210 protein-coding genes, 3 tRNA genes and 11 pseudogenes (2 of these 224 only partly in view) are annotated in these 224,498 nt (G+C 73.2%); 96 read left to right on the top strand and 128 right to left on the bottom strand.

Features of this window, described 5'->3' with window-relative positions; genetic code table 11:
- The 3 genes from cydD to ACQUFX_RS20430 all read left to right on the top strand — a co-directional run.
- Positions 1-1,323 carry the 3' portion of a thiol reductant ABC exporter subunit CydD gene (gene cydD / locus ACQUFX_RS20420; RefSeq protein ID WP_428961951.1) on the top strand. It extends 348 nt beyond the left edge of the window, so only the last 1,323 of its 1,671 coding nucleotides appear in the window; its start codon lies beyond the left edge, outside the window; the stop codon is at positions 1,321-1,323.
- Entirely contained in the window at positions 1,320-3,221 is a 1,902-nt protein-coding gene (cydC, locus tag ACQUFX_RS20425) for a thiol reductant ABC exporter subunit CydC (protein WP_428961952.1), read from the top strand. Before cydD ends, cydC begins: the two co-directional genes overlap by 4 nt.
- A gap of 70 nt (positions 3,222-3,291) precedes the next feature.
- On the top strand, positions 3,292-3,963 hold the full coding sequence (locus tag ACQUFX_RS20430) for a permease prefix domain 1-containing protein (protein WP_428961953.1): 672 nt from the start codon (positions 3,292-3,294) through the stop codon (positions 3,961-3,963).
- Positions 3,964-4,060: 97 nt separating this feature from the next.
- Here the strand turns inward: ACQUFX_RS20430 and ACQUFX_RS20435 are convergent, their stop codons facing one another.
- The gene (locus tag ACQUFX_RS20435) at positions 4,061-4,402 is read right to left on the bottom strand and encodes a PadR family transcriptional regulator (protein ID WP_428961954.1); all 342 of its coding nucleotides are present in this window, start codon (positions 4,400-4,402) and stop codon (positions 4,061-4,063) included.
- Between the two features lie 118 nt (positions 4,403-4,520).
- Between ACQUFX_RS20435 and ACQUFX_RS20440 the strand changes: the two genes are divergently transcribed.
- The 3 genes from ACQUFX_RS20440 (at position 4,521) to ACQUFX_RS20450 (ending at position 9,706) form a co-directional block, all read left to right on the top strand.
- Positions 4,521-5,594, top strand: coding sequence for a DNA primase (locus ACQUFX_RS20440; protein ID WP_428961955.1), 1,074 nt, complete (start codon positions 4,521-4,523; stop codon positions 5,592-5,594).
- Between the two features lie 63 nt (positions 5,595-5,657).
- Positions 5,658-8,330 carry a transposase gene (locus ACQUFX_RS20445; protein WP_428961956.1) on the top strand — a complete coding sequence of 891 codons (2,673 nt, stop codon included), beginning with the start codon at positions 5,658-5,660 and terminating at the stop codon, positions 8,328-8,330.
- Positions 8,331-8,485: 155 nt separating this feature from the next.
- A complete protein-coding gene (locus ACQUFX_RS20450; protein ID WP_428961957.1) occupies positions 8,486-9,706 on the top strand; it encodes an ABC transporter substrate-binding protein in 1,221 nt (406 codons plus the stop codon).
- A gap of 193 nt (positions 9,707-9,899) precedes the next feature.
- On the opposite strand, the gene ACQUFX_RS20455 is transcribed toward ACQUFX_RS20450, so the two are convergent.
- The 4 genes from ACQUFX_RS20455 to ACQUFX_RS20470 all read right to left on the bottom strand — a co-directional run bounded on the left by ACQUFX_RS20455 (position 9,900) and on the right by ACQUFX_RS20470 (position 14,861).
- The gene (locus ACQUFX_RS20455; protein WP_350897903.1) at positions 9,900-10,493 is read right to left on the bottom strand and encodes a GTP-binding protein; all 594 of its coding nucleotides are present in this window, start codon (positions 10,491-10,493) and stop codon (positions 9,900-9,902) included.
- 1 nt (position 10,494) lies between these two features.
- On the bottom strand, positions 10,495-10,872 hold the full coding sequence (locus ACQUFX_RS20460) for a DUF742 domain-containing protein (protein ID WP_067370435.1): 378 nt from the start codon (positions 10,870-10,872) through the stop codon (positions 10,495-10,497).
- A 99-nt stretch (positions 10,873-10,971) separates the two neighbouring features.
- Positions 10,972-11,376, bottom strand: a complete 405-nt coding sequence (locus ACQUFX_RS20465; RefSeq protein ID WP_067370442.1) for a roadblock/LC7 domain-containing protein — start codon at positions 11,374-11,376, stop codon at positions 10,972-10,974.
- Complete coding sequence (locus ACQUFX_RS20470) at positions 11,373-14,861, bottom strand: sensor histidine kinase (protein WP_428961958.1); 3,489 nt, start codon at positions 14,859-14,861, stop codon at positions 11,373-11,375. The genes ACQUFX_RS20465 and ACQUFX_RS20470 overlap by 4 nt, the downstream gene beginning before the upstream one ends.
- Before the next feature lie 503 nt (positions 14,862-15,364).
- On the opposite strand from ACQUFX_RS20470, the gene ACQUFX_RS20475 reads away from it, so the two are divergent.
- Positions 15,365-15,691, top strand: coding sequence for a hypothetical protein (locus ACQUFX_RS20475; protein WP_428961959.1), 327 nt, complete (start codon positions 15,365-15,367; stop codon positions 15,689-15,691).
- Positions 15,692-15,700: 9 nt separating this feature from the next.
- Here ACQUFX_RS20475 and ACQUFX_RS20480 read toward each other — a convergent pair whose 3' ends face one another.
- Positions 15,701-16,783, bottom strand: a complete 1,083-nt coding sequence (locus tag ACQUFX_RS20480) for an adenosine deaminase (protein ID WP_428961960.1) — start codon at positions 16,781-16,783, stop codon at positions 15,701-15,703.
- An 86-nt stretch (positions 16,784-16,869) separates the two neighbouring features.
- Between ACQUFX_RS20480 and ACQUFX_RS20485 the strand changes: the two genes are divergently transcribed.
- Positions 16,870-17,802: a putative RNA methyltransferase gene (locus ACQUFX_RS20485; protein WP_428961961.1), complete on the top strand. Its 933-nt coding sequence runs from the start codon at positions 16,870-16,872 to the stop codon at positions 17,800-17,802.
- Positions 17,803-17,813: 11 nt separating this feature from the next.
- Here ACQUFX_RS20485 and ACQUFX_RS20490 read toward each other — a convergent pair whose 3' ends face one another.
- The 9 genes and pseudogenes from ACQUFX_RS20490 to ACQUFX_RS20530 form a co-directional block, all read right to left on the bottom strand.
- Positions 17,814-18,494 carry a DUF4272 domain-containing protein gene (locus tag ACQUFX_RS20490; protein WP_067368999.1) on the bottom strand — a complete coding sequence of 227 codons (681 nt, stop codon included), beginning with the start codon at positions 18,492-18,494 and terminating at the stop codon, positions 17,814-17,816.
- A 97-nt stretch (positions 18,495-18,591) separates the two neighbouring features.
- Entirely contained in the window at positions 18,592-19,872 is a 1,281-nt protein-coding gene (locus tag ACQUFX_RS20495) for a thymidine phosphorylase (RefSeq protein WP_428961962.1), read from the bottom strand.
- A gap of 101 nt (positions 19,873-19,973) precedes the next feature.
- Complete coding sequence (locus ACQUFX_RS20500) at positions 19,974-20,711, bottom strand: cytidine deaminase (RefSeq protein ID WP_067368994.1); 738 nt, start codon at positions 20,709-20,711, stop codon at positions 19,974-19,976.
- A 103-nt stretch (positions 20,712-20,814) separates the two neighbouring features.
- Complete coding sequence (locus ACQUFX_RS20505; RefSeq protein ID WP_428961963.1) at positions 20,815-22,095, bottom strand: ABC transporter permease; 1,281 nt, start codon at positions 22,093-22,095, stop codon at positions 20,815-20,817.
- A gap of 5 nt (positions 22,096-22,100) precedes the next feature.
- A complete protein-coding gene (locus ACQUFX_RS20510) occupies positions 22,101-23,432 on the bottom strand; it encodes an ABC transporter permease (protein WP_428961964.1) in 1,332 nt (443 codons plus the stop codon).
- Positions 23,429-25,045 carry an ABC transporter ATP-binding protein gene (locus ACQUFX_RS20515; protein WP_428967014.1) on the bottom strand — a complete coding sequence of 539 codons (1,617 nt, stop codon included), beginning with the start codon at positions 25,043-25,045 and terminating at the stop codon, positions 23,429-23,431. Before ACQUFX_RS20515 ends, ACQUFX_RS20510 begins: the two co-directional genes overlap by 4 nt.
- Positions 25,046-25,216: 171 nt before the next feature.
- Positions 25,217-26,281, bottom strand: coding sequence for a BMP family lipoprotein (locus ACQUFX_RS20520; protein ID WP_067368979.1), 1,065 nt, complete (start codon positions 26,279-26,281; stop codon positions 25,217-25,219).
- Positions 26,282-26,561: 280 nt separating this feature from the next.
- Positions 26,562-26,903, bottom strand: a complete 342-nt coding sequence (locus ACQUFX_RS20525) for a hypothetical protein (protein WP_428961965.1) — start codon at positions 26,901-26,903, stop codon at positions 26,562-26,564.
- Between the two features lie 487 nt (positions 26,904-27,390).
- Positions 27,391-28,803: pseudogene (locus ACQUFX_RS20530) on the bottom strand (LVIVD repeat-containing protein); the annotation flags it as partial.
- A 251-nt stretch (positions 28,804-29,054) separates the two neighbouring features.
- On the opposite strand from ACQUFX_RS20530, the gene ACQUFX_RS20535 reads away from it, so the two are divergent.
- Positions 29,055-29,780: a DUF305 domain-containing protein gene (locus tag ACQUFX_RS20535; RefSeq protein WP_428961966.1), complete on the top strand. Its 726-nt coding sequence runs from the start codon at positions 29,055-29,057 to the stop codon at positions 29,778-29,780.
- Positions 29,781-29,874: 94 nt separating this feature from the next.
- Here ACQUFX_RS20535 and ACQUFX_RS20540 read toward each other — a convergent pair whose 3' ends face one another.
- The 4 genes from ACQUFX_RS20540 to ACQUFX_RS20555 all read right to left on the bottom strand — a co-directional run bounded on the left by ACQUFX_RS20540 (position 29,875) and on the right by ACQUFX_RS20555 (position 35,645).
- Positions 29,875-31,683: an alpha-amylase family glycosyl hydrolase gene (locus ACQUFX_RS20540; protein WP_428967015.1), complete on the bottom strand. Its 1,809-nt coding sequence runs from the start codon at positions 31,681-31,683 to the stop codon at positions 29,875-29,877.
- A 142-nt stretch (positions 31,684-31,825) separates the two neighbouring features.
- Complete coding sequence (locus tag ACQUFX_RS20545) at positions 31,826-32,758, bottom strand: sugar ABC transporter permease (protein ID WP_428961967.1); 933 nt, start codon at positions 32,756-32,758, stop codon at positions 31,826-31,828.
- On the bottom strand, positions 32,755-34,392 hold the full coding sequence (locus tag ACQUFX_RS20550) for an ABC transporter permease subunit (RefSeq protein ID WP_428961968.1): 1,638 nt from the start codon (positions 34,390-34,392) through the stop codon (positions 32,755-32,757). The genes ACQUFX_RS20545 and ACQUFX_RS20550 overlap by 4 nt, the downstream gene beginning before the upstream one ends.
- The gene (locus ACQUFX_RS20555; protein ID WP_428961969.1) at positions 34,392-35,645 is read right to left on the bottom strand and encodes a sugar ABC transporter substrate-binding protein; all 1,254 of its coding nucleotides are present in this window, start codon (positions 35,643-35,645) and stop codon (positions 34,392-34,394) included. Before ACQUFX_RS20555 ends, ACQUFX_RS20550 begins: the two co-directional genes overlap by 1 nt.
- A gap of 198 nt (positions 35,646-35,843) precedes the next feature.
- Here ACQUFX_RS20555 and ACQUFX_RS20560 point away from each other — a divergent pair, with 198 nt between their 5' ends.
- The 3 genes from ACQUFX_RS20560 to ACQUFX_RS20570 all read left to right on the top strand — a co-directional run bounded on the left by ACQUFX_RS20560 (position 35,844) and on the right by ACQUFX_RS20570 (position 40,233).
- Entirely contained in the window at positions 35,844-36,950 is a 1,107-nt protein-coding gene (locus ACQUFX_RS20560) for a LacI family DNA-binding transcriptional regulator (RefSeq protein WP_428961970.1), read from the top strand.
- 165 nt (positions 36,951-37,115) lie between these two features.
- Positions 37,116-38,750, top strand: a complete 1,635-nt coding sequence (locus ACQUFX_RS20565; RefSeq protein ID WP_428961971.1) for a glycoside hydrolase family 13 protein — start codon at positions 37,116-37,118, stop codon at positions 38,748-38,750.
- A 415-nt stretch (positions 38,751-39,165) separates the two neighbouring features.
- Positions 39,166-40,233: an alkene reductase gene (locus tag ACQUFX_RS20570; RefSeq protein WP_428961972.1), complete on the top strand. Its 1,068-nt coding sequence runs from the start codon at positions 39,166-39,168 to the stop codon at positions 40,231-40,233.
- A gap of 70 nt (positions 40,234-40,303) precedes the next feature.
- Here the strand turns inward: ACQUFX_RS20570 and ACQUFX_RS20575 are convergent, their stop codons facing one another.
- From ACQUFX_RS20575 to ACQUFX_RS20595, 5 genes are all read right to left on the bottom strand, one after another.
- Entirely contained in the window at positions 40,304-40,747 is a 444-nt protein-coding gene (locus ACQUFX_RS20575) for a hypothetical protein (RefSeq protein ID WP_428961973.1), read from the bottom strand.
- A 92-nt stretch (positions 40,748-40,839) separates the two neighbouring features.
- Positions 40,840-41,775: a YhjD/YihY/BrkB family envelope integrity protein gene (locus tag ACQUFX_RS20580; protein WP_428961974.1), complete on the bottom strand. Its 936-nt coding sequence runs from the start codon at positions 41,773-41,775 to the stop codon at positions 40,840-40,842.
- A 57-nt stretch (positions 41,776-41,832) separates the two neighbouring features.
- Positions 41,833-42,384: a 2'-5' RNA ligase family protein gene (locus ACQUFX_RS20585; RefSeq protein WP_428961975.1), complete on the bottom strand. Its 552-nt coding sequence runs from the start codon at positions 42,382-42,384 to the stop codon at positions 41,833-41,835.
- A 52-nt stretch (positions 42,385-42,436) separates the two neighbouring features.
- Positions 42,437-43,462 (bottom strand): tryptophan--tRNA ligase, encoded by a 1,026-nt coding sequence (trpS, locus tag ACQUFX_RS20590; protein WP_067374412.1) that lies wholly within the window; start codon positions 43,460-43,462, stop codon positions 42,437-42,439.
- Positions 43,463-43,495: 33 nt separating this feature from the next.
- The gene (locus ACQUFX_RS20595) at positions 43,496-44,578 is read right to left on the bottom strand and encodes a hemolysin family protein (RefSeq protein WP_428961976.1); all 1,083 of its coding nucleotides are present in this window, start codon (positions 44,576-44,578) and stop codon (positions 43,496-43,498) included.
- 192 nt (positions 44,579-44,770) lie between these two features.
- Here ACQUFX_RS20595 and galE point away from each other — a divergent pair, with 192 nt between their 5' ends.
- The 3 genes from galE (at position 44,771) to ACQUFX_RS20610 (ending at position 47,365) form a co-directional block, all read left to right on the top strand.
- A complete protein-coding gene (galE, locus tag ACQUFX_RS20600; protein WP_428961977.1) occupies positions 44,771-45,754 on the top strand; it encodes a UDP-glucose 4-epimerase GalE in 984 nt (327 codons plus the stop codon).
- Positions 45,751-46,947 carry a galactokinase gene (gene galK / locus ACQUFX_RS20605; protein ID WP_428961978.1) on the top strand — a complete coding sequence of 399 codons (1,197 nt, stop codon included), beginning with the start codon at positions 45,751-45,753 and terminating at the stop codon, positions 46,945-46,947. The genes galE and galK overlap by 4 nt, the downstream gene beginning before the upstream one ends.
- Positions 46,948-47,041: 94 nt before the next feature.
- Positions 47,042-47,365: a Scr1 family TA system antitoxin-like transcriptional regulator gene (locus ACQUFX_RS20610; protein ID WP_428961979.1), complete on the top strand. Its 324-nt coding sequence runs from the start codon at positions 47,042-47,044 to the stop codon at positions 47,363-47,365.
- Positions 47,366-47,515: 150 nt separating this feature from the next.
- Here ACQUFX_RS20610 and ACQUFX_RS20615 read toward each other — a convergent pair whose 3' ends face one another.
- The 9 genes from ACQUFX_RS20615 to ACQUFX_RS20655 all read right to left on the bottom strand — a co-directional run bounded on the left by ACQUFX_RS20615 (position 47,516) and on the right by ACQUFX_RS20655 (position 56,012).
- Positions 47,516-48,829: a sulfate adenylyltransferase subunit 1 gene (locus ACQUFX_RS20615; protein ID WP_428961980.1), complete on the bottom strand. Its 1,314-nt coding sequence runs from the start codon at positions 48,827-48,829 to the stop codon at positions 47,516-47,518.
- Complete coding sequence (cysD, locus tag ACQUFX_RS20620) at positions 48,829-49,740, bottom strand: sulfate adenylyltransferase subunit CysD (RefSeq protein WP_428961981.1); 912 nt, start codon at positions 49,738-49,740, stop codon at positions 48,829-48,831. Before cysD ends, ACQUFX_RS20615 begins: the two co-directional genes overlap by 1 nt.
- Before the next feature lie 70 nt (positions 49,741-49,810).
- The gene (locus tag ACQUFX_RS20625; RefSeq protein WP_428967016.1) at positions 49,811-50,632 is read right to left on the bottom strand and encodes an inositol monophosphatase family protein; all 822 of its coding nucleotides are present in this window, start codon (positions 50,630-50,632) and stop codon (positions 49,811-49,813) included.
- A gap of 121 nt (positions 50,633-50,753) precedes the next feature.
- A complete protein-coding gene (pth, locus tag ACQUFX_RS20630) occupies positions 50,754-51,344 on the bottom strand; it encodes an aminoacyl-tRNA hydrolase (RefSeq protein ID WP_428961982.1) in 591 nt (196 codons plus the stop codon).
- A gap of 149 nt (positions 51,345-51,493) precedes the next feature.
- Positions 51,494-52,195 carry a 50S ribosomal protein L25/general stress protein Ctc gene (locus ACQUFX_RS20635; protein ID WP_428961983.1) on the bottom strand — a complete coding sequence of 234 codons (702 nt, stop codon included), beginning with the start codon at positions 52,193-52,195 and terminating at the stop codon, positions 51,494-51,496.
- Between the two features lie 299 nt (positions 52,196-52,494).
- Positions 52,495-53,475 (bottom strand): ribose-phosphate diphosphokinase, encoded by a 981-nt coding sequence (locus ACQUFX_RS20640; protein ID WP_428961984.1) that lies wholly within the window; start codon positions 53,473-53,475, stop codon positions 52,495-52,497.
- Positions 53,476-53,603: 128 nt separating this feature from the next.
- Positions 53,604-55,037 carry a bifunctional UDP-N-acetylglucosamine diphosphorylase/glucosamine-1-phosphate N-acetyltransferase GlmU gene (gene glmU, locus ACQUFX_RS20645; RefSeq protein ID WP_428967017.1) on the bottom strand — a complete coding sequence of 478 codons (1,434 nt, stop codon included), beginning with the start codon at positions 55,035-55,037 and terminating at the stop codon, positions 53,604-53,606.
- 130 nt (positions 55,038-55,167) lie between these two features.
- Positions 55,168-55,238, bottom strand: a tRNA-Gln gene (locus ACQUFX_RS20650).
- Between the two features lie 45 nt (positions 55,239-55,283).
- On the bottom strand, positions 55,284-56,012 hold the full coding sequence (locus ACQUFX_RS20655; RefSeq protein WP_428961985.1) for a helix-turn-helix domain-containing protein: 729 nt from the start codon (positions 56,010-56,012) through the stop codon (positions 55,284-55,286).
- A 135-nt stretch (positions 56,013-56,147) separates the two neighbouring features.
- Between ACQUFX_RS20655 and ACQUFX_RS20660 the strand changes: the two genes are divergently transcribed.
- Positions 56,148-57,107, top strand: a complete 960-nt coding sequence (locus ACQUFX_RS20660) for an acyl-CoA desaturase (RefSeq protein WP_428961986.1) — start codon at positions 56,148-56,150, stop codon at positions 57,105-57,107.
- A 188-nt stretch (positions 57,108-57,295) separates the two neighbouring features.
- Positions 57,296-58,051, top strand: a complete 756-nt coding sequence (locus ACQUFX_RS20665) for a TetR family transcriptional regulator (RefSeq protein WP_428961987.1) — start codon at positions 57,296-57,298, stop codon at positions 58,049-58,051.
- A gap of 40 nt (positions 58,052-58,091) precedes the next feature.
- Here the strand turns inward: ACQUFX_RS20665 and ACQUFX_RS20670 are convergent, their stop codons facing one another.
- The 8 genes from ACQUFX_RS20670 to ACQUFX_RS20705 all read right to left on the bottom strand — a co-directional run bounded on the left by ACQUFX_RS20670 (position 58,092) and on the right by ACQUFX_RS20705 (position 64,654).
- Positions 58,092-58,562, bottom strand: a complete 471-nt coding sequence (locus ACQUFX_RS20670) for a DUF4383 domain-containing protein (RefSeq protein WP_428961988.1) — start codon at positions 58,560-58,562, stop codon at positions 58,092-58,094.
- Positions 58,563-58,725: 163 nt separating this feature from the next.
- Positions 58,726-59,181, bottom strand: coding sequence for a DUF4383 domain-containing protein (locus ACQUFX_RS20675; protein WP_428961989.1), 456 nt, complete (start codon positions 59,179-59,181; stop codon positions 58,726-58,728).
- A gap of 129 nt (positions 59,182-59,310) precedes the next feature.
- Positions 59,311-61,155 (bottom strand): ABC-F family ATP-binding cassette domain-containing protein, encoded by a 1,845-nt coding sequence (locus ACQUFX_RS20680; protein ID WP_428961990.1) that lies wholly within the window; start codon positions 61,153-61,155, stop codon positions 59,311-59,313.
- Between the two features lie 175 nt (positions 61,156-61,330).
- Entirely contained in the window at positions 61,331-62,287 is a 957-nt protein-coding gene (locus ACQUFX_RS20685; protein ID WP_428961991.1) for a 4-(cytidine 5'-diphospho)-2-C-methyl-D-erythritol kinase, read from the bottom strand.
- Between the two features lie 107 nt (positions 62,288-62,394).
- Positions 62,395-63,267, bottom strand: a complete 873-nt coding sequence (gene rsmA, locus ACQUFX_RS20690; RefSeq protein WP_428961992.1) for a 16S rRNA (adenine(1518)-N(6)/adenine(1519)-N(6))-dimethyltransferase RsmA — start codon at positions 63,265-63,267, stop codon at positions 62,395-62,397.
- Positions 63,268-63,356: 89 nt separating this feature from the next.
- Positions 63,357-63,911, bottom strand: a complete 555-nt coding sequence (locus ACQUFX_RS20695; protein WP_428961993.1) for an SMI1/KNR4 family protein — start codon at positions 63,909-63,911, stop codon at positions 63,357-63,359.
- Positions 63,912-63,986: 75 nt separating this feature from the next.
- Positions 63,987-64,271 carry a flavin reductase gene (locus tag ACQUFX_RS20700; RefSeq protein WP_428961994.1) on the bottom strand — a complete coding sequence of 95 codons (285 nt, stop codon included), beginning with the start codon at positions 64,269-64,271 and terminating at the stop codon, positions 63,987-63,989.
- Entirely contained in the window at positions 64,268-64,654 is a 387-nt protein-coding gene (locus tag ACQUFX_RS20705) for a hypothetical protein (RefSeq protein ID WP_428961995.1), read from the bottom strand. The genes ACQUFX_RS20700 and ACQUFX_RS20705 overlap by 4 nt, the downstream gene beginning before the upstream one ends.
- A gap of 209 nt (positions 64,655-64,863) precedes the next feature.
- Here ACQUFX_RS20705 and ACQUFX_RS20710 point away from each other — a divergent pair, with 209 nt between their 5' ends.
- Together ACQUFX_RS20710 and ACQUFX_RS20715 are read left to right on the top strand one after the other, a co-directional pair.
- The gene (locus tag ACQUFX_RS20710; RefSeq protein ID WP_428961996.1) at positions 64,864-65,631 is read left to right on the top strand and encodes a helix-turn-helix domain-containing protein; all 768 of its coding nucleotides are present in this window, start codon (positions 64,864-64,866) and stop codon (positions 65,629-65,631) included.
- Positions 65,622-65,813: a DUF397 domain-containing protein gene (locus ACQUFX_RS20715; protein ID WP_428961997.1), complete on the top strand. Its 192-nt coding sequence runs from the start codon at positions 65,622-65,624 to the stop codon at positions 65,811-65,813. The genes ACQUFX_RS20710 and ACQUFX_RS20715 overlap by 10 nt, the downstream gene beginning before the upstream one ends.
- Before the next feature lie 41 nt (positions 65,814-65,854).
- Here the strand turns inward: ACQUFX_RS20715 and ACQUFX_RS20720 are convergent, their stop codons facing one another.
- On the bottom strand, positions 65,855-66,772 hold the full coding sequence (locus ACQUFX_RS20720; protein ID WP_428961998.1) for a TatD family hydrolase: 918 nt from the start codon (positions 66,770-66,772) through the stop codon (positions 65,855-65,857).
- A gap of 242 nt (positions 66,773-67,014) precedes the next feature.
- Here ACQUFX_RS20720 and ACQUFX_RS20725 point away from each other — a divergent pair, with 242 nt between their 5' ends.
- Both ACQUFX_RS20725 and ACQUFX_RS20730 read left to right on the top strand, forming a co-directional pair.
- Positions 67,015-68,262: a hypothetical protein gene (locus ACQUFX_RS20725; RefSeq protein WP_428961999.1), complete on the top strand. Its 1,248-nt coding sequence runs from the start codon at positions 67,015-67,017 to the stop codon at positions 68,260-68,262.
- Between the two features lie 95 nt (positions 68,263-68,357).
- Complete coding sequence (locus ACQUFX_RS20730) at positions 68,358-69,209, top strand: alpha/beta fold hydrolase (protein WP_428967018.1); 852 nt, start codon at positions 68,358-68,360, stop codon at positions 69,207-69,209.
- An 83-nt stretch (positions 69,210-69,292) separates the two neighbouring features.
- Here ACQUFX_RS20730 and metG read toward each other — a convergent pair whose 3' ends face one another.
- Positions 69,293-71,095: a methionine--tRNA ligase gene (metG, locus tag ACQUFX_RS20735; RefSeq protein ID WP_428962000.1), complete on the bottom strand. Its 1,803-nt coding sequence runs from the start codon at positions 71,093-71,095 to the stop codon at positions 69,293-69,295.
- 170 nt (positions 71,096-71,265) lie between these two features.
- Between metG and ACQUFX_RS20740 the strand changes: the two genes are divergently transcribed.
- On the top strand, positions 71,266-72,417 hold the full coding sequence (locus ACQUFX_RS20740) for a hypothetical protein (protein WP_428962001.1): 1,152 nt from the start codon (positions 71,266-71,268) through the stop codon (positions 72,415-72,417).
- A gap of 63 nt (positions 72,418-72,480) precedes the next feature.
- On the opposite strand, the gene rsmI is transcribed toward ACQUFX_RS20740, so the two are convergent.
- Positions 72,481-73,323, bottom strand: coding sequence for a 16S rRNA (cytidine(1402)-2'-O)-methyltransferase (gene rsmI / locus ACQUFX_RS20745; RefSeq protein WP_428962002.1), 843 nt, complete (start codon positions 73,321-73,323; stop codon positions 72,481-72,483).
- Positions 73,324-73,415: 92 nt separating this feature from the next.
- Here rsmI and ACQUFX_RS20750 point away from each other — a divergent pair, with 92 nt between their 5' ends.
- The 3 genes from ACQUFX_RS20750 to ACQUFX_RS20760 all read left to right on the top strand — a co-directional run bounded on the left by ACQUFX_RS20750 (position 73,416) and on the right by ACQUFX_RS20760 (position 77,733).
- The gene (locus ACQUFX_RS20750; RefSeq protein WP_428962003.1) at positions 73,416-75,260 is read left to right on the top strand and encodes a dolichyl-phosphate-mannose--protein mannosyltransferase; all 1,845 of its coding nucleotides are present in this window, start codon (positions 73,416-73,418) and stop codon (positions 75,258-75,260) included.
- A 435-nt stretch (positions 75,261-75,695) separates the two neighbouring features.
- On the top strand, positions 75,696-76,352 hold the full coding sequence (locus tag ACQUFX_RS20755) for a 4'-phosphopantetheinyl transferase family protein (protein ID WP_428962004.1): 657 nt from the start codon (positions 75,696-75,698) through the stop codon (positions 76,350-76,352).
- An 82-nt stretch (positions 76,353-76,434) separates the two neighbouring features.
- Complete coding sequence (locus ACQUFX_RS20760) at positions 76,435-77,733, top strand: hypothetical protein (RefSeq protein WP_428962005.1); 1,299 nt, start codon at positions 76,435-76,437, stop codon at positions 77,731-77,733.
- Between the two features lie 120 nt (positions 77,734-77,853).
- Here the strand turns inward: ACQUFX_RS20760 and ACQUFX_RS20765 are convergent, their stop codons facing one another.
- Positions 77,854-78,180 carry a hypothetical protein gene (locus tag ACQUFX_RS20765; protein WP_428962006.1) on the bottom strand — a complete coding sequence of 109 codons (327 nt, stop codon included), beginning with the start codon at positions 78,178-78,180 and terminating at the stop codon, positions 77,854-77,856.
- 46 nt (positions 78,181-78,226) lie between these two features.
- Positions 78,227-79,450 carry a multidrug effflux MFS transporter gene (locus tag ACQUFX_RS20770; protein ID WP_428967019.1) on the bottom strand — a complete coding sequence of 408 codons (1,224 nt, stop codon included), beginning with the start codon at positions 79,448-79,450 and terminating at the stop codon, positions 78,227-78,229.
- 369 nt (positions 79,451-79,819) lie between these two features.
- Here ACQUFX_RS20770 and ACQUFX_RS20775 point away from each other — a divergent pair, with 369 nt between their 5' ends.
- The gene (locus ACQUFX_RS20775; protein ID WP_428962007.1) at positions 79,820-80,140 is read left to right on the top strand and encodes a type II toxin-antitoxin system HicB family antitoxin; all 321 of its coding nucleotides are present in this window, start codon (positions 79,820-79,822) and stop codon (positions 80,138-80,140) included.
- A 62-nt stretch (positions 80,141-80,202) separates the two neighbouring features.
- On the opposite strand, the gene ACQUFX_RS20780 is transcribed toward ACQUFX_RS20775, so the two are convergent.
- The 9 genes from ACQUFX_RS20780 to ACQUFX_RS20820 all read right to left on the bottom strand — a co-directional run bounded on the left by ACQUFX_RS20780 (position 80,203) and on the right by ACQUFX_RS20820 (position 88,595).
- Positions 80,203-80,745, bottom strand: coding sequence for a hypothetical protein (locus tag ACQUFX_RS20780; RefSeq protein ID WP_428962008.1), 543 nt, complete (start codon positions 80,743-80,745; stop codon positions 80,203-80,205).
- Between the two features lie 90 nt (positions 80,746-80,835).
- Positions 80,836-81,420 carry a gluconokinase gene (locus ACQUFX_RS20785; protein ID WP_428962009.1) on the bottom strand — a complete coding sequence of 195 codons (585 nt, stop codon included), beginning with the start codon at positions 81,418-81,420 and terminating at the stop codon, positions 80,836-80,838.
- Entirely contained in the window at positions 81,410-82,639 is a 1,230-nt protein-coding gene (gene manD, locus ACQUFX_RS20790; RefSeq protein WP_428962010.1) for a D-mannonate dehydratase ManD, read from the bottom strand. The genes ACQUFX_RS20785 and manD overlap by 11 nt, the downstream gene beginning before the upstream one ends.
- Before the next feature lie 25 nt (positions 82,640-82,664).
- Positions 82,665-83,618 (bottom strand): sugar kinase, encoded by a 954-nt coding sequence (locus tag ACQUFX_RS20795; RefSeq protein ID WP_428962011.1) that lies wholly within the window; start codon positions 83,616-83,618, stop codon positions 82,665-82,667.
- A gap of 108 nt (positions 83,619-83,726) precedes the next feature.
- Positions 83,727-84,365: a bifunctional 4-hydroxy-2-oxoglutarate aldolase/2-dehydro-3-deoxy-phosphogluconate aldolase gene (locus ACQUFX_RS20800; RefSeq protein ID WP_428962012.1), complete on the bottom strand. Its 639-nt coding sequence runs from the start codon at positions 84,363-84,365 to the stop codon at positions 83,727-83,729.
- Positions 84,366-84,367: 2 nt separating this feature from the next.
- A complete protein-coding gene (gene dgoD, locus ACQUFX_RS20805) occupies positions 84,368-85,516 on the bottom strand; it encodes a galactonate dehydratase (RefSeq protein ID WP_428962013.1) in 1,149 nt (382 codons plus the stop codon).
- Positions 85,517-85,523: 7 nt separating this feature from the next.
- Positions 85,524-86,339, bottom strand: a complete 816-nt coding sequence (locus ACQUFX_RS20810; protein ID WP_428962014.1) for a carbohydrate ABC transporter permease — start codon at positions 86,337-86,339, stop codon at positions 85,524-85,526.
- Entirely contained in the window at positions 86,336-87,286 is a 951-nt protein-coding gene (locus ACQUFX_RS20815) for a carbohydrate ABC transporter permease (RefSeq protein ID WP_428962015.1), read from the bottom strand. The genes ACQUFX_RS20810 and ACQUFX_RS20815 overlap by 4 nt, the downstream gene beginning before the upstream one ends.
- A 67-nt stretch (positions 87,287-87,353) precedes the next feature.
- A complete protein-coding gene (locus tag ACQUFX_RS20820; RefSeq protein ID WP_428967020.1) occupies positions 87,354-88,595 on the bottom strand; it encodes an ABC transporter substrate-binding protein in 1,242 nt (413 codons plus the stop codon).
- Between the two features lie 208 nt (positions 88,596-88,803).
- On the opposite strand from ACQUFX_RS20820, the gene ACQUFX_RS20825 reads away from it, so the two are divergent.
- On the top strand, positions 88,804-89,604 hold the full coding sequence (locus ACQUFX_RS20825; protein ID WP_428962016.1) for a FadR/GntR family transcriptional regulator: 801 nt from the start codon (positions 88,804-88,806) through the stop codon (positions 89,602-89,604).
- 71 nt (positions 89,605-89,675) lie between these two features.
- Here ACQUFX_RS20825 and ACQUFX_RS20830 read toward each other — a convergent pair whose 3' ends face one another.
- Complete coding sequence (locus ACQUFX_RS20830) at positions 89,676-90,860, bottom strand: acyl-CoA dehydrogenase family protein (protein WP_428967021.1); 1,185 nt, start codon at positions 90,858-90,860, stop codon at positions 89,676-89,678.
- A 199-nt stretch (positions 90,861-91,059) separates the two neighbouring features.
- Positions 91,060-91,905, bottom strand: a complete 846-nt coding sequence (locus ACQUFX_RS20835; RefSeq protein ID WP_428962017.1) for a maleylpyruvate isomerase N-terminal domain-containing protein — start codon at positions 91,903-91,905, stop codon at positions 91,060-91,062.
- A 163-nt stretch (positions 91,906-92,068) separates the two neighbouring features.
- Between ACQUFX_RS20835 and ACQUFX_RS20840 the strand changes: the two genes are divergently transcribed.
- A complete protein-coding gene (locus tag ACQUFX_RS20840; protein ID WP_428962018.1) occupies positions 92,069-93,007 on the top strand; it encodes a hypothetical protein in 939 nt (312 codons plus the stop codon).
- Between the two features lie 48 nt (positions 93,008-93,055).
- On the opposite strand, the gene ACQUFX_RS20845 is transcribed toward ACQUFX_RS20840, so the two are convergent.
- Positions 93,056-93,601 (bottom strand): carboxymuconolactone decarboxylase family protein, encoded by a 546-nt coding sequence (locus ACQUFX_RS20845; protein ID WP_428962019.1) that lies wholly within the window; start codon positions 93,599-93,601, stop codon positions 93,056-93,058.
- 292 nt (positions 93,602-93,893) lie between these two features.
- On the opposite strand from ACQUFX_RS20845, the gene ACQUFX_RS20850 reads away from it, so the two are divergent.
- The 3 genes from ACQUFX_RS20850 to ACQUFX_RS20860 all read left to right on the top strand — a co-directional run bounded on the left by ACQUFX_RS20850 (position 93,894) and on the right by ACQUFX_RS20860 (position 97,100).
- Positions 93,894-95,009: a M20/M25/M40 family metallo-hydrolase gene (locus ACQUFX_RS20850; RefSeq protein ID WP_428962020.1), complete on the top strand. Its 1,116-nt coding sequence runs from the start codon at positions 93,894-93,896 to the stop codon at positions 95,007-95,009.
- Between the two features lie 181 nt (positions 95,010-95,190).
- A complete protein-coding gene (locus ACQUFX_RS20855; RefSeq protein WP_428962021.1) occupies positions 95,191-96,294 on the top strand; it encodes a carboxylate-amine ligase in 1,104 nt (367 codons plus the stop codon).
- A gap of 206 nt (positions 96,295-96,500) precedes the next feature.
- On the top strand, positions 96,501-97,100 hold the full coding sequence (locus tag ACQUFX_RS20860) for a nitroreductase family protein (protein WP_428967022.1): 600 nt from the start codon (positions 96,501-96,503) through the stop codon (positions 97,098-97,100).
- A 3-nt stretch (positions 97,101-97,103) separates the two neighbouring features.
- Here ACQUFX_RS20860 and ACQUFX_RS20865 read toward each other — a convergent pair whose 3' ends face one another.
- Positions 97,104-98,654, bottom strand: coding sequence for an NAD(P)-binding domain-containing protein (locus tag ACQUFX_RS20865; RefSeq protein ID WP_428962022.1), 1,551 nt, complete (start codon positions 98,652-98,654; stop codon positions 97,104-97,106).
- 149 nt (positions 98,655-98,803) lie between these two features.
- The gene (locus ACQUFX_RS20870) at positions 98,804-99,118 is read right to left on the bottom strand and encodes a hypothetical protein (RefSeq protein WP_067371529.1); all 315 of its coding nucleotides are present in this window, start codon (positions 99,116-99,118) and stop codon (positions 98,804-98,806) included.
- Positions 99,119-99,780: 662 nt separating this feature from the next.
- Here ACQUFX_RS20870 and ACQUFX_RS20875 point away from each other — a divergent pair.
- The 5 genes from ACQUFX_RS20875 (at position 99,781) to ACQUFX_RS20895 (ending at position 109,596) form a co-directional block, all read left to right on the top strand.
- Positions 99,781-101,664 carry a CRTAC1 family protein gene (locus ACQUFX_RS20875; RefSeq protein WP_428962023.1) on the top strand — a complete coding sequence of 628 codons (1,884 nt, stop codon included), beginning with the start codon at positions 99,781-99,783 and terminating at the stop codon, positions 101,662-101,664.
- Positions 101,661-102,659, top strand: coding sequence for an enediyne biosynthesis protein (locus ACQUFX_RS20880; RefSeq protein WP_428962024.1), 999 nt, complete (start codon positions 101,661-101,663; stop codon positions 102,657-102,659). Before ACQUFX_RS20875 ends, ACQUFX_RS20880 begins: the two co-directional genes overlap by 4 nt.
- A 94-nt stretch (positions 102,660-102,753) precedes the next feature.
- Positions 102,754-108,576 carry a type I polyketide synthase gene (locus ACQUFX_RS20885; RefSeq protein WP_428962025.1) on the top strand — a complete coding sequence of 1,941 codons (5,823 nt, stop codon included), beginning with the start codon at positions 102,754-102,756 and terminating at the stop codon, positions 108,574-108,576.
- 3 nt (positions 108,577-108,579) lie between these two features.
- Positions 108,580-109,059 carry an acyl-CoA thioesterase gene (locus tag ACQUFX_RS20890; RefSeq protein ID WP_067371523.1) on the top strand — a complete coding sequence of 160 codons (480 nt, stop codon included), beginning with the start codon at positions 108,580-108,582 and terminating at the stop codon, positions 109,057-109,059.
- An 84-nt stretch (positions 109,060-109,143) separates the two neighbouring features.
- Entirely contained in the window at positions 109,144-109,596 is a 453-nt protein-coding gene (locus tag ACQUFX_RS20895; RefSeq protein WP_428967023.1) for a flavin reductase family protein, read from the top strand.
- A gap of 216 nt (positions 109,597-109,812) precedes the next feature.
- Here the strand turns inward: ACQUFX_RS20895 and ACQUFX_RS20900 are convergent, their stop codons facing one another.
- Positions 109,813-111,180, bottom strand: a complete 1,368-nt coding sequence (locus tag ACQUFX_RS20900; RefSeq protein WP_428962026.1) for a cytochrome P450 — start codon at positions 111,178-111,180, stop codon at positions 109,813-109,815.
- Positions 111,177-112,160, bottom strand: coding sequence for a DUF1702 family protein (locus ACQUFX_RS20905; RefSeq protein WP_428962027.1), 984 nt, complete (start codon positions 112,158-112,160; stop codon positions 111,177-111,179). Before ACQUFX_RS20905 ends, ACQUFX_RS20900 begins: the two co-directional genes overlap by 4 nt.
- A 273-nt stretch (positions 112,161-112,433) precedes the next feature.
- Between ACQUFX_RS20905 and ACQUFX_RS20910 the strand changes: the two genes are divergently transcribed.
- Together ACQUFX_RS20910 and ACQUFX_RS20915 are read left to right on the top strand one after the other, a co-directional pair.
- Positions 112,434-113,522, top strand: coding sequence for an SDR family NAD(P)-dependent oxidoreductase (locus ACQUFX_RS20910; RefSeq protein ID WP_428962028.1), 1,089 nt, complete (start codon positions 112,434-112,436; stop codon positions 113,520-113,522).
- Entirely contained in the window at positions 113,519-114,250 is a 732-nt protein-coding gene (locus ACQUFX_RS20915; RefSeq protein ID WP_428962029.1) for a maleylpyruvate isomerase family mycothiol-dependent enzyme, read from the top strand. Before ACQUFX_RS20910 ends, ACQUFX_RS20915 begins: the two co-directional genes overlap by 4 nt.
- Positions 114,251-114,405: 155 nt before the next feature.
- Here ACQUFX_RS20915 and ACQUFX_RS20920 read toward each other — a convergent pair whose 3' ends face one another.
- Both ACQUFX_RS20920 and ACQUFX_RS20925 read right to left on the bottom strand, forming a co-directional pair.
- Positions 114,406-115,215 carry a helix-turn-helix transcriptional regulator gene (locus tag ACQUFX_RS20920; RefSeq protein ID WP_428962030.1) on the bottom strand — a complete coding sequence of 270 codons (810 nt, stop codon included), beginning with the start codon at positions 115,213-115,215 and terminating at the stop codon, positions 114,406-114,408.
- 430 nt (positions 115,216-115,645) lie between these two features.
- Positions 115,646-116,695 carry a carboxymuconolactone decarboxylase family protein gene (locus ACQUFX_RS20925; RefSeq protein WP_428962031.1) on the bottom strand — a complete coding sequence of 350 codons (1,050 nt, stop codon included), beginning with the start codon at positions 116,693-116,695 and terminating at the stop codon, positions 115,646-115,648.
- A gap of 325 nt (positions 116,696-117,020) precedes the next feature.
- Here ACQUFX_RS20925 and ACQUFX_RS20930 point away from each other — a divergent pair, with 325 nt between their 5' ends.
- Positions 117,021-117,617 carry a carboxymuconolactone decarboxylase family protein gene (locus ACQUFX_RS20930; RefSeq protein WP_428962032.1) on the top strand — a complete coding sequence of 199 codons (597 nt, stop codon included), beginning with the start codon at positions 117,021-117,023 and terminating at the stop codon, positions 117,615-117,617.
- Between the two features lie 25 nt (positions 117,618-117,642).
- Positions 117,643-118,518, top strand: a complete 876-nt coding sequence (locus tag ACQUFX_RS20935; protein WP_428962033.1) for an SDR family NAD(P)-dependent oxidoreductase — start codon at positions 117,643-117,645, stop codon at positions 118,516-118,518.
- 82 nt (positions 118,519-118,600) lie between these two features.
- Here the strand turns inward: ACQUFX_RS20935 and ACQUFX_RS20940 are convergent, their stop codons facing one another.
- From ACQUFX_RS20940 to ACQUFX_RS20950, 3 genes are all read right to left on the bottom strand, one after another.
- Entirely contained in the window at positions 118,601-119,206 is a 606-nt protein-coding gene (locus tag ACQUFX_RS20940; RefSeq protein ID WP_428962034.1) for a copper resistance CopC family protein, read from the bottom strand.
- Positions 119,196-119,786 carry a hypothetical protein gene (locus tag ACQUFX_RS20945; protein ID WP_428962035.1) on the bottom strand — a complete coding sequence of 197 codons (591 nt, stop codon included), beginning with the start codon at positions 119,784-119,786 and terminating at the stop codon, positions 119,196-119,198. The genes ACQUFX_RS20940 and ACQUFX_RS20945 overlap by 11 nt, the downstream gene beginning before the upstream one ends.
- 201 nt (positions 119,787-119,987) lie before the next feature.
- Positions 119,988-121,331: a carotenoid oxygenase family protein gene (locus ACQUFX_RS20950; protein ID WP_428962036.1), complete on the bottom strand. Its 1,344-nt coding sequence runs from the start codon at positions 121,329-121,331 to the stop codon at positions 119,988-119,990.
- Positions 121,332-121,427: 96 nt separating this feature from the next.
- Here ACQUFX_RS20950 and ACQUFX_RS20955 point away from each other — a divergent pair, with 96 nt between their 5' ends.
- Positions 121,428-122,078, top strand: coding sequence for a TetR-like C-terminal domain-containing protein (locus ACQUFX_RS20955; protein ID WP_428962037.1), 651 nt, complete (start codon positions 121,428-121,430; stop codon positions 122,076-122,078).
- Positions 122,079-122,294: 216 nt separating this feature from the next.
- The gene (locus ACQUFX_RS20960) at positions 122,295-123,836 is read left to right on the top strand and encodes a GMC family oxidoreductase (RefSeq protein WP_428962038.1); all 1,542 of its coding nucleotides are present in this window, start codon (positions 122,295-122,297) and stop codon (positions 123,834-123,836) included.
- 111 nt (positions 123,837-123,947) lie between these two features.
- Here the strand turns inward: ACQUFX_RS20960 and ACQUFX_RS20965 are convergent, their stop codons facing one another.
- The 5 genes from ACQUFX_RS20965 to ACQUFX_RS20985 form a co-directional block, all read right to left on the bottom strand.
- Positions 123,948-124,514 carry a pyridoxamine 5'-phosphate oxidase family protein gene (locus ACQUFX_RS20965; RefSeq protein WP_067359869.1) on the bottom strand — a complete coding sequence of 189 codons (567 nt, stop codon included), beginning with the start codon at positions 124,512-124,514 and terminating at the stop codon, positions 123,948-123,950.
- Between the two features lie 382 nt (positions 124,515-124,896).
- Positions 124,897-126,360: an MFS transporter gene (locus tag ACQUFX_RS20970; RefSeq protein ID WP_428962039.1), complete on the bottom strand. Its 1,464-nt coding sequence runs from the start codon at positions 126,358-126,360 to the stop codon at positions 124,897-124,899.
- A gap of 219 nt (positions 126,361-126,579) precedes the next feature.
- Positions 126,580-127,380: an SDR family NAD(P)-dependent oxidoreductase gene (locus ACQUFX_RS20975; RefSeq protein WP_428962040.1), complete on the bottom strand. Its 801-nt coding sequence runs from the start codon at positions 127,378-127,380 to the stop codon at positions 126,580-126,582.
- Positions 127,381-127,429: 49 nt separating this feature from the next.
- Positions 127,430-128,725, bottom strand: a complete 1,296-nt coding sequence (locus tag ACQUFX_RS20980; RefSeq protein WP_428962041.1) for an RNA polymerase sigma factor — start codon at positions 128,723-128,725, stop codon at positions 127,430-127,432.
- 20 nt (positions 128,726-128,745) lie between these two features.
- Entirely contained in the window at positions 128,746-129,084 is a 339-nt protein-coding gene (locus tag ACQUFX_RS20985) for a YciI family protein (RefSeq protein WP_428962042.1), read from the bottom strand.
- A gap of 204 nt (positions 129,085-129,288) precedes the next feature.
- Between ACQUFX_RS20985 and ACQUFX_RS20990 the strand changes: the two genes are divergently transcribed.
- Together ACQUFX_RS20990 and ACQUFX_RS20995 are read left to right on the top strand one after the other, a co-directional pair.
- The gene (locus ACQUFX_RS20990; RefSeq protein ID WP_428962043.1) at positions 129,289-130,173 is read left to right on the top strand and encodes an alpha/beta fold hydrolase; all 885 of its coding nucleotides are present in this window, start codon (positions 129,289-129,291) and stop codon (positions 130,171-130,173) included.
- Positions 130,174-130,337: 164 nt separating this feature from the next.
- Positions 130,338-131,207: a helix-turn-helix transcriptional regulator gene (locus ACQUFX_RS20995; RefSeq protein WP_428962044.1), complete on the top strand. Its 870-nt coding sequence runs from the start codon at positions 130,338-130,340 to the stop codon at positions 131,205-131,207.
- Between the two features lie 161 nt (positions 131,208-131,368).
- On the opposite strand, the gene ACQUFX_RS21000 is transcribed toward ACQUFX_RS20995, so the two are convergent.
- A complete protein-coding gene (locus ACQUFX_RS21000; protein WP_428962045.1) occupies positions 131,369-132,130 on the bottom strand; it encodes a DUF899 domain-containing protein in 762 nt (253 codons plus the stop codon).
- Positions 132,131-132,516: 386 nt separating this feature from the next.
- Here ACQUFX_RS21000 and ACQUFX_RS21005 point away from each other — a divergent pair, with 386 nt between their 5' ends.
- Positions 132,517-133,701 (top strand): acyl-CoA dehydrogenase family protein, encoded by a 1,185-nt coding sequence (locus ACQUFX_RS21005; protein WP_428962046.1) that lies wholly within the window; start codon positions 132,517-132,519, stop codon positions 133,699-133,701.
- 203 nt (positions 133,702-133,904) lie between these two features.
- Here the strand turns inward: ACQUFX_RS21005 and ACQUFX_RS21010 are convergent, their stop codons facing one another.
- Both ACQUFX_RS21010 and ACQUFX_RS21015 read right to left on the bottom strand, forming a co-directional pair.
- Complete coding sequence (locus ACQUFX_RS21010) at positions 133,905-134,810, bottom strand: bile acid:sodium symporter family protein (RefSeq protein WP_428962047.1); 906 nt, start codon at positions 134,808-134,810, stop codon at positions 133,905-133,907.
- Positions 134,811-135,144: 334 nt separating this feature from the next.
- Positions 135,145-135,861 (bottom strand): TetR/AcrR family transcriptional regulator, encoded by a 717-nt coding sequence (locus ACQUFX_RS21015; protein ID WP_428962048.1) that lies wholly within the window; start codon positions 135,859-135,861, stop codon positions 135,145-135,147.
- A gap of 119 nt (positions 135,862-135,980) precedes the next feature.
- Between ACQUFX_RS21015 and ACQUFX_RS21020 the strand changes: the two genes are divergently transcribed.
- Both ACQUFX_RS21020 and ACQUFX_RS21025 read left to right on the top strand, forming a co-directional pair.
- Complete coding sequence (locus tag ACQUFX_RS21020; RefSeq protein ID WP_428962049.1) at positions 135,981-136,964, top strand: NAD(P)-dependent alcohol dehydrogenase; 984 nt, start codon at positions 135,981-135,983, stop codon at positions 136,962-136,964.
- Positions 136,965-137,402: 438 nt separating this feature from the next.
- Complete coding sequence (locus ACQUFX_RS21025) at positions 137,403-137,810, top strand: hypothetical protein (RefSeq protein ID WP_428962050.1); 408 nt, start codon at positions 137,403-137,405, stop codon at positions 137,808-137,810.
- Between the two features lie 105 nt (positions 137,811-137,915).
- On the opposite strand, the gene ACQUFX_RS21030 is transcribed toward ACQUFX_RS21025, so the two are convergent.
- From ACQUFX_RS21030 to ACQUFX_RS21070, 9 genes and pseudogenes are all read right to left on the bottom strand, one after another.
- A complete protein-coding gene (locus ACQUFX_RS21030) occupies positions 137,916-138,161 on the bottom strand; it encodes a hypothetical protein (protein ID WP_428962051.1) in 246 nt (81 codons plus the stop codon).
- 57 nt (positions 138,162-138,218) lie between these two features.
- A pseudogene (locus ACQUFX_RS21035) lies at positions 138,219-138,392 on the bottom strand (RCC1-like domain-containing protein); the annotation flags it as partial.
- Positions 138,361-138,774, bottom strand: a complete 414-nt coding sequence (locus tag ACQUFX_RS21040; RefSeq protein WP_428962052.1) for a hypothetical protein — start codon at positions 138,772-138,774, stop codon at positions 138,361-138,363. The gene ACQUFX_RS21040 and the pseudogene ACQUFX_RS21035, both read right to left, overlap by 32 nt.
- A gap of 640 nt (positions 138,775-139,414) precedes the next feature.
- Positions 139,415-139,488, bottom strand: a tRNA-Ala gene (locus tag ACQUFX_RS21045).
- Positions 139,489-139,801: 313 nt separating this feature from the next.
- Positions 139,802-140,692: a divisome protein SepX/GlpR gene (gene sepX / locus ACQUFX_RS21050; RefSeq protein WP_428962053.1), complete on the bottom strand. Its 891-nt coding sequence runs from the start codon at positions 140,690-140,692 to the stop codon at positions 139,802-139,804.
- 189 nt (positions 140,693-140,881) lie between these two features.
- The gene (locus ACQUFX_RS21055; RefSeq protein ID WP_428967024.1) at positions 140,882-141,484 is read right to left on the bottom strand and encodes a GNAT family N-acetyltransferase; all 603 of its coding nucleotides are present in this window, start codon (positions 141,482-141,484) and stop codon (positions 140,882-140,884) included.
- Between the two features lie 73 nt (positions 141,485-141,557).
- Positions 141,558-142,871, bottom strand: coding sequence for a molybdopterin molybdotransferase MoeA (locus tag ACQUFX_RS21060; protein ID WP_428962054.1), 1,314 nt, complete (start codon positions 142,869-142,871; stop codon positions 141,558-141,560).
- A complete protein-coding gene (locus ACQUFX_RS21065; RefSeq protein WP_428962055.1) occupies positions 142,868-143,830 on the bottom strand; it encodes a UTP--glucose-1-phosphate uridylyltransferase in 963 nt (320 codons plus the stop codon). Before ACQUFX_RS21065 ends, ACQUFX_RS21060 begins: the two co-directional genes overlap by 4 nt.
- Before the next feature lie 9 nt (positions 143,831-143,839).
- Positions 143,840-145,996, bottom strand: a complete 2,157-nt coding sequence (locus ACQUFX_RS21070) for a GGDEF domain-containing protein (protein ID WP_428962056.1) — start codon at positions 145,994-145,996, stop codon at positions 143,840-143,842.
- An 83-nt stretch (positions 145,997-146,079) separates the two neighbouring features.
- Here ACQUFX_RS21070 and ACQUFX_RS21075 point away from each other — a divergent pair, with 83 nt between their 5' ends.
- Both ACQUFX_RS21075 and ACQUFX_RS21080 read left to right on the top strand, forming a co-directional pair.
- Positions 146,080-146,739, top strand: coding sequence for a 5-formyltetrahydrofolate cyclo-ligase (locus tag ACQUFX_RS21075; protein ID WP_428962057.1), 660 nt, complete (start codon positions 146,080-146,082; stop codon positions 146,737-146,739).
- A gap of 61 nt (positions 146,740-146,800) precedes the next feature.
- Entirely contained in the window at positions 146,801-147,175 is a 375-nt protein-coding gene (locus tag ACQUFX_RS21080; protein ID WP_428962058.1) for an FmdB family zinc ribbon protein, read from the top strand.
- A 17-nt stretch (positions 147,176-147,192) separates the two neighbouring features.
- On the opposite strand, the gene ACQUFX_RS21085 is transcribed toward ACQUFX_RS21080, so the two are convergent.
- On the bottom strand, positions 147,193-147,366 hold the full coding sequence (locus tag ACQUFX_RS21085) for a hypothetical protein (RefSeq protein WP_169807049.1): 174 nt from the start codon (positions 147,364-147,366) through the stop codon (positions 147,193-147,195).
- 61 nt (positions 147,367-147,427) lie between these two features.
- On the opposite strand from ACQUFX_RS21085, the gene ACQUFX_RS21090 reads away from it, so the two are divergent.
- Entirely contained in the window at positions 147,428-147,784 is a 357-nt protein-coding gene (locus ACQUFX_RS21090) for a hypothetical protein (protein ID WP_428962059.1), read from the top strand.
- 187 nt (positions 147,785-147,971) lie between these two features.
- On the opposite strand, the gene ACQUFX_RS21095 is transcribed toward ACQUFX_RS21090, so the two are convergent.
- Positions 147,972-148,454 carry a DUF2231 domain-containing protein gene (locus ACQUFX_RS21095; protein WP_428962060.1) on the bottom strand — a complete coding sequence of 161 codons (483 nt, stop codon included), beginning with the start codon at positions 148,452-148,454 and terminating at the stop codon, positions 147,972-147,974.
- A gap of 194 nt (positions 148,455-148,648) precedes the next feature.
- Between ACQUFX_RS21095 and ACQUFX_RS21100 the strand changes: the two genes are divergently transcribed.
- Complete coding sequence (locus tag ACQUFX_RS21100; RefSeq protein WP_428962061.1) at positions 148,649-149,077, top strand: Fur family transcriptional regulator; 429 nt, start codon at positions 148,649-148,651, stop codon at positions 149,075-149,077.
- Positions 149,078-149,123: 46 nt separating this feature from the next.
- Entirely contained in the window at positions 149,124-149,981 is an 858-nt protein-coding gene (locus ACQUFX_RS21105; protein ID WP_428962062.1) for an oxygenase MpaB family protein, read from the top strand.
- Positions 149,982-150,038: 57 nt separating this feature from the next.
- Here the strand turns inward: ACQUFX_RS21105 and ACQUFX_RS21110 are convergent, their stop codons facing one another.
- From ACQUFX_RS21110 to ACQUFX_RS21155, 10 genes are all read right to left on the bottom strand, one after another.
- Complete coding sequence (locus ACQUFX_RS21110; protein WP_428962063.1) at positions 150,039-150,983, bottom strand: RecB family exonuclease; 945 nt, start codon at positions 150,981-150,983, stop codon at positions 150,039-150,041.
- Between the two features lie 56 nt (positions 150,984-151,039).
- Positions 151,040-151,654, bottom strand: coding sequence for a MarC family protein (locus tag ACQUFX_RS21115; protein ID WP_428962064.1), 615 nt, complete (start codon positions 151,652-151,654; stop codon positions 151,040-151,042).
- Between the two features lie 40 nt (positions 151,655-151,694).
- Positions 151,695-152,576: a PHP domain-containing protein gene (locus ACQUFX_RS21120; protein ID WP_428962065.1), complete on the bottom strand. Its 882-nt coding sequence runs from the start codon at positions 152,574-152,576 to the stop codon at positions 151,695-151,697.
- 33 nt (positions 152,577-152,609) lie between these two features.
- On the bottom strand, positions 152,610-153,875 hold the full coding sequence (locus ACQUFX_RS21125) for a hypothetical protein (RefSeq protein WP_428962066.1): 1,266 nt from the start codon (positions 153,873-153,875) through the stop codon (positions 152,610-152,612).
- Positions 153,872-154,666, bottom strand: coding sequence for a SigE family RNA polymerase sigma factor (locus tag ACQUFX_RS21130; RefSeq protein WP_428962067.1), 795 nt, complete (start codon positions 154,664-154,666; stop codon positions 153,872-153,874). Before ACQUFX_RS21130 ends, ACQUFX_RS21125 begins: the two co-directional genes overlap by 4 nt.
- Before the next feature lie 100 nt (positions 154,667-154,766).
- Complete coding sequence (locus ACQUFX_RS21135) at positions 154,767-155,639, bottom strand: PH domain-containing protein (protein WP_428962068.1); 873 nt, start codon at positions 155,637-155,639, stop codon at positions 154,767-154,769.
- A gap of 6 nt (positions 155,640-155,645) precedes the next feature.
- On the bottom strand, positions 155,646-155,804 hold the full coding sequence (locus ACQUFX_RS21140; RefSeq protein WP_169807035.1) for a hypothetical protein: 159 nt from the start codon (positions 155,802-155,804) through the stop codon (positions 155,646-155,648).
- Positions 155,805-155,920: 116 nt separating this feature from the next.
- On the bottom strand, positions 155,921-156,619 hold the full coding sequence (locus ACQUFX_RS21145) for a DUF6758 family protein (RefSeq protein WP_428962069.1): 699 nt from the start codon (positions 156,617-156,619) through the stop codon (positions 155,921-155,923).
- A gap of 138 nt (positions 156,620-156,757) precedes the next feature.
- Positions 156,758-157,381 carry a TrmH family RNA methyltransferase gene (locus ACQUFX_RS21150; protein ID WP_428967025.1) on the bottom strand — a complete coding sequence of 208 codons (624 nt, stop codon included), beginning with the start codon at positions 157,379-157,381 and terminating at the stop codon, positions 156,758-156,760.
- A 53-nt stretch (positions 157,382-157,434) separates the two neighbouring features.
- Positions 157,435-157,971 (bottom strand): hypothetical protein, encoded by a 537-nt coding sequence (locus tag ACQUFX_RS21155; protein ID WP_428962070.1) that lies wholly within the window; start codon positions 157,969-157,971, stop codon positions 157,435-157,437.
- Positions 157,972-158,603: 632 nt separating this feature from the next.
- Here ACQUFX_RS21155 and trxA point away from each other — a divergent pair.
- From trxA to ACQUFX_RS21170, 3 genes are all read left to right on the top strand, one after another.
- The gene (gene trxA, locus ACQUFX_RS21160) at positions 158,604-158,966 is read left to right on the top strand and encodes a thioredoxin (protein WP_428962071.1); all 363 of its coding nucleotides are present in this window, start codon (positions 158,604-158,606) and stop codon (positions 158,964-158,966) included.
- Between the two features lie 142 nt (positions 158,967-159,108).
- Complete coding sequence (locus ACQUFX_RS21165) at positions 159,109-159,546, top strand: hypothetical protein (protein ID WP_428962072.1); 438 nt, start codon at positions 159,109-159,111, stop codon at positions 159,544-159,546.
- Positions 159,543-160,508 carry an MFS transporter permease gene (locus tag ACQUFX_RS21170; RefSeq protein WP_428967026.1) on the top strand — a complete coding sequence of 322 codons (966 nt, stop codon included), beginning with the start codon at positions 159,543-159,545 and terminating at the stop codon, positions 160,506-160,508. The genes ACQUFX_RS21165 and ACQUFX_RS21170 overlap by 4 nt, the downstream gene beginning before the upstream one ends.
- Here ACQUFX_RS21170 and ACQUFX_RS21175 read toward each other — a convergent pair.
- Positions 160,472-160,891, bottom strand: coding sequence for a thiol-disulfide oxidoreductase DCC family protein (locus ACQUFX_RS21175; RefSeq protein ID WP_428962073.1), 420 nt, complete (start codon positions 160,889-160,891; stop codon positions 160,472-160,474). The two genes, ACQUFX_RS21170 and ACQUFX_RS21175, sit on opposite strands and share 37 nt — an antisense overlap.
- A 92-nt stretch (positions 160,892-160,983) precedes the next feature.
- On the opposite strand from ACQUFX_RS21175, the pseudogene ACQUFX_RS21180 reads away from it, so the two are divergent.
- The 5 genes and pseudogenes from ACQUFX_RS21180 to ACQUFX_RS21200 all read left to right on the top strand — a co-directional run.
- Positions 160,984-161,250, top strand: a pseudogene (locus ACQUFX_RS21180) (intein-containing Rv2578c family radical SAM protein); the annotation flags it as partial.
- A gap of 9 nt (positions 161,251-161,259) precedes the next feature.
- Positions 161,260-161,397 (top strand): annotated as a pseudogene (locus ACQUFX_RS21185) (hypothetical protein); the annotation flags it as partial.
- An 840-nt stretch (positions 161,398-162,237) separates the two neighbouring features.
- A pseudogene (locus ACQUFX_RS21190) lies at positions 162,238-163,034 on the top strand (radical SAM protein); the annotation flags it as partial.
- Between the two features lie 26 nt (positions 163,035-163,060).
- Complete coding sequence (locus tag ACQUFX_RS21195; RefSeq protein WP_428962074.1) at positions 163,061-163,468, top strand: CoA-binding protein; 408 nt, start codon at positions 163,061-163,063, stop codon at positions 163,466-163,468.
- 194 nt (positions 163,469-163,662) lie between these two features.
- Complete coding sequence (locus tag ACQUFX_RS21200; protein ID WP_428962075.1) at positions 163,663-164,184, top strand: DUF4190 domain-containing protein; 522 nt, start codon at positions 163,663-163,665, stop codon at positions 164,182-164,184.
- 33 nt (positions 164,185-164,217) lie between these two features.
- Here ACQUFX_RS21200 and ACQUFX_RS21205 read toward each other — a convergent pair whose 3' ends face one another.
- Positions 164,218-165,123: an SDR family NAD(P)-dependent oxidoreductase gene (locus ACQUFX_RS21205; RefSeq protein WP_067359342.1), complete on the bottom strand. Its 906-nt coding sequence runs from the start codon at positions 165,121-165,123 to the stop codon at positions 164,218-164,220.
- Between the two features lie 117 nt (positions 165,124-165,240).
- Between ACQUFX_RS21205 and ACQUFX_RS21210 the strand changes: the two genes are divergently transcribed.
- Both ACQUFX_RS21210 and ACQUFX_RS21215 read left to right on the top strand, forming a co-directional pair.
- Entirely contained in the window at positions 165,241-165,753 is a 513-nt protein-coding gene (locus tag ACQUFX_RS21210; RefSeq protein WP_428962076.1) for a DUF4190 domain-containing protein, read from the top strand.
- 281 nt (positions 165,754-166,034) lie between these two features.
- Positions 166,035-166,865 (top strand): SDR family NAD(P)-dependent oxidoreductase, encoded by an 831-nt coding sequence (locus ACQUFX_RS21215; RefSeq protein WP_428967027.1) that lies wholly within the window; start codon positions 166,035-166,037, stop codon positions 166,863-166,865.
- Positions 166,866-167,041: 176 nt separating this feature from the next.
- Here ACQUFX_RS21215 and ACQUFX_RS21220 read toward each other — a convergent pair whose 3' ends face one another.
- Entirely contained in the window at positions 167,042-167,464 is a 423-nt protein-coding gene (locus tag ACQUFX_RS21220) for a VOC family protein (RefSeq protein ID WP_428962077.1), read from the bottom strand.
- Between the two features lie 151 nt (positions 167,465-167,615).
- Positions 167,616-168,581, bottom strand: a complete 966-nt coding sequence (locus ACQUFX_RS21225; protein WP_428962078.1) for a DMT family transporter — start codon at positions 168,579-168,581, stop codon at positions 167,616-167,618.
- Positions 168,582-168,666: 85 nt separating this feature from the next.
- Between ACQUFX_RS21225 and ACQUFX_RS21230 the strand changes: the two are divergent.
- Positions 168,667-169,353, top strand: a pseudogene (locus tag ACQUFX_RS21230) (HAD family hydrolase); the annotation flags it as partial.
- Positions 169,354-169,386: 33 nt separating this feature from the next.
- On the opposite strand, the gene ACQUFX_RS21235 reads toward ACQUFX_RS21230, so the two are convergent.
- Both ACQUFX_RS21235 and ACQUFX_RS21240 read right to left on the bottom strand, forming a co-directional pair.
- Complete coding sequence (locus ACQUFX_RS21235) at positions 169,387-169,851, bottom strand: hypothetical protein (protein ID WP_396890420.1); 465 nt, start codon at positions 169,849-169,851, stop codon at positions 169,387-169,389.
- A gap of 152 nt (positions 169,852-170,003) precedes the next feature.
- Positions 170,004-170,873, bottom strand: a complete 870-nt coding sequence (locus tag ACQUFX_RS21240) for a PhzF family phenazine biosynthesis protein (protein ID WP_428962079.1) — start codon at positions 170,871-170,873, stop codon at positions 170,004-170,006.
- A 33-nt stretch (positions 170,874-170,906) separates the two neighbouring features.
- On the opposite strand from ACQUFX_RS21240, the gene ACQUFX_RS21245 reads away from it, so the two are divergent.
- The 3 genes from ACQUFX_RS21245 to ACQUFX_RS21255 all read left to right on the top strand — a co-directional run bounded on the left by ACQUFX_RS21245 (position 170,907) and on the right by ACQUFX_RS21255 (position 174,079).
- A complete protein-coding gene (locus ACQUFX_RS21245; RefSeq protein ID WP_428962080.1) occupies positions 170,907-172,193 on the top strand; it encodes a magnesium transporter MgtE N-terminal domain-containing protein in 1,287 nt (428 codons plus the stop codon).
- Positions 172,186-172,767 carry a DUF1003 domain-containing protein gene (locus ACQUFX_RS21250; protein ID WP_428962081.1) on the top strand — a complete coding sequence of 194 codons (582 nt, stop codon included), beginning with the start codon at positions 172,186-172,188 and terminating at the stop codon, positions 172,765-172,767. Before ACQUFX_RS21245 ends, ACQUFX_RS21250 begins: the two co-directional genes overlap by 8 nt.
- A 166-nt stretch (positions 172,768-172,933) precedes the next feature.
- On the top strand, positions 172,934-174,079 hold the full coding sequence (locus tag ACQUFX_RS21255; protein ID WP_428962082.1) for an Mrp/NBP35 family ATP-binding protein: 1,146 nt from the start codon (positions 172,934-172,936) through the stop codon (positions 174,077-174,079).
- A gap of 143 nt (positions 174,080-174,222) precedes the next feature.
- Here the strand turns inward: ACQUFX_RS21255 and ACQUFX_RS21260 are convergent, their stop codons facing one another.
- Both ACQUFX_RS21260 and ACQUFX_RS21265 read right to left on the bottom strand, forming a co-directional pair.
- Positions 174,223-174,663, bottom strand: coding sequence for a Sec-independent protein translocase family protein (locus ACQUFX_RS21260; RefSeq protein WP_428962083.1), 441 nt, complete (start codon positions 174,661-174,663; stop codon positions 174,223-174,225).
- 75 nt (positions 174,664-174,738) lie between these two features.
- Positions 174,739-176,013, bottom strand: coding sequence for a S1C family serine protease (locus ACQUFX_RS21265; protein ID WP_428962084.1), 1,275 nt, complete (start codon positions 176,011-176,013; stop codon positions 174,739-174,741).
- A gap of 545 nt (positions 176,014-176,558) precedes the next feature.
- Here ACQUFX_RS21265 and ACQUFX_RS21270 point away from each other — a divergent pair.
- Positions 176,559-177,167, top strand: a complete 609-nt coding sequence (locus tag ACQUFX_RS21270; RefSeq protein WP_067359450.1) for an O-methyltransferase — start codon at positions 176,559-176,561, stop codon at positions 177,165-177,167.
- A 46-nt stretch (positions 177,168-177,213) separates the two neighbouring features.
- On the opposite strand, the gene ACQUFX_RS21275 is transcribed toward ACQUFX_RS21270, so the two are convergent.
- Positions 177,214-178,689 (bottom strand): leucyl aminopeptidase family protein, encoded by a 1,476-nt coding sequence (locus ACQUFX_RS21275; protein ID WP_428967028.1) that lies wholly within the window; start codon positions 178,687-178,689, stop codon positions 177,214-177,216.
- A 155-nt stretch (positions 178,690-178,844) separates the two neighbouring features.
- Positions 178,845-179,012 (bottom strand): DUF3117 domain-containing protein, encoded by a 168-nt coding sequence (locus ACQUFX_RS21280; RefSeq protein ID WP_007455245.1) that lies wholly within the window; start codon positions 179,010-179,012, stop codon positions 178,845-178,847.
- Positions 179,013-179,201: 189 nt separating this feature from the next.
- Between ACQUFX_RS21280 and ACQUFX_RS21285 the strand changes: the two genes are divergently transcribed.
- Both ACQUFX_RS21285 and ACQUFX_RS21290 read left to right on the top strand, forming a co-directional pair.
- Entirely contained in the window at positions 179,202-180,020 is an 819-nt protein-coding gene (locus tag ACQUFX_RS21285) for a PaaX family transcriptional regulator (RefSeq protein WP_428962085.1), read from the top strand.
- A gap of 3 nt (positions 180,021-180,023) precedes the next feature.
- Entirely contained in the window at positions 180,024-180,809 is a 786-nt protein-coding gene (locus tag ACQUFX_RS21290) for an enoyl-CoA hydratase/isomerase family protein (protein WP_428962086.1), read from the top strand.
- A 37-nt stretch (positions 180,810-180,846) separates the two neighbouring features.
- Here the strand turns inward: ACQUFX_RS21290 and ACQUFX_RS21295 are convergent, their stop codons facing one another.
- The 5 genes from ACQUFX_RS21295 to ACQUFX_RS21315 all read right to left on the bottom strand — a co-directional run bounded on the left by ACQUFX_RS21295 (position 180,847) and on the right by ACQUFX_RS21315 (position 184,232).
- Entirely contained in the window at positions 180,847-181,599 is a 753-nt protein-coding gene (locus ACQUFX_RS21295) for an SDR family NAD(P)-dependent oxidoreductase (protein ID WP_067359356.1), read from the bottom strand.
- Between the two features lie 113 nt (positions 181,600-181,712).
- Positions 181,713-182,342, bottom strand: a complete 630-nt coding sequence (locus tag ACQUFX_RS21300) for a hypothetical protein (RefSeq protein ID WP_428962087.1) — start codon at positions 182,340-182,342, stop codon at positions 181,713-181,715.
- Between the two features lie 13 nt (positions 182,343-182,355).
- A complete protein-coding gene (locus ACQUFX_RS21305; RefSeq protein ID WP_428962088.1) occupies positions 182,356-182,937 on the bottom strand; it encodes a DNA-3-methyladenine glycosylase I in 582 nt (193 codons plus the stop codon).
- 72 nt (positions 182,938-183,009) lie between these two features.
- Positions 183,010-183,528, bottom strand: a complete 519-nt coding sequence (locus tag ACQUFX_RS21310; protein ID WP_428962089.1) for an SRPBCC family protein — start codon at positions 183,526-183,528, stop codon at positions 183,010-183,012.
- Positions 183,525-184,232, bottom strand: coding sequence for a DivIVA domain-containing protein (locus tag ACQUFX_RS21315; RefSeq protein WP_428962090.1), 708 nt, complete (start codon positions 184,230-184,232; stop codon positions 183,525-183,527). Before ACQUFX_RS21315 ends, ACQUFX_RS21310 begins: the two co-directional genes overlap by 4 nt.
- 203 nt (positions 184,233-184,435) lie before the next feature.
- On the opposite strand from ACQUFX_RS21315, the gene folP reads away from it, so the two are divergent.
- A complete protein-coding gene (gene folP, locus ACQUFX_RS21320; protein WP_428962091.1) occupies positions 184,436-185,305 on the top strand; it encodes a dihydropteroate synthase in 870 nt (289 codons plus the stop codon).
- Positions 185,306-185,341: 36 nt separating this feature from the next.
- On the opposite strand, the gene ACQUFX_RS21325 is transcribed toward folP, so the two are convergent.
- A complete protein-coding gene (locus tag ACQUFX_RS21325) occupies positions 185,342-185,719 on the bottom strand; it encodes an NADH-quinone oxidoreductase subunit A (protein WP_067359361.1) in 378 nt (125 codons plus the stop codon).
- 209 nt (positions 185,720-185,928) lie between these two features.
- Here ACQUFX_RS21325 and ACQUFX_RS21330 point away from each other — a divergent pair, with 209 nt between their 5' ends.
- From ACQUFX_RS21330 to ACQUFX_RS21340, 3 genes and pseudogenes are all read left to right on the top strand, one after another.
- Positions 185,929-186,075 (top strand): hypothetical protein, encoded by a 147-nt coding sequence (locus tag ACQUFX_RS21330; RefSeq protein WP_428962092.1) that lies wholly within the window; start codon positions 185,929-185,931, stop codon positions 186,073-186,075.
- Positions 186,076-186,333: 258 nt separating this feature from the next.
- Positions 186,334-188,280 (top strand): annotated as a pseudogene (locus ACQUFX_RS21335) (2-oxoacid:acceptor oxidoreductase subunit alpha); the annotation flags it as partial.
- Positions 188,273-189,307, top strand: a complete 1,035-nt coding sequence (locus tag ACQUFX_RS21340) for a 2-oxoacid:ferredoxin oxidoreductase subunit beta (protein WP_428962093.1) — start codon at positions 188,273-188,275, stop codon at positions 189,305-189,307. The pseudogene ACQUFX_RS21335 and the gene ACQUFX_RS21340, both read left to right, overlap by 8 nt.
- A 54-nt stretch (positions 189,308-189,361) precedes the next feature.
- On the opposite strand, the gene ACQUFX_RS21345 is transcribed toward ACQUFX_RS21340, so the two are convergent.
- Positions 189,362-190,384 carry a potassium channel family protein gene (locus tag ACQUFX_RS21345; RefSeq protein WP_428962094.1) on the bottom strand — a complete coding sequence of 341 codons (1,023 nt, stop codon included), beginning with the start codon at positions 190,382-190,384 and terminating at the stop codon, positions 189,362-189,364.
- A 246-nt stretch (positions 190,385-190,630) separates the two neighbouring features.
- On the opposite strand from ACQUFX_RS21345, the pseudogene ACQUFX_RS21350 reads away from it, so the two are divergent.
- The 3 genes and pseudogenes from ACQUFX_RS21350 to ACQUFX_RS21360 form a co-directional block, all read left to right on the top strand.
- Positions 190,631-191,038, top strand: a pseudogene (locus tag ACQUFX_RS21350) (helix-turn-helix domain-containing protein); the annotation flags it as partial.
- A 220-nt stretch (positions 191,039-191,258) separates the two neighbouring features.
- Positions 191,259-192,005, top strand: a complete 747-nt coding sequence (locus tag ACQUFX_RS21355; protein ID WP_428962095.1) for an SAM-dependent methyltransferase — start codon at positions 191,259-191,261, stop codon at positions 192,003-192,005.
- Between the two features lie 142 nt (positions 192,006-192,147).
- Positions 192,148-192,747 carry a ClpP family protease gene (locus ACQUFX_RS21360; RefSeq protein ID WP_428962096.1) on the top strand — a complete coding sequence of 200 codons (600 nt, stop codon included), beginning with the start codon at positions 192,148-192,150 and terminating at the stop codon, positions 192,745-192,747.
- A gap of 205 nt (positions 192,748-192,952) precedes the next feature.
- Here ACQUFX_RS21360 and ACQUFX_RS21365 read toward each other — a convergent pair whose 3' ends face one another.
- Complete coding sequence (locus ACQUFX_RS21365) at positions 192,953-193,630, bottom strand: NAD-dependent epimerase/dehydratase family protein (protein WP_428962097.1); 678 nt, start codon at positions 193,628-193,630, stop codon at positions 192,953-192,955.
- A 53-nt stretch (positions 193,631-193,683) separates the two neighbouring features.
- Positions 193,684-194,340 (bottom strand): TetR/AcrR family transcriptional regulator, encoded by a 657-nt coding sequence (locus ACQUFX_RS21370; RefSeq protein WP_428962098.1) that lies wholly within the window; start codon positions 194,338-194,340, stop codon positions 193,684-193,686.
- A gap of 46 nt (positions 194,341-194,386) precedes the next feature.
- Here ACQUFX_RS21370 and ACQUFX_RS21375 point away from each other — a divergent pair, with 46 nt between their 5' ends.
- Positions 194,387-195,229: an SDR family NAD(P)-dependent oxidoreductase gene (locus ACQUFX_RS21375; protein WP_428962099.1), complete on the top strand. Its 843-nt coding sequence runs from the start codon at positions 194,387-194,389 to the stop codon at positions 195,227-195,229.
- Positions 195,230-195,704: 475 nt separating this feature from the next.
- Entirely contained in the window at positions 195,705-195,932 is a 228-nt protein-coding gene (locus ACQUFX_RS21380) for a hypothetical protein (protein ID WP_428967154.1), read from the top strand.
- A 193-nt stretch (positions 195,933-196,125) separates the two neighbouring features.
- On the opposite strand, the gene ACQUFX_RS21385 is transcribed toward ACQUFX_RS21380, so the two are convergent.
- Both ACQUFX_RS21385 and ACQUFX_RS21390 read right to left on the bottom strand, forming a co-directional pair.
- Positions 196,126-197,565 carry an MFS transporter gene (locus ACQUFX_RS21385; protein WP_428962100.1) on the bottom strand — a complete coding sequence of 480 codons (1,440 nt, stop codon included), beginning with the start codon at positions 197,563-197,565 and terminating at the stop codon, positions 196,126-196,128.
- Positions 197,562-198,539: a zinc-binding dehydrogenase gene (locus tag ACQUFX_RS21390; protein WP_428962101.1), complete on the bottom strand. Its 978-nt coding sequence runs from the start codon at positions 198,537-198,539 to the stop codon at positions 197,562-197,564. Before ACQUFX_RS21390 ends, ACQUFX_RS21385 begins: the two co-directional genes overlap by 4 nt.
- Before the next feature lie 210 nt (positions 198,540-198,749).
- Between ACQUFX_RS21390 and ACQUFX_RS21395 the strand changes: the two genes are divergently transcribed.
- Positions 198,750-199,670, top strand: a complete 921-nt coding sequence (locus tag ACQUFX_RS21395) for a sulfite exporter TauE/SafE family protein (protein ID WP_428962102.1) — start codon at positions 198,750-198,752, stop codon at positions 199,668-199,670.
- Between the two features lie 308 nt (positions 199,671-199,978).
- Positions 199,979-200,995: a DUF1996 domain-containing protein gene (locus tag ACQUFX_RS21400; RefSeq protein WP_428962103.1), complete on the top strand. Its 1,017-nt coding sequence runs from the start codon at positions 199,979-199,981 to the stop codon at positions 200,993-200,995.
- 194 nt (positions 200,996-201,189) lie between these two features.
- On the opposite strand, the gene ACQUFX_RS21405 is transcribed toward ACQUFX_RS21400, so the two are convergent.
- Positions 201,190-201,627, bottom strand: a complete 438-nt coding sequence (locus ACQUFX_RS21405; protein WP_428962104.1) for an SRPBCC family protein — start codon at positions 201,625-201,627, stop codon at positions 201,190-201,192.
- Positions 201,628-201,815: 188 nt separating this feature from the next.
- Positions 201,816-203,138 (bottom strand): extracellular catalytic domain type 1 short-chain-length polyhydroxyalkanoate depolymerase, encoded by a 1,323-nt coding sequence (locus ACQUFX_RS21410; protein WP_428962105.1) that lies wholly within the window; start codon positions 203,136-203,138, stop codon positions 201,816-201,818.
- A 484-nt stretch (positions 203,139-203,622) separates the two neighbouring features.
- Here ACQUFX_RS21410 and ACQUFX_RS21415 point away from each other — a divergent pair, with 484 nt between their 5' ends.
- Positions 203,623-204,594 carry a PaaX family transcriptional regulator gene (locus tag ACQUFX_RS21415; protein WP_428962106.1) on the top strand — a complete coding sequence of 324 codons (972 nt, stop codon included), beginning with the start codon at positions 203,623-203,625 and terminating at the stop codon, positions 204,592-204,594.
- Positions 204,595-204,912: 318 nt separating this feature from the next.
- On the opposite strand, the gene ACQUFX_RS21420 is transcribed toward ACQUFX_RS21415, so the two are convergent.
- The 3 genes and pseudogenes from ACQUFX_RS21420 to ACQUFX_RS21430 all read right to left on the bottom strand — a co-directional run.
- Positions 204,913-205,293, bottom strand: coding sequence for a VOC family protein (locus ACQUFX_RS21420; RefSeq protein WP_428962107.1), 381 nt, complete (start codon positions 205,291-205,293; stop codon positions 204,913-204,915).
- 233 nt (positions 205,294-205,526) lie between these two features.
- Positions 205,527-205,599: transfer RNA gene (locus ACQUFX_RS21425), tRNA-Arg, on the bottom strand.
- A gap of 1,080 nt (positions 205,600-206,679) precedes the next feature.
- Positions 206,680-208,089 (bottom strand): annotated as a pseudogene (locus ACQUFX_RS21430) (FAD-dependent oxidoreductase); the annotation flags it as partial.
- Between the two features lie 201 nt (positions 208,090-208,290).
- Between ACQUFX_RS21430 and ACQUFX_RS21435 the strand changes: the two are divergent.
- The 7 genes from ACQUFX_RS21435 to ACQUFX_RS21465 all read left to right on the top strand — a co-directional run bounded on the left by ACQUFX_RS21435 (position 208,291) and on the right by ACQUFX_RS21465 (position 212,599).
- Positions 208,291-209,001: an ArsR/SmtB family transcription factor gene (locus ACQUFX_RS21435; RefSeq protein WP_428962108.1), complete on the top strand. Its 711-nt coding sequence runs from the start codon at positions 208,291-208,293 to the stop codon at positions 208,999-209,001.
- A gap of 1 nt (position 209,002) precedes the next feature.
- Entirely contained in the window at positions 209,003-210,118 is a 1,116-nt protein-coding gene (arsB, locus tag ACQUFX_RS21440) for an ACR3 family arsenite efflux transporter (protein WP_428962109.1), read from the top strand.
- 5 nt (positions 210,119-210,123) lie between these two features.
- Positions 210,124-210,759, top strand: coding sequence for an arsenate reductase ArsC (locus ACQUFX_RS21445; RefSeq protein ID WP_428967029.1), 636 nt, complete (start codon positions 210,124-210,126; stop codon positions 210,757-210,759).
- 72 nt (positions 210,760-210,831) lie between these two features.
- Positions 210,832-211,182, top strand: coding sequence for an arsenate reductase ArsC (locus tag ACQUFX_RS21450; RefSeq protein WP_428967030.1), 351 nt, complete (start codon positions 210,832-210,834; stop codon positions 211,180-211,182).
- A gap of 33 nt (positions 211,183-211,215) precedes the next feature.
- Positions 211,216-212,112 carry a hypothetical protein gene (locus ACQUFX_RS21455; protein ID WP_428962110.1) on the top strand — a complete coding sequence of 299 codons (897 nt, stop codon included), beginning with the start codon at positions 211,216-211,218 and terminating at the stop codon, positions 212,110-212,112.
- Complete coding sequence (locus ACQUFX_RS21460) at positions 212,109-212,279, top strand: hypothetical protein (protein WP_428962111.1); 171 nt, start codon at positions 212,109-212,111, stop codon at positions 212,277-212,279. The genes ACQUFX_RS21455 and ACQUFX_RS21460 overlap by 4 nt, the downstream gene beginning before the upstream one ends.
- 11 nt (positions 212,280-212,290) lie before the next feature.
- Complete coding sequence (locus ACQUFX_RS21465) at positions 212,291-212,599, top strand: hypothetical protein (RefSeq protein WP_428962112.1); 309 nt, start codon at positions 212,291-212,293, stop codon at positions 212,597-212,599.
- 188 nt (positions 212,600-212,787) lie between these two features.
- Here ACQUFX_RS21465 and ACQUFX_RS21470 read toward each other — a convergent pair whose 3' ends face one another.
- Positions 212,788-214,008: a GAF domain-containing protein gene (locus ACQUFX_RS21470; RefSeq protein WP_428962113.1), complete on the bottom strand. Its 1,221-nt coding sequence runs from the start codon at positions 214,006-214,008 to the stop codon at positions 212,788-212,790.
- A 350-nt stretch (positions 214,009-214,358) separates the two neighbouring features.
- On the opposite strand from ACQUFX_RS21470, the gene ACQUFX_RS21475 reads away from it, so the two are divergent.
- The 3 genes and pseudogenes from ACQUFX_RS21475 (at position 214,359) to ACQUFX_RS21485 (ending at position 216,073) form a co-directional block, all read left to right on the top strand.
- The gene (locus tag ACQUFX_RS21475; RefSeq protein ID WP_428962114.1) at positions 214,359-215,432 is read left to right on the top strand and encodes a PP2C family protein-serine/threonine phosphatase; all 1,074 of its coding nucleotides are present in this window, start codon (positions 214,359-214,361) and stop codon (positions 215,430-215,432) included.
- Positions 215,433-215,525: 93 nt separating this feature from the next.
- Positions 215,526-215,717: a hypothetical protein gene (locus ACQUFX_RS21480; protein WP_428962115.1), complete on the top strand. Its 192-nt coding sequence runs from the start codon at positions 215,526-215,528 to the stop codon at positions 215,715-215,717.
- Positions 215,718-215,740: 23 nt separating this feature from the next.
- Positions 215,741-216,073: pseudogene (locus ACQUFX_RS21485) on the top strand (transposase).
- 84 nt (positions 216,074-216,157) lie between these two features.
- Here the strand turns inward: ACQUFX_RS21485 and ACQUFX_RS21490 are convergent.
- Genes ACQUFX_RS21490 through ACQUFX_RS21500 form a run of 3 tightly spaced genes read right to left on the bottom strand, consistent with a single transcriptional unit; the run spans position 216,158 to position 218,212 of the window.
- Entirely contained in the window at positions 216,158-216,922 is a 765-nt protein-coding gene (locus ACQUFX_RS21490) for an ABC transporter permease (RefSeq protein ID WP_428962116.1), read from the bottom strand.
- Positions 216,919-217,644, bottom strand: a complete 726-nt coding sequence (locus tag ACQUFX_RS21495) for an ABC transporter ATP-binding protein (protein WP_428962117.1) — start codon at positions 217,642-217,644, stop codon at positions 216,919-216,921. The genes ACQUFX_RS21490 and ACQUFX_RS21495 overlap by 4 nt, the downstream gene beginning before the upstream one ends.
- Positions 217,637-218,212, bottom strand: a complete 576-nt coding sequence (locus ACQUFX_RS21500; protein WP_428962118.1) for a TetR family transcriptional regulator — start codon at positions 218,210-218,212, stop codon at positions 217,637-217,639. Before ACQUFX_RS21500 ends, ACQUFX_RS21495 begins: the two co-directional genes overlap by 8 nt.
- A gap of 159 nt (positions 218,213-218,371) precedes the next feature.
- Here ACQUFX_RS21500 and nhaA point away from each other — a divergent pair, with 159 nt between their 5' ends.
- From nhaA to ACQUFX_RS21515, 3 genes are all read left to right on the top strand, one after another.
- Complete coding sequence (nhaA, locus tag ACQUFX_RS21505; protein ID WP_428962119.1) at positions 218,372-219,640, top strand: Na+/H+ antiporter NhaA; 1,269 nt, start codon at positions 218,372-218,374, stop codon at positions 219,638-219,640.
- Positions 219,641-220,481: 841 nt separating this feature from the next.
- Positions 220,482-221,798, top strand: coding sequence for a low temperature requirement protein A (locus tag ACQUFX_RS21510; protein ID WP_428962120.1), 1,317 nt, complete (start codon positions 220,482-220,484; stop codon positions 221,796-221,798).
- 60 nt (positions 221,799-221,858) lie between these two features.
- Positions 221,859-222,203 (top strand): potassium/proton antiporter family protein, encoded by a 345-nt coding sequence (locus ACQUFX_RS21515; RefSeq protein ID WP_428962121.1) that lies wholly within the window; start codon positions 221,859-221,861, stop codon positions 222,201-222,203.
- A gap of 111 nt (positions 222,204-222,314) precedes the next feature.
- Here ACQUFX_RS21515 and ACQUFX_RS21520 read toward each other — a convergent pair whose 3' ends face one another.
- Positions 222,315-222,437: a hypothetical protein gene (locus tag ACQUFX_RS21520; protein WP_428962122.1), complete on the bottom strand. Its 123-nt coding sequence runs from the start codon at positions 222,435-222,437 to the stop codon at positions 222,315-222,317.
- Between the two features lie 291 nt (positions 222,438-222,728).
- On the opposite strand from ACQUFX_RS21520, the pseudogene ACQUFX_RS21525 reads away from it, so the two are divergent.
- A pseudogene (locus ACQUFX_RS21525) lies at positions 222,729-223,055 on the top strand (FAD-binding oxidoreductase); the annotation flags it as partial.
- A 147-nt stretch (positions 223,056-223,202) separates the two neighbouring features.
- Here ACQUFX_RS21525 and ACQUFX_RS21530 read toward each other — a convergent pair.
- Positions 223,203-223,571 carry a DoxX family protein gene (locus ACQUFX_RS21530; protein WP_428962123.1) on the bottom strand — a complete coding sequence of 123 codons (369 nt, stop codon included), beginning with the start codon at positions 223,569-223,571 and terminating at the stop codon, positions 223,203-223,205.
- A gap of 120 nt (positions 223,572-223,691) precedes the next feature.
- Here ACQUFX_RS21530 and ACQUFX_RS21535 point away from each other — a divergent pair, with 120 nt between their 5' ends.
- Positions 223,692-224,498 carry the 5' portion of a sigma-70 family RNA polymerase sigma factor gene (locus ACQUFX_RS21535; protein ID WP_428962124.1) on the top strand. The gene runs 147 nt beyond the window's last position, so 807 of the gene's 954 nt are visible here — the first part of the coding sequence; its start codon is at positions 223,692-223,694; the stop codon falls past the right edge of the window.

A 224,498-nucleotide genomic window follows, 5' to 3' on the forward strand; every position in this document is an offset into this window, starting at 1 on the left:
ACGCTGACCGGGCGGGGGCTGGACGCGCTCGACGCCTACTTCACCGGGTACCTGCCGCAACTCGTGCTCAGCGTCACCGTGCCGGCCGCCGTGCTGCTGCGGGTCTTCGTCGCCGACTGGAGTTCGGCGCTGATCATCGCGGCCACCCTGCCGCTCATCCCGATCTTCGGCGCGCTGCTCGGCTGGCAGGCGCAGGTCGCCACCGAACGGCAGTGGCGGCGGCTCTCCCGGCTCGGCGGGCACTTCCTGGACATGGTGGCCGGGCTGCCCACCCTCCGGGCGTTCGGCCGGGCCCGCGCGCAGGTCGACGTGGTGCACCGGATGGCCGACGGGCACCGGGTCGCCACCATGAAGACCCTGCGCATCGCCTTCCTCTCCGGGCTGGTGCTGGAGCTGGTCGCCACCCTGTCGGTGGCGCTGGTCGCGGTGCCGGTGGGCATCCGCCTGCTCGACGGCGGGCTGGCCCTCTCCACCGCGCTGCTGGTGCTGCTGCTCACCCCGGAGGCGTACCTGCCGCTGCGCACGGCCGGCGCCCGGTTCCACGCCAGCATGGAGGGGCTGAGCGCGCTCAACGACGCCTTCGCGGTCAGCACCGACGACCCGGACACCGCGCGACCGGCCCCCGCCCCGGCACCCGACGGGCGGGGCGAGATCCGGCTGGAGGGGGTCACCGTCGCCTACCCCCGGACCACCGCGCTGCGCGACGTGACGCTGACCATCCGCCCCGGCGAGCGGATCGCCGTCATCGGGCCCAGCGGCGCCGGCAAGAGCACCCTGCTCGGGCTGCTGCTCGGCTTCGTCGCGCCGACCGAGGGCCGGGTCACCGTGGACGGCGTCGACCTGGCCGGCGTCGACCAGGACGCCTGGCGACGGCAGGTGGCCTGGGTGCCGCAGCGGGCCCACCTCTTCGCCGCCTCGCTGGCCGACAACATCCGGCTCGGCGTACCGGACACCCCGGACGCGGCGCTCGCCCCGGCCATCCGCGCCGCGGCGCTGGACGACGTGGTCGCCGCGCTGCCCGACGGGCTGGCCACCGGGCTCGGCGAGCGCGGCCACGGCCTGTCCAGCGGGCAGCGGCAACGGGTCGCGCTGGCCCGCGCCTTCCTGCGGGACGCCCCGGTCGTGCTGCTCGACGAGCCCACCGCCCGGCTGGACACGGCCAGCGAGACCGCCGTGCTGGCCGCCACCCGCCGGCTCGTCGCCGGCCGGACCGCCGTGCTGGTGGCGCACCGGCCGGCGCTGCTCGCCGACGCCGACCGGATCCTGCGGGTGGTCGACGGCCGGGTCACCGAACTCACCCCGAACGCCGAGGTGCTGGCATGAGCGCCGCCGCTGCCACCCGCCGGTCCACCGCCTCCGGCCGGGGCGGGCCGCTCGCCGCCGAGCGGACGGTGCTCCGGCTCACCCGCCCGTACCTGCGCCGGCTGCTCGGCACCGGGCTGCTGGCCAGCGCCACCGAACTGGCCGGGCTGGCCCTGATGGCCTCCGCCACCTGGCTGCTGATGAGCGCGGCCGGCCAGCCGCCGCTGGACCGGCTCACCGTGGCGATCGTCGCGGTCCGGGCGCTGGCCATCGGCCGGGGCGTGTTCCGCTACACCGAACGCCTCGCCGGCCACGACGCGGTGCTCCGGCTGGTCGCCGACGTCCGGGCCCGGGTCTTCGCCAGCCTGGCGGCCCGCCGGGACAGCGCCGGGCAACGCTCCGGGGACGCGCTCAGCCGGCTCGTCTCCGACGTGGAGACGGTCCAGGACCTGCTGCTGCGGGTCCTGGTGCCGGCCTGCGCCGCCGGGCTGGTCGGGGTGCTGGCCGTCGGCGGGGCGGCGCTGGTCTCCCCGGCCGCCGCCGGGGTGCTCGCGGTCGGGCTGCTGCTGGCCGGGGTGGTGTTGCCGGCCCTGGCCACCGCGCTCACCCGACGCGGAGCCGCCGAGGTCGCCCCGCTGCGGGGGGCGCTCGCCGCGGACGCCGTCGACCTCACCCAGGGTGCCGCCGACCTGGCCGCCTTCGGCGCCACCGGGTACGCGCTGGACGCCGCCACCCGGCGGGCCGGCCGGCTGGCCCGGCTGGAGCGCCGGCTCGCCGCCGCCGGTTTCGCGGTCGACGCGGCCGGGGTGCTGGTGGCCGGGCTGACCGCCGGGGCGGTCGTGCTGGTCGCGCTGCGCGCCGGGGTGGACGGCGTCCTGGTCGGGGTGCTCGCGGTGGGCACCCTGGCGGCGGTGGAGATCGCGCTGGCCCTGGTCGGCGCGGCCCGGCAGTGGAGCCAGCTCCGGGCCGGGCTGGGCCGGGTCGCCACCCTCCTGGACGCCGCCCCGCCGACCGTGCCCGCCCCGCCGGCCGCACCGGCCCCGGCCGCACCGGCCCCGGCCGCACCGGCGGGCGACGCCGTCGGGGGATCGGCCGCGCCGGTTCCCGAGACAACCGGTCGGCCGGGTGCCGGACCGGGCCGGACGGTGTCGACGGGCCCGCACGACGTCCGGTTCGCGGCGGTGACCGTCCGGTACCGGCCCGGGGCGGCCCCCGCGCTGGACCGCTTCGACCTGGACCTGCCCGCCGGCCGGCGGGTCGCCGTGGTCGGGCCGAGCGGCGCCGGCAAGAGCACCCTGGCCGCCGTCCTCACCGGCGCGGTACGGCCCACCGCCGGGCGGGTCACCCTCGACGGCCGGGACCTCGCCGGCCACCCGGCCGAGGAACTGCCCCGGGCGGTGGGCGGGCTGCTCGCCGAGGCGTACGTCTTCCACGCCACCGTCCGGGAGAACCTGCTGCTCGGACGGCCCGGGGCGGACTCGGCGGCGCTGGCCGGTGCGGCCGGTGCGGCCGGCCTGCTGGACTGGGTGCACGAGCAGCCCGACGGCTGGGAGACGGTGGTCGGCGAGGAGGGCGGGCAGCTCTCCGGCGGCCAGCGGCAGCGGCTGGCCCTGGCCCGCGCGCTGCTCGCCGCCCCGGGCGTGCTGGTGCTCGACGAGCCGACCGAGGGGCTGGACCCGGCCGCCGCCGACGCGGTGCTCGCCTCCGCCCTGGCCGCCGTCCCGGCGGGCCACTCGGTGCTGGTGATCAGCCACCGGTTGCACGGGTTGGCCGGGCTGGACGAGATCGTGGTGCTCGACGCCGGCCGGGTGGTCCAGCGGGGCACCCACGCCGAGCTGGTCCGCTCCCCGGGCTGGTACCGGGAGCAGTGGCGGGTGCAGGAGGCGGCGGAGCGCGGGTACCTGGCCCTGGCCCCCTGAGCCGGGTCCGGGGTGGACCCCGGGGGTTTCCCCGACGCGACCCCACCGGCCGCCGTGACAGGGTGGGCCCATGCGGGGCAACGACGAGACGTGCGTGGACGACCGGGTACGGGAACTGGCCGCCCAGCTCCGGGGGCCGGTCCGGCTCAAGGCCGACCTGCTCACCGAGGCCCGGCACGCGCTGCTCGACGCCGCCGAGGCGTACCGGGAGGACGGGCTGCCGGCGGCGGAGGCCGGGCGGCGCGCGGTGGCCGAGTTCGGCACCCCCGCCCAACTGGTCCCGGCGTACCAGGCCGAGCTGTCGGCGGGCGCGCTGCGCGGGCTGGCCCTGCGGGTGGTCCTCTTCGCGGTGCCGGTGTTCCTCTGCGCCGACCTCACCTGGCGCGGCGCGCCCTGGGCCGACGCAACGGTCGCACCGGCCGGGTACGGGCTGCTCTCCAGCGCGCTCACCTGGCTCTGGGGCACCGCCGTCGGGCTGGCCGTGGCGGGGCTGCTGCTGGCCACCGTGGGGGTCCGGTACGGCCGGGTCGGTCGGCCGGCGGTCAGCCGGGCCGCCGGGTTCACCCTGACCGCCGTGCTCGCCCTCGGGACGCTCAGCACCGTCGCGCTGTGGGTCTGGTCACTCGATCTGTGGCAGGGGCTGCTCACCTGGCCCCCGATGATCGTCGGTGTCGCCCTGATCGGGGCCGGCCAGCTCTGGCTCGGCGGGGCGGCCCGTTCCTGGCTGCTCGCCACCCGCTGACCGTCCCGGCGCCTCCGACACCGGCGGGTCCGAGACCAGCGCGTCCGACAGTGACGCGACCGGCCGTGGCGCGCGGGAGCGGGCCGGTCCGGTGTGGTCAGGCCGGGCTGGCGGGGGCCTCCCCGGTGCCGAGGAACCGGCCGACGGTGGCGCTGAACTCGCGCCAGCCGGCCCGCTCGCCGGCCAGCGCCTGCCGGCCCGCCTCGGTGAGCTGGTACGTGCGCCGTTCCCGGCCGCCGACCGTGCTCCACGCGCTCTCCACGTACCCGGCCCGCTCCAGGCGGCGCAGCGCCGGGTAGATGGTCCCCGTCGGCAGGTCGAGGCTGCCGCCGCTGCGGGTGCGCAGCGCCTCGATGATGGCGTACCCGTGCAGTGCGCCCTGTTCGAGCACCGCCAACAGCAGCGCGTCCAGGTGTCCGTGCAGCGACTGGGCCTTCATGTGTAGACAAACTACTTACCCGGGCGACGAATCGCCACCGGGGTGCGCGCAGCGGTGTGCCGGAGCCGCCCACTAGGGTATGTGCGCAGAGTCACTCGGTAGCCGGAGACGCCGCCGGGTGGGCAACCCGAAGCAATCGGAGGTCAGCGTGGCCCGCCAGTCGCCCCAACGGCCCGACGCCGACGAGCCCGAGCTCGACGACACCACCGGGTCGACCGAGCCCGACGAGGTCGCCGAGGTCGAGGACGTCGACGACACCACGACGTCGGCCGCCGACCGGGACCGTTCACTCTGGGACGAGGTGCGGATCGACCCGGTGGAGATCGCCCTGCCCGCCGGCACGGGCTTCACCCTGCGGGCGTACCGCCCGGCCCGGGAGGTCACCCCGACGGACGTCGTCGAACGGGACCAGGACGACCCCTTCCTCGCCCGCCGGCAGGCCGCCGAGGTCGACGAGGACGACGAGACCGTCGTCATCCTCGACGAGGAGGTCGCCGAGGAGTTCGCCGCGAGCGAGCGCGAGGAGGCCGAGAACGCCCGGAAGTCCGCCACCGGCAAGATCGGCAAGGCCGGCACGGACGACGGGTCCGACAAGGCCGACGACGCCAGCGCCGACCCGGACGGCAAGGCCGACAAGGACGGCAAGGACACCGACGGCGACGCCGAGACGGCGGAGGCCGAGGAGGCCGACGACGCGGCGGGCGACGAGGAGGTGCCGGTCTTCCTGACCCACAAGGGCCGGCTGCTGCTGTTCAAGACCCCCGAGGCGCTCGTCAGCTTCGTCCGCTCCGGGGCGCCGCACGACATGTCCCAACTGGACGGCTGGAATGATCTGTCCGAACGGTTGGAACCCGCCGACGTCGCCCCGCTCGACGAGGACGTCTACGAGCTCGACCTGGTCGTGGAGAACCTGCGCGGCGGGCACGACACCTGGGACCCGACCCTGCTGATCGAGGCCGGCGAGGTCGCCCGCGACCTGGCGTACGCGCTGCGCCTGCCGTCGGTGCTGGACATGCTCTCGGCCGGATCGAGCCTCGACGACCTGGACGAGGCGCTGCGCTCCTCGGTCAACGGCGGGATCGGCGGCTTCCTGGGTCGTCGCCGGCTCAAGAAGATCGGGGCGCAGACCGCCAGTTTGGGTTGGCGCACCATTGTCGGGAAGATCTCTGCGGTGGTGGACTGGCGCGACTGACCCGCACCGGGGAGCATCAGTCACTGGCAGAGAACGACCTGTGTTCGGGAGGAGGACGACGCCGTGGCGCTCGTGCGCGTGTACTGCGGTCTGGCCTCGGCGGAAGCTGCCGACGGAACGGCTTCGGCCGGTTCGGCGCTGACGTCCGCTGTGGTCGACGACGCAGGTCGTCTGCTGCATGTCTGCGAGATCGGTGACGACCCGGCCGGTTATGCCCGGCTGGTCGTCCTGCTCGTGGAGCGGTCGGGCGGGCCGAGCGGTGCGGCGATCGCCGCCGACAGCGACGACCACACGATCACCTCGCTGCTCAGCGCCGCCGGTCGTCCACTCGCGATCGCCGACGACGACTCGGTGGACGACTTCGCCGAGCGGTTCGCCGACGACGACTCGGTGGAGGAGATGCAGTCCCCGCCGGCCGTCCGACGGGCGATCGGCCTGGCCCGCGCGCTCCAGGCCGGCGCCCTCTCGGCGGTCACCCTCCCGGCCCCCCGGGACCTCGCCAACTACAAGCAGGTCCTCGCCGCGCACGCCGCCCTCGCCAGTGGCCGGCACACCGCCGCGGTGGCGCTGCGCGAGGTGCTCCGCGAGCTGTACCCGGCCGCGCTGCGGGCGTACCCGGACCCGGCCGAGACCGTCCCCCTGGCCGTGCTGGACGCGCTGCCGGAGCCGGGCATGCTCGGCGGCACCATGTCGCGTGGTCGGGACGTCTCGGTGGCCGCCGACGCCGTCGCGGCCCACCTGGCGGCCGACGGCGTGGCGGACGCCGCCGAGATCAACGAGGCGGTCACCGCGCTCCGGGTGGCCATCTCCGAGACGCCCCGGCGGGCCACCGTCAACCGGGCGCTCACCTCGGCGGTCGCCGAGACCGTCCGGCAGGCCGTGGCCTCGGTACGAGCCTGCGACGCCGGGTGCGACGCGCTGGTGAGCGCCCTCAGCGCCCGGGTCACCACGCCCGTGCCCGGCCGGCGGGCCGCCGCCCGCCGTGGCGAGCAGGTCGGTGACCTGGCGGTCCCCGGCGGCACCGCCCCGGGTCTGCGGGCGGTCCGGCCGGCGGAGACGCCGCCGGCCCCCACCGGCGGACGGCGCAGCCGGCCCGAACCGGTCGCCGGTGGCCCGATGCCCACCCCGCCCCGCCCGCTCGGCCCCCCGCCGGTGGCCCCGGCCCCGATCGCGCCGCCGCCGCTGGCCCCCCCACCGGTGGCCCCGGCCGCGGTCGCCGGGCCGCCGGTCTCCGCGCCCCCCGGGCGGCCCGAGCCCGCACCCTCGCTGATCGACGCGCCCACCCGGGTCGACATGCCGGCCAACCGGCCGGTCTCCGCGCCGCCACCGCCCCCGCCGGGGATCACCCCGATCGCCCCGCCGCAACGCGGCAAGGTGCCGCCGGCCGAGGCGGGTGAGCCGTTCCGGCCCACCCTCACCACGGCCGCGATCGAGAGCGCGCGGGCCGAGCGGCAGCGCACCGTGATCCCGCCCCGGCCGAAGACCGGCGGGGACGCCGGGCCGCCGACGGGTGGCTTCAGCGTCACCGACCTGAGCGTGCCGGTGCCCACCCCGCGTCCCGGCCCGGAGTTGGCCGGGCCCCCGGGGTCGCGGGCGAACTGGCCCCTGGTCAGCAACACCGACGACCTCGCCGAGACCGCCGCCGAGGCCCCCACCGGGTACCCGGACCGGCACGGACGCCCGGTCGACGCGAACACCGACCCCGGCACCGGCGAGCAGCGGATCACCCCGCCCTGGCTCGCCGACGACCTGCCGCAGGAGCCGCCCGTGCTGCGGCTCGTCGAGCCGCCGCCGCTGGCGGACCGGGCGCTGCGGGAGAACACCGGTCAGCAGCCGTTGGAGACGCCACCGCTGCGGCTGGTCGAGCGGGCCGATCCCGCCCAGCGGCCCGGTCGACCGGTGGACCGCCCGGGACACGCCGAGCCGGCACCGGCCGCCCACCGTTCCCCCCTGGAGCAGCGTCCGCCGCTGGAGCAGCGTCCGCCGCTGGAGCAGCGTCCGCCGCTGGACCAGCGTCCGCCGCTGGAGCACCGCTCCCCCCTGGAGCAGCGCCCTTCGCTGGAGCACCGCTCCCCGCTGGAACACCGGTCTCCGCTGGACCAGCGCCCTCCGTTGGACCAGCGGCCCCCGTTGGACCAGCGGCCCCCGTTGGACCAGCGGCCCTCGCTGGAGCAGCGGCCTGGGGCGGAGCACCGGCCGTCACTGGAGCAGCGTCCCTCGCTGGAGCAGCGCGCCCCGATGGAGCACCGGGCTCCCCTGGCGCACCGGGCGCCGGTGGAGCACCGGCCGCCGCCGGTCGCCGACGAGGGCGACGGTGACCTGCTCATCTTCGCCGCCGCGAAGTCCGCCTGGTTCGTCGGCCACTCCGACGAGACCGACCTCGACTGGTCCAGCACCGCCGACACCGGGTGGCAGGCCGCCGAGCAGGCGGCCCAGCCGGCCCTCGGCGGTGAGACGGCCGCCGGGCTGCCCAAGCGGGTGCCGCAGGCCAACCTGGTGCCGGGCTCGCCGCTGCGCGAGGAGCGTCCGCTGCGGATCGTGCGCAACGCCGCCAGCCTCGCCGAGAACACCACCGGCTACTTCCGGGGCTGGCGTCGCGGGCAGGAGATCGGCGGTTTCGCGGTGGGTGGCCGGCCGGGCCGGGAGGCCGCCGGCGGCTGGGACTTCAGCCGGGACACCGGGGACCGCGACGACGACCGGGAGTACGAGTACCGCTCCGCCGGCTACCGCTCCTGACCCCCACCGGTCAACACCGCGAAAGACTGCCGCACCGGCCCTGACCTGGTGTTCCTTCCCACAGGCGGAGAATTTGACGCCGGGTCTGGGCGGCCGAAAGCATACCGGCGGACCGGTGGCGACCCGCGCCGCCGGACGCGGGGGGACGACAGTCGATGGCGACAGCAACCAACCCGTCGGCGGCGCTGACCCGACGCTCCGTCCTGGCCCTGGGGGCGAGCAGCCTGCTGCTGGGCGCGTGCGGCCAGGAGCCGCCGGGCGACCCGGGCAGCGCCGCGCCGGACGGGCCGGAGCTGCTGATCGGGGCCAGCCTGGAGTTGACCGGCCGGGGGGCCGCGCTCGGGGTGCTCCAGGAGCGGGCGCTGCGGATCACCGTGGAGCAGCTCGACGCCGACGGCGTCCCGGTCGGCGACCACCGCCGCCGCGTCCGCGTCGACGTGCGGGACAACACCGGCGACGCCCGGGTGGCCAGCCAGCACGCCGCCGAGTTCGCCGCCCGGGAGGACGTCTGCGCGATGCTCGGTGGCACTCTCGCCGAGACCTCGACGGCCATCGCCGAGACGGCCCAGCAGCAGCGGATCCCGTTCCTCTCGCTGGCTTCGGGCGACGGGATCGTCCAGCCCACCGCCGGGCGGACGTACGTCTACAAGCTCACCCCGGACGCGGACGACGTCGCCCGGCGGCTCGCCGAACTGGTCCGCGACCAGGGCCTGCGCCAGGTCGCCCTGCTCGCCTCGGACGGGCTGCACGGCCGTTCCGGCCGGCAGGCGATGCGGGCCGCGCTGCGCGCCGCCGACGTCGGGCTGAGCCGTACCGGGGCGTTGCCGGCGACCGGCCTCGACGTCGCCGCCGCCGTACGCCGGCTGACCGCCGACGCGGACCGGCCCGACGGCGTGGTGGTCTGGGCGGGTTCGCCGGACGCCGCCTCCGCCGCCCGGGAGCTGCGCCGCAGCGGGTACGACGGCCCGCTCTTCTTCGACGCCACGGCGGTCACCGAGGAGACGTTGGACAACCGGAACGTGACCACCATGGAGGGCGCGTACGTGGTGCACCCGGCCTGCCTGGACGAGTCCACGCTCACCAACACCACGACGGCCGCCCTGGCCCGGCGGGACTTCGTGTTCCGGTACATCGAGCGGCACGGCGCCTTCAGCGGCTTCGCCCCGTACGCCTCGGACGCGGTCCGTCTCGTGGCGGACGCCGCCGGGCTGGCCCGCAGCGCCGACCGGGGCCGGCTCCGGGCGTTCCTGGAGCAGCAGGTGACCGAGGGCATCGCCGGGGCGTACGCCTTCTCGCCCGAGCGGCACGGCGGCATGGAACAGGACTCGTTGGGCGTCTACACGGTCAGCCGGGGCGACTGGACGCGGGTGTCCTGACCCGGGGGCCCGGCGGGACCTTCGACGCCGGAGCGGGCCGCTGAGCGGGGTGGGCGCGACCGGTGGTCCGCCGGATCGGCGGCGCCCCGGGCGGCGGGACCGGTGCGGGGGGCGGCAGCGGGGGGCGACGGCGGGACACGGGGCAGCGCCCGGTGTCAGCCGACGGCCGGCACCGGGCGTGACGCGGCCCGGGTCAGGCCGGTGCGACGGCGCGCGAGCGACGCATGGTGAGCACGTACTCGACCAGCGAGATCAGCACGTGCTTGGTCGACTCCCGGTTCCGGGCGTCGCAGGCCACCACCGGGATCTCCGGGGAGATCGCGAGCGCGTCCCGGACGTCCTGCGGGTCGTGGTACTGCATGCCGTCGAAGCAGTTGATGGCCACCAGGTACGGCAGCCGCCGGTGCTCGAAGAAGTCGATCGCCGCGAAGCAGTCGGCCAGCCGACGGGTGTCGACGAGCACCACCGCCCCGATCGCGCCCCGGACGAGTTCGTCCCACATGAACCAGAACCGCGTCTGACCCGGGGTACCGAAGAGGTACAGGATCAGGTCCCGGTCGATCGAGATCCGGCCGAAGTCCATCGCCACGGTGGTCGTCATCTTGCCCGGCACCTGCCGGGTGTCGTCGACGCCCACACCGGCGGAGGTCATGATGGCCTCGGTGGTCAGCGGCGTGATCTCCGAGACCGAGCCGACGAGCGTCGTCTTCCCGACGCCGAACCCACCGGCAATAACGATCTTCGCCGAGGTCACACGCCCGCTCGGGGTCGGCGGGCGGCGGGTCATGTCAGAGCCTGCGAAGTCCACTCAGCACCCTCTCCAGCAGTTCAGTGCCCACCGCGTCGTCCGAGTCGTCCAGGATGGTCGGCTCGTGGACCGCGACCAGGCCGTCCGTCGCCATGTCGGCGATGAGCACCCGGGCCACGCCGAGCGGAAGCTGCATCCGCGCCGCGATCTCGGCGAGTGACTGCACGCGTCCGTCACACAGCGCGGCGATGTATTGGTGTTCCCGACCCTGGCCGCTGTTGCCACCGGCGGTGGCCCGGCCCCGCACCGTCGTCTCGACCAGCGCCTCCAGGGCGATGTCCAGCCGGGGGCGGGTACGACCACGGGTCACAGCGTATGGCCGGACCAACGCTCCGGTCGGTTCGTCACGATCGACCATGTCGCCGCTCACCTCCCTCGTACCCGGCACCGGCCGGACCCGGTGGCTCTCGTCGTCCCTGTCGTTGTTGTCGTGCCGACCTGATGGTCAGCGCGCGGGTCAACCCAGCATTCCCGCGGCCGCGCGCGGCTGCGGGGTCAGGGCGTCACCGACCCGGTCCACCAGCAGTGCCATCTCGTACCCGACCTGCCCCACGTCACAGCTGCGGGCGGCCAGCACGGCGAAGGACGAGCCGTCCGAGATGGACATCAGGAACAGGAAGCCGTTGTCCATCTCGACCACTGTCTGGAGCACCGCACCGCCCTCGAAGCAGCGCGCCGCGCCCTGGGTCAGGCTGACCAGCCCCGAGGCGATCGCGGCCAACTGGTCGGCCCGGTCCCGCGGAAGGTCTCGTGACGACGCGAGGAGCAGGCCGTCGGCGGAGACGGCGACCGCATGCGCGACACCGGGCACCCGATCGGCGAAGTTGGCCAGCAGCCAACCGAGATCCTGCGTAGTAGTCATCCTTGTTGCTCCTTCTGCCCGCTCCCGGCCGCTGGGCCTGAGCCAGACTGCGAGGATTGCTGCCCTCCCGGAGGCGCCTCCGGGTTGGTGGGGTTGCCGTCGGACGGATTGCTCCGCCCGCGTTGCACCCCTCGATGGTAGGCGGAGAGCAGACCGCGTACGGCTTCCGGTGTCCGCCGTTGCACCGACGTGGTCGGCTTCTCCACGGCACCCGGCACGAGCTGCGCCATCGGGGTCCGCTTGGGCAGGCCGGTCTGGGTGGTGCCCGCGATCGGCGCCTCGGTGGCCGCCGTGGCCGCGCGCCAACCGTCGTCGGCGGCGGTACGCCAGCCGCCATGCTGGCCTGCGGTACGTCCGGCGAAGGCGCCCCCGTTCGCGGGGGGTACGTCGTCGCCCGTCGTGCCGGCGGCCGTCGGGGAGTCAGACATCGGTGCGTTACCTGTAGGTCGGGCGGCGGTCTGCTGAGCGGTCCGACCGTTGGCCTCGACCACCGCGAACTGCTGGGTCGCGTCGGTGCTGCCCGCTGCGGGTCGGGCGGCACCGGCCGACTCCTCGGGGCCGGAACGGCGGGTACGGAACCACGCCGACTCCAGCTCCCGGAAGATCGGCAGCTCCATCGTCTCATCCGCGTACGGCTTGCGGTTCTGCTGGGCAGGGGGGCGGCTCTGCAGCGGCGGCACGGCCGGGGCCGGGGCCGGGGCGGCCGGTGGGCTCTGGGCACCGGTACGCGGCACCCGGGGCAGCTCGGTGGTCATGTCCAGGGCTGCGGCCAGCCGCTCGGGCACCGGCGGGGTGGCCGCCTCCCGCTCCGCGCCCGGCACCGGCGGCCAGACCGGCGGCCCGGAGCCGACCGGACCGGCTCGGGTCGGCAGGGCCGGGCTCTCCGGGGCGTACCGGTTGTCGCCCGTCGCGGTGCCGACCGGACCGGCCACCGGGGAGACCGGCTGACCGGAGACCGGGACACCGGAGACCGGCTGACCCGAGACGGGGGCACCGGAGACCGGCTGACCCGAGACCGGGGCCGCCGAGACCGGCACGCCGGAGACCGGCGGCGGGGCGTACCCGTAGACCTCCGGGCTGCGGGACTGCTGGCGCGGGACGGCCGGCGGCGACTGGCTGTTGCCGATCGGGTCCCCGTCCCCGCCGGCCCGGCGCTGCGGCAGCGGGTCGGTGAACTGGCCGGGGGCGCCGCCGCGGGGCGCGGCGGGGTCGGGGCCGGGGGCCCCGGTGGCGCCGGTCAGGTCGGACCAGGCGGGCATGGGGCGCCCGGGACCGGCCGGGACCGGGGCGCCGTTGCGCGGGGCCGGCTCGACGCGGCCCCCGAGCGCCATCTGGTTGCCCGAGCCACCGGTCCGCTGCGCCGGCACCGGGTTGGCCGGGCCGCCGGTCCGCTGCGCCGGGCCGGCCCCGAAGGCGGCGGTCGGGCCGGGGGCCGGCGGCAGCGCGGCCGGCTGCGGACCGCCCGCCGAGGCCGGCAGCGCGGGCAGCCCCTGCCGCCCGGAGAGCGCCCGGGGCACCAGCACGGAGGTGGGCAGGGTGACGTCGGCGACGGTCCCCCGGTCGACGCCGGGGCGCAGCTCGACCCGGACCCCGTGCCGGGAGGCGAGCCGGGCGACCACGACCAGACCCATCATCCGGGAGACGGCCACGTCCACCTGGGGTGGCGTGGCGAGCCGCTCGTTGAGGTCGAGGAGCTGCTCCCGGCTGATGCCGATGCCCCGGTCCTCCACGTACAGCGAGGCCTGCTCACCGACCCGGCGGGCCTCCACCATGACCTGGGAGTCCGGCGGGGAGAAGGCGGTCGCGTTGTCGAACAGCTCGGCGACCAGGTGCACCAGGTCGTTGACCGCGTGCGCGGCGACCTCGATGTCCCGGTCGATCACGCCGAACTCGATCCGGGTGTAGTGCTCCACCTCGGACTGCGCCGCGCGGAGCACGTCGATCAGCGCGGCCGGCTCCCGCTGCACCCGGGTGGAGTCGGCCCCGGCGAGGACCAGCAGGTTCTCGTCGTTGCGGCGCATCCGGGTGGCCAGGTGGTCGAGCTGGAACAGCTCGGCGAGCCGGTCCGGGTCCTCCTCGCCGCGCTCCAGCCGGTCCAGGTGACCGATCAGGCGGTCGACCAGGATCTGCGAGCGGCGGGCCAGGTTGACGAACATCGTGGCGACCGAGGCCCGCAGCGCGGCCTGCTCGGCGGCGGTCCGGACGGCCTCCAGGTGGACCGCGTTGAACGCCTCGGTCACCTGGCCGAACTCGTCCCGGCTGCGCACCGGCAGCGGCTCGGCGATCTGGTTCGCGAGCTGCGCCGGGGAGAGCTGGCCGGTGACCTGCGGGTCGCGCAGTCGGGACACCGCGTGCGGCAGGCCGTACTGGGCGACGTTGAGCGCGCCCTGACGCAGCTCGCGCAGGGAGCGGGCCATCGACCGGGCGACCAGGTACGCGAAGAGGATCGCCAGCAGCAGCATGCTCAGCAGCAGGCCGGTCTCCAGGAAGACCTGCCGCTGCACGTCGGAGCGGATCGCGTCGGCCTGGCGCACCACGTCCCCGTCGAGCTTCGCCTCGACGGTACGGATCAGCGCGGCGTTCGCGGTCATCGCCGCGTCCCACTGGTCCGCGCCGAACGGGGCGCCGGCCATGCTGTCCGTGCTGTTGCTCTTGATCCAGCCGTTGTACTTGTCCGCCTCGCGCCGGTCCGGGCCGGCGACGGTCTGGGTGTAGAACTCCTCTTCGGACTGGTTCGCGACCGTGAAGAAGCTCTCCAGGAACTGCTGCTGGCCGGTACCGGTGGCGATGTAGTCCTCGCGCAGCGCCGGGGTGAGCGCCTGCTGGATCAGGGCCCGGTGCACCACCACCCGCCGCTTCGACAGCCACTCCTTGGACTGGGCGGTGGCGGCGGCGGCCCGCATCCGCTCACCGAGGTCGTTGTCCCCGGCGAGTTGGGCGGCGGAGTCCCGGATGTCGAGCAGGTCCTTGATCAGCACCTCGTACGAGCGGACCGCGTCGGTCAGCTTGAGCCGGCCGTTGAAGACCTGGCTGCGGGTGCCGGGCAGGTCGGTGAGGTTCTGGTCGATCCGGTCGAGCAGGCCCTCCAGGTTGGCCGGCAGGTCGCCGACCTCGGCGCGCTGCCGGGAGTACGGCACCTTCGCCCTGTCGACCTGCTGGTTGACCCGGTTGTACGCCTCCCGGTACTGCTCCTTGGGCTGGCCGCTGGCGGCGCCGAGCAGCAGGACGGCGGAGGTGCGCTCGTCCTGGAGCGAGTTGACCAGGTCGCCCGAGTACCCGGTGAGGTTGGCGAGGTCACCGGCGCGGTTGGCGTTGTTGAGCGTGTCCAGGTGGTCGATGAGACCACTCGTGCCGACGACCACCGTGGCGATGGTCGGCACGATCATGATCAGACCGAGCTTGGACCAGATCGGCATGTCGCGCAGGCGCCCGGTGGGACGCAACCGCGACAGGAACGAGCCCCCCGCCTTTGGTCGTTTGCTCACGTCACCGCCCTCGCGATCACAACTTTCGCGCACTACCCCGGGCACCGCCCAGCAGCCGACCCGGCGGGTCGGACCTTCGAGATTCCATCACGCCGCCCCCTCAAAGAGAAAGCCCAGGCTGGCCCTTACGCGCGGTGTGATGAGATGTTGATGCAATTTGATCGCAATCCGTCTGTCCGGAGTCACCTAAAGTAATGGAACACCTTCGTCGCGTTGTCCTGCTCGCTGGCCCGTCCGGCTCCGGAAAGTCGTACATAGCGCGGCAAACAGGACTTCCTGTCCTCTGCCTGGACGACTTCTACAAGGATGGCGATGACCCTACGTTGCCATGGCGAAACGGGCGGGTCGACTGGGATTCCCCCGACTCGTGGAACGCCGCCGCAGCGGTGGAAACAATTGCCCGTCTGGTCCGGGACGGCAAGGCCGACGTGCCGGTTTATGCGATCGGCGCGGACCGTCAGGTGGACACCCGGACACTGGACCTCACCGGATCGTCGTTTTTCGTGGCCGAAGGTATCTTCGCCGCCGAGATCGTCGCGGAATGCCGTCGTCGGGGCCTGCTCGCCGGGGCGTACGCGCTGCGCCGGCCCCGGGGCGCGACCTTCCTGCGCCGGCTCGCCCGCGACCTCGCCGAGCAGCGCAAGGCCCCCCGGGTACTGCTCCGTCGGGGCGTCGCGCTGCTGCGCGCCGAGCCGGCCGTGCTGCGCCGGCAGACCGGCCTGGGCGCGGAGGCGGCCCGCGCCAGCGAGGTGCTCCGGCGGGTCGCCCACCTGCTCACCGGGCACCCGGCCCCGCCCGCCACGGACGACCTGCCGGGCCGGGGCCGGTGACGGGCCGGGTCAGGCCCCGGCGAGCCGGCGGGCGTACGCCGGCTTGATCACCTCGTCGATGATCCGCAGCCGCTCGTCGAACGGGATGAACGCGCTCTTCATCGCGTTGATGGTGAACCACTGCAACTCCCGCCAGCCGTAGCCGAAGGCGTCGACCAGCAGGGCCATCTCGCGGGACATCGAGGTCCCGCTCATCAGCCGGTTGTCGGTGTTCACCGTCACCCGGAACCGCAGGTCCCGCAGCAGCCCGATCGGGTGCTCGGCGATCGACGGGGCGGCCCCGGTCTGCACGTTCGACGACGGGCACAGCTCCAGCGGGATCCGCTTGTCCCGCACGTACGCGGCCAGCCGGCCGAGGACCGGCGGCTCACCCGGGGTGATGTCGTCGACGATGCGGACGCCGTGACCGAGCCGGTCCGCGCCGCACCACTGGATCGCCTGCCAGATCGACGGCAGCCCGAACGCCTCCCCGGCGTGGATGGTGAAGTGGAAGTTCTCCCGCTGGAGGTACTCGAAGGCGTCCAGGTGCCGGGTGGGCGGGAACCCGGCCTCGGCGCCGGCGATGTCGAAGCCGACCACGCCCGCGTCCCGGTGCCGGACCGCCAACTCGGCGATCTCCTGCGAGCGGGCGGCGTGCCGCATCGCGGTGAGCAGGGTGCCGACCCGGATCGGGGTGCCCGCCTCGGCCGCCGCCGCGCTGCCCTCGGCGAAGCCGGCCAGCACCGCCTCGACCACCCCGTCCAGGGTGAGGTCCCGCTCCAGGTGCTGCTCGGGGGCGAACCGCACCTCGGCGTAGACCACCCCGTCGGCGGCCAGGTCCAGCGCGCACTCGGCGGCCACCCGACGCAGCGCCGACGCGGTCTGCATCACGGCGACGGTGTGCGCGAACGTCTCCAGGTACCGCTCCAGCGAGCCGGAGTTGGCCGCCTCGACGAACCACCGCCCCAACGCCTGCGGGTCGGTGGTGGGCAGTTCGTGGCCGACCTCGGCGGCCAGTCCGACGACCGTCGCCGGTCGCAGGCCGCCGTCGAGGTGGTCGTGCAGCAGCGCCTTGGGAACCTGGACGATGTCCTCGTACGAGATAGCGGCCATGGGCAGACCCTAGTCAGCCCCGCCCGGCCAGTCGACGCGGCCACACCGTGCCGGCCGGCGCAACTGCGGCTGCGAGGATGTCCGGGATGGATCCGCACGTCGTCGCCCGCCTCCGCTGCCCGGTCTGCGCCGACCCGCTCGCCGAGGTCGACACCGGGCCGGCCCGGTCCCTGCGCTGCCCGCGCCGGCACAGCTTCGACGTGGCCCGGCAGGGCTACGTCAACCTCCTCACCGGCCGGGCCCCGCACGTCGGGGACACCGCCGAGATGGTGGCCGCCCGGACGGAGTTCCTGGCCGCCGGCCACTACGACCCGATCTCCGCCGCGCTGGCCGACGCCGCGCGACGCGCCACCGCCACGCTCGGCACCACCGACGCGCCCCGCACCACCGACGCACTCGGTGCCCCGGCCACCGACGCGCCCCGCGCCCGGGGCGGCGGGTCGGCGTACCCGTTGGTGGTGGACGCCGGGGGCGGGACCGGCCGGCACCTCGCGGCGGTGCTGGCGGCGTTGCCCGAGGCCGTGGGGTTGACCCTGGACGTGTCGAAGCCGGCGCTGCGCCGCGCCGCGAAGGCCCATCCCCGGGCGGCGGCGGCGCTGGCCGACACCTGGCAGCGGCTGCCGCTCGCCGACGCCTCGGTCGCGGTGCTGCTCAACGTCTTCGCCCCGCGCAACGGCGCGGAGTTCCGCCGGGTGCTCGACCCGGGCGGGACGCTGCTGGTGGCGACCCCGGCCGACGACCATCTCACCGAACTGGTCGACACCCTCGGCCTGCTCCGGGTGGACCCGGCCAAGGCGGACCGGGTCGCCGGCAGCCTGGCCGGTCACTTCGCCGAGGTGGACGCCACGGTGCTGCGCAGCCGGCTGGCGCTGAGCCGGGCCGAGGTCGGCACCCTGGTCGGGATGGGCCCCAGCGCCTGGCACGCCGACCCGGACCGGCTGGCCGCGCGGGTCGCCGCGCTGGCCGAGCCGGTCCCGGTGACCCTGGCCGTCCGCGTGGGCGTGCACCGCCCCCGCTGACCGGGGCGGGCTCAGGTGGAGAGGTCGACCTCTTCCCAGCCGGGCGGTTCGTCGTGGTACGGGCCGCGCAGGACCACCGCCCACTCCAGCGCCCAGCGCCGCTGCCCGATCGCGTTCGCGTCGACCGCCCCGGGCAGCACCCGACCGGCCTCCTCCAGCTCCAGGTAGGCCCAGTCCAGGCAGTAGTGCAGGTCGAGCAGGGCCGCCGCGTCGGCCGGGTGCTGCGGGACGGCGAGGACCCGGCCCCGCCACTCGTCGAAGGTCTCGCCCCGGGAGATCTGCGGCAGCCGGTCCACCAGCCGTTCGTCCACCGGCAGGCGCGGATCGAGCTGCTTGCTCAGGCCCAGCACCCAGGCCAGCGAGAAGAGCGCGTCGTGGTGCAGCACGAAGGAGCGGTGGTCCCCCCGGCCGCCCACCACGAACTGCCACTCCGGCGGGGTGAGCATCTCCACCAGTTTCGAGCCGAGCAGCCAGCCCATCGCCGCGTCCGGCGGCATCCCGAAACAGCGGGCCAGGATCAGGTGCAGCACCGCGATCCGCGCCTCGATCTCACCGGTGGGACGCAGCTCGATCTCGTCGCCGGGCTCCCAGACGAGCGGGAAGGTGCCCGGTGGCCGGGGCAACCCCAGCCGGTCCAGCTCCTCCAGGCTCGCCTCACGCACGGCCCGCGGATCGGGGGCGAGTACGGTCACTGCTGAAGACCCCTGTCTGACGTCGTACCGGTGCCGCTCACTCCCCCCTGGGCAGGGAGGATAGCCGCCTCCGGTGACCGCGCGGACGCCGCCCCGCTCAGCCGATCCGCTCGATGACCAGCGGCGCGACCTGCGGCGGCGTGGCCGAGACGCGGACCGCGCGGGACGCCTCGGCGAGCGCGGCGGGAATCCGCTGGGCGTGGTCGGCGCGCAGCTCGAACAGCGGCTCACCGGCGCGCACCTGGTCACCGGGGCGCTTGTGCAGCACCACCCCGGCGGCGGCGCTGACCGGGTCCTCCTTGCGGGCCCGGCCCGCGCCGAGCCGCCACGCGCTCACCCCGATGGCGTACGCGTCCACCTCGGCGACGTACCCGTCGGTGTCGGCCAGCACGACCTCCACCTCGTTCGCGGTGGCCAGCGGCGCGTCCGGGTCGCCGCCCTGGGCCCGGACCATCGACCGCCAGGTGTCCATCGCCCGGCCGTCGGCGAGCGCGGCGGCCGGGTCGGCGTCGGGCAGGCCGGCGGCGGCGAGCATCTCCCGGGCCAGCGCGAGGGTCAGCTCCACCACGTCGGCGGGGCCCCCGCCGGCCAGCACCTCGACCGACTCGGCGACCTCGACGGCGTTGCCGACGGCCCGCCCGAGCGGGGTGGACATGTCGGTGAGCAGGGCGACCGTGCGCACCCCGTGCGCGCCGCCCAGCTCCACCATGGTCCGGGCCAGCTCGCGGGCGTCCGCGACGGACTTCATGAACGCCCCGGAGCCGACCTTGACGTCGAGCACCAGCGCCCCGGTCCCCTCGGCGATCTTCTTGCTCATGATCGAGGAGGCGATCAGCGGGATCGCCTCGACGGTGCCGGTGACGTCGCGCAACGCGTACAGCTTGCGGTCGGCGGGGGCGAGGCCCGAGCCGGCGGCGCAGATCACCGCGCCGACGTCGCGGAGCTGGGCGAGGAACTCGTCGTTGCTCAGCGCGGCCCGCCAGCCGGGGATCGACTCCAGCTTGTCCAGGGTGCCGCCGGTGTGCCCGAGGCCGCGCCCGGACAACTGCGGGACCGCGCCGCCGCAGGCCGCGACGAGCGGCGTGAGCGGCAGCGTGATCTTGTCACCGACCCCGCCGGTGGAGTGCTTGTCCACGGTCGGCCGGGAGACCCCCGACAGGTCCAGCCGCTCGCCGCTGGCGATCATCGCGGCGGTCCACCGGGCGATCTCCGGGGCGGTCATGCCGTTGAGCAGGATCGCCATCGCCAGCGCCGACATCTGCTCGTCGGCGACCAGACCCTTGGTGTACGCGTCGACCACCCAGTCGATCTGCCCGTCGGTCAGCACCCCCCGGTCCCGCTTGGTGCGGATCACGTCAACGGCGGTGAACGCGCTCATCAGTTGTCCTCACTCCAGTCGTTTGCGGGGCACCAGCGGGGCCACCGGTCGTCGCGGGGCACCGGCCACTGGTCACCGGCCGTGGTCACCGGCCGCCGGGCTCAGCCCGCCCAGCGGGTCGGGATCTCCAGCGGCGGGTCGCCCTCGCCGGCCCAGAAGATGGTGCCCGACGCGTCGACCACCACCACCCGGGGCGTCCGGGCCAGCCCCCAGGTGATCGCCTCGGCCGGCTCGTCCCAGCTCGGGCCCTCCTCCAGCACCCCGGTCTCGGCCCCCTCGGTGTCCCCGGCGGACCGCTCCCAGTACGCCGTCCAGACCTGCTGGCCGGCGGAGAGGTCGGGGTGGACGAAGACGGTGCCCCGGCCCCGCCAGGCGGCCAGCCGGTCCGGCACCACCGGCACCGGGCGTTCCCCGGTGACCGCCTCCAGGTCGGCCACGTCGAAGGCGTGCGGCAGCAGCTCCGCCATCCGCAGCGGGCCGCCCCTCGCCTCGATCAGGCACTCCGGCCCGCCCTGCTCCCAGAGCAGTTGCCGGCACCGGCCGCAGGGCATCAGCGGCTCACCGGTGGCGTCGACGCAGGAGAGCGCGACCAGCCGGCCACCCCCGGTGGCGTGCAGCGAGGAGACCACGCCGCACTCGGCGCAGAGCACCACCCCGTACGCGGCGTTCTCGACGTTGCAGCCCACCACGATCCGGCCGTCGTCGACCAGGGCCGCCGCCCCGACCGGGAACTTCGAGTACGGCACGTACGCGTGCCGCATCACCTCGGTGGCGGCGGCGCGCAGTCGCTCCCAGTCGATCTCGGTCACCCCTCCATTCTGCCCACTCCCGCCGATCATCGGGAGTACGGGTGTGGGGCACGCGCCGAGGCTCGTCGCCGGGACGCGCGGCGGGCCGTACCCGGACGTGTCCGGGTACGGCCCGCGTGGTCGACCGCGCCGGTCAGCCCTTGATGTACGGCTTGCCGTCGGCGGCGGGGGCCCGGACCCGGCCGACCAGACCGGCCACGGCCAGGATCGTCGCCAGGTACGGCAGCATCGCCAGGAACTGGCTGGGGATGATGCTGTTGATCGCCCCGAGGTAGGTGCCGAGCTGGTCGGCGAAGCCGAAGAAGAGCGCGGCGAGCAGCGCCCCGGTCGGGCTCCACCGACCGAAGATCAACGCGGCCAGGGCGATGAAGCCCTTGCCACCGATCATGTTCTTGGTGAACGAGTAGAGCGCCAGCGTGTACGACGCGCCGCCGATGCCGGCGACCACCCCGGCGAGCAGCACGTTGCGGTAGCGCACCCGCAGCACCTTGACGCCGAGGGTGTCGGCGGCGGTGGGGTGCTCACCGACCGACCGGGTCCGCAGCCCCCAGCGGGTCCGGAACAGCGCGATGTGCAGCACCAGCACCAGCAGCAGGCCCAGGTACAGGAAGATGTTGCCGCGGAACAGCGCCGGGCCGAGCAGCGGGATGTCCGACAGCAGCGGGATCTCCCAGTTGGAGAAGCGGGGCGCGCTGTTGTAGCGGGCGGCGTCGGTCTGCATCAGCCGCTCGTAGAGGAAGCCGGTGACCCCGACCGCCAGCAGGTTGAGCACGATGCCCATGACCACCTGGTCGACCAGGTACCGGATGGCGAAGACGGCCAGCAGCAGCGAGATGAACGCGCCGCCGAGCGCCGCCGCGACCAGCCCCACCCAGACGCTGCCGGAGATGCTGCCGAACAGCGCCCCGCTGAAGGCGCCCATCAGCAACTGCCCCTCGATGGCCACGTTGACCACGCCGGAGCGTTCGCAGAGCACCCCGGCCAGCGCCCCGAAGATCAGCGGCAGGGCCAGGATGAAGGTGCCCCGGACGATGTTGACCAGGGGCATGAAGTTCTGCCCCGGCTGGGCGTCGGAGATCTGCCAGCAGAGGAAGGAGAGCACGAAGCCGACCAGGCCGACCCCGAGCACCAGGGTGAACCAGCGCTTCGGCAGCCCGACGAGCATCGCCGCGCCGGCGGCCACGGCGAACAGCCCGAACAGGACCGCGCCGAGCGTCCCGTGGATCGACAGGGCGGCCCCGGCGGAGTCCTCGCTGAGGGTGAAGCGGGCCTGCTCGCCGGTGGCCAGCGACCCGAACAGCACCGCGCCGACCAGGCCGAGCCCGACCAGCACCAGCCCGACCTTGCGGGTACGGGTCCAGAAACCCTCGTCGACCGGGGCGACCGCGACGTCCTCGACAGCCATGGTGGACATGATTGTCACCAGCCCTTCGCCAGGCTCGTCTGCAACCGCGCCGCGCGGGCGGCCCGGAGCTGGAAGATCGCCTTCACCAGGGCCGGTGCGGCGATGAAGATGACGATCAGCGCCTGGAGCACGGTGCCCAGTTCCAGCGAGATCCCCGCGTAGGACTGCATCCGGTTGCCGCCGGCCTGGAGCGCGCCGAAGAGCAGCGCGGCCAGCGCCACCCCCCACGGTTTCACCCGACCGAGCAGGGCCACCAGGATGCCGTCGAACCCGATCTGGGCGACGACCAGCGGGGTCAGCGCGGTCGCGGTGGAGCCGAGGACCATGTTGGAGCCGCCCAGGCCGGCCAGGACGCCGGCGAAGACCATGATCAGCACGTACGTCCGGGTGACGCTGATCCCGGCGGTGCGGGCGGCGTCCGGGTTCGCGCCCACCGCGCGCAGCTCGAAGCCGAGGGTGGAGCGGTTGAGCAGCCAGGCCACCGCCCAGGTGGCCAGCACGGCCAGGATGATGCCGGAGTGCGCCCGCAGGGTGTCGCCGAAGAGCCGGGGCAACTGCGCCGAGGCGTCCACCGACCGGCTGATCGCGTCGGTCCGGTTCGGGTCCTGGACGCCCTTCTGCACGATCAGCCAGGTCAGGAAGTACATGGCGATGTAGTTGAGCATGATCGTGTTGATCACCTCGTGGGCGCCGGTCCGGGCCTTGAGGATGCCCGGGATGAAGCCCCAGATCGCCCCGCCCAGGGCACCGGCGAGCACCGCGACGGCCAGGTGCAGCCCCGGCGGCAGCGGCAGCAGGAAGCCGGCCAGGGCGGCCAGGATGACGCCCATGGTGGCCTGCCCCTGGGCGCCGATGTTGAACAGGCCGCCCCGGAAGGCCAGCGCCACCGACAGGCCGGTGAAGACCAGCGGGGCGGTGTAGGTCAGGGTCTCCGAGATCGGGCTCATCGCCGCCTGGAAGCCCACCGCGCCGGGGTCGAAGACCGCGCCCCGGAACATGTTGGCGTAGGCGTCGCTGACCAGCGCCCAGCTCGCCTGGAGGGCGTCGCCGGGCCGCGCGGTGAAGTAGCTGTAGGTGGCGACCACCTCGGGGTCGGAGACGATCATCAGTACCGCGCCGACGACCATCGCCAGGAAGAGCGAGAGCAGGGTCACCGTGAAGGTGTTGGCGGCCCAGAGGTTCTCCAGGAAGGCCTGCCCGAGCGAGGGTCGCCGGGGCGGCTCCGGGGAGCCGGGGGTGGTCGCCGGCTCTGCCGACCCGGTCTTGCCGAGGGCGGTCCGCGCGGCCTGTGTCTCGGTGGCCGGTTCCTTGTCCGGCGACCCCGAGGGGGGAACTGCGTTGCTCATGCCTCGTCCTCGCTACCAGGGACCTCGGCCGTCGTACCGCCGTCGGTCGCCGTGCCGTCCTCGGTCGCCGTGCCGGGGGTGATGCCGGCCATCAGCAGGCCGATCGCCTCCCGGGAGGTGTCCGGGCCGACGATGCCGATGATCCGGCCCCGGTACATCACCGCGATCCGGTCGGCGAGCGCGATCACCTCGTCCAGCTCGCTGGAGACCACCAGGACGGCGGTGCCGATGTCCCGTTCGTGGATGACCCGGCTGTGGATGAACTCGATGGAACCGACGTCGACGCCCCGGGTCGGCTGGGCGGCGATGAAGAGCTTCAGCGGCCGGGACAGCTCCCGGGCGACGATCACCTTCTGCTGGTTGCCGCCGGAGAGGGTGCCCACCGGCGCCTCGGCCGAGGGGGTCCGGACGTCGAACTGGGCGATCCGCTCCCGCGCCGACTTCGTGATCTCGTCGAGCCGCAGGGCCAGCCCGCGTCCGAAGGGCGGCCGGTCGTAGAGGTCGAGCACCAGGTTCTCGGCGACGCTGAACTCCTTGACCACCCCGTCGACGCTGCGGTCCTCGGGGACGTAGCCGACCCCGGCACGGAGCACCTTCTTGGTCGACCAGCCGTCGACCTGCTGGCCGTCGAGGGTGACCGTGCCGGCGAGCAGCGGGCGCAGGCCCATGATCGCCTCGATCAGCTCGGTCTGTCCGTTGCCCTGCACCCCCGCGATGCCGAGGACCTCGCCCGCGTGCACGGTCAGGTCGACCCCGTCGACCGCGCGGACCTGCCGGTCGTCGTCCACGACCAGGCCGGCGACCTCCAGCACCGGCCTGCCCGGGGTGGCCGGCTGCTTCTCCACCGTGAGCCGGACGCTGCGCCCGACCATCAGGGCGGCCAACTCGTCCCGGCTCGCCTCCGGGGAGGCGGTGCCGACGGTCCGGCCGCGCCGGATCACGGTGATCCGGTCGGCGATCGCCTTGACCTCGCCGAGCTTGTGGGTGATGAAGACGATCGACTTGCCGGCCGCCTTCAGCGCCCGCATGACCGTGAGCAGTTCCTCGGTCTCCTGCGGCGTCAGCACGGCCGTCGGCTCGTCGAGGATGAGCAGGTCGACGTCGCGGGTGAGCGCCTTGACGATCTCCACCCGCTGCTGGATGCCGACCGGCAGGTCCTCGATGAGCGCGTCCGGGTCGACCCGCAGGTTGTACCGCTCGGAGACCTCGGTGACCTCCCGCCGGGCCCGGCGCCGGTCGAGGAAGCCGGCGATGCCGCCCCGGACCTGCTCGGCCCCGAGCATGATGTTCTCGGTGACGGTGAAGACCGGCACCAGCATGAAGTGCTGGTGCACCATGCCGATCCCGGCCGCGATCGCGTCGGAGGGGCCCTTGAGCTTCAGCGGCCGGCCGTCGACCAGGATCTCGCCCTCGTCGGGGTGGTAGAGCCCGTAGAGCACGTTCATCAGGGTCGACTTGCCCGCGCCGTTCTCACCGAGCAGGGCGTGGATCTCTCCTGGCTCCACCGTCAGGTCGATGTGGTCGTTGGCGACCAGGTCACCGAACCGCTTGGTGATGCCGCGCAGTTCGAGTCTCAGCGCAACCTCCGGGGTGCGAGCGGGGGAATGGTGCAGGGTTGCCGGCCGGGTCGGGCACGGCGCCGACCTGCGGAGGAGAGGTCGGTGCAGATCGGCCGCTCCGGTGGTGGGGCAGGAGTGCCCGCAGCGACCGGAGCGGCCGGATCGGCGTACCTGTGGCTCCCGGCCACCATCGGTGATCGTCTCACCGGTGGTCGCCGGGACCGGTCACTTCGGCTGCGCGGCCGAGGTGACCTTGATGGTGCCGGCGGCGATGTCCGCCTTCAGCTTGTCGACCTCGGCCTTCAGCTCGGCCGGGACCTTGCTGTCGAAGTCGTGGTACGGGGCCAGGCCGACGCCGTCGTTGGCCAGGTTGCCCAGGTAGCCGGGGTCGGCCGAGAGCTGCTCGCCACCGGCGGCCTTGACCACGGCCTCCTTGACGGCGTCGGCGATGTTCTTCACCACGGTGGTGATGATCGCCGGGCAGTTCTGGGTGCTCTCGCAGCCGTCGACGTCCACCCAGATGGTGTTGTACTTGCCGTTGGAGGCCTGGGCGGCACCGGTGGTGCCGAGGCCGGCGCCGCCGGCGACCGGCATGATGATGTCCGCGCCCTGGGCGACCAGCGCGTCGCTGACCTTCTTGCCCTCGTCCTGCTTGATGAAGTCGTTGGTGAACGAGCCGTTCTGGGAGGCCTTGTCCCAACCGACGACCTTGACGCTGCCGCTCTTGGTCTGGTTGTAGTGGGCCACCCCGTCGACGTAGCCGTCCATGAAGATCGTCACCGGCGGGATCTTCATGCCGCCGTAGGTGCCGACCGTGCCCGACTGGGTCATCCCGGCGGCCAGGTAACCGGCGAGGAAGCCGGCCTGGGCGGTGTCGAACTGCATCGGGTAGACGTTGGTCTCCGGCAGCTTCGCGTCGACGATGCCGAACTGCTGGTTCGGGTTCGCCTTGGCGATCTTGCCGGTGGCCTCGGCCATCAGCCCGCCGACGGCGAGGATGAAGTCGCACTTCTGGTTGACGTACTGCGTCAGGTTCGGCTCGTACTCGGCCTCGGCCTTCGACGGCACGTACTTGATGTCGATGTTGCCGTTCTCCGCCTTGGCGGCCTCCAGGCCCTTCCACGCGGAGGCGTTGAAGGACTTGTCGTCGATGCCGCCGACGTCGGTCACCATGCAGGCGCTGTACTTCGTCTCACCGCTGCCGGCGCTGTTGTTCTCCTCGGGAGCCTCACCACACGCGGCGGCACCCAACACGAGCCCACCCGCCGCGACGACGGAGGCGATCCGCATCCCACGCACAGAGCGCAAGACGTCTCCCTTCCCATTGCACACCGCGCCAGAAGCGGTGGCTGCCCTTGAGGCCGGCCTGCGCCATGCCGCCGGCGGTTCACGTTACGGACGCGAAGCGTACGCCCGCGTCCACCCACCGGCCGACAATCGTGCACGACTGTTGAACGCTCGTTACCCCTACGTAACCCTTGGGTGGGGGAAATCACTGCCGACGCCGGTCACCGGCCGGCCGGGCGTCCCGGAAGTCCGGTTGCCCGACCCGCCGGAGGGGCCGTACGGGTCACCGCCAGAAGACCGCCACAGCCGCGTTGACCAGGGTCAACACCAGGATTCCGAGGAAGTGCCCCCGGTGCACCGACTCCCGCTTGCGGGAGAAGAACACCATGACGAAGATCAGCAGCGCGATGACCGCCTTGGTAACAAGTTTCGCCGGGGAGGGCTCGTCCCCGTCCCGCAGCGGGGCGGAGAGACCGAGACCGGTGACCACCTGGATCACCGCACCCCAGAGCATGGCCGCGTTGATCCGCAGCCGCGCGCTGAGGTACTGCGCGATCCCGCCACCGAGCAGCAGGCCGAAACCGATCAGGTGCAGATAGAGAAGTACCAGCCGAAGAGCTTCCATGCCGACCATCCTCCCCCATCAACGACAGCTCGTAGTAGACGGCCCACCGGCTGAGCTCATACCGTGATCTCCACCGGCCGTCCGGCCCGGGACCGCCCGTGGTTCGGGGGTACGGCGACGCCCGGCCGGGAGACCCCGACCGGGCGCCGTACACCGTCCGCCGCGTCACCTGCGGGGCGACGGGCGGGGCAGGTCACTAGCTGAGCTTGACCGTACCGGTGATGTTGGTGTTCTTGATGGTGGTCTTGGCGCCGACGGCCTTCAGGCCCCCGTTGACGGTGGTCTCGACCAGGTTGACCAGCTTGGAGCCGTTGGCGTTGACGTCACCGTTGAGGGTGCTCTTGTACACGATCAGGCTGCCGCCGTTCGCGACCTTGACGACGCCGTTGACGGTCGCCCGGTCCAGGCAGACGGTGCTGCCGGACTTGACGGTCAGACCGCCGTTGACCCGGGCGGTGAGCACCTGGTCGCACTCGGGGTAGCTGACCTGGTTCTGCGGGTTCGACTCGTCGAGGGCCACCACGGCCTCGGCGTTGTTGGTCCGGGCGTCCGCGAACTTCAGGACGTCGAAGCCCTTCTGGATGTCGGACGAGTAGACGAACCCGTTGTGGTAGTAGGCCGACCAGGAGCCGCCCAGCACCAGACGCGAGTCCGACAGCGGGCCCCGCTCCCAGAACCCGAGCTCGACCGGGTTGCTGGAGTCGGTGAAGTCGAAGACCGAGATGCCGCCCTGGTACCAGGCCTGGACCATGATGTCGCGGCCCATGGCCGGGATCAGCGAGCCGTTGTGGGCGACGCAGTTCTCGAAGCGGGTGTTCTCCCGCGGGATCTTGAAGTAGCTCTTGAAGACCAGCTTCCGGTCGGCGCCCTCACCCTCGATGTCGAAGAGGGCGTTGGCACCGCGCTTCGGGCCGATGGTCGGGTTGCAGGTGGCCGAGCCACCGCCGCCCAGCTCGTCGGTGAAGATGACCTTGTTGCCGCTGTTGTTGAAGGTCGCGGAGTGCCAGAAGGCGAAGTTGGTGTCCCGGACCCGGCTGAGCACGACCGGGTTGGTCCGGTCCGAGATGTCCATCAGGACGCCGTCGCCCATGCAGGCACCGGCGGCCAGGTCCAGCTCGGCGTAGACGGTCACGTCGTGGCAACCGCTGGTCGAGGCGGCGCCCAGGTCACCCGGGAACAGGTTCGGGGTGGCGACCACCGCGGCCTGGGTCGGGTCGTTCAGCGGCACCTCGATGATCGAGAGCTTGTCGTGCGGCGGCTGGCAGTCCGGGAAGCTCGCGTTCGGGCTGTAGGACTGGACGTAGACGTAGATCTTGTCCTTGGTCTTCGCCGGCACCAGGGTGTGGGTGTGCGAGCCGCAGTCGGTCTCGATCGCCTTGATGTAGGTCGGGTTGACCTTGTCGGAGACGTCGAAGATCCGGACGCCCTCCCACGAGTCCTTGATGGTCGCGGACTGGGCGGTGCTGTTGCAGGAGTCGTCGTTACGGGACGAGTCCACCGAGAGGAACAGCAGGTCGCCGTAGATCGAGATGTCGTTCTGCGCGCCGGGGCAGAGGACCTGGCTAGTGACCTTCGGGTTCCGCGGCTGCTTGATGTCGTAGATCGTGAAGCCGTTGTAGTTGCCGACGAAGGCGTAGTTGCCCTGGAAGGCGATGTCCGTGCCGTAAGCGGACTCGGACTCGAACGCCCCCGTCTTCGGCAGGTTGGCGATCGTCCGGAAGTTGCTGCTGGAGGAGATCTCATCGACACCCGGGATGACGTAGGCCGGGTCGTTGGCGGTCTCCTCGACCTCGGCGGCGCTGGCGGGTGCGCCGGCCACAGTGGTCGCGAGGAGAGCTGCGGCGGCAGCCAGGCTGATGGCCCCGAGCCTCCGCGTCCCTTGTGGGGGTTTTCTGAACATGGAGCGACACCCTTCGTCGGGGTTGGGTCGAGAGGTAGCGGGACCATATCGTGGCCCCGACCTGGACATTGTGATACGCATCACACCCTGGAACCAAGCTTGATAACGATCAAGCAACAGCCACCTGGCAGCTCGCTGAACAAAAACCGCAGGTCGGAGTTAAGGTCCAAATCGCTTCGCCGACCCTTCCGGTGCAGGCCAGGCCGCGTTACGATCCCGGCCAACTCTGGGCCAGTAATGGGAGACGACTTGTGCTAGGCAAACAGACCGGGGGGCGGTCCCGCCGGTGGCGGCCCATCGTGCTGGTGGAGCTGGCCGTGCTCGGCGTGCTGGTGGCCGGGGTCGCGGTGGCCGTCGGGCTGTCCCGCGACGAGCCCGAGCCGACGGCGAGCGCCGCCGCTCCGGAGCCGATCCAGCTTTCCTCGGCGCCGGACGTCACCGCGCCGGTGGTGATCCCCGGGCGGCCCGGCCAGAGCGCGTCGACGGTGCCGTCCAACGAGTTCAGTCCGCAGCCGGCCCCCGCCTACAACGCGGCCGACGTCCGGTTCGTCAGCATGATGATCCCCCACCACGAGCAGGCGCTGGTGATGGCCCGGCTCGCCCCCGAGCGGGCCGGGAACACGCAGATCGCGGCCATCGCGGACCGCATCCTGGCCGCGCAGGGCCCGGAGATCAAGGCGCTGGAGGCCTGGCTGGAGTCCAAGGGCCTCAAGCGTGAGGCCGCGACCGCGCAGCACGGGCACGAGATGGCCGGGATGCAGTCGCCGGAGGCGATGAAGTCGCTGGAGGCCGCCCGGGGCGCCGAGTTCGACAAGATGTTCGTCGACATGATGAGCGCCCACCACCAGGGCGCCATCACGATGGCGCTGGAGGCCCAGACGCTCGGCGTGGACCCGATCGTCAACGAGACCGCCACCAGCACGGCGGTCGAGCAGCGGGTGGAGATCCAGCGGATGAAGGAGGCCCTGGCCGGCTGAGCGGCCAGGGCCCCGGTCGGATCAGCCCGTAGGGCCCCGGCCGGCTCAGCCCGTAGGGCCCCGGTCGGGTCAGCCCGCCAGGGCCCCGGTCGGGTCAGCCCGCCAGCCGCCAGACCTGGAACGTCGGGCCGTCGGCGGGGAGCACCAGCGTGCCGGTCGCGTCCGGACGCAGGTCGTCGGCGCCGCCGTACACGCTGGTGGCGGCCGGCAGGCCGGTCAGCCGTACCGGGACGCCGGGCGCGCGCCGGGCCAGCACCAGCACCGCGCCGGTCGGGGCCTCACGCAGGAAGACCAGGGTGTCCGGGTCGACGTGGACCCGACGCAGGCCGCCGTGGCGCAGCGCCGGCTCGGCCCGCCGCAGCGCCAGCAGCGACCGGTACGCCGCCAGGGTGCCCCGGTCCCAGCTCTCCGGCCGGTGCCAGGGCATCGGGGTCCGCGACCCCTCCCCGTTGGTACCGGTCAGCCCCAGTTCGTCCCCGGCGAAGACCATCGGCGTACCGGGCATCGTGGCGAGCAGCCCGGCGGCCACCTCCTGCCGGGCGGCGTCGCCGACCACCGTGCGGACCCGGGCCGAGTCGTGCGAGCCGAGCAACTGCCACGAGTGGGTGTACGACCGCCAGGAGACCAGCGACCGGTAGGTGTCCATGGTGGCCAGCACCTCCGGGGCGGACCGTCGGACGACCCCGCCCGGGGTGCCGAGGAAGTTCGGCACCTCGGCGTCGCCGTCCTTGAGCCAGGACAGCACCGGATCGGTGAAGCCGACGTAGTTCATCGTCCCGTGCCAGCCGTCCCGGTCCAGGTCACCGGTGTGGTCGTGGCCGTGCTCGCCGACCACCAGCACGTCCGGCCGGGTCTGCACGGCCGCCCGGCGCAGCAACGCCGCCACCTCGTGGGTGTACCCGTCGGCCCCGCGCCGGCCGGTCATGTTCGCCACGTCGACCCGCCAGCCGTCCAGCCCGTACGGCGGGCGCAGCCAGCGGCGCAGCAGCGAGTCCTCGGCGGTGGCGAACCGGCGGCGCAGCTCGGCGCTGCCCCAGTTGAGCTTCGGCAGCGACCGCACCCCGTTCCACGACTCGTAGTCACCGGTGGCGTCGAAGTAGTACAGCTCCCGCTCGGCGGCGGAGCCGGCCAGCGCCGCCCGGAACCACTCGTGCGCGTCGCCGGTGTGGTTGCTGGTGATGTCGCCGATCAGCCGCCAGCCCCGGCCGTGCACCGCGTCGGCGAGCCGGGCCAGCGCCGCGTCCCCGCCGAGCAGCGGGTCGATCCGGTCGAAGCTGGCCGCGTCGTACCGGTGGTTGGAGCGGGCCGGGAAGATCGGGGTGAGGTACAGGGTGTTCACCCCGAGCCGGTCGAGGTGGTCCAGGTGCGCGGCGACGCCGTCCAGGTCGCCGCCGTATAACTGGCGGGGGGTCTCCGGGCCGCGCCCGATCACCGGGGTGTCCCAGTCGCAGGGGATGGCCCAGTCCGGGGCGGCCCGGTCGGCGGCGGCGGCCGAGCGGGCGAACCGGTCCGGGAAGACCTGGTAGACGACGGCGTCGCGGATCCAGGCCGGCGGCGGGTCGTACGTCACCAGTCTGAAGTCACCGGCGTCCGGCACGTCGTGGCCGACCACCCCGGCGGCGTTCAGCCACCGCCGGCCCCGGCGGCCGGTGAGCAGGAACCGGTAGCCGGTGACCGGGTTACGGACCTCGACGTCGGCCCGGTACCAGACCTCGGTGTCGGTCCGCCGGTCGACGGTCGCCTCGGCGAATTTCGGCTCGCCGTCCGGGGTGGTGCGCAGGTGCACCCGTTCGACGTCGGTGCCGGCCGGCACCCGGACCAGGACCGGCACGGTGTCGCCGAGGGCCGGCGTCTGCTCGGGGACGTACAGTGCGGAGCCGTCGTGGTGCGGATTCATGGGCAGCGTCCTTTCGGGGCGGTCGGTACTCACCGAGGAGATGCCGACCCGCGACCGGGTGTCCCGGCCGCGGGTCGGGCGTGGCACATCTGCTCCGGTGTACGCCGCCGTCCGCCGACGCCCTTGCCGCAGCTCGCTGTCGCGGGGCTCAGCCCTTGACCGCTCCGGAGGTGAGGCCGGAGACGATGTAGCGCTGGAGGAACTGGAACACCAGCACGGTGGGGATCGCGGTGAGCAGGGTCGCCGCCGCGAAGATGCCGAAGTTGTTGTTCCGCTCGTTGCCCTGCAACATGCCGTACATCCCGACGGCGAGGGTCTTCGAGTCACCGTTGGTGAGGAAGACGTTCGCCATCAGGAACTCGTTGATCGTGTTGATGAAGGCGAGCAGCCCGGTCACCGCCAGGATCGGCGCCACCAGCGGCAGCATGATCCGGAAGAAGACCTGGGCGTGGCTGGCCCCGTCCATGGTGGCCGACTCGTCCAGCTCCCTCGGCAGGGTGTCGAAGAAGCCCTTCATCAGCCAGGTGTTCACCCCGAGCGCCCCACCGAGGTAGAGCAGCAGCAGGCCCCACGGGGTGTTGAAGCCGATCTCCGGCCACAGCCCGGTGATCGTGCCGAAGATCAGGAAGATCGCCACGATCGCCAGGAACTGCGGGAACATCTGGATCAGCAGCAGCGAGAGCAGCCCCACCCGCCGGCCGGCGAAGCGCATCCGGGAGAAGGCGTACGCGGCCAGCGAGGAGAGGAACACCGAGACGAACGAGGCCGCCCCGGCGATCAGCAGCGAGTTGAGGAACCAGCGGCCGAACGGGGTCCGCTCGAACAGTTCGCCGAAGTTGCCGAAGGAGACCCCGTCCGCCGGCACCAGCCCGGTGGAGCTGAGGGTGCCGAGCGGGTTGAGCGCGGCGGAGAAGACGAACACGATCGGGAAGAGGCTGAACAGCACCGCCAGCACCCCGACCAGGTGCCGCCAGCCGACCTGGGCGAACCAGCGGTTGCGCCGCCGGGCCCGGCCGGGGCGGGCGCCGGCCGGCTCGTCGGTGGCACGGCCGGTGGCCGCCGCACCGGTGAGCGTGGTCATGCGTACACCTCCTCCTGCTTGCGGGTGCGCCGGAAGCTCACCGCCGAGACCAGCGCCACGATGGTGAAGATGAACAGCGAGATCGCCGCCGCGAAGCCGAACTCCGCGCCCTGCCCGCCGAAGGCCAGCCGGTAGGTGTACGTGATCAGCAGGTCGGTCGCCCCGTTGCTCGGGTTGTCCGCCGGGAAGGGCGCGCCCTCGGTGGTCAGGTAGATCGCGTTGAAGTTGTTGAAGTTGAACGCGAACGACGCGATCAGCAGCGGGGAGAGGGCGACCAGCAGCAGCGGCAGGGTGACGGCCCGGAAGGACTGCCACGGTGAGGCGCCGTCCACGCTGGTGGCCTCGGTCAGCTCCCGGGGGATCGCCTGGAGCGCGCCGGTGGCCACCAGGAACATGTACGGGTACCCGAGCCAGAGCTGCACCAGGATCACCGCGATCCGGGCGGTCCACTCGTCGCCGAACCAGTCCACCCCCAGCCCGAACACGCTGTTGATCAGGCCGAAGTCGGTGTTGAACATGTCCCGCCAGACCAGCAGCATGGCGAACGACGGCATCGCGTACGGCAGGATCAGCAGCACCCGGTAGACGTTGGTGCCGCGCATCCGGGGCGAGTGCAGCGCCAGCGCGATGAACATGCCCAGGATGAAGGTGCCGCCGGTGGAGCCGATGGCGAAGGCGAAGTTCCAGACCAGCGTGCCGAAGAACGGGCCGGAGATGTTCGGGTCGGTGAGCACCCGGGTGAAGTTGCTCAGCCCGACGGTGACCTTCCAGCCCTGGGCCAGCCGTTCCCCGTCGGCGGCGACGAACGCGCCGATGTCGTCGTCGGCCGTCCAGGTCCTGCCGGACTCGCTGTCCCGGATGCAGTCGCACCCGTCGTCGTACGCCCGCACCGCCGTGCCCTCGTAGGCGCGGGACAGGCCGGACGAGCGCAGCGCGCCGCCGGCGGTCGGCACCACCAGTTCGGTGATCTCCTGGCTGCGGGCGCTGGCCTGGCCGATGTTCAGCACGGTGTAGCCCTGCGCGGCGGTGACCCGGCCGCCCGGGGCGACGGTGACGTCACCCGGGTCGAGCCGGCGCAGCCCGTCGCCGTCACCGACCTGGACGGTCCCGGTGCCCGGGTCGGTGACCAGGAAGACCAGCGGACCGGTGGCCGGGTCGCCGGTGGTGGCGATGGTCAGCGCGTACTCGGCGGAGCCGGGGACCTGCCGCACCGAGGCGGTCTGGATGGCCACCACCGCCTCGTCCTTGCTCCCCCGGTGGCCGTCGCCGAAGTTCGTGAAGGCCGTGCTCGCCGTGTAGAGCACCGGGAGCACCTGGAACGCGATCAGGAAGAGGGTGCCGGGGACCAGGTACTTCGCCGGGACGTGCCGGCGACCCAGGTACAGGTAGAACAGGCCGGCGGTGGTCACCGCCAGCACCCCCAGGCCGACCCAGTGGCCGCCCTCCAGCAGCGGGAAGGCCGCCCAGACCGCGATCGCGGCGGTGAGGCCGAGCAGGACCACCTTGATCGCGAGACCGGTCGGACTGACCGTCGCGTCGTGACGTGGGGTACGTCCCCGGCCGGGCCGGGAGCCGGCGGGCTCCCGGCCCGGGGTCCGCGACGCGGACCCCGGGCCGGACAGCGGCGTGCTCATTACTTGATCGAGCCGGTGATCGTCTTACCGGCCGCGGTGATGGTCTTCTCCGGGTCGGCACCGCCGATGATCGCCGCCTCGGCCTTGCCGAACGGGTCCCAGATCGCGGCCATCGCCGGGATCGCCGGCAGGACCTGGCCGTTCTTGCCGGCCTCGGTGAACTTGACCAGGTCCGGGTCCTGCGCCTTGACCTGGTCGAGGGCGGCGGTCAGCGCCGGGGGCCGGGGCTCGGCCTCGTACAGGGCCACGGCCAGGTCGGGCTTGGTGGTGTAGTTGGCGACGAACTCCTGCGCCAGGGCCTTGTTCTTGCCCTTCGCGGCGACGTAGAACGCCTGGACGCCGACGAACGGCTGGGCCTCCTGGCCACCGGCGAAGCCGGGGAACGGGGAGATGTCGTAGCTCAGGTTGGCCTTCTTCACGTCGGTGGTGGCCCACGGCCCGGAGGCCAGGTAGGCGCACTTCTTGCTGGTGAAGGTGGCGATCGAGTTGGTGTCGGAGATGGAGCGCTTCAGCACGCCCTCGCCCTTCTCCCCGAGCGCGGCGATCTTCTTGAACGCCTCGATCGAGCCGGGCTTGCCGACGCCGACGTCGCTCGGGTCGTAGTCGCCGGTGGCGTTGGTGCCGAAGAGGTAACCGCCGCCCGAGGTGTACAGCGGGTAGATGTGGTACGAGTCGCCGTTCTGGCCGACCTGGAGGCAGAGGATCTCGCTGACCTTCTTCTCCGCCTTCAGCTTCTTGCCGGTGGCGACCAGGTCCTCGATGGTGGCCGGGGCCTCGGGGGCCAGCTCGGTGTTGCGGATCAGGGCCAGGTTCTCCTGCGCGTAGGGCACGCCGTAGAGCTGGCCGTTGAAGGTGACCGCCTTGATGGCCGTCTCGTTGAACGCGCTCTTCTGCTCGGCGGCGAGCTGCACCGGCTCGATCGCGCCGTTCTGCACCAGGTTGCCGATCCAGTCGTGTGCGCCGACCACCACGTCCGGGCCGCTGCCCTGCTGCGCGGCGGTGACGAAGTTGGTCTGCAGGTCCTTGGAGACGGCCTGCACCTCGACGGTGACGCCGTTCTCCTGGCCGAACCGGTCCGCGAACGGCTTGAGGGCGGCGGTCCGCTTGTCGTCGGCCCAGATCACCAGCTTGCCGCCGGCGGCGCCGGCGGACTCCTGCGCGGCCGGCTCGTCGTTGCCGTCGCTGCCGCCGCAGCCGGCGGCGGCGAGGGCCAGGCCGAGGGCGGCGACCACACCCGCGGTACGGATGCGCATCGGTACTCCTGTCGTCATGGCGGCCGGCCGGACATCGGCGCACCGCCAGTGGAAACCTTGAAAGATTCGTGCCAACCGGCGCGCGGGGTGCGGCGCCGCTACTCTCGCGTGTTGCGGGGACGTTAGCAAGAGATTGCAGGTGATGGAAGACCTTGCAGTGGCGTACGCAAGAAGTTGCCTCTGCGCTACAGTGCCGCCATGCGCGCTCGACTGTCCGACATCGCCCAACAGGCCGATGTCAGCGAGGCCACCGTGTCGCGGGTGCTCAACGACCGTCCCGGCGTGGCCCCCGAGACCCGGCAGGCCGTCCTGACCGCCCTCGACGTCCTCGGTTACGAGCGCCCCGCCCGGTTGCGCAAGCGCAGTGCCGGGCTGGTCGGCCTGGTCACCCCGGAGCTGGAGAACCCGATCTTCCCCGCCTTCGCGCAGGTGATCGAGTCGACCCTGGCCCAGAGCGGGTTCACCCCGGTGCTCTGCACCCAGACCCCCGGCGGGGTCACCGAGGACGAGTACGTCGAGATGCTGCTGGACCGGCAGGTCTCCGGGATCGTCTTCGTCTCCGGCCTGCACGCCGACACCGCCGCCAACCACGACCGGTACCGCTCGCTGATCACCCGGCCGCTGCCCGTCGTCATGATCAACGGGTACGTGCCCGGCATCGCCGCGCCCTTCGTCTCCTGCGACGACCGGGAGGCCACCGAACTGGCCGTCGCCCACCTGGTCGCGCTCGGGCACCGGCGGATCGGGCTGATCACCGGCCCGGACCGGTTCGTCCCGGTGCAGCGGCGGGTGGCCGGGTACCGGGCCGCCATGCAACGGCACACCGGCCTGACCGAGGCGGAGTTGGCCGAGCTGGCCGAGCTGACCCTGTTCGGGGTGGAGGGCGGCGAGGCCGCCGCGAGCCGACTGCTGGACCGGGGCGTCACCGGGATCGTCTCCGGCTCGGACCTGATGGCCCTCGGCGCGATCCGGGCCGCCCGCCAGCGCGGGCTGTCGGTCCCCGGGGACCTCTCCGTGGTCGGGTACGACGACTCCCCGCTGATGGCCTTCACCGACCCGCCGCTGACCACCATGCGGCAGCCGGTCGCGGCGATGGCGGTCGCCGCCGTCCGGGCCCTGGTCGACGAGATCAACGGGCACGCCGCACCGCACTCGGAGTACCTGTTCCGCCCGGAGCTGGTGGTCCGGGGCTCCACCGCGGTCGCCCGCTCGGCGACGGGCGCGACCGGCGAGCCCGGCGCCGCCGGGACCGGTTCCGGCAAGCGGCAGCGCCCCGCCCCGCCGGCCCTGCCCGTACCCGCCTGAACCGATCCGCCCCGACCAGGGGTTCGACGTCTTGACGTCAATTCTTGCGTAAACTCTGCTTGACTCTTGCAGTCGTTGGCCGGCATTCTGCTGTGACATCCGCGCCCACCCGCAGCGCCGCGGCGGGTGCCGCCGTCCCGCAGCACAGAACGGGGTCCGCCACCGATGACCGCCAGCCTCCCCACGCCGCAGACCTCCGACGACGACTGGTGGCGCTCCGCGGTCGTCTACCAGGTGTACGTCCGCAGCTTCGCCGACGCCAACGGCGACGGCGTCGGTGACCTGCCCGGCATCCGGGACCGCCTGCCGTACCTGCGTGACCTGGGGGTGGACGCGCTCTGGCTGACCCCCTTCTACACCTCGCCGATGATCGACGGCGGCTACGACGTCGCCGACTACCGGGACGTCGACCCGGCCTTCGGCACCCTCGCCGACTTCGACGCCATGATCGCCGACGCGCACGCCCTCGGCCTGCGGATCATCGTCGACATCGTGCCCAACCACACCTCCAGCGCGCACGCCTGGTTCCAGGCCGCCCTGGCCACCGCGCCCGGCTCCGCCGAGCGGGCCCGCTACCTCTTCGCCGACGGCCGGGGCGCCGACGGCGAGCTGCCGCCCAACGACTGGGAGAGCATCTTCGGCGGCCCGGCCTGGACCCGGCTGCCCGACGGGCAGTGGTACCTGCACCTGTTCGACCCGGCCCAGCCGGACCTGAACTGGCGCCACCCCGAGGTCCGCGCCGAGTTCGAGGAGATCCTGCGGTTCTGGCTGGACCGTGGGGTGGACGGGTTCCGGATCGACGTGGCACACGGGATGATCAAGGCCGAGGGGCTGCCGGACGTCGGGTTCAACTCGATGACCACCGGCCGCCGCCAGTCGGAACTGCTCGGCAAGGGCCGGCTGCCGTACTTCGACCAGGACGAGATCCACGACATCTACCGGGCCTGGCGGCCCATCCTGGACAGTTACCCCGGCGGCCGGATGGCGGTGGCCGAGGCGTGGGCCGAGACGCCGCAGCGGCTGGCCCGCTACATCGGCCCGGACGAGCTGCACCAGGCGTTCAGCTTCGACTTCCTGGACGCCACCTGGTCGGCCGACTCGTTCCGCAAGGTGATCGACACCGCGCTCGCCGAGGCGACCATCGTCGGCGCCCCCACCACCTGGGTGCTCTCCAACCACGACAAGCAGCGGCACGTCACCCGGTACGGCGACGGCGAGGTGGGGCTGCGCCGGGCGCGGGCGGCCAGCCTGCTGATGCTCGCCCTGCCCGGCTGCGCGTACCTGTACCAGGGTGAGGAGCTGGGCCTGCCCGAGGTGCTCGACCTCCCCGACGAGCTGCGCCAGGACCCGTCGTTCCTGCGGACCGGGGAGAGCCGGGACGGCTGCCGGGTGCCGATCCCGTGGAGCGGCGACCTGGCCCCGTACGGCTTCGGGCCGCACGGCAGCGAGCTGAGCTGGCTGCCCGCCCCGGCCACCTGGCGGGCGCTGTCGGTCGCGGCGCAGACCGGCGTACCCGGCTCCACCCTGGAGCTGTACCGCAGCGCGCTGCGGATCCGGCGCGGCCACCCGGCGCTGGCCGCCGACGCCGACGGGGTGACCTGGCTGGCCGCCGGCCCCGGCGTGCTGGCCTTCCGCCGGGGTGGCGACGACGCGGAGCTGACCTGTGTGGTCAACCTCAGCGACGCCCCGGTCCGGATCGACGGGTACGGCCAGCCGGTCGTCGCCAGCACCGACCTCACCGAGTCCGACGGCGGCCACGTCCTGCCGGTGGACGCCGCCGCGTGGTTCGACCGGCGCTGAGCCGGACGACCCACCCCTGACCCCTGGCCGTCCGTGGTGCTCCGGGCCCACGGACGGCCGGGCCAACCCCGGCCCGCTGGCGTCGTTCCCCACGCAGGATTCGCGGCGACGGGATTCGAGCCGGCCCGCACGGGGTATCCCGGTGTCATCCCGGTCGCCCGCCGCGCCCCACCGCCAGCGGGCGGCCGGGCTCGAACGACCCCTTGTGGTGGGGGGTGAGGGACAGCGGTGCCCGGGGTCGGGCGAGCCGGGCACCGCTGTCCGGGGTCGCCACCGCACCCGACCACGCCACCGGCCGCCCCGCTGCACCGTCACCTGATCGCCGTGCCCACGGTCACAGTCCACTCCGGAAGGTTCCCGTCCGCCCCACGGTTGGGGGCAGCAGAGCGATGGATTCTCCGGACGGAGTCGGGACATGACAACTGCATTCGAGCCAGCCGTCATCGGCCGGTACACGACCCGGAGCCGGGTGGTGATGGCCCCGATGACCCGCAGCCGCGCGTACGGCCCCGGGGCCAGCCCGACCGAGCTGATGGCGACGTACTACGGCCAGCGCGCCGGGGCGGGGCTGATCGTCACCGAGGGCATCCAGCCCTCCGCCACCGGCCAGGGGTACCTGAACACCCCGGGCCTGCACACCGACGAGCAGGTCGCCGCGTGGCGACCGGTGACCACCGCCGTCCACGACCGGGGCGGCCTGATCTTCGCCCAGCTCATGCACACCGGGCGGATCGGCCACCCGGACAACACGGCGCGGGGCCACCAGCCGTCCGGCGTGTCGGCGGTCCGGGCGGCGGGGACGATCGTCACCCCGACCGGCCCGCAGGAGTTCCCCGTGCCCCGGCCGCTGGACGCCGACGGTGTCCGGGCCACCGTCGCCGACTTCGTCACGGCGGCCCGCAACGCGATCGAGGCCGGTTTCGACGGGGTCGAGCTGCACGGGGCCAACGGGTACCTGCTGCACCAGTTCCTCGCCACCAACACCAACCTGCGCGACGACGAGTGGGGCGGCGACGTGGCCGGGCGGATCCGGTTCGTGGTCGAGGTGACCGGGGCGGTCGCCGACGCCATCGGCGCGGACCGGGTCGGGCTGCGCGTCTCGCCGGCCAACGGCTTCAACGACATCGTCGAGGAGGGGCACCGCGAGACGTACCTCGCCCTGCTCGACGCGCTCAACCCGCTCGGCCTGGCGTACCTGCACGTCGCCGAGGGGTCGGACACCGAGTTCACGCCGGTGCTGCGGGACCGCTGGCAGGGCACGTTCCTGCTCAACCCGTACACCCCGGGTAGCTGGACCGGGCCGGAGGCGCTGAAGCTGGTCGAGACCGGCGAGACCGACCTGGTCTCCTACGGCGCGCTCTACCTGGCCAACCCGGACCTGCCCCGGCGGCTGGCGGCCGGCGGCCCGTTCACCACCCCCGACTACCGCACCGCGTACGGCGGCGACCACCACGGCTACACCGACTACCCCGAGCTGGGCTGAAAGGAGGGGCCCCTTCTTAACGCATACGGTCGAGAAGGGGCCCCTTCTCACACCCGCGGGGCGGCGCGGGTCAGGTGTCGCGGCCGGTGAGCATGGCGGCGATCCGGTGGAACCCGGCGCGCAGGTCGGCCTCGCTGGGGGCGGTCAGCGGCTGGGCGTGCCGTTCCGCCTCGGTGAGCCGGTCCTGCTCCTCGTCGACGGTCTCCTCGTAGTCGCCGTACAGGTCGACCTCGTCCAGGCCGTCCGGCTCGGACTCGGCGGCGGCCTGGGCGGCGGCGATCTCGGTCCGGATCTCGTCGGCGGAGACCGCCGGCAGCAGCGGCTCCACCACCGCCATCAACTGCTCCTCGGCGACCACCGCCTCGGCCAGGGCGAGCGCGTGCGGTCGCTCGTACGGCCCGCAGACCACCGGTTCCCACTCGTCGGCGTCGCTGAGCGGGCCGAAGGTGATGATCCACGGTAGGTCGACCATCGGCGAGTCGTCCGGCAGGTCCAACGTCACTAGTGCGCCCACCGGCTCATCATGGGCCGGGAACGTGAAGCCCTGCGCGCCTTTTGCCCGACATGCACGCTTTAGGCGTCCCCGAAAGAGCAGGCCGCTCCCGGTCACCCCGCCCCGCCGGGAGCACCCGGATCGGCCTCCCCGTCGAGGTCCCGGGCCCGGGGCGTCGGGGCGGGCGCCGCCGCCAGGTCCACCACCCGGCCCCGGGGGCTGGTGGCGGCGAGCGCCGCGCCGAAGAGGATCAGTTGGTTGAGCAGGTACAGGTAGAGCAGCAGCCCGACGGCCCCGGCGACCACCGCGTACGCCGGGTTCCGCTCGGTGCGTACCACGTAGAACCGGCCCACCGTGTTCAACAGCGTGATGCCGACCGCGACGACCAGCACCACCGGCCGCAGCCGGCGTCGGCTCATCCGCAGCCGGGGCACCGCCACCAGCAGCGCGACCGCCAGCACCGCGTTGACCAGGACGCTCAGCACCGCGCTGACCGTGGTCAGCCCGATCGAGCCGGTGCTGCGCAACAGGAACCGCAGCAGCGACTCCAGCGCGTCGACGGCGGCCACCGAGACGCCGAGCAGCAGGAAGACCCCGATCATCACCACCAGGTCCACCAGGCGGCGGACCACGAGGTTGCCGGGCTGCTGGTTGAGCCCGTACATCAGCCGCTGCGAGGAGCGGATCGCCTCGATCCAGCCGATCCCGGTGAAGACCAGGATGACCAGGCCGACCACCCCGACGGTACCGCTGCTCTGGGCGATCTGGCCGGGGTCGAGGAACGGCAGGTTCTCCCGGAGGAAGTGGGCCGCGGCGGCGCTGACCTCGTCGTTGTCCTCCAGGATCGCGCCGAAGACCGAGTACGCCACCAGCGCCAGCGCGAACGCCGCGAAGAAGCCGTAGTACGCGATCGCGGCGGCCAGGCGGGCCCCGAGCACCTCGCCGTACAGTTCGACGGCCCGCCAGACGTGGTCGAGGAGCCCGGAGCGGCGGCGCGCGGCGGTCACCCGGCGGTCGATGCCGGCGCCCAGCCGCCCCAGAAGTTCCACGCTGTCATCCTCGCCGATCGTCCGCCCGGGTGCGGCCGACCGCTCGGCCACGAGAGGTCAGCCGCCGAGCCGGAAGTCCCGGCGCGGCTGCCACCGCGTCTGTCCGCTGTGCGAGAAGAGGGTGAACGCCTCCACCTCGAAGATCGCCGAGAAGTCGGCCAGGTCCTCGTACGCCTGGTCGAGCGCCTCGGGGGCGACGTCCTGGGCGACGGTGACGTGCGGATGGTACGGAAACCGGGCCTCCCGGCGCAGGTCGGCGGCGGAGCCGATCGCGGCGGCCAGCAGTTCGCACTCGCTGATCCCGGCCGCCACCGCGACGAACACCACCTGGGTGACCGGCCGGAACGTGCCGGTGCCCCGCAGGTGCAGGGTGAACGGCAGGTGGGCGGCGGCGACGGCGGCCAGGTGCGCCTCGACGGCCGGCAGGGCGGCCACCGCGATCTCGGTCGGGCCGAGCAGGGTGACGTGGGCCGGGATGTCCGCCGCCTGCGGGTCGCCCGCCTCGGCGCGACGCCGGGTCAGCACCGCGCCCCACGGCTCGGGGATGTCCACCGCGACCCCGATCTGGATCGTGCCGCCCGTCGCCGGCAACCCCTCGCCGCGCTCCATGCCCCGCGCCACCCCTTCGCGTACCGACCCGTTCACCTCCGCCGCCGTGGCGTCACTCGCCCCGGACCGGCGGGAAGAACCCGACCCGTTCGTACGCGGTGCGCAGCGTCGCGCCGGCCACCGCGCGGGCCTTCTCCGCCCCGGTGGCGAGCAGCTTGTCCAACTGCGCCGGGTCGTCGAGGTACCCCTGGGTGCGGGCCTGGATGGGGCGGACGAACTCCGCCACCACCTCGGCCAGGTCCTTCTTCAGGTCGCCGTACCCCTTGCCGGCGTACGCGCCGACCAGGTCGTCGATGCCCCGACCGCTGAGCGCGGAGTAGATGGTGAGCAGGTTGGCGATGCCGGGCTTGGCCTCGGCGTCGAAGACGATCTCCCGGCCGGTGTCGGTGACCGCCGAGCGGATCTTCTTGGCCGACCGGGCCGGGTCCTCCAGCAGGTCGATGATGCCGCCCGGCGCCGAGGAGGACTTGGACATCTTCGCCCTCGGCTCCTGGAGATCGGTGATCTTCGCGGTGTCCTTGACGATGTGCGCCGCCGGGACGGTGAAGGTCGCGCCGAACGTGGTGTTGAACCGCTGGGCCAGGTCGCGGCTCAGCTCCAGGTGCTGGCGCTGGTCCTCCCCCACCGGCACCGCGTCGGCCTGGTACAGCAGGATGTCGGCGGCCTGGAGGATCGGGTACGTGAAGAGGCCGACGCTGGCCCGGTCGCTGCCCTGCTTCTGCGACTTGTCCTTGAACTGGGTCATCCGGCCGGCCTCGCCGAACCCGGTGATGCAGCCCAGGATCCAGGCGAGCTGCGGGTGCTCGGGCACCTGGGACTGGACGAACAGGGTGCTGCGCTCCGGGTCGATCCCGACGGCGAGCAACTGGGCGGCGGCCCGCCGGGTCCGCTGGTGCAGCACCGCCGGGTCGTGGCCGGCGGTGATCGCGTGCAGGTCCACCACGCAGTAGAACGCGTCGTGGCTGTCCTGGAGGGCCACCCAGTGCCGGACCGCGCCCAGATAGTTGCCGAGGTGGAACGAGTCGGCGGTCGGCTGGATGCCGGAGAGGACGCGGGGACGGGCGGGAGCGTCGGACATGCCGGCAATTCTGTCAGCAAGCCCGGGGGTACGTCATGACGGGCCGGCGCGTCCCGGCACGACATCCGCCGGGCCCGGCACGGCGTCCACCGCCCGCGCCCCCGCCCCGGCCGGCGCACCCGGTCCGGCGGCCGTCCCCGGCCCGGCGGCCGCCCGGCGCTGCTCGGGCAGGCGGTCGACGGAGACCGCGAGCCGGGCCACCCGGCGACCGTCCAGGGTCAGCACCCGCAGCAGCCAGCCGCCGGCCGGCTCCGCCGCGTCGGTGGCGTCGACCGGCGGCCCCACCCGCACCTCGTCCCCGGCGACCGGCAGCCGGCCCAGGGCGGCCATGACGAACCCGCCGGCCGTCTCGTACGGGCCGCCGGGCAGGGTGACACCGGTCCGCTCGGCGAAGTCGGCGAGGTTGAGCCGGCCGTCCACCACGGCGGGCAGCCCGGCGTGCACCGGGTCGGGCGCGGCGTCGTACTCGTCGTGGATCTCGCCGATCAACTCCTCGATCAGGTCCTCCAGGGTGACGATGCCGGCGGTGCCGCCGTACTCGTCGACGACCACGGCCAGGTGGTGGCGTTCCCGGCGCATCTCGGCCAGCGCGGCGACCACGCGCTTGCTGTCCGGCAGGCGCTTGACCTCCCGGGCCAGCTCCCCCACGGTGCCGCACGGGTCGGTCTCGGGGCGGAGCAGGACGTCCCGCAGGTGGACGAAGCCGACCACGTCGTCGGGGGTGCCGTCGACCACCGGGTACCGGGTGTGCGTCGCGGTCCGGGCCAGCCGGGCCGCCTCGGCGATGGTCAGCCCGGCGGAGAGGAAGACGACCTCGGTCCGGGGCATCATCACCTCGCGGACCAGGCGCGCCCCGGCCACCAGCACCTCGTCGATGATCCGACGTTCCTCGGGGTCGAGCACGGTGTTCGCGGCGACCAGGTCGCGCAGCTCCGTCTCGCTGAACCGTTCCCGTCCGGCGGCCGGACCGGCCCCGAGCAGGTCGGTGACCCGGCGGGTGGCGCCGTCCGCCGCGCGGACCACGATCCGGGCGACGGCCCTGGCCAGTGGCCTCGGCACGCGGCGCGGCAGCCCCGACCGTCCCCGCCGGGGCCCGGAAGCGCCCGCTTCCCGCATGACAGAGATGGTAGACACCGCCGCCGCCGGGCACCGGAATTCGGCTGATGTTCGTCTCTGTTCAATCGTGAAGGACTGTGCTGGGATGACGGCTGGCCACGCACAGCGGGGACACGGCCGGGGCACGGCGGACGACCGTAGGGTGAGCACCGGACACGCGCCGCATCGGCGGCCCAGGCAGGAGGCACGGACGTGAAACTGCTCGTCACCGGCGGTGCCGGCTACATCGGTAGCGTGGTCACCCGGATGCTGCTCGACGCCGGGCACGAGGTGGTCGTCCTGGACGACCTGCGTACCGGTCACCGGGCCGCCCTCGCGCCGGACGCCAGCCACGTCGAGGCGTCCGTCCACGACGCCGCCCGGGTGCTCACCCCCGAGGCGGGCTTCGACGGGGTCCTGCACTTCGCCGCCCTGATCGCGGCCGGCGAGTCGATGGTCCGGCCGGAGCTGTACTGGGACACCAACACCGTCGGCTCGCTCGCCCTGATCGACGCCGTCCGGGCCGCCCGGGTACCCCGGCTGATCTTCTCCTCCACCGCCGCCGTGTACGGCAACCCGACCGAGCTGCCGATCCCGGAGACCGCGGTGAAGGCCCCCACCAACACGTACGGGGCCACCAAGCTCGCCGTCGACATGGCGCTGACCTCGGAGGCGATCGGGCACGGGCTGGCCGCCGTCTCGCTGCGGTACTTCAACGTGGCCGGCGCGTACCTCGACGGCGACGTCGCCCTCGGCGAGCGGCACGACCCGGAGTCGCACCTGATCCCGATCGCCCTGGAAGTGGCCGCCGGCCGGCGGGAGAAGCTCCAGCTCTTCGGCGACGACTACCCCACCGCCGACGGCACCTGCGTCCGCGACTACATCCACGTCGCCGACCTGGCCCGCGCCCACCTGCTCGCGCTGGGCGCGGCGACCGGCGGGCAGCACCGGATCTACAACCTCGGCAACGGCAACGGGTTCAGCAACCGGCAGGTGGTCGACGTGGTCCGCGAGGTGACCGGCCGGCCGCTGCCGGTCGAGATGGCCCCGCGCCGGGAGGGCGACCCCGCCGAACTGGTCGCCTCGTCGGCGCTGGCCCGCGCCGAACTGGGCTGGGAGCCGCGCAAGCCGACCCTGCACGACATGGTCGGCGACGCCTGGGCCTTCTACCGCACCCACCGGCTGACCCAGCCGTGACCGCCCCCTCCCCCACCCCGGTCGGGGACGTCGCCGACCGGGCCAGCGCCGCCTTCCGCACCGGGTACGGCGAGCCGCCCGCCGGCCGCTGGGCGGCACCCGGCCGGGTCAACCTGATCGGCGAGCACACCGACTACAACGACGGGTACGTGCTGCCCTTCGCGCTGCCGCTGCGGACCGTGGTCGCCGCCGCCCCGCAGCCCGGCACCACCTGGACGGTCCGCTCCGAGCTGACCGGGGAGCCGGTGACCTTCGGCGTCGACGAGGTCACCGGCGCGGGCCGGGTGCCCGGCTGGGCCGGGTACGTCGCCGGGGTGGTCTGGGCGCTGCGCGCCGCCGGTCACCCGGTGCCCGGGGCCCGCCTGGCGGTCGCCTCCGACGTGCCGCTCGGCGCGGGGCTCTCCTCCTCGGCCGCGCTGGAGGCGGCGGTGCTGGCCGCCCTGGTCGACCTGGGCGGGCTGGACCTGCCCGCCGACGCACAGCCCCGGCTGGCCCAGCGGGCCGAGAACGAGTACGTCGGCGCCCCCACCGGGATCATGGACCAGTCGGCCGTGATCCGGTGCCGCGCCGGGCACGCGCTCTTCCTGGACTGCCGTACCGAGGCGGTCGACCACATCCCGTTCGACCTGGCCGCCGCCGGCCTGGCCGTCCTGGTCGTGGACAGCCGCGCCCCGCACCGGCACGCCGACGGGGAGTACGCCGCCCGCCGGGCCGCCTGCGAGCGGGCGGCCCGGGTGCTCGGCGTACCGGCACTGCGGGACGTCGGCGTCGCCGACCTGGCCGCCGCGCTGGACCGGCTGCCGGACGACGAGACCCGCCGCCGGCTGCGGCACGTGGTCACCGAGAACCAGCGCGTCCTCGACACGGTCGACCTGCTGCGCGCCGGCCGCATCCGGGAGATCGGGCCGCTGCTGACCGCCTCCCACACCTCGATGCGGGACGACTTCGAGATCACCGTGCCGGAGGTCGACACCGCCGTTGAGGCGGCGCTCGCCGCCGGGGCGCTCGGTGCCCGGATGACCGGCGGCGGTTTCGGCGGCTGCGTCCTGGCCCTGGTCGACGCCGCTGCCGCCGACTCCGTGGCCACCGCCGTGGCCACCGCGTACGCCGCCCGCGGCTTCGCCGCCCCGACCCACTTCACCGCCCTCCCCACCCACGGCACCACCCAGATGCAAGGAAGGGCCCCCTGTTAACGCTTCCGGTAGAGGAAGGGCCCCTTCTTAACACCCCCCACCCCGCCCCCGCGATCGTGCACTGTGGGCCCCCGATAGTTCCTGTACGCGCCTTGTGCCGGGGCGCCAACTGCAAGATCGCGGAGGGGTTCACCTGCTCGCCCGCACCGACCTGCCGACCCTGCAACTGCACGTCGTGCCGGCCGACGCGCCCAACTATCCCGGGCTGGACGGGCCGTTCAGCCTCGCCGACCTGCCGGACGGCGAGCGGGTGGCGCACGTCGACAGTGCGGCGGAAGCGCAGATCCTCGACCAGGCGTCCGCGCTTGTTCGGCCGGAACGACGCTGGGAGCGCATCCGGGGCGAGGCCCTGCCCCGGGGGCGGACCCTCGACCTCCTCCGAGAAGCCTTCGTCGGCCTGGCGGCCAGCCCTCGCTGACCCTCGGCGACCGCACCACCGCAAGCCCCCGGCGCACTGCCGGGGGCTTCACTGGGTACCGCCACCGGACCGGCCACCGGGGCCGACCCGAGCTGTGAGAAGGGGCCCCTTCTCGACCGTATGGGTTAGGAGGGGGCCCTTCCTTACACCTCAGGTGGCTTCGATGATCATGCCGGCGGCGACGGTGCGGTGGGTGGTCTCGTCGATGATGATGAAGCCGCCGGTGGTGCGGTTGCGGCGGTACTCGTCGGCGAGGAGGGGGATGGTGGTGCGGAGGCGGACGCGGCCGATCTCGTTGAGGGTGAGGTGGGTGGCGGTGTCGTCGCGGTGGAGGGTGTTGATGTCGAGGCGGTACTGGAGGCTGCGGATGATGGTGCGGGCGGTGCGGGTGGTGTGTTTGATGGTGTACTTGCCGCCGATGTGCAGGGGGCGGGTTTCGTCCATCCAGCAGATCATCGCTTCGATGTCCTGGCTGGGGGTGGGGGCGTTGTGGGGGCGGCAGATCATGTCGCCGCGGGAGATGTCGATCTCGTCGGTGAGTCGGACGGTGACCGACATCGGGGGGAACGCCTCGTCGAGGGGGCCGTCGGCGGTCTCGACGGCGGCGATGCGGGAGGTGAACCCGGAGGGCAGGACCATCACCTCGTCGCCGGGTTTCAGGACGCCGGAGGCGACCTGCCCGGCGTAGCCGCGGTAGTCCGTCACCGTCGTGGACTGGGGGCGGATGACGTACTGGACGGGGAAGCGGACGTCGACGAGGTTGCGGTCGGAGGCGATGTGGACCCGTTCGAGGTGGTGGAGCAGGGCGGGGCCTTCGTACCAGGGCATGTTCTCCGACCGGGTGACGATGTTGTCGCCCTTGAGGGCGGAGACGGGGATGACCGTCAGGTCGGGCACGTCGAGTTTCGCGGCGAAGGCGGTGAACTCGTCGGCGATCCGGTCGAACACGGCCTGGTCGTAGTCGACGAGGTCCATCTTGTTGACGCACAGCACCAGGTGCGGCACCCGCAACAGGGAGCAGAGGAACGCGTGCCGGCGGGACTGCTCGACCAGGCCCTTACGGGCGTCGACCAGGATCAACGCCAGGTCCGCGGTCGAGGCGCCGGTGACCATGTTGCGGGTGTACTGGATGTGCCCGGGGGTGTCGGCGATGATGAACTTCCGCCGCGGGGTGGCGAAGTACCGGTACGCCACGTCGATGGTGATGCCCTGTTCCCGCTCGGCCCGCAACCCGTCGGTCAACAGGGCGAGGTTGGTGTACTCGTCCCCCCGCGCCGCGCTGACGGCCTCGACGGCGGCGAGCTGGTCGGTGAACAGGCTCTTGGTGTCGTACAACAGGCGGCCGATCAGGGTCGACTTGCCGTCGTCGACGCTCCCGGCGGTGGCGAACCGCAGCAGGTCCATCGGCCGCGCCTGCACCGGTTCGGGCACGCCGGCCCCCGGGGTGATGGTGTCGGTGCTCATCAGAAGTAGCCCTCCCGCTTACGGTCCTCCATCGCGGCCTCGCTGACCCGGTCGTCACCCCGGGTCGCGCCCCGCTCGGTCACCCGCGTCGCGGCGACCTCCACGATCACCTTCTCCACCGTGTCCGCGTCCGACGCCACCGCCGCCGTGCACGAGGCGTCCCCGACCGTCCGGTACCGCACCACCGCCGTGAACGGCGTCTCACCCGCCCGAGGCCGGATGAACTCGTTCACCGCGTACAACATCCCGTCCCGGGCGACCACCACCCGCTCGTGCGCGTAGTAGATCGACGGCAACGGAATCCGCTCCCGCGCGATGTAGTGCCACACATCCAACTCGGTCCAGTTCGACAACGGGAACACCCGGATCGACTCCCCCGGGTGATGCCGACCGTTGTACAACGACCACAACTCCGGACGCTGGTTCTTCGGATCCCACTGCCCGAACTCGTCCCGAAACGAGAACACCCGCTCCTTCGCCCGCGCCTTCTCCTCATCCCTGCGGGCCCCACCGAACAAGGCGTCGAACCGGTGCTTCTCCACCGCGTCCAACAACACCGGCGTCTGGATCCGGTTCCGCGTCCCGTCCCCCGACTCCCGCACCAACCCACTGGCGAGAGCCTCCGGCACCGACGCCACGATCAACTGCAACCCCAACTCCGCCACCCGGCCGTCCCGGTACGCCAGGACCTCCGGGAAGTTGTGACCCGTGTCCACGTGCATCACCGGAAACGGCACCGACCCCGGCGCGAACGCCTTCTGCGCCAACCGCAGCATCACGATCGAGTCCTTACCACCGGAGAACAGCAACACCGGCCGCTCCATCTCCGCCACCACCTCACGCATCACAAAGATGCTCTCCGCCTCCAGGGCGTCGAGGTGGGAGACCTGGTAGGCGGCGGGGGCGGTCATGACACGGCCTCGATTCGCTCGGCTGCGCTCACGGATTCCAGACCTTTCCGGTCGGAGAGGTGAAGAAGACTCAGGCTACGGAATGCTTCTGCAACGCTGCAAGCAACCGGCTGGCCAGATCCTTGCGGCAGACCAGCAGGTCAGGCAGCCGCGGATCAGCCTCGTTGTATTTCAGCGCAGATCCGTCGATCCGGGAAGCGTGCAGGCCGGTGGCCGTCGCCACAGCCACCGGAGCGGCCGAGTCCCACTCGTACTGCCCACCCGCGTGGATGTACGCGTCGACCTCACCCGTCACCACCGCCGCGATCTTCGCCCCCGCCGACCCCATCGGCACCAGATGAGCACCCACATCCTCCGCCAGATCGGTCAGGAAGACCGGCGGACGACTCCGGCTCGCCGCCAGGCGGATGGCCCGCCCCCCGCCCGAGGTCGCCGCCTCCAACGTCATCGGCGGGTACGCCGGGGGGTAGTCCGTGGCCAGCACCCGGTGCTGCGCCGGCAGCGCCACCGCGCCCGCCACCAGGCCGTGCGGCGTCGGGGCGTACCGGGCCCAGAGCGCCACGTGCACCGCCCAGTCCGACCGCCCCTCCTCCGAGAACTCCCGCGTCCCGTCCAACGGGTCGACGATCCACACCCGGTCGGCGGTCAGCCGGGACACCGCCCCGGAGCTCACCTCCGCCGCCCAGGCCAGCCGGGCCCCCTCGTCCTCCTCGGAGAGCACCGCGTCCCCTGGGCGCCACATCGCCAACTCGGCGCGGATCAGCTCGTGCGAGGTCTTGTCACCGGCCGACTTCAACGCCCCGGGGTCGGCGAACCCCATCTCGGTACGCAGACCGACCAGGGCCTGCCCGGCCCGGCCCGCCAGCCACCGGGCGAACGCCCCGTCGATCATCGGAGGACTGCCCACTCACCTGCTCCTGTCGACTCGACACGACCCCACGTCGTGGTGTCGAAACCTCCACCAGAAGGCGCAGACTACCGGCCGGCCCCCGACCGGACCCGCTGCGCCCTGTTCACACCCCGTGGTACGCGTTCTGCGTCGGCTCGACGCCCCGGGTGACGACCGACTCGGCGACGTCGGCCGCCCGGTCCACCAGGAAGTCCAGCTCCTTGCGCTCGGCCGCGGAGAAGTTCGACAGCACGTAGTCGGCCGGGTCCTGCCGCCCCGGCGGCCGACCGATGCCGAACCGCACCCGCACGTAGTCCTTCGTCCCGAGCGACTTCGACATCGAACGGAGCCCGTTGTGCCCGCCCTCGCCGCCCCCGCACTTGACCCGGACCTGCCCGTACGCGATGTCCAACTCGTCGTGCACCGCGATCACCCGCCCCGGCGGCACCTTGAAGAACTGCGCCAGCGCCGCCACCGGAGCACCGGAGAGGTTCATGTAGGTCAGCGGCTTCACCAGCACCAGCTTCGGGCCCCCGAAACCCAGCCGCCCCTCGGCGACGTCCGCCACCGCCCGCCGCTGCCGGCCGAACTTCCCGCCCACCCGGTCGGCCAGCAGGTCGGCCACCATGAACCCGACGTTGTGCCGGTTGTCGGCGTACTCCCGGCCCGGATTACCCAGGCCGACCACCAGCCACGGCCCCGTCTCGTCCGTCACCCGCGTCCCTTCCGCTTACCGTCACCGACCGCCGACCGGCGGACCCACCGGGCGGCTGCGGCGTGCTCCGGTCGACCCGGCACGACCCGCCCGGTACGCCGACAGGCGCCCCCGGTGCTCGGGAGCGCCTGTCACACGATGTGGTCCGATCAGGCCTCGGCCGGCTTCGCGGCCGGCTCCTGCTCGCCCTCGGCAGCGGCCTCGGGAGCCTCGGCGGCCTCGGCGGCCTCCTCGCCCTCGGCGAGCGCCTCGGCCTCCTCGGTGGCGGCCTCGACCTCGGGCAGCGTGGCCTCGAGCTGCTCGGCGGTCGGCGCGGCGGTGATCGAGGCGACCAGGGTGTCGGCGTCGGCGGCCAGCTCCACGCCCTGCGGCAGCTCGACGTCGGCGGCGGTGACCTGGTTGCCGGCCTCGACGCCCTCGACCGAGACCTCCAGGTGGTCCGGCACCTTGGTGGCGTCGGCGGTCACCGAGAGGGTGTCGTGGTCGTGCACGATCAGGGTGTCCTTCGCCGCCTCGCCGGTGAGCTGCACCGGCACCTCGACGGTGACCTTCTCGCCCCGGCGGACCAGCAGCAGGTCGACGTGCTCGAAGGTGTCCTTGATCGGGTCACGCTGGATCGCCTTCGGCAGCGCCAGCACCTGGGTGCCGTCGCTGACCTCGATCGCGAAGAGCTGGTTGGCGCCACCCCGCCGGATGGCGGCGGCGAACTCCAGCGCGGGCAACGCGATGTGCTTGGGCTTCTCGCCGTGGCCGTACAGCACGGCAGGCACCTTGCCGGCCCGGCGGGTACGACGGGCACCACCCTTGCCGAACTCGGTACGGGGCTCGGCGCTGATCTTTACCTCGGACACGGGAAAACTCCTGATGCTTCGCTGCGGCGACTTGTCGACTGGCGGTGCTGGGCGAGGGGCTCGCAGGGGCTCAAGCGTCATGATCGACTGCCCGGAGCACCGCGTCGATGACGGTGCCTCCGGGCGGCCCACCAACTGCGACCCGCCGGGCACCCTCGCCGTGGCAACCGGACCAGTCTACCCGAGCGCCTTCCACGCCTGACGGCAGTACCCGCCCCCCACCGCGCCCACCTGCTGCCGGGCACGGAACCGCCCGGCCCGACCTCCGGTGGAAGGTCGGACCGGGCGAGGACGTTCGCTCAGCTCAGCCCGCCGAACAGGGTGGTCACCGACCCGTCGTCGAACACCTCACGGATCGCCCGCGCCAGCAGCGGCGCGATCGACAGCACGGTCAGCTTGTCGAGCTGCTTCTCCGGCGGCAGCGGCAGGGTGTTGGTCACCACCACCTCACTGATCGGGCTGTTCTTCAGCCGCTCGGTCGCCGGGTCCGACAGCAGGGCGTGGGTCGACGCCACGATCACGTCCGCCGCGCCCGACTCCTGGAGGATGTCCGCCGCCTTGCAGATCGTGCCACCGGTGTCGATCATGTCGTCGACGATCAGGCAGACCCGGCCCTCCACCTCGCCGACCACCCGGTTCGCCACCACCTGGTTCGGCTTGAGCGGGTCGCGGGTCTTGTGGATGAAGGCCAGCGGGCAGCCGCCCAGCCGGTCGGTCCATCGCTCGGCCACCCGGACCCGGCCCGAGTCCGGCGCCACCACCGTCATCGGCCGGCCGGCGTACCGGCGCTGGACGTACTCCGCCAGCACGTCCATGGCGAAGAGGTGGTCCACCGGGCCGTCGAAGAACCCCTGGATCTGCGCGGTGTGCAGGTCCACGGTGAGGATCCGGTTCGCCCCGGCGGTCTTCAACAGGTCCGCGATCAGCCGGGCCGAGATCGGCTCCCGGCCCCGGTGCTTCTTGTCCTGCCGGGAGTACGGGTAGAACGGCAGGACCACGGTGATCCGCTTGGCCGAACCGCGCTTGAGCGCGTCCACCATGATCAGGGTCTCCATGACCCAGGTGTTGACGCCGTGCGTGACGGACTGCACCACGAAGGCGTCCGAGCCGCGGACCGACTCCTTGAACCGGACGAAGATCTCCCCGTTGGCGAACTCGTACGCGTCGGCAGGCGTCGGCGCGACGCCGAGCACCTCACCGATCTCACTGGCCAACTCCGGAAAGCCGCGTCCGGAGAAGAGCATCAGGCTCTTACGGTTTTCGGCGACGATGCTGCCCATGGCCGGTCTACTCCCGTAGGTCGGTGTGCCCGGCGGTGGTGGCCGGAGACTTCGGTTGCAGTATCTACCCCCTCCGGGGCCGGACCCACCGGCTCGGTACGCCCGTGGATTGGCTCACCTTCCCTTGCCTACCGGGCATCACCCGGAGCACTCTGCGCCCCGGCCGCACCGGTCGCCGACGGGTCACCGTCCGCAGCCCGCCGGGCACGCTCGGCGGCAGCCGCCGAGACCGTACCCTCGCGCCGCCGGGCCACCCAGCCGTCGACGTTGCGCTGCGACGCCCGGCTCACGCCCAGCGCCCCCGGCGGGACGTCCTTGCTGATCGCGCTCCCCGCCGCCACGTACGCCCCGGGGCCCACCTCGACCGGGGCGATCAGGCTGGTGTCGCAGCCGATGAAGGCCGCCTCCCCCACGGTCGTCCGGTGCTTCGCCACCCCGTCGTAGTTCACGAAGATCGTCGCCGCGCCGATGTTGGCCTTCGCCCCGATCGTCGCGTCCCCCACGTACGACAGGTGCGGCACCTTCGCCCCCGGGCCCACGTCGGAGTTCTTCACCTCGACGAAGGTCCCCACCTTGGCCCGCTCGGCCAGGCGCGCGGCCGGCCGCAGGTACGCGTACGGGCCCACGCTGGCCCCCGGGCCGACCTCGGCCTGCACCGCGTGGCTACGCAGCACGGTGGCCGCCGGGCCGACCACGGTGTCGATCAGCGTCACGTCCGGGCCCACCACGGCCTCGGCCCCGACCACGGTGGCCCCGCGGAGCTGGGTGTTCTGGTCGATCACCGCGTCCCGGTCCACCGCCACCGTCACGTCGATCCAGGTGGTCTCCGGGTCCAGGATGCTGACCCCGGTCCGCATCCAGCGCTCGTTGACCCGGTCCCGCAGCAGCCGGCGCAGCGCCGCCAACTCGACCCGGTCGTTGCAGCCCAGCGTCTCCACGTGGTCGACGGCGACGTGCACCGCCACCGGCTCCCCGGCCGAGACGAGCAGCGCGAAGACGTCGGTCAGGTACTCCTCGCCCTGGTCGTTGTCGGTGGAGAGCTTGCCCAGCGCGTCGCGCAGCCGGGCCGCGTCGAAGGCGTAGATCCCCGCGTTGATCTCGCGGACCGCCCGCTGCTCGGCGGTCGCGTCGCGCTCCTCGACGATCCGCTCCAGCCGACCCGCCGCGTCCCGCACGATCCGGCCCAGGCCGGTCGGGTCGGGCACCTCGGCGGCGAGCACGGTGGCCGCCGCGCCCGCGCCCTCGTGCGCCTCGACCAGCGCCACCACCGTCTCGGGCCGCAGCAACGGCACGTCACCGTTGATCACGACGACGGTCCCGGCGGTCTCCGGTACGGCGTCCAGCGCGATGCGGACCGCGTGCCCGGTGCCGAGCTGGCGCTCCTGGAGCACCGCCGTGGCGGCCGGCGCCACCTCGGTCAGGTGCGCCCGGACCTGGTCCGCGCCGTGCCCGACCACGACGACGGTACGGTCCGCGGAGAGCGGCGCGGCGGCGGTGAGCACGTGCCCGACCAGGGTCCGCCCGAGCAACGGGTGCAGGACCTTGGGCAGCGCCGACTTCATCCGCTTGCCCTCACCGGCGGCGAGCACGACGACGGTGCGGAGGTGGGGCTGGGACACGGGGCGGCTCCCGTCGGTACGCGGACAGTTCCGCCGCCATGCTAACCAGACATCCTCCGCTGATCAGCAGAAGCTCCCGGGAGAGGACTCGAACCCCTACAATCAGGACCAAAACCTGACGTCCTGCCATTAGACGACCCGGGACGGTCTAAATCAGACAAAGTGCCAACCTCGCCCGACCCCTACACCTTAGCGCTCCATTGCCGCGACGCCATCCGCCATTCCCTTCATGATCCCCTCGATCTTCCAGTACATGCGACTCGATCTCGGGACGTCGACCGCCAGGCAGCCGTGGTATCCCTCGCCCGTGTTGCGCCGACGGGTCGTGGGATTGTGCCGCTTGAGCGTGGTGGGCTTGAAGTCCTCGGGCGGGACCCCCACGGCAGCAGCCCACCACCGGACCGCGTCGGCGGGGTCAGCGGTCTCGTGGATGCTCACCCGGTACCGCAACGTCGCCCGGGGCACCCCCAGCGCCTCGACGAAGCTGACGAACAACTCGACGAGCACGGGGTCGCTGTTGACGAACCGCACCCGGCAGTCGTTGGGCCGCCAGGGCTTGGCCTTCGTCCCCTCCGACCAGTAGATCGCCGCTCCGACGAGCACCAGGTCGCGGTACCGCAGCCGCTTCACGAACCCGGCGCAGGCAGCGACCGTCTCGGCGCGCGCCGCGTCGCGCGCCGCCCGACGGGCCACCCACCGTTCGGCCGTCGCCGCCGAGCGGGCCGACCGGCGGGCGCGCTCGGTCGCCTCATCCCGGACCAGCGGCAGGTGCCCGACCCACCGGTACGCACTGGACCGGCTGATCCCCAGCCGCTCGGCGATCTCCGGCACCGAGCAACCCTGCAACCGCAGCGCCTCCGCCTGGGCACCCAGGTCGTCCCACCCGCCCGCACGGGCCCGCTCTCCATCCTCCGTCATGCCGGCAGGCTAGTACGTACGTACGACAGGACCCCATCGATCGGGGCGAGTGTCCGGTGCGCTTCACGGCACCGTAAGTTACGGTGACGTAGGCGTAACTTAGTGATCTTCACCCCTCCCCCCTAGCGAGGTGCCATGTCGACTGCTCTGCTCGAACCCCAGACCGGCGGACCCAAACCGATCACCGACGGCACCCAGTCCCGGGGCATCCTGGTCGCGCTCTGGATCTTCGTGACCGTGCCGTTCGCCGCCCTGCTCGCGGCGGTGCCGGTGGCCTGGGGCGGCTGGCTGGGCTGGTCCGACGTGGCGATCGCGCTCGTCTGGTACCTGGTCTCCGGGCTGGGCATCACGGTCGGCTTCCACCGGTACTTCACCCACGGCTCGTTCAAGGCGAAGCGGTGGCTGCGGGTCGCCCTGGCGGTCTCCGGCTCGCTCGCGATCCAGGGCGAGATCATCCAGTGGGTCGCCGACCACCGCCGGCACCACGCCTACTCCGATCTGGAGGGTGACCCGCACTCGCCGTGGCGGTTCGGGGCGAGCGTCCGGGGCCTGAGCCGGGGCCTGCTGCACGCCCACGTCGGCTGGCTCTTCGCCCGGGAGCTGTCCAACCGGGAACGGTTCGCCCCGGACCTGGTCGCCGACCGGGACATCCACCGGGTGGACCGGCTCTTCCCGGCACTGGTCGCCGTCTCGCTGCTCGGCCCCGCCGCGATGGGCGCCCTGGTGACCTGGTCCTGGCAGGGCGCGCTGACCGCGTTCTTCTGGGCCGGGCTGGTCCGGGTCGGCCTGCTGCACCACGTGACCTGGGCGATCAACTCGGTCTGCCACGTGTACGGCGAGCGCCCGTTCGCCATGCGCCAGGGCGACCGGGCGTCGAACTTCTGGCCGCTGGCGATCCTGTCGCTCGGCGAGAGCTGGCACAACCTGCACCACGCCGACCCGACGAGCGCCCGGCACGGCGTGCTGCGCGGCCAGGTCGACATCTCGGCCCGGGTGATCTGGCTGTTCGAGCGCACCGGTGCGGCCTGGGACGTGCGCTGGCCGAAGCCGGAGCGGATCGCGGCGAAACTGGCGAAGCCCACCCCGGGCGGCTGAACGGGACGGACCGTCCGCCCGTGCACCTGGCAGGATGGCCGGATGACCGAGCGAGGCAGCAACGGCGGTGGCCGGCACGGCGGCGTGGGAGCGGGATCCGCGCCGGGAACGGTCGGGGGGACCGACAGCGCGTCTGCGGCGGCCAGCGGGACGGCGGCCGGCGGGGTGGCGGCCGGCGGGGTGGCGGCGTGAGTGGACGCGACGACGCGGCCGACACAGCCGGGAGCGCCCCGAGGCCGGCCGGCACCGTGCGGCGACGGGGCGGCAGCACGGCGCAGGCGGCGGGGGACGGGGGCGCCACCGGGGCGCGGCGGACGGCGAAACCGGGCTCCCGGGTCCGCATGTCCGCCGCTCAGCGCCGGGAGCAGTTGATCTCGATCGGCCGGCTGATCTTCGCCGAGCGGGGCTTCGACGCCACCTCCATCGAGGAGGTCGCGGCGCGGGCGAAGGTCTCCAAGCCGGTGGTGTACGAGCACTTCGGCGGCAAGGAGGGCCTGTACGCGGTGGTGGTGGACCGGGAGGTCCGGGCGCTGCTGGACCGGATCACCACCGCGCTGACCGCCGGCCATCCCCGGGAGTTGCTGGAGCAGGCGGCGATGGCGCTGCTCGACTACATCGAGGAGGAGACCAGCGGCTTCCGGGTGCTGGTCCGGGAGTCGCCGCTGATGTCGGCGACGGGCAACTTCAGCAGTGTGATGAACGACGTCGCCCACCAGGTCGAGCACATCCTCGGCGCGGAGTTCAAGAGCCGGGGGTACGACCCGAAGCTGGCCGAGCTGTACTCGCAGGCGCTGGTGGGGATGGTGGCGTTGACCGGCCGCTGGTGGCTGGAGGTCCGCAAGCCACGGAAGGAGACGGTGGCCGCGCACCTGGTGAACCTGGCCTGGAACGGGTTGTCCCACCTGGAGGCCAAGCCCGGCCTGATCACGGTGCGGCCACGCTGAGCCGGTACGCCGGTGGTGGGGCCGGGCCGGCCCGCCGGGGTCAGCGGGAGTCGGCGACGGGGTGGTTGCGGCGCTGCCGCTCGGCCTCGGCGTGCTCGGCCGTACCGATCTTGTCGTAGAGGCCGGTGGCGAGCAGCAGCAGGCCGAACAGCAGCGAGACGACGACCGTGGACATCGAGAAGTTGAGGAAGTTCGCGCTGGTCTGGAGCACCGACATCATGGCCAGGCCGGTGACCATGAAGACCACCCCGGCGGTGAGGTTCATGTAGTGGCCGAGGTTGGTGCGGCGCGAGGCGCCGATCACCAGCACCGCCCCGAAGACGACGGAGACCAGGGCGAAGGCGAGGTTGGTCCGCAGCCCGAGCACCCAGGTGCTGCTGCGGGCGAAGAGCGGTTCGCCCCAGGTCACGACGACCCCGTAGACGCCGAAGACGAAGATGTAGAGCCCCACCAGGCCGGAGAAGATCCGGTAGAGCGTCCGGGCCGGGTGGTTCACCGGAATGTGCGCCACGAGCTGCTCCTCCCGCCCTGGGTGACCATTCGCCCGAATTGTCACCCAGGAGGCGGGCCGCCGTCCGGCGATCGGACCGATCACCCCCGCCCCGGCACGCCCACCCGGACGACGCGACCCGGCCGGTGACCGGCCGGGTCGCGGGGCGTGGTCACGCGGCGGGTCAGAGCACCAGGCGGGCCTTCTGCCAGGCGTCCTGCTCCTCGTCGGTGCCGACCTTGCCGTACATGCTGACCATCAGCAGGACGAGCGAGAGGGTCATCACCACGACGCTGGTGGCGACGCTCCAGTTGAAGATGTTCACGTCGGTCCGGATGAACGCCAGCCCGGCCAGCCCGAGCGCCATCAGGGCGTACGCCAGCCAGCCGTTGATCACCACGTCGCGGTTTCGACCGAGCGCGGTGCCGGCCAGCACCAGCACGCCGACGACCAGGCTCACCAGGGCGAACCCGAGGTTGCTGCCCTGCCCGAGGACCTTGGTGTCGTCCCGGGCGAGCAGGTCGTCGCCGGCGGCGGCGATGACGCCGAGCACGCCGAAGACCACGAAGTACAGACCGACGAGCCCGCCGATCGCCCGGTAGATCGGCCGCGCGGGGTGGTTGACGGGGGTGTGGGCCATGACTCAGTCTCCAACGCCGTTCGGGTGAGGGTCGTCGACGATTGTCCCGCATGTCGCGGTGTGACGCCGCACACGCCCGCCGGGCGCGTCCGCCGGCCGGTACGCCGGGACCAGCGACGTCGGGTCGGATCAGGTACCGGGGACCTGTTCGGCGAGGGCGAGCCAGGTCTCCTCGGTCTGCTCCCGCTCGGCCCGTACCTCCTTGAGCTGCCCGTCGAGGTCGGCCACCCGGGCGTAGTCGGTGGCGTTCGCGGCGAGCTGGTCGAGCAGGGTGGCCTCCTTCTGCTCCAGCTTGCCGATCTGCCGTTCCAGCCGGGCCAGCTCCTTCTTGGCGGTCCGCGCCTCGGCGGCGGACATGCCGGCCGGGGCCGGTCGGTCCTGGGGCGACGCCCCGGCCTCCCCGCTTCCGGCGGTGTTCCCGGCGGCCCCGGCGATGGTGGCGGCCCCGCCGGTCACGGCGTGCGCGGCGGCGCGGGTCAGGTACTCGTCGACCCCGCCGGGCAGGTGCACCAGCCGGGCGTCGCCGAACATGCCGTACACCGCGTCGGTGACCCGCTCGATGAGGTACCGGTCGTGGCTGGCCACCACGATGGTGCCGGGCCAGGAGTCGAGCAGGTCCTCCAGCGCGGCCAGGGTGTCGGTGTCCAGGTCGTTGGTGGGCTCGTCGAAGAGGAGCACGTTCGGCTCGGCGGCGAGCAGCCGCAGCATCTGCAACCGGCGGCGTTCCCCACCGGAGAGGTCGCCGACCGGGGTCCAGAGCCGACGGTCGTCGAAGCCGAACGTCTCGGCGAGCTGGGCGGCGGAGACCTCCCGGTCGCCGAGCTGCACCCGGCGGGCCACCTCCTCCACCGCCTCCAGGACGCGCAGGTGACCGGGGAGTTCGGCCAGTTCCTGGGAGAGGAAGGCGGGGCGGACGGTGGAACCGGTGACGAACCTGCCCCCGTCGGGCCGGGTGATCCCGGCGAGCATCCGCAGCAGGGTGGTCTTGCCGGCGCCGTTCGCGCCGAGGATGGCGATCCGGTCGCCGGGGCCGACCTGCCAGGTGACGTCGCGCAGGATCTCCTTCGGCCCGGCGTGCAGGGTGACGTCGGTCAGGTCGTACACCTGCTTGCCGAGCCGGGCGGTGGCCAGCCGTTGCAGCGACATGGTGTCGCGCGGCTCCGGCACGTCGGCGATGAGCGCGTTGGCCGCGTCGATCCGGAACTTCGGCTTGCTGGTCCGGGCCGGCGCGCCCCGGCGCAGCCAGGCGATCTCCTTGCGGAGCAGGTTCTGCCGGCGGGCCTCGGTGGCGGCGGCGACCCGTTCCCGCTCGGCGCGGGCCAGGGTCCAGGCGGCGAACCCGCCGTCGTAGGAGCGGACGGTCCGGTCGGCCACCTCCCAGGTGGTGGTGCAGACCGCGTCGAGGAACCACCGGTCGTGGGTGACCACGACCAGCGCGCCCTTACGGCGGACCAGGTGCTTGGCCAGCCAGTCGACACCGCCGACGTCGAGGTGGTTGGTGGGCTCGTCCAGGATGAGCAGGTCGGCCTCGCGGACCAGGAGCGCGGCCAGCGCCACCCGCCGCCGCTCACCCCCGGACATCGGCCCGACGGGCTGGTCGAGCCCGAGGTGGGGCATGCCGAGCCCGTCGAGGATCGCCCGGACCCCGGCGTCACCGGCCCACTCGTGCTCCGCGCCCATCCCCTCGGCGAGCCAGGCGGTGCCGAGCACGACGTCGCGGACGGTGGCGTCGGGGGCGAGCGTCAAGGTCTGGGGCAGCGCGGCGACACGCACGTCCCGGCGGTGGGTGACCCGGCCGTCGTCCGGCTCCTCGATGCGGGTGAGCAGCCGCAGCAGGGTGGACTTGCCGGCGCCGTTGAGCCCGACGACCCCGATCCGGTCGGCGTCGTCGAGGCCGAGGGAGACGTCGGTGAGCAGCGGCCCGGCCGCGCCGTACCCCTTGGACACCCGGTCCAGGTTGACGATGTTGGCCACCCCACGCACCTCCCATGATCAAGGCGTCCCGGTGCCGGCGGGCACGGGACGCCTACCCCAAGCCTACGCGTCCCGCCCGCCCCACCGCCCCCACCGCCCCGTCGCTCCCCACGCCAGCGACGGGCGGGAGTCCGGGCGGCGGGAGCCCCGGCGGGGGCGGCTCCCGGAGGTGGGGTCAGTAGAGGATGCGGGCGCCGTGGACCGGGCCGTGGGCGACGCGGGCCTCGCGGCACACCTCGGCGGCGGTGACCTCGGCGGCGATCCGTTCCGCGTCGGCGGCGTCGGCGGCGAGGAAGACGCAGGTGGGCCCGGAGCCGGAGACGATGCCGGCGAGCGCGCCGGCCGCCTCGCCCGCCTTGAGGGTGGCGGCCAGGGCGGGCCGCATCGCCAGGGCGGCGTCCTGGAGGTCGTTGCCGAGGGCGGCGGCGAGCACCCGGGGGTCACGCTGGCGCAGCGCGGCCAGGAGGGCGTCGGTGCTGCCCAGTGGCGGGCCCGCCGCGCCGCTGTCGCGCAGCCGGTCGAGTTCCCGGTACGCCTCGGGGGTGGAGAGGCCGCCGTCGGCGATCGCCACCACCCAGTGCCAGGAGGTGGGGCGGGCCAGGACCGGGCTGACCGCCTCGCCCCGGCCGGTGCCCAGCGCGGTACCGCCGTGGATCAGGAACGGCACGTCGGAGCCGAGGTCGGCGGCGATCGTGGCGAGTTCCTCGCGGGCCAGGCCGGTGCCCCAGAGGGCGTCGCAGGCGACCAGGGTCGCGGCGGCGTCGGCGCTGCCGCCGGCCAGCCCACCGGCGAGCGGGATCTGCTTACGCAGGTGCAGCCGGGCGTGCGGCATCACCCCGGCGTACCCGGCGAGGGCGTGGGCGGCCCGGATCACCAGGTTGGAGTCGTCCAGGGCGAGTTCGCCGGTGCCCTCGCCCTCCATGGTGAGGCTGAGCGTGTCGCCCCGGCGGGCGGTCAGCTCGTCGAAGATCGAGATGGCGTGGTAGACCGTGTTCAGCTCGTGGTATCCGTCGCGGCGCAGGGGCCCCACCCCGAGGTGCAGGTTGACCTTCGCGGGGACGCGTACCCGGACCGGCCCGCTGGCCCCGCGCCGATGCTGGTCGTCGTCGTCCGGTCGCCAGGCCTCGGTCACCGGGTGACACCCCGGCGGCGGGACCGGATGTCGAACGCTTCTGCCACGGTCAGCTCCTCGGGCTCCTCGGCGGAGTCGGCAACGCCCTCGGCGGGCATCGCGTCAGCCTACTGGGCGTCGGGCGTACCGGTCGGAGCCGACGCGGCCACGGCGGCGAACTGCTCGACGGTGAGTGACTCGCCCCTCGCACCGGGGTCCACCCCGGCGGCGGTGAGCGCGGCGGCGGCCCGGTCCGCGCCGCCGGCCCACCCGGCGAGGGCGGCGCGCAGCGTCTTGCGGCGCTGGGCGAACGCCGCGTCCACCACGGCGAAGACCCGTTCCCGGGGTACGTCGGAGCGGGACGGCTCGCGGCGGGTGAAGGCGACCAGCCCGGAGTCGACGTTCGGCACCGGCCAGAACACGTTGGGGGGTACCCGGCCGGCGGGGCGGGCGCGGGCGTACCAGGCGAGCTTGACCGAGGGGATGCCGTACACCTTGGAGCCGGGGCCGGCGGTGAGCCGGTCGGCGACCTCCTTCTGCACCATCACCAGCCCGTGCCGCAGCGTGGGCAGCTCGGCGAGCAGGTGCAGCACCACCGGCACGGCGACGTTGTACGGCAGGTTCGCCACCAACGCGGTCGGTGCCGGGTCGGCCAGGTCGGCGGCGCGTACCCGCAGCGCGTCGGCGTGGTGCACCCGCAGCCGGTCGGCGTACGGGGCGGCGTGCCGGCCGGCGGTCTCCGGCAGCGCGGCGGCCAGGGCGGCGTCGATCTCCACGGCGTGCACGTGGGCGGCGGCCGGCAGCAGGGCCAGGGTCAGCGAGCCCAGCCCCGGGCCCACCTCCAGCGCGACGTCCTCCGGGGTCAGCCCGGCGGCGGTGACGATGCGGCGCACGGTGTTCGGATCGTGCACGAAGTTCTGGCCGAGTTTCTTGGTCGGCGCCACGCCCAGCCGGGCGGCCAGCTCCCGGATCTCCGCCGGGCCGAGCAGGTCTGCGGCCATGACCCGACAGCCTACAGGTGTAAGGAGGGGCCCCTTGTTAACGCTTCCGGTAGAGGAAGGGCCCCTTATCAACCACCGCTGGGCGGGGGCTACCGGCACATTGAGTCGACCAGCTCGCCGAAGCCGGGGAACTCGGCCCGTGCCGCAGCGACGATCTCGGCCGCCGGCCGGCGGGAGGCGGGCGCCCAGCGTTCGGCGATCTCGACGCGACGGGCGTCCGGACGGGCGGCGTACCCGTCACCGTCGTCGGTCCCGTCCCCGGCGTCGGCGCCGAGGTACATCGTCGCCTCCAGGGGTCCGACGCCGGCGGCGAGCAGCCACAGGTACCCGCCCAGGTCCTGCGCCACCACCGCCTTCTCCCCCTCGGAGCCGAGGAAGACCACCGGCTGCCGGTCGAGCGGCTCGCCGGCACGTACCAGCCAGAAGGCGGCGAGGCCGCCGGTGCCGTCCTGCCCGAAGACCCGGAACCCGGCCCCGTCCGCGTCCGGGTTGCCCGTCCAGGCCCGCCACCAGTCGGTGGTCTCCCCGGCGTCCATGAACTGGGGGTACGGCTCGAAGTCGACGCCGGCCCCGTCGTCGAAGTCGAACTCCAGCCGGTGGGACTCGGCCAGGGGCGGCGGCAGGGCGCGCGGGTCGTTCTCCATGATCAGCAGCCTAGGCCCGCCCCACCACCGGGTCCACGCGCGGCTGACCGATGGGTGAGCCCGGGTCGACGCGACCTAATCGGGTGGATCGGCCCAGGTGAGGAACCGGCGGTCCAGCACGTCCTCGGGTACGGGGTGTCCCAGGCCGACGAGGTGGCCGGCGGCCTCCTCGCGCAGGGTCACCAGGTGCGCCAGCAACGCGGGCCGGTTCTCCCGGTACCGGCCGAGGAGGCGGAGCTTGGCCGCCGAGCAGGGCCAGGCGATCCCGCAGTCCCGGCAGCGCCAGGTGGGCCGGGTGGGCGGGTGCTCCAGGCGACGGCCACGGTAGCGACGCTGGTTCCCGCTCCGGTCGGCGCTCACGGCTCGGCCCGCACGGCGTCCCGACCGGTCGACGACGCCGGACCCGCGCCCGCGCCGCCACGACCCGACCGGGGCCGGGCTGTGGGCCGAGCCGACGGCTGGGCTGTGGGCCGGGCCGAGGGCGCGGGTTGGGCCGAGGGCGGCGCTGTCGGCCGGGGTGGGGGCGGGTGCTGGCGGGTCATGCCGGCGGGCATGACGTACAGCTCGCGGCGGGCGACCGCGTCGCCCCGGGCGTCGAGCTGGTAGCAGTCGATCCAGGTCCAGCCGTGGTACGTGGGCCAGTCGGCGTGGTGGCGGATCACCCGGACGGTGATCGGGCGGGCGAACTGGACGCTGGCCGCCCTGGTCAGCAGAAACACGTCGCCAGGTCGGATGGACGTCATGCGGCCCCCACTGCGGTCGACGGGTCGGGAGGGGCCGCCGCAGGGTGGGTGGGCCCGCGACGGCCCCGGGTCCGGACGCGACCGCCGGGTCGGGGGGACCAACCCCCGGTCGCGCCGTCCTCTTCGGATCAGGTTTGCGCGCGTCACCAGACAGCTACAGGGCGTAGGGATATGGTCGGCAGATATTTGGGACGTCTGATGGAGGGGCCGTGAACGACGCACTTCGGGCAGCGCTTGACGAAACCGGGCACACCACCGAATCCCTCGCGGATCGGGTCGGGGTCGATCCGAAGACGACCGCCCGGTGGCTCCGGGAGGGACGCCTCCCCCACCCACGGCACCGGGCGGCGGCGGCCGACGCCCTGGGCCGGGACATCGTGGACATATGGCCGGACATATCGAGACGTCGTGAGCCGATCTGGTTCCGCCCCTGGCAGGAGATCGAGCGCGAGGCGGTGTCACTGCGGTCGTACGAGTCCGTCGTGCTGCCGGGGCTGCTCCAGACCGAGGCGTACGCCCGCGCGGTGCTGGCCGGCGGCGGCCTGCTCCCCCGGGGCGACATCGACCGGCACGTGGCCGCCCGGCTGGCCCGGCAGACCATCCTCACCCGGGAGAACCCGCCGCAGTTCACGGCGGTGATCGACGAGGCGGTGCTGCGGCGGCCGGTCGGCGGCCGGGCCACCATGCACGAGCAGTTGACCGCCCTGGTCGCCGCGTGTGCCGCCCCGCACGTGCGGCTGCACGTCGTGCCCTCCACAGTGGGCGCGTACGCCGGGCTGAACGGGCCGTTCGTGCTGGCCACCGCCGTGGACCACCGGACGGCCGGCTACCTGGACAACCAACTCCAGGGTCAGGTGGTCAGCGAGCCGGACGACCTCGCGGCGATACTGACGGTGTGGGAGCACGTGCGCGGCGAGGCGCTGTCCCACTGGCAGTCAGTCGACCTGATCACGGAGGTGGCCACCACATGGACCTGACCGGCGCCCAGTGGCGCACCAGCACCCGCAGCAGCGGCAACGGCGGCAACTGCGTCGAGGTCGCCGACAACCTGCCCGACGTGGTCGCCGTCCGCGACTCGAAGGACCCGACCGGCCCGGCCCTGACCTTCCCCCCGACCGCCTGGCACGCCTTCCTCACCCGGCTCACCGGCCGGGCCTGACCGCTCCGTCCCCGCTCGCCTGCGGCCCGCTGTCGGACCGGTCAGCTCCAGGGGCCGAAGGCGCGGTCGCCGTTGGCGGACAGGGCGGCGCAGAGGTCGCCGAGGTCCGCGCCCGTGGTCGCGGCCAGGGCGCGGACCGTCAGCGGGATCAGGTACGACGCGTTCGGCCGGCCCCGGTACGGCGTCGGGGTCAGGTACGGCGCGTCGGTCTCCACCAGCATCAACTCCAGCGGGGTCACCGAGGCGGCCTCCCGCAGCGCGGTGGCGCTGGCGAAGGTGACGGTACCGGCGAAGCTGAGCAGGTAGCCCCGGCGGACGCACTCGCGGGCGAACTCGGCGTCGCCGGAGAAGCAGTGCAGCACGACGGTGTCCGGGGCGCCCTCGTCGTCGAGGATGCGCAGCACGTCGGCGTGCGCGTCCCGGTCGTGGATCACCAGGGCCTTGCCGTACCGCTTGGCGATGGCGATGTGCGCCCGGAAGCTCTCCTCCTGGACGGCCCGCCCCTCCTCCCCGGTACGGAAGAAGTCCATGCCGGTCTCGCCGACGCCCCGCACCCGGTCCCGGGCGGCGAGCGTCTCGATCTCGCGCAGCGCGGCGTCCAGGTCGGCCAGTCGGGGCGCCTCGTTCGGGTGCAGCGCCACGGTGGCCAGGACGGCGGCGTGCCGGTCGGCGACCTGCGCGCCCCACCGGGACGACTCGACGTCCACCCCGACCTGGACCAGCCGGTCCACCCCGGCGGCGGTCGCCACCTCGACCAGCGCCGCCACCGGGTCGACGGCGACGGTGCGCTCGGCGGCGGCCCCGCCCTCCGGCGCACCGGGCACCCCGGCCTCGGTGACGGTGATGTCCAGGTGGGTGTGGCTGTCCGGCACGGCCAGCGGCAGCGGCTCGGAGGCGGGCGGAAACTCCCCGGCCCGGCGGGCGGCGCGCTCGCGCCGGGATTCAGTCGGCTCACTCATCGCCCCTGAGGATCACACACCGCGCCCTCGCCGGCTGCCGCCGGCACACGTCCTGCGCGAGCGACATACCTGGGAGGCATAAAAATACCTGCCAGGTATCGCGCTCACGAGGACATGTGCTCCCGAGGCAGCCACGGGCGGCGACGCAGGCCACGCCAGCGGCCGGAGCGGGGCGGGCCGGCTCACCCGATCGCCATCCGCCGTTCACCCGGCGGGAACATCGCGGCTCTAGCGTCGCCCAGGTGAGCGTCACCCCCCAGGCCAGCGGCGCGACCGGCGCGCGGGCCGGGTTGCGCGTGACGTTCGAGGGGACGGCGTACCCGGCCGAGGAGATCGCCCGGGGCGCGGCCTACGAGTTGTTCAGCGCCGCCGAGGTGACCGGTTTCGAGTGGGCGCCCCGGCCCGGGGGTGGGCCGCCGTGGCGGCGGTTCGTGCACTGCACCGAGGTGACCGCCGTGCAGGGGGCGGCCGAGCAGAGCGAGCCACCGGAGGCGCCGCTGCTGATGCCGGTGCACCGCAGCCTCGGCTGGGACCAGGTCCAGCAGCTCAGCCAGCGGCCGGAGGCGACCGGCGACCCGCTGCTCACGGCGGTCCGCGGATCGGCGGTGATCCGCCGGGGTACCCGGATGGTGAAGGTCCTCTCCGCCCGCCAACTCGCCGGGTACGTCCGGGGGCTGCTGCCGCACGGTTTCTGCTACCGGGAGCACGACGTGGCCCACCTGCGCACGCCGGCCGCGCTGGCGGTGCTGCGGGGTGACGGCTCGCCCGCGCAGAACGGCCCGGACGTGACGTACGCGCTGCGCTGGCGGGCCGCCGCCGCGGACGACTACGAGGTGCCGGCCGGGGCGGTCCACCGCGGGCTGACCGCGCTGCCGGCCTCCGAACGGCTGGGCGCGCCGGTGCTGGGCACCGGGTTCGCGCCGAGCAACGCGCACCTGATCCCGGAGTTCGTCACCCGGGACCTGGCCGACCTGCCGATGCCGGCGAACGCCACCCTGCTCGCCTATCCGGCCGAGGGGACGGAGGTGGTCCTCTACACGTACCAGGCGGAGCAGCGCGGTTGGCTGCGGATGGCCGGCCCGCAGTGGCGGCACCTGCTGGCCGCCGTGCCGGGTCTCTCCCCCGAGCAGGAGTACGTGCCCACCGGCGACGCGCCCCGGGCCACCCACCTGGTCGGCCGGTACGCCGACAACGACTACGAGGCGGTGGCCGACCTGCCCGGCGGGTTCCGGGTGCTGGCGATGACCCGGGCGGCCCGGTACCCGGTGGAGGCGGTGGCCCGGCGGCTGCGGTACGCCCAGTGGCGCGGGGCGCCCTGCGTGGTGCTGCGGGAGGAGGCCGGCTGGTTGCGGTTGCGGCTGTGCCGGCCGGACCCGGACACGGTGGCGGCGACCGGGGCGCAGTGCCACGAGCGGGGGGTCTACGAGGTGTGGGCACCGGCCACCGAGGTCACCGACGACCGGATCGTGGACCTGCCGTACCACCTCTGACGGCGACCGCCCGGCGGCCCACGGCGGCCCGCATAATGGCGGCCCGGTCGGGAAGACGCGGGTGTCCGAGACACCACCTGATCATGGAGATCCGCATGCCCTTCGTCACCGTCGGCGCGGAGAACCTCGCGCCCATCGACCTGTACTACGAGGATCACGGCTCCGGCCAGCCGGTGGTGCTGATCCACGGCTTCCCGTTCAACGGGGCGACCTGGGAGAAGCAGGTCGGACCGCTGCTCCAGGCCGGATACCGGACGATCACCTACGACCGGCGCGGGTTCGGCAACTCCGCCCAGCCGGCCACCGGGTACGACTACGACACCTTCGCCGCCGACCTGGACGTGCTGCTGACCGAGCTGAACCTCCGGGACGTGATCCTGGTCGGCCACTCCATGGGTACCGGCGAGGTGACCCGCTACCTGGGCACGTACGGCTCGGAGCGGGTGAGCCGGGCGGTGCTGCTCGCCCCGCTGGCGCCGTACCTGCTGAAGACGGCGGACAACCCGGAGGGGGTCGACCAGAGCCTCTTCGACGGGTTCAAGCAGGCGATCGTCGACGACCGGTTCGCCTTCCTCACCAGCTTCTGCGACAACTTCTTCAACTACGACCAGAACAGGGGCAAGCTGGTCAGCGAGGAGGCGTACCGGGCGCACTGGGAGATCGGCGCGCGGGGCTCGGCGATCGGCACCCTCCAGTGCGTGGACGCCTGGCTGACCGACTTCCGGGGCGACCTGCCCCGGATCGACGTGCCGGTGCTGATCGTGCAGGGCGACCAGGACAAGGTGCTGCCGTTCCCGGTGACCGGCCAGCGGTTGCAGCCGATGCTGAACGGCAGCCAACTGGTCACCCTCAAGGGCGCCCCGCACGGCATCCCGTGGACCAACGCCACCGAGGTCAACAAGGCGATCATGGAGTTCATCGGCCAGCCGGCGATGGCCCGTACCTGATCAGCGCCTGATCCGCGCGCGGGCGTCAGCGGACGCGACGCGGCCCCGGGGAACTTCCCGGGGCCGCGTCGGCGGGTGTGCGCTCAGCCGCCGAGGCGGGCCAGCTCCTCGTCGACGATCGACGGGTCGAGCTTGCGGAAGACCGGCTTCGGCGCCGCGAGCGGCCGACCGACCTCCAGGGGTACGGACTCCCACCGCGCGCCGACCGTGTAGTCACCGGTGAGCACCGGGTACCCCGGGCCGCCGTCGAGATCCTCGACCTCGACGATCGAGGGCATCGGGGCGTGCACGCCGGTGCCGCCGAGCAGCTCGTGGATCTTCTGCGCGGAGTGCGGCAGGAACGGGGTGAGCAGCGTGTTCGCGTCGCTGACCACCTGGAGGGCGACGTGCAGGATGGTGCCCATCCGGGGCTTGTCGTCCTCGCCCTTGAGCTTCCAGGGGGCCTGCTCCGACAGGTACCGGTTGGCCTCGGCGACGACCCTCATCGCCTCGCCGATGGCCTGCTTCTGCCGGTGCCGGGCGATCAGGTCGCCGACCGCCGCGAAGCCGGCGCGGGCGGTGGCGAGCAGCGCCTCGTCGGCCTCGGTGAGGCCGGCCGGGTCGACCGGCGGGATCGCGCCGAAGTTCTTCGCCGCCATCGAGACCGACCGGTTGACCAGGTTGCCCCAGCCCGCGACCAGCTCGTCGTTGTTGCGGCGGAGGAACTCGGCCCAGGTGAAGTCGGTGTCGTTGCTCTCCGGGCCGGCGACCGCGATGAAGTACCGCAGCGCGTCGGCGTCGTAGCGTTCGAGGAAGTCCCGGACGTAGATGACGACCCGCCGGGACGAGGAGAACTTGCGCCCCTCCATGGTGAGGAACTCGCTGGAGACCACCTCGGTGGGCAGGTTGAGCGCGCCCAGCCCGCCCGGCTCGCCGTCCTTGGCCCCCTGGCCGGAGTACCCGGAGAGCAGCGCCGGCCAGATCACCGAGTGGAAGACGATGTTGTCCTTGCCCATGAAGTAGTAGCCCTGGGCGTCCTTGCCCGCCCCGTCGGTGGACCACCACCGCCGCCAGGCCTCCGGGTCGCCGGAGCGGCGGGCCCACTCGATGGAGGCGGAGAGGTACCCGATGACCGCGTCGAACCAGACGTAGATCCGCTTGTCGGGGCGGTCCCGCCAGCCGTCGAGCGGGATCGGCACGCCCCACTCCAGGTCCCGGGTGATGGCCCGGGGCTGGAGGTCGTCGAGGAGGTTCTTCGAGAAGCGCAGCACGTTCGGCCGCCAGCCCTCCCGGCTGTCCAGCCACCCGCGCAGCACCTCGGCGAGGGCGGGCAGGTCGAGGAAGAAGTGCTCGGTCTCGACGAACTTCGGGGTCTCCCCGTTGATCTTCGACCGGGGGTTGATCAGGTCGACCGGGTCGAGCTGGTTGCCGCAGTTGTCGCACTGGTCGCCCCGGGCGCTGTCGTACCCGCAGATCGGGCAGGTGCCCTCGATGTACCGGTCGGGCAGGGTCCGCCCGGTCGACGGGGAGATCGCGCCCATCGTGGTCTTGGCGACGATGTACCCGTTGCGGTGCAGCCCCTCGAACAGCTCCTGCACCACGGCGTAGTGGTTGCGGGTGGTGGTCCGGGTGAACAGGTCGTACGACAGGCCGAGGCCGTGCAGGTCCTCCACGATCACCCGGTTGTACCGGTCGGCCAGCTCGCGGGCGGTGACCCCCTCGGCGTCGGCCTGCACCTGGATCGGGGTGCCGTGCTCGTCGGTGCCGGAGACCATGAGCACGTCGTGACCGGCCATCCGCATGTACCGGGAGAAGACGTCGGAGGGAACGCCGAAACCGGAGACATGGCCGATGTGGCGCGGGCCGTTGGCGTACGGCCAGGCCACTGCCGCGAGAACGTGACTCATGACCAGCAAGCCTAGTGACCGCCGCCGGGTGACCGCGAACCAGTTGGGCAGAGTCCGGCCGGTCGTCGCCCCGCGCCGCGTCCCGACCCCGGCCCGAGCCGCCCGAATTGTCGCCGACACGCGGTCTGAGCTGCGCAGAGGCACCTCGCTCCCGGTGTCCAATGAACATCGTGACTGGCAGAGGCGCCGCGCGTGAGCAGGACGATCATCCGCCGGGGGCGACCGACGGGCCACCGGGCGGGGCCGGCGGTGAGCGGACCGGGTCGCGGGCCGGGGCGGTCGCCCCGCAGCGGCGGACCCGGGCCACCACCCGGGGCGACGCCGACCCGCTGCTGTCCGCGTCACCGGGCACCCCGCCGAGTGCGCCGCCACGCGCGTCACCGGCCGCGCCGCCACGCGCGTCACCAATTGCGTCACCGACCGCGCCGCCGGGTGCGTCACCGGGTGCGTCACCGACTCCGGCGTCGGGCGCGTCACCGACCGCCTCGCCGACTCCGGCGTCGGGCGCGGCGGGCCGGGAGACGCCCGCCGCCCGACCCGCCGACCCGGTGCCGGTGGACTCCCCGCCGGTCGGGGGCGGCCCGGAGGTGGAGCCGACGACCGGAGCGCCGGTGGACGCCGTGCCGCGCCGGGTGCCGGTCCGCCAGCACCGGGGGGCGCAGCCCGCCGCCCCGGCGACCACCGACGCCGAGGACGGGGCCTTCTGGCTGCCGATCGAGGAGGTGCACTGGGACGGCACCCCGATCCGACCGGAACCGACTCGATCCGGCAGGGGCCCGGCACTGCGGGCCCTGGTTGTGCGATGGCGTCGGGGCACCCGCAGCCCGCACCCGCCCGACCCGCTGCCCGGCCTGGCCGCCGTCCTGGCGTTGAGCCTGCTGGCGGCGTTCTTCGCCTGGGTCAGCGCCGGGCCGCTGTGGCTGGCGGTCGGCCACGCGAGCGGGGGTACGGCGGTGGTCGGCGAGTGCACCGGCGGCGGCCTGACGCAGCGGTGCCGGGGCATCTTCGTCGCCGACGGGGGCGGCTTCGTCGCGCACGGGGTCCGACTCAGCGGGGTACCGGCCGGGCAGACCGGACCGGGTGCCGCCCTGCCGGCCCGGATGACCGGCCCCGACGCTGGCACCGCGTACGTCGGCTCCGGCCCGGACCGGCATCTGCGCTGGCTGCTCGGGCTGCTGGCGGTGGGCGGCTGCGCCGCCGGGATCGCCCGGTACGGCGGGGCGACCCGGCTGCCCGACCGCCAGTCCCGCCGCTGGGCGGTGGCCGTCAGCCTGGCCGGCCCCCTGGTGATCACCCTGGGCTTCCTGGCGGCGGCCTGGTGACTCGGCCGGTGGTGTTAAGAAGGGGCCCTTCCTCTACCGCAGGCGTTAACAGGGGGCCCTTCCTTACACCTGGTGCACGACGGTGTAGACGTCCCGGCGGCGGAGGCCGTACCCGGTGGCGACCTCGGTGATCGCGTCCCGGCGGGAGCGTCCGGCGGCCTCCCGGTCGGCCACCGCCGCCCGCAGCGTGGCGTCGTCGGGCCGCTGCGCGACGGCCGGTGGGGCCCCGGCGACGACCAGCGTGATCTCGCCCCGGGGGGCGCTCCCGGCGGCCCAGGCGGCCAGGTCCCCGAGCGGGCGGCGGACCACCTCCTCGTAGGTCTTGGTCAGCTCGCGGCAGAGCGCGGCCGGGCGGTCGTCGCCGAACGCGGCGGCCAGGTCGGCGAGCGCCCCGGCGATCCGGTGCGGGGCCTCGAAGAACACCAGGGTCCGGTCCTCGTCGGCCAGCGCCCGCAGCCGGGACCGGCGGGCGGCCGGGGTGCGGGGCAGGAAACCCTCGAAGCAGAACCGGTCGCAGGGCAGCCCGGAGACGGCGAGCGCGGTGGTGACCGCGCTGGGGCCGGGGGCGACGGTGACCGGGACGCCCGCGTCCAGCGCGGCCCGGACCAGCCGGTACCCGGGGTCGGAGACGCTGGGCATGCCGCCGTCGGTGACCAGGGCGACCAGGTACCCGGCGCGGAGCGCGTCGACCAGTTCGGGGGTACGCCGTTCCTCGTTGCCCTCGAAGTAGGAGACGATCCGGCCCTCGACGGTGACGTCGAGGTCCTTGGCGAGCCGGGTCAGCCGGCGGGTGTCCTCGGCGGCCACCACGTCGGCGGTGGCGAGGACGTCACGCAGCCGGGTGGAGGCGTCGGCGGGGTTGCCGAGTGGCGCGCCGAGCAGAACCAGGCGTCCACATTCCGACATGTCACCCAAAACAAGCGCTCCTTCATCGACGTTCGTACCGCTATCGGAGATGACAGCCCCATGGTGGCACCTTCGCAGCCTACGATCGCCGGGTGACGAGTGCGTCGACAGCGCAGAGCGCCAGCGCCGACCGAGCCGGGGCCCAGTCCCCGGGCAACGGTACGGACTCCCCCGACCCGACGGCGGAGGCTCCCCGGGCCGGTGGGGGTGGTGGCGTCCCCGCCATCGTCCGCCGCCGGCTCGCCACGGTCGAGGCCCGGCTGGACGCGTACTCCTGGCTGGCGACCGCCGTGGTGGTGACGATCGCGGCGATCCTGCGCCTGGTCGGGTTGACCTACCCCAAGGGCAAGATCTTCGACGAGGTCTACTACGCCCGCGAGGGCTGGCAGCTCGTCGACAAGGGCGTCGAGTGGAACTACAAGGACGACGTCGCCGCGTACGTGGTGCACCCGCCGCTGGGCAAGTGGCTCATCGGGGCCGGCGAGTGGGCCTTCGGGTACGTCGACACCGAGCAGGGCTTCAACGTCCCGGGCGCGCTGACGACCACCGCCCCCGAGTTCGGCTGGCGGATCTCGGCGGCGATCGCCGGCATCGTGTCGGTGCTGCTGCTGGTCCGCATCGGCCGGCGGCTGTTCCGCTCCACCGCGCTGGGCTGCGCGGCCGGGCTGCTGCTCGCGCTGGACGGCTTCCACCTGGTGCTCTCCCGCACCGCGCTGCTCGACATCTTCCTGCTGCTGTTCGTGCTGGCCGCCTTCGGCGCCCTGGTGCTCGACCGGGACGCCCGGCGTCGCCGCTGGCAGCGGGCCCTCGACGCCGGCCTGGACCCGGCCACCGACCGGCCGGCCGGCGGCTGGCGGAACTGGCCCTGGTGGCGGCTGGCCGCCGGGGCACTGCTCGGCCTCGCCGTCGCGGTCAAGTGGAGCGCGCTGTACTTCCTGCCCGCGTTCGGCCTGCTGGCCCTCTTCTGGGAGGTCGGGCTGCGCCGCTCCGCCGGGGTCCGCCGGCCGTGGCGGGGCGCCCTGCTGGACGAGATGCCGTGGCTGGTCCTCACCGGCGTGGTGCTGATCCTGGCGTACCTGTCCACCTGGTCGGGCTGGTTCCTCACTGACCACGGGTACTACCGCACCCCCGACCAGTACCAGCACGTCACGGCGCTGAGCGACACCCCGGTCATCGGCGCCCTGCAGAACCTGTGGGAGTACCACAAGGCCGCGTACGGCTTCCACAGCGGCCTGAGCGAGCCGCACAAGTACCAGTCCTGGCCGTGGCAGTGGCTGCTGCTGGGCCGGCCGGTCGCCTTCCACTACTCCGGGGACGGGCCGTGCGGCGCGGCGAGCTGCGCCTCCGAGGTGCTGCTGCTCGGCACCCCGCTGCTGTGGTGGTCGTTCCTGCCGGCGCTGGCCGCGACGGCCTGGCTGGGCCTGGCCCGGCGGGACTGGCGGGCCGGGGCGATCCTGCTCTGCGTCGCCTTCGGGCTGCTGCCCTGGTTCTACTACGCCCTCCAGGGCCGGACGATGTTCTCCTTCTACACCGCCCCGGCGCTGCCGTTCCTGGTGCTGGCGGTGACCTACGTGCTCGGCGCGATCGCCACCCCCTACGACGGGCCGGTCCCGAGGCGCGCGACGGCCACCGGTCCGGGGACGCCTCCGGATGCCGCCCCGGCGGTCGCCACCGAGGCCGGGACAGCCGCGGAGCAACCGGCGGTCGCCGCGGGGACGACCGGGCCGGGGGCGACGGCCACGGCGGAGAAGACCGACGCCGAGGCGGAGGCGGAGCAGGCCCGCGCCGACCGGCGGCTGGTCGGCGGCTTCATCGTCGGCGCGTACCTGCTGCTGGTCGCGCTCTGCTTCGCGTACTTCTACCCGATCTTCGTCGGCAAGGTGATCACGTCCGCCGAGTGGTCGGCGCGGATGTGGCTGGACGGTCGCTGGATCTGAGGCCACCGGGCTCGTCGGGGCCGGCCCGCCTGCGGGTCGGCCCCGCTCGCCGTCCGGCGGGGCGGCCCACAGGTGCACGGGGGCGCGGGCGCGGAGAAGGCGCAGACAAAGACGCGCGCCCCGATCGCCTGCCACGGGGGAAGCGGGCGATTGGGGCGCGCAGGAAGAGCTTAACCACCTCGCACCACTGGCACAACGGGTCAACTTGATTCAGATTTCCGTCGGATGCGCTGACAGCCAAATGGTTTACATCCGACATCTAACGTACGGTCATCTTCCGGCGCGACGGCGCACGGTCATCGACCGGCGTGACGGTCCCGGCCCCCACCGGTGTCGTGGGGTTGCAGTACCGTCACCGGAACCGGTGCCGGGCGACCGGCTCGACAGCGGCACGGAGACAGGCGACGGCTGAGGGTCTGGGGACGGGTGAGGGTGATGCGTGATCTGCTGCCGCCGACGGTCGCGGTGGCCGTGGCCGAGTCGGCGGACTGGACCGGGTCGCTGCTCGCGGCCGAGCGGGCCGGTCTCGGCGAGGGCGCGGTGGAGAGCCGGCGGCGGGACTTCACCGCCGGTCGGGTCTGCGCCCGGCGGGCGATGGCCGCCCTGGGGCTGCCCCCGGCCGCGGTGCCCTCGGCGCCCGACCGGGCCCCGGTCTGGCCGGCCGGGGTGGTCGGCACGATCACCCACACCCGGGGCTACTGCGCGGCGGCGGCGGCCCGCAGCAGCGAGATCCGGTCGGTGGGCATGGACGCCGAGCGGATCAAGGAACTCGACCCCGGGGTACGCCGGTTGATCTGCCTGCCCGAGGAGGAGGAGCGCGGCGCCCGGCTGCCCGCCGGGGTGCCCTGGCCGATCGTGCTGTTCAGCGCGAAGGAGACCGTCTACAAGGTCTGGCACCCGGTGGTCGGCTCCTGGTTGGACTTCCACGACGCCCTGGTCGACCTCGACCCGGAGGCGGGCACCTTCACCGCGCGGATCGCCCCGGCCCGGGTCGCGGCGGCGACCGTCACCGACGCCCCCGCGACCGTCACCGGACGGTTCGCCGTCGATGCCGGCCTGGTCCGCACCGCCGCGGTGCTTCTTCCCCGCTGAGCCCGACGGCCCTGGTCAGACGGTTGCCCAGGCACGGTACCGTCCAGGCTGTTCGAGATCGTCCAGGTGCCCGAGGAGTACGGTGAGCAACCCCCAGCCCCCACACGGGCCCCAGGATCCGCACCACCCGGCCCAGCACCCGTCGAACCAGTCGCAGTACCCCGCCGACCCGACCGCCCCACCGCCCCCGCCGAACGACCCGTGGGCCAAGCAGGACGAGGCGCAGACCCAGGACGAGCCGTGGGTCGGGGGCGGGGAGACCTGGACGACACCGGCCCACCCGCCGCTCGCCGAGAGCGCGACCCCGCCCGGCGGTGACGGTTGGCCGCCGCCCACCCCGCCGTACCCGCCCACCAAGCCGTACCCGACGGCCACCCCGTACCCGTCGGCCTCCGCCACCCCGCAGCCGCCGATCTCCGGGCAGCCGTACGGCCAGCAGCCCATCTCGGGCCAGCCCTACGGCCACCAGCAGCCCCCCGTCTCCGGCCAGCCGTACGGCCAGCAGCCCATCTCGGGCCAGCCCTACGGCCACCAGCAGCCCCCCGTCTCCGGCCAGCCGTACGGCCAGCAGCCCATCTCGGGCCAGCCCTACGGCCACCAGCAGCCGCCGGTCTCCGGGCAGCCGTACGGGCAACCGCCGGTCTCCGGGCAGCCGTACCCGCCGGCCGCCGCGTACCAGCCGGCCGGGCCGCTGCCGCCCGCCCAGGCGTACCCGCTGGGGCCGCCCGCGGCGGCGAAGACCTCGTCGAACCGGACCGCGCTGGTCGTCGTCGCCGTGGTGGCGGCGCTGACCCTGCTCTGCTGCGGTGGGGGCGTCGCCGCGCTGATCGCCGGCGGTGCCCTCACCGAGGGTGAGGAGGCAGGCGTCGATCCCACGCCGTCGGTGAGCATCGCGCCGACCGAGGCCCAGCCGACCGCCCCGCCCGCCACGCCACCGACCACCCCGCCGGTCGCCTCGCCGTCCACCCAGGCGCCGCAGGGCGAGACGTACAACATGAAGGCCGGGGACACCCTGGTGCTCACCGACGACGACGGCGTCCTCGAGATCACCGTGACGAAGTTCAGCAGCACCGACAAGGCCTGCCGGTCGTTCTCCGGCCCGCCGAGCAAGGGGTTGTACCTGATCGCCGAGGTGGAGGCCGAGGTCACCAAGGGGACCTCCTCGATCAACCCGATCTACTTCGAGTGGGTGGCCGAGGACGGCACCACGACCAACGGGCTGGCCGGCATCATCGCCGGCTGCGGTGACTCGCTCGCCTCCGGCAACAACCTGCCGGCGGGTACCAAGCGCAGCGGCGTGGTGGTGTTCAACGTGGCCGACGACGACGGGGTGCTGGAGTACAACCACCGGTTCCGCTCCGCCGGCTCCTGGAGGCCGTAACGCCGCAGACCGACCCGACGACAGTGGGGCCGGCCCCGCTGTCGTACGCCCACCGGCCACGCCGCCGGCACCCCGTCCACGGCCGTCGCGGTCCCGCCGCGCTGACCGGCGCACCGGTCCTCACCGTCGTGCGCGCCCGGTGGGGGTGCGCACGACGGTGAGGCCGGCGGGCGGCCGGAGCCCGTCCTCGGCCGCCAGGAGGTCCCGGACCGTCCCGACGGGGCCACCGACGACGCTCACCCCGAACCGCTCCGGGTCCCGTTCCCCGCGCCGGCACTCCTGCCAGGCCCGCCCGCCGACGAGGAACGCGTCGCGCGGCACGTCCATCGGATCGAACCCGATCCGGTACGCCTCGGCCGCTCCCCCGGCGAGCTGCGGGTCCGCCAGCCGCCAGCCGTCTCCCGATAGAACTCCGGCTCGTCCATCCGACGAGCCTAGGCTCCACATGCGACACCGGAAGGCCGCCGAAGTCCGGAATCCCGCCGCACCTCCGTCAGTGCGTGGCGACCAGCACCGCGTCCGGCTCGACGCCGGCCAGCCGGGCGGGCCGCACCACGACGAAGAGCACCAGCGTCGCGGCCACCATCCCACCGGCCACCACCAGGGCCATCGCCACCGCGCCGGTGCCGAGGACACCGACCAGGGGCGCGGCCACCGCACCCACGCCGAACTGCACCGCGCCGAGCAGGGCCGAGGCGGTGCCGGCCGCCTCCCCGTGCCGGGACAGCGCCAGGGCCGGCGCGTTCGGCATGGCCAGACCGGCCGCCGCGAGCACCACCCAGAGCGACACCAGCAGCGCCGGCAGCCCGCCGAGCCCGGTCGCGGCCACGGCGAGCAGCACCAGCCCGGCCACGCTGCCCGCCGCGAGGGAGACGACGAGGATGCGTTGCGGCGAGTACCGGCGCAGCAGGCGGACGTTGAACTGGGTCGCCGCGATCAGGCCGACCGCGCCCGCGCCGAAGGCCAGCCCGAACTCCTGCTCGTCCAGGCCGTACTGCCCCTGGAGCACGAACGACGACCCGGAGACGTACGCGAACAGCGCCGCCATGGCCAGGCCGGCGACCAGGACCAGCCCCACGAACGCCCGGTCGCGCAGCAGCGAGCCGTACAGCTTCGCGGTGCCGACCACCCCGCCGCGCCGTCGCCGCTGCGGGGGCAGCGTCTCGGGCAGGCCGAACGCGGCGACCAGGACGAGGATCACGCCGAAGACGGCCAGCGCCACGAACACGCCCCGCCAGTCCGTCCAGCGCAGCAGCCCGCCGCCGAGCGTCGGCGCGAGCACCGGGGCCGCCCCCATGACCAGCAGCAGCCGGGAGAGCAGGGTGGCGAAGGCCCGGCCGTCGAACAGGTCCCGGACGACCGCCATCGCGACGACCGAGGCCGCCGCGACGCCCAGCCCCTGCACCACCCGGAGCACGCCGAGCACCGCGATGTTCGGCGCGACGACGCAGAGCAGCGAGGCCACGATGTGCAGCGCGACGCCGGCGATCAGCGGCTTGCGCCGCCCGACCGCGTCGGAGAGCGGCCCGATCAGCAACTGGCCGAGCGCGAGACCGACCAGCGTGCCGGTCAGGGTCAACTGGACCTGCGCCGAGGTGGTCTCGAAGTAGTCGACGATCGCCGGGAACGCCGGCAGGTACATGTCGATGGTGAGCGGGCCGACGGCGATCAGCGACCCGAGGACGAGGACCAGCCGCAGGCGCTCCCGGGTGCTCATCAGGTCGCCGGGGGTCGGCGTGGTCGCCGGCTGCCCGGCGGCGTCGGTGACGGCGGTCATCGGGCCACCTCCCATCGGTCGGCACGGATCCGGGCCGGGCTCAGCACTACAGTCACACCTGGCTCCAACCCCGATCCGGCGCGCTGATTCCCGCTGACCCGAGAGGTAACTCAGGTCACAGGGGAAAGGGAAAGCGGCAGCGAACAGGGACTCGACCACGCTCGCGGACAGTAATACCTGTACCAGCTTAAGCGTTCCCGCGCGGCGAAGCGGGAACGCTGCGTCAGGCTCGGCGACGGAGCAGCCCGGTCGTCCACATACCGGATGCCTGACAAGAACCAGGTGATGCGGAGTGTCGACCGTCCTGAGGTGACCCACTACACCTACCGCGTCACGTGGTCTGCCGAAGACGGCGAGTTCGTGGCCACGTGCGCCGAGTTTCCGTCGCTCTCCTGGCTGGCCCGCACACAGATCGAAGCCTTGCACGGGCTACACGATCTGCTGCGGGAGGTGATCGCCGACATGGAGGAGCAAGGCGAGCAGGTGCCGCAGCCGTTTGCCGAACGCCGCTACTCGGGCAAGTTCAACCTGAGGGTCGGCGAGAGCCTGCACCGCGAGTTGGCCATCCGCGCCGCCGAGGACGGCATGAGTCTCAACCAGTACGTCCTGCGGAAACTCAACGCCGCCTGAGCCCGGGGGCCGGTCCGACACCTTTGGGTGCCGCCGGACAGTCCCGGGGGCACCCGCACCGGCTACACGCAGACCCAGCAGTACAGCCGGTGCTGCTGCTCGTCCGCGTGCCGGGCCAGGCGGGCCAACTCGCCCACGACCTCGGCCAGCGCCTCCGGATCGGCGTAGCCCCCGAACTCCTCGGTCCGCGACCAGGGGTCGGCGACCTCCGCCGCCCGCTGCGGGGTCAGCTCGGCCAGCGCCCGCTGCGTCTCGTCGGCGAGGGTGAGGACGAGTTGCTCGCCCCCGAAGCGCTCGGCCACCAGCGCGGCGGCGCGGGGCCGGGCGAAGAGGGTCTCCGTGTCGACCCCGGTGAGGAGTTCCTCCAGGGTCGCCACCTGGACCACCGGGTCGATGCCCTTGACCGACAGCACGTTCAGCCCGTGCTCGGAGAGCCGCATCCGCACCCGGGCCAGCCGCCGGATCGCCTCCTGGTCACCGGCGCGCAGCGCCTCCATCAGCCCCGGCCGGGCCGGCTCGGCCCCGCCCGGCCCACCGGGGAGGTCGATCGTGGCGGCGGCGTCCTCGTCGGAGGCGGCGGTGAAGTAGTCGTACAGGATCCCCATGCCGGTGATCATGCAGTACCGGTCCGACACGAGGCCGTGGCCCGGAGCAGGGGTGACCCGGCCACGCCGGCCGGGTCACCCCTGCGCCGGCTACGAGCGCACCGGCGCGTGCGGCTGCCCGGACGACGCGGGCGCCCCGGGGGTGCCGGCGCGCAGCGGCAGGTTGAGCTGCTCGACGGCGGCGCCGACGAGCGCGTCCGTGGTGAGCCGGAGGTCGAGGACGACGCCCCGCTCGTCCGGCCAGAGCGGTTCCAGGGTCGCGGTCTGCGAGTCGAGCAGGCTGGCCGGCATGTAGTGGCCGGCGCGGACCGACATCCGCTCCCGGATGACCTCGGTCGGCCCGTCCAGGTGCACGAACTCCACCCCCGGCGGGCCCTCCCGGAGCAGGTCCCGGTAGGAGCGCCGCAGCGCCGAGCAGGCCAGCACGGTCGACACGCCCGCCCGGTGCCGGCCGGCCATCCAGTCGGCCAGGGCGCGCAGCCACGGCCACCGGGCGTCGTCGTCCAGCGGTACGCCGGCCCGCATCCGGGCCACGTTGGCCTCGGAGTGGAACTCGTCGGCCTCGGCGAAGGTCAGCCCGGTCACCTCGGCGAGGCCCTGCGCCACGGTCGTCTTGCCCGCGCCGGAGACGCCCATCACCACGATGTGCCGGGTCGACGGGGCCTCACCAGTCATGGACGGTGCCGTCCTTGAGCCGGTTGAACGGCAGGTACGCCGGCTGGTACGGGAAGCGCGCGGCGGCCTCCTCGTCCAGTTCCACGCCGATGCCGGGCTGCTCGCCCGGGTGCAGGTAGCCGTCGACGAAGGTGAACGACTGGCGGAACACCTCGTTGGTGAGGGGACCGTGCCGCATGTACTCCTGGATGCCGAAGTTGTGGATGGCCAGGTCCAGGTGCAGCGCGGCGGCCATGCCCACCGGCGAGATGTCGGTCGGCCCGTGGATGCCCGACTTGATCTGGTACTGCGCGGCGAAGTCGAGCAGCTTGCGCATCGCGGTGATGCCGCCGGTGTGGGTGACCGCCGACCGCACGTAGTCGATGAGCTGCTCGCGGATCAGCGTCTGGTAGTCCCACACGGTGTTGAAGATCTCGCCGATGGCCAGCGGGGTGGTGGTGTGGTGACGCACCAGCCGCAGCGCCTCCTGGTTCTCCGCCGGGGTGCAGTCCTCCAGCCAGAACAGGTCGTACGGCTCCAGGGCCTTGCCCAGCTTGGCGGCCTGGATCGGGGTCATCCGGTGGTGGCCGTCGTGCAGCAGCGGCAGTTCGGGGCCGAACTCGGCGCGGACCGCCTCGAAGACGCCGGGCAGGTGCCGCAGGTACGCGCGGGTGTCCCAGTCCTCCTCGGCCGGCAGCGGGATGCGCTGGGCCGGCTCGTAGTCGTACCGCTTGCCGTCGCCGGCCGGCTGGGCGGCGACCCCGTACACGGCGTTGATGCCGGGCACCGACGTCTGCACCCGGATCGAGCGGTACCCCTGCTCCAGGTGGGCCCGGATCGAGTCGAACAGTTCCGGCAGGTCCCGGCCGGAGGCGTGGCCGTACGCCATGATGCCGGTGCGGGACGCGCCGCCGAGCAACTGGTAGAGCGGCATGCCGGCGGCCTTGGCCTTGATGTCCCAGAGCGCGACGTCGACGGCGGCGATGGCGGCCATGGTGACCGGGCCCCGCCGCCAGTACGCCGAGCGGTAGAGGAACTGCCAGGCGTCCTCGATGTTGTGCGCGTCGCGCCCGATCAGCAGCGGGACGACGTGGTCGCGCAGGTACGAGGCGACGGAGAGTTCGCGCCCGTTGAGGGTGCCGTCGCCCAGCCCGGTGATCCCGTCCTCTGTGGTGATCTTCAGGGTGACGAAGTTGCGGTCCGGGCTGGAGACGATGACGTCAGCGGCGACGATCTTCACGGGGTTGCCTTTCTCAGGGGGGTCCTCAGCGGAGGGTGGTTCCGGCGGCGCTGCCGTTGATCAGGGACAACTCGTCGCGGCGGGGCAGGCCCTCCCAGTCGCCGTGCCCGGCGACCGCGAACGCGCCGAGGGTGACCGCGCGGTGCAGCCGGTCGACGAGGGCCAGCCCGTCGAGTTGTCCGGAGAGGTAGCCGGCGGTGAACGCGTCACCGGCCCCGACGGTGTCCACGGCGGTCACCGGCACCGCCGGGGCGTGGGTGACGCCGTCGCGGGTGTACGCCCGCGCGCCGTCGGCACCGAGCTTGACCAGCACCGTCCGGACACCCCGGTCGAGCAGGGCGGCGACGGCGGTGGCCTCGTCGGCACCGGCCTCGGCCACCAGGTCCAGCTCGTCGGCGGAGGCGATGACGACCGACGCGTACCCGGCCAGCGGGGTCAGCGTCGCGCGGGCGTCCTCCCGGGACCAGAGCCGGGCCCGGTAGTTGACGTCCAGCGAGACGGTCGTACCCGACGCCACCGCCTCCCGCGCCGCCCAGGTCGCGGCCTGGTGGGCCGCGTCGGACAGCGCCGGGGTGATCCCGGTCAGGTGCAGCAGGCGGGGGCCGGCCGCGAGCGGGCCGCGCAGGTCGTCGACGGTCAGCGCGGAGCCGGCCGAGTCCGCCCGGTGGTACTGCACCCGGGTCACGTCCTCGGTGCGCCGCTCCAGGAACATCAGCCCGGCGGGCCGGCCGGGGTCCCGGCGTACCCCGGTGGTGTCGACGCCCTCGGCGCGCAACTGGCGCAGCACGAACTCGCCCAGTTCGTCGTCGCTGACCCGGCCGACCCAGGCGACCCGGTGGCCGAGGCGGGCCAGCCCGATCGCCACGTTCGACTCGGCGCCGCCGAGGTGCATGGTCAGCGGCCCGCCGACGGCCAGCGGCCCGGACGAGCGCAGCGAGACCAGCGACTCGCCGACGGTGAGCAGGTCGAGGTCACTCATGCCGTCACCTCGCTGACGGTTCGCTCCCGACGGTCGCTCATACCGCCACCTCGCTGCGCTCGGCGTCGGCATGGACCACTGTGCCGATGGTTCGCTCCCGACGGTCGCTCACGCCGCCACCTCGCCCCGGGCCACCGCGACGTACTCGCGGGCGCGGGCGCGCAGCGCGTCGAGGTCGCCACCGGAGGCGGCGTCACCGACCAGCGGCCCGCCCACCCCGACGGCGACCGCCCCGGCCGCCAGGTACGCGGGCACCTCGGCCAGGCCCACCCCGCCGACCGCGACGAAGGGGATGTCCGGGAACGGGTCGCGCACCGCCTTCAGGTACGCCGGCCCGCCCACGGACGCCGGGAAGAGCTTGACCGCGCTGGCCCCCAGCCGCACCGCCGTGTACGCCTCGGTGGGGGTGAGCGCCCCGGCGGCGACCGGCAGGCCCCGCCGGGCCGCCTCGGCCACCGAGTCGACCACCGCCGGGGTGACCACGAACTGGGCGCCGGCCGCCGCCACGTCGGCCACGTCCGCGCTGGTCAGCACGGTCCCGGCACCGACCAGGCAGCCCGGCGGGGCGGCCTGGCGCAACGCCTCGATGGCGGACAGCGCGTCGGGGGTGGTCAGCGCCACCTCGACGATCGTCACGCCCTCGGTCAGCAGCGCGGTGCCGGCCGCGACGGCGGCGGCGGTGTCGGTGCCACGGATGACCGCCAGCAGGCGGGTCGCGGCGAGTTCGGCGGTGAGGTCGAGGGTCATGGTCACCATTCCGCGTAGGAGCCGTCGGAGTGCCGGAACATCGGGCTGCGCCAGGCGTGGCCCCGCTTGTCGGCCGCCCGGACCGCCTGCTCGTCGATCTCGACGCCCAGGCCGGGCGCGGTGAGCCGCTGCACGTAGCCGTCGACGAAGGTCAGCGGCTGCTGGTCGACGCAGTAGTCCAGCACCTCGGCGCCGAGGTTGTAGTGGATGCCGATGCTCTGTTCCTGGATCAGGTAGTTCGGCGTGGCGAAGCCGACCTGGAGGCAGGCGGCCAGGGCGATCGGGCCGAGCGGGCAGTGCGGGGCGAGCTGCACGTCGTACGTCTCCGCCAGGGCGGCGATCTTGCGTACCTCGGTGATGCCGCCGGCGTGCGACAGGTCCGGCTGGGCCACCGCGATGCCGGCCTGGAGCACCGGCAGGAACTCCTGGCGGTTGTAGAGCCGCTCCCCCGTCGACACCGGGGTGGTGGTGGAGCGGACGAACTCGCCGATCAGGTGCGAGTTCTCCGGGACGACCGGCTCCTCCAGGAAGAACGGCCGGTACGGCTCCAGCAGCGGCGCCACCCGGCGGGCGTTGGCGAGGGTGAACCGGCCGTGGAAGTCGACGGCCACGTCGCGGTGGTCGCCGAGCACCTCCCGGGCGGCGGCCACCCGGGCCACCACCTCGTCGAGTTCGGCGACCGAGGCGAGCGGGCTCATCCGCCCGGAGGCGTTCATCTTCACGGCGGTCAGCCCGGACTCGACGCGGGCCGCGATCTGGTCGCGGACCTCGCTGGGCTCGTCGCCGCCGACCCAGCCGTACACCCGGATGCGGTCCCGGACGGGGCCGCCGAGGAGCTGGTGCACGGGGGCGCCGTACTTCTTGCCGGCGATGTCCCACAGCGCCTGGTCCAGGCCGGCGACGGCGCTGGCCAGGATCGGGCCGCCCCGGTAGAAGGAGCCCTTGGTCATCACCTGCCAGTGGTCCTCGATCCGCAGCGCGTCCTTGCCGATCAGCAGCTCGCTGAGCTGCTCCACGGCGGTACGGACGGTCTCGGACCGGCCCTCGCAGGTCGCCTCGCCCCAGCCGACGATGCCGGATTCGGTCTCCAACCGCACGAACAGCCACCGGGGTGCGACGAGGAAGGTCTCGACGCGGGCAATGGTCGTCATGGTCGCCTCAGCCCTTCGTCGCACCGGCGGTGAGGCCGGAGACGATGTACTTCTGCACGAACAACGCGATGATCATGATGGGCAGGGTGACCACCGTGGTCGCCGCCATCAGACCGCCCCAGTCGATGCTGGCGTACCCGACGAAGTCGAAGATCGCCACCGGCAGGGTCTTGGTGTTCGCGCTGGAGAGCACCAGGGCGAACATGAAGTTGTTCCAGGAGAAGATGAAGGACAGGATCCCGGCGGTGGCGATACCCGGCACCGACAGGGGCAGGGTGACCCGCCGGAACGCCCCGATGTGGGTGAGCCCGTCGACCAGGGCCGCCTCCTCCAGCTCCGCCGGCAGCCCGTCGAAGTAGCCCATCATGATGTACACGATCAGGGGCAGGGAGACGAACATGTGGCTGAGGATCAGGACCCCGAAGCCGCCGACCATCTGCAGGTTCGAGAAGACGTAGTACCAGGGCACCAGCAGCGAGACGCCGGGGATGACCCGGGCCATCAGCACCACCAGGGCCGACTTCTTCATGTTGAACCGGCTCATCGAGTACGCCGCCGGCACGCCGAGCAGCAGGGACAGCGCGGTCGCCGCGAAGGCCACCCAGAGGCTGTTGAACACGAACTCGAGGTAGTTCGCCTGCTGGAAGACGGTGTCGTAGTTGGTCAGGGTGGGGCTGAAGATCAGCGCCTTGCTGGAGTCGTAGATGTCGACGTTGGTCTTGAAGGAGGCGGCGACCATCCAGAGCAGCGGCGCCACCAGGGAGAGCACCACGAGGACGAGGGCCACCACCCGGAAGACCTGGTATCCGGTGTTCTTCTTCATCGCCGGCCCTCCTCCTTCTTGCGGCGGGCGGTGAGGGCCCACATGACGCCGATGATGAGCATGAAGAACAGGATCAGCACCGTCGACGATCGGCCGTACTCGTTGTAGTCGAAGCTGAGGCCGTAGGCGTACACGTTGAGGGTCTCCACCTCGTTGAAGGAACCGCCGCCGCGACCCTTGGTGGCGTAGAGGATGTCGAAGGTCTTCAGGGCGTCGATGCCGCGCAGCAGCACCGCGACGATGACGGTCGGCATCAGCAGCGGCAGGGTGACGTGCCGGAACCGCTGCCAGGCGCTCGCCCCGTCGATCATCGCCGCCTCCTGCGGCTCGTCGGAGAGGGAGGTGAGCCCGGCGAGCAGGATCAGCACCACCATCGGGGTCCACTGCCAGATGTCGATGAAGATGGTGGTGGCCAGGGCGGTGTTCTGCCCGGCCAGCCAGGGCTGGGGGCCGATGCCGACCCAGCCGAGCATCTGGTTGGCCATCCCGATGTTCGGGTCGAAGATGAGCCGCCACATCATGCCGACCGCGACCGGGGTGGCGACCAGGGGCAGCAGGATGGCCACCCGGACCCACTTCTCCCCCTTGAAGGGCCGCCACAGCAGCAGGGCGATCGCCATCCCGAGGACGACCTGGAACAGCAGCGCGACCCCGGTGAAGATGCCGGTCCGCATCACGGCGGGCCAGAACCGGTCGGTGTCGGTCAGCACGTCCAGGTAGTTCTGGATGCCGATGAAGTTCGAGTCCGCCCGGACCGACCCCCGCGAGTCGGTGAGACTCAGGTACAGGGTCCAGCCGAGCGGAAAGATGATCAACACGGCCACGAAGGCCATTGCCGGAGCCGCGAAGAGCCACTTGCGGTGATCGTTGGCCCAACGCGCCCAGCGGGGGGTGTCGGAGATGGCGGTGGCGCGCGGCGCCTCGCTGGGTGCGGTTGCTGCTGGCATGAGTTCTCCGTCGTGGGGAAGGCCGGGCCGGGGCGGTGGGGGATGCCCACCGCCCCGGCGTACGGACCTAGCGGGCCTCGTCGTCCAGGAACTTCTGGAAGGCCTCGTGGGCCTTGTCGGCCGAGGCCGCCGCGTCCTGTCCGGTGATGGCGTCGACGATCGGCTGCCCGACGATCTCGCGGGCCTGGGAGACGCGCTCGACCAGGGGCCGGTCGTGACCCACCCCGTTGGCCTGGCTCACGGCGATGGCGTCGGCCATGTCCTTCGGGTAGTCGGCGATGCCCTCGGGGTTCTCCCACACCGAGGTACGGGCACCGGGGACACCGGCCTTCTGCTGCTCCAGGGTCTGCGCCTTACCGGCCGCCCACTCGATGAACTTCCAGGCGTTGGTCTGGTTGCCGGAGGACTCGTTGATCGCCAGACCCCAGGAGGGGATGCTGTACGGCTTGGAGCCCGCCGGGCCGGCCGGCATCGGCACGAAGCCGACGGTGTCGGAGACCCGCGACTTGGCCGGGTCGGTGGCGTTCTTGTAGAGGGAGTTCGCCTCCGGGTAGAAGGCGGCCTGGCCCTGGGTGAAGATGGCCATCGCCTCGGACCAGCTCATGTCGGTGCTGATGTTCGCCGGGCCGTGCTCGCGCAGCATGGTGCCGTAGTAGGCGTAGGCCTGCTTGGCGGCGTCGCTGTTGACGGCGGAGTTGCCGGAGGCGTCGACGAAGTCGCCGCCGAAGCTGTACAGGAAGCTGGAGAACTGGGTGACCGCGGCGGCCTTGCCGGTCCGGGCCACGAAGCCGGCGACGCCGGGGTTGTCCGCCTGGATCTTGGCGGCCTGGGTACGCAGCTCGTCGAGGGTGGCCGGCGGGGCGTCGAAGCCGGACTTCTCCAGCAGGTCCTTGCGGTAGTAGAGCACCTGCTGCTCGGTGATGATCGGGATACCGACCACCTTCTCCTCGTAGGTGGTGGCGGAGAGCGGCGCCTCCTGGAAGTCGGCCAGCTCGAAGTCGCCCGCGCCCCGGGCCTTCTCGGTCAGGTCGGCCAGGTAGTTGTTGCGGGCGAAGAGCCGACCCTCCTGCAGGGGCCGGTACATCATCACGTCGATGTCGCTGGAGCCGGCGTTGAGCTTGACGTTGTACTGGTCCGAGAGCTGGTCCTCACCGAGCTGCGTGACCTCGACCTTGAGCCCGGTCTGCTGCTCGAACTCGGGCAGCGCGGCCCGGATGTTCTCGGTCCACACGTGGTTGACCAGGGTCACCCGGACGGTGTCCGAGGCTCCGCTGTCCTCGCCGCCGCCACCACAGGCGGAGAGGGTCATGGCGGCCACGACCGCCAGAGATGTACCAACTATCGATCGACGTCCCACGTCCGTCTCTCCTTCTGTCCTAGCCGCCACCCCGGGGGATCGGCGCGACCTCGGCCTGTTACATCCGCTTAACGTGGGGATGCTAGGCCGAAAAAGCAGATTTATACAAGGGGTAGACCCAACTGATACGATCTGAGCCGTGAAGCTCTCCTCACCAGGGGTGACAACCACCCAAAACGCCCCTGCCGAGGCCGGGCTGCACGGACGGGTCCTCGACCACCTGGGCACCGCCATCTGCGGCGGTGACCTGGCCCCGGGGGCCGTGCTCAACATCGACGACCTGGTCGACCGGTACGGCGTCTCCCGCTCGGTGGTCCGCGAGGTGCTGCGGGTGCTCGCCTCGATGGGCTTCATCGAGACCCGCCGGCGCGTCGGGGTCATGATCCGGGCCGCCGAGCACTGGAACGTCCTCGATCCCCAGGTGATCCGCTGGCGGCTCGCCTCCGCCGGCCGCATCCCCCAGATCCGCTCGATCACCGAGCTGCGGACCGCCGTCGAGCCGCACGCCGCCCTGCTCGCCGCGCAGCGCGTCGACCACGACCAGGCCAGCGACCTGGTCGGCCTCGCCGCCAAGCTGTGGGCCGCCGGGAAGGCCGGTGACGAGGAGCGCTTCCTCGCCCTCGACATCGAGTTCCACCAGCGGGTGTTACGGGCCTCCGGCAACGAGATGTTCGTCAAGCTCCAGAACCTGGTCGCCGAGGTCCTCATCGGCCGCCACCACTACCACCTGATGCCGCACTACCCCAGCGAGCAGGCGCTCCAGTTGCACGCCGACGTCGCCACCTCGATCCAGCGCGGCGACGGGGAGAGCGCCCGCCGGGCCATGGTGCAGATCATGGAGCACGCGTTCGAGGAGATGTCGACGATCTGGAAGCAGGAGGGCGTCCCCGATCCGGCGCGCGTCCCCGAGCCCGAGCCCGTCGCGCCGCCCGCCCTGGCCCCGGAGCGCGAGCCGGCCTGACCACGGCCGGACACGACGGAGCCCTCCCACCGGGGCGACGGTGGGAGGGCTCCGGACAGCGGAAACCGGGGTCACATGTAGAGGGTGTTCGGCTCCAGCCCGCAGAGCACCCGCCCGTACAGCTCGGTGTTGACGTCGGGGACGATCAGCCCGTGCAGGGCGGCGGAGGTCACGTCCCGGGCGATCCGCTGGATCGGCACGTCACTGTAGATCGAGGTGCCGCCGCTGGCCATCTGGAAGGTGTCGACGACCTCGCGGGCCAGCCGGGCGGCCTCGCCCTGGTCGGCGCGGACCCGGACCCGCTCCTCCACCGTCCAGGCCTCCCCGCTGAAGGCCTTGTGGTCGACGACCTCGCCGATCCGGCGGGCGTGGAACATCGCCTGGTCGATCTTGTGCGCGGCGGCTCCGACCCGCAGGTGGGTCAGCGGAGCCTCGGCCTGGCTCGGGTAGTCGGTGTAGATGATCTTCCGGTCCGGGAGCCGGTCGAAGAAGGTGTCCCAGGCGGCCTTGGCCAGCCCGGCCAGCAGCCCGACCCCGGAGACGGCGGCGACCAGGGTGGCCGGGGTGGAGTAGATCGGGATGTCCCGGTTGGTCTCCGACAGGGTCTGCGGGCCGAGCGCGGCGCCCAGCGGGATGACCCGCTCGGCCGGCAGGAAGACGTTCTCCGCCACGGTGGTGATGCTGCCGGTGCCCCGCAGGCCCGTGGTGTGCCAGTCGTCGACGAGCTGCATGTCCGACATCGGGACCATGGTCATCACCGGCTCGGGCTCGGCGCCGTCGCGCAGGATCACCGCCGCCGCCTCCATCCAGTGCGCGTGGTGCGCGCCGCTGACGAAGGGCCACGTGCCGTTGAGGACGTATCCCCCCTCGACCGGCACCATGGTCCCCTTCGGCGCGTTGGTGCCGCAGACCCGGACGTCGGGGGTGGCGAAGACCTCGTCCTGCACCGAGTCGGGGAACATGCAGACCAGGTACGTGGGGATCCAGTTCACCATCGCCACCCAGGCCACCGAGGCGTCGATCCGGCCCAGCGCCGCACCGACCTCGACCAGGGTGGAGCCGTCGCACTCGTACCCGCCGTAGCGCTTGGGCACCCGCATCCGGAAGATGCCCGCCTCGGCCATCGCCTCGACGACCGACTCGTGCAGCCGGCGGTTCTCCTCGGACCACGGCACGTGCTCCCGGAGCACCGGCTCGGCCTTCGCGACCCGGCGGAGGATCTCCTCGCGGGTGGGGACCTCAGTGATCGTCACGATTTCCTCCTTGAAGGTCTCCGGTCCGTGGACCGGGCTCACCCCACGGTCGCACCGGTCCCCGCGCCACACTTCTTCCGTATTGCGGGGGGGTGCCGGCGGCCGGAGAGCGCCGACCGCCGTCGATGCCGGCGCGGGGGACAGCGGGCGGTGGCCCCGGGACCGGACGGACCCGGGGCAGGTGCCGCGCCCACCCGGGCGGTCAGGACGGCGGGCGCATCGTCCGGAGGAAGACCGGCAGCAGCCAGGGCCGGCGGCCACCCACCGACAACCGGCGGGTGAGCACCGCCCGGATCCGGCCCACCCGACCGAACAGCATCAGGGTGAAGGTCGCCGGGTCGAAGGTGAGCCGGACGTCGGGGCGCGGGTCCACCGGCTCCACGGTCACCCGGCCCGAGACCAGGGCCAGGGTCGCCGCCGGGCCGTACCGGTGCTGGAAGGTCACCGCGATCCGGCCGGGACGGACGGGTCCGGGGCGGTCCAGCAGGTTGCCGTGACCGTGCCGGGTCATCCCGACCAGGAACAGGTCGACGAAGAGCGCGGCGTCGGCCGGGTCGATCACCCAGGGCACCCGCACCGCCCGGGCGACGTCCCAGGAGTGGAGGTTCAGCTCGTTGAGCAGGTGGGCCAGCAGCCCGGGGACGGGCAGCCGGGCCCCGCCCAGCCAGGACACCTCGTGGTGGGGGCCGACCTCCTCGGCCGCCCGCAGCATCTCCGCGACCTCGGCCCGCAGCCGGTCGACGAGCACCGGCAGCCGCCGCTCCGGGTAGTGCCGCAACACCTCGGCGTTCATCACCGAGATGGTGTCGATGGTGGTGCGGCGGCGCAGCTCCAGCAGACCGGGCACGGGCAGGTCCGGCGGGGCCGCACGGAGCATGGACACCCCGATCGAGGCGACGGCGGACAGGTGGGCCAGGGTGTCGGCGATGGTCCAGTGCGCGGTCGCGGGGCGGTCCGGCGGGGCGTCGGCGACGAGATCCGCCAGCCGGTCCAGGACGGCGGGCACGGAGGTACGGAGGCGGTGCCACTGCTGCGGGGTGACCGACATGCCTCCACGATGGACGAGACGGGGCCGTCGGCGCTGTTCGAGGTTGCCGTTCTGCGCGGTCCCAACCGTGGTGGGAGGGCTCCGGCGGCACGGCTGCGGCGCGGCCGGGAAACTCGGCAACCAGGAAGAAGCCAGAACTCCGACCCGCCCCCACACTCCATCCATGACACTCACTGGAAGGGGTGGCGCGGTCCAGGTACCCGCGCGGGCCCACCCGACCGGGCGCGGGAAGATCGTCCTGGGCGGCGTCGGGGCAGGGATCCTGCTCGCGGTGCTGTGGTCGTACGAGTTCGTGGACCACGTGATCGGTGACAACCTCGCCAACGCCCTGCTGGGCCATGACGCGAAGGCCACCGCCATCGGTGGCGCCGTCGCGGGCATGGTGTTCGCCTTCGTGTCCGGCCTGGCCGGCACCTTCACGGCCTGCAACATCGCCATGGCCGCCGCCGTCGGCCCGATGAGCCAGGCCGGTCAGGAGGGCGCCACCCGGACCGGGCTGCGCGTCCTGCTGCGGCCGGTGGGCTGGCTCACCGTGGGGATGGTCGCGGTCTCGGCCACCTACGGCTTCGTCGGGGTGCTGCTCGGTGACCGGCTGCCCCAGTTGTCCACCGAGGTCGTCGCCGGGATGCCGGTCCGCCTGATCCAGTCGATGGTCGTCTTCGGCGTGATCGGGCTGGCCTTCGTCTACCTCGGCCTGGCCTCGCTGGACATCGTGCCGGACCCGTTCGCGCACCGGCCCGCCGCCCGGGTGGTGGTGCTCGGGGCGCTGGTCGGCGGCTTCCTCATCGGCCGGCCGTACCCGCTGTTCAACAAGCTGTTCCACTGGGCGGTGGAGACCGGCAACCCGCTGTACGGTGCCGGTGCCTTCGTCCTCCAGTCGCTGGGCAACATCGTCATCGTCGCCGCGCTGTTCGCCCTGCTCATCGTCCTCACCAAGGGCCGGTTCGTGTCCTGGCTCGCCGGCAGTCCGGCCCGCACCGCCGCGGTGACCGGGGCACTGCTGATCGCGCTGGGTGTCTTCATGGTCGTCTACTGGGACGTCCGGCTGCCGGCCATGTTCGGCCACGGCTGGTTCCCGACCATGTGGTACAACGCGTGGTAGCCGCCGACGGCCGGTGGGCGTCGTCCCACCGGCCCGGCCGGCGTCCGGTCAGCCGACGTACCCGTTGGCCTTGATCTGCCGGGCCCGCTGCTCGAAGGCCGTCGGTTCCTCGGGGAGCTGGGTGCCGAGTCCGTCGACGTACCGGTTGTACATGCAGAAGGCCGCCGCGATGAGGACCGTGTCGTGGATCTCCAGCTCCGTCGCGCCCTCGGAGCGGGCCGCCTCGACCAGCTTCGGGGTCACCGCCCGGCCGGTCTTCTGCACCGCCCCGGCGATGTGCAGCAGGGCCTGCAGCTTCGCCGACACCTCCGCCGTCGCCGGGTCCTGGCGGACCTGGAGCACCAGCGGCATCCCGCCGTCGAGCTGCTCGGCGGCGAACGCCGAGTGCGACTCGCAGCAGAAGGTGCACTCGTTGAGCCCGGAGACGTACGCGGCGATCAGCTCCCGCTCCCCGGCGGTGAGACTCGGGTGCGGGGCGTGCAGCAACGCCTCGGCCAGGGCGTTGAGCGGCGCCGCCGTCTCCGGCCGGAAGCGCATCAGGCCGGTGATCCCGGGGTACTGCGTTTCGTCCAGACCCAGATCGATGTGTGCCACGGAGTCTCCTCGACGGGTTCGGCCGCGGCCGGGCGGCGACGCGGTCCTGTGCGGATGATGCCGGACCCTCCGGTCTGGGCGCTTCTCCGTGCGTGCCCCGTTTCCACCCAGCGGCCGGGCCCGGCGTGACTTCTCCGAACGTGCCGTTTCCACCGCCTTTACCAGCACCGACACGGAGTGCGACCAGCAGGGCACGGATGCGTATTGCCGCAGGTCGGGAAGGCTTGCCACGATCGGCGCCATGGTCGACATAGCGGAACTTGGGCAGCGGTCCCGGGCACAGGCCGGGACCATGGTGGATCGTCTCCGTCAGCTCGTGCACCAGGAGTCACCTCCCGGCGCGGTCCGCCGCCTGCACGACTGCGCGGACCTGCTGGAGAGCTGGATCAGCCCGGTGCTGGGCCGGCCCGCCGTCCGGGTCCTGCACGACGGGCTGCCGCACCTGCTGTGGCCGGCGGAGGACCAGCGGGTACTGCTGCTCGGGCACTACGACACGGTGTGGCCGGAGGGGACCGTCGCGGACTGGCCGTTCGCCGTGGCCGACGGGATCGCCACCGGGCCGGGCGTCTGCGACATGAAGTCCGGCATCGTGCAGATGGTCACCGCTCTGTCCCTGCTGCCGGACACCTCCCGGGTCGGGGTGCTGCTGACCTGCGACGAGGAGAGCGGGTCACCGACCTCCCGGCCGTTGATCGAGCAGCAGGCCCTCCGCTCCCGGGCGGTGCTGGTCGCCGAGCCGTCGACGGAGGACGGCGCCCTCAAGGTCGCCCGCAAGGGCGGGTCGATGTACCGCATCACGGTCCAGGGTCGGGCCGCGCACGCGGGCGTCGAGCCGCACCGGGGCGTGAACGCGGCGGTGGAGTTGGCCCACCAGGTCCTCGCCGTGCGGGCGCTGGCCACCGAGGGGACCAGCGTCACCCCCACCGTGCTCAGCGCCGGCAGCATCAGCAACCAGGTGCCCGAGTCGGCGACCTTCTGCGTGGACGTGCGCGCCTGGACCCGGGAGGAGCTGGACCGGGTCGACCGGATGATCCACGCGATGACGCCCTGGCTGCCCGAGGCGGCGCTGGTGGTGGGTGGCGGCATCAACCGGTACCCCCTCCAGGAGTCGGTCGCGCTGCCGTTGCTGGAGCTCGCCCGGCTCGCCGGCCGGGAGCTGGGCCTGCCCCCGCTGGCCGGGGCCCACGCCCCCGGCGCCTCGGACGCCAACTTCACCGGCTCGCTGGGGGTGGCCACCCTGGACGGGCTGGGCGGGGTTGGCGGCGGGTCGCACGCCCGCACCGAATGGGTCGACGTGACCCAGCTCGCCGACCGGGCCGCCCTGCTGGCCGGGACGGTCGCCGGGGTGCTGACCGCGCATCGCCGCAGCGGCCTGGCGGCGGCCCGGCCCGCCGTGACCCGCACCTGACCGCCCCCTCGGCGACGCCGCGACGGGCGGCGCGACACTCCGGTGCCGCTGCCGCTCGGCACCTGTCCTCCCGCCGGTCGACGCTCCATAATGGTGGGCCGAGGTGGCGCGCGGCCCGGCTCCGCGCCGCCGGTGACCCGGACGGGTCACCGACGCAGCGAGCGGGAGGACGACCCCCGACATGAGTGCCGCCACGCCACCCCCGCGCTTCGGGGTCGAGGAGGAGTTCCTGGTCGTCGACGCGGTCACCCGGGCCCCCGCGCCCCGGGCCGCCGAGGTGGTGGCGGCGGCGTCGGCCCTGCTGGGCGACCGGGTCTCCGGCGAGATCACCACCCTGCAACTGGAGACCCGCACCCCGCCCTGCGGCACCGCCGGCGAGGTGGCGGCCCAGCTCACCGAGGCCCGCAAGGTCGTCGCCGAGGCCGCCCGCAGCGCCGGGCTGCGGGTGGTGGCCACCGGCACCGCGCCCGTTCCCGGGGTGGTGCCGCCGCCGATGACCGTCGGCCCCCGACAGACCCGGGGCAACGAGACGTTCCGTGGCCTGCACGACGAGTTGGCGTTGTGCGCGCTGCACGTCCACGTGGAGATGCCCGACCGGCACCGGGCCCTGCTGGTCGGCAACCACCTGCGGCCGTACCTGCCGGTGCTGCTCACCCTCACCGCGAACTCGCCGTACTGGGCGGGGCGGGACTCCGGGTACGCGAGCTGGCGTACCACGGTCTGGGGTCGCTGGCCGGTGGCCGGGCCGCCGCCGGTGTTCACCTCCCCGGAGCACTACGACCAGGTGGTGGAGCGGCTGCTGGCCGCCGGCGCCCTGGTGGACCGGGCCACCATCTTCTGGGACGTCCGCCCCTCCGAGCGGTACCCGACGGTGGAGGTCCGGGTCGCCGACTCCGCCGCCACCGCCGACGAGGCGGCGCTGTACGCCGCCCTGGTCCGGGCCCTGGTGGTGCACCTGTCCGCCGCGGTCGAGCGGGGCGAGCCGGCCCCGGAGGTCCCGGCCGACCTGCTGCGGGTGGCGTACTGGCGGGCGGCCCGGGACGGCCTCGACGGCGCCGGGGTGGACCCGCGCAGCGGTGCCCTGCGGCCCGCCGCCGACCTGGTGGGCGACCTGGTCCGGACCCTGCACCCGGTCCTGCGGGCGCACGGTGACCACGACCTGGTCGTCGGCTGGCTGGACCGGCTGCTGGCCGGGGGCACCGGGGCGCGGCGGCAGCGGGCCGCCGCCCGGCGGGGCGACCTCACCGACGTCGTGGACTACCTCGCGGAGCAGACGGCGGGCTGACCGACCGGGCCCGGCCGGCGGAGATCTCCGGGGTCGGGGCAGGTCGACGCCGCCCGGCCCGAAAGGGTCGGTGACTGGGCAATTCCGCACAACCGTCGGCCACCGGTGTGGGTAATGCTGGAGACGCCCCCGACCCCTCCTGGAGGCTCCCCGTGCAGCAGACCGCGACGACCCCGTTCCACCTGGACCGGCTCGATCCCACCCTGATGAACAGCACCGCCCGGTCGTTCGCCGACCGGATGGCCGCCCGCCGGTCGGTGCGGCACTTCTCCCCCGAACCGGTGCCGCTGGACGTCGTCGAGGAGGCGGTGCGGGCCGCCGCGACGGCGCCCAGCGGCGCGAACCTGCAACCCTGGCGCTTCGTGATCGTCACCGACGCGGAGCGCCGGCGCCGGCTGCGCGAGGCCGCCGAGGCCGAGGAGATCGAGTTCTACCGCCGCCGGGCGCCGCAGGAGTGGCTGGAGGCGGTGGCGCCGATGGGCACCGACTGGCAGAAGCCCTTCCTGGAGACCGCCCCGGTGGTCATCGTCGTCTTCGAGGTGCACCAGGGGCCGCACACCCCGAAGCCGTACTACGTCAAGGAGTCGGTGGGCATCGCCGTCGGCGTGCTGATCACCGCCCTGCACCTGTCCGGGCTGGCGACCCTCACCCACACCCCCAGCCCGATGAGGTTCCTCAACGAGATCTGCGAGCGGCCGACGGAGGAGCGGGCCTGCCTGGTGATGCCGGTCGGGTACCCGGCCGACGGTGTCACCGTGCCCCGGCTGACCCGCAAGCCCCTGTCGGAGGTCATGGTCCGTCGGTAGGTCTCAGCGCTGAAGGTCGGCCTCGAAGAAGTCCCGCAGGGGCTGTACGTGCCGGTCGGGCCGACGCCACTCGGCCAGCAGGTCCTCCAGCAGGTGCAGCTCCTCGACCAGCTCCCCACCCCGGTACCGGCGGATCACCGGGTGGATGAAGGCGCTCTCGTGGGCGAGTTCGGGCCGGGGGTGGCGCTCGATGCCGAAGACGTCGGGGTACTCGTCGCGCCCCCAGCGCAGGCCGAAGGTGTAGTAGTGGCTCTCGCCGCCGAAGCGCTGCACCGCGTGGTCCTCCGGCAGGTCCTGGAAGTGCCGGACCCCGCCGGCCGGGTCGACGACCAGCACGTCGCAGAGGAACTCGAACTGCGTCCACAGCGCCGAGGACCAGTTGACCCGGTCGAGCACCGTCGCGGTGAGCGTATCGGCGTCGGCCTCGACCTTGTCGTAGGTCAGTGGGACCCCTTCGTACCGCTCGCGGAGCAGGGCGGTGAGGGTCCGCAGGTTGTACCGGAACCCGTCGATGAAGGCCGAGCTGGCCTTCTTGAAGTCCCGGTCCTGGGCGAGCGTGCCGGCGAAGTAGAGCCCGTCCACGTTCACCGACTGCCAGTCGGTGCGGGTGACGGGTAGCCGCCCGCTGGGCACCATGCGGGGCCGGCACTCCTCGTCGAACGGGGAGGTGTCCATGCGGAACCCGGTGCAGCGGAGCACGGACTCGTACTCCATGACCGCCGTCTCCCCCTCGGCGTGGGTGTAGGTCAGGTGCACCTCGTACCGGTCGCCCACCGGTTTGATCTCGTCGATGACGCAGTCCAGCACGGAGTGCAGGGTCTTGAAGTGGAAGCTGTCCAGGACCGCGCCGTGGTGGCCCCGGACGTCCCCGGGGTGCTTGGTGTTCCAGGCCAGCTTCAGGAAGTTGGGGCTGGCCACGTGGACCATGGCGGCGTGGCCGAGGATCGCCGAGGCGGTCTCGAAGGCGGAGTTGCCCTTGCCGAGGATGAGCACCCGCTGGCCGGCGTAGTCGGCGGGGTCGGTGCTCATCTCCTCGTAGCCCACGGCGTGTTCGATGCCGCGCACCTGGGGGACGTTCGGCGGACCCCAGCCGGTGGCGACCACGACGCAGTCGGCGGTGAACAGCGCGTCGGCGGTGTGCACCCGGAAGCCCGTCCCGGCCTTCTCGATCCGCTGGACCTCGGTGTCGAAGCGGATGGCGAGGTCGTGGTGGCGGGCGAAGTCGCCGAGGTAGCGGACCAGGTCGTCGGCGGAGGGGAAGTAGTCCCGGCTGTAGTCGGCGAAGGGCAGGTCGAAGGGCTCGTGCAGCAGGGAGTTCCAGTCCCACCGCAGTCGGATCTCCGGGTCGGTGCTGGCGGTGTGCACCTTGTTCAGGGAGATGAGCTGCCGGTGCCGGGGGAAGGTCCGGAAGAACTCACCGGGGGCGGAGGCCCGTTCCAGGGTGAGGTAGTCGCTGCCGGCCTGCTGGAGGTAGTAGCTGAGCTGGAGGCCGGCGGGGCCGCCTCCGACGATCAGGTAGCGGTGGTGCTCGGTGGGCTGGGGCATGTCGGTCATGGCTACTCCCGAGTCGAGTACCATGACTTTTCATGACAAATCCATACAAGTCAATACATAACCGGGTTGAATGATCGAGCCGGAGGGACGGCTCCGGTGGTCCCGCCGGCCCCGCCCCCGGTCCGGGACCGGGGGCGGTCGGCAGCGGGTCAGGCGGGCTGGGTGGCCGACTGGCGGTGACCGCTGACCTTCGCGGCGGGCATCGGCCCACCCTTGGCGGTACCGGTCATCTCGTCACCGTCGACGGTGACGTCGAAGGACAGGTCCATCCGCATCGGCTTGGTGATCGACTGGTACCAGGAGAGCCGGTTGCCCTCCAGCCGGAGGTCCTGCAGGGTCAGGGTCTCCTTCTCGCCACGGGAGACCCCCTGCAGGACACCGTCCGCACTGGACAGCGTCAGCTCGGTACGACGGGTGCCGAACGGGGTGGCCACGGCCACCTTCCAGATTCCCTCGACAGACACGGCGGCTTCCTCTCTTCCCGGGGTCCGGGCGGCGCCGGCGTCGCGGTCAGCCGGCCCGGGTGGCGCCTCGGGCAGCGCCGCAAACCACGCTAGCCATCGCGGGGGCGAGGGTTAGTCGCCATATTGCTGTCTTCGCCCCGGGCGGTGGACACAGTGGGGCCAATCCCGCACGCGCTGACTATTGGGATCTGACCCGTCAAACCGGCCGGTAAATGCGAGTCAAACCATTCGCACGCTGCGGAAACGTCGGGAGCAATGTGAAAGAAGCGCGCCCGATCGCCAGCGTCGCAGGATGAGCATGGGCCCGATCCGGCCGCCCGCCCTCACCTTTCCCCGCTCGCCGCAGGAGGAAACCAGGCACGCCCGAATCGCACGACCAAGCCCGACAGTCGACCGGCACCGCCCCTCCACCCGGTCGACCCGCCCCGTCGGTGCAATCCCACACCGTCAGGCGACACTCCTCATCCCGCACCGCGACGACGCCTCGCACGGCGCAACCGCGGTGCTGCCGTCTGCCCTGTTCATGCCATCGGCTTTGGCAGAAGCCGATGGCTCTGTTGTAAGGAGACCGTACCGTGCTGGGTCAACGCGCACGCTCACTCAGTCCCGGAATAGTGGCGATCCTACTCGCGGCGTCGCTCTTTTTCATCATCGACGCCCGCGTGTCGGTCAGCGGTGCCGAGGCGGCACCACGATACCGCTTCGCCGAGATGCCGATCGCCTATCCGGCCGGCTACGACCAGTTGCCGAAGAAGGACATCCGCGAGGTCAACGTCTCGTACCACAAGATCCGGTCCTGGGTCTCCTCGGTCGGGGCGGCCATCGCGATCAACGACCTGACCGGCAACGGCCGGGCCAACAGCCTGTGCTTCGTGGACACCCGGACCAACAGCGTGGTGGTCACCTACGCCCCCACCGCCCCGGCCCAGGACCGCTTCGAACCCTTCGTCCTCGACGCGGCGCCGTTGCCGATCGACACGGACACCATGGCCCCGATGGCCTGCGTACCGGGTGACTACAACCTGGACGGCCGGATGGACCTGATGGTCACCTACTGGGGCCGGGTGCCGATCCTCTTCCTGCACAAGGAGAGCGCCACCGGGGTCTCCAACGCGACCTACCACCGGCAGGAGATCCTGCCCCAGCTCTCCCCCGACGGGCTGTACCACGGGCCGAAGTGGCACACCAACGCCGCCATGGTCAACGACCTGGACGGGGACGGCAAGCCGGACGTCATCATCGGCAACTACTTCCCCGAGTCCGACGTGCTCGGCCGCGAGGGCCAGGACAACGTGGAGATGAACGAGTCCCTCTCCACCGCCACCAACGGCGGCGGGGCCCAGGTGCTGCGCTGGACCTCGGCCACCTCGGGGGACACCCCCTCGGTGGTCTTCACCCCCCAGCGGGGGGCGGTCCCGCACAAGCAGTCCACCGGCTGGACCCTCGGCCTGGGCAGCGCCGACCTGACCGGGCGCGGTCTGCCGGACGTCTACATCGCCAACGACTTCGGCCACGACCACATGCTGCACAACGTCTCCACCCCCGGGCGGATCAGGTTCAAGGCCGTCTTCGGGGAGCCCACCCCCACCACCCCCAAGTCCTTCGTAATCGCCCGCGGCTCCTTCAAGGGCATGGGCATCGACTTCGGCGACCTGGACGGCGACGGCCGCTTCGACATGGCGGTCTCGAACATCACCACCGCCTGGGGCCTGGAGGAGAGCAACTACATCTGGATGAACCAGGCCAGCGACGAGAAGGCCATGCTCGCCAGCCTGGAGCGCGGGATCGCCCCCTTCACCCAGGAGGCCCGCCCGCTGGGAATGGCCTGGAGCGGCTGGGGCTGGGACATCAAGTTCGGCGACTTCCTGAACAGCGGCAAGCCCGAGGTGGTGCAGACCCTCGGCTTCGTCAAGGGCACGATCGACCGGTGGCCGTGGCTCCAGGAGATGGCCATGATGAACGACAACCTGATGTCGAACCCGGCCATGTGGCCCAACATGCAGCCCGGTGACGACATCGCCGGCAGCCAGCCGTTCGCCTTCTTCGCCCGCACCGGCAGCGGCGAGTACGCCAACATCACCAAGGACCTCGGCATGGACGTGCCGATCCCCACCCGGGGGATCGCCATGTCCGACACCCGGGGTACCGGCGCACTGGATCTCGCCCTGGCCCGGCAGTGGGGACCGCCGGCCTTCTACGCCAACGAGGCCCCCTCCCGGGGCAACTTCCTGAACCTGCGGCTGTACCGCCCGGTGCCCGGCGCCAGCGGGGAGGCCATGCTCTGCACCCCGGCGTACGGGGCCACGGTCACCGTCACCACCCCGGACGGCCGCAAGCAGATCTCCCAGCTCGACGGCGGCAGCGGGCACTCCGGCAAGCGCAGCTTCGAGGTCCACTTCGGCCTCGGCGAGACCAGCGGCCCGGTCACCGTCGACCTGCGCTGGCGCGACCTGAACGGCACGCTGCACCGCACCAGCCAGCAGCTCACCGCCGGCACGCACACCCTCGTGCTGTCGGACCGCGTCGAGGAGGTTCCGAACCGATGACCACCGTCGCCCCTCCCCCCCAGAGCGTCGAGCCCACGCCCGCGCCGGCGGCCCCGCCGGCGCCCGCCAAGCCGGAGCCGGACCGTCGGTACCTCGCGCTGCGCAACTTCGCCATCTCGATGACCGTCTTCAACATCTTCGGCTACACCCTGCTCGGCTTCGAGCAGCCGTGGCTCTGGCCGATCCTGGCGGTGCTCACCGGGTACGCCACCGAGCTGGTCTTCGAGCTGATCCGGGCCAAGGCCAAGCGGGAGACCCCGCGCTTCATGGGCGGCGGCGGCCGGCGGGTGTACGAGTTCCTGCTCCCCGCGCACATCACCGCCCTGGCCTGCAACATGCTGCTCTACGCCAACGACATGTTCCTGCCGATCGCCTTCGCCGTGATCATCGGCGTGACCGGCAAGTACGTCCTGCAGGCCCCGATCTACGGCCGGATGCGCCACTACATGAACCCGTCGAACTTCGGCATCACGATGGCGCTGGTCTGCTTCGGCTCCTGGATCTCCATCGCCCCGCCGTACCAGTTCACGGAGCACGCCAACACGTACTTCCGCATCATGATCCCGGTCATCATCATCACCGCCGGCACGATCATCAACGCCATGCTGACCCGGCGGGTCCCGCTGATCGTCGGCTGGCTCGGCGGCTTCGCCATCCAGGCCTTCCTGCGGGCCTGGATCTGGGACGTCGCCCTCTTCTCCGCGCTGTCGGTGATGACCGGCGTGGCGTTCATCCTCTTCACCAACTACATGATCACCGACCCGGGGACCACGCCGGTCAAGCCGATGAACCAGTTCATGTTCGGTTCCGGCGTCGCCATGGTCTACGGCGTCCTGATGCTGTTCAACGTCGTCTACACCCTCTTCTTCGCGGTGGTCGTGGTCTGCGGCCTGCGGGGACTGGGCTGGTGGGTGGCGCACCTGCGCCAGAAGTCACGGGAGCGGGCCGCCGCCCCCGCCGGGCTGACCCTCGACGTCCCCCGGAGCGTCGCGTGACCCCACGACAGGGGACGTGCCCGGTCGGCCGGTACACGCCGGCCGACCGGGTCGCCCTCCGGGGAACGACCCACCACCGAGGCAAGGAGCGAACATGAGCCAGCGCATCGCCGTCGTCGGGATCGCCTGCCGCTATCCCGACGCGGAGAACCCCAACCAACTCTGGGAGAACGTGCTCACCGGCCGCCGGGCCTTCCGCCGGCTGCCCGACGAGCGGATGAACCACGAGGACTACTACTCCCCCGACCCGGCCGCCCCGGACAGGTTCTACTCCGCCAAGGCGGCGGTGCTGGAGGGCTTCGAGTTCGACCGGGTCAGGTACAGGATCGCGGGCAGCACCTTCCGCTCCACCGACATGACCCACTGGCTGGCCCTGGACACCGTCGCCCGGGCGCTGGCCGACGCCGGCTTCCCCGACGGGGCAGGACTGCCCCTGGCCACCACCGGTGTGGTCATCGGCAACACCCTCACCGGCGAGTTCAGCCGTGCCAACCTGCTGCGGCTGCGCTGGCCGTACGTCCGGCGCACGGTCGGGGCGGCGCTGCGCGAGCAGGGCTGGGACGACGCCGAGGTCGGCACCTTCCTCGACGACCTGGAGCCCCGGTACAAGGAGCCCTTCCCGCCGATCGACGAGGACACCCTGGCCGGCGGGCTGGCCAACACCATCGCCGGCCGGGTCTGCAACCACTTCGACTTCAAGGGCGGCGGGTACACCGTCGACGGGGCCTGCTCCTCCTCGCTGCTCTCCGTCGCCACCGCCTGCAACGCGCTCGCCGGGGGCGACCTGGACGCCGCCGTCGCCGGTGGGGTGGACCTGAGCATCGACCCGTTCGAGGTGATCGGGTTCGCCAAGACCGGGGCGCTGGCCACCGGGGAGATGCGGGTGTACGACCGCAACTCCAACGGGTTCTGGCCGGGTGAGGGTTGCGGCATGCTCGTGCTGATGCGCGACGAGGACGCCGTGGCGCGCGGGCTGCGCCGGCACGCCGTCATCGCCGGCTGGGGGTACTCCTCCGACGGCAAGGGCGGGATCACCCGTCCCGAGGCCAGCGGCCACCGGCTGGCCATCCGCCGGGCGTACGAGCGGGCCGGGTTCGGCATCGACTCGGTCGCGTACCTGGAGGGCCACGGCACCGGTACCGCCGTCGGGGACGCCACCGAGCTGCGGGCCTTCACCGAGGCCCGCCAGGAGGCCGACCCGACCGGCGCCCCGGCCGCGATCAGCACGGTGAAGGGGAACTTCGGCCACACCAAGGCCGCCGCCGGGGTCGCCGGCCTGCTCAAGGCGATCCTCGCGGTCCGGCAGCAGGTGATCCCGCCGGCCACCGGGCACGTCGACACCCACCCGGTGCTGGACGTGGAGCGGCCCGCGGTGCGGGTGCCCTCGACGGCGGAGCTGTGGCCGGCGGACAAGCCGGTCCGGGCCGCCGTCTCCTCGATGGGCTTCGGCGGCATCAACGCGCACGTGGTGCTGGAGAGCGCGGAGCACGGCCGGCGGACCCGTATCGGCGCCGCCACGGCGGCCCTGGTGCGCTCCCGGCAGGACGCCGAGCTGCTGCTGTTCGACGCCCGTACCCCCGAGGAGCTGGCCGCGCGGGCGGCCGAGCTGGCCCCGTGGGCCGGCCGGCTGTCCTACGCCGAGCTGGGCGACCTGGCCGCCGAGCTGGCCGGGCAGCTCGCCGACCGGCCGGTGCGGGCGGCGGTCGTCGCCGCCTCGCCCGAGCAGGCCCGCGAGCGCCTGGAGCGGCTGGCCGAGCTGGCCACCGCCGGCGAGCAGCGGGTCATCGACGCCCCCGGCGGGGTCTTCCTCGGCTCGGCCGGCGCCGCCGGCCGGATCGGCTTCCTCTTCCCCGGCCAGGGCGCCGGGCGGCGGGCCGACGGCGGGGCGCTGCGCCGCCGCTTCGAGGAGGTCGACGAGCTGTACCGGGACCACCAGCCCCCGCCCGGCGCGGACCTGGTGGCCACGGCGGTCGCCCAACCGCGCATCGTCACCGCCTCGGTCGCCGGGCTGCGGGCGCTGGCGATGCTCGGCATCCGGGCGACCGGGGCGGCCGGGCACAGCCTCGGCGAGCTGACCGCCCTGCACTGGGCCGGCGCGATGGACGAGTCGACGCTGATCGACACCGCCGCCGCCCGGGGCCGGATCATGGCCGAGGCCAGCGCCGGGGACGGCACCATGGCCAGCATCTCCGCCGCCCCCGAGGTGGTGGAGCCGCTGCTGGCCGGTACCCCGGTGGTGATCGCCGGCTACAACAGCCCTCAGCAGACCGTGGTCTCCGGCCCGGTCGCCGCCGTCGAGCGGGTCGGCGCGGCCGCCGAACGGGCCGGGCTGTACTGGACCCGGGTCGCGGTGTCGCACGCCTTCCACTCCGAGGCCGTCGCCCCGGCGGCGGTGGCCTTCGCCGACCACCTCCGGGGGGTGTCCTTCGGCCCGCTGGGCGACGGTCTGGTCTCGACGGTCACCGGCGAGGTGCTGCCGGCCGACACCGACGTGGTCGAGCTGCTGCGCCGGCAGGTGCTGGACCCGGTGCGGTTCACCCAGGCGGTACGCCGGCTGGCCGACGACGTCGACCTGCTGCTGGAGGTCGGGCCGGGTCGGGTGCTGCGGGGCCTGGCCGCCGACATCGCCCCCGAGGTGCCGACGGTCTCCCTGGAGAGCGACAGCCTGTCGCTGGCGGGCCTGCTCGCCGCCGTCGGCGCGGCGTACGCGGTGGGTGCGCCGGTGAACCACGCGGCGCTGTTCCAGGACCGGTTCACCCGTCCCCTGGAGCCCGGCCGGCCGCTGCGCTTCCTGGCCAGCCCCGCCGAGTCGGCCCCCACCGGGGACTTCGCGGTGGCCCGTACCGTCGAGCCGGTCGCCGCCACCGGCGCGGGTCCGGCGGCGGGCGCCACGGTGGTGGTCTCCGGCCCGGGTGCGGTGACCGACAGCCTGGAGCTGCTGCGCCGGCTCGCCGCCGAGCGGGCGGAGCTGCCGCTGGACGCGGTCCGGCCGGACAGCCGGCCGCTGGACGAGCTGCACCTCAGCTCGATCACCGTCGGGCAGATCGTCAACCAGGCGGCCCGCGAGCTGAACGTGTCCGCCCCGACCCTGACCTCCGCCTACGCCACCGCCACGGTGGCGGAGATCGCGCAGATCCTCGACGAGGCCGCCGGCACCGGCACCGCCGCCGACGACCGCGCGCCGGTGGTCACCGGGGTGGGCCCGTGGGTCCGGGCCTTCGCGGTGGACCTGGTGCCCACCGAGGTCGGTCCCCGCGTCGGCGAGCCGGTCGACGGCGGCTGGCAGTCCTTCGTCGCCGGGCCCCACCCCCTGGCCGAGCCGCTGCGGGTGGCGCTGGAGCAGGCCCGGGTCGGCGGTGGGGTGCTGCTCTGCCTGCCCCGCGACGGCCAGCCCGAGCACGTCCCGGTGCTGCTGCGGGCCGCCCGGGCGGCGCTGTCGCAGGGCGCGCCGGTACGGTTCGTCGCGGTCGGCGACCGGCGCACCGCCGCCGGCCTGGCCAAGACCCTGCACCAGGAGCACCCGGAGATCGCCGTCACGGTGGTCACCATGCCCCTGGCCGACGAGCTGCCCGGGCAGGTGGTGGCGACCAAGGTGGCCCGGGTGACCGCCGACGTGGCCGCCACCGCGGGGTTCAGCGAGGTCCACTACGACGGCGAGGGCAACCGGTCCGTGCCGGTGCTGCGGGCCGTGGAGCTGCCGCCGGGCGGTGACGCGGGCCTCGGTGTGGAGGACGTGCTGCTGGTCACCGGTGGCGGCAAGGGCATCACCGCCGAGTGCGCGCTGGCCCTGGGCCGGGACACCGGGACGGCGGTCGGCCTCGTCGGCCGCTCCGACCCGAGCACCGACCCGGAGCTGGCGGCCAACCTCGACCGGCTCACCGCGGCCGGGGTGCGCTACCACTACGTGCCGGCCGACATCACCGCCCTGGACCAGGTCAAGGCGGCCGTCGACGACATCGAGCGGGTGCTCGGCCCGGTGACCGGCGTGCTGCACGGCGCCGGCCGCAACGAGCCGACCGCCGTCGCCAACCTGGACGAGGCGGCGTTCCGGCGGACCCTCGCCCCGAAGATCGACGGCCTGGAGGCGGTGCTGGCCGCGACCGACCCGCACAGCCTGCGGCTGCTGGTCACCTTCGGCAGCATCATCGGCCGGGCGGGGCTCAGGGGCGAGGCGCACTACGCCACCGCGAACGACTGGATGACCGACCTGACCCGCCGGGTCGGCGAGGACTACCCGCACATCCGCTGCCTGGCCCTGGAGTGGTCGGTGTGGTCGGGGGCCGGCATGGGCGAGAAGCTCGGTGTGCTGGAGGCGCTCACCCGCGACGGCATCGCCCCGATCCCGGTCCAGGCCGGCATCGACATCCTCAAGGAGGTGCTGGCCAGCCCGTCCGCGCCGCAGGCCATGGTGGTGATGGGCCGTGCCGACGGCCTGCCGACGGTGACCCTGCCGCAGCCGGAGCTGCCGCTGCTGCGCTTCGTCGACCGGCCCCAGGTCCACTACCCCGGCGTGGAGCTGGTGGTGGACGCCGACCTGACCGCCGACGACGACCTCTACCTGCCCGACCACCTGCTCGACGGGGACCTGCTCTTCCCCGCCGTGCTGGGCATGGAGGCGATGGCGCAGGCCGCCTCGGCGCTGACCGGGCGCACCGGTGCCCCGGTGCTGGAGAACGTGGAACTGCTGCGCCCGATCGTGGTACCGCCCACCGGGGCCAACACGATCCGGATCGCGGTGCTCGCCGGCTCCGACGGCGCGGTCCAGGCGGTGATCCGCAGCAGCGACACCGCCTTCCAGGCCGACCACTTCCGGGCCCGGCTGCGCTGGGACCAGCCGGTGCAGGTCCCGGCGCGACCGGCCACCGCCGGGGCGGAACCGCTGCCCATCGATCCGCCCCGCGACCTGTACGGCCCGGTGCTGTTCCAGGGCCGGCGGTTCCAGCGCCTGCTGGGCTACCTGGACCTGGCGGCGACGAGCTGCACCGCCCGGGTGGCCAACCGGTCGACCGACCCCTGGTTCGCCCGGTACCGCCCCGGCGAGCTGGTCCTCGGCGACCCGGGTACCCGGGACACGGTGATGCACGCGTTGCAGTGCTGCGTACCGGACGCGACCCTGCTGCCGGGGGCGATCGAGCGGCTGCACCTGGCCGATCCGGCGGTCGCCGCCACCCTGGACACGGTCACCATCCACGCGGTGGAACGGCTGCGCCAGGGCGACACCTACCACTACGACGTGGACGTCTGCGACGCCGAGGGCACCCTCGTCGAGCGGTGGGTGGGGCTGCGGTTGCACGCGGTCCGCAAGCAGGACGGCACCGGGCCGTGGCTGCCGGCGCTGGTCGGCCCGTACCTGGAGCGGCGGGTCGGGGCGTTCCTCCCCGGCGAGCTGCGCTGCGTGGTCCGCCCCGACGACCCGGGCGCGACGGGGGTGGCGGGCCGGCGGCGGCAGACCGCCCGCGCGCTGAGCTGGGCGCTGGGCGCGGAGACGACCGTGCGGTACCGGCCCGACGGCGCCCCGGAGGTCGACGGCGGGGTGGCGGTCTCCGCCTCCCACGCCACCGGGGTCACCTTCGCCGTCACCGGTACCGGGACCGTGGCCTGCGACGTCGAGCTGGCCGCGGCCCGGACCGAGGCGGAGTGGGAGGGCCTGATCGGCCCGGACGGCCTGGCGCTGGCCGGGCTGGTGGCCCGGGAGCAGGGCGAGGAGCTGTCGGTGGCGGCGACCCGGGTCTGGGGCGCGGTCGAGTGCCTGCGCAAGGTCGGGCACGGCCGGATCGAACTGGCGGCGGAGCCGAACGGCCCCGCCGGGTGGGTGGCCCTGCGCTCGGGACCGGCGCGCATCGCCACCTTCGTCACCGCGCTGGACGGGGCCGGCGACCCGGTGGTGTTCACGATGCTGGCGGAAGGAGGCAGGTGAGCCATGGAGTCGTACTACGAGTACCGGCACCTGGTGGGTTTCGAGGAGACCAACCTCGTCGGGAACGTCTACTACGTCAACTACATGCGCTGGCAGGGCCGGTGCCGGGAGATGTTCCTGCGGGACCGGGCGCCGGAGGTGCTGGCTGACATCCGCGACGACCTGAAGCTGTTCACCCTCAAGTGCGAGTGCGAGTTCTTCACCGAGATCACCGCGTTCGACGAGTTGTCGATCCGGATGCGGCTGGAGGACCTGACCCAGACCCAGATCGGGTTCGCCTTCGACTACGTCCGGCTGCGCGACGGCTTCGAGGAGCTGGTGGCCCGGGGCCGGCAACGGGTGGCGTGCATGCGCGGCCCGAACACCGACACCCGGCCGACCCGGGTGCCGGACGCGCTGCGGGAGGCCCTGTCGCGGTACGCCCTGCCCTCCGTCGGTGGTGGCGGCGGGCGGGGCGTGCTCCAGGGCGTCGGGGAGGGCTGAGCCGTGACCACAGCGGACCAGCGCCCGGTCACGGTACCGGCGCCCGCGCCGGCCGTGGGCAACCACGCCGAGCTGCGGGCGGTGATGGGGATGTTCGCCACCGGCGTGACGGTGGTGACCTCGGGCCGGGACCTGCCGCACGGCATGACCGCGAACGCCTTCGCCTCCGTGTCGCTGGACCCGGCGATGGTGCTGGTGTGCGTGAAACGCAGCTCCGTCATGCACGACACCGTGCTGGCCCAGGGCACCTTCGCGGTCTCCATCCTCGGCGCCGACCAGGAGGGGCTGGCCCGGTACTTCGCCAACTCCTCCCGGCCCCGCGACGAGCGGGAGTTCGAGACGGTGCCGTGCCACCCCGGGCCGCAGACCGGCACGCCGATCGTGGCCGGCAACGTGGCCTGGGTGGAGTGCAAGCTGGCGGCCGTGTACGACGGCGGCGACCACTCCATCTTCCTGGGCTCGGTGCTCGCCACCGGCCGCGGTGGGACCAGCGACGCGCTGCTGTTCCACGGCGGCCGGTTCGGTCGGGTCGGGTAGGAACCGGGGCACACCCCACGGCCGGGCCGGCCACGCACCCCGCGTGGCCGGCCCGGCCTCGTGCCGTGCCCGGCCGGGGAAGGCCCGGTGCCCTGCCCGGCCCCGTGCCCTGCCCGGCCTCGTGTCCTGCCCCGCCGGGGAAGGCCCGGTCATCCGCTGCCCGCACACGACGAGGCGCAACCGGTGCGGGCACCGGTTGCGCCGGGGGTCGTCGGATCAGGCCTCGTAGACGTGCATGGGCAGGCCGCCACGGACCCGCAGGGTCAGCATCGGCTCGGGCACCACCCGGTAGCCCGGTCGCAGGGACAGCCGCAGCTCCCGGGACACGCAGGCGAGCACGAACACCGCCTCCATCAGGCCCAGGTTGTTGCCGACGCAGAACCGGGGGCCGGCCCCGAACGGGATGTAGGCGTACCGGGGGCGGTCCACCGGCTTGTCGGGGTGGAACCGCGTCGGGTCGAACCGGTCCGGGTCGGGCCAGAACTCCGGGTGCCGGTGCAGGGTGTACGGGCACAGCACCACGTCCGCCCCGGCCGGCACGTGCCAGCCGCCGACCTGGTCCTCGCCCTGCGCGATCCGGGGCAGCAGCCACACCGGCGGGTACAGCCGCATCACCTCGTCGATCACCATCGCGGTGTACCGCAGCCGGTGCAGGTCCTCGTAGACCGGGGTCCGGTCGCCGAGCACCTCGACCGCCTCGGCGTGCAGCCGTTCCCAGACCTCGTGGTGCCGGTCGAGCAGGTGGAAGGTCCAGGTGAGGGTGCTGGCGGTGGTCTCGTGCCCGGCCAGCAGGAGGGTGACCAGCTCGTCGCGCATCCGCTGCCGGGCGACCCGTGGGTCGCTCTCCCGGCCGGTCGACTCGATCAGCCGGGAGACCACGTCGTCGCGGCCCTCGGCGCCGCCGGGCTCGGCCCGGCGCTGGGTCACCAGCCGGTCGACGATCTGTTGCAGCTCGGCCCGGGCCCGGCGGAACCGGAGCTGCCGGGGCAGCGGCACCCAGGTCGGTACCGCACCGAGCGACATCATCTCGAAGATGGCCTGGTCCTGCACGGCCTCGAAGGCCGTGCCGAGGCCACCGAACTCACCGAGGTCGGCGTCGAGCAGGGTCCGGCCGAGCACCCCGAGGGTCAGCTCGGTCATCTCGTGCCGGATGTCGACCGGCCCGGCCCCGACGGCCCGGCGCAGCCGGGTGGCCATCCCCACCGCCTCCTCGGCGATGGCGTCGGCCTGCCGGGCGATGCGCCGGGCCTGGAACACCGGCTGGATCACCTTGCGCTGCTTCGTCCACAGCTCACCCTCGCTGGTCAGCAGGCCGTCGCCGAGGGTACGGCGGGCGTGCACCAGGCCGATCCCCTTGTGGTAGTTGCCGGGGTTCTCGGCCAGCAGGTACTTGGCGTGGTCGGGGTGGTTGAAGAAGTACAGCGTCTTCGGGCCCAGCGGCAGCCGGACCGCGTCGCCGTACCGGGCCGCCACGTCGCGCATCACGTCGAGCCGGTTGCGGGCCATCCGCCCGAGCAGCGTCGGCGCCGTCCACGGGGAGGGCCCCGGGGGACGCAGCCGCCGCCGGTCGGCCACGGCGGTCACGGCTGCACCCGTACCGTGCTGCGGAACCGTTCGGCGACGGCCCGCCGCCACACCTCGTAGGCGGGCAGCCCACCGGCGGGGCCGGCCGGGATCAGCTCCTCGGTGACCCGGGCGGCGTCGGCGGCCGGGGCCCGGCAGAACACCCGGGTCGCCAGGTCGGTGTGCGGCACCAGCAGCCCGGCCCGCATGCGGGCCTGGGCGGCGAAGGCGGAGGCCTGGGCGACGAAGGGGGCGTGCTCCCCGGCGCGGCGCTGGAACAGCCGCAGCTCCTCCTCTGTGCAGCCACCCGCGTAGGTGGCCGCGAGCCCGGCCCCGCTGTAGAGGTCCTGACGGCGGGCCGGCTCGAAACGGTCGAGCAGGTCGGCGGCGAGCTTCGGGTCGCTGCCGGCGACGAACCAGGTGGCCCGGCCGATGCCCTGGTCGATGGCGCGCGCCGCGTAGCCGGACTCGGCCCGGGAGGGCCACGGGAAGTCGGTCACGGCCCGCCGCCCGTGCACGTAGGCGTCGGTGTGGAAGTACGCCTGGTGGAAGCCGTACCCGTCGTGCACCAGCCAGCGCAGCAGCGGGTCGGTGGCGGCGGCCAGGGCCCGTCGCCACAGCATCCGGGGCAGCCGCGCCAGGGCCCAGCCGATGCCGACGTAGGCCATGTAGACGTGCCGGTCGCCGGTACCGGCGAGGAACTCCGCGCTGCGCCGGGGGGTGCCCGGCGTGAGGGCGTCGACCAGCGCGAAGCCCATCGCCGCCCCCTCGTAGGCGAAGCCCTGGAACCGGGTGGGCAGGTCGGCCAGGTCGAGGTCGACGTCGGTGACCTGGCGGGCGCCGGCGGCCGAGGAGAGACCCGCCAGGAAGGACGCACCCACCGTCTCCAGGACGGCGCGGGCCTGCGGGCTCTTGTCGTGGAAGCCCCGGGTGGAGACGAGGGTCTCGGAGATGTCGGGGGTGAGGATGCGGCGCCTGAGCGCCCTGATGGTGCCGGCCACCTGCTGCTCCCATTCATCGGAGGATGGCGATCCAACTGCCCCATCCTGCGGACCGGCGGCACCGCACAGCCACTTCCCGGTTGCCCTGGCGGACTGCCGGGGATCGCCGGGGACCGGAGCGCGCCCGGCCGGTGGGTCCGGCGCGGGACAACGGCACCGTCGGAGAAGCCCGGCGGCCCTCTCCGGAGCCACGATCGAGCCGCCCGCCAAGCTCCGGCAGCCGTGGCGCGCCGCGCGTCGGGGCGCCGGTCGCGGGCGGAGAGGAGCTTCCCGATGGTGGTTCTCGTGACGGGCGGTACCGGGTTCGTCGGCTCCCACACGGTCGCCGCGCTGGCCGCCGCCGGGCAGCGGGTCCGGGTGCTGGCCCGCGACCCCGACCGGGTCGCCCCGGCCCTGACCCCGCTGGGGGTGCCGAGCGGGGCGGTGGAGGTCGCGGTCGGTGACGTCACCGACGAGGCGGCGGTGAGCCGGGCGGTCCGCGGTGCCGACGCGGTGGTCCACGCCGCCTCGGTGTACTCGTTCGACAGCCGGTCGCACGGGCTGACCCGGCGGACCAACCTGCGGGGTACCGAGGTGGTGCTGGGTGCCGCCGCACGGCTCGGGGTGGGTCGTACCGTGCACGTGTCGACGTTCGGCGCCCTGCGGCCCTCCCCGGCCGGGGAGGTGGGGCCCCAGTCACCGCCGTCCGCCGCCCGGGAGACGTACCTGGCCAGCAAGGCGGCGGCGGAACGGGTGGCCCGGTGGTACCAGGAGCACGGCGCGCCGGTGGTGATCAGCTATCCGCCGGCCCTGCTCGGCCCGGACGACCCGAAGCTCGGCGACCAGAACGCCCGGCTGCGGTACGTGTTGCGGGGGCTGATGCCGATGTGGCCCACCGGGGGCTTCCCGGTCGGTGACGTCCGGGACACGGCGGCCCTGCACGTCGCCATGGTCACCGCGCCACGTGAGCGGGGCACCCGGCACCTGGGCCCCGGCCGTTACCTGAGCACCCGCGACTTCGTCGGGGCGGTACGCGCGGTGACCGGGCGGCGGCTGCCCACCGTGTTCCTGCCGGCGCGGGCGGTCCTGCCGTTCGCCTACGCCACCGACCTGGTGCAGCGGGTGTGGCCCTGGCACATCCCGGCCGAGTACGGCGCCTGCTACGTCTGCGCCCGCGACGCCCGCCCCGAACCGGGGCCGCCGGCTCTGGGGCCGGTGCCCCGGCCGGTCACCGAGACGCTCGCCGACACGGTGCGCTGGCTGCACCGGTCCGGGCGGCTGACGGCGGCGCAGGCCGGCCGGGCCGCCGTCACCGACCGCGTCGCGTCCGCGGCGCGGCCCGTCGAGGCCGCTCCTTCGCGGCACGAGGAGGCATCGTCATGACCAGCACGCAGACCCGGTCCCCCGGCCCACCCGGTGGTGGGGCCCCGGCCGCCTACCGCCGGGTGCGGGAGACGACGGAGGCCCTGGTGACGGCCGACCCGGACGCGGCGACCGTCCAGGTGGAGCACTGTCCGGGGTGGACGGTGCGGGACCTCGTCGCCCATCTGGTGGAGGTCTGCGCCCGGGTGCACGACCGGGTCACCGGGCTGCCGCCGGCACCGGCCCCCGGCCCGCGGGCGGGGCTGCCGGAGCTGCTGGCCCGGTGGGCGGAGCTGAGCGGACCGGTGGAGGAGTTCCTCGCCGGCCCGGCGTCGATGGACCGGGGCATTCTCGTGATGGACGCCTTCACCCACGAGTTGGACCTGCGCCGGGCACTCGGTGCCGCGCCGCCGGAGGACCACCCGGCGCTGCCGGTGGCGATCCATGTCCTGGTGACCGGGCTGACCGCGTCACTGGCGGGTCACGGCCTGCCGGCGTTGGCGGTGCGCAGCGGGCACGGCCTTCTGGTGGCGGGGACGGGTGAGCCGGCCGCGACGGTGTCGGGGCACTGGTACGACGTGTACCTGTCGCTGGCCGGGCGGCGCACCGAGGCGCAGATCCGGTCGCTGCGCTGGAGCGAGGACCCGCGGCGGTGGCTGCCGGCGTTCACCTGGGGTCCGTTCCGGGTGCCGGAGGCGGTGGCCGTTGACGGCACCCCGGGCTCAGCCGCCCTGGACGGGGTGCGCTGACGCGAGGCTGGGACGTCCGAGGGTACGGCTCGGGCGTCCCGGGTGTCCGCGCCGGCCGGTGCCGCTGGGCGGCGGTGCCGGCCGGCCGGCACCGGCGGCGGTAGCCGGCCGGCGGCCCCGCCCCACCGGCCCGCTGCCCGCCCCGGACGGGCGGGTCACCTGGCGTTGTGCAGCACCCGGCCCGACCGGACGCTCCGCCGTTCCTGGCGGCCGAAGCCCCGCCGCGTCCCGGTCTCGGGCGCGTGGTTGTCGAGTTCCGGGAGGGCGATGAGGATGGGCAGGTCGAAGACCCCGGTGGGGTGCAGGTCCAGGTGCACGGTGAGGTCGGCGCCGGCGGCCACGGTGAGCGCGTCGTGGGCGCCGACGGCCACCGGACGCCGCATGGAGGGCTTGGCGGCGACGTCCTCCAGGGCGATCGCGGCGGCCCGCAGGTACCACTCCCCCTCGGGGACGTCCCGCAACAGGTAGTCGCCGGACTCCTCCAGGATGTCGCAGGAGGCCGGCAGGCCCTGCACGATGGGGCTGTCGAAGACCCCGACGTAGATCTTGACCGGTACGTCGACCGGGGGCAGGACGATCCGCCCGCCGATGGTGGCCCGGCGGCGGGGGCCGGCCGTACGGGTCCGGGACAGGTGGGGGATGCCGTGCTCGGCCAGCCATCGGTAGCGGGCCGGGGAGATGCCGACGCTGCGGGTGAACCGGCTGATGAAGGTGCCCAGGCTGTTGTACCCGACCGCGTAGGCGATGTCGGTCACGCTCATGTCCGTCTCCAGCAGCAGGTTCTTGGCCTTGTAGAGGCGGATGGCGGTCAGGAACCGGCCGGGCGAAGTGCCGGTCTTGGACCGGAACAGCCGAGAGAAGTAAAACCGGCTGAGAAACGCGGAATCAGCCATAGCGTCGAGTGAAAGCGGTTCGTGGTAACGGTCCCACATGATCGAGATAGCCCGTTCAACGGCATTGTGCATGGCGAATCAACTCCATTCGTGAGCACGCCAGACAGTTACCGGACCGACCGTCGAGCACACCGCGCTCGCGTGCCGGCGGCACCCGGCCGCAGGACACACCGCCCTGCGGCCGGCAGCACATCACCCACCCTGGACCGCTACGACATCATCGACGACACGTAACGGAACAGGTGTTCGATCCACCCGGGTTACAGTTGGGAAAATTGCCAGTTCACCGAAGGTTTGGGGCCGGAGGGGTGGGGGCCGATGATGCGAACGCCACGCTAACTGTCTGTGCACTTAGCGGCCTTGGCACGACCATGACAATACCATGCACAGAGATCAATACACATGGAAAGTTTGTTCTTGTTACCCGCGATGACGCACCGTTAACTGAGCACGACAACAATTATCCGAATTGTTCGGCGAAGTACGCGCTGTCCGGACACAATCAGTCCGGGGTCGGGAGGAGCGCGCCCAGCCACCGCGCCGCGGCCATGGCCGCCCAGGAGCAGAGTTCGACCAGGCCGCGGTCGTCCGCGCCGGTGCTCCGGCAGGCCTGGATCACCCCCGCGTCCACCTGGTACGAGGCGAAGGCGACCAGCAGGGCCAACCGCCCGGCGGGCCGGTGCTGCTCGGACAACCCCGAGACCAGTTCCTCCACCCACGTCCGGCTGATCCCCCGCGGACCACCGCGCCAGCCCACCAGGTTGACCAGGACCAGGTCCCGCACCGGCTCGGGGACCGACCGCTGACCGGCCGCCTCGATCACCGCGCAGGCCCGGCCGAAGGCCTGGGCCACCGTCGGGTTGCCCACCGCCCAGGGCAGGTCCGGCGGGAGGGGGGCGTCCGGGAGCAGGTCCAGCGACCGTCCCGGCGGGTGCGGGTCGCGCGCGGCGCCCACCATGGCCCCGCCCAGCACCCGCAGCACCACGGGCAGCATGAACTCCGGCACCCCCGGCGGCAGCGGCACGTCCCGCAGGAAGACGTTGACCACCCGGTTCAGGTAGTGCAGCAGCACCGCCGTGCCGACCAGTTCGGGCCCCTGGGCGGCCGGGAACGGCGCGGCCGACGGCGTCCCGCCGTCGGCCGGCATCGCCCACCCGACGAACCGCTCCAACTCCTCCTCGCCGCCGGCCCCCCGGTCGGCGGCGTCGGGGCCGGCGGGGCCGAGCAGGCCCAGCGCGTTGTTGTGGATCGTCGCGCAGTAGGGGCAGACGTTACCCAGCGAGACGGCGGTGGCCACCGACTCCTTGGCCGCCCGGGGCGCCGCCCCCGGCACGATCAGGGTCTCCCGCAGCAGCATCCACGCCGCCGCCAGCACCTCGGGCGCCTGGGCGTGCAGGGCGACCGGCGGCGCCAGCACCCCGAAGTCGGTCTCCATCTGCCCGTAGACCCTGGCCACCAGGCCGTCCGCCCGGCCACGTCGCACGGGGGAGACGTGTCGGATCTGGGTCAGTCCCAGCGCACCCAGCACCGGTCGCAGAACACTTGCCGGCATCACGTACCTCATCCATCTTGGCGAATTGAACACAGGTTATCGGCGAAAAGTGCCGTGAGCTAGTAATAAGTACGGTCGAGGCGCTACGAGGGTTCCGCCGGGCAGCGATTACCCACTAGGCAATCTGGGAGAGTACATCGACCGGTGCGGCGTGTCATCATGAGCCAGCGGAATCGTTTTCCGGCAACTGTCACCGGTGCCTCCGCATCCCCCGTCGCCCCGTCGGAGTTCGCTGCGGCCACCGACGACATCCAGATTGGCTTCGACGCTGGTCATGCTGTCGCACCGCTGGCCCGACATCGCCCGAGCAACCAGGAGAAGGCTCATGCAATCGACGAAACAGCCGGGAGTCAGGGTTCCCCTGATCGACGAGGAGCAGGCCGAGGGTCGCACCGCCGAGCTCTACGAGGAAATCAAGGCGGTCACCGGTCTGCCATTCGTCCCCGACATGTTCCGGCTCACCTCCACCAATCCACGGTTGCTCGCGGTGGTGGTGGCCGGATACGGGGGCATCTTCGGGGGCGACACCCTGCCCCGGGAGCTCAAGGAGCTGATCTCCGCATGGACGTCCAAACTCAACGGTTGCCCGTACTGCGTGGGCACGCACAGTTGGTTCCTCAGCCAGTTCGGCGGCAGCGACGAGCTGCTGGAGGCGGTGGCCAACGCGTCCACCGCCGAGGAACTGCCGGTGGACGAGCGCACCATGCCGCTGATGCAGTTGGTGACGAAGGTGAGCACCGGCTCGTACAAGATCACCGATGCGGACTGGGAGCGGGCCACCGAGGCCGGCTGGAGCGACGCGGAGCTGCTGGAGGCTGTCTTCTGCGCCTGTCTGTTCGCGTTCATCAACCGCCTGGTCGACGCCACCGGGCTGGGCTCCTCCGTCGACCGCAGCCGCATCGCGCGGCTGGCCGACGAGTGACACCCGGCCGGGAAGGGAAGCCATCATGACCCAGTCACGCGCCATCCTGCTCACCGGCGCCTCCTCCGGCACCGGCCTCTCCTCGGGCTCCGGCAAGGCGACCGCGCTGCGGCTGCACCGGGCGGGGTGGCCGGTCTACGCCACCGGGCGCAACCTGGCCGCCCTGTCCGACCTGGCCGACGAGGGCATCACGGTGCTCCACCTCGACGTCACCGACGAGGAGTCGATGGCGGCGGCCGTCAAGCGGGTCACCGAGGACCACGGGGCGGTCGGCACCCTGATCAACAACGCCGCCTACAGCCTGAACGGCACCATCGGCGAGACCCCGATGGACGAGGTGCGCGCCCAGTTCGAGACGAACGTGTTCGGCCTGAGTCGGCTCACCCAGATGGTCCTGCCCGGGATGCGGGACCAGGGCGCCGGCCGGGTGATCATCATGTCGTCGATCTTCGGCATGTTCGCCACCCCCGGCCGGGGCTACTACCAGGCCACCAAGCACGCCCTGGAGGCGATCGGCGACTCCCTGCGCCTGGAGGTGTCCCGCTTCGGCATCAAGGTGGTGGTGATCCAGCCCGCGCCCATCCTCGGCGGCTTCGTCCCGGACAGCGTCTCCGACCTGGGCATGGACTCGCACGACAACCCCGCCCTGTACCGGGACTTCTGGGAGTACTTCGTCGACTGGCACCAGGCGTACCGGCTCAGCGACAACCCGCCCCTGCGCGGCAAGATCGCGGTACGGGCCGAACACGTCGCCAAGGTCCTGGAGAAGGCGGTCACCACCCCCAACCCCCGCATCCGCTACCGGCTCGGCATGCCGCCCCGGGTGCTGCCGAAGATGCGGGCGATCATCGGTGAACGCGGGTGGGAGAAGTTCGTCCGCTCGTTCTTCCCCATTCCCTGACCACGCACGCCAGCGGCGCCGACGGATGTCGTCGGCGCCGCTCGTCGTTTCCCCCGCTGCCCGCACGTCGTACCGTCCTCGTCTACAGCCCTGGGTCGGCGGCTCGTAGCGACATGGGACGTCGACCGTTGCGGGGGCGCAGCCACAGCAGGGCGAGCACCACCGCCAGCACCGCCCCGTCGACGACCAGCAGGAAGGCGCTGAACCCGTCGACGGTGTGGCCGTGCGTGCGCACCGCGTCCGTACCGGCCTGCCGGGCGGCGGCGTCCAGGGGAGCCGGTGCGCGCCCGGTGCCCACGCTGAACCGGTGCGCGCCGGTGGCGGTGCCGCCGTCGACGAAGGTCACGTGGTAGGCGACCGTGTAGTCCCCGGCGGCGCCGATCCGCACCGGCAGCCGCAGGCCGGCCCCGCCCGAGGGACGCGCCGGCTCCTCGACGATCCGCGCGCCGGCGGCGTCGAGCACCGCCACGTGCGAGTCCGCCTCATCGATCTCCGCCCCGAAGGTCAGGGCCACCTCGGCCGGTGCGGCGGTGAGCGCCGCCCCGGCCGGCGGGTCGGCCGCCACCAGGCCGCCCTGCGCCCGCGCCGGGCCGGACGTGAGGACGAGGGCGACCAGCCCGGCAGCCACCGCGGCGGCGAACGCCGTCCGCCGGTGACCACCGGGCCGGGGGCTCAGTTCACGCACCATGGAGCGCGAGGGGCCGGCTGTCGGCGTGCCTGCCGGTGCAGTTGCACGACATCAGCTCCTGCTCCCGACGGTTGGGGCGCAGGTGCAGGTACATCGCGATGACCATCGGCACGAAGACGACCGAGTTGTAGAACAGGTGCAGCTCCACCCGGGGCAGGACGAGCTGGAGCAGGCTGGTCGGCACCGCCTGGCCGAAGAACACCACGCCGGCCTGCGCCTGCCACAGCAGCAGGAAGTGCTCGATGTGGTGCCAGAACTGGATGGCCAGCGCCACCGTCCACCAGGTCCTGGCCCGGCCGACGAAGCCCCGGCGCAGCAGGAACAGGAACGCCAGCATCACGATCGCGTACCCGTAGTGCAACCATTCCGAGGAGACCAGCCAGGGGTAGAACTGGCCGAGCACGCCCCGGGCCTGCGGCCGGGCCAGGCCCAGCGCCCAGATCTGGTAGGCCTGCACCAGGTGCTCGGCCCAGTGGGCGACCGTGACCAGCAGGAAGCCGTTCAGGGCCGCCTTGTGGTGCGGCCCGTTGAGCCACCCGAGCAGCCCGCCGGGGCGGGCGGCGGTGAGGGATTGCGACATGTCTGGCACCTTCCGTGAGGACGCGGGACGAGCACGCCAAGAGGCCGCGGGGAGAGGCAGTCAGCGGCTTGCCGCGAAGCTAGCCAACCGCGGCATTCCAGAGTTCCTTGAGATTGCCGAGTTGCCGTCGGCTTTCCGGCAGCGATCGATTCGCCACTGTGGATGGCGACCGAGCGGGTGTCCGGGGGGATCGGCGACGGGTCAGGCCGGGATCCAGTTGGCGTGGAAGCCGCTGGGAATCCGGGTGGGCAGGTGCACCACGGCGACCGGCGGGCCGGCCACGTCGCCGGCGTCGAGGACGACCAGGCTGCTGCGGTCGGTACGGCCGTCGTGGACGTAGGTGAGCAGCCAGCCGTCGTCCTCGGCGGCGAGCGGCCCCCGGGGCACGAACACCGCCTCCCCCGCCTCCCGGTGCGGGCCGAAGTCGTGCACCGTCACCTCCCGGCGGACCAGGTCGTGGCGCAGCAGCGCCGAGCCGCCCAGCACCCCCGCCCCGGACTGCATGGCCACCGTGTAGGCGTACCGGTGGGCCATGGTCGTGCGACGTTCGTCGATGCGGGGGAACTCCTGCGGGATGTCGTCGAGCTGCTCGGCGGCGACGGTGCCCCGGGTCAGGTCCAGGGTCCAGCGCCACAGGGTCGGGGGGCTCTCCCCCGGGCTGTGCAGGTCCCGGTCGAAGACCCGGTCGTAGCGGATCACGTCGACCACGCACCGGTCGTCGACCTCGTAGGCGTTGACCGGGTGGAAGACGTAGCAGGGGTCCACCTCGAACCAGCGCACGTCCCCCGGGGCCCGGCGGGGCAGCAGCCCCAGCCGGGCCGGCCGCCCGGCCGACCAGGCGTACGGGAAGCGGGAGCCGGCCCGCGCCAGCCGCGGGTCGAAGACCACCGGCAGGTCGAACAGCACCGAGTGCCGGTCGGTCAGCGCGAGCGAGTGCATCAGCGGCGGGCCGGTGACCTCGATCCGGTCGCAGCGGCGCACCCGCCCCTCGGGGCTGATCACGAGGTGCTCGACGTAGGGCAGCTCGTGGTAGTAGGCGACGGCGAACAGCTCGCCGGTGACCGGGTCGCACTGGGCGTGGGCGGCGAAGCCGTGCGGCAGCGTGCCGTCGAAGTCGACCCGGGCCACCGAGTCCAGGTGGCCGTCCAGCTCGACGGGGAGCACGCCGGCCTCGCCGAGGGCGAGGAGGCGACCGCCGTGCCGGATGAGGTTGCCGCCCGCGTTGTCGGAGAGCCCGTGGCGGGGGCCGGGCAGCGGCAGCTCCCCCAGGGCACGGGCGACCCGGTCGGTGCGGATCCACCGGTTGCGGTACCACAGCGCCCGGCCCGCGCGCAGCCGTACCCCGTGCGCCATGCCGTCGCCGACCAGGGAGTGTGCCGGGCGGGCGCCGCCCAGCGGGTTGGGCCCGATGCGGACGAAGCAGCCGTCCAGCTCGGCCGGCAGCCGTCCGGTGACCGTCAGGTCCAGCTCGGTCGACTCGGTGGCGACGGGGCGTCGGTTGTCGTAGCGGGGCGGGGTCGCAAGGGCACGGGCGGCGACGCTCATCGGGTCCTCCACCGGGATGTCGCGGATCTTTACGTATCGCAGTTACGTAACACCGTTACTTAAAGAACCGTACGCCCGGCGTGAGAACATGTCAACGTGAGCCCGCGCCGCATCGACCCGACGCTGGCGACCGCCCTGCTGGAAGCCGCCGCCCGGCTGCTGGCCGAGGAGGGCGTCGCCGGCCTGACCACCCGCCGCCTCGCGGCGGCCGTGGGTGCCTCGACCACGGCCGTCTACACGCACTTCGGCGGCATGGACAACCTGGTGCGGGCGATGGTGCACGAGGGCTTCGCCCGGCTGCACCGGCGGATGTCGACCGTGCGGGCCACCACCGACCCGGTCGCCGACATGATGGCCCTCGGGTACGCCTACCGGGCCAACGCCCTCGACCACCCCCCGCTCTACCAGGTGATGTTCGGCAGCGCGGCGCTCGGCGGGTTCGCCCTGGCCGACGGCGACCGGCAGCACGGCCGGTACACCCTCCAGCCGCTGGTCGACGCGGTGGCGCGGGCCACCACCCAGGGCCGGTTCCGCACCGGCGACCCGCTGCTGGTCGCCCAGAACATGTGGATCGCCCTGCACGGGCTGGTCAGCCTCGAACTGGGTGGCTACCTGATCGACCCGTACGACCCGGACGTCTGCTTCGAGGCGCAGCTACGGTCCCTCATGGTCGGCGCCGGCGACGACCCCGACCAGGCGGCGGCCTCGTACGCGCGGGCCCGACGGCGCCGGGCGCCGCGCGCCTGACCCGTCCCCACCGTCGGGCGCCGGGCGGGCCGGCGCCCCCGGCGCGGCGGCACCCGGGGCCGGTCGCGGTCGGTGAGCAACGGCGGAGAAGTAACAGGCGTAGCCCAATGTGATGCTCGTGTCGGGTCCCGAGCACTCTGCACTGGAAGCGCATCCACTCCTGCGAGTCACGCCACAGGATTGCCCCCTTCCCCAACGTATCGAAGGATGTCGATGATGCCTGGAATCGATTATCTGGTGGTCGGGTCCGGTTCCGCCGGAGCCGCGCTGGCCGGCAGGCTGAGCGAGGACCCCCACCGCCGGGTTCTGCTGCTGGAGGCCGGCCCCGACTTCGCCACCGTCGCCGACACCCCGGCCGACCTGACCGACGGCAGCGCCATGTCGATGGACCTGCACGACTGGCACTTCAAGGCCGAGATCACCGACCGCCGCCGGATCATCTACCCGCGCGGCAAGGTCACCGGTGGCTCCTCCGCCGTCGGCGCCACCATCGCCCTGCGCGGCAACCCGGAGAACTTCGACGAGTGGGCCGCCATGGGCAACCCCGCCTGGGCCTGGGACGAGGTGCTGCCGTTCTACAAGCGCCTGGAGGACGACCTCGACTTCGACGACGAGTTCCACGGCAGGGGCGGGCCCATCCCGATCCGCCGCTGGAAGGCCGACGAGGTCGCCCCGGTGCAGCAGGTGTTCCAGGAGGCCTGCCTCAAGGCCGGCTACGCCGAGGTCGCCGACCACAACCACCCGGAGGCCACCGGCGTGGGGCCGATCCCCTCCAACCGCCGCGACCTGCGGACCCGGTGGTCCAGCGCGATGGGGTACCTGCACCCCGCCCGGGACCGGGAGAACCTGGAGATCCGCTCCGGCGTCCAGGTCAACCGGGTGGTGTTCCGGGGCACCCGGGCGACCGGGGTCGAGATCGCCAAGCCCGGCGGCGGCACCGAGGTGATCGAGGCCGGCCAGGTCATCCTGGCCGCCGGGGCGGTCAACTCCCCGGCGATCCTGCTGCGCTCGGGCATCGGGCCCGCCGCCGACCTGCGCCGGCTGCGCATCGACGTGCTGCTGGACCGCCCCGGGGTGGGCGCCGACCTGATCGACCACCCCCGCACCGGCGCCTTCATGGTGCCCCAGCCGGGGTCGTTCAACACCGAGGACGCCTTCCTCCAGACGATCCTGCGCACCACCGCGCCGGGCTCCACGGAGTTCAACGACCTCCAGTACTACATGATCAACCACTTCGACCTGACGCTCTTCCCCGAGTTGCAGATGCTGGCCGCGGCGAAGGTGATCTTCGGGGTGATGGTCGTGCACCAGCGGCCGGAGTCGCGGGGCCGGCTCACCCTCACCTCGGCCGACCCCACCGCCCCGCCGGACGTGGTGCTGAACTTCCTCGACACCGAAAGGGACGTGCAGACCCTGGTGGACGCGGTCCGCAACTGCTGGCAGCTCATGCAGACGGCCGGTATCCACGACACGGGCCAGCGGTTCGTCGTGCTCGGCGAGGAGATGGTCGCCGACGACGAGCTGATGCGCCACTACGTCCGGCTCAGCCTCGACAGCGGCTACCACCCGGTCGGTACCGCCCGGATGGGCACCGCGGACGACGAGGGCGCGGTGGTCGACGAGCGGCTGCGGGTGCACGGCACCGAGGGGCTGTACGTCTGCGACGCCTCGGTGATGCCCTCGATCGTCAACTGCAACACCAACCTCACCTCCACGATGATCGGTGAGCGGCTCGCCGACTGGCTCCGCCAGTCCTGACCGCCCGCCCCGGACCCGGGCGCCCCGTGGTGCTGAACCCCACGGGGCGCCCGTCCTGCGTCCCGCCCCGACCGCCGGGGCCGCCCACCGCCCTCGGGCGCCCCGGAGCGGTCAGCCGACCGGGCTCGGCGTGTTCCCGCCCGCCCCGTGCGCGGGGGCGTTGATCTCGACCGGGGGCGGGAACCGGGTGATGAAGTCGCAGAGCGTGACGTGGGTCGGCACGATCGTCACCACCGCCATGTCCGTCGTGTGGGCCCGCTTGGCGCGTTCCCACTCCACCATGGCGTCGTCCCCGATCATCCGGCGGGAGGCCGCCACGTGCTCCTCGGGGAGCCCCTGCCGCACCTCGATCGAGGCGGTGCCGCGGACCAGCATGATCAGCGGGGTGTAGGCGGGGGCCGGTACGCCGAGCAGGGCCGCCGCCTTCTCGCGCGGCCCGGCCGCCATCGTGTCGACGGTGAAGGACACCTGCGGGTGCGCCGCGATGGCCCGGACCTTGTACGCGGTCGTCGGGCTGGCGAAGACGAACGCCGAGCCGTTCCACACGTACGAGACCGGTACCGAGCGCGGGTGGCCGTCCAGCCCCACGTACCCGAGCCGCATCAGGACCGGCGCCGCCACCAGCGTCTGCGCCACCGGGTCGGTGTTCATCAGGTGCACGATCTCCGGGTAGTCCACAACTGCCCCTTCCCACCAGCGGAGCGGCGACGATGGATACCGGCACCCGCTCCGTCGCGTGCCACCCTCGACAGCGGCCGTGTCCGTCCCGCGTCACCGGGTCGCCGGATCCCTACCGGCCCAGTCTCGCAACGCGCGGGGGGCGGCCCTTCTCCCGTCGTGCCCAACCCGGGCGGGCACCGGCACCCGGCCCCGGCCGGGGCGGCGGTCCCGCCGCGTGCCACCCGTCGCGCCCGGCGGTCCGCAGAGACACGGCGAGGTCCCCGGCCGGCACCGTCGTCGTCGACGACAGCGTCCGGCCGGGGACCCTGTTCCCGCAGGCTCCGCCGGGTGGGGGTGACCCGGGCCGGTCACCCGACATGGAGCCCGGCGCGGGTGGCCGTCAGGCGGGGTTCTCGCTCACGTTGCGCTGCACGGCGACCGGGGCCGCGGGCGTCGCCTCGGCGGCCGGTGCCGCCTCCTGCCGCCGACCGGCCGGGGAGCCGGCGGCGCCGCCCCGGTCGCGCAGACCGAACCAGATCAGGGCCACCGACACCAGGATCACCACGACCTGCACCTGCATGGCGAAGTGCACGCCGTCGAGCAGGTCGGAGCGGGCGGCCACCAGCGCCCCGAAGATCGGGATGCCGATGGTGACGGCGATCTGCTGGGACAGGGTGGCCAGACCGGTGGCCAGGCCCTGCTGCGAGTCGTCCAGGTGGGAGGTCACCGTGACCGTGTACGCGACGACGGAGGTGACGTGCCCGAAGTACATCAGGAACAGCGAGGGCACGATGATCATCAGGCCGGTGCTGGCCGTGGTGCCGGCGAGCAGCAGCGGCGCGGTGGTCAGCCCCTGCACCAGCAGGCCGATCGCGAGCACGTTGCGGTACCCGTACCGCCCGATCATGCGGCCGGCGATGACACCGGCGATGACCGCCACCAGACCCGGCACACCGAACACCAGGCCGGTGGTGAAGGGCGCGAGCTGGATCACGTCCTGCATGTACAGGGTGAGTCCGAAGTTGACCCCGCTGGCCATCACGAAGGTGACGATGCCGGCGTAGTTGCCCCACTTGATGTTGGGCCGGTTGAGCAGGGTCAGCGACACCAGCGGCGCCTTGGCCCTCAGCTCGACGAGCCAGAAGGCACCGATGAACAGCGCGCCGACGACGAAGGCGGGCCAGCTCTGCATGCTGACGCCGTAGACCAGGGCCAGCAGACCCGCGGTGACGGTGACCGCCCCCGGGACGTCCAGCTTGACGCCGGCCGGGCGGACGCTCTCCTTGATGACCATCGGGGTGAAGATCAGGATGGCCACCGCGACCGGCACGTTGATCCAGAAGGCCCAGCGCCAGTCCAGGACGCTGACCAGGCCACCGCCGACCAGCGCGCCGACGGTGAAGCCACCGGAGAGCAGGGCCCCGTTGAGGCCGAGCACCCGGGCGCGGGCCCGCTCGTCGGAGACGGTGGTGATCAGCAGGGCCATCGCCGCCGGGATGGCGATCGCGTTGGCGAAGCCCTGGAGGACGCGGGCGCCGAGCAGCATCGCGGCGTTGGTCGCGAAGCCGCCGAGCAGGGAGGCCACGGTCAGCAGGGCGATACCGACGAGGAAGAGCCGCCGGCGGCCGAACAGGTCCGCGACCCGGCCGAACAGCAGCGTGAAACCGGCCGCCGGCAGCGCGTACGCGCTGGCGACCCAGGGCAGGTCGGCCAGGCTCAGGCCGACGCCCTCGCCCATCCGGGGCAGTGCCACATTGAGAATGGAAAAGTCGACCGACAGCATGAACTGCGCGCCGAGCAGCACGAACAAGGCGAGCTTCTGTGCGGAGCTGAGCTGCTCCGACGTGCTCTTAATCTCCGCCATGCTGCCAAACAGTAGGCATCGACGGGCGCGGTACCCATCTCCTTGCCGTGCCTACCACTGGTAGTGACACCCTGCGCACCGGGTAACGCGGAATCCCCTTCCACGCTACCCGGTTCCGCCACACTTCGAGCGTGCTCTGTTCACCGGATGGACACGCCGATCCGTGGTGGGTGCGGTCGGGCCGGCCGCCCGGGACGGCACCCGGGCGGCCGGCGACGCTCAGTCGACCAGCACCCCGCACCCGACGGTGGTGATCGAGCCGGTGAGGCCGCTGGACAGGTCCGAGGCCAGGTACAGCGCGGTGCCGGCCACGTCGGCGAGGCTCACCGCCCGGCCCAGCAACGGGTTCGGCATGCCGGGCTTGGCGGCCAGCATGTCCTCCAGGGTCGCCCCGTTCGCCTCGGCGGCCCGCCGCCACGTCTGGCGGACGTACGAGCCGTGGGCGACGGTCTCCGGGATGGCGTCCGGGCGCAGGCAGACCACCCGGACGCCGAAGGGGCCCACCTCGCCGGCCAGTTCCCGGGTGAGCGACTCGATGCCGGCGCAGGCGACCCCGAACCCCCCGGAGGGCATCGGGGCCCGCGCGGCCGAGGTGGACAGGGTCACGATGACGCCGGACCGCTGCGCCACCATGACCCGGGCCGCCGCCGCGCTGGTGAGGAACTGCGTCCGCACGAAGGTGTCGAAGGGGGCGACGAAGTCCGCCAGGGCCAGGTCCCGCAGCGGGACCCCCTGCACGTGGTCCACCCCGACGGCGTTGAACGACACGTCGAGCCGGCCCGCCTCGCCGGTGACCAGCGCGAGGTGACCGTCGACGGCGGCCGGGTCGAGCGCGTCGACCTGGTGGGCGTACGCCCGGCCGCCCTCGGCGGTGATCTCCTTGGCGAGCATCTCGACCTTGTCCAGGGTGCGCCCGGCGAGATACACGGTGGCGCCCTCGCGGGCGAAGGCGCGCGACACCGCGCTGCCCAGCGCGCCCGCCGCGCCGTGGACGACCGCGACCCTGCTCTCCAACAGCATGTCTGATTCCCCTCGTCGTGGGCTGGCCCGGTGGTGCCGGGCCGGTTCGTCAGACCGACGGGCGACTCTCGGGGAAATATACATTTTTCCGTGATTCATCGTGCCGGACAGCCGGAATCCCCCCGGCCGCCGGGCCGTCGACCTCGGCGAGCCGGCCGCGCAGGTACCGGCGCTCCGCCTCGTTGCCCACCAGCTCCAGCGCCCGCCGGTACGCGGCGGCGGCCTCCCCCCGCCGGCCGAGCCGGCGCAGCAGGTCGGCGCGGACGGCCGGGACGAGGTGGTGCCCGGCCAGCTCCCCCGCCCGCTCCACCTGCGCCACCAGGGCCAGCCCCCGCTGCGGCCCGTACGCCATGCCGACCGCCACCGCCCGGTTGAGCCGGACCATCGGCGTGGGGGCCACCGCCGCCAGCTCCGCGTACAGGCCGGCGATCTGGGCCCAGTCGGTGGCGGCGGCGTCCGGCGCGGCGGCGTGACAGGCCAGGATGGCCGCCTGGATCTGGTACGGCCCGGGTCGGCCCCGCCGCAGCGCGCCCGCCAGCAGCCCGACGCCCTCGGCGATCCGGGCCCGGTCCCACCGGGTCCGGTCCTGCCGCTCCAGCGGCACCGGGTCGCCCCGGTGGTCCACCCGGGCCGGCCGGCGCGCGTCGTGCAGCAGCATCAGCGCGACCAGCCCCGCCGACTCCGGGTCGTCGGGCAGCAGCCGCAGCAGCAGTCGACCGAGCCGCAGCGCCTCCGCGCAGAGCGCGGGCCGGAGCAGGTCCGCGCCGGCCGTCGCCGCGTACCCCTCGGTGAAGAGCAGGTACAGCACGGTGCGGACGGCCGTGGCGCGGGCGGGCAGTTCGGCCGGCGGGGGCAGCTCGCAGCGCAGCCCGGCGGCGCGGACGGTACGCCGGGCCCGGACCAGCCGTTGGGCCAGGGTTCCCGGCGGGACCAGCAGGGCCCGGGCGATCTCCCCCGGGCCGAGCCCGACCACGGTACGCAGGGTGAGGGCGACCTGCGACGGCAGCGTCAACGCCGGATGGCAGCAGGTGAAGACGAGCCGGAGCTGTGCGTCGCCGACCGCCGGCGGCGGTGCCGGTTCCTCGTCGTACCCGGGCAGGGCGGCGGCCAGCTCGCGCAGCCGGACGGCCCGGGTGCGCTCCTGGCGCAGCCGGTCGACGGCCCGGTTGCGGGCCACGGTGGTCAGCCACGCCCCGGGCCGCCGGGGCACCCCCGCGCGTCGCCAGTGCTCCACGGCGGCGGCGAAGGCCTCCTGCACGCACTCCTCGGCCAGGTCCCGGTCCCGGGTGAACTCGACCAGGCTGCCGACGAGCTGGTGGTGGTCGTGGCGGAAGGCACCGGCCACGGCGGCGTCGGCGGCGAGGCTCAGCGGCTCCAGACCGGCCTCACCTCGATGGCGCCGAGCGCGGCGAACGGGTGCAGGGCGGCCAGCTCGGTCGCCTCGTCCAGGTCCGCGCAGTCGAGCAGGACGAACCCGCCCACCTGCTCGCGGGCCTCGATGAACGGGCCGTCGGTGACCAGGGTGTCGCCGGCCCGGCTGCGCACCGTCCGGGCGGCGTGCCCGGGGCGCAGCCGCTGGCCACCGACGAAGACGCCCCGACGGCGCACCTCGGCCAGCCAGCTCCGGTGCCGGGGGTGGTCGTCGATCTCCTGCGGGCTCAGCTCGGCCCCGTCGTCGTGAAAGATCAGCAGTGCGTACTCCACCGTCACCCTCCCCGGTCCGCGCAGTACAACGACGGGGTACGCGGGCCGGACGCGGTCGCCCGCCCTTTCACCGGATCGGGGTAATGCTCCTGATTGTCCTCACGCCGCAGGTCAGCCCGTGCTAAGGGCGGCACGCAGGGAGAAGCGCGGTGGCCACCGCTCCGACACGCTTGGCTCAATCCATGCCCGTCGAGGAGGCACGCCATGCGTCAGGGACAGGTCGCCGTCAACGGCGTCGACATCGCATACCGGGAGGTGGGCGAGGGGCCGCTGGCCCTGCTGGTCCACGGCTTCCCGTTCACCCCCGGCACCTACCGGTACCTGATGCCGGCGCTGGCCGAGGCCGGCTACCGCGCCGTGGCCCCGTGGACCCGGGGCTTCGCCCCCAGTTCGGTGCCGCCGCCCGGCCGTGAGCACCTGGCCGACCTGATCGGCGACGTCAACGCGCTGCACGAGGTGCTCGGCGGGGACGAGCGGGCGGTGCTGGTCGGGCACGACTTCGGAGCGGCGACCGCCTGGGGCGCGGTGGTGCAGGCGCCGCAGCGCTGGTCCCGGCTGGTCGCCTGCGACGTGCCGCCGTTCCAGTTCTTCGGCCCGCTGGTGCTCAACCCCCGGGGCATCGACGTGCAGACCCACTTCTGGTTCTTCCAGATGGCCGCCGCCGACGAGCTGGTCGCCGCCGACGACCTCGCCTTCCTGGAGTTCATGATCCGCAAGTACAGCCGGGAGGGTTACGACCTCACCGAGGACATGGCGGCGATCCGGGCCTCCCTGGGCACCCCGGAGAACCTGCGCGCCGCGCTGAACATCTACCGCACCAACTTCCCCGCCGCGACCTTCGGCAGCCCGCAGTGGGCGGCCGAGCAGGGCGCGCTGTGGGGGGCCCTGCCGAGCCAGCCGACGCTGAACATCTTCGGCGCGGAGGACGTCTCCTTCGGGATGACCGAGGAGACCCTCGCCGGGATCGTCGAGGCCCTGCCGAAGGGCTCGGCCGGCGCCCTGGTCCCCGACTCCCGGCACACCCCGCTCACCGAGCAGCCGGAGATCACCAACGCCCACATCCTGCGCTTCCTCGCCGACACGGCCTGAGCAGCGCCGGAACGCTCGGACACGCACGGCCCGGCCGGTCGGCAGGCGGAGCGCTCCCCGCCGGCCGACCACCCGCCGGGCGGGGCCGGAAACGACCCTCCAGAGAGAATCCGTTGGTACTCCCTCGATAGGTACCACTGCCAGTGTCAGGCATACTGAGACGCATGAATCCGCTGGGCGAGTTCCTCCGATCGCGGCGCGGTGTCATCCGCCCGCAGGACGCCGGGCTGGTCCGCTACGGCGAACGACGACGGGTCACCGGGCTGCGCCGGGAGGAGCTCGCCCAGCTCGCGGGGGTCAGCGTCTCCTACTACACCCGCCTGGAGCAGGGGCAGGCGCCCAACGTCTCCGACGAGGTGCTCGACGCCGTGGCGCGGGCCCTGCACCTCGACCCCGGCGAGCGGGCCCACCTGTTCGCGCTGGCCCGGCCGGGCCGCGCCGCGACCGAGCCCGCCGGGCGGGCCACCACCGCCCCGCCCGGCCTGCACCAGATGCTCGCGATGATGCCCGACGTGCCCGCCATGGTGCTCGGCGCGGCGACGGAGGTCTACGCCTGGAACCCGCTGGGCCACGCGCTGCTCGCCTGGCACCTGGACGAGGCGCCCAACATGAGCCGGGCGGTCTTCCTCGACCCGGTCACCCGCGCGCTGTACGCCGACTGGCCGGGCAAGGCCCGCTCCGTCGTGGCGTACCTGCGCCTGGCGGCCGGCCGGTACCGCGACGACCAGCGGGTCACCGGGCTGGTGGCGGAGTTGCGCGCCAGCAGTCCCGAGTTCGCCGCGATGTGGGCCGAGCACCCGGTCAGCACCTGCGAGACCATGACCTACGACATGGTCCACCCGGTGGTCGGTCCGCTGACGGTCAACCAGCACACCCTCCGGCTGGAGGAGACCCCGGACCTGATGCTCGTCACGTTCACCGTCGAGTCCGGCTCCCCCTCGGCGGCGGCCCTGCGGATGCTCGGCGGGATCCCCCGCCAGGCCGCCCCGGTGCGGTCGCCCGCCCCCCGGCGCAGCAGCGTCGCCGTCCGCTGAGCGACCCTCCAGCTCCCCCGCACCGCCCGGCGACGGCCGGTCCGGGGGCGGCGGCCGGCCCGCGCACACGTCGGCGGCGGCTGGTCCGTTACCGGGCGGGAGTCGCCCGGCCGGAAACCAGCCGCCGCGGGGTGGTGGGGCACGGCAGTGCCCCACCACGGCTACTGCGCGCCGGCCTCCGCCTGCTGCGCGGTGGCCGGGCCGTCGTGGCGTACCTGCCGGGTCTTGAACTTGTCGACGCCGGTCCACCAGTTCTCACCCGGGTTGGCGGCCTCGGCGGAGTCGTACTTGTCGTGGTGCCGCCACCAGTCCCAGGGGTGGGCCAGCTCCTCCTCCTGCCGCCCCAGGGGCGTCACGTCCAGGTAGTTGTAGGTGTTGATGAAGACCTCGCCGCCCCGGTCGAAGACGGAGCTGGCGTGGAAGATCTTGTCGTCCTCGCGGATGAAGGAGCTGACCGCGGGCAGCTCGCCCTTCTCCATCGACACGTTGAAGTCGTAGTTGAAGTCGCTGCCGAAGGACGACACCCACGGGATGTGGGACCAGCCCATCCGGGTCTTGAACGCCTCGATCTTCTCCAGCGGGGCACGGGCGATCATCACGAAGGACGTGTCCCGGGCGTGCATGTGGGACAGGTCCCCGACGTTGTCGGCCTGCATCGAGCAGCCGACGCAGCCCTCCTCCCACTTCGGGTCGAACATGAAGTGCCGGACGATCAACTGGCGACGCCCCTGGAACAGGTCCAGCAGCGTCACCTCGCCGGTCGGCGAGGTGAAGGTGTACGTCTTCTCGACGGGCACCACCGGCATGGCCCGGCGGGCGGCGCTGAGCCCGTCCCGTGCCCGGGTCACCGCCTTCTCCTGCTCGAGCAGCTTCTTCCGTTCGACGGTCCACTCCTCGCGCGAGACGATCCGCGGAAAGCTCATCGGTTCCTCCTCAGGGACAGCCGCCGGGCCCACTCGGCGGCCCGGTGACACTGCGACCCTGACATCGGCGGCGGGCGGCTGACTTCTCCGACCGTGCCCTCGTGCGGACCCCCGGTGACCCGACCGGCACGGAGCAGTCGCACGCTGCTCGGAGGCGGCACGGAGCAGTCTCACGCTGTCCCGGGGGCAGCACGGAGCAATCCGGAAGAGGCAGCGGGCGGGCGGGCTGTGACAGCCTCGATGGCGCCCGACCAGCACCATCCCGGCCGACCCCGCCACCCGGCGGCACCGTCGCGGCCGACACCGTTCCGGCCCACCGCACCCCTGGCCCCCGACCTGGTCGGCACCGCGCCCGTGTCGATCCGGTCGTCCGTTGAGGAGGACAAGTGTCCACGATCACCGACGTACCCACCCGTGAGGAACTGGTCCAGCGGGCCGCGGGACTGGTCCCGCTGATCCGCAAGCACGCCGCCTGGCAGGAGGAGAACCGCCGCCTGCACGACGAGACGGTGGCCGCCATCGAGGAGGCGGGCCTGTTCAAGCTGCGTACCCCGCGCCGGTACGGCGGCTACGAGGTGGACACCCGTACCCTCGTGGCGATCGCCGCCGAGCTGGGCCGGGGTGACGGCAGCACCGCCTGGACGACCTCGGTGCTGTGGATCCCCACCTGGCTCGCCGGGCTCTTCCCCGACGCGGCCCAGGACGAGGTCTTCGCCACCCCCAACGCCCGGGTGTGCGGCACCAACAGCCCCAGCGGCACGGCGGTGCCGGCCGAGGGCGGCATCGTCGTCAACGGGAGCTGGCGGTTCATCAGCGGCGCCCACCACGCCCAGTGGCAGGAGGTCGCGGCGATCCTGCTGCGTCCGGACGCCGAGCCGGAGCCGATCATGGCGCTGGTGCCGATGGGCAGCATGAAGATCGTGGACGACTGGTACACCACCGGGCTGACCGCCACCGGCAGCGTGACCACCCTCGCCCGGGACGTCTTCGTGCCCGCCAGCCACATCATCCCGATGAGCGCGGCGATGATCCCGCAGGGCCTGTCGGAGAGCAACGCCGCCTCCCCGCTCTGGCGGACGCCGGCCTCGCTGAACGCGGCGGCCTCGGGGGTGGGCGCGGCGGTGGGCGTCGCGAAGGCGGCCCGCGACGAGTTCCTCGGCCGGCTCCCCGGCCGGAAGATCACCTACACCGAGTACGAGAACCAGAGCGAGGCGCCGATCACCCACCACCAGGTCGGTACCGCCCTGATGAAGATCGAGCAGGCCGAGTTCCACGCGTACCACGCCGCCGACCTGGTCGACGCCAAGGCCGCCAGCAGCGCGGAGTGGACGCTGGAGGAGCGGGCCCGGGTCCGGGCCGACCAGGGCTGGGCGACCCGGCTGGCCAAGGAGGCGGTGGACATCTTCGCCTCGGCCAGCGGTGGCAGCTCGATCTACCGGGACGAGCCGATCCAGCGGATCGCCCGGGACGTCAACGCGATGAGCCTGCACGGCCTGATCAACCCCGACACCAACACCGAGCTGTACGGCCGGATCGTCTGCGGCCTGGGCCCGAACACCCTCTACATCTGACCGCCCCGACCGACGAGCCGCCCGGTGCCCCCCGCCGGGCGGCTCGTCCCTGTCCGGTGCGGGTCGGCGGTGTCTCCCGTACCCCGGTGGACCCCGCGTGGTGGCGACCCCGGCCGGGCCGGGACAGGCCGCGAGCCCGCGTCGGTGCCGGGGTTCCGGCGGGGACGCGGGCTCGCGGGCGTGCGGCGGGTGGGGCGTGCGGGTCAGACCCCGGAGGAGGTCGGCGTCCGGTGGGGGGTGGCGGTCGCGGCCGGCACCCGGCGGGATACGACGAAGCCGAAGACGGCGGCCGTGAAGAACATGACGAAGCCGTAGGTCACCGAGGGCATTGCCATCGTGGTGTTGTTGAGCAGGGTCGGGCTCATCCCGATCGTGATGGCCAGGCTGGCGTTGTGCAGGCCGATCTCGAACGCCGAGGCGATCGACTCCCGCTCGCCGATCCGCAGCACGCGCGGCCCGTAGTAGCCGATCGCCATGCTGATCAGGTTGAACGCCACGACCGCGAGGATGATCTCGCCGAGGATGTCGAAGACCTCGCCGCCGAGGCCGGCGATGACGCTGGAGATCATCATGATCAGGACGACCACCGACAGCACCTTCACCGCCCGCTCCAGGCGGATGGCGGTGGCGGTGAACCGGGCCCGGACGGCCATGCCGATGGCGATCGGGACCAGGACCATGGCGAAGACCTGGATCACCTTGTCGAACTGGAGACCGAGCGAGCTGTCCGAGCCCAGGAAGCCGGCCACCGACAGGTTCACGATCACCGGGAGGGTGAACATCGCCAGCACCGAGTTGACCGCGGTCAGCGAGATGTTGAGCGCCAGGTCCCCCTTGAACAGGTGACTGTAGAGGCTGGCGGTGCTGCCGCCGGGCGAGGCGGCCAGCAGCATCATCCCGACCGCCAACTCGGGCCGCAGGTTGAGCCCCACCACCAGGCCCAGGCAGATCGCCGGCAGGATCAGCATCTGGCTGACCAGGCAGACCACCATCGCCTTGGGGTACTTCACCACCCGGCGGAAGTCTTCGAGGGTCAGGGTCAGGCCGAGACCGAGCATGACGATGCCCACCGCGACGGGGAACAGTACCAGGATTGCGTCGTTACTCACGATCTCCGCCCTTCAATCGGTATGAGATCCATGAGCGTCACACCACGCCACGCGCCAGACTTCTCGGATCGTGCCCTTTCTCCGCCGCTTTTTCGACCACTCTCACCCTGGTCGAATCCCCACCGGACAGATTCGCACCGGGCACCACCTGGGCCGCATTCCGAAACCATTCGGGAAACCGCTGAAGAAAACCCTCCACGGGCGAATCACGCCGGACCGCCCGGGGCCGGCCAGCCCGGATGAAGCCCGGCCCGGCCCGGACAAATTCCCCACCGACGCCACACCACCGGGGCCGCCGGAGGAAAGGAGAGGTCGCGTGGCGCGCCCGGGTGGCTCAGCCGGGTCGGTGCGCCGACCGCCAGCCCTGCTGTCGCAGCCGTTCGATCCCGTCGAGCAGCAGGTCCAGCGCGAACTCGAACTCGAACTGGTCGTCGCAGCCCTGGCCCACCACCGACCCGTCGTCGTGGGACGCCGCCGTGGCGATCTCCGCGAGGTGCGGGAACCGGGCCGCCGCCTCCGGCGGCAGGCCCGCTGCCGGCTCCGGCTCGGTCGCGCCGGAGCGGCCGGCCTGCCGGGAGGCGTCGAACAGTTCCTGGCTGAAGCCCAGGATCCGGCTGCCCAGCGCGTGCATCACGTGGTGGGCGAGGTCGGCGGAGAGCCCACCGGCCCGCAACGTCCCGACCATCGAGTCGAGGTAGGCCAGGACGGCCGGCGTGGCCATGTTCCGCGACTCGATCGCCAGCGGCGCCCAGAGGTGACGCCGCAGCACCTGCCGCGCCGAGAGGATGCGCCGCCGGAGCGTCTGCTGCCAGTCGGCGCCGGGTACCAGCGGCTCGATCTCGCCGACGATGACGTCGATCATGCCGTCGAGCAGTTCGTCCTTGTTGGCCACGTGCTTGTAGAGGGCCATCGGCACGACGCCCAACTCCTGGGCGAGGTTGCGCATGCTGAGCGACTCGATGCCGGCCTCGTCGGCGAGCGCGACGGCGGCGCGCAGGATCCGGTCCCTGCTCAGCGGCGTCCGGCGCAGCGTCCCAGCCTGCTCAGCCATTTCGTCCTCGTCTTCCAGGGGCGGTTGCCACCCTAACCGCCTTGACAGGTGTACGGCGTACACCTATCGTTTCGTTTCATCAGGTGTACGCCGTACACCACCAGGGAGCGGAGGCGGAGATGAAGGCGATCGTCCAGGACCGGTACGGTCCGCCCGAGGCGCTCACCCTCGCGGAGGTCGACACCCCGGTACCGGGCCCCGACGAGGTGCTCGTCCGGGTCGAGGCCGCCGCGCTCAACGCGTACGACTGGCACATCGTGCGGGGCGACCCCCGGATGTCCCGGTTGTCCTTCGGCCGGTCGCGGCCCCGGGCGCGCATCCGGGGCCGCGACTTCGCCGGCCGGGTCGAGGCGGTCGGCGCCCACGTCCGGGAGGTACGCCCCGGCGACGCCGTCTTCGGCGACCTCGGCGACGCCAACGGCGCGTTCGCCGAGTACGTCCGCGTCCCCGCGACCCTGGTCGCGCCGCAGCCGGCGAACCTGACGTCACAGCAGGCCGCCGCCCTGCCGCTGGCCGGCGTCACCGCGCTCATGGGGCTGTCCGACGTCGGGCAGGTCCAGCCCGGCCAGCGCGTCCTCGTCAACGGCGCGTCCGGCGGCGTCGGCACCCTGGCCGTCCAACTGGCCACCGCGCTCGGGGCGACCGTGACCGGGGTGTGCAGCACCCGCAACGTCGACCTGGTCCGCTCCCTCGGCGTCGACCACGTCGTCGACTACACCCGCGGCGACTTCACCCGCGACGGTCGCCGCCACGACCTCGTGTTCGACCTGGTCGGCAACCGCTCACTCACCGCGCTGCGGCGGGCGCTGACCCCGACCGGGACGCTGGTGCTCTCCGGCGGCGGCGTGTACGGGGGCGGCAGTCTCCTCGGGCCGGTCTGGCTCCTCGCGCGCGGGCAGGTGCTGGCGCCCCTCGTCCGGCAGCGCATCGTCGCCCTCGCCACGACGCCCAGCCGGCAGCACCTCGACACGCTCCGCGCCCACGCCGAGGCCGGCCGCCTCACCCCGGTCATCGACCGGACCTACCCGCTCCACGAGGTGCCCCAGGCGCTGCGGTACCTCGAAGGCGAGCACGCCCGCGCGAAGGTCGTCATCACCATCTGACCCGCGCCCTTTCCCACCGGGGCCCTCCGGTGTCAACAATTCAGTCATCCATACGATTCTCGGCGCGCCACGAGATGAATCATTTTCCTTCATTCCCGGCGTCGTGACACCACCTGACAACGACTCGGCGATCCTGCCTGATCAGGGCCCACGAGCCGGGGTCCGCCGACTCCGGCCCCCTTGCCGTACATGGGAATCCCGGCATAGCGACAGTTCCGGTTCCGCGGCTTCCGCCCGCTATTGTCCTTACCCCCGGCACGCGCCAAGCACCGAATCTTATCTATCGACGGCGATCCGGATATCGTGGTGATTCCACAGAGGAGAGAGAGGTGCGCCATGCCGTTGTCGACGGCGGATTTCGCGGCACTCGGGGACACCCCGATCACGGTCCAATCGACGGCTTTCCCGAATGTGTACCTCCGCTTGTACGGCGCGGAGGTGACCAGTTCCACCAACTCCGGCGGCGGAACTGTCAACTGCCAGTACGGCGTCGGCCCCTACGAGAAGTACCGGCTCCGCGCCCAGCCGGACGGACTGTTCTCCTTCGAGTCGGCGACCTTCCCGAACGTGTTCCTGCGCGCAGACGGTACCGGGGTGACCGTCACCGGGCCCGGCGGCGGGACGGTCAACTGCCAGTACGGCGCGGGGCCCTACGAGAAGTACAAGCTCCGCGCCCAGGCGGACGGATCGTTCTCCTTCGAGTTGGCGACCTTCCCGAACGTGTACCTGCGCCTGGTCGCGCACGGGGTGACGGCCTTCACCGACCCCGGCAGCGGGATCGTCAACTGCCAGTTCAACGCCAACGGCGGGGGCCACGAGAAGTTCTTCCTCAACGTGGCCTCCTGACGCCGTCCGTAGTCGACACCGAAATCCGCCACAAATAATCAGCCCACGCACGACCACCGGGCGAGACAATTGTCGGCTCCCCTGTCGCGGCCTCCACCGCCGTTTTCACGATCTGTGGCCGGGTGACTGGATCGCGTCCCAGCCAGTCACCTCGCACTGGCCGTGATCGTTGTTGCCGGTGGCGACAACAGTTCCGTCCACGCGTAGCCCGAGCGTGTGGGTGGAGCCCGCCGCCACCGCGACGATCCCGCGCCAGTCGACGACGCCGCACTGGCCGAGGTCGTTGCTGCCCACGGCGACGACCCGGCCAGCCGCGGTGACGCCGACGGTGTGGTAGCTGCCCGCCGCCACGGCCACGACGTCCCGCCAGGCACCGACGTCACAGGCACCCGTCGACCGGTCCCCGACCGCGAGGACGCGTCCGTCGTCGGTGAGACCGACCGTGTGGAGGTACCCGGCAGCGACGGCGGCGATGTCGCGCCACGTGTCGACCGCGCACTGCCCACGGCGACCGCGACCCCGGCCAGTTCCAGAAGGCGGCGCAGACGCCTTACCGGCTCGGCTCGCGCTCCCGGCAGTCAGCGGGCGACCAGGTGGCGACCAGGTCGAGGCTCGTCACGACCAGCGTTCCGGCGAGGCAGGCGATCTCGTGTCGGCACCCGTGGTCGTGCGGAAGCACCTCGTCCAGCAACACGTCCCCGAGCTGGGCCACGGCCAGCCCCTGGCCGGCGGGCTCGATCGTCAGAGTCCGCACGTCGCGGTAGCGGATCGTCAGGTCTTCCTCGTGTTTCCAGCAGTTGTGCCGCAGGTGCACCTCGACCCAGCGGCTTCCGCCCGTCCCACCGGACGTCAGCCGCTCGGGCGTGAGGTCCTTGACGCACCGCCGGCTGAAAGAGTCGTAGTGCGCGGGGTCCGTGGCGAACCCGCGCGCCCCTTCCGGCAGCGGGTCCGCCACAGACGGCAACTGCCGCAGGTACGCCTCGGGGTCCAGCCGCGCACAAGTCCACGTAAGAGCGCCTGGCGCCGAATACTCTTGAGACCAACCGTGACTGCTCGGTCACCCTGTCTACCTTCGACCCGCACTTGAGTGGAGCGGACCGCCGCCCGGCCCGCCACGTCATGACGGCTCGTGTGGACGCTGGCGGGTCGGGCGGCGGTCCGCTCGGTTCGCCCAGTCCGTCGACGAGTGCGCCTGTCCTTGAAATCGGCCCGCGTCGAAGGTGACCCGCTCTACGCCGCTGGTGACCCGCTCTACGCCGCTCACGTGTCGATCCTGGTCCTCGGACTGCGCCGGGGTTAGGTCCTGGGCATGCGCTGCGTCGATGTCGACCTGGCTCCGGTGGGCTGGCGGTGCCTACCAGCTCCAGCGGATCCGCCGGCACCTCTTGCGCGGGGAGACCAAGACCAAGTCGTCGGACGTGGCCCTCCCCTGCCGGCCATCTGCGTCACCGCTCTCCGCTCGCGCCGCGAAGATCAGCGGCGGCGCCGCGACTACGCCGGGCGGGCCTGGCAGGACAGCGACCTAGTCTTCACCACTTGTTCGACCTGCTGCACAAGATCGAAAAAGGCCGTCTCCGACGGGCGGAAACGGCCTTTGAACTGGGTGGAGCTGAGGGGATTTGAACCCCTGACCCCCTCGATGCGAACGAGGTGCGCTACCGGTCTGCGCCACAGCCCCTCCGCCGGCGTGCCGGCGTCGGCCCCGTCCGGAACACACCGGGCGGGCCGGCGACAAGGCTATCAGCCCGGCCACCCCCGGCGCGAATCCACCCCGCCGCACCGCCCTGACCAGTGGACCTTGGAAGAAAACGGCCCTTCGAGGGGCCGAAATCTTCCAAGGTCACCTGCGGGAGGTACGGGGAGCGAGGGGAGGTCGCTGGAGGTGGTCGGCGACCTGGTGGTCCCATCGGCGGGGCAGCTCGACAGGACGGCCGGGTGGATACCGTCGCCGGCCGGAAGGGGCGGCGCGCCCGCCGGGCCGGGCGTCCCGGTCAGGCGGAGTGGGGGGTGTTGCGGCCGGACTGGTACGGACGGCCCCGCAGCCCGCCCGCGCGGCGGTACGAGACCGAGGCGCCGCCGCTGGCCACGGCGGGCAGGTCGGCGGGGCGGTCCAGGCCCATCGCGGCGCGGCGTACCCCTTCGCGTTGGGCGGCCAGGCGGCGCTGGGCCTCCCGGCGGGCCGCTGCCCGGCGGGCCTGCTCCCGGCGCACCTCGGCCTGCCGGGCGGCCAGCCAGGCGGCCTCGCGGGCCTGCTCCCGCCGCCGGCGGCGGTCGGCGACCGCCCGGCTGCGCAGGTGGAAGACGTACGCCACGAGCAGGGTGCCGGTGACCGAGAAGCTGATCCAGAAGCCCGGGCCGACCACGACCACGCCGATCAGCTCGACGACGTTGAGCAGCAGCAGGGCGGCCAGGACCCGGCGACGCCGGTAGATCGCCGGGGTGTGGCGGCGGGCCGGCGGACGGCGACGGGCGCGCTTGGGCGCGGGCGGTACGGCGCGCAGCCGCTTCGCCCGCCGGGCCGCGCCCCGGCGCCCGGCCGCGCCCGGTGGCGCCGGGGAGACCGGTGCGGCGGCCCCCGCCCCAGCGGCCCCACCAGCACCGTGAGCGCCGGCACCGCCGCCAGCGCCAGCCGAGGGGGCGGTGAGGCCACCCGTGGCCGGATCAGGGCTGAGGGTGACGACCAGGGTGCGGGACGTGTTGACGGGCAGCCGGCCGGGGACAGTACGACGCCGTCGGCGGCGCTGGAGCACCCGCGCCGTCGACTGCGCCCGCTCCGCCACCAGCCGCTCGGTGGCGTCGTACCGACGAACCAGCGCCGGGGCGAGGGCGAGCAGACCGGCGGCGGCGAGGACGGCGAGGAGCACCGAGGTCGGCACCCTCACCCCTCCCGTCACCAGTGTCGGGACAACCGCCTACCGGCCGCAGGATCTTCCACCGGCCACCTCCGGTACTGAAGATCCTGCGGGCTTTCCGCGCCTGCCGCAGCTTGCAGTTACCTGAGGTTACGGGCCGCCGACCAGGAAGTTTGCGCAACGCGCCGAGCAGGCAGGCCCGGCGACGGGACTCACAGTTCAGGCTTCGCCGGCCTGGACGCGGTGCCAGCGGGCCAGCAGGCCGCCTTCGAGGGCGACCTCCTCGCTGGTCATGGCGTATCCGATGTGGTCGCGCCAGGCACCGTCGATGTGCATGTACCGCACGTGGTACGACTCTTCGCGGAAGCCCAGTTTCTCGACCACGCGGCGGGAAGGCTTGTTCTCCGGGCGGATGTTGACCTCGACCCGGTGGAGTCCGCCTGGGCCGAAAGCATGATCCACAGCGAGCGCCAGGGCGGTCGGGATCACACCGCGACCGGCCACCCGGGAGTCCACCCAGTACCCGACGTACCCGGAGCAGAACGCCCGGCGCACGATGCTGCCCACGTTGAGGTGGCCGACGAGCCGTTCCTCGCCGTCCTCCCGCAGGCAGACGGCGAACGGCAGGCCCTCGCCGCTGTTGGCCGAGCGGCGCTGGTCGCGGTACACCCAGCGGAACGCCGACGGCGAGTTCAGCTCGTCCCAACCGCCCGGCAGGGCCGACTCCCAGGGGGCGAGCCAGGACCGGTTCGCCCGGCGCACCTGGGACCAGGCCGTCGCGTCCGAGCGCCGGTACGGCCGGAGCACCACCGGACCGTCCATCAGCACCACCGGCCAGCCCGGAGGCCGCCTGAACCAGCTCACAGAGCCAACCCTCCGCTCGTACCAGCAGAACTCAACGGCGGCGGTCCAGCAGGAGGACGTCCACGGTGGAGCCGGCGGCGGCCGTGGTCACCCGCTCACCGAGCACCAGCAGGCCGTTCGCCTCGGCCAACCCGGACAGTGTGTACGGGCCGCCGCTGAGCGGTTGCACAGTGTACCCACCGCCTCGGCGCTCGGCGACGTGGGCCGGCCGGAACTCGCGCAGCCCGCCCGGCGAGGTGATGGTCTCCAGCAGGTGGGCCCGGACGCTGGGCCGGAAGACGGGTTCCGCCCCGGCCAGCAGGTTGATCGCCGGGCGGGCCAGCACCTCGAAGCCGATCAGTGCGGCGCCGGGCTCACCGGGCAGGCAGACCACCGGCACCTCCTCCGCGCCGACGGTGCCGAAGCCCAGGGCCGCGCCGGGGTAGAGCGCCACGTCGGTGAAGGTGACCGGCCCGGCCCGCCCGCCCTCCCGCCGGGACAGGATGCGCCGCACCATGTCCCCGGGGCCGGTGCCGGTCCCCCCGGTGGTGATGATCAGGTCGGCCCGCAGGGTCTGGTCCTCCAGCAGGCCGCGCAGCCCCTCCGGGTCGTCGTCGCAGATGCCCACCCGGTACGCCAGCGCGCCGGCCTCGGCCGCGGCGGCGGTGAGCGCGTGCGAGTTGGCGTCGACCACCTGGCCGGGCTGGCTGCCCCGGCCCACGTCGACGAGTTCGTCGCCGGTGGCCACCACGACCACCCGGGGGCTGGGCCGCACCACCACGTGCCCGATGCCGGTGGCGGCCAGCACCGCGACCAGGGCCGGCGAGACGTACGTGCCGGCGCGGGCGAGCAGCGTGCCGGCCGGCAACTCCTCCCCGGCGCGGCGCAGCCCGTAGCCGCGCTTGGGCACCCGGTAGATCTCCACCGCGGCCATGCCCTGGTCGGTCCACTCGACGGGCACCACCACGTCGGCGGCGATGGGCAGCGGCGCGCCGGCCGCCACCGAGAAGCAGGCCCCGGGGGTCAGCCGGACCGGTCGCCAACTCGCCGCGCCGAGGTCACCGACCACGTTGAGTCGCACGGTGCGGTTCTGCGGGTTGCGGGAACCGGCCGGGGCGTAGCCGCCGCCCCGGCCGGAACCGACGAGGTCCTCCCAGCGCGCCGCGTACCCGTCCACCGCCGCCTGGTCGAACGCCGGGTACGCGTGCGGAGTGATCACGTCCTCGGCGAGGACGTTGCCGTACGCCTGGGTGAGGTCGAGGTCGAGCGGAGGCAGCGCACGTAACCTGCGCAGCACACTGCCCAGGTATTCGGCGAGCGGCGTCAACTCGTTTTCGGCCGCCTCGGCGTCGGCCGTCGCGGTCATGTACTAGGTCCACCCGACGCGTCGGAGTTGACGAACTCGGCCAGCCACTTGCGGAACTCGCCGCCGAGATCCTCGCGCTCGGCGGCGATCTGCACCACTGTCTGGAGGTACCCCAGCGGCATCCCGGTGTCGTAGCGGGTGCCCCGGTAGACGATCGCGTGCACCGGCGTGCCCTCGTTGCGCAGCAGCTCCATCGCGTCGGTGAGCTGGATCTCCCCGCCGCTGCCCGGCTCGGTCCGCCTGATCGCGTCGAAGATCCTCCCCGGCAGCACGTACCGGCCGAGGACGGCGAGGTTGCTCGGCGCCTCCTCCGGCTTCGGCTTCTCCACCATGCCGGTGACCTTGACGACCTCGCCGATGTCGGTCAGCTCCGCCTCGGCGGGCTCCACCGAGGCGATCCCGTACCGCTTGGTCTCGGCCGGGTCGACCTCGAAGAAGGCGAGCACCACCCCACCGGTACGGGCCTGCAGCTCCAACATGGCCGGCAGCAGCGGCTCGTCCGGCTTGACGAACTCGTCGCCGAGCAGCACCGCGAAGGGCTGGTCACCGACGTGCGACTCGGCGTACCCGACGGCGTGCCCGAGGCCGAGCTGCTCCGGCTGCCGGCAGGTGTAGATCTCGGCCAGCTCGCTCGGGCGCTTCACGGCGGCCAGCCGCTCGGCGTCGCCCTTGGCCTCCAGGCGCGCCTCCAGGTCGGGGCGACGGTCGAAGTGGTCGACCATCGATGTCTTGCCCCGGCCGGTGATCAGCAGCACGTCGGCGAGGCCGGCCTGGGCCGCCTCCTCGACGATGTACTGCAACACCGGTCGGTCGATCACCGGCAGCAGCTCCTTGGGCACCGCCTTCGTGGCGGGCAGGAACCGGGTGGCGAGGCCGGCGGCCGGGATGACGGCCTTGACCGCGCGTTGGCGGCCGGTGGGAGGGGTCGCCGTTGAGGGGTTCGCTGAGTGCTCCGACATGTCGCGAGACTATCGGCCACGGCCCTGCCGCGGCGGGTGTGGCCCGGAAGACGCGCCGCCCGGCGCACCGGCGCGCGGGAGCCCGTCGGCGGGGGTGACCGCCCGGACCGCGACGGGGATCTCCTTGCGGGTGGGCCGGGCCGGCGGCTCGGCCACCCGGTACGTGTCCCGACCGGCCGCCTTGGCCGCGTAGAGGGCGCTGTCGGCGGCGTCGAGGACCTGCTGCCCGACGGTGGCGTGGTCCGGGTAGACGGCGATGCCGACGGAGACGGTGACCGGCACCGGGACCGTGACACCGGTGTTCGTGCCGACGAGGATCGGGCTGTCCCGGACCACCGCGCCGAGCCGCTCGGCGACGATCGCCGCGCCCCGCGCGTCGGTCTCCGGCAGCAGCAGGACGAACTCCTCCCCGCCCTGCCGGAAGGCGAGGTCGACCTCGCGGATCTCGCCGCGCAGCCGGCGGGCGAACTCGGCCAGCACCGCGTCCCCGGCCGCGTGCCCGTACGTGTCGTTGACCACCTTGAACCGGTCCAGGTCGAGGGCGAGGACGCTGAGCATCCGGCCGAACCGGTTGGCCCGTTCCACCTCCCGGCGCAGCGACTCGCGCAGGTACCGGTAGTTCCACAGCCCGGTGAGCGGGTCGGTCAGCGAGAGCCGTTGCGCCTCCTCGTGGATCCGGACGTTGTCCACCGCCACCGCGGCGTGGCCGGCGAAGGTGCCCAGGGTGGCGAGGTCGTCGTCGTCGAACTCGTCGCCGCCGTGCCGGTCGTAGAGGACCAGCACGCCGATGGCCGCCCCGCCGCCGGCCGCCGCGCCGGACCCGGGGGCCTCCGTCGGGTCCGGGTCCGGGTCCGGGTCGGTCGTGGCGGCGTCGGGGACGGTGAACGGCACCGCGACGTACGTGGCGCAGCGCGGCTCGCCGGACCCCACCGGGGCGGCCGGGTCGGCCCGGCCCCGCCGGGGCTCGCCGGTGGCCGCGACCGCCCCGACCACCCCGTGGCCGACGGGTACCCGCAGCATCGCCGGGCCGGCCGGGTCGTCGTCCGGCCACCGCCCGGCCAGCCCCTCGGCACACCGGCCGACCAGGGTGCCGGAGGTGTCCAGCAGCAGCACCGCGCCGGCCCGCGCGCCGGTCGCCACGATCGCGCTGTGCAGGATCACCCGCAGGATGCGCTGCAGGTCGTGGGTGCTGGCCAGGGTGTCGCCGAGCACCGCCAGGTGACTGCGGAGCTGGTCCCGGCTGGTGGTCAGGGCCTGCACGTAGCAGTCGGTCTCCCGGGTCATCCGGTTGAAGGCGGTGGCCAGCCGGCCGATCTCGTCCTGGCTGCGCACCGGCACCCGGGCGGTCAGGTCGCCCCGGGCGACCCGGTCCGCCGCGCCGGCCAACTCCACCAGGGGCCGGGTGGTCACCCGGGCCAACCGTCCGGCGGCCAGCACCGCCAGCAGCCCGGCGAGCAGCACGGCGGCGACCAGCGCCGGGTACAGGCCGGTCGGTCGGTCGCTGGGCACCGAGAGCAGCAGCGGCAACGGCTGCCCCGGGGCGGGGCCGACCCGCCGCAGGTACCGGCCGTCGACCTCGGTGACCCGGTCCGGCGCGGTGGCCGGGCGTGGCCGGTCGGTGACGGCCGTGGCGTCGGCGGGGCCGGCCGGATCGTCGAGCAGGTCCACGGCGGCCCCGGTCACCGCGGCCAGCCGGGCCACCAGCGCCGCGTCGACCTGCCAGGCGGCGGCGACCGTACCCAGCGCGACGCCGGCCGGGTCGCGCAGGTCGACCCGGGCGGACAGGGCCCGGACCGGGCCGCCGCCGGTCGGCGCGGCGGTGCAGTCCCACCAGGGCGTCGTCGGTGCGCCGGGGGTGGTGTAGGTGACCCGGCCGGTGGCGTCGGTGACCTGCACGGCGGCGGCCAGCCCTCGGCTGACCACCTGGTCGGCGGCGCCGGGGCGGGCCGTCTCGGCGGTGAGGGCGACCGCGTCGGCCGCCGCGCGTAGTTGCTGGCAGAGCGCGTCCACCGAGGTACGCACGGCGGCGGCGGCCACCGCGAGCCGTTCGGCCGAGCGGCTCCGGTCGACCGCGACCACGGCCGAACCGACCAGGAACGCGCCCAGCAGGACCGGGCCGAGCACCACCGCCAGAAAGGCTGCGGTGAGCCGCCCGCGTAACGTCACGCTTCCCCCCGACAGTTCCGCGCCCGATGCTGCGATGCTGACACAGAGCCACCGCTAGACAAACGTTGCGTCAGGAGTGTTGCGTGCCTGATTTTTCTGATGAAGCGGAAGTGACCGCTGAGACGAAACGGCACACCCGGGTCGGCCTGCTCGCCCACCGCCGGGCGCTCACCGCCGGGCAGCGGGCCGCCGCCGCCGGGCGCGTGGTGGCCGCGCTGACCGACCTGGTACGCCGGCTGCGCCCCCGGCGGCTGGCCGGGTACGTGCCGGTGGGCTCCGAACCTGGCGGGCCGGACCTGCCGGCGGCGCTCCGGGCCGCCCTGCCGCCCTCGGCGGACCTGCTGCTGCCGGTGCTCCGGCCGGACCTGGACCTGGACTGGGCGGTGTACGACGGCGTGCTCGTCGCGGCGGGGCGGGGGATGCGGGAGCCCGCCGGGCCCCGGCTCGGGGTGACCGCCATCGCCGGGGCGGACCTGGTGGTGGTGCCGGCGCTCGCGGTGGACCGCCGGGGCCTGCGGCTGGGCCGGGGCGGCGGCTCGTACGACCGGGCGCTGGCCCGGGTGCCGGCGACCGTGCCGACCGTGGCGCTGCTGCACGACGGGGAACTGGTCGGGTCGTTGCCGGCGCAGCCGCACGACCGGCCGGTCCGGGCGGTGGTCACCCCGGCCTCAGGCGTGATCGAGCTGTCCCCCGGGCCGGATGTCGGTCCCGGCACTTCCGCTGGACGAACCCGGGTCCGATGACGCACCATTGGCACTCGAATACGTCGAGTGCCAATCGGCCGTCGGAGATCCGGAGGGGACCGTGCCCACGTACCAGTACGCCTGCACCGCGTGCGGCAACCAACTCGAGGCGGTGCAGTCCTTCGCCGACGAGCCGTTGACCGAGTGCCCGGCGTGCGAGGGCCGGCTGCGCAAGGTGTTCAACTCCGTCGGGGTGGTGTTCAAGGGGTCCGGTTTCTACCGCACCGACTCCCGCACCTCGGGGTCGGAGGGCAAGAGCGGCGGATCCGGCAAGTCCGGCGCCGACTCCTCGTCGACCAGCTCCACCGGCTCCTCGTCGGGGTCGGCCAGCTCGTCGTCGGGTTCCTCGTCCGGGTCGGGCACCGGCTCGTCGGGCGGCTCGACCAGCGGCGGCGCGACGAAGACCCCGGCCGCCAGCAGCTCCAGCTCGTCCTGACCGCGCGGCGGGGCGGGTCAGTCCCAGTGCGGCGGGCGCTCGGCGAGCAGCCGGTCGTCGTTGCCGCCGCTGTGCTCGCCCCACCCCCGGTCGGTGTCGTCGGCCGTCTGCTCGGGCAGCACGACGAAGTCCTCGCCGAAGTCGACGGTCCGGTCGTCGTCCCCGCGTACCCCGGGATGCACAGCGCTCACGAGGGGCAAGGATAGCCGGCCACCACCCTGACGGGCGGGGACGTTGGTAGCGTCGACCGGCGTGACGACGCCCAGTGGTGCCAGCCCCGAGGACGACTACTGGCGACGCCCGCCGGCGACGCCGGACGGAACGCCCGGCTCGGGCCCGCCGGCCGGGCCGACAGCCGGCGGTTCACCCCGGCCCGGCACCGGCCCCGTCGGGTACGCCGGTCCCCCGCCGACGGTCGCGCCGCCGCCGGGCTGGCGTCCCCCGCTGCACCTGCAACCCGCGCCGCCGCGCCACCTGCCGCCGCAGGACATGGCCGGCCTGGACAGCGCCGAGCAGCGGGCCCAGCGGATCACCTACGGCGTCGGCGCGGTGGCCGGGGTGGTGCTGCTGGTCCTGCTCGGCCTGCTCTGCTCCCGGCTGGTCTTCTGAACCCGACGGGTGTGGCGCCCGGGGCGGGGACAGTCCCCGCTCAGCCTGTCGAACTGCCCGCATGAACGGGGCACGCCGCGTCGACCAGCCGCCGGTCCCACCAACGGGGCAGCTCGACAGGCTGTCGCACCGACGCCCCCGGTCCGACCGGAGCCCCGGCGGGACCGGCGGGGCCGCAGCGCCCCGTCTAGAAGGTGTCCTGCCAGAGCGTCTCCGCGCCGGTGTGCCCGGCCCGGACGGTGTAGATCAGCACCGGGATCGACAGCACCACCACCAGCACCGACAGCACCCGGCCGACCCACGACGGCAGCTTCGCCACCTTCCGGCTGCGGCTGTTGACCACCAGCAGGGCCAGGGTCACCAGGGACAGCGCCACGGTGAACCGGAACAGCATGTCGCCCTGCAACGAGTGGTGGTAGATCCCGTCGAGGGCCTCCTGCTGGTAGCCCTTGTCGATCAGCGCGGTCTGGAGCGCCTCACCGGACTGGGTGGAGACGAACGCCACCACCGGGGCGCCCAGCGCGCTGAGCGCCACCGCCCAGTCCAGCTTGGGCCGCCACGTGGGGCGGAGGACGTAGACGGCGGCGAGCACCGCGAGCAGCGGTATGAGGGTCACGGCCGCGTGGACGACGAGCGCGTGCAACGGCAGGCCCAGGAATTCCCTGAACACCGACACCTCCGGCGGTGGGATGCGGTCGTGGGCAGCCAGCGTAGCCCTCGCGGGCCGACTGCCCTGTCATCGCCGTACACGCAGCCGACGCCGGTCCGGTTCAACCACGTTCACCCCGGTCCATGCCTGTGGCCGGGGACACCCCTCCTGACCGGCCGCTTGTCGCCCTGGCCACCGCGTGCTGTGATGGATTCATGTCCGGCGGTGAGGATCTGCTCCGGTCGAGGGGCCTGCGGGTCACCCGGCCGCGCCTCGCCGTGCTCGACATCCTCGCCTCCGGCGGCCACCTGGAGGTCGACGAGATCACCCGCCGGGTCCGCGAACGGCTCGACTCCGTCTCCACCCAGGCCGTGTACGACATCCTCGGCGCGTTCTCCCGGGCCGGGCTGTCCCGCCGGATCGAACCGGCCGGCAGTCCCGCCCGGTACGAGGCGCGGGTCGGCGACAACCACCACCACGTGGTGTGCCGGGGCTGCGGCGAGATCGCCGACGTCGACTGCGCCACCGGCAGCGCGCCCTGCCTCGACCCGAGCAGTTCGCACGGCTTCGAGGTCGACGAGGCGGAGGTGACCTTCTGGGGTCTCTGCCCGGGCTGCCAGGCCCGCCGCCGCGCCGACCACTGACCCGGCCCGGGAGGCGCGCGCCGGGCACCGTGGCACTCTTGGTCGGGTGGATGACTCCGAGGACGTCGGCCTGTTCGGTCCGGGATCGGTCACGTGGAAGGTGCACGAGGAACCGGTCCTGATGGTCGCCGGCCTGCGCTCGCTCTACCTTCAGGCGTTGCACCCCCGGGCGATGGCCGGGGTGGCGCAGAACAGCAACTACCGGACGGACGCGTGGGGCCGGCTGATGCGGACCTCCACGTACGTGGCGACCACCCTCTTCGGCACCACCGCCGAGGCGGAGGCGGCCGGCCGCCGGATCCGGGCCCGGCACGCCCGGATGCGGGCCCGTGACCCGGTCACCGGCGCGCAGTTCCGGGTGGACGAGCCCGACCTGCTGCGCTGGGTGCACGTCACCGAGGTCGAGTCGTTCGTCACCACCGCCCGCCGGGCCGGGCTGGCGCTGACCGACGCCGAGGTCGACCGGTACTACACCGAGCAGCGGCGGGTCGCCGCCCTGATCGGGTTGGACCCGGCGACCGTGCCCGGCACCGCCGAGGAGGTCGAGCGGTACTACCGCGACGTCCGCCCCGAGCTGCGGATGACCCGGGAGGCGGCCGAGACGGCGCTGTTCCTCACCGTGCCGCCGATCCCGTGGAAGGTCAGCCTGCCGCTGCGGATCGGGCTGAACCTGGGCCCGCCCCGCTGGGCGTACCTGGGCCTCGCCGGCACCGCGGTCAGCCTGCTGCCCGCCTGGGCCCGCCGGCTGTACGGCGGGCTGGGGCTGCCCACCACCGCCCTTTCGGCCGACGTGAGCGTCCGGGCCCTGCGGCTGGCGCTGCGCGCCCTGCCGCAGCACCTGCTGATCGGGCCGATCCAGATGGCCGGCCGGGAGCGGGCGGCCCGCCTCACCGCCGCCGCCTGAGCCGTCCCCAGCCCGGCGACGATCGGCTCCCGCGCGCCTCGCACCCGGCCGTGCGGGCTACTCCGGGGCCGGTCGGGTGGGCGGTGCGGTGAGGGTGTTCTCCATCGCCGCCCACGGCTCCCGGCCGGCGACCTGCGACCCGGCCGGGCAGGACCGTCGGTAGTCGCACCAGCCGCAGCGCTGGCTGGGCGTGGTGGGGAAGGCGTCGTCGGGGTCGCTGCCGTCGGCCACCGCCCGTTCGGCGGCCATGATGTCCCGGGCGGTGTCCTCGGCGCGGGCGACCTGCCGGGCCAGCGACTCGGGGGTGTGGTCGTGACCGGCGACCGTGCCGGTGGGCAGGTGGTGCAGCTCCACCCGGTGGCACGGGCGACGGAACACCCGCTGCGCCGCGTACGCGTAGAGGGCGAGCGCCTGGGAGCCCCGGGCGTCGTCGGCGTCCAGCCCGGACCGGCCGGTCTTGTAGTCGACGATGGCCAGCTCCGGGCCGGCCTCACCGGTGCGGGCGTCGATCCGGTCGGCGCGGCCGTTGAAGGCCAGCACCGAGGTCTTCACCGCCACCACCCGCTCCACGCCCAGCGGCTCCACCCCGGGCTCCAGCGTGTCGACGTAGGACTCCAGCCAGCCCAGCGCCTGCCGGAAGGCGGCCCGCTCCTGCTCGTCGTCGCGGTACCCGTCGCCGACCCAGGTGCCCTTGAGCAGCCCGGCCAGCGCCTCGGGTCGCCGCCGGTCGGCGGGCAGGGCGTACCAGTTCTTCAGGGCGGTGTGCACGCTGCTGCCGAGCGAGTTGTGCGCCCAGGGCGGGCCCTTCGGCGGGGCCGGCCGGTCGACGTAGGCGTAGCGGTACCGCCGGGGGCAGTCCGCGTACGCGCCGAGTTTGCTCGGTGTGCAGACGAAGAGGCGCTCCGGCATGCCGTCGAAGCCGAGCTGCTCGGGCTGTCCGGCGCGGGGGCGGGGGGCCCGGCCGCCGGCGGCCGGGCGGGGCGTCGGAGAGGATCGTCGCACCCCTGTGATCCTGCCATCCCGGTACGACACGGGCGTCCCCGCCGCACCGCGCCGGGTCAGGCCGGGCTGCTGTACTGGGTGACGAAGGCGGCCACCGCGTCCGCGATGAGCTGCACCGCGATGGCGGCCAGCAGCAGGCCGGCGATCCGGGTCAGTACCTCGATCCCGCCCGGTCGCAGCACCTTGACGATGCCGCCGGAGAACCGGAGCACCACCCAGACCGTCAGCATCACCGCGACGATCGCGGCGGCGATCGAGAGGTAGTCCGCCGGCCCCTCGCCCTGCTGGACGAAGAGCATGGTCGCCACGATCGCGCCGGGGCCGGCCAGCAGCGGGGTGCCCAGCGGCACCAGCGCGATGTTGGAGGTCGCCTGCTTGGTCGGGTCGTCGGTCTTGCCGGTGAGCAGTTCCAGGGCCACCAGGATGAGCAGCAGGCCACCGGCGGCCTGCAACGCCGGCAGGTCGACGTGCAGGTACGCCAGCAGGGTCTGCCCGGCCACCGCGAAGATCACGATCACCCCGAGCGCCAGGGCCACCGCCTGCCAGGCGGCGCGGTGGCGCTCCCGGGCGGACAGCGGCCCGGTCAGCGCGAGGAAGATGGGCATCATCCCCGGCGGGTCGACGATGACCAGCAGGGTCACGAAGACCTCACCGAAGAGCTTGGCGTCCACGCGATCACGGTAGCCGCGCCGCCACCGGCGCGACCCCGGGTCAACCGGTTGCGACCCCGGTCACCCCGCTGGACTCGGCGACGATCCGCTCGTACGCCTGCGGGTCGGTGGTGAACGCGCCGAGCCGGACGGTCTTGTGCGTGCCGTGGAAGTCCGAGGACCCGGTGACCAGCAGGCCGAGGTCGGCGGCGAGCCCCCGCACGTGCGCCCGCTCGGCCGGTGAGTGGTCCTCGTGGTCGGCCTCCAGGCCGGCCAGCCCCGCCCCGGCCAGCGCCGCGATCAGCTCGTCGGGGACGGTCGGGCCCCGGCGGCTGGCCCGGGGGTGGGCGAAGACCGGCACGCCTCCGGCGGCCCGGACCAGCTCGACGGCCCGGAACACGTCGAGGTCCTCCTTCATGATGCGGTACCGCTCGCCGAGCCAGCGCGGCCCGAACGCCTCGTTGGTGGTGGCGACCAGGCCGGCCCGGATCAGCGCCGCCGCGATGTGCGGGCGGCCCACCGCGCCACCGCCCGCCCCGGCCAGCACCTCGGCCCAGCTCACCTCGATCCCGTCGGCCCGGAGCAGGTCGACGATCCGTTCGGCGCGCACCTCCCGGCCGGCCCGCATCCGGGTCAGCTCGGCCGCCAGCGCCGGGTCGTCCGGGTCGAAGAGGTACGCCAGCAGGTGCAGCGACACCGCCGGGGTCACGCCCGCCCAGATGCAGGAGATCTCCGCGCCCCGGACCAGGCTGAGCCCGCGCGGCAGGGCCGCCAGGGCCGGCGCCCAGCCGGCGGTGGTGTCGTGGTCGGTGATGGCCAGCACGTCGAGACCGGCTCCGGCGGCGGCCCGGACCAGCTCGGCGGGGGTCAGCGTGCCGTCGCTGGCGGTCGAGTGGGCGTGCAGGTCGATCCGGGGTCCGGGCCGGGCGGGGGGCGTACGCACCGCCCGACCGTACCGGGGCCGGGCGACGGCCGGTCAGGGCCGGCTGGGCACGACCACCACGGTGGGGCTCTGCGGCCCTGCCCCGGCCAGCGTGGTCGAGGTGCCCCGGTCCCCGGCGAGCACCCGGTCCACGCGCAGCCGTACCAGGTTGCCGCCGCTGTCGACGTACAGCGCGCTCTGCGGCGTCGCCCAGGCCACCGCGCCGGTCGCCGTCGGGCCGGCCACCCGTACCGCAGGGGTCGAGCCGAGCGTGTCCAGGTCGACCAGGAGCGCCCGGGTACCGCCCTCCGCGTCGCCGTTGACCAGCAGCCACCGGCCGTCGGGCGACACCGCGCCGGGGCCGTCGGCGGCCAGCGGTACGCAGCTCGACCGGTCCGGGGCCAGCCGGCGGGTCGGGTCGAGCAGGGCCAGGCAGGACCGGCCGGCGGCGTCGACGAGCTGGCCGACGAGGCGGCCGTCCGGGCGGCTGCCGTAGACCTGCACGGTGGCCGGGTCGGCGGGTCCGGCGGGCGGCCCGTCGGCCGGCCGCCACAGGGTGTGGCCGGGGCGGGCCGGGTCCGGACGGACCAGCACGGTGTCGCCGACGACGCCGGCCACGGTGGCCGGCCCCGTCGCCGGGGTCCGGGCGGTGGCGACCAGTTGGCCCCCGACCACCCCGGCGGTGAGCAGGTGCCCACCGTCGCGCCAGGCGACCCGCGTCCCGTCGGCGCCGACCACGATCGTCGCCGCGCCGGCCAGGAGCACCTGGACCGCGCCGGTGGGCTGGACCGCCCAGAGGGTACGCCCGGCGGCGGTCGGGCCGCCCACGACCAGCCAGCCGGCGTCGTCCGCCATCCGCTGGGCGCGTTCGATCGGGCCGACCCCGTCCAGTTCGAGTTGCCGGCCGTCGGTGGTGCCCAGGGAGGCGCCGACGATCAGGTCCGTCTCGGCGCGGACCGCGCCGACGGCGGGCGGCGCGGAGCGGGCCGGGCCGGGCGACGCCGACGGGTGGGACTGCTCGCCGAGCACCACCGTCGGGGTGTTCGGCCGGCCCGCCTGGCCGCCGAGTTGGGCGGTGCCGGCGCTGACCACCGCCGTGGCGACCGCGGCCAGCGCCACCCCGGTCACGGTACGGCGGCGCAGGGTCCGGTTGGCCCGGCGGATGGCCCGGTCGGCCGGGTTCACGGGCAGCGGCCGGGGCGCGGTGGCCTGGCGGTGGAACGACTCCCGTACCGCCCGCGCCAGTTCGTCCTCGGCCATGTCGAGTGGACGCTCCAGGCCCGCGCTCCGGTTGTCAGGGCCGCCCGGTACGCCGCTCATCGGGACTCCGCCGCGACGGTGGTGACCGGCTGGCCGGGCCGTGACCGGGCCCCGGCCACCCGCCCGGCGGCGGCGGCCGGTGCCGGCTGCGGATCGACCGGCCCCGGCGGCGGGGCCACCGGCCCGGCGGCCTGGATCGGCGGTGCGCCGGGCGGGGCCTGCGGTGCGCCGGACCGGGGCGGGGTCGGCGCGGCGGCGGCCGGGGCCGGCGGCGGGGTGGACCGGTCGGCCCGGCGGGGCCGGGCGCGGGTGGCCCGCTCGGGCCGTGGGGCCGGGACGGCCGACAGCTCGGGCAGTGCCTGGTCGCCCAGGCGGCGGCGCAGGGTGGACAGGGCGCGGGCGGTCTGGCTCTTCACCGTGCCGACCGAGATGCCGAGCAGGGCCGCCGTCTGCCCCTCTGACAGGTCCTCGTAGTAGCGCAGCACCAGCACCGCCCGTTGCCGGTTGGGCAGCGCCCGCAGGTGCCGCCAGAGCACGTCCCGGTCGAGCTGCTGCTCCATCTCGTCGGCCGCTGCGGACTCCGGCAGCACGTCGGTCGGCCGCTCACCGTGCCAGCGCCGCCGCCACCAACTCGTGGAGGTGTTGACCAGCACCCGCCGGGCGTACGGCTCGACCGCGTCGATCCCGCCGAGCCGCCGCCAGGCCAGGTACGTCTTGGTCAGCGCCGTCTGCAACAGGTCCTCCGCGGTGGCCCAGTCCCCGGCGAGGAGGTACGCGGTGCGCAGGAGCGCACCGGACCGGGCCGCGACGAACTCCCGGAACTCCTCCTCCAGTGGGTCCCTGCTCGCCACCGCACACCTCCGCACCCCGTCGTACCGAGGCTGTCACGACCGGGCCGGCCCGGTCGACGGCGGATGGTTCGCAGTTGCTCCGATGTTCGGACGAGAATCTTCAGGCGCCGTCGTCGGCCTTCGCCTCGTCGGCCTCCTTGCCCAGCCGCGCCTCGACCGCCTGCGGCTCGTACATCTCCTCGACGACGCGCAGGTACAGCTCGTTCGGGTTGGGCAGGTTCTTGATCTCGCGGAGCGCCTGGTCCTGGCCGGCGGACTCCAGCACGAAGGTGCCGTAGTTGAGGGCCCGGCCGGTGGGGCTCTGCTCGTACTTCATGTCGGTGACCCGGGCCAGCGGCATCATCGCGACCTTGCGGGTGATGATGCCGTTCACCACCATCACCCGTTTGTTGGTCAGGATGAACCGGTCGTACCACCAGTCGGCGACCCGCCAGGCGACCCAGCCCATCACGGCGAACCAGACCAGCACGGCGATGGTGGTGAGCGCGCCCACGTCCTGCCCGGCGAGGAAGCCGGAGAGGTAGCCGAGCACGAAGGTGGCGGCCACGCCGACCAGGATCGGGGTGGTGAGGTGGATCCAGTGCCGCTTCCACTCGCCCCGGTACCGCTCGGTGGGGAAGAGGTAGCGGGCGACCAGCGAGCTGGGCTCGTCCTCCAGGGGCAGCACCCGGCGTGGGCCGAGCGGCATCCCGGAGGCGTCGACCCGCAGGCCGGCCAGCTCTTCCTCGGAGATGGTGGGGGGCTGGTAGCCGGCCTCGGGATCACGGACCCAGGCCCGCCCGGAGCGGCCCTCCCCGGCGTACGGGTCCGGATCGCCGTACCCGATGTCGTCGGAGAAGACCGGGCGGTCGCCGGGCCCGGCGGTGGGGTCCGGGCCGTCGTCCCGGTACCGGGGGATCGGCTCGGTGTCCCGCTCGCGTCGTGCCCGGTCGGGGTCGTCAGGGTCGAAGGGTGGACCCGAGGGGCTACCCATCGGCGGCTAGGCGACGATGCTGGTGAAGAAGTCGCCGAAGCCCTCAGCGATGTCCACGATGCCGCCACCGAGCGACTTGAAGACGTCCGCCGCGGAGTTCGGTCGGTAGGCGACGAAGAAAACCAGGAACGCGATACCGGCCCAGGTGAGAACCTTCTTGACCATGGCGGTCCCATCCTCTCGCGCGGCGCCGGGTCCATTACCGCAGCGGCACCCACAGTATCAGTAAGGTGTCGTACAGTGAATATCTGCGTCCTTTCTCCGACACCCGGGGAGGTTTGTCAAGCCCTCCCCTGGAGGTACGGAGACGGTGCGCCGTACACGAGCTCGGGTGGCGTCCACTCGGTCAGGTCGTGCAGTATCACGTCCTCCGCGAGCAGATGCCCCGCACTCGCCGGCCAGGCTATCGCATGAAGCCACATTCCCCGAGCCTCGCCGGCGTACGCGCTGCGGTCGGCCGATGACGTCACCGGCCAGAGTGGAGTCGGGTGACCGGCCACTTTGATCTTCGCGGTGCTGTGGTGCTCGGGGTGGCGGGGACCGGGATCGGACAACGCCTCGACCAGTTCGGGCCCCGGATCGGGGCCGACCGTCCCGGCCAGCCGGGTGCCGAGACCGACCCCGGGCTCCTCGGCGACGAAGACCACGTCGGCCGGTCCGCCGCCGAGCGGCGCGGGGCCGGCGCAGGCCACCGCGGTGGCCCGGACCCCGGTCCGGTCGTCACCGGCGTACGCCACGCCGGTCAGCGTCCAGCCGGTCGGCAGCGGCCAGGGGCACCACAGCGGCACGCCGGGCCGGCCGGGCGGGTCCAGGTCGGCGGCGATCCGCTCGACGACGCTCGCCACGATCTCCGCGCCGATGTGCGCCGGCACGTGCAACGGCGGGACCGGTCCGCAACTGAGACAGCGTGACTCGGGGTGCATCAGGTCCGGGGGCCGTACCGACCCGCCGCATCGTGGACAACTCACCGCGACACTCACAACTCCACCGTTCTCCTATCGGAGCGCCCCGTCAAGCCGAGCGGGCGAATCCACCCGGGCGGCGGGGCCGGCGGACCAGCCCGGCCGATCGGGCCCGGTGGCGGGCCGGTCGTGCTAGCCGGTGGCGGGCCGTTCGAGCTAGCCCGGCGGCGGGCCGGCGTGGGAGCGGATCCAGGCGTGCATCGCGATCCCGCTGGCCACCCCCGCGTTGATGGAGCGGGTCGAGCCGTACTGGGCGATGGAGAAGAGCTGGTCGCAGGCGGCGCGGGCCGGATCGGACAGCCCCGGCCCCTCCTGGCCGAAGAGGAGCACGCAGCGGCGCGGCAGGGTGGTGGTCTCCAGCGGACGGGAGCCGGGCAGGTTGTCGATGCCCACCACGGGCAGCGCCTCCCCCGCCGCCCAGCCGACGAACTCCTCGATCGTCTCGTGGTGCCGGACGTGCTGGTAGCGGTCGGTCACCATGGCGCCCCGCCGGTTCCACCGGCGGCGGCCGACGATGTGCACCTCGGCGGCGAGGAAGGCGTTGGCGTTGCGGACCACCGTGCCGATGTTGAGGTCGTGCTGCCAGTTCTCGATGGCCACGTGGAAGTCGTGCCGACGCCGGTCCAGGTCGGCCACGACCGCCTCCCGCCGCCAGTACCGGTACCGGTCGACGACGTTGCGCCGGTCGCCGGCGGCGAGCAGCTCCGGGTCGTAGCGGGGGTCGGCCGGCGGCTCGCCGGGCCAGGGGCCGACGCCGACGTCGAGCTGCTCACCGGTCACGGTCACAGGAGGATGCTCACCGGTCACGGTCTCAAGAGGGTACGGGTCGCCGCTCAGCGCAGCCCCAGGGCCCTGCCCAGCCGGTCCAGGAACCGCTGGTCGGCCGGACTGAGCCGGGCGGCGGAACCGGGCGGCCCGATCGGCGACGGCGCCCGGTCGGCGGCCGGGACGGCCCGGCAGACCCGGGCGGCCACCGACTGCACCCACTGCCGGTACGCGGCCGAGTCGGCGGGGTCGGCCCGGCGGTCGAGCACCCGGACCACGGCCCGGCAGGCGGCCAGCAGGTCCACCACGTCGGCGGGGCGGGCGCCGGCCGGCGGGGGCGCGTCGGGACGGGCGTAGATGGCGGCGACCACGGCCCGGACCAGGTCGCTGTCGAAGGCCCGGCCGGCGGCCACCGCGTCCAGACCGGCCAGTCCCGCCGGGACGCCCCGGTCGGCCCGGCCGGGTGCGGGCGCGGTGGTGACCACCACGACCCGGCCGGGCAGGCCGGTGAGCAGGTCCCACTCGGCGGCGCGGTAGCCGGCGGCGGCCGGCGGCCCGGCGTGACGGCCGGTGGCGGGTGGTTCCCCGGCGACGGAGTGGCTCATGGGCGACCTCCGGCGTCAGCATATGCGCCGGGCCGCCCGCCGGAGCCCGTCCCGCGCGAGTTGGCCAGTGGAAACGGCGGCGTGCGGGGCCACACGCCACGCTCGGACGCGAAAGGTCGGCGCGACCGGGGGCACGACGCGTCGGCGCGACGCGGAAATGTCACACCGTGGGGGTTGCTCCGACGCCCGACCGGGGGGAGACGCAATGAGCGGCGGGGCCCTCCCCGGCACCCGCCGCCCACGCTCTGATGGGAAAGATTCTGCCGCAGCGGGGCGCGGGACCGACAGAGACCGAGGTCACATTTATCTTTTCGTAACAATACGTAGAGTCACGGAGATCCACCTCACAAGCGATCTCCGCAGCTCGCATCCACCCTCGTCAACGCAGAAGTCGCCGGGTCACAGCAGGTCAGGATGGTTAACGGGGTGGAAACGCTCCCATCACAGGTGGTCACGCAATTGCGCACTGCACTTGCGATCGGCCGTTCCACACATGACAGATGTATGTCGATACTTCGGAGGGTCGCCCGACGGCTGCTCGGCGTTTCGTCGCCACGTGGTCGGGAATGCCGGGAGGACCCTCCGTCGTTCCAGGGGACGTACGCGAATCTGCGGTGATCGGAGAGAGTGCAATGGCAACCGTTGAGCTGACCACGACGAACTTCGACGAGGTGACCGGCAAGGACGGCATCGTGCTGGTCGACTTCTGGGCCGAGTGGTGCGGTCCGTGCAAGCGGTTCGCCCCGGTCTACGAGCGCTCCTCGGAGAAGCACCCGAACATCGTCTTCGGCAAGGTCGACACCGAGGCGCAGCAGGAGCTCGGCGCCAAGTTCGAGATCCGCTCCATCCCGACCGTCATGGCGATCCGGGACGGCGTGATCGTCTTCTCCCAGCCGGGCGCCCTGCCCGAGTCCGCCCTGGAGAACCTGATCGAGCAGGTCGAGGCGCTGGACATGGAGCAGGTCCGCAAGCAGTTGGCCGAGCACAAGCACTGACCCGCGCCGCCGCAGCCGGGCCGGACCCCCGCCGGGGTCCGGCCCGGCTGCGTACCTGGGGCCGACCGGGGACGAAGACGGGGACAAACGGGCCGAACGGCCGTACCGGACCCGGCTGCGTACCGAGTATGGTCACCAGCCGATGGAGACACTGACCACCCGGGGCCGGGCGATCCGCGTGGGTGCCACCGCACTCGGCCTCGCCGTCCTGCTGGCCGGCACCGTCTGGGGCAGCGACGACCACTTCCCGTTCGGGCCGTTCCGGATGTACGCCACGTCCAACCCGCCCGACCGGCCCGCGCCGGACACCCGGGTGGAGGGCGTCGACCGCACCGGCAGCCTGATCGACCTCGGTCAGGACGCCACCGGCATCCGCCGGGCCGAGATCGAGGGCCAGCAGAGCCGGTACGTCGCCGAGCCCGCGCGGCTGCGCGAGGTGGCCGACGCGTACGCCGAACGGCACCCCGACGCGCCGGAGCTGGCCGAGGTACGCATCGTCATCCGCTGGCACGGCATCGCCGACGGCCGGCCCACCGGCCGGTACACCGACGAGACGGTGGTCCGGTGGCAGGCCGGATGATCCGCTGGTTGACCGAGCCGGTCCCCCGGGGCCGGGTGGCCGCCTTCCGCACCCTGGTCTACCTCTTCGTCGCGGCCGACCTGGTCTTCTTCACCCCGTGGGTACGGACCCGGGTCAGCGTGCCCGGTGAGCTGTACCAGCCGCTGTTCATCGGCCGGGTGCTGCCGCTGCCCACCCCGACCGCCGCCCTGGTCTCCGTGATCTTCTGGGCGCTGCTGGCGCTGGCCCTGCTCGCCGCGTCCGGGCGGGCGCCGAGGCTGCTCGGCTGGTCGGTCTTCCTGCTCTACTTCGAGTGGATGATCATCGCGATGAGCTACGGGAAGGTGGACCACGACCGGTTCGCCCTGCTCGTCGCGCTGGCCGTGCTGCCCACCGTCGGCCGGGCCCGGCACGGCGACCGGACCCGTACCGAGGCGGGCGGCTGGGCGCTGCGGGTCACCCAGATCGCGGTGATCTGCACGTACTTCCTGGCCGCCTGGGCGAAGCTGCGCTTCGGCGGGCTGGACTGGCTGACCGGCTCCGTGCTGGCCCGCGCGATCATCCGGCGCGGCACCGAGCTGGCCGACCTGGTCGCCCAGGTGCCGTACCTGCTGATCGTCGCCCAGATCGGGATCGTCGCCTTCGAACTGCTCAGCCCGGTGGTCTTCGTGCTGCGGGAACGCTGGCGGCTGGCCATGGTCGGCTTCTTCTACTCGTTCCACCTGGTGACCATGGCGACGATCACCATCTCGTTCGCGCCGCACCTGGTCGCGATGGCCGGCTTCCTGCCGCTGGAGCGGGTCCGCCCGGTCGTCTGGGCCCGCCGGCTCGTCACCCGGCCGCGCCCCGGCGCGACCGGCCACGAGCCGACCGGGGACAGCGTGCCGGCCCAGGAGGCCGTCGGGGGCGACGCGGCGGCCCAGGAGGCCGTCGGGGGCGGCGCCGGTCAGGAATCGGCCGTCGGCCGCCCGGTCGGCCCGTAGAGGCGTTCCCGGGCCTCCTGGGGCAGCGAGCAGGCGGCGGTGCCGCCGGGCATCCGGTGCCGGTTGCGGGCCACCCAGCGGTACACCGGCCAGGCCACCAGCCGGACCGGCGGAAAGCGCAGGCCGGCCCCGGCGACCCGCCAGAACGGGGTGCTGTCGCCGAGCAGCCGGGCGATGGCGTCCGGCCCGGCGGCCCGCGACCCGTCCGCGCCCACCCACTGCACCGCCGAGTCGCAGTCGGCCTCCGCCAACCCGAGCGTGTCGAGGTCGGCGAACTGCCAGGGCAGCAGCCGCGCCCGGGTGGGGATGCGGCGCTCGGCGAACTGGGCGCAGCGGGTGCAGAACGCGCAGTCGCCGTCGTAGACGAAGGTCGACGTCTCCATGACTCCCATCCTGCACCCCGGAGCACCGGGTGCGGCAGGGGTGTTCGGCGCATCACTTGCGCTTCGTTCGTACACGTGTTCGACTAGGCCCCATGCGCTGGGAGAACCTCTCCGCTCCCCCGGACGAGGGGATTCCCGACGGGCCGGCGCCGGCGGCTCCACCCCTGCCGCTGGCGCTGCCCGGCGCGGTCGCGCGCACCTTCGACACCCCCGGCTTCGCCGGGATGACCTTCTACGAGGTGCGCGCGAAGTCGATCCTCAACCGGGTGCCCGGCACCTCCCGGGTGCCGTTCCAGTGGACGGTCAACCCGTACCGCGGCTGCAGCCACGCCTGCGTCTACTGCCTCTCCGGCGACACCCCGATCCTGATGGCCGACGGCCGGACGAAGCCGATCGAGGCGGTGCGGCCGGGTGACCGGATCTACGGCACCCGCCGCCGCGGCACCTACCGCCGGTACGTCGTCACCACCGTCCTCGACGCGTGGTCGACCGTGAAACCCGCCTACCGGGTGACCCTCGCCGACGGCACCAGCCTCGTCGCCGGGGGCGACCACCGTTTCCTCACCGAACGCGGCTGGAAGTACGTCGCCGCCGGCCCGCCCGGCAACGCCCGGCGGCCCCGGCTGACCACCAGCAACCGGCTGCTCGGCACCGGCCGCTTCGCGGCCCCGCCGAAGCAGTCACCCGGCTACCGCCGGGGGTATCTCTGCGCGGTCCTGGGCGCGGCCGGCGTCGTCGACACCGGGGACGGGGCCGGTCGCGTCCGGCTGACCCTGGGCGACGACGAGGCCGCCGACCGCAGCGCACGCTTCCTCGCCGGGGAGGGCGTGCGCGCCCGCCCGGCTGGCGGTCCGACCGCCCCGGGCCGGTCGACGGCGGCCACGGTCACCGTCGCCGGGCAGCCGGACGTCGCGGCGGTGACCGAGCTGGCCCGGTGGCCGGCGCAGCCGGCGGACGCCTGGTGGCTCGGCTTCCTGGCCGGCGCCTTCGACGCCCGGGGCAGTTGCCGCCAGGGGGTGCTGCGCATCGGCGCCCGCGACGACGCCACCGTCGACCGGGTCACCGCCGGGCTGCGCCGGTTCGGTTTCACCTGGGTCCGGGAGGAGCCCCGCGCGCCGACGCGGATCCGGCAGGTCCGGCTGACCGGCGGGTTACCCGCCCGGTTCCGGTTCTTCCACCTCACCGATCCCGCCGCCACCCGCCAGCGGTCGATCGAGGGGACCGCCCTGAAGTGCGCGGCCGACCTCCGGGTGGCCCGGATCGAGCCGCTCGGCCTGGCGCTGCCGCTGTGGGACCTCACCACCGGCACCGGCGACTTCGTCGCCGACGGCGTGGTGAGCCACAACTGTTTCGCCCGTAACAGTCACACCTACCTCGACCTCGACGCGGGCGCGGACTTCGACCGGAAGGTGGTCGTCAAGGTCAACGCGGGCGAGCTGCTCCGGCGGGAGCTGGCCGCGCCGAGGTGCGGGGCGCGCCGGTCGCGATGGGCACCAACGTGGACTGCTACCAGCGGGTCGAGGGGCGGTACCGGTTGATGCCGCCGATCATCGAGGCGCTGCGGGACTTCGCCAACCCCTTCTCGATCCTGACCAAGGGGACGCTGATCCTGCGGGACCTGCCGCTGCTGCGCCAGGCCGCCGAGGTGACCCGGGTCGGCCTGGCGTACTCGGTGGGCTTCGTCGACGAGGCGCTGTGGCGGGCGGTCGAGCCGGGCACACCGAGCCCACGTCGGCGGCTGGACGCCGTTCGGGCGCTGACCGACGCCGGCCTGCCGGTGGGGGTGCTGATGGCGCCGGTCCTGCCCGGGTTGACCGACGACGACGAGTCGATCGAGCGCACCGTCGCGGCGATCGCCGCCGCCGGGGCGACCAGCGTGACGCCGCTCGCCCTGCACCTGCGCCCCGGCGCCCGCGAGTGGTACGCGCACTGGCTGGGCCGGGAGTTCCCCCGGCTGGTGCCCCGGTACCGGCAGCTGTACCGGTCGGGGGCGTACGCGCCGCAGGCGTACCAGCGGGAGGTGACCGCGCGGGTCCGGATCGCCGCCCGCCGGCACGGGCTGCACCGGGTCGCGGCCGGCGACGACCACCGGCCGCCCGAGCCGCCCGCCGGGGCGGTGCCCGAGCAACTCACCCTGCTGTGAGCGGCCCGGGAGGCTAGAGTCGCGGGGTGCGTACCGCTCAGCAGATCCTCGCCGACGCCGCCGTGATCGCCGTGGTGGGCGCCTCCCGTGACCCGGCCAAGGCCGCGCACCGGGTGCCTGCGCAGATGCAGCGGTACGGCTGGCGGATCATCCCGGTGAACCCGACCGTCGACGAACTCTTCGGCGAGCGGGCGTACCCGACGCTGGCCGACATCCCGCACCCGGTCGACCTGGTCGACGTGTTCCGGCCGGCGGCCGACGCGGTCGAGGTGGTCCGCCAGGCGGTGGCGATCGGCGCGCCGGCGGTCTGGTTGCAGCTCGGGATCGTCTCGGCGGAGGCCCGCCGGATCGCCGAGGAGGCCGGCGTCGACTACGTCGAGGACCGCTGCCTGATCGTGGAACGCGCCGCCGCCAACCTGACCCGGCTGCCCTGACTGTGAGGCTGGCCGGGTCCCGCCCCGAGGGTGAGGAAGGGGCCCCTGCACTACCGGATGCGTTAACAGGGGGCCCTTCCTCACCGGTCACGCCGCCGGTCGTCGCAACCGCCCTGACAAGCTCCACCGCGCCCGGTAGCGTCCGGCAGGGGAGGGCCCGTCGCCACAGGTCGTACGCCGCAAGGGGTGAACCGATGAGCCAACCACCGCCGCCCGACCGGCCCGGCCCCGAACCGGCCGGCGCGGAGCAGCCGCCGTCGCCGTACGAGCCGCCCCTGCCACCCGGTCTCGGGGCGCCACCGGCCGATCCGGGCCCCCGGTGGGAGCCGGCCCCCGACTGGGCCGGGTCGGGGTCGTACCCGGGCGCGGGGCCGCACGCGACCGAGTCGGGCACGCACTACGGCCACCAGCCGTCGTACGCCCCACAGGTGCCCTACGGGCAGTACGGGCCGCCACCGGAGCCGCCCCGGCACGGGACGAACGTGGCCGCGATCCTGGCGCTGGTCTTCGCCTTCGTCTTCGCCCCCGCCGGGGTCGTCCTCGGGCACGTCGCCAAGCGGCAGATCCGCCGCACCGGCGAGGCGGGCGACCAGCTCGCCACCTGGGGACTGTTCCTCGGTTACGCCTTCACCGCGCTGTACGTGCTCGCCTGTGTCGGCTGGATCGCCCTGCTCGTCTGGGCCGGCACCGACAGCGGCACCGGCTCGTACCGCTGATCCGGCCCGCCCCGCCGCGACCCGGCGGACGGGTCAGCGGAACTCGGACTCCCGGACGCTGTTGCCGCCGTCGACCACCAGCATCTGCCCGGTGATGTACGAGGCGGCCGGCGAGCAGAGGAAGGTGATCGCGGCGGCCACCTCGTCGGGCGTGCCGGGGCGGCCGACCGGGGTGCCGAGCCCCTGCTTGATCTCGGCCATGGTGGAGGCGGCGGTGTGGATCGTCCCCGGGGCGACCGCGTTGACGGTCACCCCGTCGGCGATCATCTCCATCGCCAGCGCCCGGGTCAGCCCGACCACCCCCGCCTTCGCCGCCGCGTACGCCGCCTCGGTGGGCAGCGCGTTGACCGGACCGGCGGTGGCGGCCAGGTTCACGATCCGTCCCCAGCCCCGCTCGGCCATCCCGCCGATGAAGGCCCGGCTGCACAGGAAGGCGGTGGTCAGGTTCCGGTCGATCTCGCCCCGCCACTCGTCGTAGCTGAGCTGGGCCACCGGGCGGAGCACCTCCGGGCTGGCCCGGCTGGCCAGGCCGGCGTTGTTGACCAGCACCTCGACGTCGCCGAGCTGCTCGGTGACCGCGTCGGCGAGGGCGCCGACCTCCGACTCGTCGGTCAGGTCGGCGACGAAACCGGTCACCCCCAGTTCGCCGGCCCGCTCGTGGATCCGCCGGGTGGTGGAGACGATCGCCACCCGGGCGCCGAGGTCGGCGAGACGACGCGCGGTCGCGTACCCGATCCCGTCCGCGCTGCCCGCCCCCGTGACCAGGGCGACCTTCCCGTCGAGCCGCATGGTCACCGGGTCGGGCAGCGGCACCGGCTCGTCGTGTCCCGGCCCGCCCGCCGGGCCCGTGGCCCGGGTGCGCCGGGCGAAGCCGGGACGGCTCGCGTCCCGCCTCGGTCGGCTGCCGGAACGCTCCCCGGCCCGCGCGTCAATCGCCATGACCGCGATCCTGCCCGGTCGGGACGGCGTGGGCAACGCGGCACCCGGTGGCGCGGTGATCGGGGTTTGCCTGTGGCTGGCTACCCTGACGGCGCAGCCGCACGTGACGGAGAGAACATGACGAACCCCTCGCCTCCCGACAACTGGCCGGACCCGACCTGGTCGGCCTCGCCCCAGCAGCCACAGTCGACACCCCCGGCCGATCCCCTGTACCACGCCTCCGGCCAGCCCTTCGCCGAGCCGGTGGGCAAGGACCCGTACGCGCCGGCCGACCCGTACCTGGGCGGGGCGGGGTACCCCGCGGGCGGTTACCCGGTGGCCGGTCCGGCCCCGTACGCCGCGCCCGGCTACGGCTACGGCCCGCCCACCCCCCGTACGAACAACATGGCGGTGGCCGCCCTGATCCTCGCCCTGGTCGGCTTCGCCTCCTGCATCACCGCGCCGGTCGGCGCGATCCTCGGGCACGTCGCGCAGAAGCAGATCCGGCAGACCGGCGAGGGTGGCGAGGGGATGGCGAAGGCCGCCATCATCGTCGGCTGGATCCTCACCTCGCTGATGGTGCTGGGCGTGCTCTTCTACGTGGCCGCGATCATCTTCGCGATCGCCTCGTCCAGCAGCACCTCTCCCTGATCCTCCGGCGGTCGCCGCCGGAGGGGTCGGGGGCCGTGGCTTTTCCGGCGGGTCCGGGTCGCCGGCCCCTGGGCCTTGCCGAGCATGCTGACGCTGGAGTCCGGCACCGCGAGGCGGGACCGGCGGGGACGTCCGGCGGTGGTCATGGCCGCGCTCCTTCCAGCGTCCGCCGGCGCGCTGGACCCAGGGGAGGGGACGACGGTGACCGACCGGACGTGACGAGCGCAGGGGCGGTGGTGACGTCACGGTAGCCTCACGCCATGACCGGGGTGGACGGACCTGTGGAAGATCTCACTGGGCAGCGGCAGCGGCTCGTGGTGGTGACCGGGGCCAGTTCCGGCATCGGGCTCGCCGCCGCCGTGGCCCTGGCCCGCCGTGGCGACCGGGTGGCGCTGGTCGGGCGGGACCCGGCCCGGCTGCGGGCCGCCGGGGAACAGGTCCGGGAGGCGGCCGGCGAGCAGCCGGATCTGTTCCGCGCCGACTTCGCCGTCCTCGACGACGTACGCGGGCTCGCCGAGCGGCTGCGCGCCGCGTACGATCGGATCGACGTGCTGGCCAACAACGCCGGGGCGATCGTGCTGCGGCCCGTCCGTACCGTCGACGGGTTCGAGCTGAGCATGCAGGCCAACCACCTCGCCCCGTTCCTGCTCAGCAACCTGCTGGCCGACCGGGTCGGGCGGATGGTGGTGACCGCCTCCGGGGCGCACCGCAGCGGTGTCCTGGACCCGGACGACCTCAACGCCGCTCTGCACCGGTACCGGCCGATGCGCGCGTACGGCACCAGCAAGCAGGCGAACATCCTCTTCGCCGCCGAGGCGGCCCGGCGCTGGCCGGACGTGCCGGCGTACTCCTTCCACCCCGGCGTGGTGCGGACCCGGTTCGGGTCGGACAGCCCCCTGGTCGCCCTCGGCATGCGGGTGCTGCCCTTCCGCACCCCCGAGCGGGGCGCGGAGACGCTGCTCTGGCTGGCCTGCCAGGACCCGGCCCGGCTGACCAACGGCGGGTACCACTACAACCGGCGGCGGCACCGCGCCTTCCGCAAGGCGACCGACCCGGACCTGGCCGCGCGCCTCTGGACGGCCAGCGCCCGAGCGGTGGGCCTCCCCGGCTGAGCGCCCGGACCGCCCCGGCGGTGCTGGCCGAACCGGCACGGCGGGGCCGGACTGGACCGCACGGCGGTGCTGGACCCGGTTCGCCGGCTGTGCGGTGCTGGCCGAACCGGCACGGCGGGGCTGGCCCCGGGCCGACGATGCTGGCCCGGGGCCGGCGGGGCGGCATCCGGGCCGGGTCAGGCCACGCAGAACTCGTTGCCCTCGGGGTCGGCGAGGGTGGCCCAGGACTGCGGCCCCTGCTGCCCCCGGTGCAGGAAGGTCGCCCCGCGTCCGGTCAGCCGTGCCAGCTCGGCCTCGACCCGGTCGGCCCCCACCCGGACGTCCAGGTGGACCCGGTTCTTCACCGTCTTGGCCTCGGGAACCTGCTGGAAGAGCACCCGCTGGCCGGACTCCGGGTGCACGATCGCGGCGCCGGACCGCCAGACCAGCACCCCACGGTGCACGGTGGTGTCCTCCTCGCCGGCCCAGCCCTGCTCGATCATCCGGCGGATGAACGCCTCGTCGGAGGGCTCCACCTCCCAGCCGAGCGTCTCCGCCCACCAGTCGGCGAGAGGGTGCGGATCGGCCGCGTCGATGGTGACCTGGAAGTCGTACGCCATGGACGTACCGTAACCGGCCCGACTGACAGATTCGCGCCGCCGGACTGCGGCGGGCGGCACGAACCGCTCTCGGGCGGTCGGCGGGAGGCCGGTGGGCCGCTCGCGGGCCGGCGTCGGGGCGGCGGTGGGCCGTCGGCAGCGCGGCGGCGGGTCAGTCGCGTAGCGGGGCGGGATCCGCCGGGACCGCCACCGGCTGGACCCGACGGCCGGCGCGGGCGCTGCCGACGACCACCACGACGACCCCGGCCAGCAGCAGGGCCAGCCCCGGCAGGGCCAGCGGCCGGGGCAGTTGCCCCAACCACACCCAGGCGATCAGGGCCGCGCCCGGCACCTCCAGCAGGATCAGCACGCTGACCGTGGTGGCCGAGACCCGCCGCAGCGCGTAGTTGAACATCGAGTGCCCGAGCAGTTGGGCGCCGGCCACCAGAGCGAGGATGGCGGCCCAGGCGGCGGGGTCGTACCCGGCCAGTGGCAGCCCGCCGACCAGGCAGACCACCAGCAGGATCAGCGCGCAGACGCCGTAGCAGATGGTGGTGTAGGTGGTGGTGCTGATGCTGACCCGGGCGCGTTCACCGAGAGCGGTGTAGATCGCCGCGAAGAGGCCGCCGGCCACCGCGAGCAGGTCCCCGGCGAAGGCCCGCGCGGAGACGCCGAAGTCGGCGCCCGAGGCGAGGACCGCGCCGGCCACGGCCAGGCCGATGCCCGCCCAGACCAGGCCCGGCAGCCGGCGGCCCTGGACCCGCGCGATCACGCCCTGCCACACCGGCTGGGTGGCGACCAGGGCGGTGGCCACCGCCACCGAGGTGAGCTGCACGCTCGGCATCCAGGTGGCGAAGTGGGCGGCGAGCGCCACCCCGGAGAGCACGCAGAACAACCCCTCCCGCCGGCCCGGCCCGCGGACCAGGGCACGGAACTCGCGCCGCCGCAGGACCAGGGAGTACGGCCCGAGGACGGCCAACGACAGCAGGTTCCGCCAGAACGCGACCGCCAGCGCCGGGACGGCGGCGAACACGACCAGCGGACCCGAGGAGGAGACCGCGATGACGGCGAGGGCGAGCGCCCCCGTGGTCACGGGGTCGAGGGGCGGGCGGGATTGCGCGGATGGCACGGAGTGCAATCCTCACACGACACGGAGGGCGACCGCTCGGTTACGATCTTTCGCGTCCGGCGACCCTCCCCCTCGACGCCCGGAGCCCTTTCGCATGCCCAGATTCCAGGCGGTGCTGTTCGACTTCTTCGGCACCCTCACTCATCCCGTCCAGCGCGGTCCCGCGCACCGCTGCACCGCGGAGCTGCTCGGCTGCTCCACCGACCGGCTGGTCGAGGTGCTGGACCGCACCTTCTACGAACGCGCCAGCGGGCGGTTGGGCGGCGCGGAGGCCACCCTGCGCTGGGTCTGCGCCCAGGCCGGCGTCCGCCCGTCCGACGGGGCGCTACGCGCGGCCATGGTGACCCGGCACTGGGCGGTACGGGCCGACACCCGGCTCCGGGCCGACGCGGTGTCCACCCTGGCCGCGTTGCGCGGTCGGGGCATCCGTACCGGCCTGATCAGCGACTGCACCCACGAGCTGCCCGCCTTCCTGCCCCACCTGGCGGTCGCGCCACTGCTGGACGTCCGGGTGCTCTCGGTGCAGTTCGGGCGCTGCAAGCCCGACCCGGCGCTCTACCTGGCCGCCTGCCGCCGACTCGGGCTGCCACCCGAACGCTGCCTGTACGTCGGGGACGGCGGCAGCCAGGAACTGACCGGGGCGCAACGGGCCGGGCTGACCGCGTTCCGGCTGGCCGCGCCCGACCTGGCCGGGCACCTGGTGTTCAACCCCGAGCAGGCCTGGCCCGGCCCGGTCCTGCGATCGTTGGCCGAGGTCGTCGACCTCGTCACCCCCGCGCCGGGCGGTGGGGGCGGCGGCCGGAGTGGCGCCGGGTCAGCGACGCCGGACCCGGTGCAGCCGGAACGGCCGGCGGGTCGCCCGGACCGGCGGGGCGTCCCGTGGCGGTTCGGCCAGGGAGCCGTCCGGCAACGCGTCCCCGGCGACCGGCTCCCCCTCCGGTGACAGCCGGCTCAACGCGCATCCCTCGGCGGCCCAGCGCGCCACCAGGTCGGCGGTGGGACCGGGGGCGTTCAGCCGCTTCGCCGCGACCAGCGGAGCCGCCGTCTCCCAGGCGTCGGTGCCCGGTCGCACCCGGGTCACCCGGGCCGGCCAGGTCACGATCCGACCGCCGTGGTCACCCCGCAGGGTCACCTCGGCCCGGTCGGCGTCGGCCAGCCCGGGGGCGCGCTGCTCCCCCGGCCCGCTGACCACGAACAGGGCGCCCTCCAGGGGCAGGCACCACACCGCGTACGCCGGGCCGCCGGGCACGTTCACCCAGGCCACGGCGGCCTTCTTCATCGCCTCGTCGACCAGTGGCGTCGTGCTGCGCCCGGCCAGCTCGTCAGTCACCCGTGCATCCTCCCGTACCGGCCGGGGCGCTGTCGGCCCCGAGTGTTAACAGGGGCCCCTTCCTCTACCGCAAGCGTTAACAGGGGGCCCTTCCTTGCACCTCAGCCGAGGAAGGGTGGGACGACGATCTCACCCCGGGCGATCGGGACGACCTGGCCGGTGACGGTGGCGCCGAGCGCCGTGCCACCGGCGGCGGTGACCGTGCAGGCCAGCGACGACGGGCGGTGGATTTCGACGCCCTGGTGGACCAGGTACGCGGAGCGGCCGTCACCGGGGAGCAGGCCGCTGGCCACCAGCCAGACCCCCAGCCCGAGCGCGGCCGAACCGGTCGCCGGGTCCTCCGGCACCCCGAGCCCGGGGACGAAGACCCGGGCGTGTGCGGTTTGCGCCTCGGCGTTCCAGGAGAAGACGCTGACATGCTCCACGCCGTACCGCTGTGCCGCCGCCGTGTTCACCCGGGCCCGGGCCACCGCGTCCGGGCGGACCGGCAGGTACGGGAACTCCAGCCCGCAGCCGGCCACCCGGGGCGCCGGGCCGGCGTGGTCGTCGGCGGTCAGCCCGGCCATCTCCAGCAGCGGTTCCGGGTCCAGCTCGGGGCCGAGCGTGGGGATGCCGCCGGTCAGCGTGGCGCTGTCGCCGGTCACCTCGATCGGCAGCACCCCCGCGCCGCACTCCTGGGTGACCTGCCCCCCGTCGAACAGGCCCCGGCGGCTGGCGGTGACCGCCGCGCCGACGCTGGGGTGCCCGGCGAAGGGCAGTTCGGCGGCGGGGGTGAAGATCCGCGCCCGGTAGGTGGCCCCGACGTGGGTCGGCGGCAGCACGAACACCGTCTCGGACAGGTTGAACTCCCGGGCGAGCGCCTGCATCTGCTCCGCGGCGAGCCCGTCGGCGCCGAACACCACGGCCAGGGGGTTGCCGGCGAAGGGCCGGTCGGTGAAGACGTCCACGATCTCGTAGGCCAAGGTCGACATGCTGACAAACACTAGGCGCTTAGGCTGGTGGCCGTGAGTACGCCGAACCGGGTCTACCTCGCCCGTCTCGCCGGGGTGGCGGTTTTCGACCCCAACGGTGACCAGGTGGGTCGGGTCCGTGACGCGGTCGCCCGGCTACGCGCCACCCAGCGCCCGCCCGAGGTGGTGGGGCTGGTGGCCGAGATGCCGATGCGGCGCCGGATCTTCCTCTCCATCAACCGGATCACCTCGATCGACGCCGACGCGGTGGTGCTGGGCAGCGGCACGCTCAACCTGCGCCGGTTCGAGAAGCGCCCCAACGAGTTGCTGGTGCTGGAGGAGATGCTGGACCGTCGGGTGCAGCTCGACCCGGGCGGGCAGGCGGGCACGGTGGTCGACGTGGCGATGGAGTGCTCCCGGGGCGGGGAGTGGTCGTTGAGCCGGGTCGCGGTCCGCGAGCAGGCCGGCCGGCTGGCCCGTCGGGGTCACCTGCACCAGGTGGAGTGGGACCGGGTCCGGGGGCTGACCGGGATCGCCGACGCCCGGGGCACCGCCAACCTCCTCGCCGTGCTGGAGGACATGCGCCCGGCCGACCTGGCCAACGCCCTCCAGGACCTGCCGGACGCCCGGCGCAACGAGGTGGCCGCCGCCCTGGACGACGAGCGCCTCGCGGACGTGCTCAGCGAGCTGCCCGAGCACGACCAGGTGGAGATCCTCGCCGCGCTCGACCGGGAACGCGCCGCCGACGTGCTGGAGGAGATGGACCCGGACGACGCCGCCGACCTGCTCAACGAGTTGTCCCCGCCGGAGCAGGACGTGTTGCTGGACCTGATGCGCCCGGGTGAGGCCGACCCGGTGCGGCAACTGCTGAAGTACACGCCGGGTACGGCCGGCAGCGTGATGACCTCGGAGCCGGTCATCCTGCCGCCGGACGCCACGGTGGCCGAGGCGCTGGCCCGGATCCGGGAGCAGCAGCTCTCCCCCGCCGTGGCCGCGCAGGTCTTCGTCACCCGCGCCCCGATGACCACCCCGACCGGGCGGTACCTGGGCATGGTGCACTTCCAGGCGCTGCTCCGGGAGCCCCCGGCGGACCTGCTCGGCGGGCTGGTGGTCAACGACATCGACCCGCTGCGCCCGGCCACCCCGCTGCCGGAGATCACCCGCCGGATGGCCACCTACGACCTGGTCGGCATGCCGGTGATCGACCAGAACAACCGGCTGGTCGGCGCGGTGACCGTGGACGACGTGCTGGACCAGTCGCTGCCGCCGGACTGGCGGGACCGGGACGCCCCGGTGGAGGGCGTCCTGACCGGCCCGGCCCGGGACGGTGCCGATGACTGAGCAGCGTCGGCCCCAGCGGCTGGACCAGCCGCGCGAGCCGCGGGGCATCCGCCTGCCCCGGATCGACCCGGAGGCGTTCGGGCGCTGGTCCGAGGGGATCGCCCGGGGCATGGGTACGGCGATGTTCATCGTCTACATGACGATCGTCATCGGCATCTGGCTGGGCTGGAACACCCTGGCCCCGCCGGACTGGCGCTTCGACCCGTACACCTTCACCTTCCTGACCCTGGTGTTGTCGTTGCAGGCGTCGTACGCCGCGCCGTTGATCCTGTTGGCGCAGAACCGGCAGGCGGACCGGGACCGGGTGGCGCTGGAGGAGGACCGGCGGCGGGCGACCATGCAGAAGGCCGACACCGAGTACCTGGCCCGGGAGATCGCGGCGCTGCGGATCGCGATGGGTGAGGTGGCGACCCGGGACTTCCTCCGTTCGGAGCTGACCCGGCTGGCCGAGGAGCTGGACGAGGCGAACGAGCGGCGGCAGCGGCTGGACCGCCGGCAGCAGGACCGGGTCACCCACCGCGCCGGCGGCCGGGAGGGCCTCGACGAGCCCCGTGACGAGCTGGACGGCGACTGACCGGATCGCGGACGCCGCCTGCCTCAAGGGGCCAGGCGGGCGGCGCCCACCCCCGATCGTCCCACTGGTTGGGCAGAGCCGTCCATCCCTCGGCCGATGTCGATTTCGCTCACACCCGTGCCCCGGTCGGGACGGCCCGGCCGGCCGCCGACGTAGCATTGCGGTCATGTCAGCACCCGTCAGCACCGTCGCGGACGCCGTCCAGGCCGCCCTGGCCACCGTCAACGACCCGGAGATCCGCCGGCCGATCACCGACCTCGGCATGGTCCGCTCCGCCGAGGTGGGCGACGACGGCGTGGTCCGGGTCGAGCTGCTGCTCACCGTGGCCGGTTGCCCGCTGAAGGACAAACTGCGGTCCGACATCACCGAGGCCGTGGGCGCGGTGCCCGGCGTCACCGGTGTCGAGATCGAGTTCGGGGTGATGAGCCAGGAGCAGCGCCAGGAGCTCCAGGCGAAGCTGCGCGGGGGCGGGGCCGCCGAGCCGGTCATCCCGTTCGCCCAGCCCGGCTCCCGGACCCGGGTGTACGCGGTCGCCAGCGGCAAGGGGGGCGTCGGCAAGTCCAGCGTGACGGTGAACCTGGCCGCCGCGCTGGCCGCCCGGGGGCTCTCCGTCGGCGTGGTCGACGCGGACATCTACGGCCACTCGGTGCCCCGGATGCTCGGGGCGGACGGCCGCCCCACCCGGGTCGAGGACATGATCATGCCGCCGGAGTCGCACGGCGTGAAGGTGATCTCGATCGGGATGTTCACCGCCGGCAACGCCGCCGTGGTGTGGCGCGGCCCGATGCTGCACCGGGCGTTGCAGCAGTTCCTCGCCGACGTCTACTGGGGCGACCTGGACGTCCTCCTGCTCGACCTGCCGCCGGGCACCGGCGACGTGGCGATCTCCCTGGCCCAGCTCCTGCCGAACTCGGAGATCCTGGTGGTGACCACCCCGCAGGCCGCCGCCGCCGAGGTGGCCGAGCGGGCCGGCGCGATCGCGTTGCAGACCCACCAGCGGGTCGTCGGCGTCATCGAGAACATGTCCTGGCTGGAGCTGCCGGACGGCTCCCGGATGGAGATCTTCGGCGCGGGCGGCGGCCAGACCGTGGCCGACTCGCTGAGCCGGACGATCGGCGCGCAGGTGCCGCTGCTCGGCCAGGTCCCGCTCGACACCCGGGTCCGGGAGGCCGGCGACGGGGGCACCCCGATCGTGCTGGCCGAGCCGGAGTCCCCGGCCGCCCGGGCGCTGGGGCAGGTCGCCGACCGGCTCGCCCTCCGGCGGGAGTCGCTGCTCGGCAAGCCGCTCGGGCTCAAGCCGGCCGGTCGCTGACCCACCGCTGATCCACCGTCTGCACGTCCGCGGCCGGCGACCCGACACCGGGTACGCCGGCCGCGCCGTCTGCGCTGCGGGAGGCCGTCAGGCTGTCGTTTCCGCGCGGCCTGCCGTACCCCTGGGAACGTGTGCGGCGGGGGTCAGGTGGCGTCGTCGTAGCTGCGCGCCCGGGGGGCGGGCGTCGGGGCCGGCGCGGCGGCGGGGGCGCTCGACGTGGTGGTCGAGGTGCCGCCGGTCGAGCGCAGGTCGGCGGCGGAGGCCACCTCCTTGAGCTCGTTGTGCACGCCGGTGACGTCCGCGCGGAGGTCGTCGTAGACGGTCTGCAACGGCTTGCGGATCGCCTGCTCGTCCTCCTCGGAGATCAGGTGCTTGCGGATGAACGCCTTGGGGTGCAGGTCCTCGAGCTTGATGTCGGTGCCCAGCTCCCGGCTCAGGTCGGTGGTGGCGGTGCTCGCCATGTTGCGCAGGTTACGGACCATCCGCAGGCCGTCGCTGATCACTTGGGGCAGCCGGTCACCGAAGATCAGCAGCGCCAGCAGCAGTAGCGCACCGATCTCCCACCAGTTCAGGTTCTCGAACACTGCGCGGGCCTCCTCATCGGCGTCTCCGCAAGACTACGCACGTCAGGGGCCGGTCGGGGAGGGGGTGACCGGTCGCTACTTGGCGTCCGCCGCCAGCGTCACCGAGGCGTTCTGGCGACTCGATCCACGCCGGTACTCCACCGTCACGACCGAGCCGGGGGCGAACTTGCGGACCATGGCGATCAGGTCGGTCGGCTCGTTCATCGGCCGCCCGGCCAGTTTGAGGATGATGTCGCCGGAGCGCAGCCCCGCGCCGGCCGCCGGGCCGGACGGTTCCACCGCCGCCAGGCGTACGCCCGCGCCGGTGGCCTGACCCGGGCCACCGACCTGGGCCCCGATCACCGTACGGCGGGCCTTGCCGGTGCCGATGATGTCCTGGGTGACCCGCTTGGCCTGGTTGATCGGGATGGCGAAGGCGAGGCCGATGTTGCCCGCCTCCTGCCCGTCGGCGACCAGCGACTTGATCGTCGAGTTGACCCCGATCACCCGGCCCGCCCCGTCGACCAGCGGCCCGCCGGAGTTGCCGTGGTTGACCGCGGCGTCGGTCTGGATGGCCGCGTAGTAGCGCACCGGGCCACCCGGCTCGCCCGCCTGCATGGTCCGGTCCAGGGCGCTGACGATGCCGGCGGTGACCGTGTTGGCCAGCGACAGCGGCGAGCCGACGGCGAGCACCGGATCCCCCACGGCGAGGCCGTCGGAGTCGCCGAACTCCACCGGGCGCAGGCCGGTCCGGGCCACCTTGATCACCGCGATGTCCGACTCCGGGTCCTGGCCGACCAGGGTGGCCGAGGCCGTGCTGCCGTCGTGGAAGACCACCGACGCCCGGCCCGTCCCACCGGCCACCACGTGGTCGTTGGTGATCACGTGGCCGTCGGCGCTGACCACGAAGCCGGAGCCCTCGCTGGTGCCGCCGAGGCCGCTCACCCGGACGGTCACCACGCTGGGCAGGACCCGTTCGGCGACCCCGGCCAGCGACTCCGGGCGGCGCTGGGCCAGCGCCGGGGGCTCGGCGGAACCGGCGCCGAGCACGGTGGCGGTCCCGGCCCCGCCCCGCACCGCGAAGGCGTACCCGATCGCCCCGCCCAGGCTGCCCGCGAGCAGGGCGGTGATCAGCGGGATGAACAGCAGGTGCCGCAGGGTGAGCCGACCCGGGGCGTCCGGATCGCTGACCGGTTCCGGTTCGGTGCCGCCGGCCGGCGGGGTCCGCACCACCACGGCGGTGGGCGCGGCCGGGTCCCGCCACGGGTCGGCGAGCGCGTCGGACCACCAGGGCGAGACCGGTCCACCCGAGGTCACCGGGGCGGCCTGCGGCAGCGGGGAGACCCCGCCGGCCGGGTACCCGCCCGGCACCGGCCCGTGCCCCGACGCTGCCGCCGGGCCGTAGCCGGACGCTGCCGACGACGCCGGGCCGTAGCCGGCTGCGGACGGAGCCGGGCCGTAGCCGGCTGCGGACGGAGCCGGGCCGTAGCGTGGTGCCGACGGAGTCGGCCTGAGTCGTGCCTCCGCCGCCGGAGGCGTCCCGCCCTCGGTCGGCGGCCCCGTCGGCGGCCCTGCCGGTGGGGCCCCGGCTGCCGGCGGTCCCGCCGGTGCCGGAGTTCCCCCGGGCTGGCGCCAGTCCCAGCCGTCGGTCACGTCGGTGCCTCCCACTTCCGTCCCCGGTCCCCCACCGCGCGTCCCGGCGACGAGCCGGGCCGGTCGCGGCCGACGGGAGACCGCTTCCAGGATTGCACGGATGTGCCGGATGGGGTCAGCGGTTGCGGCTGGGACCGCCCCGGCGGCACCCGTTTGCGCCCGCCTCTAGGCTCATAGCGCCAACCCACCCCTGCACCACTCTCGCCGCCCGGAGGTGTCCCATCGCCACGGTCGCCGGTTCCGGCAGTTCGACGGCCCAGAGCATCCAGTTCGCCGAGTCGTACGTCACCGAGGACATCGTCGCGCGGACCGCCCGCAGTCTCGCCCTGGAGGTGGGGGTCGACGCGGTCACCCCGGGCGCCGGGGCGGCGCTGCGGCTGCTCGCCGCCGCCGGCAACGCCCGCGCGGTGGTGGAGATCGGCACCGGTACCGGCGTCAGCGGTGTCTGGTTGCTGCGCGGGATGCGTCCCGACGGGGTGCTGACCACCATCGACGTGGAGGTGGAGCACCAGCGGATCGCGCGCCGGATCTTCGCCCAGGCCGGCTTCCCCGCCGGGCGTACCCGGATCATCACGGGCCGGGCGCTCGACGTGCTCCCCCGGCTCGCCGACGGGGCGTACGACCTGGTCTTCGTGGACGCCGAGGCGACCGGCTTCAACGCCTGCGTGGACGCCGCCCTGCGGCTGCTCCGGCCGGGGGGTGTGCTCGTCCTCAACGGCGCGCTGGCCGGTGGCCGGATCGGTGACCCGGCCGCCCGGGACGCGGAGACGGTGACCGTCCGCGAGTCGATCAAGGCGATCCGGGAGTCCGAGCACTGGATCCCGGCCCTGCTGCCGGTCGGCCACGGTCTGCTCGCCGCCGTACGCTGCTGATCCGCTGGTCAGCCGGGTCGGGCCGGCGGCCCGACCCGGCCCGCCGTCAGTCGAGGGTGGCCAGCCAGCGCAGCAGGCCCCGGACGCCCCAGCCGGTGGCGCCCTTGGTCAGTTCGGCGTCGTCGCCGCCCGCCCAGGACGGGGCCGACATGTCCAGGTGCACCCAGCGCTCCCGCAGGTCCCCGGTGAACTCGCGGAGGAACAGCGCGGCGGTGACCGAGCCGCCCCCCTGGGTCGGTGCGCTGTACAGGTCGGCGATCTCGCTGCCGAGGTACTCCACGTAGTCGGCCGCCAGCGGCATCCGCCAGGCCTTCTCCCCGGCCGCGCCGAGCGCCGCCACCAGCGCGCCGGCCAGGTCGTCGTTCTCGCTGTACAGCGCGGCGGTGCGGGGGCCCAGGGCGACGGCGTTGGCCCCGGTCAGCGTGGCCAGGTCGACCAGCAGGTCGGGGGCGAGTTCGGCGACCGCGTACGCGATGGCGTCGGCGAGGACCAGCCGGCCCTCGGCGTCGGAGTTGGTGGTCTCGCTGGTCAGGCCGCCGTAGTGGCGGACCACGTCGCCGGGGCGGAAGGCCCGGCCGCTGACCATGTTCTCGGCGAGCGGGACCAGCGTGGTGACCCGGACCGGCAGGCCCAGCGCCGCCGCGCCCAGGGTGGCGGCGGCGACGGCGGCCCCACCGGCCATGTCCTTGCGCATCAGCTTCATGCCGGCCAGGGGCTTGATGGAGACCCCGCCGGTGTCGAAGGTGATGCCCTTGCCGACCAGCACCACGTGGGTGCGGGCGTCCGGCGGCTGCCAGCCCAGTTCCAGCAGGCGGGGGCCGCTGGCCGAGCCGGTGCCCACCGCGAGCAGCCCGCCGAACCCCTCGGCGGCCAGCTCGTCGGGCTCGCGGACCCGCAGGTGCAGGCCGGGCTGGCCGGTGGCGGCGGCCTCGATCTGCTCGGCGAACCACTGCGGGTTCTTCGTCGAGGAGGGGGTGTTGGTCAGGTCCCGGGCGAGGCGGGTCATCCGGGCGGTGACGGTGGCGGTCTCGGCGGCGTCGGCGCAGGCGGCCGGGTCGGCGACCACGATGTCGACGGCGGCGAGCGCCGGCCGCTTCCCGGCCTCGGTGAGCCGGAACCGGTACGAGCCGAGCAGCAGCCCCTCGACCAGCCCACGGACCGCCTCGGCGGCGGCGTCGGCCGGCATCGCCACGGTGACGTGCTCCTGCTCGGCGGCGGACCGGGCCAGCGTGGCCCCGGCCGCCCGCCAGCCGGCCTCGTCGCCGTCGCCGACGCCGATCAGCAGCAGCCGGCCGGGGGCCTGCGCCAGCCGCAGGTGGGTCGCCGACTCACCCGCCCGGCCGGTGCACCGGGCGGCCGGGATCAGGGCGTCGACCTCGGCGTGCACCTCGTCGGGCAGGACCAGCGTGCTGGGCGGCAGCACCGCCCCGGGGGTGTCGTCGCGGTCCGCCGCGTCGGGCCGGATGGGCAGCACGAGGGTGTCGAGCCGGTCGGGCTCGGCCACCAGGCGGAAGGCCAGCACGCTGGTCCGTACCTCCAGATTCGCGTGGGAACGCACGCACCGCGCCCCACGTCCGGTTGGATGAGGATGAAGAACCCTGAGCCACCGGCGGTCACCGGTGGCTCAGGGGTTGGCGAACCGTCCGCACGACGACGGCCGCCCGGACCGTGCCTCGGTCAGCCCGCGGCTGCCTTCAGCGCGTCACCGAGCGCATTGGCCTCGTCGGGAGTCATCTCGACGACGAGCCGGCCACCACCCTCCAGCGGGACCCGCATGACGATGCCCCGGCCCTCCTTGGTGACTTCCAGCGGACCGTCGCCCGTCCGCGGCTTCATCGCCGCCATGTTGTCTCCCCTCAGACCTACACCAGGGTCGGTGGGTTGCCCCACAGCCTCCATCGCAATGACCACCGCAGCCTTCGCGGGGTGTCGACCAACGATTTTCCCTGATGAACACCGCCGGACCCAAACTGACGCAGCAAGGATGTAACAGCGTCTAGCATATCTTGGGAAGCCCTGTCACAATGTGCGGTCATGCAGGCACGGTCGGCACTCTTCGACCTGTACGGCGACCACCTACGGACCAGGGGTGGCCGCGCACCGGTCGCTTCCCTGGTCAAGCTGCTCGCACCGCTGGGAATTGCACCACCGGCGGTGCGAACCGCCGTTTCCCGGATGGTCCGGCAGGGGTGGCTCGACCCGCTCCGGCTCTCCTCCGGGCCGGGGTATTCGATCACACCGAAAGCCGCCCGGCGACTGGACGAAGCGGCAGCCCGGATCTACCGGACGGGCCGGATCAACTGGGACGGACGGTTCGATCTGCTCGTCCTCGAACCGCCCACCGGCCGCCGTGACCGGCAGCGGCTCGCCGCCAACCTGACCTTCCTCGGGTACGGCACGCTGGACGAACAGACCTGGGTGGCGACCCGGACCGCGGACGACGTCGACCTGCTGCTGGAGGAGTCGGGCGTCCGGTACGAGCGGTTCACCGCCACCCACGCCGCCGGCACCCCCGGCGCGATGGGCCTGGTCCGTCGCGCCTGGGACCTGACCGAGATCGGCCGGGCGTACGAGCGGTTCGTCGCCGACCAGCGTCCGCTGCTGACCGGGGTGACCGTGCGCAGCCCGGACGAGGAGGCGTACGCGGCCCGGTTCCAGCTCGTGCACGCGTGGCGTACCTTCCTGTTCCGGGACCCGCAGCTGCCCCCGGCGCTGCTGCCCGAGAAGTGGCCCGGCACCAGCGCGGCCAGCTTCTTCGACCGGCACGCGGCCCGGCTGCGGCCGGCCGCCGACCGGTACGTCGAGCAGTGCCTCGACGCCGGGACCCGCCTCCCCCGACAGAAGGGTCGTTAGCCCGTGACCGAGCCCCTGCTCGTCGACCGCACCGACGCCGTCGTCACCCTGACGCTGAACCGCCCGACCGCGTTGAACGCGCTCGACGTGGCCCTCAAGGAGGCGTTGCGGGAGGCCCTGACCGAGTTGGAGCAGGACCGCACCTGCCGGGCGGTGGTGCTGGCGGGGGCCGGGACCGCGTTCAGCGCCGGGCAGGACCTGCGCGAGCACGTCACCGCCCTGGCCGGGCCGGACCCGCTGGCCACCGTCCTGGCGCACTACAACCCCATCGCGGCCCGGCTGGCCCACCTGCCCAAGCCGGTGGTCGCGGCGGTGCGCGGGATGGCCGCCGGGGCCGGCGCGTCGCTGGCCCTCCTCGCCGACTTCCGGATCGGCGGCCCGAAGACCCGCTTCCTGATGGCCTTCGCCGGGGTGGGGCTCGCCGCGGACACCGGCGCCTCCTGGACGCTGCCCCGGCTGGTCGGTCACGCCAAGGCGGTCGAGCTGCTGATGCTGGCCGAGCCGGTGCCGGCGGCGGAGGCGAGCCGGCTGGGCCTGCTCACCCGGCTGGTCGAGGACGACGAGCAGGTGCTGCCCACCGCCCAGGAGCTGGCCGCCCGGCTGGCCGCCGGCCCGACCGTGGCGTACGGGGCGATCAAGCGGCAGCTCTCCATCGCCGACGCCGGCACCCTCACCGACGCGCTGGCCGCCGAGGCGCAGGCGCAGGCGATCTGCGGGGCGACCGCCGACCACCACGCGGCCACCCACGCCTTCGTGGAGAAGCGGAAGCCGGTCTTCGAGGGCCGCTGAGGCGGCGCACCGGCCGGGGCCCCGGTTCACGGGGGCCTCAGCGGGCCACGTAGCCGCCGTCGATGGGGACGGTGTGCCCGGTGATCCAGGCGGCGTCGTCGGAGGCGAGGAAGAGCACCACCCCGGCCACGTCGTCCGGGGTGGGGATGCCCGGTTTCGGGTTGAACGACTCCATCCGCTCGCGCATCGCCGCCGGGTCCGGGGCACCCTGGATGAAGTTCTCCACCAGCGGGGTCATCACCACCGTCGGCGCCACCGCGTTCACCCGGATGTTGCGCGCCGCGTACTCCACGGCGGCGGACCGGGTCAGGCCGACCACCCCGGCCTTGGTGAAGGTGTACGGGGAGATGTTGTCCTGGGCGGTCAGCCCGGCGGTCGACGAGGTGTTGACGATCGCTCCGCCGCCCCCGCGCAGCATCGCCTCGATGCCGTACTTGAGGACGTAGAAGACCCCGTCGCCGTTGATCCTGCGGACCCGCTCCCAGTTCTCCAGGTCCATCTCGTGCAGCACCTGCTGCCGGCCGTCGATGCCGGCGTTGTTGAAGATCACGTCGAGCCGGCCGTACCGCCCGACCGCGTCCGCGACGCCCTGCTCGACCGAGGCGGCGTCGCCGGTGTCGACGGTGACCGCGAGGGCGTCCGGCAGGTCGGCGGCGACCTGCTCGGCCCGCCCGGTGTCGATGTCGGCGATGACCACCCGGGCGCCCTCGGCGGCGAACCGCCGGGCGGTGGCCGCCCCGAGCCCGGAGGCACCACCGGTGACGAACACGACCCTGTCCCGAAACCGCATCGGTCCCCCTCCCGCACAGGCCCGACCCGGTGCCGACCCCCGCGCACCCGGTTAACCCGACCACCCCCACCCAAACCTGCCGCCCCACGCCAGGGGGGCGGCGGGGCGGGGGGTCAGTCGTCCTCTTCGGGGTCCTGGTTGGCTTCGGCGCCGAGGACGAAGGCCTGCATGGCCAGTTCGTCGCCGGACGGGGAGACGTAGGCGGGCAGCTCCCGGGGGCCCAGCTCCTGCACGTACGACCAGAACAGGCCGACCGCCTCGGCCGCCGTCGCCGCCTCGATCGGCAGGTCCAGGCTGACCAGCCAGGTCCGCCGCTCCGGCGGTGGCCCGAGCCGGTCGGCCAGGTCCTGCCAGGCGCCGGGGGCCAGGGCGCTGACCGGCGCGTCGAGGACCACCCCGGGCAGCGGCACCGGCTCGTCGAAGGCCCGCCGGGTGTACGACACCACGAGCGACGCCGGCGTCACCTCCGACTGCGGGTCGTCCGGGTCCTCCCGCCGCTGGCCGGGCGCCCCGGCGACCCGCCCGAGCGCCACCAGCCGGGGCGGCTCGTCGACCAGCACCGCGACCGGGTCGCCGGGGCGCGGGCGGGCCGGGCCGTCCGGGCCGGTCAACTCCAGCGTGTCGTGGTGCACCAGGCGTTCGGCGTCGTAGCGGTCGGCCGGGAGCAGCACCGCCCAGGCGGCGCCGCCGAGGTCGTCGGCCGTCCGGTGCCGGCCGGTGCCACGGTGGTCGGTGTCCGTCATGGGGTCAATCCCATCACGCCGCCGGGACGGCGGTGACGTGGCAGCCCGCCAGGTGGTCGTCGACCATCCCGGTGGCCTGCATCAGCGCGTACGCGGTGGTCGGCCCGACGAAGCGGAACCCGCGCCGCTTCAGTTCCTTGGCCAGCGCGGTGGACTCTGCGGTCAGCGCCGGCACCTCCGCGCCCGAGCGGGGCCGGGCCGTCCGGGGTGGCGGGGCGAAGGACCACAGCAGCGCGCTGAGCCCGTCCGGCAGGGCCAGCGCGGCGCGGGCGTTGTGGACCGCTGCCTCGATCTTGGCCCGGTTCCGGACGATGCCGGCGTCGGCGAGCAGCCGCTCGACGTCGGGCTCGCCGTAGCCGGCGACGGTCTCGATCCGGAACCCGTCGAAGGCGAGCCGGAACGCCGGCCGCTTGCGCAGGATGGTCAGCCAGGAGAGCCCTGACTGGAACGCCTCCAGGGTGATCCGCTCGAAGAGGGCGTCGTCGCCGCGCAGCGGCCGGCCCCACTCCTCGTCGTGGTAGGTCACGTAGTCCGGGGTGCCCGCCCCCCACCCGCAGCGGGGCAGCCCGTCGGCACCGGTCACCAGGTCAGTCACGGGTGCCACGCTAGGCCACCCCACCGACGTCCCCGCCGTCCGTGGGGCCGGGGTGCGACCCGGGTCGCAGGGTCAGGGCAGCCGGCCCTGCTCCACCAGCCGGCCGAACTTGCGCAGCGCCTGGGTCAGGCTGAACTTGGAGCCGGGCCAGACCACCGGCCAGGCGACCCGGCCCGCCGTACCGCCCGGCAGGTGGAACCACTCGTGCCAGACGACCTGGGTACGGCCCTCGGCGAGCGGGGTGCAGCGGAGCACCCCGGGGCCGCGCAGCAGCTTGCCGCAGTGCACCACGCTCACCTCGTACGGGGCGTCGACCCGGACCACCCGCATCTCGTCGCGCAGCGCGGCCGGGCCGAGGGCGGTGACCGCCTCGATCAGGCTGCCCTCGCCGCCGTCACCCTCGACGATCCGTACCCGGGTGAAGGGGATCCACTCGGACTGTCGTTCCCAGGCGGTGAAGGCCGCGAAGACCCGTTCCGCCGGGGCGTCGACGATCACCGTCGCGGTGACCTCGCCGGAACCGGGGCGGGCCGCCTCGCGGAAGCCCGCGCCGTCCGCGCCCGGGGAGCCGTCGCCCGCCCCCGGGGTCACGCCGGCTCCGACCGGCCGACCGGCTCCGAGCGGGCGTCGGTCGCGGGCCGGGTCTCCGAGGCCGGCAGGCTGTCGGCCGCCGCCGGGGCGGTCGGCTCCGCCGGGATGGCCGACTCCGACCTGCCCGCCGGCTCCGGCGTGAGGGCGGTGCGGGGCGGCACCTCGACGGTGGTCGGCTCGTCGGCGGCGGCCCGGGCCGGCTCGCCGGCCACGCCGGTCACCGCCGGCTCGCCGGCCGCACCGGACAGCGCCGGCTCCCCGGCCGCATCGGGCACCGCCGGGCCGCCGGCCAGCGCCGAGCCGGGGGGCAGGTCGGGGCCGGCCGGACGGGGGCCGGCCGCGCCGGCGACCGCCTGCTCCCGGGTCCGGCGCAGCGCCTCCGCCTCGTCGGCCCGCCCGTCGCGCAGCGCGGCGACCTCGGCCGCCAGCACCTCGATCAGTTCGGACTTGTAGCCGACGTCGTAGGCCGCCCGGCGCAGCGCCTGGTCGACCTGGTCCATCCGGTACCCACGCGGCGCGGTGTCGAAGCGGACCGCCCCCACGTCGGACTCCCGCAACGGACGGCCGCCGGGCAGCGGCACGGCCCGCCCGTCCGGCTCGACCGGCACCAGACCGGGATCCCGACCGGTGACCACGACCGTCACCCCGAACACCACCGCGCCGACGGTCAACGCCACGACCAACAGCAGGAGAACCTGACCCATGGACAGATCGTGGCATGCCGACCGGCCCGGAGCGAGCCCTGCCACCCTATGGATCCAGATCAGTACGCGGACCGGTGCCCGGCACCGGTGCCACACCGGCTAGCGTCGGCACCGACCGGCGGCGCGGCGGGCCGGCAGGGCAGCCCACTGCCGACAGCGGACCGGGCTGCCGGGATCGGGTCGACCAGGATCAGGAGGCGGGCATGGCCGAGGCGCTCCGGCTGGGTGGGCGGACCTTCGCCCCCGGTGAGCTGGTGGTGATGGCGATCGTCAACCGCACCCCGGACTCGTTCTTCGACCGGGGGGCCACCTACGCGGCGGACAGCGCGCTGCGCGCGGTGGAGCGGGCGGTGGCCGAGGGCGCGGAGATCATCGACATCGGCGGGGTGAAGGCCGGCCCCGGGGTCGAGGTGGACGTGGCCGAGGAGATCCGCCGGACCGTGGCGACCATCGCCGCCGTCCGGGCCGCCTTCCCCGACGTGGTGATCTCCATCGACACGTGGCGGGCCGAGGTCGCGGTGGAGGCCGTCGCCGCCGGGGCCGACCTGCTCAACGACACCTGGTCCGGGGCCGATCCGGCGCTGGCCCGGGTGGCCGCCGAGACCGGGGCCGGGCTGGTCTGCTCGCACGCCGGTGGGCTCACCCCCCGGACCCGGCCGCACCGGGCCGCGTTCGGCGACGTGGTGGCCGACGTGGTCACGACGGTGACCGGGCTCGCCGAGCGCGCGGTCGCCCTGGGGGTACGCCACGACGGCATCCTCATCGACCCGGCGCACGACTTCGGCAAGAACACCCGCCACAGTCTGGAGATCACCCGTCGGCTGGACGAGCTGACCGCCACCGGGTGGCCGCTGCTGGTGGCGCTCTCCAACAAGGACTTCGTCGGCGAGACGCTGGACCTGCCGGTGCCGGAGCGGCTGGAGGGGACGTTGGCCGCGACCGCCGTCTCGGCCTGGCTGGGGGCCCGGGTGTTCCGGGCGCACCAGGTGCTGCCCACCCGGCGGGTGCTGGACATGGTGGCCTCGGTCCGGGGCGACCGGCCGCCCGCCCGGACCCGTCGCGGCCTGGCCTGACGGGTCAGCTCCCCGACGGGGGCCGCGTCGGACGGGTCAGCTCCAGCGGAGGATGTTCTTCCGCCAGGCGTAGAGGATGCCCAGCGCCAGGACCGCGACGAAGACCGCCATCTCGGCCACGGTGACCAGGCCGAAGCCGGGCCGGGCGAAGATCACCGCCCAGGGGAACAGGAAGACCGCCTCCACCGCGAAGAGCAGGTAGAGGTACGCGTAGACGAAGTACCGGATCTTCATCTGCGCCCAGTCGCCGCCGACCGGGTCGAGGCCGCACTCGTAGGTGGTCCGCTTGCTCACGGGGTCGGCCGGGCGGGCCGGCCGCAGCAGCCGGTTGGCCCCGAACGCCACGAGGAAGAACAGGACGCTCGCGAGCAGGAGCAAGCCCAGCGTGGCGTACGAGCCGAGGTAGCCGGTCACGGTGGGTCAGCCTACCGGGCGCGCAGCGCAGCCGTCCCGAACACGTTACGCATTTGTTTCCGACGGGACCGCTGTTCAACGGCGATCGGTACCGAATAATGAGTCTCCATCCTGCGGTCCCGGAGGTCGCCGGACCCCCTCGGAGGCTCGCCTCCGCAGGCGGTCCCCGGCCGCCGGAGCGCACCGGGTCGCCGGCGACGCCGGCGGCGGTGCCGCTGTCGACCGTGGCGCTGGAACCGGACGAGGCGACGGCGGCGTCCCACGGCACCGGGGTCGCCGTCGCCTCCCGGAGCCCGACGGCCCGGGGCCGTGCGGTCACCCCGGCGGGTGACCCGGCCCCCGCAGCGGTGATCTGAATTACCCTCGCGACCCCGAACAAGGCATAACAGCGGTAAAACTCTCGTTTTCCGTTCCCAGTCGTCGGACCTCCACGGTTACCGGGCGCGTTGCGGGACGTACGCTTCTCGGGAGAGGTAACAGCGGGGCCGGGCCCAGCCACGGGCACCCGGCGCAGCGGGTCGTCGAGGAGGTCACGTGACCGGGCAAGGCGAGGTCACCATCATGTTCAGCCGCCCGGGGGACCGCGCGCAGCGAAGCGAGGTGCAGGCGTGAGCAAGCAGATCCGTCAGCTCGACCGGGTGGTCATCCGGTTCGCCGGGGACTCCGGCGACGGCATGCAGCTCACCGGTGACCGGTTCACCTCGGAGACGGCGCAGCTCGGCAACGACATCTCGACGCTGCCCAACTTCCCCGCCGAGATCCGGGCCCCCGCCGGCACCCTGCCGGGCGTGTCCAGCTTCCAGGTGCACTTCGCCGACTACGACATCCTGACCCCCGGTGACTCGCCGAACGTGCTGGTCGCGATGAACCCGGCGGCGCTCAAGGCCAACCTGGTGGACCTGCCCCGGGGCGCGGACATCATCGTCAACACCGACGAGTTCACCAATCGCGGCCCGAACGTGCTGGTCGCGATGAACCCGGCGGCGCTCAAGGCCAACCTGGTGGACCTGCCCCGGGGCGCGGACATCATCGTCAACACCGACGAGTTCACCAAGCGCAACCTGGCCAAGGTCGGGTACGCCACCAGCCCGCTGGACGACGACTCGCTCGACGGGTACGCGGTGCACCCGGTGGCGCTGACCTCGATGACGGTCGGCGCGCTGGCCGAGCTCGCGGTCTCCAAGAAGGACGCCGAGCGGGCCAAGAACATGTTCGCCCTCGGCCTGCTGTCGTGGATGTACTCGCGGCCGTACGAGTCGACGATCCGGTTCCTGGAGCGCAAGTTCGCCAAGCGTCCGGAGCTGGTCGCGGCGAACATCGCGGCCTTCCGGGCCGGCTGGAACTTCGGCGAGACGACCGAGGACTTCGCCGTCCGGTACGAGGTCAAGCCGGCGCGGATGCAGCCCGGGACGTACCGGAACATCACCGGCAACGCGGCGCTCTCGCTGGGCCTGGTGGCCGCCGGGGTCCGCTCCGGGCTGCCGGTCTTCCTGGGCGCGTACCCGATCACCCCGGCCTCGGACATCCTGCACGAGCTGAGCAAGCACAAGCGGTTCGGCGTGACCACCATGCAGGCCGAGGACGAGATCGCGGCGGTGGGCGCGGCGCTCGGCGCGTCGTACGGCGGCGCCCTCGGCATCACCACCACCAGCGGCCCCGGCGTGGCGCTCAAGGGCGAGACCATCTCCTTGGCCGTGGCGCTGGAGCTGCCGCTGGTCATCGTCGACGTGCAGCGGGCCGGGCCGTCCACCGGCATGCCGACCAAGACCGAGCAGGCCGACCTGAACATGGCCCTGTTCGGCCGGCACGGCGAGGCCCCGGTCGCGGTGGTCGCCCCGAAGTCCCCGGCGGACTGCTTCCACGCCGCCCTGGAGGCGGCCCGGATCGCGCTGACCTACCGCACGCCGGTGATCCTGCTGTCGGACAACTACGTCGCCAACGGCTCCGAGCCGTGGCTGCTGCCCGACGTGGAGTCCCTGCCCGACCTGCGGGTCGAGTTCGCCACCGAGCCCAACGGCGACAACGGCGCGTTCCTGCCGTACCTGCGGGACCAGGTGACGCTGGCCCGGCCGTGGGCCATCCCGGGCACCCCGGGGCTGGAGCACCGCATCGGCGGCCTGGAGAAGGCCGACAAGACCGGTGACATCTCGTACGACCCGGCGAACCACGACTTCATGGTGCGGACCCGGGCGGCCCGGATCGAGACGATCCCGGTGCCGGACGTCGAGGTGGAGGACCCGGACGGTGACGCCCGGGTGCTGGTGCTCGGCTGGGGTTCGACGTACGGGCCGATCGGCGCCGCCTGCCGGGCGCTGCGCCAGCGCGGCCTGTCCATCGCCCAGGCGCACCTGCGGCACCTGGCCCCGATGCCGGCCAACCTCGGTCAGGTGCTGCGCTCCTACGACCGGGTGGTCATCCCCGAGATGAACCTCGGCCAGCTCGCCCACGTGATCCGGGCCACGTACCTGGTCGACGCGATCGGCTACAACCAGGTCCGGGGTCTGCCGTTCACGGCCGCCGAGCTGGAGACGACGCTGGAAGAGGTCCTGAAGAATGTCTGAGCCCGTCGCCCTCAAGCTCACCGCGAAGGACTTCAAGTCCGACCAGGAGGTGCGCTGGTGCCCCGGCTGCGGTGACTACGCGATCCTGGCCGCCGTGCAGCAGTTCATGCCGGAGCTGAACATCCCCCGGGAGCGGATCGTCTTCGTCTCCGGCATCGGCTGCTCGTCGCGGTTCCCGTACTACATGAACACGTACGGGATGCACTCGATCCACGGCCGTGCCCCGGCGATCGCCAGCGGCCTGTCGGTGTCCCGGCCGGACCTGTCGGTCTGGGTGGTCACCGGGGACGGCGACGCGCTGTCGATCGGCGGCAACCACCTCATCCACGCGCTGCGCCGCAACGTCAACCTGAAGATCCTGCTCTTCAACAACCGGATCTACGGCCTGACCAAGGGGCAGTACTCGCCCACCTCCGAGGTCGGCAAGATCACCAAGTCGACCCCGGCCGGGTCGGCGGACGCCCCGTTCAACCCGATCTCGCTGGCGCTCGGCGCGGAGGCGTCCTTCGTCGGCCGGACCATCGACTCCGACCGCAAGCACCTCCAGTCGGTGCTGCGCGCGGCGGCCGAGCACGAGGGTTCGGCGTTCGTGGAGATCTACCAGAACTGCAACATCTTCAACGACGGCGCGTTCGAGCAGCTCAAGGACCCGGGTGTCCGGGACGATTACCTGATCCGGCTGGAGCACGGGCAGCCGATCACCTTCGGCAAGGACGGGGAGTTCTGCGTCGTCCACCCGCCGGGCGGGTTCGGCCTGGAGGTCCGCCCGACGGCGGAGACCCCGGCCGAGCAGATCGTGGTGCACGACGCGGGCGTCACCGACCCGGCGTACGCCTTCGCGCTGTCCCGGCTGCCCGGCCTGGACCTGCGCAACACCCCGATCGGGGTGTTCCGCTCGGTCCGCCGGCCCACCTACGACAGCGTGGTGCAGCAGCAGGTGGCCGACGCCACGGCGGCGCAGACCGAGACGCCCGAGCAGCAGCTCGCCGGCCTGCTCGCCAGCGGTGACACCTGGACGATCGTCTGACCCGTCAGCGCCTGAACGACACGGTGGCCGTCCCGAGCGGGGCGGCCACCGTCGTCACCGGTCAGGAGAGGCGCTGGCGGGCTGGGAGCGGTCGTCGCGCACGTACACCAGCATGTCGCCGGTCTCGATGACCGCGCCGGCCCGGTCGGCCAGGGTGACCACCTTGCCGCGCCGCACCAGGGCGATGACCAGGCACTCCAGCTCGCGCGGGGAGCGGCCCACCTCCTGGCGCTCGGCGGAGCGCATGGCCAGGGCCATCCCCTGGCCGGGGGTGAGCAGGTCCTCGACCACGTCGATCAGCGGCGGCGCGGAGGTGGAGAGGCCGAGCAGGCGGCCCGCGGTCGCCGAGGAGACGATCACGTGGTGCGCGCCGCTCTGCTTGAGCAGCGGGGCGTTCTCGGCCTCCCGGGCCGCCGCGATGATCCGTACCTGACCGGCGGTCAACTGGCGGACGGTCAGCGCCACCAGGACCGACGCGTCGTCGCTGTCGGTGGCGATGATCACCGCCTTGGCGCTGCGGACGTGCGCCTCGTTGAGGGTCGCCGAGCGGGTCGCCGAGCCCTCGATGGCGACCAGCCCGGCGGAGGTGGCCTGGCGCAGGGCGGGCCCGCTGCGCTCGACCACCACGATCCGGGACTTGTCCATGCCGTTCTCCAGCAGGGCCGAGACCGCGCTGCGTCCCTTCGTGCCGTAGCCGCAGATGATGACGTGGTCCTTCACGTTTCTCCCCCAGCGGGACAGTCGGCGGCCGGTCCGGTACTGCTCGGTCAGCACCTCGAGCGTGGTGCCGACCAGGATGATCAGGAAGAGTACCCGGGCCGGGGTCACGAAGAGGATGTTCGTCAGCCGCGCCGAGTCGCTGGCCGGGGCGATGTCGCCGTACCCGGTGGTGGAGAGCGACACCACCGCGTAGTAGAAGGAGTCGAGGAGGGTGATGCCGTCCCCGTTGACGTCCCGGTAGCCGTCCCGGTCGAGGTAGACCACGGCGACGACGGCGAAGACCAGGCCGACGGCGGCGGCCAGTCGCAGGCTGAGGGCGCTGAGCGGGCCACGCCGCTGCGCCGGGAAGTGGATCACCCTCGGGCCTGGGCCACTGCGGTCACGTGCACGTGCACAACATAGCGGTTGGTGCGATCTCCGCACGGCGAGGTTCACGGTCCGGACCCGCGCCGCCCGTCGGACGGGCGCGCCGGTCGGGACGCGGCGGACGCGCCGGGGGTTCACGACGCAGCGTGACGGCCGGCGGGTCGCGGGACAACGGGAACGGCGTGCAGCCGGCATGATGGGGCTGTCCCGTTGACGACCGGTGAAGGTGAGGGCCACATGTCGTTGCTGCGACGGGTGATCGGTGACGTGTTGCGTCGGCTCCGGCGGCGGCAGGGGCGCACCCTGCGTGAGGTGGCCGGGGCCGCCGGGGTCTCCGTGCCGTACCTCTCCGAGGTGGAGCGCGGGCGCAAGGAGGCCTCCTCCGAGGTGCTGGCGGCGGTCTGCCGGGCGCTGGGCATCCACCTGTCGGACCTGCTGGAGGAGGCCCGCGACGACCTGCGCCGGGTGGAGCCGCGGGTGCCGGTCGGGCCCCGCACGACCGTTCACCCCGAGGTCGTCCGGGTGGGCCTGGCCCGCCTGGAGCGGGCCCCGGCCGGTCGGGGCGACGGGGCCGGCGGGTCGGTCCGGCTCGGTCCGCGTACCCCCGGGTTGTCGCACTGTGGTCGGGCCGGCGTGGGCCGACGGCCGCTGGTGCTGGTCTAGGCCGGGGGCGCGGGTCCGCTCGGGGTGCGGCAGGGGCCCGAAACCGGTGGCGGCGCCGCCCCGGGAGGGCTACGTTGCAACTGTTCTGGTGGCGTCCGTGCTGAGCGAGGTGTGTTGATGACGGTCCGAGCCACGGCGGCCGACTCCGGTCGGCTGTCCCTCCCCCGCGCCCTGACCGCAGCAGACCCGAGGAGCACCTTCCGTGGATCTTCCACGCATCTTCACCATCCGCGAGAGTAGCCACCGCATCCACAACCCGTTCACCCCTGACAAGCTCGCCGCCCTGGGCCGGGCGCTGCACCTGGCCCCCGGGACGCGGGTGCTCGACCTGGCCAGCGGGTCGGGCGAGATGCTGTGCACCTGGGCCCGGGACCACCGGATCACCGGGACCGGGGTGGACATCAGCACGGTGTTCACCGCGCAGGCCCGCGCCCGCGCCGCCGAACTCGGCGTCGCCGACCGGGTCACCTTCGTGCACGGCGACGCCGCCGGGTACGTCGCGGACGAGCCGGTCGACCTCGCCGCCTGCGTCGGCGCCACCTGGATCGGCGGCGGCGTGGCCGGCACCGTCGACCTGCTGGCCGGCAGTCTCCGCCCCGGCGGCCTGATGCTGGTCGGCGAGCCGTACTGGCGTCAGCAGGTGCCGGACCGGGAGACCGCCCGGGCCTGCCTCGCCGGCGACGCGGACGACTTCCTGGTGCTGCCCGATCTGGTCGCGCGCTTCGGCGACCTGGGGTACGAAGTCGTGGAGATGATGCTGGCCGATCAGGACAGTTGGGACCGGTACCAGGCGGCACAGTGGCTCAATCTCCGCCGCTGGCTCGACGGGAACCCCGACGACGAGCTGGCCGCCGAGGTACGGGCCGAGCTGCGCACCGATCCCGTCCGCTACACCCGGTACCAGCGTGAACACCTCGGTTGGGGGGTGTTCGCCCTGATGGGCCGCTGACGCGGCGGGCTCCGGCCCGGTTCTGCCGGGGGCAGATCTGCCCCCGGCAGAAACCCTCGTCGCCGGGTCCGCGCCGGTCGCACGCTGGTGGGGCCGGCACCCCGGGCGGCCCGCCCACCGGCACGGTGGAAGGAGGCCCAGCATGACCGGGTACGACGTGCGGATGCTGGACGGCGGGCAGCCGTCCTTCGGTGACCAGGTGTTCCAGCGGCTGCTGCGGGAACGGATCATCTTTCTCGGCACCGAGGTCACGGACGAGTCGGCGAACCGGATCTGCGCCCAGATGCTGCTGCTCGCCGCCGAGGACGCCGAGCGGGACATCGTCCTCTACATCAACTCGCCGGGCGGCTCGATCAGCGCCGGCATGGCCGTCTACGACACCATGCGGTACGTCCGCAACGACGTCGCCACGCTCGCCCTCGGCCTGGCCGGGTCGATGGGGCAGTTCCTGCTCTGCGCGGGGACGGCCGGCAAGCGGTACGCGCTGCCGCACTCGCGGATCCTGATGCACCAGCCCTCCGGCGGCTTCGGCGGCACGGTCGCCGACATCACCATCCAGGCCGAGAACATGCTCCAGGTGAAGCGGACGATGCAGCGGCTGATCGCCGAGCACAGCGGTCGCGACGTCGAGGAGATCGAGCGGGACTGGAACCGGGACCGCTGGTTCACCGCCGAGCAGGCCCGCGAGTACGGCCTGATCGACCAGGTGATCGCGCACGCCGAGCAGCTCGCCGGGCGGTGACCGCCCGGCCCGCCGGTCGGCGGGGTGCCGGCAATGGCCCCGGTTGCCGGCCGGTCGGCTCCCCCGGCCCTCGCCGGTGCCGGATCACCCGTCGAGGCCGGTCCGTAGTTCCTACCGGCCGCTGCGGCCGGCCGAGGACTCGAAGGTCTCGGCGGTGGGCTGACCGGGTACGACCGCGTCTGCGGGTGGGGCTGACGGTCCGAGATCAGAGCGCGTGCCCTGCCTCGGCCAGGTCGTTGATGTCGGCGGTCTCCAAGACCCGGCGAGGACCCCCGCCACGGGCGGACTGGATCATGGCTTGCCCGAGAAGCAGGCTGGTGGTGACGTACCGTGGCGCGAGTCGGCGAAGTGCCGGGTACAGCGGTGTGACGACCCGGTACAGCAGCACGTAGGACGTGGTCTTCGCCTTGCCGCCCGGCAGCGGGAGGATGAAGGCCGGCCGGAACATGAAGGCCCGTGGTGACAGCGCCAGCAGGGCGTTCTCGACCTCGCCCTTCACGCGTGCCCACATCATGCGGGTCTTGCCGGTGCCGTCGGTGCCCGCGCCGGAGACGTAGCAGAAGGCCAGGTCAGGGTTGGCGGCCAGCACCGCCCGGGCGGCGGCCATGGTGAAGTCGACGGTGATCGCGCGGTACGCCTGCTCGCTCATGCCCAGCGCGGAGACGCCGAGACAGAAGAAGCAGGCGTCGTATCCGGCCAACTGGTCCTGGATGGGCGAAAAGTCGGTGAAGTCGTCGTGGAGGACCTCGCGGAGCTTGGGGTGGGTGCGCCCGGTCGGTGAGCGGCCGATGACCAGAACCTCGGCGACCGCAGCGTCGCGCAGGCAGGCTTCCAGCACTCCCTGGCCCACCATGCCGGTGGCGCCGAAGACGATGATACGCATGCGTCTACTCCTCATTCTCCGGCTCCTGTGCCGATGGTGGTGACGCCTGTCGTTCAGGGGTTGTCGCTGCCGCCCGCGACGCCGCGTTGGAGTGTCGCCGCCGTGGTGATGCCGGGTAAAACCAGGTCGATCCAGCGGCGGCGGGTCTCGGCGGGCCGGTCGATCGGCAACGTGGTCAGGAGCAGGAACACGTCGTCGACGGTCACGTCCTCGCGGATGTCTCCCGCTGCCTGTCCCAGGGCGATCAGCGCGGCGAGCGCGGCCCTGATGCGTGTCTCGGCGGTCGTGTCGCCGTGCGGGTCGACTCCGAGGTTGCGTGCGGCGGCCTTCACGGCGAAGTGGTCCGCCGATGACTCGCCCACCCGGTTCAGGTACCCGACGACCTCGTCGACCGGTCGTGTCTGCCTCTGTCGCGCTCGCCGCAGGGATGCCTCGCAGTCATCGGCGGCGGCGTCCACGTACTGCGCCATCACCGCCGCGACGAGGTCGGTCTTGGTGGGAAAATGCCGGTAGAGGGTCCCCACGGCCACGCCGGCGGCCTGGGCGATCTCGTCCATGCCGACCCCGGCTCCGTGCGCGGCGATCTCCGCCCGCGCCGTGGCGATGATCTTCGACCGGTTGCGTGCCGCGTCGGCGCGTAAAGGACGCGACTGGTTTTCCATCACACCGCCCTCTCCAAGCTTGTCAGAAGATGAACCTTGGTTCATCATAATCGTGAACGCTAGTTCATCTTAACGTCGACGGCCAGGAGAAGTCATGCCCCAGCGCACCATCCTCATCACCGGCGCATCCGACGGCATCGGCGCGACAGCCGCACGCCAGCTCGCCCGGCGCGGCGAGCGCCTCCTGCTGGTCGGCCGCTCTCCCGAGAAACTGGCCGCCGTCGCCGGCCCGGCGGGCGCGGAGTCGTTCGTAGCCGACTTCGAGCGGCTCGACGACGTGCGCGCCCTCGCGGCCTGGGTCCGCGAGCGCACCGACCGCATCGACGTCCTAGCCAACAACGCGGGCGGCGTGTTCGCCCAGCGCGTGGTCACCGTCGACGGCAACGAACGCACCATGCAGGTCAACCACTACGCCGGGTTCCTGCTCACCAACCTGCTCATCGACGTGCTCAAGCAGAGCGACGCGACGATCGTCAACACCTCCAGCATCGGCGCCCACGCCTTCGGCAAGATCGACATGGGCGACCTCGACCACGCCCGCACGTACAAGACCATGAAGGCGTACGGCGACTCCAAGCTCGCCAACATCCTGTTCGCCAAGGGCCTGCACGCCCGCTTCCACGCCGTGGGCATCAGCGCCGTCGCGCTGCACCCGGGCAACATCGCGTCGAACTTCGGCAAGCAGACCGGCAACGCCATGATGAAGTTCATCTACAAGAGCCCGCTGGCACGGCTGCTGGACACACCCGACGAAGGCGCCGCCAACCTCATCTGGGCCATCGACGGCACACCCGGCGTCACCTGGCGGTCCGGCGAGTACTACAACGCCAAGCGCGCTATCCCGCGCCGGGTAAACCCGCAGCAGAACGACCAGGCGCTCATCGACGCCGTGTGGGCCGAAAGCGCCCGCCGGGTCGGCCTGCCAGCCCAGAGGTAGTCCCACATCCTGGCCATCAGCGTGAGGAAGGCTCCTCGACCCGGACGCAGGAGGATGGTGCGGAAGGAAGATTCAGAGTGCGGTATCTCGCAGAAAGGTTCCATTGTGAGAGTCCGGCCGCGGGTCGGTCCCAAATCGCGATTTCGAGCCAGTTCTGTTATCAGAACTCGTTCTCACGCAAGTGCGTCACGGTGAGGTTCTGAGAAATGTTTGTGCGAGCATCTCAGAAATGGTCGCCGACGAGAATCGTGAATCCGACTCGCGTGACGCCGCAGCGGTCGAGCGGCACCCCTGCCCGCGCTGCTGGCGCAGCCCGGTTCGCCGTGCCGGTCGCGCTCCGGCGTGGTCGCGACCTCCTACCACACCGGCCGGCTCACCAAGGGCGGCCGGCTGAGCAAGGCCCTGCGCGTGCTCACCGCGGTCGACCGCGGGCCTGGGCGGCAGCCGTGGCGGCGCAGCCGTCATCACCGACGACATGCTGCACACCGTCCTGCGCCGATGGGCCGCCGGCGAGACCGTCGAGCAGATCCGCCCCGACCTGATCATCCCGACTGGCAAACGGAAGGGCCGCAACCCGAGCGCCGCCAGCATCTACCGCGCGCTCGCGGCCCACGGCAGAACCCAGGCGTACCCGGACGCCGTCGAGCAGGCCCTCGCCGAGCACGCACAACGCGCGTCGGCGACGACCTCCCGGCAATCGTGAGTCCCCGACCCGCTCGCGTTCTCGACCCGACCGGCCCCGAGCTGGCTGCCCGGATTCAGGGCCACCCCCTCGACCGGTTCGAGTAACCGTTCCCACTTCGCGCAACCCACACACCGGAACCGCAGGAAACCGCGAAGCGCCCTTCCGGGAACCGCTCTTCAAGGCGATCACAGCAGGTACGTACGGGCCTAGATCAACTGCTTGGCGTTGTTTTTGGGCTGGAAACTACGGACGGGCTGTCGAGTGGGTGGCGGCGCTCGTCGGCGGGCAGCCGCGCACCGAGGACCACCACCACGGCGAGCAGCACCGGGGCGATCCCGGCGACCGCGAAGGTCGGGCCGAGCCCGATGGCTTCGGCCAGCGGGCCGGCGAGCGCCATCGACACCGGCGACAGGCTGATCGAGACGAAGAAGTCCAGCGAGGAGACCCGGCCGAGCATGTGCGCCGGCACCCGGCGTTGCAGCAGGGTCCCCCACAGGACGGTGGCGGCGGAGAAGGCCGCCCCGAGGACCGTCGCCGCGGCCACCACCTGCCACAGGTGCCGTGCCGCGCCGATGACGACGAACGGCAGGCAGCCGGCGCCCCACAACATGATCATGAAGGTCAGGTAGCGGCGGGGCAGCGGGCAGGCCGCCGTCGCCAGGGAGGCCAGCGCGCCGCTGACGCCGAAGGCGGCCATCACGTAGGCGTGCTCCGCCGCGCCGCCGCCCATCCGCTCCTTGATCAGGAACGGGACGAGCACCTGGAGCGGGCCCATCATGGCCAGCACCATCAGGCAGCCGAAGATCAGCGAGGCGAGCAGCCACGGCGTCCGGACCAGGAACCGGAACCCGGCGCGCAGGTCGGCGAGGACCGCGCCGACCCCCGGCGCGGGCGGTTCCCCGTCGGTCGGGTCGGGGCGGGCCGGGGCGGTGGCGGGGATCGCCCGCAGGGTGAGCACGGTCAGCGCGGTCGCGGCGGCGGCGATGCCCAGCGCCGCCCCCTCCGAGAGCGCCCCGACGGCGAGCCCGGCCGCGCCGGGCCCCAGGGCCTGCCGCAGCGTCGGCCGGATCATGCCCTCGAAGCCGTTGACCGCCAGCAGGTCCGCCGGGGGGACCAGGGACGGCACCCACGCCGAGTACGCCGGATAGAAGAAGGCGCTGCCGATCCCGACCAGCGTCGACACCGCGACCAGGTGCCAGACCCGGGTCACGTCCAGCGCGGAGAGCAGCGCCGCCCCGCCCGCCGCCCCGGTCTGCACCACCCCGACGACGAGCAGGATCAGCCGTTGCGGCACCCGGTCGGCGACCACCCCGCCCAGCAGGGAACAGGCCACCAGGCCGACCGCCGCCGCCCCGGCCACCACGGAGAGCGCGGTCGGGCCGCCGCCGATCCGGATCACCTCCCAGACCAGGGCGATCGACCACACCCCGTTGCCGAAGGTGCTCAACGCCAGCGTGGCGGCGAGCCACCGGTACCCCGACCGCCGGAACGGCCGGACCAGCCGGGCGCCCGCTCCCCCGGCCTGCGCGCCGGGGTCGGCCCTGCCCGCCGCCCCGCCGGTGGAATCGGTGCCGGCCGGGGCCGGGTCGCCGGTGGGGCCGGCGGTGGGTGGGGCCGGGGTGGGGCCGGTCGGGCCGCCGGTGGGCCTCATCGGGTGACCGTCAGGACGACCTTGCCCAGCGCGCGCCGGTTCTCCAGGTCGGCGTGCGCGGTGGCGGCGTCGGCCAGCGGGTACGTGCTGACCAGCGGCTGCCACCAGCCGTCGGCGGCGAGCCGCAGGGACCGGCCGGCGAGGCCGGGGATGCCACCCGGCAGGGCGCGGATCCGCTGTCCGAGCCAGCCGACCGTCAGCGACCGGGCCACCACGTCGTCGGTGTCGAAGCGGGTGGGCGCGCCGGCGGACCAGCCGAACATCAGCAGCCGGCCACCGGGCGCGAGCAGTTCCAGGGCGGTCCGGCCGACCTCGCCGCCGACCCCGTCGTACACCAGGGTCAGCCCGGCGGTCTCCTGCCGGATCCGGTCGGCCCAGTCGGCCCGGCCGTAGTCGACGACCAGGTCCGCGCCGAGGTCGCGCAGCCGCCCGACGCGGTCCGCGCCCCGGGCGGCGGCCACCACCGTCGCCCCGGCGCGGCGGGCCGCCTGGGTCAGCAACCAGCCCATGCCGCCGGCCGCCGAGGGGACGAGGACGACGTCGTCGGCGGTCGGTGGCTCCGCCTCGATCACGCCCAGCGCGGTACGCCCGGTGCCGACCGCCGCCACCGCCTCGGGGAAGCCGAGGTGCTCGGGCACCTCGAAGAGGGTGTCGACGGCGGTGACGGCCTGTTCCGCGTACCCGCCGGGCACCATGCCGAGGTGGGCGACGACCCGCCGTCCCCGCCAGGTCGGGTCGACCCCGGCCCCGGTCTCGTCGACGGTCCCGGCGACCTCGCGGCCGGGGATGGTGGGCAGCCGGGGCGGCGGCATCGGGCCGCCGGTCTCGCCCCGGCGCAGGCCGGTGTCGAGCAGGTGCACGCCGCTGGCCTCGACCCGGATCCGTACCTGGCCGGGGCCGGGCCGCAGGTCCGGCAGGTCGGCGAGGACGAGGTTGCCGGGCGGACCGAACTCGTGAAGCTGGATGGCTCGCATACGTCGATCCGACACCCTCAACCCCGGCTGAGGTCAACCCCACCGTTCCACGCGCAGTGGTGTATGTCCCACTCCGTGAATCGCCCGTTGCCCGACCGGACCTATCTGGCCCATAATCCCGACTAATTAAGTAGGCAAACCCAAGTTCGATCACCCCCTCGCGCCGCGCCGCCGGCCCCGGCCCGGACCGCCCCCGGAGGAACCCCCACCATGCGGAAACTCATCCTGCTGGCCCTGGTCGGCCTCGGCGCGCAACTCGTCGACGGCAGCCTCGGCATGGCGTACGGCGTCACGTCGACGACGCTGCTGCTCGCCATCGGCACCAACCCCGCCGCCGCCTCCGCGACCGTGCACCTCGCCGAGATCGGCACCACGCTGGCCTCCGGCGTCTCGCACTGGCGCTTCGGCAACGTCAACTGGCCGGTGGTCATCAAGATCGGCATCCCGGGCGCGATCGGCGCGTTCGCCGGGGCCACCTTCCTGTCCAGCCTCTCCACCGAGGTCGCCGCGCCGGTGATGGCGCTGATCCTGCTGACCCTCGGCCTCTACATCCTGATCCGGTTCACCACCTTCGGCCTGCCCACCGACCGCCTGCACAAGCCGCTGCGCAAGCGCTTCCTCGCCCCGCTCGGCCTGGTCGCCGGGTTCGTCGACTCCACCGGGGGCGGCGGCTGGGGCCCGGTCGGCACCCCCGCCATCCTGGCCAGCGGTCGCCTCGAACCCCGCAAGGTCATCGGCTCGATCGACACCAGCGAGTTCCTCATCGCCATCGCCGCCAGCCTCGGCTTCCTGGTCGGCCTGGGCAGCGAGAACATCGACTTCGGCTGGGTCGCCGCGCTGCTCATCGGCGGCGTGATCGCCGCGCCGATCGCGGCCTGGCTGGTCCGGCACGTCCCGCCCCGGGTGCTCGGCTCCGCCGTCGGCGGCATCATCATCCTGACCAACAGCCGCTCCCTGCTGCGCAGCGACTGGATCGACGCGCCGGACACCACCCGGTACATCGCGTACGTCGTCATCGTCGCCGTCTGGGCCGCCGCGCTGGCGTACTCGATCCGGGCGCACCTGGCCGACCGCCGGGCCGCCGGGCACGCCGAGCAGGACAAGGCGGAGGTCCCCGCGCCAACCGCCTGACCCGACCGACGACGCCGGGGCCGGGGACTCTCCCCGGCCCCGGCGTCGTCTCCGGCCTCCCGCCGGTGGAGCACCACCCGGGGGACGGCCGGCGCGGGCGGCGGCCCCGGCGCGGGGGCCGGTGCGCGGGGGCGGGGCGGCGGTGCGGGGTGCGGGCGGGGGATTCGTGCCGTAACTGGAATTCGGGTTCTTTTCATTGACAGATGTCGCTGCTTGCCCTTATCAAGACCTGGAGAGCGCTCTCACGAATCCGCCCCGTCAACCCCGGGCCGGCCGGGCCACCCCCGCCACCCGGGCGAGGAGGAGTCATGCCGCTCACCGGACGGCGCAGCGTCGCCGGCCCGACCCGACACCACTGGCTGCGCCGCGTCGGCGCGCTCGGCGTCGCCCTGCTGACCCTGGCCGCCGCCGGGACGGTCGCCGACCGCGGGGCCGCCGACGCGCGGCCCACCACCGGCGGCCCGGCCGTCACCGACAGCCACGCCGACCACCGGTACGAGCTCAGCCCGGAGCAGGAGGCCGCCGCGCTGGCCCTCCAGGCGGCCCCGGTACGCGGCTCGGAGTTCCGGGCCAACTGCGCGAGCAAGGGCCGCTCCCCCGACGACCCGATCGTGCGCCCCGGGCAGGCGGGCGCCTCGCACGTGCACGAGTTCTTCGGCAACCTGACCACCAACGCGTACACGAACCTCGCCTCGCTGGTCAACGGCGGGACGAACTGCGACCCGCAGGCGGACCGCTCCGCGTACTGGGTGCCGACGCTGTACCAGAACGGCCGGCCGGTCGCCCCGGAGTCGGTCACCATCTACTACCAGGGGATCACCGACCGGCTCAACGTCAAGCCGCACCCGCAGGGGCTCAAGATGGTGGTGGGCAACCCGCTGGCCACCTCCGCCGACCAGAACCCGGCGGCCCGCTGGTCCTGCCGGGGGCAGAGCCAGTCCAGCCGGGACTTCCTCGCCTGCCCGGCCGGCTCGAAACTGGAGACGTACCTCGACTTCCCGACCTGCTGGGACGGGCGGAACCTGGACAGCGCCGACCACAAGAGCCACATGGCGTTCGGCCTCGGCGGGCTCGGCGGCACCTGCCCGGCCAGCCACCCGGTGCCGGTGCCGAGGCTGGAGTTCCTGATCACGTACCCGGTCACCGGCGGCGGGCTCACCCTGGCCGGCACCCGCAACGGCGCCAACGTCACCACCGCCCCCGGATACACGTTCCACGGGGACTTCTTCAACGCCTGGGACGTGGCGGCACTGCGGTACCGGGTGGAGAACTGCATCGTCGCCGGTTACGTCTGCGGCACCAACGGGCAGTGGATCCAGCAGTGACCGTCGGGATCACGCGGCCGGCCCGGGGCACACCGACCGGCCCCTGATCCCGGACGAGGCCGCACCCACCGGCCGGCGTCGGGCAACCCCGACATGACGTGTCGGGGTTGCCCGGTACCTGGTCCGGATGCCGTCCTGCCCCTCGGCGGGCTCCCCGGGCAGGGCCGTGGTGCGGCCCGACCGATCCGTCGGCGCTACCGCTCACCGGCGGGGCGCTCGGCCAGCCGCGCGAAGGCGGCGGCCTCCTGTTTGAGGAAGCGCCTGGTGCGACTGCCGTACAGCAGCCGCACCAGGCGCGCTCCGGCACCCGTCCACTCGATGCCCAACCGCAGCCGCACGGCGGCCCCGTCCGACCGCAGCCAGTGGTCCGCCCTGGTCCGGACACCCGCCGAGCGGGCCACCCAGGTGAACCCCTCATCCGGACGCCAGTCGGTGATCTCGTACGTCGCGGGCATCAGCCCCGGCTGGCGTACCCGGAAGCGGCTTCCGACCGTGACCGGCCCGGTGCCGCCGTCGACCCGGCTGATCTCCGTCACCGTGGGCACCATCTCCGCCCACCGGTCGAGGTCGCTCATCGTCCGCCACACGGTGCCCCGGTCGGCCTGGACGCGCCGTTCGACCGTCATCGACATGTGCCACATCGTAGGCACGATTCGGGGCGGCCGGGTCCGTCGAGGCCGCCCCGGGGGACACCGGGTGCGCCGAGGCCCGCCGCGTACCGGCGGGTCGGCTACGCCCGACCGGTGGCCGCCCCGGCGGCTTCCGGCGGGGTCCGCCCTGTGGGGGCGGTCCCGCCGGCGCCGCCGGGGCGGCGGACAGGTCACGGGCTGGCGCAGGTGAGCGTCGGCGTGCCGGCGGTACCGCTGGCGAGGAACCCGAAGACGGTCGAGCCGTTCGCGCCGATCGCGCCGTTGTAGGAGACGTTCCGGACGGTGTAGGCGGGGCCGCTGCCGGAGAGCGTGCCGTTCCACAGTTGGCTGACGGTGACCCCGCCGGGGAAGGTCAGCCCGACGGTCCAGCCGTTGACGGCCGAGGTGCCGGCGCGGACGGTGACCTCACCCTGGAAGCCGCCCTGCCACGAGCTGACCTGCCGGTAGCTCGCCGAGCAGGCCCCGGTGACCGGTGGGGTGGTCGGCGGCGTGGTCGGTGGGGTGGTGGGCGGCGTGGTGGGTGGGGTGACCGGGGGTGTGGTCGGCGGGGTGCCGTTGAGGCCGAAGAACGCGATCGCCGACGCCGCCATGCCGGCGGACGGCAGGCTGTGCCCGGCGCCCTGGACGCTGTACGCCTCGACCCGGACGGTGCCCGAGGTGTCGGCGTACCGACGGCGGTTCCAGCCGGCGCGCGGGGTGTCCGTGGACGTCGGTGTCTGGCTGAGGCCGAACACGTCGGTCCACTGCTCGATCGTCTCCTGCAACAGTTGGTACGGCACGAAGGTGTCGTTGGTGCCGTGCCACAACTGCACCGGGGGCCGGACGCCGGTGAAGCCCGGGTACGCCTGCCGGACCGCGTCACCCCACTGCTGCGGGGTCCGGTCCATGCTTCCGCCGGTGCACCTGCTGGCCCCCGGCGGGTAGTCGGCCGCGTTGGCGAAGCAGTTGTACGGCACCCCCATGAACGCCGCCCCGGCCTTGAACACGTCGGGGTGCAGGGCGAGCATCTGGTTGGTCATCATGCCGCCGGAGGAACTGCCGGTGGCGTACACCCGGTTCGGGTCTCCGCCGTACTGCCGCTGGACGTAGCTGATCATCGACAGGATCGACACCGGGTCGCTGCCGCCGCCGCGCCGCTTGGCCGCCTCGGACCAGGTGTCGAAGCAGTTGCCGAACCCGGCCTGCTGGGTCGCGGTCGGGTAGATGACGACGAAACCGTACTGGTCGGCCAGCGCGGCGAACTCGCTGCTGGAGTGGAAGCCCGGCCCGGAGCCGCCGCAGCCGTGCATGGCCACCACGATCGCCGGGTTGGCCGGACGGGCGTTGGGCACGTAGATGTGCATCCGCATCCCGCCCGGGTTGGTGCCGAAGCTGGTCACCTCGACCAGCGACGCCGCGACGGCCGGTGTGGCCAGACCTGGCAGGACCTGCGCCAGGCCGATCACCGCGACGAACGCGGCGCAGCCGGCCAGCAGCCGGCGATGGGTCTTCACGCGTCTCACTCCCTCTGCTGCCTCGTGGGCGGTGCGCGCGTCACCGGCCGGCAGACCGCCGGAGGTGGCACCGCACCGTGATCGGAAACGACACGCCGGAACGGCCCCACCGTCGAGCATCCGGTCGACGGCGGAGATGGCCGGGGCGTGCCCGTGCCGGGGCCCGCCGGCCGGTCCCCCTCGCCCGGGAAGGGTCGGTCGCGGTCCCCGTCGGTGTCGCCGGCTCCCGCAGCACCAGACGTGTGGCAGTTATTCTTCTCCCGGTCCACAGAACTGTCAATCGATTGATGACGATGGGTCGGGGTGCTGTGGGGCGACTTGCCGCTGCCCTCACGCCCACGGGCCGGACGCTCCGGTGGCACGGATCGCCCGCAGTCCGGGTGCCCCCGTGGCACGGGCGCGGGCGGCGTCCACAGTGGGGTGGCTGCGATAATCGGGGCGGCCAGGACACTGGTGTCCACCCCGATCTGCGCCGGAGTGTCGCGTGGTCAGCCCGTTCAGCATCGAGGAGATCCTCCGGGACGCCGCGACCGACGCCGTCCTGCCACGCAGACAGGCCGGCAGCTCACCGCAGAGCCTGGCCGTGACGCTGCTGGCCGACTACACCCTGCGCACCCGCGCCTGGCTGCCGTCCGCCGCCCTGGTGGCGCTGCTGGCCGAGTCGGGCGTCACCACCGCCGGCGCCCGGACCGCCATCAGCCGCCTGGCCCGCCGGGGCGTCCTCGACAGCGGCCGGCACGGCCGCCACAGCTCCTACCGGCTGACCCGACCCGCCGCCGACAATCTCGCCCACGGCGGCGGTCGGATCGCCCGGTTCGCCGCCGAGGCGGAGTCCTGGGACGGCTGGTGGACCCTGGTCGCGTTCTCCCTGCCGCAGGAGGCGACCGCTGAGCGCCGCGCCCTGCGGGGCCAGCTCCGCTGGCTGGGGTACGCCCCGCTGTACGACGGGCTGTGGGTGTCCCCGCACGAGCTGGACGAGGCGTCCCGGGCCGTGCTCTCGACCGTCGCGCTCGGCGCCACCAGCGTGTTCCGCGCCCGCCAGGTGGACATCGAGGCCGCCGGCAACCGGGCCCCGATCGACGCCTGGGACACCGCCGCCCTCGCCCGGCAGTACGACGCCTTCATCCGGCACTGGACCGCCCTGCTGCCCCACGTCCGGGCGGGGGACGTCACTGGCGCGGCGGCCGTCCGGGCCCGCACCGAGGTCATGGACGCGTACCGCCGGTTCCCGACCCTGGACCCGCTCCTGCCCGCCGAGGTGATGCCGGCCGGGCTGCCCCGGCACGACGCCCGCGCCGCCTTCGTCGCGGTGTACGACGGGCTCGCCGAACCCGCGCAGGACCACGTCCGCGCCGTCGCCGAGCGGTACGCCGCCGGGGCGCGCGTCGACATCCGCGCCCACACGGTCGCCGACCTCGGTACCCTGGCGCCCACCGAGCAGGGCACGGACCGGTAGTCGGGCGGGCCGGGCAGCGGGCGGTGCGCCCGGTGCCGCCTCGCTGACGCCGATGGTCACGACTGGTGCCTGCCGGCCCGGCCACGCCTCGACCGGTTGTTCACCGGGCTCTTCGGGTAGGAAGGTCCAGGGCCCCCGGGACGTGTTTCTCTGGAGCGGACCCTGCCTGCTGTCCCTCACAGCGGGGCATTTCAGCCGACTCAGCGGCGTGCTCGGTCCGGCGGCAGCGTTGATGGCGTACCGCGACCGCGGCGCGGCGGTCCCGGGCGCGCCCATCGTGACCGGCGGACACGGAGCCGGGGCAGCTTTCCCGGCCCTTCAGTCCACACAGAACTCGTTGCCCTCGACGTCCTGCATGACGATGCACGAGTCGGTGCCGTCGTACAGGAGTCGCACACGTTCTGCGCCGAGCGGTAGCAGTCGTTCGCACTCGGCCTCAAGTGCGGCCAGGCGCTCTTCGCCGACCAGCCCGGTCCCGACCCGCACGTCGAGGTGCACCCGGTTCTTGACGACCTTGCCCTCCGGCACGCGTTGAAAGTACAACCGCGGCCCCGCGCCCGCAGGATCCTTCGCCGCCGCCCACCCGCCCTGCTCGTCGTCGTACTCTGCCTGGTAACCCAGCGTCTCGGCCCAGAACCGGGCGACGCGTACGGGATCCGCGCAGTCGAAGGTGACCTGGAACTGCTTGACCGCTGACATGGGCCACACCGTATTGCCGCGCGCCGCTCCCCGCGACCCATATCCGACCACCGCTCGCCACGGCCATCCGCTCATACCGCGTGATCCGGGCGCGTTCGACGTCCGCTCATCGAGCCAACGCGCAATGGCCCCGGCCGCTCGACCTGGGCATCCTTGGTCGCCCACTTCTACACAAAACCGGCTTCACGACAAGTGATCGACCGGTCACATTTCGCGTTTGCAGTTCTGTGAGGTGCCCCCGGCAGGATTCGAACCTGCGACACACGGTTTAGGAAACCGATGCTCTATCCCCTGAGCTACGGGGGCGCGAGGGCCTAGTCTAGCGACCTGCGGGTCCACCTGGGGTGGCAGGGCGTGGCCCGCGTCGACCCGGGTTCGCCCGCGTCTTCCGGGGCTCTGTTCTTCCAGCCCGGACCACATCTCGAGCACACGTACCCCGGTTTTCGACCGCCGGTCGGCCGTGGTGACCCATGTTGGTACCGGTTGGCCCGTGGTGGTTTCTGCTGGAGAGCACACGGCGCACACATCGGCGGAGATCAGATCTGGCGGGACGCTGTGTGCGTCGGCGCGGCGCACGCGCCGGGAACGTCCTCACGCCTGTCGATGCGGTGCTCACGGTCGCCGAGGGCGGGGTGGGTGCCAGTGGGGTGGGGGGATTGTCTGCGGTGCGGTAGCCGGTGAGGGTGGTGGTGGTGGTGCGTTCGAGGTTTCTGACGCCACCGATGGTGGTGTCGAGGGCGGCGGCGGTCTGGTTGACGGTGAGGCCCTGCCAGTGGCGGAGATAGAGGTATGCGCGGTAGCGGGGGCCGAGGTAGTGGTAGACGGCGAGAACTTGGTGGAGTTCGTACTTGCGGATGACGGCTGACTCGGCGCTGGTGCTGTTCTGGGGTTCCGGGGTGTGGTAGTCGTCGGTGAGGCCGGCGGGGTGTTCGTAGCGGGTACGGCGGGCTTTGGCGTGGTCGAGGACGAGGCGGTGGGCGATGGTGGTGAGCCACCGGATGATCGGCCGGCGGGGTTGGGTGTACCGGTGCAGGTTCCTCCACGCCCGTAGGAACGTCGCGGCGGGGACGTCGGTGGTGGTCACCCGCAGCAGCCGCCACCGGAGGAGACGGTGATCAGGCCGGCCTCGGCGCGCGGCAGACCGGCGTCCGCGGTGTCTTGGCTGTTGGTGTCGAGCTGGTTCCCGGCGAACGCGGCGAGTTGGAGTGCGACGTCGGGGTCGACGCCGAGTTCGTCAGCGGCGGCGCGGGTGGCGGCGGCGACGGTGCCGGCGTTGGGCAGGTGGCGCAGGGCCGTGGAGATGAGCCGGCCGGGGACGTCGGGGGCGAGGCCGTAGCGGGCGGCGGTGTCGTCGAGCATCGCCTGGTAGCCCTGGGTGGCGGAGCAGACGCCGGTTTCGGGCAGGTCGAGCTGCACGTCGCGGGCGGCGGTCCAGTCACCCGTCAAGGCCGCGGTGATGGAGCGGACCTGCTCGTAGCCGGTGGCCATGAGGAAGGTCGGGGCGCGGCCGTAGGACTTCATGCCGACGGCGAAGTAGCCGGGCTCGGGCTGGGTGAGTTCGTCGACGCCGTGCGGGCGGACGGTGCCGCAGGAGTGCTCGTTCGGGTCGATCAGCGGTGCGAGGGTTCGGGTGCAGCCGAGCACGGGGTCGAGATCGAGGCGCAGTTCGGCGGCGATGGTGTGGTCGGGTCGGAAACCGGTGGCGGCGATGACCCGGTCGGCGGTCAGGGTGCGCCCGTCGGTGGCGGTCAGTTCGGCGTGGCCGTCCCTGGCGGCGAGGGCGTGTACGGCGAAGCCGGTGAGCAGTTGCACGCGGCCGGAGTCGACGAGCAGCTTGATTCCGGTGCCCAGGGCTCCGCGACCGGGCAGCGCGTCGGCGTCTGCGCCGCCGAGGGCTCGGTCGATCGTGCCGCCGCGGGTGGCCCAGGTGATGGTGGTGTCCGGTTCCTGTTCGGCGAGTTCGGCGAGCGCGAGCAGCGTGTTCGCGGCGGAGTGTCCCGCGCCGACGACGACGGTGTGCCGGCCGGCGAACCGTTCGCGGTCGGCGCCGAGGACGTCGGGCAGCGCGCCGTCGATCAGCGTCGCGGCCTGCGGGTCGGCCTCGCCGTGCGCGGGGAGTCCGGTGGCGCCGAGCACGTTCGGGGTGCGCCAGGTGCCGGAGGCGTCGATGACCGCCGAGGCGAGCACGTCCTGGCCGGTGGTGAGCCGCACGACGAACGGTGTGTTCTCGCGGCCGGCGGTCTTGACCCGGTCCACACCCACACGGCCGATCGCCGCGACTGGGGCGCTGTAGCGAACGTGCGGCGCGACCTGCGGCAGCTTGGCAAGGGGTTGTAGGTACACCTCGACCAGCTCGGCGCCGGTGGGCAGCGTCTCGGGATCGGGGGAGGCCCAGCCGGCGGCCTCCAGCAGGCGGCGGGCGGCGTGGTCAACGTTGTACCGCCACGGCGAGAACAGCCGCACGTGCCCCCACTCGGCCACGGCCGCCCCCGCCGAGGGACCGGCTTCCAGCACGGTGAACGGCAGCCCCCGCTCGTGCAGGTGCGCCGCTGCGGCGAGCCCCACCGGGCCGGCGCCGATGACCACGACCGGGTGCGGCCCGTCAACCCGGCCGGCCACCCCGGCCGTCGGCGCTACCACGGTGTCATCAGCGGCGGCTGATGCGTTGCTGGGGCCGCAGCAGCCCGCGCCTGCGGCGACCGCCGCGTTCTTCGCGCCCGGGTCGCAACAGGCATCGGCCTGCGCGGCGGCCTGCGCGGTGCCGCAGCACGGTGCGGCGGTCTGGTCCTCGCTCATGGTGACGACTCCCCCTGTTACTTCCTGACGTGGGCAAACACGTTCCGCCGGACACCACGCCCAGGCGATCACGCACGGGCCGACAGCCGTGACCCCGCTTCAGAGCAGGGCGCATCAGCCCTTACTGATCGGTGTCTCGACTCTTGTCAAACCGATGGACCCTACCTTGCATCGTTGCTAGACGCCTGTCAAGCTAGACGCATGTCGGTTCTACCCGTGCTGGACACCACAACGGCGCAGGGCTGCTGCCCTCCCCTGTCGGTGCAGCCTCTCGCGCCACAGATCGCCGGTGAGCTGGCGCCGCTGTTCAAGGCGCTGGGCGACCCGGTCAGGCTGCGACTGCTGTCGCTCATCGCCTCCACCACGGAGATCTGCGTCTGCGACCTGACCGACGCCTTCGACGTCACCGGGGCGACGATCTCGCATCACCTGCGGGTGCTGCGCGAGACCGGCATGGTCGACTGCGAGCGGCGGGGCACCTGGGTCTACTACTGGGTGCGAAAGGAGGCGTTGAACCTGCTCGGCAACCTGCTGACCATCGACACCCACCCGCCGGCCGCCACCGGGTCCGCAGCGCCGGGCACTCACCTCGACTTGCATCAGGAAAAGCTGATATCAGCCAATCCTGATGTTGTGCGGTTGATGGCGGACCCGCTGCGGGCGCGGATCGTGCAGATCCTCGCCGACGGTCCGGCGACGACGTCGCACCTGGTCGCGGACACCGGCGCGAAGCAGCCGAACGTCTCCGGGCACCTCAAGCTGCTGCGCGAGGCCGGCGTCGTGACCCCCGAGCCGCGCGGGCGCTTCACCTACTACCGGCTCATCCCGGACGCCCTGCAGGGCGCGGCGCTGCACCTGGCCGACCTCGCCGCACAGGCCCGCGCCCACTCCGAGAACTTCAGGACCTGCTGACATGACGAACACCACCACCGCTGGCGAGGCTCCGCCGGCGGTCGTCGCGCGGCTGTCGCGCCTCGACCAGTTCCTCCCGCTGTGGATCGGTCTGGCCATGGTCGCCGGCCTGCTGCTCGGCCGGCTCATCCCCGGCCTGGACGCCGCCCTGGAAGCGGTCAAGATCGGCGGGATCTCCCTGCCGATCGCGCTCGGCCTGCTGATCATGATGTATCCGGTGCTGGCCAAGGTCCGCTACGACCGGCTCGACACCGTCATCGGCGATCGTCGGCTGCTGCTGTCCTCGCTGCTGCTCAACTGGATCCTCGGCCCGGCCCTGATGTTCGCCCTCGCCTGGATCTTCCTCGCCGACCACGCCGAGTACCGCACCGGCCTCATCATCGTCGGTCTGGCCCGCTGCATCGCCATGGTCATCATCTGGAACGACCTGGCCTGCGGCGACCGTGAGGCCGCCGCCGTCCTCGTCGCCCTCAACTCGGTGTTCCAGGTACTCGCGTTCGGCCTGCTCGGCTGGTTCTACCTGTCCGTGCTGCCGGACTGGCTGAACCTCACTGGCGCGCGGCTGGAGGTGTCCGGGTGGGACATCACGGTCAACGTGCTGATCTTCCTCGGCATCCCCCTGCTCGCCGGCTACCTCACCCGCCGTTTCGGCGAACGCGCGAAGGGCCGCACCTGGTACGAGAGCCGCTTCCTGCCCAAGATCGGGCCCGTCGCCCTCTACGGGCTGTTGTTCACCATCGTCATCCTGTTCGCCCTCCAGGGCGACGCCATCACCTCGCGGCCGTGGGACGTCGTGCTGATCGCCGTGCCGCTGCTGGTCTACTTCGCGGTCATGTGGGCCGGCTCCTACGCCCTCGGCCGGGCCATCGGCCTGAACTACGAACGCACCACCACCCTCGCGTTCACCGCCGCCGGCAACAACTTCGAGCTCGCCATCGCCGTGGCCATCGGCACGTTCGGCGTCACCAGCGGCCAGGCCCTCGCCGGCGTCGTCGGCCCCCTCATCGAGGTGCCCTTGCTCGTCGCCCTGGTCTACGTCAGCCTCGCCCTACGCCGACGCCTCTTCCCAGCCGGAGCCGCCGTCCGGCCCGCCACCAGCCCAGGGAGCCGGTCGTGAATCAGATGCCGACACTGCTCACCGTCGACGCCGTGTTGGAAAGGGTGGCCGCCACGTTGGCCGACAAGTTCTCCGGCAACTTCAACCCCGAGACCATCAGCCGCTACGTCAACGAGTCCTACGTCGCGCTCTACCGCACCGCCCGACTCGACCAGCACCTGCCCGCCCTGACCGAACGCTTCGCCACCGACCGGCTCACCGCACTCGCGCAGGCCAAGGGCGCCATCGGCAAGCCCGTGCCCGAAGTGCTGTTCCTCTGCGTGCACAACGCCGGCCGCTCCCAGATGGCCGCCGCGCTCATGAACCACCACGCCCAGGGCCGGGTCAACGTCCGCTCCGCCGGCTCCGCGCCCGGCGCGACGGTGTCCGCCACCGCCGCGGCCGTGCTCGCCGAGATCGGCATCAACCTCGACGACGCGTTCCCCAAGCCACTGACCGACGACGTGCTGCGCGCCGCCGACGTCGTGGTCACCATGGGCTGCGGCGACGCCTGCCCCATCATCAGCGGCAAGCGCTACCTCGACTGGACCCTCGCAGACCCCGCCAGCGACGACCTCGACCTCGCACGCGCCGTCCGCGACGACATCGACACCCGCGTGCGGGCCCTACTCGCCGACCTCACCAACCACCCCACCCGATAAGGAAACGCCCTCGTGCCCGACGACAAGCCCAGCATCCTGTTCGTCTGCGTCCACAACGCCGGCCGCTCCCAGATGGCCGCCGGCTGGCTGCGCCACCTCGCCGGCGACACCGTCGAGGTCCGCTCCGCCGGCTCCGCTCCCGCCGAGACCATCAACCCCGCCGCCGTCGAGGCCATGCGGGAGGTCGGCATCGACATCACCGACCAGACCCCCAAGCTGCTTGAGTACGACACCGTCGAAGCCTCCGACGTCGTCATCACCATGGGCTGCGGCGACGTCTGCCCCGTCTTCCCCGGCAAACGCTACGAGGACTGGAAACTCGACGACCCCGCCGGCAAAGGCATCGACGCCGTCCGCCCGATCCGCGACGAGATCAAGACCTGCATCCAGCACCTACTCGCTGACCTCAGGCCGGAAAACTGACCAGCGACCCTGATGACAAGGCGCAGGCTATCGGTGTTGCACGTGGCGATCAACGGCGAATGGACCCGGCGGCCGGGGGCGCTGATACTGCTGGTCGCGGTGCTCTTCCACGGCGTCACGGAGGTGATGCAGTGGCTGTGGCCGGGTCGGAACTTCTTCCGCGCGTACCTCGACCAGGCGACGGTCGACGTCTGGGTGCTGCTCGTCTCGGTCGCGGTCGCCGCCTACGGTGCCGTCTACGGCGCGCTGGTGATGTGGTCCCGGCGCAGCCGGCCCACCGTGTCCGGGTCCCCGGATGCCGGGCTGACGCGGCTGCGGTTGAGGTGGCTTCTCGTGCTGATGATGCCGCTGCTCGTCGCCACCTGGCAGGGGCGGGGGGCGATCCAGCCGCTGGCACCGGCGCGGGCCCACGAGGTGATTCCGGAGCGTACCGGCCTTGTGGTGGCCCTGGCGGGGGAGTTCCTGGTGCCGCTGCTGGCCCTGACCGGCGCGGTGGTGCTGGTCCGCTACGGCATACGGTGGCTGCTGCCCGTGCTGCTGGTGGAGAGCCTCGCCCTGGTGGTGGCCGGCACCCGGGCGATGATCGTCTTCGCCGGGGTGCTCACCCTCGTGGGCGCGGCGCTGCACGGCGTCCGCCCGTCCCGGCGGCAGACCGCCATGATCGTGGTGGTCATCGCGGCGGCCACCGCGCTGATCTCGTCGACCCGGGCGGCAGCCGGCCGGGAGGTGTTCGACGCGGGCGCGGGCAGCAGCGGCCGCCTCGCGGCCCTGGTCGACGGGGCCACGCAGATGCACACCCGGCACGGTCAGGAGGCGATGCTCGACGACCTGGTGTACCGGTTCGACGGCAACACGTTCGGAGCCATCATCTACGACGAACTGCGTGGCTACACCCCGCCGTGGGGCTGGAGACGGTGTGGAACAACGTGACCATGCTCGTACCGAGCCTGATCATGCCCGACAAGGTGGCGAGCCGCACGCTCGAATCCCGCAGCGAAGAGGCGTTCATCGCCCGGACGTTCGGGATGTCCCAGCAGGTCGACTGGCTTCCCACCATCTTCGGCACGACGGTCTCCTACTACGCGCGGTCGGGTTGATCCTGATCACGATGCTGCTCGCCGTGGCCATGGCCGGGGCGGAGGTGTTCCCGCTGCACGCGGTCACGACGCTACGGACGGTGTGTGTGATCGGGTTGGCGCAGTGCGCGCTGCTGTACGGCTCGGGTCCACAGGCCGTCATCACCACCCTGCGACTGGTCGTCGCCCTCGCCGCGTTGATGTGGATCGTGGAACGACTGCGACGCCGGCAGAGAGCCCGGCGCGGGAACCACGCACCGTTGCGCAGCGGTACGAAAGGAATCCCTGCACGGCCTGTGCCGGCACCAGCGGCCCAGGGCTCATCGTCGCAGCCGGCGTGAGGCTGTTCTGCGGATCGCTCCTGCCGTGAGCCCGCTGATGGTCGATGGCGCAGCGGGTCAGAGCCTGCACAGGGGTCCGTCGCAAGGTGGCGCCCGTGGGGTCCCGACTCGTGCCTGCCGGCTCCACCTGAAAGGTTGAGGGCGTCGACAGCGCCGAAGCCTCGTGGGCCCGCCGACGCTCCGTCGTGCTAGCGATTGAGATAGGCGGCCAGGCCTCCGAGCGCTTCGTTGGCGATGAACACCGATCGCACGTTGAGGATGGCCTCCTCGACGTGAGCGGGGCAACCCCATGCCGAGTCCCCCCACGAGTCGGCGATCTTGAGCTCGGCCGGCGCGTCGCACGCGTCGCTACCGCCGAGCTGGCACTGCTCGGGTCGCGGTGTGGCGGCCTGCGCGGCCGCGGCGGCGCGCATCCGGTCGGCCAGTTCCGCGGCTGCCGCCGCGCGTTGTTCGGCCTCGGCGCGCAGCTCCCGCTCGGCGCGTACCGCCTTGGCCAGCTCGTCATGGGCGGCCTTGGCGTGTGCTTCGGCGGCCGCCTTCGCCTGTTCGATGTAGTGGCGTTCGATGGCCAGGGCCGCGGTACCGGCAAAGACCCGGGCGAGGGCGAGGTCGGTTTCCTGCGGGACGCGCGGGGTGCGGTGGTACATGGCGAAGGTACCCAGCAGGCTGCCGTCGCGGGCCAGGATCGGCATCGACCAGCAGGCGGCCAGGCCGGCCCGCCCGGCCAGGTCCCGGAAGTCGAGCCAGAACGGGTCGGTGGCGATGTCGGTGACGATCACCGGTTCCCGCCGGTGCGCGGCGGTGCCGCACGAGCCGACACCTTCACCGGTGGCGATGCCGTCGATAGCCTGGTTGTAGAAATCGGGCAGGCTGGGCGCAGCGCCGTGGCGCAGGTGCCGGCCGTCGGAATCTGCGAGCAGAACGGAGACGAGCACCTCGTCCGGGGCGAGGTGCTCGATGCAGCGGGCCATCCCGTCTAGCACCTCGGCCAGGGGTGCCTGACGGGCGATCTGCTCCAGCAGGGCGCGGTGCTCGGCCATCAGTCGTTGGGCGTGCTTGACCTGGGTGGTCTCCAGCCCGATCACCCGGATCCCGATCACCGTGCCGCCGGCGTCACGGCGCGGCTCGTAGGTGAAGTCGAAGAAAGCCTCCCGCGCGTGCGGGCCGGCACCCAGAACGACCCGAGCATCGCGGCCGGTGTACGGCTCGCCGGTTTGGTACACCTGGTCCAGCAGTGCGATGAAGCCTTGACTGGCCAGCTCGGGCATCAGCTCAGCGATCGCAACCCCGGCGCGGGCCCGTTCCTCGCCGATCGTGGCGAAGAACGCCGGGTTCGCGGATTCCAACACATGGGCCGGCCCGGCAAGCGACGCGAAGACGGCGACGGACTGTCCGAACAGCGCCCGCATGTCCTCCTCGGTCGCCTGCCCGACAGCAGGGCTGAGAGGAGCAGGCCGCTGGTCTGGTACTGCCGTCATGTGACGTCCCTTCCTCGCGGGGCTGATGCGTCGGATCAGGGAGGCCGCCCGGTGGTGGTCAGAGTACGGGAAAGGCGACCGGAGCTGGTCGACGTCGGCCGCAGGTCGTAGCCTTGCTCGGCGCACCGTGGCTGTGGGGCCCGGGCGGCCGAAGCGCCACGGAGGTCGAAGTGCGGGGGCGGACGGTGTTGCAGGAGTTGCTGCACAGGGCACGGCATGCGGCATGCGAGGAGCTGCCCGCCCTCGCCGACGAGGCCGCTCGTGGACTCGGTGCAACCGGCATGCGTCTCTACCTGGTCGACCACGAACAGCGGGAGCTGCTGCCCCTGCGCGGACGTGAGGCCGACGGCGGTGAGGCGCTCGCCATCGACGGGACGCTGGCGGGACGGGTGTACCGCATGATGTTCGCCTGTGCGGCGGACGGTGCGGACGGCGTACGCCTGTGGGTGCCCCTTCTCAACGGGATGGAACGTCTCGGGGTGGCCGGGGTCATCGCGTCCACGCCGGTCGACCCGGACCGGGCGCACGACTTCGTGGCGGCGGGTGCGCTCCTGGCCGATCTCATCGTGAGCTGCTCGCACTACAGCGACACCATCGAACAGGTCCGCCGACGGGCGCCGATGCGCATGGCGGCGGAGATGCTGCGCGCCCAGCTGCCACCCCTGACGTTCTCCACCGGCACCACCGTCATCAGCGGCATCCTCGAGCCCAGCTACGACGTCGGTGGGGACGCCTTCGACTACGCCGTTAACGGCGACACCGCCCACCTGGCCCTGTTCGACGCCGTGGGACACGGCTCCGGAGGCGGCATGCGGGCCGTCATGCTCGCCGGACTCGCCCTCGGCGCCTACCGCAACGCCCGCCGCGCCGGCCAGGATCTCGTCGGGACCTACCACCACATCGACGAAGCGGTACGCGCCCACGACCGGCAGGGTCTCATCACCGGCGTCCTGGCCGAGCTCGATCAACCGAGCGGCCGGCTGCAGGTGATCTCCGCAGGGCACCCCAGTGGGCTGATCCTCCGGGACGGCCGCGTGGCCACCGTGCTGCCAACACCCACCGCGCTTCCCGTCACGATGGGCGATCTCCGCCCACCGGTCGTGGTCGAGGAGGCCCTGCAACCCGGTGATCATGTCCTGCTCTACACCGATGGCATCACCGAGGCGCGCTCCAGCCGGGGCGAGGCGTTCGGCGTCGACCGGCTGACCGACTTCGCCCTGCGCGCCCTCGCTGGTGAGCTGCCGTTGCCGGAGACCACGCGTCAGCTCGTCCATGCCATCCTCGCCTGGCAGGACGACACCCTCAGCGACGACGCCACCCTGCTCATGCTCTGTTGGAACGGCACCGGACAGTGAGAGCCGGCAGCCACCGCGGCCTGAACCGATCGGGTTGCGGGCCAGGTTGCCCCGCCTGGCCGCATGCCATGAACGGAGGTATCGTTGCCGCTCGTGAGCGCGTTGACCCGCAACAATGTCACGGTGACCGGAGCCGCGCAGAAGACGGTGGTGCAGGCCGCCCCGGGTAGCACGGCGGCGAGACGGTCGAGGGCGGTCAGCGTCCTGGCGGGGCTGGAGTCCTGCAGCAGTAGCGCCCGGGAGGCGCTGTACCTGCCCCATCACCGTGGCGGCCCGCAGCCGTGATCTGCCCTGACGGGTTGAAGGGCATGACCGACACGATCGAACAGGTATGGCCACTCGCGGTGCACCAGCAGTGCGTCGTCCATCTCGTCAGAGCGAGCCTACGGCACACCAACCGCAAGGACTGGTAGAAGATCACCCCCGCCCTGCGGGAGATCTGCACCGCCCCCACCATCGCCGCCGCCGAAGCCCGCTTCGAGGCGTTCGCCACCGAGTTCGGCGACCAGTACCCCGCCGTCAGCAAACTCTGGCGGACCTCCTGGCCGCAGATCGTGCCGTTCCTGAACTACGACCACGAGGTCCGCAAGGTCCTCTCCACCACCAACATCATCGAGTCCCGACCGAGCAAGCCGCGATGAAGGTCCTCTACCTCGTCGTCCAGCAGCAGACGCAAGGGCGGCGGACCCGCAAAGGTTAAGGATCAAGTTAGATCCACAGACCCCTCAGCGGTCGAGTTGGAGCCGGGCCCATGCGGCGACGGTCAGTGCGGTGAAGGTGACGGGCACGACGGTGACGGCGGTGAGTTGTGGTGCGCTGACGGTGTCGGGTTGCAGGGCCCACAGGGCCGGCGCGGCGGGGGGAAACCAGGCTCCGGCGCCGGCGACGGCCGTGACCTGTGCGATGACGATCAGGGCGATGGTGGTGGCGATGCCGGGTAGGGGTCCTCGTCCGAGGGTTGCCGCCCAGGCGGCCGGGGTGGCGAGCAGCGCTGACAGGATGGTCAGGACGAGTTGTCGTCCGAGGGCGGAGCGGACGTCGGCGTGCCAGGCGCCCAGCCCGAGGAGCGTGCCGGTCAGGGCGATGAGGGCGGTCAGGGCGACGGCGACCAGTACCGCCCACAGCAGGTGGGAGAGCAGTTTGGCCGAGACGATGACGGGCCGGGAGACCGGCTGGGCGAACAGGCCGGTGATCGTGGCGTCGCTGAATTCGCGGCCGACGAGCCAGCTCAGGGCGACGCCGAAGGCGAGCAGACCGCCGGCTGCGGTGACCTGAGCGGCGACGCCGGTCAGGAGCATCCAACCGTCGGTGTCGGCCAACGGGCCGAGTTGAGCGGCGATCTGGTCGTTGCCGTTGCGCGTTGCGGAGGTGAGAGCGGACGCCAGGATCGTGATGCCGGCGACGACCAGGACGGTGGTCGTGCGGATCACCCGGGAGGCCGCGAGTTTCCGGAGTTCGACGTCGAGCGCCGCGGTCAGGGAGGTCGTCATGGCAGGCGCTCCTGTTCGTGGTCGTGGACCAGGGCGAAGAAGGCGCGTTCGAGGTCGACGGCGGCGGGTTCGAGGGTGCCGATCAGCCGGCCCCGGTTGACGACGGAGATGCGGTGGGCGATGCGGGCGACCTCGTCGAGGTGGTGGCTGGAGACCAGGACGCCGGCGCCACCTTCGGCGCGGCGGGACAGCACGGTACGCAGCAGGATCACCCCGGCCGGGTCGAGGGCGTTGGTCGGCTCGTCGAGGACGATCAGGTCCGGATGGTGCTGGATCGCGACGGCGAGGCCGAGACGTTGCCGGTTGCCCTGCGACAGTCGACGCGTGCTGATCGTGGCGTACCGGGTCAGGTCGAGCTCGGTCAGGGCCTGTTCGGCCAGGACGGCCGCTGTCCCCGCCGGGATGCGGCGAAGTCGTGCCGCCAGGAGCAGGTTGGTCCGTACGTCGAGTTCGGGGTAGCCGAGCGGGTGCTCGACCAGGTGGCCCACCCGCGCCCAGTCGCTGGCGCGGAGCTGTGCCAGGTCCCGCCCGTTGATCCGGCAGGCCCCGTCGCCGGGTCGCAGCATGCCGAGGATCAGCCGCATCAGGGTCGTCTTGCCGGCGCCGTTGAGGCCGACGAGGGCGTGGATCTCACCGGCACGCACGGTGAGGTCGATGCCGGACACGCCTGCGCCGGCACCGAAGTCCCGGCCCAGGTCCGTGGTCGTCAGCCGCTCAGTCATGCCGGACCGCCTCGATCGTGTCCAGCGCGGTGGTGACCGCCCCGGTGAGGCTGGTTCCGTCCGTGGCCGTCGCCCACTCCAGGAGGGCGCAGGTCAACGCCGCGATGGCGACCGCAGCGGCGACCCGGGCCGGGAGGGCCGGAACACCGTCGGCGATCAGCCGGTCGGCGATGGTCGACTCGGTGGCGGCGTTGGTGCGGATCATGGCGGCACGCAGTGCCGGACTGCCTGCCACGATCCGGACCCGCCGCCGGGTCACCTGGTCCTCGGGGTCGTCCAACTGTGCGAGCGCCGCCCGCAGACCCCGCGCCACCCGGACCAGCGGCGGCAGCGCGGCCGGCTGGCCGGCAACCGCCTCGGCGATCACCGGGTCGTAGGGGTCGTCGAGAACGACCATCTCCTTGCTGGCGAAATAACGGAAGAACGTCATCTCCGAGACCTGGGCGCGGGCGGCGATCTGACCGACGGTGGTGCCCTCGAACCCCTGCTGCTCGAACAGGTCCAGGGCGTGGCCCACCAGGCGATCCCGGGTGCGGGCCCGCTTGCCACGAAACTCTGCTGGCGTCACACCTCGAATGTTAGTCGCTCACATTGGTGACGCGGGTCGTGCCGGGTGCCGCGACGACGGGTTCCGGTTAGAGTGATCTTCGGTGCGCCGGGAAGCCTGGTCGGCATGCCCGTAGGCGACCCTGCCGACGGGCGTCGAAGCCGGACGGAGCATCTCTCGATGTCGCATTCTGTGACGCATGCGTCCCCACATGGCCGGTTCCGGCGGTGGGTGTCGCTGGAGACCACGAGCGGGGCCTTGCTCCTCGTCGCGGCGGTCGCCGCGCTGCTCCTGGCCAACTCACCGTGGCGCGACCACTACACCACGGTCTCCGATGCCGTCATCGGCCCCGCCGCCCTGCATCTGGACCTGTCCGTGTCGGCGTGGGCCGCCGACGGACTCCTCGCGATCTTCTTCTTCGTCGTGGGACTCGAACTCAAGCATGAGATCGTCGCCGGGAGCCTGCGCCGCCTCGGGGAGGCGGCGGTACCCGTGCTCGCCGCCGTCGGCGGGATGGTCCTGCCGGCGATCGTGTTCGTCACGGTGGTCGTGGCGCTGGGCGACACGTCCGCGTTGCGCGGGTGGGCGATCCCCACCGCCACGGACATCGCGTTCGCGCTGGCGGTGCTGGCGATCTTCGGCCGAGGACTACCGGTCGCGCTCCGCACGTTCCTGCTGACGTTGGCGGTCGTGGACGACCTGTTGGCGATCATCGTGATCGCCGTGTTCTACACCGCCAGCCTGGACTGGATCGCCCTGGCGCTCGCCGTCGCCGCGATCGTGGTGTTCCGGGCTGTCGCCCGCTCGGCCCACCCCAGGTGGTGGCTGCTGCTGCCCCTCGCGGTGGTCGCGTGGGGCCTCATGCACGCCTCCGGGGTGCACGCGACCATCGCCGGTGTCCTGCTCGGGCTCTGCGTGACCGCCCGCCCCGTCCACGGCGAGCCCACCGCACGCACGCACCGGTACGAGCACGCGGTCCGTCCGATCTCCTCCGGGTTCGCGTTGCCGGTGTTCGCGTTCTTCGCCGCCGGGGTCACGTTCCTCGGCGGAGAACGCACCGACGCCGTCCTCGCGCAACCGGTGGTGATCGCGATCGTCCTCGCCCTGGTGGGCGGAAAGATCATCGGCGTACTCGGGGTCACGGCACTGGCCACCCGGTTCACCACACTGCGCCTGCCCGACGCGATCGGCCTGCGCGACCTGCTGCCGATCGGGTTCCTCACCGGCATCGGCTTCACCGTCTCCCTGCTCATCGCCGAGCTCTCGTTCCCCGACTCCGTCCACACCGACGGCGCGACGATCGGTGTGCTCGCCGGCACGGTGCTCGCCGCGACCCTCGCCGCCGTCACCCTGCGCTGGAACGCCCGCAAGACACGGAACCAGGACATGAACGAGGACGGAATCGTCGACACCGACACGCGGCCCATCCGCGACCCTGCCGACACATAGCTGACGCCCCGCCCGACGAGCGCCCTGACCCAGCGTGCTCACGTCGGGTCCGAGCCTGCTTCCGGGGGGGGCCGCCACGCCGGGGCGTGGCGGCCCCCCCGGACCTGTCTCCGAGAGAGCCAGGCCCTCAACGGTGCCCACTCCCTCGACTGGTGGCCAGCAGACGGCGGGCGGACCTGGAGGATCGAGTGGCAGTCCGGTCCCTACGCCTTCGAGGCAGCCGAACAGGTTCTCAACAGCAATCCGAAGGAATCGCTCGCGTTCACCGCCCCACGGGTCATCAGCCCCGGCGACACCATCGCCAACCAGCACCGCGCCCCCCTGTACGTCCTCGACATGCGGGTAAACCTGCGCGCCCGCCCTGACCCCGGTCGGCGTCGACGATCGGCACGGCGCTGTGTCCGCCGGCCTACAGCCCTGAGGCCGCAGAAGCACCCGACGACCAACCGCGCTTCTCCACGCAATGATCCTGCGCCCCAGCAGTGACACCACCCTCAGTCGGGCACGGGTCCGCAGCCTCGTCGTCGCGCTCAGCGTCGTGGTGCACGGCGTCACGGCCATGCCCGGCCGCCGCTGGGATGCCGCGGGTCATCCGGAAATATCGAAGCAGTGACGGTCGACGGATCGGTGTGTGCCGGAGGCGTCCCGCATCCGTCATGACGCCGTCACAGCCGGCCCCGCGACCGCTGGTCCGCTGCCTCCGGCAACTGATTCAGCGGTTTGCGGGGCACCGGCCTGGGTAGGCGTCCGGCGGTGTGTCGCCTCGGAAGAAGGGCGGATGCCGCGCGGGCGGCGCGGCGGGTGCTGGCCTGTCCGGGCATGTTCATGGAAAGGCCCCTCCATGACCCAGATACAGCGCCCAGGCGTGCGATGGGTCACTGAACAGTCCCGTGTCACCACCACGGAACTCTTCTTCGACCTGGTGTTCGTCTTCGCGTTCCTTCAGGTCACCACGCTGATGACCGCTGACAGGGGTGCACTCGGTATCATGCACGGGTTGCTGGTCCTGGCCGCGCTCTGGTGGTTGTGGTCGCTCTTCGCCTGGCTGAGCAACCGGGTACGGGCGAACTACGGTCTGACCCGGCTCACCCTGCTGGCGGTGACCCCGGTGATGTTCGCGCTGGCGGCCATCACGCTGGAGGCGTTCAGAGGCTTTTCCGGCGGCGTGGTGGCTCCCGTCGGGTTCGTCGGCTGTTACGCCACGGTCCGGCTTCTGTACCTGGGGCTACGCTGGTACGCCACGCCGGGGCTGCGGGGCCGTGACATCGTGTCGCTGGGTGTGCCCGCGCTCATCGCCGTCTGTCTGCTGCTCAGCGCCGCGCTGCTGCCGCTCGGCCGGTTCGGCGACACCGCGACCTTGGCCGGCCAGATCGCCCTGTGGGTGCTGGCCATCAGCGTCGACTACGGCGCCGGGATGGCGCTACCCGCTCCACGGCGAAAGATCTTTTCCGCCCGGCATTGGGCCGAACGACACAATCTGATCATCATCCTGGCCTTCGGCGAGGTCCTGGTGTCGATCGGCATCGCCGGCAGATACCTGCACGCCTCGGCGAGTCTGCTCATCGCCTCGGCGCTCGTCGTCGTCGTGGTCGGCTCCCTCAATTGGATCTATTTCGATCTCTCCGCGCTCGCCGGAGAGCATGCGCTGGGTACCGCCGATCCGCATTACCGGGTCCGCCTCGCCCGGGACGCCTACACCTACCTGCACCTACCGATGATCGCAGGGGTCATCCTGCTCTCCCTCGGGCTCAAACACATTCCGGCTCTGGTCGAGAACCCCCACTCCTATGACCACGCCGAGCCGCTCGACTCGACCGGCCGGTACACGATGTACGGTGGTATCGCTCTGTTTCTGCTGGCCCACGCCGGGTTCCAGTGGCGGCTCGGCCACGCCACCCGTATCGTGGCCTGGCCCCGGCTCGCCACCGCCGCGCTCCTGCTTGCCCTGCTTCCGGTCACCGCCCGGCTTCCCGCTCTACAGTCCCTGGCCTGGCTTGCCGCGGTCTGCCTGTTGGCTGCCGTCGCCGAGTTCCTAGTCAGCCGCCGGCAGCGGCGGCGGCTACGCCAAGCCCTGTCCGAGCAGACGGGGGGCGAACCCGCAACCGACGACAACACCGACTCGGCGGGCCCGCCACCCGCTGCCGGAAGTGGCTGCTGACGTACCCCATCGGGGCGGAACCTGAAGCAGGAACTTCGGCTGTTCGACATCGTCTTCGCCGTGGTCACGTTCTCGATCGTGGCGCAGGGCGGGCTGGCTCCGCTCGTGGCCCGCTGGTGCCGCGTGCCGATGCGGACCATCCCGGTGCAACCCTGGGCGGTGGGCATCCGGGTGCAAGGCGAGCCGGTCGGACTGCGGCACTACACGATCACGTCCGGCGCCCCGGCTGACGGGCGACCGGTGTTCGAGCTCAGCCGGGAGGAGGGGTGGGTGAGCTCGGTGAGCCGTGACGGCGAGCAACTCCGGCTCGGTCGGGAGACAGCGCTGCGGGCCGGCGACGAGGTGCTGGTGGCCGGCGGTGAGCAGCCCGCCGCAGAGCAGGTCTTCACCGGTCGGGACGAGTGAGGTGTTTCGTCGGCGGCCCGTTGGGTAGCCGGCGGCCTCGGGAAGGTGGTGGATCGGGTGAATCTCGGCAAGCTCGGCGACATGGTGGTGGGCACGGCTGGGGATGTTCGGTCAGCCGCCGAGCAGGCGGCGGATCTCCGGGGCAGCGGGGTGCGCCGGTGCGACGACGAGGAACCGGCGCAGCATCGCCAGCGCCTCGCCGGGACGGGTGGTGCGTTGAGCTAGGCCCAGCACCAGCAGCCCGTCCGGCGACTCGGGCGCGTGATCGAGATCTTCCTGGCCGTCCGCTCGGCTCCGGCCGCGTCTGTGGAGCGCAACAGCGCGAACACCAGACGCAGCCGGACGCCGTCGTCGGGCCATTCCCGCAGACGGCGGCGTCGTACCGCTGGCTCTCCAGATCCTGGGCACAGCGCGACCGCCGTCGGGTCGGCGCGAGGCGTCACGGCCGGTGGGGCAAGCCGATTGGCGGCCACGGCGACGGTCGCCACCAGAGCTACCAAACGACCGGCGGCGGACAGCTCGGACGTCGCCGAGCGGGTGCTCCGCCGCAGCGTCGAGGTCCTGCGACCGCACCTGCGGGCCGGTGCCCGGGTGGTGGGGCTGGAGCCGAGCTACACGGCGGTGTTCCGCAGCGACGCCCACGAGCTGTTCCCGGCCGACGACGACGCCACCCGGCTGCGGGAGCAGACCGTCACCCTCGCCGAACTGCTGCACGAGTACAGCCCCGGCTGGCAGCCGCCCCACCTCGACGCGCACGCCCTGATCCAGACCCACTGCCACCACCACGCGATCCTCGGCACCGCCGCCGACCAGGCCGTGCTGGCCGCCGCCGGGGTGGACGCCGAGTTCCTCTGTCGCCGGTCATCTCACCACCGCCATCGCCACCTCCGACACGCGGCCCGCAAGCGCTCAGCCGCCTCATCCCCACCAGCGGCACGGATCGGCGACCCCGGCACACCGACTTTCAGCCGCCGCACAGCGTGGGCGATCGGCGACTGATCAGCCGGTCGTCGACGCGAAATGCCCCACGGCGGCGACGGCGAGGACAAGGAAGACCGCGGGAAACGCGATGTTGTGGAACACCCGCGCGCGGACGTGAGCCAGGATCGCGCCGACGAAGAACAGGACGAGGCCGACGGCTGCGGCCAATCCGATGGGATGTACGCCGAGAAGGCCAAGCACCAGACCGATCACGCCGGCCCCCTCGACGACTGCGAGGTAGGGGATCCACCGCGCGGAAAGTCCCACCTCGGCGCAGTTGCGCATCACGAAGTCCGCCCTGATCACCTTGGCGGCCACCTCGATGGCGTTGGCGAGGACGCAAAGGAGGGTCGCGACGACCAGGACGCACTCCAGTACGGCGATCATGACGCGCCCCGGCGCGATCGAGCAATCGGTAAGCTCATGGGTGCCTCCACGTGCACGGGTTCATCAGGTTGTGGTCTCCCGCCCCTCCTGACGCCCCGCACGCATGAAAGGTGACCAGACGTGGAACTCGTCGAACATTTCGAGGCTTCGAGGGCCCGACTGATGTCGTTGGCCTATCGCATCGTCGGCTCGCACCACGATGCCGAAGACGCGGTGCAGGCCGCCTGGCTGCGCGCGCGGTCGGCCGACCCGGCGCAACTGGTCAACCCCGAGGGCTGGCTGACCACGGTGACGGCACGTCTGTGCCTCGACCAGCTTCGCGCCCGCCAACGCCAGCGCGAGGTCCCGCTCAGCGCCGACGACATCCCCGGCGAGCAGCTCACGGCCGACGAGGCGTTCGTCCGTCGTGAGGACGTCTCCCGTGCGCTCCTGGTCGTGCTCGACGAACTGTCTCCCCCGCAGCGGGTGGCCTACGTGCTGCACGACCTCTTCGCCGTCCCGTTCTACGAGGTCGGACCCGTGCTCGACACGACGGCGGCCGCGGCGAAGAAGCTCGCAAGTCGGGCGCGGATCCGACTCAGGGACGCTCGTCCGGTCGACCTGTCAGGGTCCGCCCACCAGATGGAGATCATCGACGCGTTCCTCGCCGCGGCGCGTGGCGGCGACATCGCGCGGCTCGTCACGCTCCTGGCGCCTGACGTCGTCCGCACGTCCGACCTCGGATTCCTCGCCGACGGCACCGCGCCTGTCGTCCGGGGCCCCTGGGCGGTCGCGGAGGAGACCAGGGCGTTCATGGACCGCATCGCCGCCGCCGTCCCGGTCCTCGTTGAGGGTCACCCCGGAGCGGTGATCGCCCCTGGTGGGCACCCGCTCGCACTGATCCGAATCCGCATCCATGACGGTCTCGTCACGAGCATCGCCATCGCG

This window comes from Micromonospora fluostatini (assembly GCF_050410825.1).
Classification (GTDB): domain Bacteria; phylum Actinomycetota; class Actinomycetes; order Mycobacteriales; family Micromonosporaceae; genus Micromonospora; species Micromonospora rosaria.

Bases quoted from the DNA above. Each gene is read 5' to 3' on its own strand.
- cydC (WP_428961952.1), top strand. From the start codon at position 1,320: ATGAGCGCCGCCGCTGCCACCCGCCGGTCCACCGCCTCCGGCCGGGGC.
- ACQUFX_RS20430 (WP_428961953.1), top strand. From the start codon at position 3,292: ATGCGGGGCAACGACGAGACGTGCGTGGACGACCGGGTACGGGAACTG.
- ACQUFX_RS20435 (WP_428961954.1), bottom strand. From the start codon at position 4,402: ATGAAGGCCCAGTCGCTGCACGGACACCTGGACGCGCTGCTGTTGGCG.
- ACQUFX_RS20450 (WP_428961957.1), top strand. From the start codon at position 8,486: ATGGCGACAGCAACCAACCCGTCGGCGGCGCTGACCCGACGCTCCGTC.
- ACQUFX_RS20455 (WP_350897903.1), bottom strand. From the start codon at position 10,493: ATGACCCGCCGCCCGCCGACCCCGAGCGGGCGTGTGACCTCGGCGAAG.
- ACQUFX_RS20460 (WP_067370435.1), bottom strand. From the start codon at position 10,872: ATGGTCGATCGTGACGAACCGACCGGAGCGTTGGTCCGGCCATACGCT.
- ACQUFX_RS20465 (WP_067370442.1), bottom strand. From the start codon at position 11,376: ATGACTACTACGCAGGATCTCGGTTGGCTGCTGGCCAACTTCGCCGAT.
- ACQUFX_RS20480 (WP_428961960.1), bottom strand. From the start codon at position 16,783: ATGGCCGCTATCTCGTACGAGGACATCGTCCAGGTTCCCAAGGCGCTG.
- ACQUFX_RS20485 (WP_428961961.1), top strand. From the start codon at position 16,870: ATGGATCCGCACGTCGTCGCCCGCCTCCGCTGCCCGGTCTGCGCCGAC.
- ACQUFX_RS20495 (WP_428961962.1), bottom strand. From the start codon at position 19,872: ATGAGCGCGTTCACCGCCGTTGACGTGATCCGCACCAAGCGGGACCGG.
- ACQUFX_RS20500 (WP_067368994.1), bottom strand. From the start codon at position 20,711: ATGATCGGCGGGAGTGGGCAGAATGGAGGGGTGACCGAGATCGACTGG.
- ACQUFX_RS20505 (WP_428961963.1), bottom strand. From the start codon at position 22,095: ATGTCCACCATGGCTGTCGAGGACGTCGCGGTCGCCCCGGTCGACGAG.
- ACQUFX_RS20510 (WP_428961964.1), bottom strand. From the start codon at position 23,432: ATGAGCAACGCAGTTCCCCCCTCGGGGTCGCCGGACAAGGAACCGGCC.
- ACQUFX_RS20520 (WP_067368979.1), bottom strand. From the start codon at position 26,281: ATGCGGATCGCCTCCGTCGTCGCGGCGGGTGGGCTCGTGTTGGGTGCC.
- ACQUFX_RS20525 (WP_428961965.1), bottom strand. From the start codon at position 26,903: ATGGAAGCTCTTCGGCTGGTACTTCTCTATCTGCACCTGATCGGTTTC.
- ACQUFX_RS20545 (WP_428961967.1), bottom strand. From the start codon at position 32,758: ATGACCACGCTCACCGGTGCGGCGGCCACCGGCCGTGCCACCGACGAG.
- ACQUFX_RS20550 (WP_428961968.1), bottom strand. From the start codon at position 34,392: ATGAGCACGCCGCTGTCCGGCCCGGGGTCCGCGTCGCGGACCCCGGGC.
- ACQUFX_RS20555 (WP_428961969.1), bottom strand. From the start codon at position 35,645: ATGCGCATCCGTACCGCGGGTGTGGTCGCCGCCCTCGGCCTGGCCCTC.
- ACQUFX_RS20560 (WP_428961970.1), top strand. From the start codon at position 35,844: ATGCGCGCTCGACTGTCCGACATCGCCCAACAGGCCGATGTCAGCGAG.
- ACQUFX_RS20565 (WP_428961971.1), top strand. From the start codon at position 37,116: ATGACCGCCAGCCTCCCCACGCCGCAGACCTCCGACGACGACTGGTGG.
- ACQUFX_RS20570 (WP_428961972.1), top strand. From the start codon at position 39,166: ATGACAACTGCATTCGAGCCAGCCGTCATCGGCCGGTACACGACCCGG.
- ACQUFX_RS20585 (WP_428961975.1), bottom strand. From the start codon at position 42,384: ATGGAGCGCGGCGAGGGGTTGCCGGCGACGGGCGGCACGATCCAGATC.
- trpS (WP_067374412.1), bottom strand. From the start codon at position 43,462: ATGTCCGACGCTCCCGCCCGTCCCCGCGTCCTCTCCGGCATCCAGCCG.
- ACQUFX_RS20595 (WP_428961976.1), bottom strand. From the start codon at position 44,578: ATGCGGGAAGCGGGCGCTTCCGGGCCCCGGCGGGGACGGTCGGGGCTG.
- ACQUFX_RS20615 (WP_428961980.1), bottom strand. From the start codon at position 48,829: ATGAGCACCGACACCATCACCCCGGGGGCCGGCGTGCCCGAACCGGTG.
- cysD (WP_428961981.1), bottom strand. From the start codon at position 49,740: ATGACCGCCCCCGCCGCCTACCAGGTCTCCCACCTCGACGCCCTGGAG.
- ACQUFX_RS20625 (WP_428967016.1), bottom strand. From the start codon at position 50,632: ATGATCGACGGGGCGTTCGCCCGGTGGCTGGCGGGCCGGGCCGGGCAG.
- ACQUFX_RS20640 (WP_428961984.1), bottom strand. From the start codon at position 53,475: ATGGGCAGCATCGTCGCCGAAAACCGTAAGAGCCTGATGCTCTTCTCC.
- glmU (WP_428967017.1), bottom strand. From the start codon at position 55,037: ATGAAGTCGGCGCTGCCCAAGGTCCTGCACCCGTTGCTCGGGCGGACC.
- ACQUFX_RS20655 (WP_428961985.1), bottom strand. From the start codon at position 56,012: ATGACGGAGGATGGAGAGCGGGCCCGTGCGGGCGGGTGGGACGACCTG.
- ACQUFX_RS20660 (WP_428961986.1), top strand. From the start codon at position 56,148: ATGTCGACTGCTCTGCTCGAACCCCAGACCGGCGGACCCAAACCGATC.
- ACQUFX_RS20675 (WP_428961989.1), bottom strand. From the start codon at position 59,181: ATGGCCCACACCCCCGTCAACCACCCCGCGCGGCCGATCTACCGGGCG.
- rsmA (WP_428961992.1), bottom strand. From the start codon at position 63,267: ATGGCCGCAGACCTGCTCGGCCCGGCGGAGATCCGGGAGCTGGCCGCC.
- ACQUFX_RS20695 (WP_428961993.1), bottom strand. From the start codon at position 63,911: ATGGAGAACGACCCGCGCGCCCTGCCGCCGCCCCTGGCCGAGTCCCAC.
- ACQUFX_RS20705 (WP_428961995.1), bottom strand. From the start codon at position 64,654: ATGACGTCCATCCGACCTGGCGACGTGTTTCTGCTGACCAGGGCGGCC.
- ACQUFX_RS20715 (WP_428961997.1), top strand. From the start codon at position 65,622: ATGGACCTGACCGGCGCCCAGTGGCGCACCAGCACCCGCAGCAGCGGC.
- ACQUFX_RS20720 (WP_428961998.1), bottom strand. From the start codon at position 66,772: ATGAGTGAGCCGACTGAATCCCGGCGCGAGCGCGCCGCCCGCCGGGCC.
- ACQUFX_RS20730 (WP_428967018.1), top strand. From the start codon at position 68,358: ATGCCCTTCGTCACCGTCGGCGCGGAGAACCTCGCGCCCATCGACCTG.
- metG (WP_428962000.1), bottom strand. From the start codon at position 71,095: ATGAGTCACGTTCTCGCGGCAGTGGCCTGGCCGTACGCCAACGGCCCG.
- rsmI (WP_428962002.1), bottom strand. From the start codon at position 73,323: ATGTCGGAATGTGGACGCCTGGTTCTGCTCGGCGCGCCACTCGGCAAC.
- ACQUFX_RS20755 (WP_428962004.1), top strand. From the start codon at position 75,696: ATGCGTGATCTGCTGCCGCCGACGGTCGCGGTGGCCGTGGCCGAGTCG.
- ACQUFX_RS20765 (WP_428962006.1), bottom strand. From the start codon at position 78,180: ATGTGGAGCCTAGGCTCGTCGGATGGACGAGCCGGAGTTCTATCGGGA.
- ACQUFX_RS20770 (WP_428967019.1), bottom strand. From the start codon at position 79,450: ATGAGCACCCGGGAGCGCCTGCGGCTGGTCCTCGTCCTCGGGTCGCTG.
- ACQUFX_RS20780 (WP_428962008.1), bottom strand. From the start codon at position 80,745: ATGGGGATCCTGTACGACTACTTCACCGCCGCCTCCGACGAGGACGCC.
- ACQUFX_RS20785 (WP_428962009.1), bottom strand. From the start codon at position 81,420: ATGACTGGTGAGGCCCCGTCGACCCGGCACATCGTGGTGATGGGCGTC.
- ACQUFX_RS20795 (WP_428962011.1), bottom strand. From the start codon at position 83,618: ATGAGTGACCTCGACCTGCTCACCGTCGGCGAGTCGCTGGTCTCGCTG.
- ACQUFX_RS20800 (WP_428962012.1), bottom strand. From the start codon at position 84,365: ATGACCCTCGACCTCACCGCCGAACTCGCCGCGACCCGCCTGCTGGCG.
- dgoD (WP_428962013.1), bottom strand. From the start codon at position 85,516: ATGACGACCATTGCCCGCGTCGAGACCTTCCTCGTCGCACCCCGGTGG.
- ACQUFX_RS20810 (WP_428962014.1), bottom strand. From the start codon at position 86,339: ATGAAGAAGAACACCGGATACCAGGTCTTCCGGGTGGTGGCCCTCGTC.
- ACQUFX_RS20815 (WP_428962015.1), bottom strand. From the start codon at position 87,286: ATGCCAGCAGCAACCGCACCCAGCGAGGCGCCGCGCGCCACCGCCATC.
- ACQUFX_RS20820 (WP_428967020.1), bottom strand. From the start codon at position 88,595: ATGACCCTCTCCGCCTGTGGTGGCGGCGGCGAGGACAGCGGAGCCTCG.
- ACQUFX_RS20835 (WP_428962017.1), bottom strand. From the start codon at position 91,905: ATGTCGGTCACCCCGCAGCAGTGGCACCGCCTCCGTACCTCCGTGCCC.
- ACQUFX_RS20840 (WP_428962018.1), top strand. From the start codon at position 92,069: ATGACACTCACTGGAAGGGGTGGCGCGGTCCAGGTACCCGCGCGGGCC.
- ACQUFX_RS20850 (WP_428962020.1), top strand. From the start codon at position 93,894: ATGGTGGATCGTCTCCGTCAGCTCGTGCACCAGGAGTCACCTCCCGGC.
- ACQUFX_RS20855 (WP_428962021.1), top strand. From the start codon at position 95,191: ATGAGTGCCGCCACGCCACCCCCGCGCTTCGGGGTCGAGGAGGAGTTC.
- ACQUFX_RS20860 (WP_428967022.1), top strand. From the start codon at position 96,501: ATGAACAGCACCGCCCGGTCGTTCGCCGACCGGATGGCCGCCCGCCGG.
- ACQUFX_RS20865 (WP_428962022.1), bottom strand. From the start codon at position 98,654: ATGACCGACATGCCCCAGCCCACCGAGCACCACCGCTACCTGATCGTC.
- ACQUFX_RS20880 (WP_428962024.1), top strand. From the start codon at position 101,661: ATGACCACCGTCGCCCCTCCCCCCCAGAGCGTCGAGCCCACGCCCGCG.
- ACQUFX_RS20885 (WP_428962025.1), top strand. From the start codon at position 102,754: ATGAGCCAGCGCATCGCCGTCGTCGGGATCGCCTGCCGCTATCCCGAC.
- ACQUFX_RS20890 (WP_067371523.1), top strand. From the start codon at position 108,580: ATGGAGTCGTACTACGAGTACCGGCACCTGGTGGGTTTCGAGGAGACC.
- ACQUFX_RS20895 (WP_428967023.1), top strand. From the start codon at position 109,144: ATGGGGATGTTCGCCACCGGCGTGACGGTGGTGACCTCGGGCCGGGAC.
- ACQUFX_RS20910 (WP_428962028.1), top strand. From the start codon at position 112,434: ATGGTGGTTCTCGTGACGGGCGGTACCGGGTTCGTCGGCTCCCACACG.
- ACQUFX_RS20915 (WP_428962029.1), top strand. From the start codon at position 113,519: ATGACCAGCACGCAGACCCGGTCCCCCGGCCCACCCGGTGGTGGGGCC.
- ACQUFX_RS20920 (WP_428962030.1), bottom strand. From the start codon at position 115,215: ATGCACAATGCCGTTGAACGGGCTATCTCGATCATGTGGGACCGTTAC.
- ACQUFX_RS20925 (WP_428962031.1), bottom strand. From the start codon at position 116,695: ATGCCGGCAAGTGTTCTGCGACCGGTGCTGGGTGCGCTGGGACTGACC.
- ACQUFX_RS20930 (WP_428962032.1), top strand. From the start codon at position 117,021: ATGCAATCGACGAAACAGCCGGGAGTCAGGGTTCCCCTGATCGACGAG.
- ACQUFX_RS20935 (WP_428962033.1), top strand. From the start codon at position 117,643: ATGACCCAGTCACGCGCCATCCTGCTCACCGGCGCCTCCTCCGGCACC.
- ACQUFX_RS20940 (WP_428962034.1), bottom strand. From the start codon at position 119,206: ATGGTGCGTGAACTGAGCCCCCGGCCCGGTGGTCACCGGCGGACGGCG.
- ACQUFX_RS20945 (WP_428962035.1), bottom strand. From the start codon at position 119,786: ATGTCGCAATCCCTCACCGCCGCCCGCCCCGGCGGGCTGCTCGGGTGG.
- ACQUFX_RS20950 (WP_428962036.1), bottom strand. From the start codon at position 121,331: ATGAGCGTCGCCGCCCGTGCCCTTGCGACCCCGCCCCGCTACGACAAC.
- ACQUFX_RS20960 (WP_428962038.1), top strand. From the start codon at position 122,295: ATGCCTGGAATCGATTATCTGGTGGTCGGGTCCGGTTCCGCCGGAGCC.
- ACQUFX_RS20970 (WP_428962039.1), bottom strand. From the start codon at position 126,360: ATGGCGGAGATTAAGAGCACGTCGGAGCAGCTCAGCTCCGCACAGAAG.
- ACQUFX_RS20975 (WP_428962040.1), bottom strand. From the start codon at position 127,380: ATGCTGTTGGAGAGCAGGGTCGCGGTCGTCCACGGCGCGGCGGGCGCG.
- ACQUFX_RS20990 (WP_428962043.1), top strand. From the start codon at position 129,289: ATGCGTCAGGGACAGGTCGCCGTCAACGGCGTCGACATCGCATACCGG.
- ACQUFX_RS20995 (WP_428962044.1), top strand. From the start codon at position 130,338: ATGAATCCGCTGGGCGAGTTCCTCCGATCGCGGCGCGGTGTCATCCGC.
- ACQUFX_RS21000 (WP_428962045.1), bottom strand. From the start codon at position 132,130: ATGAGCTTTCCGCGGATCGTCTCGCGCGAGGAGTGGACCGTCGAACGG.
- ACQUFX_RS21015 (WP_428962048.1), bottom strand. From the start codon at position 135,861: ATGGCTGAGCAGGCTGGGACGCTGCGCCGGACGCCGCTGAGCAGGGAC.
- ACQUFX_RS21020 (WP_428962049.1), top strand. From the start codon at position 135,981: ATGAAGGCGATCGTCCAGGACCGGTACGGTCCGCCCGAGGCGCTCACC.
- ACQUFX_RS21055 (WP_428967024.1), bottom strand. From the start codon at position 141,484: ATGGACGGTCCGGTGGTGCTCCGGCCGTACCGGCGCTCGGACGCGACG.
- ACQUFX_RS21060 (WP_428962054.1), bottom strand. From the start codon at position 142,871: ATGACCGCGACGGCCGACGCCGAGGCGGCCGAAAACGAGTTGACGCCG.
- ACQUFX_RS21065 (WP_428962055.1), bottom strand. From the start codon at position 143,830: ATGTCGGAGCACTCAGCGAACCCCTCAACGGCGACCCCTCCCACCGGC.
- ACQUFX_RS21100 (WP_428962061.1), top strand. From the start codon at position 148,649: ATGTCCGGCGGTGAGGATCTGCTCCGGTCGAGGGGCCTGCGGGTCACC.
- ACQUFX_RS21125 (WP_428962066.1), bottom strand. From the start codon at position 153,875: ATGAGCGGCGTACCGGGCGGCCCTGACAACCGGAGCGCGGGCCTGGAG.
- ACQUFX_RS21135 (WP_428962068.1), bottom strand. From the start codon at position 155,639: ATGGGTAGCCCCTCGGGTCCACCCTTCGACCCTGACGACCCCGACCGG.
- ACQUFX_RS21140 (WP_169807035.1), bottom strand. From the start codon at position 155,804: ATGGTCAAGAAGGTTCTCACCTGGGCCGGTATCGCGTTCCTGGTTTTC.
- ACQUFX_RS21155 (WP_428962070.1), bottom strand. From the start codon at position 157,971: ATGAGCCACTCCGTCGCCGGGGAACCACCCGCCACCGGCCGTCACGCC.
- trxA (WP_428962071.1), top strand. From the start codon at position 158,604: ATGGCAACCGTTGAGCTGACCACGACGAACTTCGACGAGGTGACCGGC.
- ACQUFX_RS21165 (WP_428962072.1), top strand. From the start codon at position 159,109: ATGGAGACACTGACCACCCGGGGCCGGGCGATCCGCGTGGGTGCCACC.
- ACQUFX_RS21170 (WP_428967026.1), top strand. From the start codon at position 159,543: ATGATCCGCTGGTTGACCGAGCCGGTCCCCCGGGGCCGGGTGGCCGCC.
- ACQUFX_RS21175 (WP_428962073.1), bottom strand. From the start codon at position 160,891: ATGGAGACGTCGACCTTCGTCTACGACGGCGACTGCGCGTTCTGCACC.
- ACQUFX_RS21200 (WP_428962075.1), top strand. From the start codon at position 163,663: ATGAGCCAACCACCGCCGCCCGACCGGCCCGGCCCCGAACCGGCCGGC.
- ACQUFX_RS21205 (WP_067359342.1), bottom strand. From the start codon at position 165,123: ATGGCGATTGACGCGCGGGCCGGGGAGCGTTCCGGCAGCCGACCGAGG.
- ACQUFX_RS21210 (WP_428962076.1), top strand. From the start codon at position 165,241: ATGACGAACCCCTCGCCTCCCGACAACTGGCCGGACCCGACCTGGTCG.
- ACQUFX_RS21220 (WP_428962077.1), bottom strand. From the start codon at position 167,464: ATGGCGTACGACTTCCAGGTCACCATCGACGCGGCCGATCCGCACCCT.
- ACQUFX_RS21235 (WP_396890420.1), bottom strand. From the start codon at position 169,851: ATGAAGAAGGCCGCCGTGGCCTGGGTGAACGTGCCCGGCGGCCCGGCG.
- ACQUFX_RS21240 (WP_428962079.1), bottom strand. From the start codon at position 170,873: ATGTCGACCTTGGCCTACGAGATCGTGGACGTCTTCACCGACCGGCCC.
- ACQUFX_RS21250 (WP_428962081.1), top strand. From the start codon at position 172,186: ATGACTGAGCAGCGTCGGCCCCAGCGGCTGGACCAGCCGCGCGAGCCG.
- ACQUFX_RS21255 (WP_428962082.1), top strand. From the start codon at position 172,934: ATGTCAGCACCCGTCAGCACCGTCGCGGACGCCGTCCAGGCCGCCCTG.
- ACQUFX_RS21280 (WP_007455245.1), bottom strand. From the start codon at position 179,012: ATGGCGGCGATGAAGCCGCGGACGGGCGACGGTCCGCTGGAAGTCACC.
- ACQUFX_RS21285 (WP_428962085.1), top strand. From the start codon at position 179,202: ATGCAGGCACGGTCGGCACTCTTCGACCTGTACGGCGACCACCTACGG.
- ACQUFX_RS21295 (WP_067359356.1), bottom strand. From the start codon at position 181,599: ATGCGGTTTCGGGACAGGGTCGTGTTCGTCACCGGTGGTGCCTCCGGG.
- ACQUFX_RS21300 (WP_428962087.1), bottom strand. From the start codon at position 182,342: ATGACGGACACCGACCACCGTGGCACCGGCCGGCACCGGACGGCCGAC.
- ACQUFX_RS21315 (WP_428962090.1), bottom strand. From the start codon at position 184,232: ATGGGTCAGGTTCTCCTGCTGTTGGTCGTGGCGTTGACCGTCGGCGCG.
- folP (WP_428962091.1), top strand. From the start codon at position 184,436: ATGGCCGAGGCGCTCCGGCTGGGTGGGCGGACCTTCGCCCCCGGTGAG.
- ACQUFX_RS21340 (WP_428962093.1), top strand. From the start codon at position 188,273: ATGTCTGAGCCCGTCGCCCTCAAGCTCACCGCGAAGGACTTCAAGTCC.
- ACQUFX_RS21360 (WP_428962096.1), top strand. From the start codon at position 192,148: ATGACCGGGTACGACGTGCGGATGCTGGACGGCGGGCAGCCGTCCTTC.
- ACQUFX_RS21365 (WP_428962097.1), bottom strand. From the start codon at position 193,630: ATGCGTATCATCGTCTTCGGCGCCACCGGCATGGTGGGCCAGGGAGTG.
- ACQUFX_RS21370 (WP_428962098.1), bottom strand. From the start codon at position 194,340: ATGATGAACCAAGGTTCATCTTCTGACAAGCTTGGAGAGGGCGGTGTG.
- ACQUFX_RS21375 (WP_428962099.1), top strand. From the start codon at position 194,387: ATGCCCCAGCGCACCATCCTCATCACCGGCGCATCCGACGGCATCGGC.
- ACQUFX_RS21380 (WP_428967154.1), top strand. From the start codon at position 195,705: ATGCTGCACACCGTCCTGCGCCGATGGGCCGCCGGCGAGACCGTCGAG.
- ACQUFX_RS21385 (WP_428962100.1), bottom strand. From the start codon at position 197,565: ATGAGGCCCACCGGCGGCCCGACCGGCCCCACCCCGGCCCCACCCACC.
- ACQUFX_RS21390 (WP_428962101.1), bottom strand. From the start codon at position 198,539: ATGCGAGCCATCCAGCTTCACGAGTTCGGTCCGCCCGGCAACCTCGTC.
- ACQUFX_RS21395 (WP_428962102.1), top strand. From the start codon at position 198,750: ATGCGGAAACTCATCCTGCTGGCCCTGGTCGGCCTCGGCGCGCAACTC.
- ACQUFX_RS21400 (WP_428962103.1), top strand. From the start codon at position 199,979: ATGCCGCTCACCGGACGGCGCAGCGTCGCCGGCCCGACCCGACACCAC.
- ACQUFX_RS21405 (WP_428962104.1), bottom strand. From the start codon at position 201,627: ATGTCGATGACGGTCGAACGGCGCGTCCAGGCCGACCGGGGCACCGTG.
- ACQUFX_RS21420 (WP_428962107.1), bottom strand. From the start codon at position 205,293: ATGTCAGCGGTCAAGCAGTTCCAGGTCACCTTCGACTGCGCGGATCCC.
- ACQUFX_RS21435 (WP_428962108.1), top strand. From the start codon at position 208,291: ATGTCGGTTCTACCCGTGCTGGACACCACAACGGCGCAGGGCTGCTGC.
- arsB (WP_428962109.1), top strand. From the start codon at position 209,003: ATGACGAACACCACCACCGCTGGCGAGGCTCCGCCGGCGGTCGTCGCG.
- ACQUFX_RS21445 (WP_428967029.1), top strand. From the start codon at position 210,124: ATGCCGACACTGCTCACCGTCGACGCCGTGTTGGAAAGGGTGGCCGCC.
- ACQUFX_RS21450 (WP_428967030.1), top strand. From the start codon at position 210,832: ATGGCCGCCGGCTGGCTGCGCCACCTCGCCGGCGACACCGTCGAGGTC.
- ACQUFX_RS21465 (WP_428962112.1), top strand. From the start codon at position 212,291: ATGCTGCTCGCCGTGGCCATGGCCGGGGCGGAGGTGTTCCCGCTGCAC.
- ACQUFX_RS21470 (WP_428962113.1), bottom strand. From the start codon at position 214,008: ATGCGGGCGCTGTTCGGACAGTCCGTCGCCGTCTTCGCGTCGCTTGCC.
- ACQUFX_RS21475 (WP_428962114.1), top strand. From the start codon at position 214,359: ATGCGTCTCTACCTGGTCGACCACGAACAGCGGGAGCTGCTGCCCCTG.
- ACQUFX_RS21490 (WP_428962116.1), bottom strand. From the start codon at position 216,922: ATGACGACCTCCCTGACCGCGGCGCTCGACGTCGAACTCCGGAAACTC.
- ACQUFX_RS21495 (WP_428962117.1), bottom strand. From the start codon at position 217,644: ATGACTGAGCGGCTGACGACCACGGACCTGGGCCGGGACTTCGGTGCC.
- nhaA (WP_428962119.1), top strand. From the start codon at position 218,372: ATGTCGCATTCTGTGACGCATGCGTCCCCACATGGCCGGTTCCGGCGG.
- ACQUFX_RS21510 (WP_428962120.1), top strand. From the start codon at position 220,482: ATGACCCAGATACAGCGCCCAGGCGTGCGATGGGTCACTGAACAGTCC.
- ACQUFX_RS21530 (WP_428962123.1), bottom strand. From the start codon at position 223,571: ATGATCGCCGTACTGGAGTGCGTCCTGGTCGTCGCGACCCTCCTTTGC.